General features: G+C 45.2%; 187 protein-coding genes, 1 other RNA gene and 6 pseudogenes (1 of these 194 cut by a window edge). 123 read left to right on the top strand and 71 right to left on the bottom strand.

What is annotated here, in order from left to right:
- The 11 genes from clpX to pyrF form a co-directional block, all read left to right on the top strand.
- Window positions 1-780, top strand: the 3' portion of a protein-coding gene (gene clpX, locus CDZ87_RS02440; protein WP_100752019.1) for an ATP-dependent protease ATP-binding subunit ClpX. The gene continues 504 nt to the left of window position 1, outside the view; the window shows 780 of its 1,284 coding nt (coding positions 505-1,284); its start codon lies off the left edge, out of view; its stop codon occupies window positions 778-780.
- Window positions 781-909: 129 nt separating this feature from the next.
- On the top strand, window positions 910-3,261 hold the full coding sequence (gene lon / locus CDZ87_RS02435) for an endopeptidase La (RefSeq protein ID WP_100752018.1): 2,352 nt from the start codon (window positions 910-912) through the stop codon (window positions 3,259-3,261).
- A gap of 187 nt (window positions 3,262-3,448) precedes the next feature.
- Window positions 3,449-3,727 carry an HU family DNA-binding protein gene (locus CDZ87_RS02430; RefSeq protein WP_269376233.1) on the top strand — a complete coding sequence of 93 codons (279 nt, stop codon included), beginning with the start codon at window positions 3,449-3,451 and terminating at the stop codon, window positions 3,725-3,727.
- A gap of 177 nt (window positions 3,728-3,904) precedes the next feature.
- Window positions 3,905-5,761, top strand: coding sequence for a peptidylprolyl isomerase (gene ppiD, locus CDZ87_RS02425; protein ID WP_100752017.1), 1,857 nt, complete (start codon window positions 3,905-3,907; stop codon window positions 5,759-5,761).
- Window positions 5,762-5,900: 139 nt separating this feature from the next.
- On the top strand, window positions 5,901-6,194 hold the full coding sequence (locus CDZ87_RS02420; protein WP_100752016.1) for a ComEA family DNA-binding protein: 294 nt from the start codon (window positions 5,901-5,903) through the stop codon (window positions 6,192-6,194).
- A 141-nt stretch (window positions 6,195-6,335) separates the two neighbouring features.
- Window positions 6,336-7,016 carry a (d)CMP kinase gene (gene cmk / locus CDZ87_RS02415; RefSeq protein ID WP_100752015.1) on the top strand — a complete coding sequence of 227 codons (681 nt, stop codon included), beginning with the start codon at window positions 6,336-6,338 and terminating at the stop codon, window positions 7,014-7,016.
- 102 nt (window positions 7,017-7,118) lie between these two features.
- Entirely contained in the window at window positions 7,119-8,789 is a 1,671-nt protein-coding gene (gene rpsA / locus CDZ87_RS02410; RefSeq protein ID WP_038172931.1) for a 30S ribosomal protein S1, read from the top strand.
- A gap of 211 nt (window positions 8,790-9,000) precedes the next feature.
- A complete protein-coding gene (gene ihfB, locus CDZ87_RS02405; RefSeq protein WP_100752014.1) occupies window positions 9,001-9,282 on the top strand; it encodes an integration host factor subunit beta in 282 nt (93 codons plus the stop codon).
- A gap of 142 nt (window positions 9,283-9,424) precedes the next feature.
- Entirely contained in the window at window positions 9,425-9,703 is a 279-nt protein-coding gene (locus tag CDZ87_RS02400) for a LapA family protein (protein ID WP_100752013.1), read from the top strand.
- Window positions 9,704-9,731: 28 nt separating this feature from the next.
- On the top strand, window positions 9,732-10,901 hold the full coding sequence (gene lapB, locus CDZ87_RS02395; RefSeq protein ID WP_100752012.1) for a lipopolysaccharide assembly protein LapB: 1,170 nt from the start codon (window positions 9,732-9,734) through the stop codon (window positions 10,899-10,901).
- A gap of 87 nt (window positions 10,902-10,988) precedes the next feature.
- The gene (pyrF, locus tag CDZ87_RS02390; RefSeq protein ID WP_100752011.1) at window positions 10,989-11,684 is read left to right on the top strand and encodes an orotidine-5'-phosphate decarboxylase; all 696 of its coding nucleotides are present in this window, start codon (window positions 10,989-10,991) and stop codon (window positions 11,682-11,684) included.
- 55 nt (window positions 11,685-11,739) lie between these two features.
- Here pyrF and miaE read toward each other — a convergent pair whose 3' ends face one another.
- Window positions 11,740-12,510, bottom strand: a complete 771-nt coding sequence (gene miaE, locus CDZ87_RS02385) for a tRNA isopentenyl-2-thiomethyl-A-37 hydroxylase MiaE (protein ID WP_100752010.1) — start codon at window positions 12,508-12,510, stop codon at window positions 11,740-11,742.
- A gap of 75 nt (window positions 12,511-12,585) precedes the next feature.
- Window positions 12,586-13,350 carry a DNA repair protein gene (locus tag CDZ87_RS02380; RefSeq protein ID WP_100752009.1) on the bottom strand — a complete coding sequence of 255 codons (765 nt, stop codon included), beginning with the start codon at window positions 13,348-13,350 and terminating at the stop codon, window positions 12,586-12,588.
- Window positions 13,351-13,647: 297 nt separating this feature from the next.
- On the opposite strand from CDZ87_RS02380, the gene cysB reads away from it, so the two are divergent.
- From cysB to CDZ87_RS02355, 5 genes are all read left to right on the top strand, one after another.
- On the top strand, window positions 13,648-14,622 hold the full coding sequence (cysB, locus tag CDZ87_RS02375) for an HTH-type transcriptional regulator CysB (protein WP_038172921.1): 975 nt from the start codon (window positions 13,648-13,650) through the stop codon (window positions 14,620-14,622).
- A 53-nt stretch (window positions 14,623-14,675) separates the two neighbouring features.
- Window positions 14,676-15,869: a methyltransferase gene (locus CDZ87_RS02370; protein WP_100752008.1), complete on the top strand. Its 1,194-nt coding sequence runs from the start codon at window positions 14,676-14,678 to the stop codon at window positions 15,867-15,869.
- Window positions 15,870-16,164: 295 nt separating this feature from the next.
- Window positions 16,165-17,130, top strand: coding sequence for an ABC transporter substrate-binding protein (locus CDZ87_RS02365; protein WP_100752007.1), 966 nt, complete (start codon window positions 16,165-16,167; stop codon window positions 17,128-17,130).
- Between the two features lie 66 nt (window positions 17,131-17,196).
- Window positions 17,197-18,141, top strand: a complete 945-nt coding sequence (locus CDZ87_RS02360; RefSeq protein ID WP_038172918.1) for an ABC transporter permease — start codon at window positions 17,197-17,199, stop codon at window positions 18,139-18,141.
- The gene (locus CDZ87_RS02355; RefSeq protein WP_100752006.1) at window positions 18,138-18,932 is read left to right on the top strand and encodes an ABC transporter ATP-binding protein; all 795 of its coding nucleotides are present in this window, start codon (window positions 18,138-18,140) and stop codon (window positions 18,930-18,932) included. The genes CDZ87_RS02360 and CDZ87_RS02355 overlap by 4 nt, the downstream gene beginning before the upstream one ends.
- On the opposite strand, the gene dusC is transcribed toward CDZ87_RS02355, so the two are convergent.
- The gene (dusC, locus tag CDZ87_RS02350; RefSeq protein WP_100752005.1) at window positions 18,929-19,903 is read right to left on the bottom strand and encodes a tRNA dihydrouridine(16) synthase DusC; all 975 of its coding nucleotides are present in this window, start codon (window positions 19,901-19,903) and stop codon (window positions 18,929-18,931) included. The genes CDZ87_RS02355 and dusC overlap by 4 nt on opposite strands.
- A gap of 204 nt (window positions 19,904-20,107) precedes the next feature.
- Between dusC and CDZ87_RS02345 the strand changes: the two genes are divergently transcribed.
- From CDZ87_RS02345 to CDZ87_RS02325, 5 genes are all read left to right on the top strand, one after another.
- The gene (locus CDZ87_RS02345; RefSeq protein WP_100752004.1) at window positions 20,108-20,722 is read left to right on the top strand and encodes an SEC-C metal-binding domain-containing protein; all 615 of its coding nucleotides are present in this window, start codon (window positions 20,108-20,110) and stop codon (window positions 20,720-20,722) included.
- 95 nt (window positions 20,723-20,817) lie between these two features.
- A complete protein-coding gene (gene lolA / locus CDZ87_RS02340) occupies window positions 20,818-21,414 on the top strand; it encodes an outer membrane lipoprotein periplasmic chaperone LolA (RefSeq protein ID WP_100752003.1) in 597 nt (198 codons plus the stop codon).
- Between the two features lie 2 nt (window positions 21,415-21,416).
- Window positions 21,417-22,763, top strand: a complete 1,347-nt coding sequence (locus CDZ87_RS02335; protein WP_100752002.1) for a replication-associated recombination protein A — start codon at window positions 21,417-21,419, stop codon at window positions 22,761-22,763.
- 220 nt (window positions 22,764-22,983) lie between these two features.
- Window positions 22,984-24,291: a serine--tRNA ligase gene (gene serS, locus CDZ87_RS02330; protein ID WP_100752001.1), complete on the top strand. Its 1,308-nt coding sequence runs from the start codon at window positions 22,984-22,986 to the stop codon at window positions 24,289-24,291.
- Window positions 24,292-24,496: 205 nt separating this feature from the next.
- Window positions 24,497-25,933: a serine protease gene (locus CDZ87_RS02325; RefSeq protein WP_100752000.1), complete on the top strand. Its 1,437-nt coding sequence runs from the start codon at window positions 24,497-24,499 to the stop codon at window positions 25,931-25,933.
- 206 nt (window positions 25,934-26,139) lie between these two features.
- Here the strand turns inward: CDZ87_RS02325 and CDZ87_RS02320 are convergent, their stop codons facing one another.
- The 3 genes from CDZ87_RS02320 to sppA form a co-directional block, all read right to left on the bottom strand.
- On the bottom strand, window positions 26,140-27,015 hold the full coding sequence (locus CDZ87_RS02320) for an NAD(P)-dependent oxidoreductase (protein ID WP_100751999.1): 876 nt from the start codon (window positions 27,013-27,015) through the stop codon (window positions 26,140-26,142).
- Window positions 27,016-27,115: 100 nt separating this feature from the next.
- The gene (gene ansA, locus CDZ87_RS02315) at window positions 27,116-28,132 is read right to left on the bottom strand and encodes an asparaginase (RefSeq protein WP_100751998.1); all 1,017 of its coding nucleotides are present in this window, start codon (window positions 28,130-28,132) and stop codon (window positions 27,116-27,118) included.
- A 139-nt stretch (window positions 28,133-28,271) separates the two neighbouring features.
- Window positions 28,272-30,122, bottom strand: a complete 1,851-nt coding sequence (gene sppA, locus CDZ87_RS02310) for a signal peptide peptidase SppA (RefSeq protein WP_100751997.1) — start codon at window positions 30,120-30,122, stop codon at window positions 28,272-28,274.
- A 209-nt stretch (window positions 30,123-30,331) separates the two neighbouring features.
- Between sppA and CDZ87_RS02305 the strand changes: the two genes are divergently transcribed.
- The gene (locus CDZ87_RS02305; RefSeq protein ID WP_100752052.1) at window positions 30,332-32,335 is read left to right on the top strand and encodes an NADPH-dependent 2,4-dienoyl-CoA reductase; all 2,004 of its coding nucleotides are present in this window, start codon (window positions 30,332-30,334) and stop codon (window positions 32,333-32,335) included.
- 56 nt (window positions 32,336-32,391) lie between these two features.
- Here CDZ87_RS02305 and purU read toward each other — a convergent pair whose 3' ends face one another.
- A complete protein-coding gene (gene purU / locus CDZ87_RS02300) occupies window positions 32,392-33,225 on the bottom strand; it encodes a formyltetrahydrofolate deformylase (protein WP_100751996.1) in 834 nt (277 codons plus the stop codon).
- Window positions 33,226-33,423: 198 nt separating this feature from the next.
- Here purU and CDZ87_RS02295 point away from each other — a divergent pair, with 198 nt between their 5' ends.
- The 8 genes from CDZ87_RS02295 to rnd all read left to right on the top strand — a co-directional run bounded on the left by CDZ87_RS02295 (window position 33,424) and on the right by rnd (window position 41,150).
- Window positions 33,424-33,627, top strand: a complete 204-nt coding sequence (locus CDZ87_RS02295) for a hypothetical protein (protein ID WP_100751995.1) — start codon at window positions 33,424-33,426, stop codon at window positions 33,625-33,627.
- 94 nt (window positions 33,628-33,721) lie between these two features.
- Window positions 33,722-35,629, top strand: coding sequence for a DNA repair helicase YoaA (gene yoaA, locus CDZ87_RS02290; protein ID WP_100751994.1), 1,908 nt, complete (start codon window positions 33,722-33,724; stop codon window positions 35,627-35,629).
- Between the two features lie 26 nt (window positions 35,630-35,655).
- Entirely contained in the window at window positions 35,656-36,357 is a 702-nt protein-coding gene (gene tsaB, locus CDZ87_RS02285; RefSeq protein WP_100751993.1) for a tRNA (adenosine(37)-N6)-threonylcarbamoyltransferase complex dimerization subunit type 1 TsaB, read from the top strand.
- A gap of 34 nt (window positions 36,358-36,391) precedes the next feature.
- Window positions 36,392-36,694, top strand: coding sequence for a hypothetical protein (locus CDZ87_RS02280; protein ID WP_038172898.1), 303 nt, complete (start codon window positions 36,392-36,394; stop codon window positions 36,692-36,694).
- Between the two features lie 25 nt (window positions 36,695-36,719).
- Window positions 36,720-37,274: a Slp family lipoprotein gene (locus CDZ87_RS02275; protein WP_100751992.1), complete on the top strand. Its 555-nt coding sequence runs from the start codon at window positions 36,720-36,722 to the stop codon at window positions 37,272-37,274.
- Window positions 37,274-38,128 (top strand): alpha/beta hydrolase, encoded by an 855-nt coding sequence (locus CDZ87_RS02270; protein WP_100751991.1) that lies wholly within the window; start codon window positions 37,274-37,276, stop codon window positions 38,126-38,128. The genes CDZ87_RS02275 and CDZ87_RS02270 overlap by 1 nt, the downstream gene beginning before the upstream one ends.
- 111 nt (window positions 38,129-38,239) lie before the next feature.
- Window positions 38,240-39,934 (top strand): long-chain-fatty-acid--CoA ligase FadD, encoded by a 1,695-nt coding sequence (gene fadD / locus CDZ87_RS02265; RefSeq protein WP_100751990.1) that lies wholly within the window; start codon window positions 38,240-38,242, stop codon window positions 39,932-39,934.
- A gap of 100 nt (window positions 39,935-40,034) precedes the next feature.
- Window positions 40,035-41,150: a ribonuclease D gene (gene rnd / locus CDZ87_RS02260; protein ID WP_100751989.1), complete on the top strand. Its 1,116-nt coding sequence runs from the start codon at window positions 40,035-40,037 to the stop codon at window positions 41,148-41,150.
- Window positions 41,151-41,461: 311 nt separating this feature from the next.
- Here the strand turns inward: rnd and rne are convergent, their stop codons facing one another.
- Entirely contained in the window at window positions 41,462-44,512 is a 3,051-nt protein-coding gene (gene rne, locus CDZ87_RS02255; RefSeq protein WP_100751988.1) for a ribonuclease E, read from the bottom strand.
- 574 nt (window positions 44,513-45,086) lie between these two features.
- Between rne and rluC the strand changes: the two genes are divergently transcribed.
- The gene (gene rluC / locus CDZ87_RS02250) at window positions 45,087-46,031 is read left to right on the top strand and encodes a 23S rRNA pseudouridine(955/2504/2580) synthase RluC (RefSeq protein WP_100751987.1); all 945 of its coding nucleotides are present in this window, start codon (window positions 45,087-45,089) and stop codon (window positions 46,029-46,031) included.
- Window positions 46,032-46,126: 95 nt separating this feature from the next.
- Here the strand turns inward: rluC and CDZ87_RS02245 are convergent, their stop codons facing one another.
- Complete coding sequence (locus CDZ87_RS02245; RefSeq protein ID WP_100751986.1) at window positions 46,127-46,708, bottom strand: Maf family protein; 582 nt, start codon at window positions 46,706-46,708, stop codon at window positions 46,127-46,129.
- Between the two features lie 148 nt (window positions 46,709-46,856).
- Between CDZ87_RS02245 and yceD the strand changes: the two genes are divergently transcribed.
- From yceD to CDZ87_RS02165, 16 genes are all read left to right on the top strand, one after another.
- On the top strand, window positions 46,857-47,384 hold the full coding sequence (yceD, locus tag CDZ87_RS02240; protein ID WP_038172887.1) for a 23S rRNA accumulation protein YceD: 528 nt from the start codon (window positions 46,857-46,859) through the stop codon (window positions 47,382-47,384).
- 31 nt (window positions 47,385-47,415) lie between these two features.
- Entirely contained in the window at window positions 47,416-47,586 is a 171-nt protein-coding gene (gene rpmF, locus CDZ87_RS02235) for a 50S ribosomal protein L32 (RefSeq protein WP_004414666.1), read from the top strand.
- Window positions 47,587-47,595: 9 nt separating this feature from the next.
- Window positions 47,596-48,621: a phosphate acyltransferase PlsX gene (plsX, locus tag CDZ87_RS02230; protein ID WP_100751985.1), complete on the top strand. Its 1,026-nt coding sequence runs from the start codon at window positions 47,596-47,598 to the stop codon at window positions 48,619-48,621.
- Window positions 48,622-48,626: 5 nt separating this feature from the next.
- Window positions 48,627-49,577, top strand: coding sequence for a beta-ketoacyl-ACP synthase III (locus CDZ87_RS02225; protein WP_100751984.1), 951 nt, complete (start codon window positions 48,627-48,629; stop codon window positions 49,575-49,577).
- Between the two features lie 91 nt (window positions 49,578-49,668).
- The gene (fabD, locus tag CDZ87_RS02220; RefSeq protein WP_100751983.1) at window positions 49,669-50,592 is read left to right on the top strand and encodes an ACP S-malonyltransferase; all 924 of its coding nucleotides are present in this window, start codon (window positions 49,669-49,671) and stop codon (window positions 50,590-50,592) included.
- A 28-nt stretch (window positions 50,593-50,620) separates the two neighbouring features.
- Window positions 50,621-51,355 carry a 3-oxoacyl-ACP reductase FabG gene (gene fabG, locus CDZ87_RS02215; RefSeq protein WP_172953547.1) on the top strand — a complete coding sequence of 245 codons (735 nt, stop codon included), beginning with the start codon at window positions 50,621-50,623 and terminating at the stop codon, window positions 51,353-51,355.
- A 304-nt stretch (window positions 51,356-51,659) separates the two neighbouring features.
- Window positions 51,660-51,893: an acyl carrier protein gene (acpP, locus tag CDZ87_RS02210; RefSeq protein ID WP_004406112.1), complete on the top strand. Its 234-nt coding sequence runs from the start codon at window positions 51,660-51,662 to the stop codon at window positions 51,891-51,893.
- A gap of 90 nt (window positions 51,894-51,983) precedes the next feature.
- A complete protein-coding gene (gene fabF / locus CDZ87_RS02205) occupies window positions 51,984-53,225 on the top strand; it encodes a beta-ketoacyl-ACP synthase II (RefSeq protein ID WP_100751981.1) in 1,242 nt (413 codons plus the stop codon).
- 108 nt (window positions 53,226-53,333) lie between these two features.
- Window positions 53,334-54,134: an aminodeoxychorismate lyase gene (gene pabC / locus CDZ87_RS02200; RefSeq protein WP_100751980.1), complete on the top strand. Its 801-nt coding sequence runs from the start codon at window positions 53,334-53,336 to the stop codon at window positions 54,132-54,134.
- A complete protein-coding gene (mltG, locus tag CDZ87_RS02195; RefSeq protein ID WP_100751979.1) occupies window positions 54,131-55,147 on the top strand; it encodes an endolytic transglycosylase MltG in 1,017 nt (338 codons plus the stop codon). Before pabC ends, mltG begins: the two co-directional genes overlap by 4 nt.
- Window positions 55,144-55,773, top strand: coding sequence for a dTMP kinase (gene tmk / locus CDZ87_RS02190; protein WP_100751978.1), 630 nt, complete (start codon window positions 55,144-55,146; stop codon window positions 55,771-55,773). The genes mltG and tmk overlap by 4 nt, the downstream gene beginning before the upstream one ends.
- A gap of 3 nt (window positions 55,774-55,776) precedes the next feature.
- Complete coding sequence (locus tag CDZ87_RS02185; RefSeq protein ID WP_100751977.1) at window positions 55,777-56,739, top strand: DNA polymerase III subunit delta'; 963 nt, start codon at window positions 55,777-55,779, stop codon at window positions 56,737-56,739.
- On the top strand, window positions 56,730-57,497 hold the full coding sequence (locus CDZ87_RS02180) for a TatD family hydrolase (RefSeq protein WP_100751976.1): 768 nt from the start codon (window positions 56,730-56,732) through the stop codon (window positions 57,495-57,497). The genes CDZ87_RS02185 and CDZ87_RS02180 overlap by 10 nt, the downstream gene beginning before the upstream one ends.
- Before the next feature lie 442 nt (window positions 57,498-57,939).
- Window positions 57,940-59,370 (top strand): PTS glucose transporter subunit IIBC, encoded by a 1,431-nt coding sequence (gene ptsG / locus CDZ87_RS02175; protein WP_100751975.1) that lies wholly within the window; start codon window positions 57,940-57,942, stop codon window positions 59,368-59,370.
- 516 nt (window positions 59,371-59,886) lie between these two features.
- Complete coding sequence (cydH, locus tag CDZ87_RS02170) at window positions 59,887-59,979, top strand: cytochrome bd-I oxidase subunit CydH (RefSeq protein WP_100751974.1); 93 nt, start codon at window positions 59,887-59,889, stop codon at window positions 59,977-59,979.
- Window positions 59,980-59,987: 8 nt separating this feature from the next.
- On the top strand, window positions 59,988-61,130 hold the full coding sequence (locus tag CDZ87_RS02165; protein WP_100751973.1) for a patatin-like phospholipase family protein: 1,143 nt from the start codon (window positions 59,988-59,990) through the stop codon (window positions 61,128-61,130).
- Between the two features lie 57 nt (window positions 61,131-61,187).
- On the opposite strand, the gene pyk is transcribed toward CDZ87_RS02165, so the two are convergent.
- Window positions 61,188-62,636 carry a pyruvate kinase gene (gene pyk, locus CDZ87_RS02160; protein WP_100751972.1) on the bottom strand — a complete coding sequence of 483 codons (1,449 nt, stop codon included), beginning with the start codon at window positions 62,634-62,636 and terminating at the stop codon, window positions 61,188-61,190.
- 342 nt (window positions 62,637-62,978) lie between these two features.
- On the opposite strand from pyk, the gene mlc reads away from it, so the two are divergent.
- A complete protein-coding gene (gene mlc, locus CDZ87_RS02155) occupies window positions 62,979-64,196 on the top strand; it encodes a sugar metabolism global transcriptional regulator Mlc (RefSeq protein WP_100751971.1) in 1,218 nt (405 codons plus the stop codon).
- A gap of 130 nt (window positions 64,197-64,326) precedes the next feature.
- Complete coding sequence (locus CDZ87_RS02150; protein WP_100751970.1) at window positions 64,327-65,274, top strand: chemotaxis protein CheV; 948 nt, start codon at window positions 64,327-64,329, stop codon at window positions 65,272-65,274.
- Window positions 65,275-65,395: 121 nt separating this feature from the next.
- On the opposite strand, the gene CDZ87_RS02145 is transcribed toward CDZ87_RS02150, so the two are convergent.
- Window positions 65,396-66,136, bottom strand: coding sequence for a YciK family oxidoreductase (locus tag CDZ87_RS02145; RefSeq protein ID WP_100751969.1), 741 nt, complete (start codon window positions 66,134-66,136; stop codon window positions 65,396-65,398).
- A gap of 87 nt (window positions 66,137-66,223) precedes the next feature.
- On the opposite strand from CDZ87_RS02145, the gene sohB reads away from it, so the two are divergent.
- Window positions 66,224-67,285 carry a protease SohB gene (sohB, locus tag CDZ87_RS02140; protein ID WP_100751968.1) on the top strand — a complete coding sequence of 354 codons (1,062 nt, stop codon included), beginning with the start codon at window positions 66,224-66,226 and terminating at the stop codon, window positions 67,283-67,285.
- A gap of 78 nt (window positions 67,286-67,363) precedes the next feature.
- Here sohB and CDZ87_RS02135 read toward each other — a convergent pair whose 3' ends face one another.
- Both CDZ87_RS02135 and rrtA read right to left on the bottom strand, forming a co-directional pair.
- Window positions 67,364-68,740 carry a DEAD/DEAH box helicase gene (locus CDZ87_RS02135; protein ID WP_100751967.1) on the bottom strand — a complete coding sequence of 459 codons (1,377 nt, stop codon included), beginning with the start codon at window positions 68,738-68,740 and terminating at the stop codon, window positions 67,364-67,366.
- Between the two features lie 105 nt (window positions 68,741-68,845).
- Window positions 68,846-69,409, bottom strand: coding sequence for a rhombosortase (rrtA, locus tag CDZ87_RS02130; RefSeq protein ID WP_100751966.1), 564 nt, complete (start codon window positions 69,407-69,409; stop codon window positions 68,846-68,848).
- A 3-nt stretch (window positions 69,410-69,412) separates the two neighbouring features.
- Here rrtA and CDZ87_RS02125 point away from each other — a divergent pair, with 3 nt between their 5' ends.
- Entirely contained in the window at window positions 69,413-70,018 is a 606-nt protein-coding gene (locus CDZ87_RS02125; protein ID WP_100751965.1) for a tRNA-uridine aminocarboxypropyltransferase, read from the top strand.
- 219 nt (window positions 70,019-70,237) lie between these two features.
- On the opposite strand, the gene CDZ87_RS02120 is transcribed toward CDZ87_RS02125, so the two are convergent.
- From CDZ87_RS02120 to CDZ87_RS02105, 4 genes and pseudogenes are all read right to left on the bottom strand, one after another.
- The gene (locus CDZ87_RS02120; RefSeq protein ID WP_100751964.1) at window positions 70,238-71,554 is read right to left on the bottom strand and encodes an anti-phage deoxyguanosine triphosphatase; all 1,317 of its coding nucleotides are present in this window, start codon (window positions 71,552-71,554) and stop codon (window positions 70,238-70,240) included.
- A gap of 310 nt (window positions 71,555-71,864) precedes the next feature.
- Entirely contained in the window at window positions 71,865-72,470 is a 606-nt protein-coding gene (locus tag CDZ87_RS02115; RefSeq protein ID WP_100751963.1) for an outer membrane beta-barrel protein, read from the bottom strand.
- 200 nt (window positions 72,471-72,670) lie between these two features.
- Window positions 72,671-73,164, bottom strand: a pseudogene (locus CDZ87_RS02110) (ISAs1 family transposase); the annotation flags it as partial.
- Between the two features lie 152 nt (window positions 73,165-73,316).
- Window positions 73,317-73,919: a transcriptional regulator gene (locus CDZ87_RS02105; RefSeq protein WP_100751962.1), complete on the bottom strand. Its 603-nt coding sequence runs from the start codon at window positions 73,917-73,919 to the stop codon at window positions 73,317-73,319.
- A 332-nt stretch (window positions 73,920-74,251) separates the two neighbouring features.
- Here CDZ87_RS02105 and CDZ87_RS02100 point away from each other — a divergent pair, with 332 nt between their 5' ends.
- The 3 genes from CDZ87_RS02100 (at window position 74,252) to CDZ87_RS17535 (ending at window position 75,721) form a co-directional block, all read left to right on the top strand.
- Window positions 74,252-74,914, top strand: a complete 663-nt coding sequence (locus CDZ87_RS02100) for a winged helix-turn-helix domain-containing protein (protein ID WP_157806445.1) — start codon at window positions 74,252-74,254, stop codon at window positions 74,912-74,914.
- The gene (locus CDZ87_RS02095) at window positions 74,911-75,375 is read left to right on the top strand and encodes a hypothetical protein (protein ID WP_100751960.1); all 465 of its coding nucleotides are present in this window, start codon (window positions 74,911-74,913) and stop codon (window positions 75,373-75,375) included. The genes CDZ87_RS02100 and CDZ87_RS02095 overlap by 4 nt, the downstream gene beginning before the upstream one ends.
- Before the next feature lie 97 nt (window positions 75,376-75,472).
- Window positions 75,473-75,721, top strand: coding sequence for a DUF481 domain-containing protein (locus CDZ87_RS17535; RefSeq protein ID WP_245834630.1), 249 nt, complete (start codon window positions 75,473-75,475; stop codon window positions 75,719-75,721).
- 84 nt (window positions 75,722-75,805) lie between these two features.
- Here the strand turns inward: CDZ87_RS17535 and yfbR are convergent, their stop codons facing one another.
- Window positions 75,806-76,405 carry a 5'-deoxynucleotidase gene (gene yfbR / locus CDZ87_RS02080; protein ID WP_100751959.1) on the bottom strand — a complete coding sequence of 200 codons (600 nt, stop codon included), beginning with the start codon at window positions 76,403-76,405 and terminating at the stop codon, window positions 75,806-75,808.
- Between the two features lie 77 nt (window positions 76,406-76,482).
- Entirely contained in the window at window positions 76,483-77,697 is a 1,215-nt protein-coding gene (locus tag CDZ87_RS02075; RefSeq protein ID WP_100751958.1) for a pyridoxal phosphate-dependent aminotransferase, read from the bottom strand.
- 219 nt (window positions 77,698-77,916) lie between these two features.
- Between CDZ87_RS02075 and CDZ87_RS02070 the strand changes: the two genes are divergently transcribed.
- From CDZ87_RS02070 to menE, 6 genes are all read left to right on the top strand, one after another.
- Window positions 77,917-79,224 carry an isochorismate synthase gene (locus tag CDZ87_RS02070; protein ID WP_100751957.1) on the top strand — a complete coding sequence of 436 codons (1,308 nt, stop codon included), beginning with the start codon at window positions 77,917-77,919 and terminating at the stop codon, window positions 79,222-79,224.
- Window positions 79,225-80,949, top strand: coding sequence for a 2-succinyl-5-enolpyruvyl-6-hydroxy-3-cyclohexene-1-carboxylic-acid synthase (menD, locus tag CDZ87_RS02065; RefSeq protein WP_422641432.1), 1,725 nt, complete (start codon window positions 79,225-79,227; stop codon window positions 80,947-80,949).
- Complete coding sequence (gene menH, locus CDZ87_RS02060; protein ID WP_100751956.1) at window positions 80,939-81,727, top strand: 2-succinyl-6-hydroxy-2,4-cyclohexadiene-1-carboxylate synthase; 789 nt, start codon at window positions 80,939-80,941, stop codon at window positions 81,725-81,727. Before menD ends, menH begins: the two co-directional genes overlap by 11 nt.
- 28 nt (window positions 81,728-81,755) lie before the next feature.
- Window positions 81,756-82,622 carry a 1,4-dihydroxy-2-naphthoyl-CoA synthase gene (gene menB, locus CDZ87_RS02055; protein WP_100751955.1) on the top strand — a complete coding sequence of 289 codons (867 nt, stop codon included), beginning with the start codon at window positions 81,756-81,758 and terminating at the stop codon, window positions 82,620-82,622.
- Window positions 82,623-82,795: 173 nt separating this feature from the next.
- The gene (gene menC / locus CDZ87_RS02050) at window positions 82,796-83,782 is read left to right on the top strand and encodes an o-succinylbenzoate synthase (protein ID WP_100751954.1); all 987 of its coding nucleotides are present in this window, start codon (window positions 82,796-82,798) and stop codon (window positions 83,780-83,782) included.
- Complete coding sequence (menE, locus tag CDZ87_RS02045; RefSeq protein ID WP_100751953.1) at window positions 83,779-85,179, top strand: o-succinylbenzoate--CoA ligase; 1,401 nt, start codon at window positions 83,779-83,781, stop codon at window positions 85,177-85,179. The genes menC and menE overlap by 4 nt, the downstream gene beginning before the upstream one ends.
- Before the next feature lie 478 nt (window positions 85,180-85,657).
- Here menE and CDZ87_RS02040 read toward each other — a convergent pair whose 3' ends face one another.
- The 3 genes from CDZ87_RS02040 to CDZ87_RS02030 form a co-directional block, all read right to left on the bottom strand.
- Window positions 85,658-86,581 carry a YeiH family protein gene (locus tag CDZ87_RS02040; protein ID WP_100751952.1) on the bottom strand — a complete coding sequence of 308 codons (924 nt, stop codon included), beginning with the start codon at window positions 86,579-86,581 and terminating at the stop codon, window positions 85,658-85,660.
- Window positions 86,582-86,702: 121 nt separating this feature from the next.
- Complete coding sequence (locus CDZ87_RS02035; protein WP_100751951.1) at window positions 86,703-88,574, bottom strand: MFS transporter; 1,872 nt, start codon at window positions 88,572-88,574, stop codon at window positions 86,703-86,705.
- A 22-nt stretch (window positions 88,575-88,596) separates the two neighbouring features.
- A complete protein-coding gene (locus CDZ87_RS02030) occupies window positions 88,597-89,187 on the bottom strand; it encodes a TetR/AcrR family transcriptional regulator (RefSeq protein ID WP_100751950.1) in 591 nt (196 codons plus the stop codon).
- 189 nt (window positions 89,188-89,376) lie between these two features.
- On the opposite strand from CDZ87_RS02030, the gene CDZ87_RS02025 reads away from it, so the two are divergent.
- Together CDZ87_RS02025 and CDZ87_RS02020 are read left to right on the top strand one after the other, a co-directional pair.
- Window positions 89,377-90,252 (top strand): Tim44 domain-containing protein, encoded by an 876-nt coding sequence (locus CDZ87_RS02025; protein ID WP_100751949.1) that lies wholly within the window; start codon window positions 89,377-89,379, stop codon window positions 90,250-90,252.
- Window positions 90,253-90,368: 116 nt separating this feature from the next.
- Complete coding sequence (locus tag CDZ87_RS02020) at window positions 90,369-90,689, top strand: DUF1244 domain-containing protein (protein WP_100751948.1); 321 nt, start codon at window positions 90,369-90,371, stop codon at window positions 90,687-90,689.
- Between the two features lie 57 nt (window positions 90,690-90,746).
- On the opposite strand, the gene CDZ87_RS02015 is transcribed toward CDZ87_RS02020, so the two are convergent.
- The gene (locus CDZ87_RS02015; protein WP_100751947.1) at window positions 90,747-91,817 is read right to left on the bottom strand and encodes a PLP-dependent cysteine synthase family protein; all 1,071 of its coding nucleotides are present in this window, start codon (window positions 91,815-91,817) and stop codon (window positions 90,747-90,749) included.
- 116 nt (window positions 91,818-91,933) lie between these two features.
- Here CDZ87_RS02015 and CDZ87_RS02010 point away from each other — a divergent pair, with 116 nt between their 5' ends.
- Window positions 91,934-92,416 (top strand): Lrp/AsnC family transcriptional regulator, encoded by a 483-nt coding sequence (locus CDZ87_RS02010; RefSeq protein WP_172953544.1) that lies wholly within the window; start codon window positions 91,934-91,936, stop codon window positions 92,414-92,416.
- Between the two features lie 58 nt (window positions 92,417-92,474).
- Here the strand turns inward: CDZ87_RS02010 and tesB are convergent, their stop codons facing one another.
- Window positions 92,475-93,335, bottom strand: a complete 861-nt coding sequence (gene tesB, locus CDZ87_RS02005) for an acyl-CoA thioesterase II (protein WP_100751946.1) — start codon at window positions 93,333-93,335, stop codon at window positions 92,475-92,477.
- Window positions 93,336-93,525: 190 nt separating this feature from the next.
- Between tesB and CDZ87_RS02000 the strand changes: the two genes are divergently transcribed.
- On the top strand, window positions 93,526-93,954 hold the full coding sequence (locus tag CDZ87_RS02000) for a YbaY family lipoprotein (protein ID WP_100751945.1): 429 nt from the start codon (window positions 93,526-93,528) through the stop codon (window positions 93,952-93,954).
- Between the two features lie 21 nt (window positions 93,955-93,975).
- Here the strand turns inward: CDZ87_RS02000 and CDZ87_RS01995 are convergent, their stop codons facing one another.
- Window positions 93,976-94,278, bottom strand: coding sequence for a DNA base-flipping protein (locus tag CDZ87_RS01995; protein WP_100751944.1), 303 nt, complete (start codon window positions 94,276-94,278; stop codon window positions 93,976-93,978).
- A 49-nt stretch (window positions 94,279-94,327) separates the two neighbouring features.
- Here CDZ87_RS01995 and CDZ87_RS01990 point away from each other — a divergent pair, with 49 nt between their 5' ends.
- The 3 genes from CDZ87_RS01990 to ffs all read left to right on the top strand — a co-directional run bounded on the left by CDZ87_RS01990 (window position 94,328) and on the right by ffs (window position 97,455).
- Window positions 94,328-95,068, top strand: a complete 741-nt coding sequence (locus CDZ87_RS01990) for a VP0952 family biofilm-associated protein (protein WP_100751943.1) — start codon at window positions 94,328-94,330, stop codon at window positions 95,066-95,068.
- 153 nt (window positions 95,069-95,221) lie between these two features.
- Entirely contained in the window at window positions 95,222-97,231 is a 2,010-nt protein-coding gene (locus CDZ87_RS01985) for a GGDEF domain-containing protein (RefSeq protein ID WP_100751942.1), read from the top strand.
- Between the two features lie 127 nt (window positions 97,232-97,358).
- Window positions 97,359-97,455, top strand: an RNA gene (ffs, locus tag CDZ87_RS01980) — signal recognition particle sRNA small type.
- Between the two features lie 104 nt (window positions 97,456-97,559).
- Here the strand turns inward: ffs and CDZ87_RS01975 are convergent.
- Window positions 97,560-97,850, bottom strand: a pseudogene (locus CDZ87_RS01975) (transporter substrate-binding domain-containing protein); the annotation flags it as partial.
- 624 nt (window positions 97,851-98,474) lie between these two features.
- Between CDZ87_RS01975 and CDZ87_RS01970 the strand changes: the two are divergent.
- The 7 genes and pseudogenes from CDZ87_RS01970 (at window position 98,475) to CDZ87_RS01940 (ending at window position 109,936) form a co-directional block, all read left to right on the top strand.
- Entirely contained in the window at window positions 98,475-103,490 is a 5,016-nt protein-coding gene (locus CDZ87_RS01970) for an alpha-1,6-glucosidase domain-containing protein (RefSeq protein ID WP_100751941.1), read from the top strand.
- 263 nt (window positions 103,491-103,753) lie between these two features.
- Complete coding sequence (locus CDZ87_RS17215) at window positions 103,754-104,119, top strand: transposase (protein ID WP_281251948.1); 366 nt, start codon at window positions 103,754-103,756, stop codon at window positions 104,117-104,119.
- A 328-nt stretch (window positions 104,120-104,447) separates the two neighbouring features.
- Entirely contained in the window at window positions 104,448-106,085 is a 1,638-nt protein-coding gene (locus CDZ87_RS01960; RefSeq protein ID WP_100751940.1) for a methyl-accepting chemotaxis protein, read from the top strand.
- A 475-nt stretch (window positions 106,086-106,560) separates the two neighbouring features.
- Window positions 106,561-106,674 (top strand): annotated as a pseudogene (locus CDZ87_RS16970) (IS3 family transposase); the annotation flags it as partial.
- Between the two features lie 81 nt (window positions 106,675-106,755).
- On the top strand, window positions 106,756-107,610 hold the full coding sequence (locus CDZ87_RS01950) for a hypothetical protein (protein ID WP_100751939.1): 855 nt from the start codon (window positions 106,756-106,758) through the stop codon (window positions 107,608-107,610).
- Between the two features lie 178 nt (window positions 107,611-107,788).
- Entirely contained in the window at window positions 107,789-109,216 is a 1,428-nt protein-coding gene (locus CDZ87_RS01945; RefSeq protein ID WP_100751938.1) for an NAD-dependent succinate-semialdehyde dehydrogenase, read from the top strand.
- Window positions 109,217-109,531: 315 nt separating this feature from the next.
- The gene (locus tag CDZ87_RS01940; protein ID WP_038172796.1) at window positions 109,532-109,936 is read left to right on the top strand and encodes a VF530 family protein; all 405 of its coding nucleotides are present in this window, start codon (window positions 109,532-109,534) and stop codon (window positions 109,934-109,936) included.
- A 187-nt stretch (window positions 109,937-110,123) separates the two neighbouring features.
- On the opposite strand, the gene CDZ87_RS01935 is transcribed toward CDZ87_RS01940, so the two are convergent.
- The gene (locus tag CDZ87_RS01935; protein WP_100751937.1) at window positions 110,124-111,659 is read right to left on the bottom strand and encodes a M28 family metallopeptidase; all 1,536 of its coding nucleotides are present in this window, start codon (window positions 111,657-111,659) and stop codon (window positions 110,124-110,126) included.
- 71 nt (window positions 111,660-111,730) lie between these two features.
- Entirely contained in the window at window positions 111,731-114,070 is a 2,340-nt protein-coding gene (locus CDZ87_RS01930) for a M4 family metallopeptidase (RefSeq protein ID WP_100751936.1), read from the bottom strand.
- Between the two features lie 999 nt (window positions 114,071-115,069).
- On the opposite strand from CDZ87_RS01930, the gene CDZ87_RS01925 reads away from it, so the two are divergent.
- The 6 genes from CDZ87_RS01925 to CDZ87_RS01900 all read left to right on the top strand — a co-directional run bounded on the left by CDZ87_RS01925 (window position 115,070) and on the right by CDZ87_RS01900 (window position 121,782).
- Window positions 115,070-116,704 carry an ABC transporter substrate-binding protein gene (locus CDZ87_RS01925; protein ID WP_100752048.1) on the top strand — a complete coding sequence of 545 codons (1,635 nt, stop codon included), beginning with the start codon at window positions 115,070-115,072 and terminating at the stop codon, window positions 116,702-116,704.
- A gap of 138 nt (window positions 116,705-116,842) precedes the next feature.
- Complete coding sequence (gene oppB / locus CDZ87_RS01920) at window positions 116,843-117,763, top strand: oligopeptide ABC transporter permease OppB (RefSeq protein WP_100751935.1); 921 nt, start codon at window positions 116,843-116,845, stop codon at window positions 117,761-117,763.
- 15 nt (window positions 117,764-117,778) lie between these two features.
- The gene (gene oppC, locus CDZ87_RS01915) at window positions 117,779-118,681 is read left to right on the top strand and encodes an oligopeptide ABC transporter permease OppC (protein WP_100751934.1); all 903 of its coding nucleotides are present in this window, start codon (window positions 117,779-117,781) and stop codon (window positions 118,679-118,681) included.
- 27 nt (window positions 118,682-118,708) lie between these two features.
- The gene (oppD, locus tag CDZ87_RS01910) at window positions 118,709-119,680 is read left to right on the top strand and encodes an ABC transporter ATP-binding protein (RefSeq protein WP_172953543.1); all 972 of its coding nucleotides are present in this window, start codon (window positions 118,709-118,711) and stop codon (window positions 119,678-119,680) included.
- Window positions 119,677-120,669, top strand: a complete 993-nt coding sequence (oppF, locus tag CDZ87_RS01905) for a murein tripeptide/oligopeptide ABC transporter ATP binding protein OppF (RefSeq protein WP_038172773.1) — start codon at window positions 119,677-119,679, stop codon at window positions 120,667-120,669. The genes oppD and oppF overlap by 4 nt, the downstream gene beginning before the upstream one ends.
- A 168-nt stretch (window positions 120,670-120,837) precedes the next feature.
- Entirely contained in the window at window positions 120,838-121,782 is a 945-nt protein-coding gene (locus CDZ87_RS01900; RefSeq protein WP_100751931.1) for a glutathione S-transferase family protein, read from the top strand.
- 130 nt (window positions 121,783-121,912) lie between these two features.
- Here CDZ87_RS01900 and pta read toward each other — a convergent pair whose 3' ends face one another.
- On the bottom strand, window positions 121,913-124,057 hold the full coding sequence (gene pta, locus CDZ87_RS01895) for a phosphate acetyltransferase (protein ID WP_100751930.1): 2,145 nt from the start codon (window positions 124,055-124,057) through the stop codon (window positions 121,913-121,915).
- Window positions 124,058-124,189: 132 nt separating this feature from the next.
- Window positions 124,190-125,386, bottom strand: a complete 1,197-nt coding sequence (locus CDZ87_RS01890; protein ID WP_100751929.1) for an acetate kinase — start codon at window positions 125,384-125,386, stop codon at window positions 124,190-124,192.
- A gap of 349 nt (window positions 125,387-125,735) precedes the next feature.
- Between CDZ87_RS01890 and yfbV the strand changes: the two genes are divergently transcribed.
- The gene (gene yfbV / locus CDZ87_RS01885; protein WP_038172766.1) at window positions 125,736-126,188 is read left to right on the top strand and encodes a terminus macrodomain insulation protein YfbV; all 453 of its coding nucleotides are present in this window, start codon (window positions 125,736-125,738) and stop codon (window positions 126,186-126,188) included.
- A 119-nt stretch (window positions 126,189-126,307) separates the two neighbouring features.
- Here the strand turns inward: yfbV and ald are convergent, their stop codons facing one another.
- Window positions 126,308-127,432 carry an alanine dehydrogenase gene (gene ald, locus CDZ87_RS01880; RefSeq protein ID WP_100751928.1) on the bottom strand — a complete coding sequence of 375 codons (1,125 nt, stop codon included), beginning with the start codon at window positions 127,430-127,432 and terminating at the stop codon, window positions 126,308-126,310.
- A 174-nt stretch (window positions 127,433-127,606) separates the two neighbouring features.
- On the opposite strand from ald, the gene lrp reads away from it, so the two are divergent.
- Both lrp and CDZ87_RS01870 read left to right on the top strand, forming a co-directional pair.
- A complete protein-coding gene (gene lrp, locus CDZ87_RS01875) occupies window positions 127,607-128,101 on the top strand; it encodes a leucine-responsive transcriptional regulator Lrp (protein WP_100751927.1) in 495 nt (164 codons plus the stop codon).
- Between the two features lie 181 nt (window positions 128,102-128,282).
- The gene (locus tag CDZ87_RS01870; protein ID WP_100751926.1) at window positions 128,283-131,105 is read left to right on the top strand and encodes a DNA translocase FtsK; all 2,823 of its coding nucleotides are present in this window, start codon (window positions 128,283-128,285) and stop codon (window positions 131,103-131,105) included.
- A gap of 36 nt (window positions 131,106-131,141) precedes the next feature.
- Here the strand turns inward: CDZ87_RS01870 and dsbB are convergent, their stop codons facing one another.
- Entirely contained in the window at window positions 131,142-131,666 is a 525-nt protein-coding gene (gene dsbB, locus CDZ87_RS01865; RefSeq protein ID WP_100751925.1) for a disulfide bond formation protein DsbB, read from the bottom strand.
- Between the two features lie 96 nt (window positions 131,667-131,762).
- Window positions 131,763-133,352 (bottom strand): Na(+)/H(+) antiporter NhaB, encoded by a 1,590-nt coding sequence (nhaB, locus tag CDZ87_RS01860; protein WP_100751924.1) that lies wholly within the window; start codon window positions 133,350-133,352, stop codon window positions 131,763-131,765.
- Between the two features lie 667 nt (window positions 133,353-134,019).
- On the opposite strand from nhaB, the gene fadR reads away from it, so the two are divergent.
- On the top strand, window positions 134,020-134,859 hold the full coding sequence (fadR, locus tag CDZ87_RS01855; RefSeq protein ID WP_100751923.1) for a fatty acid metabolism transcriptional regulator FadR: 840 nt from the start codon (window positions 134,020-134,022) through the stop codon (window positions 134,857-134,859).
- Between the two features lie 56 nt (window positions 134,860-134,915).
- Here fadR and CDZ87_RS01850 read toward each other — a convergent pair whose 3' ends face one another.
- Window positions 134,916-136,088, bottom strand: a complete 1,173-nt coding sequence (locus CDZ87_RS01850) for a DUF1887 family protein (protein ID WP_100751922.1) — start codon at window positions 136,086-136,088, stop codon at window positions 134,916-134,918.
- A 142-nt stretch (window positions 136,089-136,230) separates the two neighbouring features.
- Window positions 136,231-138,222: a methyl-accepting chemotaxis protein gene (locus tag CDZ87_RS01845; protein WP_100751921.1), complete on the bottom strand. Its 1,992-nt coding sequence runs from the start codon at window positions 138,220-138,222 to the stop codon at window positions 136,231-136,233.
- 225 nt (window positions 138,223-138,447) lie between these two features.
- Here CDZ87_RS01845 and hinT point away from each other — a divergent pair, with 225 nt between their 5' ends.
- The 9 genes from hinT (at window position 138,448) to CDZ87_RS01800 (ending at window position 148,189) form a co-directional block, all read left to right on the top strand.
- Window positions 138,448-138,798: a purine nucleoside phosphoramidase gene (gene hinT, locus CDZ87_RS01840; protein ID WP_100752047.1), complete on the top strand. Its 351-nt coding sequence runs from the start codon at window positions 138,448-138,450 to the stop codon at window positions 138,796-138,798.
- Window positions 138,799-138,856: 58 nt separating this feature from the next.
- On the top strand, window positions 138,857-140,299 hold the full coding sequence (locus CDZ87_RS01835) for a COG3014 family protein (protein WP_172953546.1): 1,443 nt from the start codon (window positions 138,857-138,859) through the stop codon (window positions 140,297-140,299).
- Entirely contained in the window at window positions 140,296-140,685 is a 390-nt protein-coding gene (locus CDZ87_RS01830) for a YcfL family putative periplasmic lipoprotein (protein WP_100751919.1), read from the top strand. Before CDZ87_RS01835 ends, CDZ87_RS01830 begins: the two co-directional genes overlap by 4 nt.
- A gap of 29 nt (window positions 140,686-140,714) precedes the next feature.
- The gene (lpoB, locus tag CDZ87_RS01825) at window positions 140,715-141,305 is read left to right on the top strand and encodes a penicillin-binding protein activator LpoB (RefSeq protein WP_100751918.1); all 591 of its coding nucleotides are present in this window, start codon (window positions 140,715-140,717) and stop codon (window positions 141,303-141,305) included.
- 31 nt (window positions 141,306-141,336) lie between these two features.
- Window positions 141,337-142,191: a phosphotransferase gene (locus CDZ87_RS01820; protein ID WP_100751917.1), complete on the top strand. Its 855-nt coding sequence runs from the start codon at window positions 141,337-141,339 to the stop codon at window positions 142,189-142,191.
- A gap of 100 nt (window positions 142,192-142,291) precedes the next feature.
- Complete coding sequence (gene ycfP, locus CDZ87_RS01815; RefSeq protein WP_100751916.1) at window positions 142,292-142,831, top strand: alpha/beta hydrolase YcfP; 540 nt, start codon at window positions 142,292-142,294, stop codon at window positions 142,829-142,831.
- A 389-nt stretch (window positions 142,832-143,220) separates the two neighbouring features.
- Complete coding sequence (locus CDZ87_RS01810) at window positions 143,221-144,510, top strand: NAD(P)/FAD-dependent oxidoreductase (RefSeq protein ID WP_100751915.1); 1,290 nt, start codon at window positions 143,221-143,223, stop codon at window positions 144,508-144,510.
- A 422-nt stretch (window positions 144,511-144,932) separates the two neighbouring features.
- Window positions 144,933-145,841 carry an AraC family transcriptional regulator gene (locus CDZ87_RS01805; RefSeq protein ID WP_100752046.1) on the top strand — a complete coding sequence of 303 codons (909 nt, stop codon included), beginning with the start codon at window positions 144,933-144,935 and terminating at the stop codon, window positions 145,839-145,841.
- 200 nt (window positions 145,842-146,041) lie between these two features.
- A complete protein-coding gene (locus CDZ87_RS01800; protein WP_100751914.1) occupies window positions 146,042-148,189 on the top strand; it encodes a TonB-dependent siderophore receptor in 2,148 nt (715 codons plus the stop codon).
- Window positions 148,190-148,250: 61 nt separating this feature from the next.
- On the opposite strand, the gene CDZ87_RS01795 is transcribed toward CDZ87_RS01800, so the two are convergent.
- From CDZ87_RS01795 to CDZ87_RS01780, 4 genes are read right to left on the bottom strand one after another with little or no spacing between them, the layout of a single operon-like run.
- Window positions 148,251-148,790, bottom strand: coding sequence for a GNAT family N-acetyltransferase (locus CDZ87_RS01795; protein WP_100751913.1), 540 nt, complete (start codon window positions 148,788-148,790; stop codon window positions 148,251-148,253).
- Window positions 148,791-148,821: 31 nt separating this feature from the next.
- On the bottom strand, window positions 148,822-149,610 hold the full coding sequence (locus tag CDZ87_RS01790; RefSeq protein ID WP_100751912.1) for a peptidoglycan binding protein CsiV: 789 nt from the start codon (window positions 149,608-149,610) through the stop codon (window positions 148,822-148,824).
- Between the two features lie 51 nt (window positions 149,611-149,661).
- Window positions 149,662-153,123, bottom strand: a complete 3,462-nt coding sequence (mfd, locus tag CDZ87_RS01785; protein WP_100751911.1) for a transcription-repair coupling factor — start codon at window positions 153,121-153,123, stop codon at window positions 149,662-149,664.
- 8 nt (window positions 153,124-153,131) lie between these two features.
- A complete protein-coding gene (locus tag CDZ87_RS01780; protein ID WP_100751910.1) occupies window positions 153,132-153,698 on the bottom strand; it encodes a PilZ domain-containing protein in 567 nt (188 codons plus the stop codon).
- Between the two features lie 179 nt (window positions 153,699-153,877).
- On the opposite strand from CDZ87_RS01780, the gene lolC reads away from it, so the two are divergent.
- The 3 genes from lolC to lolE are packed head-to-tail and all read left to right on the top strand — an operon-like array spanning window position 153,878 to window position 157,010.
- Window positions 153,878-155,086: a lipoprotein-releasing ABC transporter permease subunit LolC gene (gene lolC, locus CDZ87_RS01775; RefSeq protein WP_172953541.1), complete on the top strand. Its 1,209-nt coding sequence runs from the start codon at window positions 153,878-153,880 to the stop codon at window positions 155,084-155,086.
- Entirely contained in the window at window positions 155,079-155,765 is a 687-nt protein-coding gene (gene lolD / locus CDZ87_RS01770) for a lipoprotein-releasing ABC transporter ATP-binding protein LolD (protein ID WP_100751908.1), read from the top strand. The genes lolC and lolD overlap by 8 nt, the downstream gene beginning before the upstream one ends.
- On the top strand, window positions 155,766-157,010 hold the full coding sequence (gene lolE, locus CDZ87_RS01765) for a lipoprotein-releasing ABC transporter permease subunit LolE (protein WP_100751907.1): 1,245 nt from the start codon (window positions 155,766-155,768) through the stop codon (window positions 157,008-157,010).
- A gap of 100 nt (window positions 157,011-157,110) precedes the next feature.
- Here lolE and CDZ87_RS01760 read toward each other — a convergent pair whose 3' ends face one another.
- On the bottom strand, window positions 157,111-157,641 hold the full coding sequence (locus CDZ87_RS01760; protein WP_038172721.1) for a DUF2062 domain-containing protein: 531 nt from the start codon (window positions 157,639-157,641) through the stop codon (window positions 157,111-157,113).
- An 8-nt stretch (window positions 157,642-157,649) separates the two neighbouring features.
- Here CDZ87_RS01760 and CDZ87_RS01755 point away from each other — a divergent pair, with 8 nt between their 5' ends.
- From CDZ87_RS01755 to kdsB, 5 genes are read left to right on the top strand one after another with little or no spacing between them, the layout of a single operon-like run.
- Window positions 157,650-159,890 carry a DNA internalization-related competence protein ComEC/Rec2 gene (locus CDZ87_RS01755; protein WP_100752045.1) on the top strand — a complete coding sequence of 747 codons (2,241 nt, stop codon included), beginning with the start codon at window positions 157,650-157,652 and terminating at the stop codon, window positions 159,888-159,890.
- 33 nt (window positions 159,891-159,923) lie between these two features.
- A complete protein-coding gene (gene msbA / locus CDZ87_RS01750; RefSeq protein ID WP_100751906.1) occupies window positions 159,924-161,672 on the top strand; it encodes a lipid A ABC transporter ATP-binding protein/permease MsbA in 1,749 nt (582 codons plus the stop codon).
- Window positions 161,673-161,674: 2 nt separating this feature from the next.
- Window positions 161,675-162,685, top strand: a complete 1,011-nt coding sequence (lpxK, locus tag CDZ87_RS01745; RefSeq protein ID WP_100751905.1) for a tetraacyldisaccharide 4'-kinase — start codon at window positions 161,675-161,677, stop codon at window positions 162,683-162,685.
- On the top strand, window positions 162,666-162,845 hold the full coding sequence (locus CDZ87_RS01740) for a Trm112 family protein (protein ID WP_100751904.1): 180 nt from the start codon (window positions 162,666-162,668) through the stop codon (window positions 162,843-162,845). Before lpxK ends, CDZ87_RS01740 begins: the two co-directional genes overlap by 20 nt.
- Window positions 162,845-163,597, top strand: a complete 753-nt coding sequence (gene kdsB / locus CDZ87_RS01735) for a 3-deoxy-manno-octulosonate cytidylyltransferase (RefSeq protein ID WP_100751903.1) — start codon at window positions 162,845-162,847, stop codon at window positions 163,595-163,597. Before CDZ87_RS01740 ends, kdsB begins: the two co-directional genes overlap by 1 nt.
- A 35-nt stretch (window positions 163,598-163,632) precedes the next feature.
- Here the strand turns inward: kdsB and CDZ87_RS01730 are convergent, their stop codons facing one another.
- The 3 genes from CDZ87_RS01730 to CDZ87_RS01720 form a co-directional block, all read right to left on the bottom strand.
- Entirely contained in the window at window positions 163,633-165,174 is a 1,542-nt protein-coding gene (locus CDZ87_RS01730) for a SpoVR family protein (RefSeq protein WP_100751902.1), read from the bottom strand.
- Between the two features lie 9 nt (window positions 165,175-165,183).
- Complete coding sequence (locus CDZ87_RS01725; RefSeq protein WP_100751901.1) at window positions 165,184-166,455, bottom strand: YeaH/YhbH family protein; 1,272 nt, start codon at window positions 166,453-166,455, stop codon at window positions 165,184-165,186.
- Window positions 166,456-166,563: 108 nt separating this feature from the next.
- Window positions 166,564-168,498 (bottom strand): PrkA family serine protein kinase, encoded by a 1,935-nt coding sequence (locus CDZ87_RS01720; RefSeq protein ID WP_100751900.1) that lies wholly within the window; start codon window positions 168,496-168,498, stop codon window positions 166,564-166,566.
- Between the two features lie 470 nt (window positions 168,499-168,968).
- On the opposite strand from CDZ87_RS01720, the gene CDZ87_RS01715 reads away from it, so the two are divergent.
- Entirely contained in the window at window positions 168,969-170,855 is a 1,887-nt protein-coding gene (locus CDZ87_RS01715; RefSeq protein ID WP_100751899.1) for a methyl-accepting chemotaxis protein, read from the top strand.
- 96 nt (window positions 170,856-170,951) lie between these two features.
- On the opposite strand, the gene CDZ87_RS01710 is transcribed toward CDZ87_RS01715, so the two are convergent.
- From CDZ87_RS01710 to pflA, 3 genes are all read right to left on the bottom strand, one after another.
- A complete protein-coding gene (locus CDZ87_RS01710) occupies window positions 170,952-171,452 on the bottom strand; it encodes a YfbU family protein (protein ID WP_100751898.1) in 501 nt (166 codons plus the stop codon).
- Window positions 171,453-171,574: 122 nt separating this feature from the next.
- A complete protein-coding gene (locus CDZ87_RS01705) occupies window positions 171,575-172,243 on the bottom strand; it encodes an energy-coupling factor ABC transporter permease (protein ID WP_100751897.1) in 669 nt (222 codons plus the stop codon).
- 64 nt (window positions 172,244-172,307) lie between these two features.
- Window positions 172,308-173,048 (bottom strand): pyruvate formate lyase 1-activating protein, encoded by a 741-nt coding sequence (pflA, locus tag CDZ87_RS01700; RefSeq protein ID WP_100751896.1) that lies wholly within the window; start codon window positions 173,046-173,048, stop codon window positions 172,308-172,310.
- Between the two features lie 225 nt (window positions 173,049-173,273).
- Between pflA and CDZ87_RS01695 the strand changes: the two genes are divergently transcribed.
- Window positions 173,274-175,154, top strand: a complete 1,881-nt coding sequence (locus CDZ87_RS01695; protein WP_100751895.1) for a methyl-accepting chemotaxis protein — start codon at window positions 173,274-173,276, stop codon at window positions 175,152-175,154.
- Window positions 175,155-175,160: 6 nt separating this feature from the next.
- Here CDZ87_RS01695 and CDZ87_RS01690 read toward each other — a convergent pair whose 3' ends face one another.
- The 3 genes from CDZ87_RS01690 to CDZ87_RS01680 all read right to left on the bottom strand — a co-directional run bounded on the left by CDZ87_RS01690 (window position 175,161) and on the right by CDZ87_RS01680 (window position 180,487).
- The gene (locus CDZ87_RS01690; RefSeq protein WP_100751894.1) at window positions 175,161-176,168 is read right to left on the bottom strand and encodes a lipid A deacylase LpxR family protein; all 1,008 of its coding nucleotides are present in this window, start codon (window positions 176,166-176,168) and stop codon (window positions 175,161-175,163) included.
- Window positions 176,169-176,347: 179 nt separating this feature from the next.
- On the bottom strand, window positions 176,348-178,624 hold the full coding sequence (gene pflB / locus CDZ87_RS01685; protein ID WP_100751893.1) for a formate C-acetyltransferase: 2,277 nt from the start codon (window positions 178,622-178,624) through the stop codon (window positions 176,348-176,350).
- A 315-nt stretch (window positions 178,625-178,939) separates the two neighbouring features.
- Window positions 178,940-180,487, bottom strand: a complete 1,548-nt coding sequence (locus tag CDZ87_RS01680; RefSeq protein ID WP_100751892.1) for a DUF3360 family protein — start codon at window positions 180,485-180,487, stop codon at window positions 178,940-178,942.
- A gap of 694 nt (window positions 180,488-181,181) precedes the next feature.
- Between CDZ87_RS01680 and CDZ87_RS01675 the strand changes: the two genes are divergently transcribed.
- The 4 genes from CDZ87_RS01675 to CDZ87_RS01660 all read left to right on the top strand — a co-directional run bounded on the left by CDZ87_RS01675 (window position 181,182) and on the right by CDZ87_RS01660 (window position 184,297).
- A complete protein-coding gene (locus tag CDZ87_RS01675; RefSeq protein ID WP_100751891.1) occupies window positions 181,182-181,952 on the top strand; it encodes an ABC transporter ATP-binding protein in 771 nt (256 codons plus the stop codon).
- 66 nt (window positions 181,953-182,018) lie between these two features.
- The gene (locus CDZ87_RS01670) at window positions 182,019-182,789 is read left to right on the top strand and encodes an ABC transporter substrate-binding protein (RefSeq protein ID WP_172953540.1); all 771 of its coding nucleotides are present in this window, start codon (window positions 182,019-182,021) and stop codon (window positions 182,787-182,789) included.
- Window positions 182,790-182,874: 85 nt separating this feature from the next.
- Entirely contained in the window at window positions 182,875-183,615 is a 741-nt protein-coding gene (locus tag CDZ87_RS01665; protein WP_100751889.1) for an ABC transporter permease, read from the top strand.
- 4 nt (window positions 183,616-183,619) lie between these two features.
- On the top strand, window positions 183,620-184,297 hold the full coding sequence (locus tag CDZ87_RS01660; protein WP_038172683.1) for an ABC transporter permease: 678 nt from the start codon (window positions 183,620-183,622) through the stop codon (window positions 184,295-184,297).
- Between the two features lie 69 nt (window positions 184,298-184,366).
- Here the strand turns inward: CDZ87_RS01660 and CDZ87_RS01655 are convergent, their stop codons facing one another.
- Window positions 184,367-186,049, bottom strand: coding sequence for an aspartate:alanine antiporter (locus CDZ87_RS01655; RefSeq protein WP_100751888.1), 1,683 nt, complete (start codon window positions 186,047-186,049; stop codon window positions 184,367-184,369).
- Between the two features lie 483 nt (window positions 186,050-186,532).
- A complete protein-coding gene (locus CDZ87_RS01650; protein WP_009841803.1) occupies window positions 186,533-186,799 on the bottom strand; it encodes a GrxA family glutaredoxin in 267 nt (88 codons plus the stop codon).
- Between the two features lie 185 nt (window positions 186,800-186,984).
- Here CDZ87_RS01650 and CDZ87_RS17285 point away from each other — a divergent pair.
- Window positions 186,985-187,343 (top strand): annotated as a pseudogene (locus tag CDZ87_RS17285) (iron-containing alcohol dehydrogenase); the annotation flags it as partial.
- 30 nt (window positions 187,344-187,373) lie between these two features.
- Here CDZ87_RS17285 and CDZ87_RS01645 read toward each other — a convergent pair.
- The 5 genes from CDZ87_RS01645 to CDZ87_RS01625 form a co-directional block, all read right to left on the bottom strand.
- The gene (locus CDZ87_RS01645; protein WP_038172669.1) at window positions 187,374-188,228 is read right to left on the bottom strand and encodes a MurR/RpiR family transcriptional regulator; all 855 of its coding nucleotides are present in this window, start codon (window positions 188,226-188,228) and stop codon (window positions 187,374-187,376) included.
- Window positions 188,229-188,507: 279 nt separating this feature from the next.
- Complete coding sequence (gene panP, locus CDZ87_RS01640) at window positions 188,508-190,166, bottom strand: pyridoxal-dependent aspartate 1-decarboxylase PanP (protein ID WP_100751887.1); 1,659 nt, start codon at window positions 190,164-190,166, stop codon at window positions 188,508-188,510.
- A 130-nt stretch (window positions 190,167-190,296) separates the two neighbouring features.
- Window positions 190,297-190,809 (bottom strand): hypothetical protein, encoded by a 513-nt coding sequence (locus tag CDZ87_RS01635; protein WP_100751886.1) that lies wholly within the window; start codon window positions 190,807-190,809, stop codon window positions 190,297-190,299.
- Window positions 190,810-190,924: 115 nt separating this feature from the next.
- Window positions 190,925-191,830: a LysO family transporter gene (locus tag CDZ87_RS01630; protein ID WP_100751885.1), complete on the bottom strand. Its 906-nt coding sequence runs from the start codon at window positions 191,828-191,830 to the stop codon at window positions 190,925-190,927.
- Window positions 191,831-191,849: 19 nt separating this feature from the next.
- A complete protein-coding gene (locus CDZ87_RS01625; RefSeq protein ID WP_100751884.1) occupies window positions 191,850-192,770 on the bottom strand; it encodes an HDOD domain-containing protein in 921 nt (306 codons plus the stop codon).
- A gap of 356 nt (window positions 192,771-193,126) precedes the next feature.
- Between CDZ87_RS01625 and CDZ87_RS01620 the strand changes: the two genes are divergently transcribed.
- Window positions 193,127-193,723, top strand: a complete 597-nt coding sequence (locus CDZ87_RS01620) for a TfoX/Sxy family DNA transformation protein (RefSeq protein WP_100751883.1) — start codon at window positions 193,127-193,129, stop codon at window positions 193,721-193,723.
- Window positions 193,724-194,071: 348 nt separating this feature from the next.
- Here the strand turns inward: CDZ87_RS01620 and CDZ87_RS01610 are convergent, their stop codons facing one another.
- From CDZ87_RS01610 to CDZ87_RS01600, 3 genes are all read right to left on the bottom strand, one after another.
- Entirely contained in the window at window positions 194,072-194,638 is a 567-nt protein-coding gene (locus tag CDZ87_RS01610) for a hypothetical protein (protein ID WP_100751881.1), read from the bottom strand.
- Between the two features lie 165 nt (window positions 194,639-194,803).
- The gene (locus CDZ87_RS01605) at window positions 194,804-195,301 is read right to left on the bottom strand and encodes a response regulator (protein WP_100751880.1); all 498 of its coding nucleotides are present in this window, start codon (window positions 195,299-195,301) and stop codon (window positions 194,804-194,806) included.
- Window positions 195,298-197,250, bottom strand: a complete 1,953-nt coding sequence (locus tag CDZ87_RS01600; RefSeq protein ID WP_100751879.1) for an ATP-binding protein — start codon at window positions 197,248-197,250, stop codon at window positions 195,298-195,300. Before CDZ87_RS01600 ends, CDZ87_RS01605 begins: the two co-directional genes overlap by 4 nt.
- Window positions 197,251-197,423: 173 nt before the next feature.
- On the opposite strand from CDZ87_RS01600, the gene CDZ87_RS01595 reads away from it, so the two are divergent.
- Complete coding sequence (locus CDZ87_RS01595; RefSeq protein WP_100751878.1) at window positions 197,424-198,689, top strand: DUF945 family protein; 1,266 nt, start codon at window positions 197,424-197,426, stop codon at window positions 198,687-198,689.
- A 124-nt stretch (window positions 198,690-198,813) separates the two neighbouring features.
- Entirely contained in the window at window positions 198,814-199,896 is a 1,083-nt protein-coding gene (gene serC / locus CDZ87_RS01590) for a 3-phosphoserine/phosphohydroxythreonine transaminase (RefSeq protein WP_100751877.1), read from the top strand.
- A gap of 45 nt (window positions 199,897-199,941) precedes the next feature.
- On the opposite strand, the gene CDZ87_RS01585 is transcribed toward serC, so the two are convergent.
- On the bottom strand, window positions 199,942-202,215 hold the full coding sequence (locus CDZ87_RS01585; RefSeq protein ID WP_100751876.1) for a YgiQ family radical SAM protein: 2,274 nt from the start codon (window positions 202,213-202,215) through the stop codon (window positions 199,942-199,944).
- Window positions 202,216-202,397: 182 nt separating this feature from the next.
- On the opposite strand from CDZ87_RS01585, the gene CDZ87_RS01580 reads away from it, so the two are divergent.
- Both CDZ87_RS01580 and CDZ87_RS01575 read left to right on the top strand, forming a co-directional pair.
- Window positions 202,398-203,078 carry a hypothetical protein gene (locus tag CDZ87_RS01580; protein ID WP_100751875.1) on the top strand — a complete coding sequence of 227 codons (681 nt, stop codon included), beginning with the start codon at window positions 202,398-202,400 and terminating at the stop codon, window positions 203,076-203,078.
- An 85-nt stretch (window positions 203,079-203,163) separates the two neighbouring features.
- Complete coding sequence (locus tag CDZ87_RS01575; RefSeq protein ID WP_100751874.1) at window positions 203,164-203,364, top strand: DUF4250 domain-containing protein; 201 nt, start codon at window positions 203,164-203,166, stop codon at window positions 203,362-203,364.
- 32 nt (window positions 203,365-203,396) lie between these two features.
- Here the strand turns inward: CDZ87_RS01575 and metR are convergent, their stop codons facing one another.
- A complete protein-coding gene (gene metR / locus CDZ87_RS01570) occupies window positions 203,397-204,317 on the bottom strand; it encodes an HTH-type transcriptional regulator MetR (RefSeq protein ID WP_100751873.1) in 921 nt (306 codons plus the stop codon).
- A gap of 260 nt (window positions 204,318-204,577) precedes the next feature.
- Here metR and metE point away from each other — a divergent pair, with 260 nt between their 5' ends.
- Together metE and CDZ87_RS01560 are read left to right on the top strand one after the other, a co-directional pair.
- A complete protein-coding gene (gene metE / locus CDZ87_RS01565; RefSeq protein WP_100751872.1) occupies window positions 204,578-206,863 on the top strand; it encodes a 5-methyltetrahydropteroyltriglutamate--homocysteine S-methyltransferase in 2,286 nt (761 codons plus the stop codon).
- A 66-nt stretch (window positions 206,864-206,929) separates the two neighbouring features.
- Window positions 206,930-207,178, top strand: a complete 249-nt coding sequence (locus CDZ87_RS01560; RefSeq protein WP_100751871.1) for a helix-turn-helix domain-containing protein — start codon at window positions 206,930-206,932, stop codon at window positions 207,176-207,178.
- Window positions 207,179-207,180: 2 nt separating this feature from the next.
- Here CDZ87_RS01560 and CDZ87_RS01555 read toward each other — a convergent pair whose 3' ends face one another.
- From CDZ87_RS01555 to CDZ87_RS01540, 4 genes are all read right to left on the bottom strand, one after another.
- The gene (locus tag CDZ87_RS01555; RefSeq protein ID WP_100751870.1) at window positions 207,181-207,603 is read right to left on the bottom strand and encodes a BLUF domain-containing protein; all 423 of its coding nucleotides are present in this window, start codon (window positions 207,601-207,603) and stop codon (window positions 207,181-207,183) included.
- A 237-nt stretch (window positions 207,604-207,840) separates the two neighbouring features.
- Window positions 207,841-210,648, bottom strand: a complete 2,808-nt coding sequence (locus tag CDZ87_RS01550; RefSeq protein WP_100751869.1) for an Hsp70 family protein — start codon at window positions 210,646-210,648, stop codon at window positions 207,841-207,843.
- 138 nt (window positions 210,649-210,786) lie between these two features.
- Entirely contained in the window at window positions 210,787-212,703 is a 1,917-nt protein-coding gene (locus tag CDZ87_RS01545) for an Hsp70 family protein (RefSeq protein WP_100751868.1), read from the bottom strand.
- Window positions 212,703-213,335 carry a DUF2760 domain-containing protein gene (locus tag CDZ87_RS01540; protein ID WP_100751867.1) on the bottom strand — a complete coding sequence of 211 codons (633 nt, stop codon included), beginning with the start codon at window positions 213,333-213,335 and terminating at the stop codon, window positions 212,703-212,705. The genes CDZ87_RS01545 and CDZ87_RS01540 overlap by 1 nt, the downstream gene beginning before the upstream one ends.
- Before the next feature lie 365 nt (window positions 213,336-213,700).
- Here CDZ87_RS01540 and CDZ87_RS01535 point away from each other — a divergent pair, with 365 nt between their 5' ends.
- Entirely contained in the window at window positions 213,701-214,231 is a 531-nt protein-coding gene (locus CDZ87_RS01535) for a 3'-5' exonuclease (RefSeq protein WP_038172564.1), read from the top strand.
- Window positions 214,232-214,280: 49 nt separating this feature from the next.
- Here CDZ87_RS01535 and CDZ87_RS01530 read toward each other — a convergent pair whose 3' ends face one another.
- The 6 genes and pseudogenes from CDZ87_RS01530 to CDZ87_RS01505 all read right to left on the bottom strand — a co-directional run bounded on the left by CDZ87_RS01530 (window position 214,281) and on the right by CDZ87_RS01505 (window position 220,348).
- Window positions 214,281-215,690: a TRAP transporter large permease gene (locus CDZ87_RS01530; RefSeq protein WP_216639372.1), complete on the bottom strand. Its 1,410-nt coding sequence runs from the start codon at window positions 215,688-215,690 to the stop codon at window positions 214,281-214,283.
- Between the two features lie 10 nt (window positions 215,691-215,700).
- Complete coding sequence (locus tag CDZ87_RS01525; RefSeq protein ID WP_100751866.1) at window positions 215,701-216,315, bottom strand: TRAP transporter small permease subunit; 615 nt, start codon at window positions 216,313-216,315, stop codon at window positions 215,701-215,703.
- Between the two features lie 77 nt (window positions 216,316-216,392).
- The gene (locus CDZ87_RS01520) at window positions 216,393-217,394 is read right to left on the bottom strand and encodes a C4-dicarboxylate TRAP transporter substrate-binding protein (RefSeq protein ID WP_100751865.1); all 1,002 of its coding nucleotides are present in this window, start codon (window positions 217,392-217,394) and stop codon (window positions 216,393-216,395) included.
- Between the two features lie 383 nt (window positions 217,395-217,777).
- Window positions 217,778-218,251 (bottom strand): tellurite resistance TerB family protein, encoded by a 474-nt coding sequence (locus tag CDZ87_RS01515; RefSeq protein ID WP_100751864.1) that lies wholly within the window; start codon window positions 218,249-218,251, stop codon window positions 217,778-217,780.
- Between the two features lie 182 nt (window positions 218,252-218,433).
- Window positions 218,434-219,907 (bottom strand): annotated as a pseudogene (locus tag CDZ87_RS01510) (alkaline phosphatase D family protein); the annotation flags it as partial.
- Window positions 219,908-219,982: 75 nt separating this feature from the next.
- Complete coding sequence (locus CDZ87_RS01505; protein WP_100752043.1) at window positions 219,983-220,348, bottom strand: VC1380 family protein; 366 nt, start codon at window positions 220,346-220,348, stop codon at window positions 219,983-219,985.
- A gap of 152 nt (window positions 220,349-220,500) precedes the next feature.
- Between CDZ87_RS01505 and CDZ87_RS17280 the strand changes: the two are divergent.
- The 7 genes and pseudogenes from CDZ87_RS17280 to CDZ87_RS01480 form a co-directional block, all read left to right on the top strand.
- Window positions 220,501-220,644, top strand: a pseudogene (locus CDZ87_RS17280) (MipA/OmpV family protein); the annotation flags it as partial.
- Window positions 220,645-220,752: 108 nt separating this feature from the next.
- On the top strand, window positions 220,753-224,682 hold the full coding sequence (gene hrpA, locus CDZ87_RS01500; RefSeq protein WP_100751863.1) for an ATP-dependent RNA helicase HrpA: 3,930 nt from the start codon (window positions 220,753-220,755) through the stop codon (window positions 224,680-224,682).
- Window positions 224,683-224,816: 134 nt separating this feature from the next.
- On the top strand, window positions 224,817-225,311 hold the full coding sequence (locus CDZ87_RS01495) for an outer membrane beta-barrel protein (protein ID WP_100751862.1): 495 nt from the start codon (window positions 224,817-224,819) through the stop codon (window positions 225,309-225,311).
- A 193-nt stretch (window positions 225,312-225,504) separates the two neighbouring features.
- On the top strand, window positions 225,505-227,679 hold the full coding sequence (gene katG, locus CDZ87_RS01490; RefSeq protein WP_100751861.1) for a catalase/peroxidase HPI: 2,175 nt from the start codon (window positions 225,505-225,507) through the stop codon (window positions 227,677-227,679).
- Window positions 227,680-227,799: 120 nt separating this feature from the next.
- Window positions 227,800-229,617: an ABC transporter transmembrane domain-containing protein gene (locus tag CDZ87_RS01485; RefSeq protein WP_100751860.1), complete on the top strand. Its 1,818-nt coding sequence runs from the start codon at window positions 227,800-227,802 to the stop codon at window positions 229,615-229,617.
- A gap of 215 nt (window positions 229,618-229,832) precedes the next feature.
- A complete protein-coding gene (locus CDZ87_RS17150) occupies window positions 229,833-229,988 on the top strand; it encodes a hypothetical protein (RefSeq protein WP_167372366.1) in 156 nt (51 codons plus the stop codon).
- Entirely contained in the window at window positions 229,978-230,565 is a 588-nt protein-coding gene (locus tag CDZ87_RS01480) for a Fic/DOC family protein (protein WP_100751859.1), read from the top strand. The genes CDZ87_RS17150 and CDZ87_RS01480 overlap by 11 nt, the downstream gene beginning before the upstream one ends.
- Window positions 230,566-230,686 lie beyond the last annotated feature (121 nt).

Below are 230,686 nucleotides of genomic sequence, written 5' to 3'. Positions count from 1 at the left end.
CAAAAATGTGATTACGACGTCGCTAAAGCGGAACGTGGTATTGTGTACATCGATGAAATCGACAAGATTTCTCGTAAAGCTGAAAACCCATCGATCACGCGTGACGTGTCGGGTGAGGGTGTTCAGCAAGCGCTATTGAAATTGATCGAAGGCACGGTTGCTTCGGTTCCACCTCAAGGTGGTCGTAAGCATCCACAACAAGAGTTCCTCCAAGTAGATACCTCTAAGATTCTATTTATTTGTGGTGGTGCTTTTGCCGGTCTCGATAAAGTGATTGAGCAGCGTGTTGCGACAGGCACAAGCATTGGCTTTGGTGCCGAAGTTCGTTCAAAAGACGAAACCAAAACTGTGGGTGAGTTGTTCACTCAAGTCGAACCCGAAGATTTGGTTAAATATGGCCTTATCCCTGAGTTTATTGGTCGTCTGCCTGTAACAACGACGTTGACAGAGCTCGACGAGGACGCACTGATTCAGATTCTGTGTGAACCCAAGAATGCCCTGACCAAACAATACGCAGCGCTGTTTGAACTAGAAGATGCTGAACTCGAATTCCGTGAAGACGCCCTACGTGCTATCGCCAAAAAAGCGATGGAGCGCAAAACAGGTGCCCGTGGTCTACGTTCAATTCTAGAAAACGTGTTGCTTGAAACCATGTATGAACTGCCATCAATGACAGACGTAAGTAAAGTCGTTATTGATGAGTCAGTGATTAAAGGTGAATCTAAGCCTCTGCTGATTTATAGCAACTCAGATAATCAAGCTGCAGGCGCAGAATCATAATCTAAATCACAGATTTAGATACGGATAAAAAGGGAGTAATCATTTACTCCCTTTTTTTTATTCTTTCATTGAATCCAATTAATTAGCCCCCATATACTGCTCATAAGACTAAGCGGAAGAGAGAAGCATATGAACTTGGAACGTTCCGAACGTATCGAGATCCCCGTACTACCTCTAAGGGATGTAGTCGTTTACCCGCATATGGTAATTCCTTTGTTTGTTGGTCGTGAAAAGTCGATCGCCTGTTTAGAGGCGGCGATGGATAACAACAAGCAAGTGTTATTAGTAGCGCAAAAAGAAGCGGATACTGATGAGCCAAATCAGGCAGATATGTTTGAAGTGGGTACCGTTGCCACCATCCTACAACTACTGAAACTGCCAGACGGCACGGTGAAAGTGCTAGTAGAAGGTCAGCAACGCGCCAAAATTAACCACTTTATCGAAAATGACTTCTTTTACGCTGAGGCTCAGTACCTTACAACGGCTGAGCTGGATGAGCGCGAGCAAGAAGTGATTGTTCGTAGTGCTATTAATCAGTTTGAAGGCTTCATTAAGCTTAACAAGAAGATTCCACCTGAAGTGCTAACGTCACTCAATGGTATTGATGAAGCAGCGCGTCTGGCTGATACCATCGCGGCGCACATGCCATTAAAGTTGGCTGACAAACAGAGAGTACTTGAGCTGGTTGAAGTGAGTGAGCGTCTTGAGTTCTTAATGGGTCAAATGGAGTCTGAAATCGACTTACTTCAAGTTGAGAAGCGCATCCGTACCCGCGTTAAGAAACAGATGGAAAAATCTCAACGTGAGTACTATCTGAATGAGCAAATGAAAGCGATTCAGAAAGAACTGGGTGAGAGCGAAGATGGTGTTGATGAATTTGAAACGCTTAAGCAGAAAATCATCGATGCTAAGATGCCAAAAGAAGCGCGCGAGAAAACCGAGCAAGAACTGCAAAAGCTGAAGATGATGTCGCCGATGTCGGCCGAAGCGACAGTGGTACGTGGCTATATTGATTGGATGCTTGGCGTACCTTGGAACAAACGCTCTAAAGTGAAGAAAGACCTCGCCAAAGCGGAAAAAGTGCTTAACGAAGATCATTATGGTCTAGAGCGAGTCAAAGAACGCATTCTTGAATACCTCGCGGTACAAAGCCGAATCAATAAGCTCAAAGGGCCGATTCTTTGTCTTGTTGGGCCTCCTGGTGTCGGTAAAACTTCATTAGGTCGTTCAATTGCAGCAGCAACAGGTCGCCAGTACACCCGCATGGCACTTGGTGGCGTGCGTGATGAAGCGGAGATTCGTGGACATCGTCGTACTTACATCGGCTCGATGCCTGGTAAACTGATTCAGAAAATGTCGAAAGTTGGCGTTAAGAATCCGCTGTTCTTACTCGATGAGATTGACAAAATGTCTTCGGACATGCGTGGCGATCCTTCGTCTGCTCTATTGGAAGTACTTGATCCTGAACAGAACAATGCATTTAACGACCACTACCTTGAGGTTGACTACGATCTCTCTGATGTGATGTTTGTTGCGACGTCTAACTCGATGAACATACCTGGCCCACTGCTGGATCGTATGGAAGTGATTCGTCTGTCAGGTTACACCGAGGACGAAAAGCTCAATATTGCTAAGCGCCATTTAGTAGAAAAGCAGATTACGCGTAATGGCTTGAAAACGGGTGAAATCGAAATTGAAGACTCAGCCATCATTGGCATTATCCGTTACTACACCCGTGAAGCTGGGGTACGTAGCCTAGAGCGTGAAATTTCTAAGATTTGTCGTAAAGCGGTTAAAAACATTCTTCTGGCACCAGAGCTGAAGAAAGTCACAGTCAACATGGATAACCTCAAAGAGTACTTAGGGGTCCAACGCCACGACTTTGGTAAAGCGGAAGACAGCAACCGTATCGGCCAAGTTACTGGTCTAGCTTGGACGGAAGTGGGCGGTGATCTGCTGACTATCGAAACGCAATCAATGCCAGGTAAAGGTAAGCTCACTCAAACAGGCTCTCTGGGCGATGTGATGCAGGAGTCGATTCAAGCTGCGATGACCGTGGTTCGCTCGCGTGCTGAGAAGTTAGGAATTAACACCGACTTCTATGAGAAGCGTGATATTCACGTTCACGTGCCGGAAGGTGCGACACCAAAAGATGGTCCAAGTGCGGGTATCGCAATGTGTACCGCTTTAGTATCGAGCCTAACTGGTAATCCGGTTAAAGCTGAAGTCGCAATGACTGGGGAAATTACCCTACGTGGTGAAGTGCTTCCGATTGGCGGCCTTAAAGAGAAGTTGCTAGCGGCACACCGTGGTGGCATCAAAACGGTGCTTATTCCAAAAGACAACGAGCGTGATTTGGAAGAGATTCCAGACAACGTTATCGCTGATCTTACTGTTATTCCAGTACGTTGGATTGACGAAGTCTTGAAAGTTGCATTGGAAAAAGATCCGTCAGGTGTTGAGTTTGCCATCGAAAAATAGTGATGTGCAGCAAAAATAAGTAAAAGATTACGCTGATAAGCATAAAAAGGCTTGTCAGCGTTTTTTTTGGGCGCTAACGTTAGCGACTATAGCTTCAAGCCTTGTATTGTAAGGGTTTGTCGCTAATTTGAAACGAAATGGAACGTATAGCCACCTATAAAAATACAACCAGGTGGCGCAAAGGGGAATCACAGTGAATAAAACACAATTAGTAGAAAAAATCGCAGAAAATGCAGATCTATCTAAAGCTTCTGCAGGTCGTGCTCTAGACGCATTCATCGAAGCAGTTGGCGAGACTCTGCAATCAGGTGACCAAGTTGCTCTAGTTGGCTTTGGTACATTCAGCGTTCGCACTCGTGCTGCACGCACAGGTCGTAATCCAAAGACGGGTGAAGAGATCCAAATCGCTGAAGCAAAAGTACCAGCATTTAAAGCGGGTAAAGCTCTAAAAGATTCTTGCAATTAATCAAAAAATCGTCATTTAGACGTATTTTTTCGAACCTTTTTAAATTATGCGCATCATACTGATGCGCATTTCTTTTTCTGATATTATCGCGCTATCCAGATTTTTAATTTAGTAATGTACGTCGCACTGGCTAAAGCAGCATTTGAGTGCGTTGTATAAGCGGAGAGTAGTTTAAGTATGATGGACCGATTACGCGAAGGCGTTAATAGCATCGCGGTTAAAATTATCTTAGGGCTTATCATCCTGTCTTTTGTGTTCGCGGGAGTTGGTAGCTACATTATCGGTGGCTCTAACAATGCAGCAGCAAAAGTAGGTAATGTTGAGATTGGTCGTGGTGAGTTTGAGCAAGCTTATCAAAATGAACGTAATCGTATGCAGGCTCAGCTTGGTGATTACTTCTCTAACCTGCTTGCCGATCCAAGTTATGTTGAGTCTTTCCGCAAGTCTGTTCTTGATCGTATGGTTGACGATTTATTGCTAGAACAGCATGCAGAGTCATTAGGTTTACGTGTCAGTGATTCTCAGGTAAGAACGCTGATCCTAGAGATGCCTCAATTCCAAGTCGACGGCCAGTTTGACCAAGACATCTACCAAACCGCGTTGCGTCGTGCGGGGTTCTCTCCTGAGAGCTTTGCTGAGTACCTTCGTCGTGATTTGGTACGCAATCAACTGCTAACGGCTATCCAAGCGAGTGACTTTTCACTGCCTGGCGAAGTGGAAGCGCAAAGTAAACTACTGACTCAAACTCGTGACATTAAGAAAATCACGTTATCACGTGCAGATTTTGCCGCTAAAGCGGAACTGTCTGAGCAAGAAATTGAACAGTATTATCAACAAAACGCTGAGCGTTATACTCGTCCGGCACAAGCCAAAGTTGCTTACATCGAACTTTCTGCGCAACAGTTGAAACAAGCGTTCGAAGTGTCAGACGAAGAAGCTCAGCAATACTACCAAGAGCATCTAGAAAAATATTCGTCTGAAGAGCAGCGTAGTGTCAGCCATATTCTGATTGAAGGTGATGACCAAGCAAAAGCGCAAGCTATCTTAGATCAGTTAAACGCGGGTGCCGATTTTGCCGCCTTGGCTGAAGAGAAATCCGATGACTTTGGCAGTGCGTCACAAGGAGGATCGCTAGGTTGGATTGAGCGTGATGTCATGGACCCTACGTTTGAAGAAGCCGCATTTGGTCTACAAAATGTTGGTGATACCACAGGCTTGGTTAAATCGAGCTTTGGTTACCACATCATTAAGCTTGACGAGTTGAAAGATTCAGTGGCTAAGCCATACCAAGACGTTGCCTCCGACATCAAGCAAGAGCTTAAGGATCAGCGCGCTGTTGATAAGTTCTATGAACTGCAAAGTGAACTTGAGCGCATTGCTTTTGAATATCCAGACTCTCTCGACGATGCAGCAATGGCGATTAATGCTAAGATCCAAACGACAGACTTTATTTCTGAATCTGATGCCCCTGAGCTATTGAAAGCGCCGGCGGTGATGCAGGCGATTCTAAGCCCTGAAGTCAAAGAAGATGGGTTAAACTCTGAAGTGATTGAAGTTGCACCAGAGCACGTGCTCGTCTTGCGTGTAGAAGAGAGTCGTGATGAAACCGTGCTTCCATTTGAAGAGGTTCGTTCACAGGCGACTCAATCACTGGCGAATATCAAAGGTGAACAAGCTGCGATGGAGTTAGCGCAAACGGTGATTGAAGACCTTAAGCAAGGTGAGCAGTCTTCTCTTGTTGAGAACGATTTGGCGTTCAGCGAGGCTGAAACGCTTGATCGCAGCTCTCCGTTAGCCGATGTTATCTTCTCTATGGCGAAACCTGCAGAGGGACAAGCTGAGTTCGCGTCAGCCAAGGATCTTAATGGTGACATCGTTATCGTTGAGCTAACTAAGGTTGCTGCTGATTTTGATCCGCAGTATAACCAGCAGATTGGTGCTCAGATCACTCAGGTCAACTCTCAGCAAGATGTATCGGGTCTAGTCAGTATTTTACGTAAGACCATCGATATCGAGTACTACGTTGTGAACTGATCGCAATAGATAATGTAATTGATACATCGATAAAAAACGGACTGCTTCGGCAGTTCGTTTTATTTTGTCTCTCAGACGTGTTGCTTTTTCACCAATCAGGATAGTCTCAATGGACTTCACACCAAAGAGGAATATCCAAATGATTAAAACTGTTTTGCTGGCTTTTGTTTTGTTCTGTGTCAGCCCGTTAAGCTTCTCGCAACAGCAGGATGTAGACCCTAAATATGATGGTATTGAAATCACGGTCAACATTAATCAAGCCAGTGCGCAAGAGTTAGCGGATCTGTTAAAGGGGATTGGACTAAAAAAAGCGCAAGCGATTATCGATTATCGTCAGCACAATGGTGACTTTACCAGTGCTGATGCACTCACGGCGATAAAAGGGATCGGGCCATCCATCGTTGAAAAAAATCGCAACCGGATTGAGCTATAACTGTACGTAAGAGCGCGAGGGCGCTCTTTTTTTTAATTCACTTCGATCCTGCCTAGAACCTACACTCGTTTACCTCTATAATTTCACGCCGAACAGGGTCTCAGCATTAAGCTTTGACGCGCAACCAACATGGAGTAAAACATGTCGTCTCATACACCGGTGGTCACCGTTGATGGACCGAGCGGTGCCGGTAAAGGTACGCTTTGTATGCTACTAGCCAAACAGCTAGGTTTTCACTTACTAGATTCTGGTGCGATCTATCGCGTACTTGCGCTTGCAGCCATTCACCATGGTGTCGATTTAGAGTCTGAAGATGCACTGGTTCCTCTTGCGACCCATTTAGATGTTCAATTCATTGCTGAAGGTGACTTGGTAAAAGTGATCCTTGAAGGTGAAGATGTCTCGAGTGAACTGCGTAAAGAAGTTACCGGTATGGCGGCATCAAAAGTGGCGGCACTACCACGTGTAAGAGAAGCGCTACTGCGTCGTCAACGAGCGTTTGCTGATGGCTCAGGTTTGGTCGCGGATGGACGCGACATGGGCACAGTGGTTTTTCCACAAGCAGAAGTAAAGATTTTCCTTGATGCGAGTGCGCAAGAGCGTGCGAGCCGTCGCCTTAAACAGTTGCAAGGCAAAGGGTTAGATGTTAGATTTGACGACCTTTTGAGCGAGATCCAAGAGCGTGACGATCGAGATCGTAACCGCCCAGTAGCGCCATTACGCCCTGCTGAGGATGCGCTTTTGCTTGATTCTACTACGATGAGTATCGACGAAGTGGTAGAAAAAGCACTACAATATATCGAATCGAAGCTAGTAGCATAGGCTGCTAGGTAAGAGCGTTGGTCGCAAGGATGATGACTGGCGAATTTAATAACCCCACGCGGTAGGATACCCGTGGACGTTTAATTTATTGAAGATTAAATAATGACTGAATCTTTTGCTCAACTCTTTGAAGAGTTTCTAAACGAAACCGAATTCCAACAAGGCAGTATCGTTAAAGGTACTGTAGTCGCTATCGAGAACGGTTTCGTTCTTGTTGATGCTGGTCTTAAGTCTGAATCTGCTATCCCTGCTGAACAGTTCAAGAACGCTGCTGGCGAACTTGAAGTTGAAGTTGGCGCTGAAGTAGACGTAGCTTTAGACGCTGTTGAAGATGGTTTCGGTGAAACTCAACTTTCTCGTGAGAAAGCGAAGCGTCACGAAGCTTGGATCGTACTTGAGAAAGCTTGTGAAGAAGCTGAAACTGTTGTTGGTATCATCAACGGTAAAGTTAAAGGCGGTTTCACTGTTGAACTAAACGGTATCCGTGCTTTCCTTCCTGGTTCTCTAGTAGACGTTCGCCCAATCCGCGACACTGCTCACCTAGAAAACAAAGAGCTAGAGTTCAAAGTTATCAAACTTGACCAGAAGCGTAACAACGTAGTTGTTTCTCGTCGTGCAGTAATCGAGTCTGAGAACAGTGTTGAGCGTGATGAGCTTCTAGAAACGCTACAAGAAGGCGCAGAAGTTAAAGGTATCGTTAAGAACCTTACTGACTACGGTGCATTCGTAGACCTAGGCGGCGTTGACGGCCTGCTACACATCACTGACATGGCTTGGAAGCGCGTTAAGCACCCTTCTGAGATCGTTAACGTTGGTGACGAGATCCAAGTTAAAGTTCTTAAGTTCGATCGTGAGCGTACTCGCGTATCACTAGGTCTTAAGCAACTAGGCGAAGATCCATGGGTAGCAATCGCTAAGCGTTACCCAGAAGGTCACAAACTATCTGGTCGCGTTACTAACCTAACTGACTACGGCTGTTTCGTTGAAATCGAAGAAGGCGTTGAAGGTCTAGTACACGTTTCTGAAATGGATTGGACTAACAAGAACATTCACCCATCTAAAGTTGTTAATGTTGGCGACGAAGTTGAGGTTATGGTTCTTGAAATCGACGAAGAACGTCGTCGTATCTCTCTAGGTCTGAAACAGTGTAAAGCTAACCCATGGCAGTCATTCGCTGAAGCGCAAGCTAAAGGCGATAAAGTAACTGGTAAGATCAAGTCTATCACTGACTTTGGTATCTTTATCGGTCTAGACGGCGGCATCGATGGTCTAGTTCACCTATCTGACATTTCTTGGAATGTTGCTGGTGAAGAAGCGGTACGTGAGTACAAGAAAGGCGACGAAATCTCTGCAGTTGTTCTAGCAGTAGACGCTGAGCGTGAGCGCATTTCTCTAGGCGTTAAGCAAATGGAAAATGACCCATTCAATGCTTACGTTGCAGACAACAAGAAAGGTGCTCTAGTTAACGGTACTGTTACAGCAGTAGACGCTAAAGGTGCAACTATCGAGCTTGAAGAAGGCGTAGAAGGTTACATCCGCGCTTCTGAAGTTGCTCGTGACCGCATCGAAGACGCTTCTCTAATCTTGAGTGTTGGTGACAGTGTTGAAGCGAAGTTCACAGGTGTAGACCGTAAGAACCGCGTAATCAACCTATCTATCAAAGCTAAAGACGAAGCTGACGAGCAAGAAGCAATGGCTTCACTGAACAAAGCAGATGATGCTTCATTCGGTAACGCTATGGCTGACGCTTTCAAAGCAGCTAAAGGCGAATAATTGTTTCGCTTTTAAGTTAAAGGAGCCGTAAGGCTCCTTTTTTATATTTTAATTTTAAATAGTGGTAATACCAATCTCTACAAGTCGCTCAAGAAAAAGCACTTTTTCTTTGCACACATTGCTCAAATATTGTCTAAAATGTAAGTCAAGTGTTTGTTGGAACTGGTATTACTTACTATAATAAGTGATAAATTACTCTATGAGGACAACTATGACTAAGTCTGAATTGATCGAAAGACTCTGTGCTGAACAGACGCACCTGTCTGCAAAAGAGATAGAGGATGCTGTAAAAGATATTTTAGAGCATATGGCGTCAACACTAGAAGCCGGTGACAGAATCGAGATTCGTGGTTTCGGCAGCTTTTCTTTGCATTACCGAGAACCGCGTGTTGGACGTAATCCGAAAACGGGTGAAAGGGTTGAATTAGAAGGTAAGTTTGTTCCTCACTTTAAGCCTGGTAAAGAGTTACGTGAACGCGTAAATCTTGATTAAAGAGCAGTAACATACTGATTTGAGAGCGGCATACATAACGTATGCCGCTTTTTTATCCTTCGAATTAGCAGAGATAACCATGGTTTGTTTGGCGCTTTTCCTGCATAATCGTAACGGCGGAATTTATCTTAGGTGATGGACTATGAAAATTATAAAAATCGTTCTCGTACTGGCCCTATTTTTAATTGCACTGGCACTCGGCTCCCAGAATCAAGTGGTGGTGACTTTTAACTACCTACTTGCACAAGGTGACTTTCATCTTTCAACACTGTTGGGTGTCGTGTTTGTCGTTGGCTTTGCGTTAGCATGGTTGGTCTTTGGTAGCTTACACCTAAAGTCTCAGCTTCAAGTGCGCAAGTTGAGGAAAAAACTCAATAAACTTTCTCCAGCTACAAGTGAACCATCTCAAGGTAAAGCTTAGCAGTCGTATTTAGGTAGGCTATTACTCGATGTTAGAAATTCTCTTCTTGCTATTGCCAATCGCCGCCGCATACGGCTGGTATATGGGCAACCGAAGTGCTCAGCAAGACAAGCAGAAACAATCCCATCAGATTTCTCGACAATATGTAACGGGCTTAAACCTGTTGCTATCGGATCAGTCTGATAAAGCGGTTGATCACTTTATCGAGCTTCTTCAGGTCGATAATGAGACCATCGATACCCATCTCGCTCTTGGCAATCTTTTCCGCTCCCGGGGTGAAGTTGATCGCGCCATCCGTATCCACCAAAACCTTATCTCTCGTTCTGGTTTGACTATCGATCAGAAAAACATCGCCTTACAACAACTGGCAAAAGATTATATGGTTTCCGGCTTTTTGGATCGTGCTGAGAAGATTTTTGAACAGTTAGTTGAAGAGCCTGATCACAAAGAGGCCGCGCTGCAGCAATTAGTCGCTATTTATCAGCAAACCCGTGAATGGAGCAAAGCCATCCATTATGCCAATTTGTTGGTTAAAATGGGTCGTAAGCGCATGCGGAACAGCATTAGTCATTTCTGGTGTGAATTGGCAATACAAGAGAAGTCTGATGGTAACGACACTATGGCTATTCAGCACTTTAAACGTGCTTTAACGGAAGACCCAAAGTGTGTCCGTGCGAGTATTGCGCTCGGTAAGTTATACCTCGACTCAGAAGACTATCAAAATACCATTAAGCACATGGAGCGAGTGCTTGAGCAAGACAGTGACTTTATTAGTGAAGTACTACCAACACTGGCCGAGTGTTACCACCTTATTGGTCAAGAAGATGAATTACTTGGCTTTTTACGCGAGTGTATTGTCAGCAAAGCGGGAGTTTCGGCAGAGCTAATGCTCGCGCAGCTTGTTGCACAACATGATGGGGTGGGTGCGGCACAAGAGCTGTTAACTCGACAACTCGTTAAGAACCCAACCATGAAAGGTTTCTATCGTTTGATGGATTATCATTTGGCAGAAGCTGAAGAAGGCCGTGCTAAAGCCAGTCTCGGTACACTGCAAAAACTGGTGGGTGAACAATTAAAAACGAAGCCTCACTATCGTTGTCGTAAATGCGGATTTTCTACCCACTCAATGTACTGGCATTGTCCTTCATGCAAAGGGTGGGGAACCATCAAGCCAATTCGAGGACTTGATGGTGAATAGGCAAATAATTGGGTCTATCCCAGAATAAAATGGCAGTGGTGACCCCGCTGCTTTTTTTCGATTTTTATAAATATAGTAGGAGATGAGATGATCGATCAAAAAGTAATTGTTGCCCTTGATTATGATAATCAAGCCGACGCACTCACTTTTGTGGATAGAATTGACCCACGCTCGTGCCGCCTGAAAGTGGGCAAAGAGATGTTCACGCTATTTGGTCCTGATTTCGTCAAACAGTTACACCAACGTGGTTTCTCGGTATTTTTGGATCTAAAATTTCACGATATTCCCAATACGTGTTCAAAAGCGGTGCGTGCGGCTGCTGAGATGGGCGTGTGGATGGTTAATGTTCACGCCAGTGGTGGTGAACGTATGATGACGGCTTCACGTGAAATACTCGAGCCTTATGGTACAGATCGCCCGTTATTGATTGGTGTTACAGTGCTAACCAGTATGGAGCGAAGCGATTTGTCAGGAATAGGTTTAGATATTGAGCCGCAACAGCAAGTCGTTCGCTTAGCTAACTTAAGTAAAAACGCAGGATTAGATGGTGTGGTATGTTCAGCCCAAGAAGCGTCAACGTTAAAACAACAGTTAGGACAAGAATTTAAGCTTGTTACCCCAGGTATTCGACCTGTTGGCGCTGATGTTGGTGATCAGAAGCGTATCATGACGCCGTTTGATGCCATTCAAGCTGGATCGGATTACTTAGTGATTGGCCGGCCGATCACGCAAGCCGTCAACCCTGATCAAGTGCTTGTCGATATTAACGCTTCACTCGCGTGATGTCTCAAAGTACAGCTTTGGATAAAAACCAAGGTCAGCTCAGGCTGACCTTTTGTTAGGCAGGAATACCACTGTGGAATTTAAAGTCCGAATCTGGCGATGAGATGAGATCCGCTTCTAAGCGGCCAAAGTAGGCGATACGCTCATCAATATTATGACCTGCAATGTCTTCGGCAAGAGCCAAATAGTCTTGATAATGACGTGCCTCTGAACGTAGCAACGAGATATAAAACTTCGCGATATCTTCATCCATATGCGGTGCCAATTTGGCAAAGCGCTCACACGATCGCGCTTCTATATAAGCACCAATAATTAGTTTATCGATCAAGGTTTGTGGCTCGTGGGTGGTCATATGACTTATTAAGCCCTTGGCATAACGACTTGCAGGAATCGGTTCATAAGCAATATCACGTGTTTGCATAATCTCTAACACTTGGTAGAAATGATGCAACTCTTCTTTAATCAGCAGTACCATCTTATCGATTAAGTCCTGACTGTATGGCGAGTCAGACTTTGCCATGATAGCTTTGGAGATATGACTTTTGCCTTTTAGAGTTTGCAGATTACCGACTTTGCGATAGGCGAAATCTTCGTAAGGCTTAAACCAATCGAGTAGATTAGACGTACTCGATGTGTCGACGGCATATTTACGAATTAAATACATCGCAGACTGTCCAGCCTTCAGCTCACACAGTAGGTGATCGGTAAGAATTACCTCTAGATTTTCAGCTTTGGCTGCTTCGGTGACCCACTGCTGTGGGGTTGGGCAATAAAGAAATTCATTTATCGGTGCGAGTAGCGCTTGGTATTGGTTCAATTCAATCATTTTTGGTCTAATAGCTTAATTAAAAAGAAAAGGTCGCAACAGCGACCTTTTCGAATCTGGTTTGCGGCGATTATATTACCACTTTTTCTTTTCACCAAAGAGGGCGTCCATGTCCTCGGAGCGCTCATCTTCTGTCTGCTGATGAAGGTTTTCAGCGTTTTTAGTTTGACGTTTAGACTCCAACTCATCGTACATAGTTTGTAGTCTTTCTCTGGCTTGATTGGAGTAGGCGTCATTTTTGGTACTCAGAGCATCGAGACCTTTTTTCAACAACTGAATTGCGGTTCCAGGTTGACCACGTACGATGGCATCATTTGAGCGCTTAATAACATTTTCTATATTGATACGAATTTGGATTGTTTCTAGACGCGCATTCTCAGCAACATAAGCTTGGGTTTCAAAGCGGCCTTTATTATGCTCGCTGCGAACTGTATCACGTAAACGCTTAACGAGCTTAAGCATGACGATGGCTTGCTTATCACTACTCGGCACTTTAAATGGAGTGCTCTCGCCGCCCTGATGGTTTTCGCTAAGATGCTTGATCTGCTGTTTCATGTTCTCAACGCGTTGTTCAAGCTGTTTGTTGCGAGGATCGAGTTCAGACATGTTTTGTAGCGCATCTAAAATGCGGTTATTTAAACAGAGCAACAAGTCTTTGCTGTAAGGCATGTTGTGCGCATGACCGATTAACTCTTCGGTCGCGTCAATAATTTGTAGATAGCGAGAGCTTTCCTGCTTTCGAGCAGTTTCAGCTTTAACTTTATACTGAAGCATAATGTTATAGCCAAGAACCAAGACGAGTAAGATGGCGACTAAAGCTATGATTAACCCAATATTCATAAATTCCGTATCTTAATATTTTCTAATGGTTAGCAGGTTAGCATACACGAATAGTAAAAGCCCCTGCACCTACTTTGTATTATCGCTTAACCGAGCCATTTTATTAATCAAAAACGTCAACCCAACGCTTATTCTGAGTAATTGATTGCAAAACGGGCAGCGAATACCAGATTGTCTCGCTTTTCTAACCCTTAAATGCGATTGGGCTACCAATTTGATCACAGAGACGTTATAACTAAATATTATAAACTATTTCTGCTCATTGTGGGGCGCCGATAAGGGATTACGAGGTCAAGAATGAAATTACAGCAATTGAAGTATATTGTTGAGGTCGTCAATCATAATTTGAATGTTTCAGCGACGGCAGAAAGTTTGTATACTTCGCAACCCGGTATTAGTAAACAAGTGCGCCTTCTTGAAGATGAGCTTGGCATTCAAATTTTTGAGCGTAGCGGTAAACACCTGACTCAAGTCACCGGTGCTGGCAAGGATATTATTCGAATTTCTCAAGAAATTCTTGCCCGAGTAGAAAGTATTAAAGCGGTCGCGGGTGAGCATACTCATCCTGAAATGGGTACCTTGAATATCTCAACCACCCATACCCAAGCGCGTTATGCATTACCAGATGTAATCAAAGGGTTTACTGCGCGTTACCCTAAAGTATCATTGCATATGCACCAAGGTACTCCATCGCAAATGTCCGAGGCGATTGCCAAAGGCACGGCAAATTTTGCCATTGCGACTGAAGCCCTGCATCTATACCAAGATGCGATTATGTTGCCTTGTTATCATTGGAATCGTTCGATTGTTGTGCCTAAAAATCACCCACTGGCGCAGAAAGAAACAGTGTCGATCCAAGATTTGGCTTCTTATTCTTTGGTCACTTATGTGTTTGGTTTTACTGGGCGCTCTGAGCTCGATACCGCATTTAATAAATACGGATTGACCCCAAGAGTCGTTTTTACTGCCACCGATGCTGACGTGATTAAGACTTACGTACGTATGGGGATTGGTGTTGGTGTTATTGCTAGTATGGCAATTGATCAAGAGTTAGACACTGATCTTGTCGCAATTGATGCCAGCCATATCTTTGGTGCCAGCACGACCAGCATTGGTTTCCGACGCGGTACTTTCTTGCGTTCATACATGTATGACTTCATGGAACGTTTTGCGCCGCATTTAACTAAGCCAGTGGTCGAACAGGCACTATCGCTTAAATCGAATGCTGAAATCGACGCGATGTTTAAAGACATCGACCTACCTATACGTTAAACGCTATCATCTCTTTCCACTTCCCTCTAAACTACGCTTTCTAGGGGGAAGTCATGCAACACCAATTTCAATCACTTGATCAATTTCTACTCGATAATCAATCGTATTGGCGCTTTGAGCCATTTTTTTCGAGCGCACAACTCTCGCTACCTTGGTTAAATGATAACCCTCAGCTTTGTCAATGGCTCAACAGTCTCAACGCCACAGATATTGAGTGGTATAAGCAAAATAATGTTGAGCTAATAACAGTTATGCAAGCCTTTGTTCCTGCGCTTTCAATGCTCAGTCGCGCCATGCGGTTAAACCCTAGTAACAAACGTTCATTGTGCTTACCACGTGGCATCGATAACGGCATTCCCGGTCGAAAGTTAACTCAAATTCGTGCTCTAGGTGAAGCCTTGGTGTGTGATCATCATGGTCAGGAGTGGTTAGAGTGGTGCTCAGGCAAAGGCTATCTAGGCCGAATCTTGGCCAGTCAAACACAGCAGCCTGTCACCAGTTTTGAGTTTCAGGCCGAGTTATGTGCAACAGGTCAACACGACGCTGATAAGCAAGGCCTGCCGATGCGCTTTGTCCAAGGCGATGCATTTTCTTCAGCAGCAAAAAATGTGTTTAACGCTCGACAGCATGCGGTTGCGCTGCACGCTTGCGGCGATCTCCACGTCACGATGATTAAACATGCGTCACAGTACCAATTACCAGCCATTACTTTTTCTCCTTGTTGTTACCATTTAATCAACAGTGATCACTATCAGCCGTTGTCTGAGGCTGCGATTGACTCTCAACTGGTACTCTCAAAAAATGAATTGAGAATTCCGCTGCAAGAAACGGTCACGGGTGGCGAGCGCGTCAAACGACATCGGATGGAAGAGATGTCCTACCGCCTTGGTTTCGATATTTTACTGCGTGAGGAGTTAGGACATTCACAATATGCACCAGTACCTAGCATCAAAAAGTCTCAGTTAGCCGAAGGTTTCGCCGCGTTTTGTTTGTGGGCAAGTGACAAAAAAGCGCTGACGTTGCCCACGCTTGATTTTGACCACTACCATCAGCTCGGCATCGAGCGATACTGGCACATGGAACGTATCAGTCTTGTTCAACAACCGTTTAGGCGTGCACTTGAGCTGTGGCTTGTGCTCGATAAAGTGCTCTATTTGCAACAGGCTGGCTACCGGGTTTCCGTTTCAGAGTTCTGCCCACGTGAAGCAACACCGCGAAACATACTGCTCCATGCTGTTAAAGAGTAAATACTCACCAGTCTCTCTTTTTGTTACCTTTATGTTAAAACCTGCTTTTCTTTTGTACAGCTTACTGGTAATAATATTGATTATGTACACCGAATGTGTAAATAAAACGATAAATTAAACACAACATACCATTGCTTATACCAGACCAAGAGTTGCCAGCGCTTTATGCACAACACAGGCGCGCTGTCAGCTCAATGACGTTGCTTGCTTAATCATAAATGTCTACTGAGTTTTTATCATAGGGCGTTGTGATCGGGGCTTCTCAATGGAATGGATATTACATCAAGGAGTTAAGATGAAAGCAGGAAAAGTCATTGCGACCGCTGTACTCGCAGGTGCCGCGTTACTCTCTTCAACCTCTATTATGGCTAAAACAGCCAAGGTAGCGGTGTCACAAATTGTTGAGCATCCGGCGCTAGATGCAACCCGCCAAGGTTTGATCGATGGCCTAAAAGCTAAAGGTTATGAGCAAGGTAAAAATTTAGATTTTGATTTTAAAACCGCGCAAGGAAATCCTGCAATAGCGGTTCAAATCGCGCGTCAATTTGTTGGTGAAAAGCCTGATGTTTTGGTCGGTATTGCAACGCCAACTGCGCAAGCGCTGGTTTCTGCAACGCGTTCTATTCCGGTTGTCTTTACCGCCGTTACGGATCCAGTCGGTGCAAAGTTGGTTAAAACGATGATACAACCAGGCAAGAATGTGACAGGCTTGTCTGACCTATCACCCGTCAATCAACATGTTGCCTTGATTAAAGAGATCATGCCTAACGTCAAGTCCATTGGTGTGGTGTTTAATCCGGGCGAAGCCAATGCGGTTACCTTGGTTGAACTGCTTAAACAAAGTGCGAGTGAGCATGGGATTAAGGTTGTCGAAGCCACGGCACTGAAGAGTGCTGATGTTCAATCGGCGACCCAAGCGATTGTTGCCAAATCAGACGTGATTTACGCACCGACAGACAATACCGTTGCCAGCGCAATCGAAGGCATGATTGTCGCGGCGAACCAAGCTAAAACGCCAGTGTTTGGCGGCGCTACCTCATATGTTGAAAAAGGCGCCATTGCGAGTGTCGGTTTTGATTACTACCAAGTTGGTGTGCAAACCGCCGATTACGTTGCGGCAATTATCGAAGGAGCAGAACCGGGTTCACTGGATGTAAAAGTGGCGAAAGGTTCTGATTTAGTCGTCAGTAGCAGTGCGGCGATGAAACTCGGCATAACCATTCCTCAAGCTGTTCTTGACCGCGCAACTAGCGTCAAATAATCCACCGCCCCAAAGGCCAGTTGATGGGATTTGGGGCTGCTTTTTTTTAGCACAGAGGGAGTGGGTATGTCTGCTTTTGCTTTTTTTGGCGCACTGGAGATCGGGTTGCTTTACGGACTCGTTGCTCTAGGTGTGTATATCACCTTTCGGGTACTTGATTTTCCAGACTTGAGTGTCGATGGCAGTTTTCCTATGGGCGCGGCAGTCGCGGCAACGGCAATTGTGGCAGGCATTAACCCGTGGATTGCAACCATGATGGCGGTGGTCGCTGGCGCAGCAACCGGCTGGGTGACGGCGTTTCTCGCTGTGCGCTGTGGGATCTTACATTTACTGGCTTCAATACTGACTATGATCGCGGCGTTTTCGATCAATATTCGCATTATGGGGCGGCCCAATATGGCATTGCTCGGTGAAGAAACGATTTTAACGCCGTTTGAAACCCTCGGCGATCCGATGCTCGTTCGTCCTTTGATTGTTGGGCTGCTGGTTTTAGTCGCTGCATGGTTAGTCGTGCGTTTATTGAATAGTGACTTTGGACTCGGACTTCGTGCAACTGGCGTGAACGCGCGAATGGTCTCGGCGCAAGGTGCAAGCACGGCTTTTTACACTTATTTTGGCTTGGCGCTCTCGAACGGTTTTGTCGGTTTTTCTGGTGCGTTATTCGCTCAAACCAACAGCTTTGCCGATGTCACATCAGGGGTAGGGACGATAGTAGTTGGTTTAGCCGCCGTTATTTTAGGCCAAACGCTGATTCCTGGCCGCAAAATTTGGGTTGCAGTATTGGCAGTGATCGTCGGGTCGGTGTTGTATCGTTTAGCGGTCGCGTTTGCCCTCAGTACGGGTATGTTTGGTCTGCAAGCCTCTGACCTTAATTTAGTGACTGCGGTTTTGGTTGCTATTGCACTAATAGCCCCCAAGATAAAAGGCAACTTAAAAGCAAAAAAGCGTAATGCTCCTGCTCCAAGTAAAGCAGCGCTAAAGCGAGCCAATGAGTCAGGAGAAACCACATGATCCATTTAGAAGATATTCAAGTGACATTCAATCCCGGCACCATTCTCGAAAACCGCGCCTTGAGAGGCGTGACGTTAGAGGTTCCAGAACACCAATTTTTAACCGTGATTGGTTCCAATGGTGCCGGTAAGTCGACACTGCTTGGCGCCGTAACGGGTGAAACTCCTATGGCGGGTGGTAAGGTGATTATCGACGACCTTGACGTCACTAAGCAGACGGTCGACCAACGAGCAAAGCAGTGTGCTCGAGTGTTCCAAGATCCGTTAGCCGGAACGTGTGGCGATCTCACGATAGAAGAGAATATGGCTTTGGCTTATATGCGCGGTAAATCGCGCGGGTGGAGTCTATCTTTGTCGGCTAAGCGGAGAAAGCGGTTTCAAGAACGAATTAGTATTTTGGGATTGGGTTTAGAGGACCGCTTAGGCGACAGCATTGGTTTGCTCTCGGGTGGGCAACGCCAGGCGGTAAGCTTAGTAATGGCGACATTATCTGACAGCAAACTGCTGTTACTTGATGAGCATACCGCTGCACTTGATCCACGCATGGCCGCATTTATTATTGATTTGACCAAAAAAATTGTCGCGGAGTTTAACCTTACCGTGATGATGGTGACTCATTCAATGAAAGACGCCCTCGCATGTGGTGATCGCACTGTTATGCTCCATCAAGGTGAAATTGTTCTTGATGTCGCAGGAGATCAGCGAGCCAATATGCAAGTCCCAGATTTGCTTGAAATGTTCTCTAAAGTGCGTGGCGAAGAGCTTGCTGATGACAGTTTACTGTTAAATTAATCGATAGGTGCGGTTGCGTTGTCGATCTGCATGCTATCACGATAACGAGTCAGATAATCAACAATAGGCGCGGCTTTGTTGAAGATGCGTATCTCGCGGAAAAGTTCGGCAGCTTGTGGATATTGCTGACGCAAGTAAGAAAACCATTGTTTAACGCGGTTAGGGTAGTAGAGTCCTTTATCCCCTTTCATCTCATATTGAGAGTAGACTAACAGCAGTTCAACCACCTCAGCCCAAGGCATAACCGAGTGATTGTGTTTGACCACGTTACCAAGGTTTGGCACATTGAACGCGCCTCGACACACCATTAAAGAATCTACGCCAGTCGTTTCAATACACGCTTGGCCGTCTTGATAACGCCATATTTCACCATTGGCAATCAATGGAATCGTGAATTTCTGGCGTATTTGATTGATGTAGTCCCACTTAATTTCACTGGCTTTGTAACCCCCGGTCTTAGTTCGAGCATGGACAGTCAGTTCGTCGGCACCTGCCGATTGAATGGCATCGACAATTTCAAAACAATCCTCTGGATTATCCCAACCGAGACGAATCTTGGCGCTGACGGGGGTTGCTTCAGGTACGGCTTCACGACATGCTTTGACCACATTATGAATCAGCTCTGGGTGCTGAAGCAGCGCGGCCCCGCCCTTACTTTTATTCACTAGTTTCGCTGGGCAGCCAAAGTTGAGATCGATGCCTCGAGCACCAAGTTGGGCGGCACGACTTGCGTTTTGCGCCATCCAGTGCGGGTCTTGTCCCAATAATTGGACGTGGACGGGTACGCCTGACTGAGTTTTTGAGCCCTGTAATAGTTCTGGGCATAAACGATAGAACACGTGGTCAGGCAATAGCTGATCAACGACGCGTACAAACTCAGTGACACATAAATCGTAGTCATTGATGTCGGTTAAGATCTCACGCATCAAATGGTCTAGCACACCCTCCATCGGGCCCAAAACAACTCGCATAATAAAACGTCTCCAATTCGGGAGGCGTGATTTTAGAAGCTTGAAGGGTAAATGTCATCCTCAATCGTCGATATCATTTAATCACAGGAAAATGAAAGGTGGTTGATGGCGAATTGGTGGGAGGTGAATAAAGTCTCGAAGTGACCCGGCGGCATGCATCGGGTTATAATGGCCTCAAGTCCTCGCTAACTCTAGAAGTAGATCATGAACTACCGATTACTGACACTTGCCGATAACATTACTGAAGAGTCACCTTTGTACCTTGAAGGCGCGACCCTTGCTGCCAATCTAGCGACCAAACCGCTTGCGCCAGAAACTTGGTTGCCAACCTTATTGGGCGAGCAATTCGGTGCGGCGAAAGCAGACATTGAGAATCATATTAATCAACAGTACGGCTATTTAAAGCGTAACGAATATTCAGTGCTCGCATTACTCGGTGAAGATCGTCAACAAGAACAATTGGCTGATTTTGCCGAAGGCTTTATGACTTTATGGCCAACGATTGAACAGCAGTGGATGGAAACCAGTATTGGTGACGGTACCTTGCGCATGTTGCAAGCGATGTTAACGACATTCATGCTAGCGGTTGATGAAGCGCAAACCCAGGCGCAAATGAAAGCGTCTGGTATTGAACAGCCGCCAGTGCTTAGCGATCTTATACCACAACTCGACTTAATGATTGCTGAAGTGGCACAAGCGGCTGACGAAGCCATGATTGGCGCTAAATCCCAAAGTGTTAACCCTTATAAAAGCATCGGACGTAATGATCAGTGTCCATGCGGCAGTAGTAAAAAATTCAAGCAGTGCTGCGGTCAATAGGGGGTTATATCGAACAAAGTTAACCTTTTTCGGTCAAAGCGAATAGTGCAGCAAGCTATAAATAACCGAATAGCGACGAATTTAGGAAAAATGAAATGAAGAGATTGACGATACTGTTACTGATGAGCTTTACAGCCGTCGCAGCACCTAAAGATGATTTGAGCCAAAGATTGCAGATAAACGAGGGCTTTAGCGCCGACTTTACTCAGCAATTAGTCAGCCCCGAAGGCGATGTGGTCATGGAAGGTGAAGGGAAAGTAGACATTGCCAGACCGAGCCTGTTTCGTTGGTCAACCACTACGCCGGACGAAAACGTACTGGTATCAGACGGCGAAAGCTTGTGGTATTACAGCCCTTTCATTGAGCAAGTGAGTATTTACTCACAAGAACAAGCCACACAACAAACCCCTTTTGTATTGTTAACACGTAACCGAGCCAGTGACTGGGATAACTACCGTGTTGAGCAGCAAGGGGATGTGTTTACCCTCACACCGACGGCCGTTGACAGTAATCAGGGCCAATTTAAGTTAGAAATTGATGCCAAGGGTGCAGTCCAAGGTTTTAGCGTTGTCGAGCAAGATGGCCAGCAGAGCAATTTCACATTTAACAATATCGATCTGACCAAGCCGAGTGCCGAGCGATTTAAGTTTGTCATTCCAGAGGGCGTTGAGGTTGATGACCAAAGGAACTAACTGTGAGTAACTACTCGTTAGATTTTTCCGGTGAAGAGGACTTTCGTCCTTTGGCCGCGAGAATGCGGCCTCAAACGCTAGATCAATACATTGGACAGCAGCATATTCTCGGCCACGGTAAGCCACTGAGGCGCGCTTTAGAGGCCGGTCATATTCACTCGATGATTCTTTGGGGGCCTCCCGGAACCGGAAAAACCACTCTTGCAGAAGTGGCGGCCAACTACGCCAATGCTGAAGTGGAGCGTGTTTCTGCGGTGACATCGGGTGTCAAAGAAATCCGCGCGGCGATTGAAAAAGCGCGTGAAAACAAATTGGCCGGCCGCCGGACTATTTTGTTTGTTGATGAGGTGCATCGTTTCAATAAGTCTCAACAAGATGCGTTTTTGCCCCATATCGAAGATGGAACGGTGACTTTTATTGGCGCCACCACAGAAAACCCATCATTTGAACTTAACAATGCGCTCCTATCACGTGCTCGTGTATACAAGTTAACCTCACTAGCAAAGCAAGATATTCGTTTGGCACTGGACCAAGCCATATCAGACAAAGATCGTGGGCTTGGCCTTGTGACCGTCGCCTTCATCGACAATGTATTGGATCGCCTAGCTGAGTTGGTCAATGGCGATGCGCGAATGTCACTCAACTACCTTGAGCTTCTTTATGATATGGCCCAAGAAGATGAGCAGGGCATTAAACAAGTGACGTTGCCGTTACTTGCTGAAGTCGCTGGTGAGAAGGTGTCACGCTTTGATAACAAGGGTGATATTTGGTATGACCTGATTTCTGCTGTACATAAATCGATTCGTGGTTCAAACCCAGATGCGGCGCTGTATTGGTCAGCGAGAATGATTGCCGCAGGGTGTGACCCGCTCTATATAGCCAGACGTTTACTGGCGATCGCTTCAGAAGATATTGGCAATGCGGATCCTCGAGCCATGCAAATTGCACTTTCAGCCTGGGATTGTTTTACGCGTGTTGGGCCGGCAGAAGGTGAGCGAGCGATTGCTCAGGCGATTGTCTACCTCGCTTGTGCACCAAAAAGTAATGCGGTGTACACCGCATGGAAACAAGCTTTGGCCGATGCGCATAATTTAGCAGAGTACGAAGTTCCGCCTCATTTACGTAATGCGCCGACTCATTTGATGAAAGATCTTGGTTACGGCGCTGAATATCGCTATGCCCATGATGAGCCCGGTGCCTACGCCGCCGGCGAGCGTTATCTACCACCAGAAATGGCAGATAAACGTTACTACCAACCGACAAACCGAGGTTTAGAAACTAAAATTGGTGAAAAGTTAGATTACTTGGCTAGTTTAGACGCAAAAAGCCCACAAAAGCGCTATGAATAAGCGTCTATTTTAGATACATTTATTCAATTATCCCTTCATACTTGAAGCCGCAGCTTTGTTAACTGCACAAATTCACCCTAATCACATAGAACTCCTATGCTTATAGGGCTGAATTGGTTTGTTGCCGCGCTGCAACTCCAATTATTTTGGGAAACATTTTTTTGCGTTTGAGCATGATGTTTGGGCGCGAGTTTACAACTAAAAAAGCATAGGATTAACAATGCTGGATTCTAAATTACTTCGTACAGAGCTGGATGAAACAGCTGCAAAACTCGCACGTCGTGGCTTTAAGCTCGATGTAGAAACAATCCGTACACTTGAAGAACAACGTAAGTCGATTCAAGTCGAAGTTGAAAATTTACAATCCACGCGTAACTCCATCTCCAAGCAAATCGGCCAGAAAATGGCAGCAGGTGATAAAGAAGGCGCAGAAGAGATCAAGAAGAAAATCGGTACTCTTGGTAGTGATTTAGACGCGAAAAAGGTAGAACTTGACGCGGTAATGGCGCAACTTGATGAGATAACTCTGTCTGTTCCTAACCTGCCTGCTGACGATGTGCCAGACGGTAAAGATGAAAACGACAATGTAGAAATCTCTCGTTGGGGTGAGCCAAAAACTTACGACTTCGAACTTAAAGATCACGTTGACCTAGGCGAAATGGGTGGCGGTCTTGATTTCGCCAGTGCAACTAAGATCACTGGTGCACGTTTTATCGTCATGAAGGGCCAATTTGCTCGTCTACACCGTGCCATTGCTCAGTTCATGCTAGATCTTCATACCGAAGAGCACGGCTACACTGAAATGTACGTGCCATACCTAGTGAACTCTGACAGCTTATTTGGTACTGGCCAGTTGCCTAAATTTGGTAAAGACCTATTCCACACTGAGCCGCTTGAAGAGAAAGTGAACGACGAAGAGCCGCGTAAACTGTCGCTTATCCCAACAGCAGAAGTACCAGTGACCAACATGGTCCGTGACACCATTTCTGATGAAGTAGATCTGCCACTTAAGATGACAGCGCATACACCATGTTTCCGCTCTGAGGCGGGTTCTTATGGTCGCGATACTCGCGGTCTCATTCGTATGCACCAATTTGATAAAGTTGAGCTAGTACAAATCACTAAGCCAGAAGATTCAATGGATGCGCTCGAAGAGCTAACTGGCCACGCTGAGAAAGTGCTTAAGTTGTTAGAACTGCCTTATCGTAAAGTTGTACTGTGTACAGGTGACATGGGCTTTGGTTCTCGTAAAACCTACGATCTTGAAGTGTGGGTTCCAGCTCAAGAGACTTACCGCGAAATCTCATCATGCTCAAACATGTGGGACTTCCAAGCTCGTCGTATGCAAGCGCGTTTTCGTCGTAAAGGTGAGAAGAAGCCTGAGCTTGTTCATACTCTCAATGGTTCTGGTCTTGCCGTTGGTCGTACTATGGTTGCAATTCTCGAAAATAATCAACAAGCCGATGGTCGCATCGAAATTCCAACAGTACTTCAGAAGTACATGGGTGGCGCGACGCACATCGGTTAAGTTAAGGTTGAAACAATGCAAAGCGGCTCAGTGAGTCGCTTTTTTTGTACCTTAATTTTGTCGGGAGAAATATAAAGTATTGACTTTTATTATTTTATTTTCAACGTCAACAATAGTTTACTCAAATGTCGATAGTCAACTAGTTGCTTATTTGTGTTCAGCGATTATGTTTGTAGTGAAACCACAACACTGAAAGGGAACATCAATGAAAAACATAATACGCAACGTCACTCTGGCTTACTCTTGTCTCATTTCTTCGCTGGTGTACGGGCAAACAGAATTGCCTGTGATCGCAGAAGAAATACCGTTAGCCTTGTCTTCTCATCAATCAGAATCGACGGTCATGGAAATACAACATCATGGTGCAGAGTTCATAAAAATTCACTTCAAGAATTTGATATTACCCAAGGGCAGTTTGATTCGATTAATGTCCAATGATGGCTCGGAAATGGTTGAATATACCGAGAGTCAACAAGAATGGTTTGCGCAATCACTATTTGGTGATTCGGTGAAGATTGAATTAGTGCCTAATGCCGAAGGACAACTGGGGCAGTATGAGATTGATTATTTTATGGCGGGTAATGAAAAGGCGAGAGCTTTCGAGCCGAGCAGTACTGTGCTATCGACGTGTGGCGTGAATGAACGCAAAGACGTTGCTTGTTGGCAAGATACGCATCCAGAGCAAGTGGCATGGTCTAATCCTGTAGCACGGCTGCTGATCAATGGCCGTAGCCTTTGTACGGCTTGGCGGGTTGGACCAGATAATAAACTCTTTACCAATAACCATTGTGTTGGCAGTGAGTCTGAGCTTAGAAACACCGAGGTATGGTTTAACTATCAACGTAATACATGTGGTGGAGCATTGTCGACAACGGTAAAAGTGATGGGTAACGAGCTATTTAGTACCGATTATACCTTAGACTATACCTTGTTCTCTGTTGATGATTTTAGCAAGATTGAATCATTTGGTTACTTAGGTTTAGATGCCTCTGAACCAGTATATGGCAACGGTATCTATATTCCTCAGCATGGTGCCGGAAACCCCAAAGAGCTTGCAATAGAAAGTGATCAAAATGGTTCGGGTTTATGCCAGATCGATATTGCTTCTACCAACGGGCGCGGTGCGGGGACAGATACTGGCTACTTGTGCGACACGATCGGTGGTTCATCCGGCTCTCCAGTGTTGAACTCTTCAGACAATAAAGCGATTGCGCTTCATCACTTTGGTGGTTGTGAAAACCAAGGAGTCAAGATCAGCAAAATTTGGCCGAAGGTAGCGACATTCTTTAATAATACCTTACCTGAAGGCTCTGTTGGTCGATCAGTGCCTAGCGTCGAAGAGCTTATTCCAGGCACACCTATTTCGGCAATAGCCTTGTCGAAAGGGGAACAACGTATGTTGGTTGTTAAAGCCCAAAATAGAACCTCTCCACTGACTATTAGCATCAGTTCAGGTACAGGAGACGCCGATTTGTATGTGCGTTCAGGTAGCGAACCTACCACCGGTGTTTACGATTGTAGACCGTATCGTTCTGGCAATAATGAAACGTGTTCTGTTTCATCGGCTGATGAGGATCTCTATATCATGCTAAAAGCATTCAACAGTTTTTCTGGTGTTGTCTTACGCGCAACTGAAAACTAGAGTCTATTGACCTTCCGAGCTGATTTTTTGCAGCACTTTGTGGGAAATTTATACAAGGCATCGGCTTTGACGTGTGGTTACTCTACACGATGACACTGAACTAATCGATGGTGTAGAAAAAACCAACCCGGGCGGATCGCGCTCAATGCATCCACTCAATAGGCAACAATCACAGAGGCGAGTAATTCGCCTCTGTGATTTGCGGATTATTTGTTTTGATGCGCCTTGATCAGTACCGATGTATCCATTCGTCCCAATCCTTGTGCTTGCAGTGATTGATACATTGCATCGACTTGTTGAGTCATAGTCAAATCTAGATTATTTTTCTCGGCTTCATTGAGACATATCCCTAAGTCTTTTCGCATCCAATCAATCGCAAAGCCAAAATCAAACTCGTCACGTGACATAGTCACGGCGCGGTTTTCCATCTGCCAAGAACCGGCAGCACCATGTTTAAGCACGTTAACAACCTGCTCTACATCAAGATTTGCTGATTGAGCAAGTTGCAGGGCTTCGCTCAAACCCTGTAAAATCCCGGCAATGCAGATTTGATTGACCATTTTGCAGCGTTGACCTTGGCCATTAGCACCAAGCAGTACCGCTTGTTTGCCATAAGTATTGAAGAGTGTAGAGAGGGCTGAAAATACGTTAGGCTCGCCACCGCACATAATGGTTAGCGCACCATTTTCGGCTCCTGCTTGACCACCAGAGACAGGAGCATCGACAAAATGAACCTCTTTCTCTACACAAGCTTGCGCGATCTCTTGCGCCAGTTCGGCAGAGGTGGTGGTGTGATCAACAAGGATTGAACCTGCTTTCATCCCCGCAAGAACCCCTTTTGGGCCGAAAACAACGCTACGAACATCGTCGTCATTACCAACGCAGATAGCAACCGCATCGCACTCCTTTGCTGCTGCATATGGGGTGTTTGCAGACTTACCACCGAATTCATTTGTCCATTGTATTGCTTTGGACTCAGTGCGGTTATAAACGCGAGTATCGAATCCCGCTTTCGCTAAGTGGCCCGCCATTGGGTACCCCATGACACCTAAGCCAATAAAAGCGACATTGTTAATTTCCATCATTGCTCTCCATAAATAATGATTGCCAATCCTCTGATCTACAACCTTTTACGTCAAGTGTAAAAAAACCGGCCTGAGCCGGTTTTTATATCATTATCTATTAAATTGTCATCTCACCGCGCAACACTTGCTGCATTTTTACTTTTACTTGCTCATAGCTTAAGCCTTGGCTGAGTAGGTAGTGCAACTTAGCTAGTGCTGCTTCAGGCGTCATATCATAGCCACTGATCACTCCGGCTTCAGCTAATGCGCATCCTGTTGCATATCCACCCATATTGACTTTTCCTGCGAGACATTGGGTTAAGTTAACCACGATAACGCCGCGCTGTGAGGCATCTTTAAGGTGCGCAAGCAGTTCTGGGTTTTGGGGTGCATTACCGACCCCAAAGGTGAGTAAAATCATTGCGTTAACCGGTTGAAGTAGAGTGTTACGAATCACTTCATGGGAAATGCCTGGGTACATGGTGATCACACCGATTGGCTGTGGCGTGATGTCATGGATGGTAAAGCTACCCTCAGGTTGTGCATCTACTTTAATATCATTGCTGATTTGAATGTTAATCCCGGCTTCGAGCAACGGCGGTAAGTTTGGAGAAGTAAAAGCATTAAAACCATCGGCGTGCGATTTGGTGCTGCGGTTACCGCGCATTAGCTTATTATTGAAAAACAGAGTGACTTCATTGATTGGGTAATTCGCAGCGATATGCAAAGCATTAAGTAAGTTGGCTTGGCCATCAGAGCGCAGTTCCGCAAGGGGAATTTGCGAGCCGGTGACAATAACTGGTTTAGCGAGGTTCTCTAGCATAAATGATAAAGCAGAGGCAGTGTACGCCATGGTGTCGGTACCATGTAAAATCACAAAGCCATCGTATTTGTCGTAGTTATGACGAATATCATCAGCGATTTGCTGCCAATCTGCCGGAGTCATGTCAGATGAATCAATCAGCGGTTCGTACTCGTGAATAGTGAACTCTGGCATTTCAGGGCGATGAAACTCAGGCATGCTTGCGAGTTGTTTTTCCATGAAACCTGCTACTGGCACATAGCCGTGGTCATGGGATTTTTGCATGCCAATGGTACCGCCAGTGTAAGCGATATAAATATGTTTTCTAGCCATTGCTTGAAACCGGTTATTTTGTAGGGGAACAGAGTGGCGAATTATAACGTAATCGAGGCCAATAAAAAGGGGGATTTCGCACAGGAATCCCCCTTAATTATTGACTGTTCAGCAGTGCAGTGATGTTTGTCGACTAGTGTTATTGAATCTGACAGTTAAGGCAGAATGCGTAGTGACCTTTAGGGTCATTAAAGCTTTGCAGCATATCGGCATCTTGTAACACTTGAGTGGCGATCGGCTGTAGCGCTGCTGGTAGATAGGTATTTACATCAAAACCAAATTTAACCTGAACTTGATTGATGAAGTCTTGGATAAACTGCTGTGCTGGTGACAGAGGCTCTTCAACCCAGTACAGGTTGTATTGTTCAACATCGGCAAGTTGCGCGGCTAACGCAACCGCATCATCAAAATCACCGATTTTATCGATTAAGCCTAATTTAAGTGCATCGTGGCCAGTCCATACACGACCTTGCGCAATATCGTCTACTTGTTGCAGCGGGATGTCTCGTGATTGACTCACTAAGCCAATAAAGCGGCTGTAGCCATGCTCGATGCCCATTTGGAAAGCCTCAGCTGCCCCTGCAGATAATCCGGTGGTAATACCGACATCTGAGAATGGCGAGGTGCCGATACCATCAGTATAGATACCGAGCTTGTTTAAGCCTTTTTCAAAGGTAGTGATAACACTGAAGATGCCAATCGAGCCAGTCAATGTTGTTGGTTGAGCGACAATGCTGTCTGCACTCATGGAAATCCAGTAACCGCCCGATGCCGCGAGACTAGACATTGACACCACAACCGGTTTTCCGGCCTCTTTTAATGCATCGACTTCGTTACGAATTACCTCTGAAGCAAAAGCGCTCCCGCCCGGGCTATCAACGCGCAGTACCACGGCTTTGACTTTGTCATCCGTGCGAGCTTGGCGTAGCAGTGCCGCGACAGTATCCCCACCAACCGTACCACGTGGTTGAGAGCCATCCATGATCGCGCCACTTGCCACTACCACTGCAATATCATCGTTGGCGTGGTTAAAATCAGGCGTCATTGTGGTTAGGTATTGGTAGTAATCGACATGGTTATAACTGTCTTCACCATTACTACCAAACACTTCCACTAGCGCTTGACGAACTTGTTGGCGAGTGGCAAGGCTATCGACCAATCCTACGTTCAGCGACAGAGCGGCTAAATCTCCGTTGTTTTGCTTAAGTAAGGCTAAAAATTTGTCCATGTCAGGAGTTAAGGCGTCAGGGGCAAGTTGACGGTTAGAAGCGACATCATCAATGTAGGAACCCCACAGTTGACCTAACCAATTAGAAGCGGACTCTTTGGCCGCTTCTGACATGTTATCGCGCACAAAAGGTTCAATTGCCGACTTGTAAGTGCCAACTCGAAAAACGTGAGTGTTAACGTCGAGGTTCTCTAGCAAGGTTTTGTAATACATTGAATAGGCGCTGTAACCTTTAAGCATGACCGCGCCATCGGGCGCTAGGTAGATCTTATCAGCGTAACTGGCCAAATAATATTGGCTCTGATTATACATATCCCCAACAGCGTAAATCGGTTTACCAGAGGCTTTAAACTCGTTCAGTGCTTTGGCAATGTAGCGCAGTTTGGTTAAATTTGTTTCTGGCATGTCGCTCAGTGCTAATACGATACCGCTGACCTTACTGTCATCTTTGGCGTGGCGAATCGTATCGACTATCTCGAACAGTACATTCTCTCTAGGTAGGTCTTGGCCGAATAAAGAGCCAGTTACTGAGTCCATTGGATTAACATAACTTGATTGTTCAACAATTGGCCCTGAAAGGTTGAGAATTAAAGCTGATTTGGTCGGTACAGTGGGAACCGGCGTTTCAGCGCTAGTGTACAGAAAATAGATAGTGCCGATACTGGCTAGAAAAACCAGGTTGACGAGAGCAATACGTACAAAGGAGAGCAGTTTCCACAACCCTTTAAAAAGCATGCCAATAAACTTAAAAATATTTTTCATTATGTCTCCGCTGCGTATTGTGCAGTTTAAGGCTTATTCGCTGTAAGACCTTATAAAATCAGATAAGTTACATCCTACTCAAACTCGTATAGGCAAACAACTGTTAGATTGATCGGTGTTACAAAAATGTAAACGACTGTTTGATTTTTAATGAAGATGATTTTATTGTGGTCTGACCACAATAAGAAAAGAGTGAAGTGATGTCTGCCATGTACCCAAACCTACTTAAGCCATTAGATCTTGGATTTACTCAATTACGTAATCGAGTGTTGATGGGCTCCATGCACACCGGTCTCGAAGAGCACAAAGAGGGGCTAGGTAAGCTGGCTGCTTTCTATGCAGAGCGCGCTAAAGGCGGCGTCGGGCTTATTGTTACTGGTGGTTTTTCACCTAATTTCCGTGGGCGACTGCATCCGTTCAGCGCTGAGTTTAGTAAACCAAAACATGCTAAGGCGCATAAGGTAGTCACTCAAGCTGTGCACGAACACGGTGGCAAAATCGCGTTGCAATTATTGCATGCCGGTCGTTATGCGATGCACCCTTTCGCCCAAAGTGCTTCTGCGATTAAAGCGCCGATTGCCCGTTTTGCGCCAAGCGAAATGAGCAGTCGTCAAATTAGGAGTACGATTGACGCTTTTGCGAATAGCGCTTCGCTTGCTCAGTTGGCCGGTTACGATGGCGTCGAAGTCATGGGCTCAGAAGGCTACTTGCTCAACCAGTTTATCTGTAAACGCACCAACATGCGCTACGACGATTGGGGCGGCAGCTATGAAAATCGCATGCGCTTTCCTCTCGAAGTGGTCAAAGCCATTCGTCAGGCGGCTGGCGATGACTTTATCATCATCTTCCGCCTCTCTATGCTAGATTTAGTCGAAGAGGGCAGTACATTTGATGAAGTCGTTACACTGGCAAAAGAGTTAGAAAAAGCAGGTGTTACCATCATTAATAGCGGCATTGGTTGGCATGAAGCACGTATTCCTACTATTGCCACTCAAGTTCCGCGCGGTGCGTTTACTTGGGTAACAGAAAAAGTGCGACCACATGTTAACGTGCCGATTGTGACCTGCAATCGAATCAATACACCAGAAGAGGCTGAAAACATTCTAGCCAGCGGTCATGCCGACATGGTATCGATGGCGCGTCCGTTCCTCGCTGATCCACATTTTGTCATCAAAGCTGAACAGAACCAATCGCCACTGATCAACACCTGTATTGGTTGTAACCAAGCGTGTCTTGATAATGTCTTCAAAGGCAAACGCGCAGGGTGTTTAGTCAATCCGTTGGCTTGCCGAGAGACAGAACTTATCGTCACCGAGGCCGCGACCAAGAAAAATATTGCCGTTGTAGGCGCAGGCCCTGCGGGGCTAGCCTGCGCGACCACCTTAGCCGAGCGTGGTCATCAGGTTGACTTGTTTGAGCGCAATGACCGTATCGGAGGCCAATTCCGTTTGGCCATGCAAATTCCAGGTAAAGAAGAATTCAGAGAAACGATTCGCTATTTTGCTAATCGCATTGACCAAACCGGTGTTAAATTACACCTTGAGACCGAAGCGGATTATGACTTACTGGCAGAGTATGATGAAGTGGTGATGGCGTCTGGGGTTGAGCCGCGTAAAGTCAATATTCAAGGTTTGGATACACCAGATAAAGTGGTTGATTATCAAACACTGATCAAAGAGAAAACCTTTGTCGGTAATAAGGTTGCGATTGTTGGCGCTGGTGGTATTGGTGTTGATGTCGCGACAATGTTGACCGAGCCAGTCGGGCATAATTTGGACGATTGGCTGCACGACTGGGGAATCGACAAAGAGATAGCTTACCCAGGAGGACTTTACCCTTACCCAGATTCAGTCAGCGAAAAAACCGTCTGGGTGCTGCAGCGTCGTAAAGGGCGTGTAGGTAAAGGGCCAGGCAAAACTACAGGCTGGATCCACAAGCGTACGTTGGAAAAACGCGGCGTCAACCTATTGGGTGGCGTGAGCTATGACCAAATAGACGAGCAGGGACTGCATATTACTATTGATGATAAGCCACAACTGCTTGATGCCGATAAAGTGGTTATTTGTGCAGGGCAGGAATCTGTGCGCCCATTTGAAAGCCAATGGCCCCTGCTGGGTGATAAGTTACACGTGATTGGCGGTGCCGATTATGCGGGTGAATTAGACGCGGTGCGCGCGATCAAGCAAGGCGTTGAGCTCGCAGTTAAACTGTAATTTCAAGTCAATGACAAAGGCTTCCGAGTGGAGGCCTTTGTTTTTGTGTGGAGACGTTACAAAATGACGGTTTTATTACCGTAGACAAAGACATGGTCATTAAGCACTTTATTGAGTGCTTTACTTAGGACATTTTTTTCGACGTCACGGCCTGCTTGGGCCATATCTTGAGCGCTAAAGTTATGATCGACGGGAATCACGTCTTGTTTGATGATTGGGCCTTCATCAAGATCATTGGTCACGAAGTGCGCGGTTGCACCAATGATCTTTACGCCACGCTCATACGCTTGTTGATAAGGTTTCGCCCCGATAAACGCAGGTAAAAAGCTGTGGTGGATGTTGATGATTTTATGATGATACTTTTCAACAAAAGAGGGGGTGAGGACACGCATATACTTGGCCAAGACTAAGTAATTCGGTTGATACTGTTCAACCACTGCCAGCAGTTTCTTCTCATGTTCTTCACGATTTAAGCCTTGATGAGAAACATGATGGTAAGGAATGTCGAAGCGCTCAGTAAGGCTCTGTAATGTGTCGTAGTTGCCGACGACTGCCGCGATTTCTACATCAAGGCTCCCATCATAATTTTTCATTAAAATATCACCTAAGCAGTGTGCTTCTTTGGTGACGAGAATAACGATGCGTTTACGGTCTGAACCCATCAGTTGACGCTTAGTTCCTTGTGGCAGTGCTTGATCAAGATCGGCCAGAAAAGTGGTATCGTTAAAATAGCCTTCAAGTTCAGTGCGCATGAAAAAGTGCCCACTGGTATTATCGACAAATTCGTTGTTGTGTACGATATTGAGTTGGTGTTTGTAACAGATATTGGTGATCTTAGCGATAAGACCGGGCGCGTCTGTACAGTGCGTTAGTAGTGTTTTCTTTTCCATTTGGTCAGAACTTCCGTGAATTATTTTTTTCGACTTGTGAATTTTTACAGGGGACTCGAACGGTGAGCTCTCCCTCATTATTGAAGCTACAATTAAACTAATATCGAAAAGGTTTCAACAAATAATCTAAGTTAACCGTTTGGCTTAGTGTTTTGTTTGAATTTTATGCTCTGTTTAGCGTGTTTATAGGTGGTATTTATGGATAAAGAGCTATTAGCCCGTAAGCTTTATTCTGAGCGAGTCAGTGCTCTAACTGGCGGAAAAGAATTAGACGAAGAAATTCTCGATCAAATGTGGGAAAACAAAGCATCCCCAAGTGAGGCGGCACGCGCAATGACAGAAGTAGAGCCAGATGGCTTTTCTGGGCCTGCGTGGCTAAGTCGTTACCTTAATAAACGTTAACCTTGTCAAATTACTTGGGCGCGAAAATCTCATTCGCGCCTTGGTATGAAAGCTGCCATAATTACCCATCTCTTGTTCAACCTCATACTGTTTGATGATTTCAAAAACCTTCTCGGCGCAGGGAGCGCTAGGTAAAGCGATTCCGGGCTTTCAACCGCGTCAGGCGCAAGTCGATATGGCCGAATCGGTTGCCAAGGCAATTAAAGAGCAGACTCAAGTGGTGGTCGAAGCTGGGACAGGTACTGGTAAAACCTTTGCTTATGTGGTTCCTGCACTGCTGAGTGGTAAGAAAGTCATTATCAGTACAGGTTCGAAAAACCTCCAAGAGCAACTTTTCCATCGTGATTTGCCGTTAATGATCGACGCATTAGGTTTTTATGGCCAAGTAGCTCTATTAAAAGGGCGTGCGAACTACTTGTGTCTTGATCGGTTAAGTCGCCAGATGGTCGAAAGTCACAATCAAACTTCCGATCCAACATTGCTTAGCCAGTTGATCAAAGTCCGCAGTTGGGTCTCAGAAACCAAAAGTGGCGATTTGGGTGATTGCGATGCGATTGCTGAAGATAGCCTAATTATTCCCACCATTACCTCAACTAACGATAATTGCTTAGGTAAAGAGTGCCCAAGTTACCAAGATTGTTTTGTGCTTAAAGCGCGCAAACGGGCGTTAGACGCCGACGTGGTTGTGGTCAATCACCATCTATTTTTGGCAGATTTGGCGATCAAGGAAACGGGGTTTGGTGAACTGATCCCTGAAGCAGAAGTGTTTATCTTTGATGAAGCCCATCAGTTACCTGATATTGCCAGCCATTACTTTGGCCAATCCTTGTCGAGTCGTCAAATTCAAGACCTCAGTAAAGATATCGAAATTGCGTATCGTACTGAGGCTAAGGATATGCGTCAGTTACAGAAGGCGGGTGAAAAACTGTTGCAAACTGCCATGGACTTAAGAATTGTATTGGGTGAGCCGGGTTTTCGTGGTAATTGGCGTGAAGCACTGGCGTCACCCTCGATCGGTCGAGAGTTAAGACGGTTGGAAGAAGCGCTAGAGTTTGTCATCGAAGTGCTTAAATTAGCGCTCGGCCGCAGCCAATTGCTCGATAGTGCCTTTGAACGTGCTAATACAATTAAGGCACGTCTCGACCGAATTTGTGACGTATCGATTACCGGTTACTCATATTGGTATGACACCACTCCTCGGCATTTCAGTTTACACATCACGCCGCTCAGTGTGGCCGATAAGTTTCATGAACAGATCGAGATGAAACAAGGCGCGTGGATTTTTACTTCAGCGACATTGGCGGTTAATCATGATTTTGGCCATTTTACTTCCCGCTTAGGTTTGAAGCCTCAAGCGCAAATGTCATTACCAAGCCCATTTGATTACCAAAGTCAGGCGCGTTTGTGTGTTCCTCGCTATCTACCTGAGCCCAATAGTCCTGGAATAGCTGATAAGTTAGTGACGATGTTGAGTCCGGTGATTGAACAAAACCAAGGACGATGTTTTTTCTTATGTACCTCTCACAGCATGATGAAAGAGCTGGGAGAACGCTTTAGGCACACCCTGACTGTGCCGGTGCTGATGCAAGGCGAAACCAGTAAACAGAAAACCCTTGCAGAGTTTATGGAACTTGGTAATGCGTTACTGGTCGCTACAGGTGCATTTTGGGAAGGGATCGATGTTAGAGGTGATGCCCTTAGCTGTGTTATCATCGACAAACTGCCGTTTACCGCCCCCGACGATCCTTTGCTGAAAGCACGTATCGAAGATTGCCAATTAAAAGGCGGTGACCCTTTTTCTCAAGTTCAGATCCCTGACGCGGTGATCACTTTAAAGCAAGGGGTTGGGCGACTGATACGCGACAAAAAAGATAAAGGCGCGCTGATTATTTGCGATAATCGCTTAGTCACTCGCGACTACGGTGGAGTATTTATTGCGAGCCTACCGCCGATACCACGCACAAGAGATTTGGCTGTGGTACAAGACTTTCTTGAACATTAATCACACATCAATAATTAGAGATATCAATGAGTGTAAAGATCCTTGCTCTAGATACAGCAACTGAAAACTGTTCGGTTGCTCTTTTAGTCGACGACAAAGTATATGTGCGCAGTGAAATTGCACCGCGCGATCACACAAAGAAAATCCTACCTATGGTCGATGAGGTGCTGAAAGAAGCCGGTTTGACCTTGACTGATCTCGATGCATTGGCATTTGGACGTGGGCCTGGCAGCTTCACTGGAGTACGGATTGGCATTGGTATTGCACAAGGTTTATCATTTGGCGCTGATTTACCCATGATTGGCATTTCAACGTTAGCAGCTATGGCACAAGGCGCTTACCGTAAACATGGTGCAGAGCAGGTTGCAACAGCGATTGATGCGCGCATGAGTGAAGTGTATTGGGCACGTTATCTTCGTCAAGAAGATGGCACTTGGTTGGCAGTGGATGAAGAGGCGGTGATCCCGCCTCAGTTAGTGGCACAAAACAGCCACTCTGATGAGCATCAATGGTATAGAGCAGGAACAGGTTGGCAGGCATACTCAGAGCTACTTGACCAAGTCAAGTTTGTCACGCAACAAAGCGACGTGCTGTTTCCTGATGCGGAAGATATTGTTCAGCTGGCAAAATTTGAGCTAGCGAAAGGCAATACCATCGATGCAGAGCAAGCAAGCCCAGTTTACCTTCGTGATACTGTTGCATGGAAGAAGCTGCCTGGCAGAGAGTAACGGAGTCATACGACTCTTAAGATAAGCGGATAGTATGGTATCAATTAACGGGTTACCTCCTTCGATTCCTGGCCCCAACCGAGCGAATAAGGCCAACAAAAAGAATGAGGCAAATAAGTCGCAAAACCAGTCACCAGTTAGTCAACCTAGTAAGGTGGCAAACGCGGTGGCCCATTCTATCCGTCACGTTAACGAGTCTGATATTCATAAAGCGCAAGTCCAATATGATCTGCCTGAAGGGCGAGGTCGCAAAGCCATGCAAGAGTACCTCAACGTGTTGAATCAGAATAAGCGCGAGGAACTTTCTCAGATGCTTGGTGTCGATATTTATATCTAAACCGCTACGTAAGTTTAAGTTTTTGATGAATAAATACACATCCCAGCTACTGATCGTCTTTTTGGGTCTGTTTACCCTCAGTGCCTGCAGTACGCTTCCAGATAGCCTTAAATCAGATAACCCTAATATCATCTCTGACTACCAAACTTGGCAAGCGAACCCTGACTCATCAAGTCTAGTGCGCTTGGGTGGTGTCATTGCCAAAGTGACTAATCTTGAGCAGAAAACTCGAATTGAAGTCGTCAACCTACCGATAAGTTCTGCGGCCAAGCCAGATATTAATCAAGAGCCGCAAGGGCGTTTTGTGGCCTATGTTGAAGGTTTTTCTGATCCTGTTACCTTGTCAGAAGGTCGTCTCATCTCTCTGATTGGTGAGAGCAAAGGGCGCGAAAAAGACTTGGTTGGAGAGTATCAATATGACTTTCCAGTGATGAAAGTCAATGGTCTCCATCTTTGGCGAGTGGAAGAACGGGTTATAGTTCATGAGATAAACAGCTATTTAGATCCCTGTTTTGGTCTCTACTGTCGAGACTCAAATTTTAGTAGCGGATATGGCAAAGTGATCAAAGAAGTGAAGTAATGCGGGTAGAAAGATGTCACAGCATCGATGCCGTGCAGATAGCAACGATAGAATATGGCGAAAGTTCTAACGCCGATGTTTCGTTGCTATTCATCCATGGTTGGTTAGATAACGCCGCTAGCTTTGAGACAGTGATGTCGGAGTTACATGCACTTCAACCCTCATTGCATCTTTGCGCAATCGATTTACCAGGGCACGGCCTGTCGAGCCACAAAGATAGCCACAATTTCTACCCATTTCATGACTATATAGATGATATTTATCAATTATTGGCTAAGTTATCACCAAACAGGCTGGTGTTAGTAGGTCATTCACTTGGTGCTTTGATTGCAAGTTGCTATAGTGCCGCCTTTCCAGAGCAAATTAGCGGATTAGTTCAGATAGAAGGAAATGGGCCTTTAGCCGAAGAACCTCATTTAAGCGTGTCACGTCTACGCGATGGGGTACTGAGCCGACAACGAATTCGTCGTAAACCTGTTCGCACTTTAACATCGCCGCAACAAGCGATACAAAAACGAGCAAGAGTGAATGACATCGACAGCGATTTAATTGCCCCTGTTGTGTATCGCGGTATACGTCAATGTAATTCTGGTTGGCAGTGGCGGCACGATAATAAGCTACAAAGTCAATCACTGTATCGACTGTCATTCCAACACGCTGACACCTTTCGTCAACATGTCTTGTGCTCACAATTAATTATTCTCGGTGAGCAGGGTTTTGAATCTTTGCAATCAATATCAATCGATGCTCGCGCCTCGACGCAAATAGAGTCGATTCACGGCGGTCATCATTGTCATCTGCAAGCTCCTTCTAGAGTAGCTAGTCTAATTTTTGGCTTAGTTAACAAAATTTAAACAAGTGTTTGAGTGTTTCGTGCCCAAACTGCCGCTCTGTGCTGTAATAGTCGAGTTTGAAAATAGAGCTTTCACATTGATGACAGCCAGTTAATTTCGAGGAGTTTTACCGTGGATAAACCTTGGTTATCGCGTTATCCAAGTGATGTGCCAGAGCACATCAACCCAGATCAATACCCATCTTTAGTTGAGATGTTTGAACAGTCAGTACAAAAGTTCGCTGACCAGCCTGCATTTATGAATATGGGCTCGGTAATGACTTTCCGTAAGTTAGAAGAGCGCAGCCGTGCCTTTGCAGCCTACTTGCAAAATGATCTTAAATTAAAGAAAGGTGACCGTGTTGCCTTGATGATGCCCAACCTGCTTCAATACCCAGTGGCGTTATTTGGTGTGCTGCGCGCTGGACTGATCGCGGTCAATGTCAACCCACTTTATACGCCTCGAGAGCTAGAACATCAGCTTAATGATGCGGGGGCAACGACCATAGTGATCGTATCAAACTTTGCCAATACGTTAGAGCAAATCGTTGATAAAACACCCGTTAAACATGTTGTCCTGACCAGTCTTGGTCAAATGTTACCCCGAGCGAAAGGAACATTAGTTGATTTCGTGGTTAAGTACGTCAAAGGCATGGTACCAAAATATGACTTGCCGGGTGCAATCTCAATGCGTCAGGCGCTGCATAAAGGGCGTCGTCTCCAGTACGTTAAGCCCTTTATGTCGGGCGAAGATATCGCTTTCCTACAATATACTGGCGGAACGACCGGCGTTGCCAAGGGAGCGATTCTTACTCACCGTAATATGATTGCGAACGTTTTACAGGCTAAAGGCGCTTATGGTCCGGTGTTGTCTGAAGGACGTGAACTGGTTGTGACGGCACTGCCGCTTTATCATGTGTTTGCGTTAACGGTGAATTGCTTACTGTTTATTGAAATGGGTGGACAAAACTTACTGATCACCAACCCACGTGATATTCCAGGTTTTGTTAAAGAGCTACAGAAATATCCGTTTACCGCGATTACTGGTGTCAACACGCTATTTAATGCCTTGGTCAACAACGAAGACTTCCATGAACTTAACTTTAGCAAACTCAAGCTAGCGGTAGGTGGCGGTATGGCGGTTCAGCGAGCAGTTGCAGAACAGTGGAAGAAAACCACAGGTATTCACTTACTAGAAGGCTATGGTCTGACAGAGTGTTCGCCATTAGTTGCTGGCAACCCTTACGATCTTGTCGACTATACCGGCGCGATTGGCTTACCAGTGCCATCAACAGAAGTACGCATTGTCGATGATGAAGGTAATCCACTGGCGATGACAGAAGTAGGTGAGTTGCAAGTCCGTGGCCCTCAGGTGATGCAAGGGTACTGGCAGCGCCCTGAAGCGACTAAGGAAGTGATCAATACTGAAGGTTGGTTGTCTACTGGCGATATCGTTAAATTCGATGACGAAGGATTGCTGTATATCGTTGACCGCAAAAAGGACATGATTCTTGTCTCTGGCTTCAATGTTTATCCAAATGAGATAGAAGATGTGATCGCTCTACATGGCAAAGTGCTTGAAGTTGCGGCGATTGGTCAGCCTCACGAGGTCTCAGGCGAATTGGTAAAAGTTTATGTGGTCAAGCGCGATCCGAGTTTAACCAAAGAAGAGATCATTGCGCACTGTCGTCAACATTTAACCGGTTATAAAATACCGAGATTAGTTGAGTTCAGAGAAGACTTACCAAAAACCAATGTGGGTAAGATTCTACGCCGCGTACTACGTGAAGAAAACGATGCTAAGCTTGCTCAATCTTCCCAAGAGTAACTCAGTTACCTGAGCAAGATAATCTGTTTAATGGTAGAATGCCGACTCATGTAGTCGGCATTTTTGTTCGCCGCCAAAGACCGCTAATAGTGAGAAGTTAGTGAAATATCAGATTATTACCAAATCCGAACACCTCGACATCGTGATTAATCGTGCACGCGAAGCTGATGTCGTGATGCTAGACACCGAGTTTGTCCGTACCCGTACTTATTATCCGCAATTAGGCTTAATACAGCTGTTTGATGGTCAAGAGCTATCCTTGATAGACCCGACGGTTATCGATGATATGAGCGCTTTTATTCAACTGTTGCAAGATACCTCTGTGTTGAAAGTTCTCCATGCATGTGGGGAAGATTTGGAAGTGTTTCACAATAGCTTTGGCTGTTTGCCATACCCAATGGTAGACACACAATTGATGGCTGCTTTCTTAGGCCATGGCTTATCGACAGGCTTTGCTGCACTAGTCGCCGAGTACTTAAACGTTGACCTTGATAAAAGCGAGTCTCGAACGGATTGGCTTGCCAGACCTCTAACCCAGAAGCAATTAGAGTATGCAGCCGCTGACGTCTACTACCTTGAGCCACTATATCAACAACTGTTTGCAAAAATTACCCAAGCAGGCTGGTGGCAAGCGGTGCAGCAAGAAAGCGACTTACTCGCCAGTAAGCGTATTAAGAACCCGAATCCAGAGATGGCCTATCTCGATATCAAAGGGGCGTGGCAGTTAAAGCCGAGTGAGTTAGCGGTGTTGAAGCCACTAGCAACCTGGCGGCTAACCGAAGCGATTCGCCGCGATTTAGCGCTCAACTTTGTCTTTAAAGAAAACGACTTGCTGACCATTGCTCGAAAAGGGGTTCAAAGTCGCCAATTGATGGAGCAAGAGGGGATGGATATGCGCGCTGTGCAGCGTCATAGTGCACGTCTCATCTCATTAGTTAAATCCGCTAAGATGACACCGGCCGATGACTACCCAGAGCCAATAGAGCGTCTGATGGATGCTCAAGGTTATAAACAGACGTTCAAAATCCTTAAAGATGAAGTGAAGAAAGCTTCTCAAACCAGTGGATTGGCGACCGAGTTTTTAGCATCAAAGAAGCAGCTTAATCAGTTCATTAGTTGGGTATGGAAACAACAACGTAACCCAGCGAAACTACCTGATGTGATGCAAGGTTGGCGTCTGGAACTCTTTGGCAACAAGCTTAATAAATTGCTTTAAGCGACGGTCATTTGATACAAAAAGGGCTTCCAACTGGAATAATGCTGATTGTTTAGTTGCTTGAACGATCCTACAGAAGCCTCATAATCGGCCGTAACGAAAGTTACGGCCGATTTTTTATGTCTGAGCTTTCAAAAGAGTTACAGGTTACTGCAGAGTTTTGCCACGAGCGCCCAATCGCAGCCAATGATGACGACATTGCTGTGGTGAACTTAGGTTAGAAATGAATGATTGGAATGGCTAATAGCGGTGTGATAAATAAAAAACAGCCTCTTGTTTAAGAGGCTGTTTAATCGGGTTTACTCAGAGATTTAGTACTGAGGTTTGGTCATTACTGCGCCCGCTTGACTACGCGCAACTTGACTACCTGCACCACGAGCGTCGTAACGCTCACCTTTAAGCGGTGCTGCCACAACCGTGACCTCTTTGACTTCAGTGTTACCTGAGGCTTTCGCCATCGGTGCTGAAGCGTGACCTTTAAGGTTTGGTGGTAGTACAATTGCTGTTTTCTCAGGCTTGCTAACTTCAACTGTCGTTTCGGCTTGCACTGGCTCAATTTCAACAGAAGCTTGCTCTGTTTCTACCGTTGTTTCTACTGTCACTGCTTCTACTACTGGCTGTACGGTTTCAATCGCAGTTTGTACGGTTTCGACCACAGGTTCAGTTGTTTCAACGGCTTCAACCGGAGCTTCAACGATTGGAGTGATTGGCGCAGTATCAACTACTGGCTCAACAATCGCGTCTTCACGGCGAACAATCACTTTACCCATTGCCATTTCAGGGCACGCGAATCCACCTAACGTTGGGCTCGTCATTTCAGCGTTATCGTCTGCAACTACATCGGCTGCAGCTACAGGCTCAGCTTTTGGCTTCTGCTTTGGCGCTGGTTTGGTAATACCGTAACTTGGCATCACTTTACCCATTGCCATCTCAGGAGAAGCAACACCACCTTTGCGAAGGCGGAATGGGTTAGGGCGGCGATCACGTCCGCGACGGCGGCGCTGGCCACTTGCACGCAGATGACGTGGTGAGCGACGGTTACGACGTTGTTTAGGTTGCTCTTCTGATTCAGCATCTTGTGCTGCTAGCGTTTTCTCTTCAACAGTATCCGCTTTTGCTTCAACTGCGATTTGTTTCGCTTTTTGCTCTGATTCAGCTTGCGCTACCTGATCTTTAACTCGAACTTGCTTCGTCATCTTGCGACGTTGGCGACGCTCTTTAATTTTGACCGTTTTCTCTTCAACACGCTCTTTGCGTACTTCAGGTTGGTCACTTTGTTGAGCGTCGGTGGCAAGTTTCAGACCTTCTTCAGCGACTTTGCTTGCTTTAGCATCATCACGTTTATTGCGCGGTTCTTGCTTCGGCTTACGGTTTTGCTGTTTGCGGTCGTTACCTTTTTTCACTTCATCTGGTGTGTCGTCGCGAGGCGACGTTTTACGCTTGTTGTCGCGTTTCTCATCCGGTTTTTCGTTGCGAGTATCGCGGTTGTTACGACGACGATTATCGTTACGAGGACGGCGATTGCGATTGTTGCGGTTACCTTCGCGACGCTCTTCTTTTTCTTTAGGTTGCTGTTCTTGCGGCTGTTTCTCTTCTTCTTTGGCAGAGCCAGACAAGAAGCCGCCTAACGCTTTCAAAAAGCGTGTTACTAGGCCTGGCTGTGATTCTTGCTCTGCAACAGTCGCCGCTTTTTTCTCTGGCGCTTTTTCTGGTGCTTTTGGCGCTATCGCTGTTGGCGCAGGAGCAGATTGACTTGGCGAGGCAAAACCTTTTAACGCAGGTTCTTCCAGACGCTTTGGTCTCGCTTCGCTTTCAACTGGCTCCTTACCTTCCGCTTCCTTCATCGCATCAATCTTTTGCGGTAGAAGATAAGAGAGAAGATCGAACTCTTCGCCATCACGAACACGGACCACGTCAAAATGCGGTGTTTCCATGTCAGAGTTTGGAACGACGGTAATCTTAACTTCTTGAATGCGTTCAATATGGTTAACTGAACGGCGTTTTTCGTTAAGTAAGTAAGAAGCGATAGGGACAGGAACAACCGCCAATACTTGGGTTGTGTTGTCTTTGAGCGCTTCTTCTTCGATAAGACGAAGTACAGACAGAGCCAGTGATTCATTGTCGCGAACGACACCAGTACCGGTACAGCGCGGACAGATATGATGACTTGCTTCTGCAAGTGATGGACTCAGGCGTTGACGTGACATTTCAAGTAGACCAAAACGAGAAATTCGGCCTATTTGAACACGAGCGCGGTCCATTCTTACTGAGTCGCGAAGACGGTTTTCAACTTCACGTTGGTGACGGACGGGTGTCATATCGATGAAATCGATAACAACAAGACCACCTAAGTCACGAAGGCGAAGCTGACGAGCAATTTCTTCAGCGGCTTCAAGGTTTGTGTTTAATGCGGTCTCTTCGATATCACCGCCTTTTGTTGCACGAGCAGAGTTGATATCAATAGAGGTTAAGGCTTCCGTTGGGTCAATGACTATTGAACCGCCAGAAGGCAAGCGCACTTCGCGTTGGAAAGCCGACTCGATTTGGCTCTCGATTTGGTAGTGGCTAAATAGTGGTACTTCGCCATCGTATTTCTTCACTCGACTCACGAAGTCAGGGCGAATTAGACGAATATGCTCAAGCGCACGTTCATAAATCGTGTTGCTATCGATCAGGATTTCGCCAATGTCGCGACGTAAATAATCACGAATAGCGCGAACAATAACGTTACTTTCTTGGTGGATTAAGAAAGGTGCTGCATTGGTCTCAGAGGCTTGTTTAATCGCGCCCCAATGGTTAAGCAACACGTTAAGATCCCACTCAAGTTCTTCAGCGCTTTTACCCACCCCCGCAGTACGTACAATCAAGCCCATGCCTTGCGGCAGTTCCAGAGTGCTTAATGCTGCTTTGAGTTGAGTTCGTTCATCGCCTTCGATACGGCGAGAAATACCGCCAGCTCGAGGGTTATTTGGCATCAGAACAAGGTAGCTACCTGCAAGAGAAACGAAAGTAGTAAGAGCTGCGCCCTTGCTGCCACGTTCTTCTTTTTCGACTTGTACGATTACTTCTTGGCCTTCTTTAAGCACTTCTTTAATGCTTGGACGACCTTGATAAGTGTAACCTTCAGGGAAATATTCGCGGGCAATTTCTTTTAGAGGGAGGAAGCCGTGTCTTTCTGCACCGTAGTCAACGAAAGCCGCTTCAAGGCTTGGTTCGATGCGTGTGATACGTCCTTTGTAGATATTTGCTTTTTTTGATTCATGTCCAGGGCTTTCGATATCCAAATCGTACAAGCGCTGACCATCAACCAAAGCAACACGCAACTCTTCTTTTTGAGTTGCGTTAATTAACATTCTTTTCATTGATAGATCTCGTTGTCATTCTTCGTTTTGTGTTCTTATCGTTTCTATCACTATCACGGTGCCTGATCCCATGGCTTAATCAGTGCAGCCTCCCGGCTGGAGGGATGCTCTCGGGCACGTCAGTCTCACAAGCATTTCTCGTACGGCTTGTGAGCCACATTTGTGGCGTTAAAACACTCAACATGATGAGTGATGAGTAGGACGATAAGGTGTTAATTCCAAAAATGTCTTACGCCGTGTGCTGCATTTTGGTAGATTAACGGGCTACTCGATTTTTTGCTCAAGTATGAGTTGGTTTGTTTAAAATGCAACCACATCATAGTTTGCAGGTGTGAACTATAGCAGTACCCACTAAACTCAGCAATCTGCTTTATAATAAAACGCTAAAAAATTCGTTTTTATCATTTATAAGCAACTGTTTTTTCGGGTTAATCGGGCTTCATCTTGATATTTGTAAGAAAATTGATGAATTTCTGTTCGTAGCGGATTTGCAAGCCATTCTTAGTCCGCCAATTTTCCAATATGTTGCGTAGAAAATGTGATTTTGCGCAACTTTGAGTGTTAGAATAAACCCATGAGTGAAATTAGAACGAAAGTCCAGTTCGTCGATATTGACGATGATATGGCGGGTCAGCGTATTGATAACTTCCTACGCAACCAATTGAAAAGTATCCCCAAAAGTATGGTTTACCGAATCGTGCGCAAAGGTGAGGTTCGCGTCAATAAAAAACGCGTTAAAGCTGAGTACAAACTCAAAGCGGGCGATTTGGTCAGAATTCCACCAGTGACAATTGAGGAACAGGCCGATGAGGTTGCTCCGAGCACTAAGCTTAATAAGGTGGCAGAGCTTGAGCATATGATCATTCATGAAGATGATCACATGCTCATTCTGAACAAGCCGTCTGGTACAGCGGTGCACGGAGGAAGTGGACTGAAGTTTGGCGCGATAGAGGCACTGCGAGCATTGCGTCCTGAAGCTCGGTTTTTGGAGCTTGTGCATCGTATTGATCGCGATACTTCTGGCATTTTGCTGGTTGCAAAAAAACGTTCAGCGTTGCGTCATCTGCAAGCTCAATTTCGCGAGAAAACCGTCAAGAAATTCTACTTTGCACTGGTTATGGGCGAATGGAAAAGCAGTTGTAAAGTCGTCAATGCGCCATTACTGAAACACGAAGTGAACAGTATTGTACGAGTTCACCCTAATGGGAAAGCGTCGGAAACACGCTTCAAGATCCTTGAAAAATTTGCTCAAGCGACGCTCGTTCAAGCAAGCCCTATTACAGGCAGAACGCACCAGATTCGTGTCCATAGCCAATATGCAGGTCATCCGATTGCGTGGGATGATCGTTACGGGGACCGACGTTTCGATGCGTACACCAGTAAAGTTGGTTTAGATCGATTGTTCCTTCACGCGGCAAATATTAAGTTTCAGCACCCATCAAATGATGAGTGGGTGGAGATTAATGCTCCAATGGAGCCCAAATTAGAGCAAGCATTAGCGGGATTACGTAAAGGTTAACAACGCAAATCGTGCCTGTCGCGATGGCAATGACCATCGTCACTAAACTGTGATAGCGGTTGACGAAGCAACGTCAATCGTTACTCACTGTCTCGCTAAAGCACTTCAAACCCTTGCGCTTGCAGCATATCTATCAAGTCAATCAGAGGCAGACCAATTAATGCGTTAGGATCTTTACCTTCTAAACGCTCAAATAGGGCAATACCTAAACCTTCACTCTTAAAACTGCCAGCGCAATAGAAAGGTTGCTCTTTATCAACGTAGTGCTCGATCTGTTGTGGACTCAGTGATCGGAAGTGAACCGTGAAGGTATCCATTTTAACCTGAGTTTGCCCGGTGACGCTGTTGTGCAGTGCTAACCCCGTGTAGAACTGAATCGACTGTCCGCTTTGCTGAGTCAGTTGATCAATTGCTTTATCGCGAGTAAGTGGCTTACCGATGATATTACCGTTAATAACGCACACTTGGTCGCTGCCAATGACAAGGCTCGCGCCCTCGGTTAGGCAAGACTGGGCTTTTTCCTGAGCTAAACGCTGGACCAGTTCGACTGGAGATTCACCACTAAGCGGTGTTTCATCGCAATCTGGTGACGCAGTAACAAAGGGAATTGCTAGTTTATTGAGCAATTGCTGGCGATATGGTGACGTAGAAGCTAAAACTAGTTGGTAATTTTGCATTTTAATTTACAATTGAATCATGAGTTAGAACGAGATTGATCGATATTATCGCTTTGATACTAACTCCGAAACTGATAAGGAAAAAAAGTCTAACTTTTTCCCCTTTTTCTTTGACTCTAAACGATTTGGAAGATAGAATTCGCGCCCTATGCAAAAGGTAAAAATACCGCGTACGATAGATCCTACACGCGCTGCTCAAAAGCGACTTGATGTTGAAGGTATTATTCAAGTCAGTCTCTTTAAGCGTTTAGAGGAATCAGTCGAAGGCGTTAAACGCGACGCCCAAGTGTCACTGTCATTTGACTTAGATGAGCAGCGACTCGTTGTTATCTCTGGTAAAGCTAACATCGTAGTCGACTTAGAGTGTCAACGCTGTAATGAGGTTTTCGCACATCAGTGCGATGTCCAATTCACTTACACACCGTATCACGGTGAAAAGACTGATGAGGAAGCACCGGAAGAGTACGATTTGGTAGATCTGAACGAGTACGGTGAGTTAGACCTAATTGAGTTAGTTGAAGACGAGTTCATTTTAAATTTGCCTCAAATAGCAATGCACGATGAAGCGGACTGTAGCGTTAATCCAGATAATATGGTGTTTGGTGATATTCCAGAAGAGATTGTGGAAGAGCAGAAGCCGAATCCATTTGACGTTTTAAAAAGCTTAAAGAAGTAATTCTTTAAGAACTTACATAGGAGTAGGGTCAATGGCCGTACAAAAGAGCAAGAAATCACGTTCAATGCGTGGTATGCGTCGTTCACACGATGCCCTAACTACAGCAGCACTTTCTGTAGACGCAACTTCAGGTGAAACTCACCTACGTCACAACGTAACTGCAGAAGGTTACTACCGTGGCAAAAAGGTTATCAACAAGTAAGGTTGACCTTTGCACAATATAACCGTTGCACTTGATGCAATGGGCGGGGATTTCGGTCCTCGCGTCACAGTGCCTGCCGCCGTGCAGGCACTGTCGCATTTCCCAGAGCTAAAAGTGACCCTAATCGGTGATCAAGCTTCGATCACATCTCAATTATCTTCTCTTGGTTATCAGTCTGATACTCGTTTGAGTATTGAGCATACTGACCGAGTGATTTCCAACTCAGAAAAACCTTCCCTCGCGCTGAGAAATAGTCATGGTAGCTCTATGGGCACCGCCATTGACTTGGTCGCTGCCAACCGAGCTGATGCTTGCGTAAGTTGTGGCAACACTGGCGCATTGATGGCGTTATCCCGTTTTAAATTGAAACTGCTCCCTGGTATTGAACGCCCCGCGCTTACCACTGCTTTGCCGACGGCATCGGGCAACCGAACTTGGATGTTAGACTTAGGTGCTAATGTTTCTAGTGACGCTGATTCGCTGTTTCAATTTGCCGTCATGGGCAGTGCATTAGCTGAGCAATATCTGCAAAGACCGCCGAGAGTGGCAATTTTGAATATTGGCGCAGAAGAAATCAAAGGCAATGATCTTGTCAAGCGCTGCGCAGAAATGTTATCTCAAACTCAATCGGTCAATTTTGTTGGCTATATTGAAGGTAATCAGTTACTCCGCGATGCTGCAGACGTTGTTGTTTGTGATGGCTTTGTGGGCAATGTGTGCCTTAAAACATGTGAAGGTACTGCTCAACTCTTTATTGACAAGCTAAAATCAAGCATGATGGCTTCATCGATAAAGGGTTGGATTGCAAGAAAATTATTTTCTGAGCTATTTAACGAGCTAAAAACATTGAACCCCGACCAGTATAATGGCGCAAGTTTGCTAGGATTGCGCGGCATTGTCATAAAAAGCCACGGAAGTGCTGATGTAGACGCAGTCATCAACGCGATTGGTGAAGCACTGCATGAGGTCAAACGACAAGTACCCACCCGTATTAGTGATCGTTTGGAAGCGGTTTTACTCGAGAGGCATTATTAGTCTTCATGTATAGCAAAATTTTAGGTACTGGCAGCTACCTGCCATCTCAGGTGCGTACTAACGCAGATCTAGAGAAAATGGTAGATACCAGTGATGAGTGGATTGTCGCTCGCACGGGTATTAAAGAGCGTCGTATTGCTGCTGAAAACGAGACAGTTGCCGACATGGGTTATATCGCTGCAAAAAATGCTATCGAAATGGCAGAAATTGACAAAAATGCGATTGATTTGATTATTGTCGCAACAACCAGCAGCAGCCACACGTTTCCATCTGCTGCGTGTCAAGTTCAAGCCAAACTTGATATTCAAGGGTGTCCTGCATTTGATCTGGCAGCCGCATGTTCAGGGTTTGTTTATGCCTTGTCTGTTGCCGATCAACATATCAAATCGGGTATGTGCAAAAATGTGCTAGTTATCGGCGCTGATGCTTTGTCTAAAACTTGTGATCCTACCGATCGCTCAACCATTATTCTGTTTGGTGATGGTGCGGGTGCGGTGGTGGTTGGTCAAAGTGAAGAGCCAGGTATCATCTCAACTCACATTTATTCAGATGGTCGATTTGGCGAATTGCTTAGCCTACCAGTGCCTATTCGCGGTCAAGATGCGAATAAATGGTTACATATGGCGGGTAATGAAGTCTTTAAAGTGGCGGTTACTCAATTGTCGCGACTGGTAAAAGATACGCTGGCTGCCAATGGTATGCATAAGTCTGAATTAGATTGGCTGGTTCCACACCAAGCGAACTATCGCATTATCTCAGCGACAGCCAAAAAGCTTTCAATGTCGCTTGACCAAGTGGTTATCACGCTACATAAGCACGGCAACACTTCAGCAGCGACAGTGCCAACGGCACTCGATGAAGCCGTGCGTGATGGTCGAATTCAGCGCGGGCAAACTTTGTTGCTTGAAGCATTCGGTGGCGGATTTACTTGGGGTTCAGCATTGGTTAAGTTCTAACCTGCAGCAGAATAGTTACAATTGAAGGTGCCAGTATTGGCATCTTTTCTTTGTTCTCTTTTATGAAAGAAAATGGTTTAAGGAATAGATAATGAGCAAGTTTGCTATCGTATTTCCAGGTCAAGGTTCTCAAGCAGTTGGCATGCTAGCGGAGCTTGGCGAACAGTATGACGTAGTTAAACAAACATTTGCTGAAGCGTCTGACGCTCTTGGCTATGACCTTTGGGCTTTGGTTCAAAATGGTCCTGCTGAAGATCTCAATCAAACGCATCGTACTCAGCCAGCATTACTAGCATCATCCGTTGCTATCTGGCGCGTTTGGCAAGATCTTGGTCTAGAACAACCGGCTAAACTAGCGGGCCACAGTTTAGGTGAGTACTCAGCACTAGTGTGTGCTGGTGTGATTGACTTTAAACAAGCGATCAAACTGGTTGAACTACGCGGTCAGTTAATGCAAGAAGCGGTACCAGCAGGTACTGGTGCCATGTATGCCATCATCGGTCTTGACGACAGTGCGATTGCTCAAGCGTGTGAAGACGCAGCTCAAGGCGATGTTGTTTCGCCAGTCAACTTTAACTCACCAGGTCAGGTGGTAATTGCGGGTAGTAAAGCCGCCGTCGAGCGCGCGGGTGCATTGTGTAAAGAAGCGGGTGCAAAACGTGCTTTACCGTTGCCCGTTTCTGTTCCCTCCCACTGCGCATTGATGAAACCTGCGGCAGATAAGCTTGCTGTGGCGCTTGAAGAGATTGAATTTAATTCCCCTCAGTTGCCTGTCATCAATAACGTTGATGTGATTGCTGAGACGGAACCGGCGAAAATTAAAGATGCGCTTGTTCGCCAGTTGTACAACCCAGTACGTTGGACTGAAAGTGTACAGCTAATGAGTGATCAAGGCGTAGAAAAACTATTAGAGTTGGGCCCAGGTAAAGTACTGACAGGCCTGACTAAACGTATCGTGAAGACACTGAGTAGCGCTGCTGTGAATGACATCGCTTCGTTAGACGCTGCAAAGTAACTTACAGAGCATAGGAAAGAAGAATATGATGAATCTAGAAGGCAAAATTGCTCTAGTGACAGGTGCTAGTCGCGGAATTGGCCGTGCTATCGCTGAACTGTTGGTTGAGCGCGGTGCGACGGTAGTCGGTACTGCGACTTCTGAAGGCGGCGCAGCTGCGATCAGTGAATACCTTGGTGATAATGGCAAAGGTATGGCGCTTAACGTGACGGATGTGGCATCCATTGAAGCAACGCTGAAAGCGATCAATGAAGAGTTTGGCGTGATTGATATTCTAGTGAACAATGCGGGCATCACTCGTGATAATCTACTGATGCGAATGAAAGATGATGAGTGGAACGACATCATCGATACAAACCTAACACCTATCTTCCGTATGTCAAAAGCAGTATTGCGTGGCATGATGAAAAAACGTGCAGGTCGTATTATCAACGTCGGCTCTGTTGTGGGTACTATGGGTAACGCAGGTCAAACTAACTACGCTGCCGCTAAAGCAGGTGTGATAGGTTTCACTAAATCGATGGCTCGTGAAGTAGCGTCTCGTGGTATCACTGTCAATACGGTTGCGCCTGGTTTTATCGAAACAGATATGACGAAAGCACTAAACGATGAGCAACGTGCAACGACGCTTACCAATGTACCAGCAGGTCGTTTAGGTGATCCGCGTGAAATCGCTGCAGCTGTTGTCTTCCTTGCTTCACCGGAAGCGGCGTATATTACAGGCGAAACTTTGCATGTAAATGGCGGTATGTACATGGTGTAAATCGCTTTCTTGTAGAATTGAGGAAAATTTTCATTAATTTTCACTCAAATTTCTGCAACGGCAGTGAATTTGTCTATAATGTCGCCAGCTATGCTACTTATTGTCATTAAAATAGCCTATAGTTTGTGATAATTGACATAGAGTTGCGCAACATTTGTGCATGATTTAAGTCAAAAATGTATTGAATTTCGGTTAAAATCGCTAAAATTGTGGTTTGACCAGCAAGGTCCCTCTTGCAACTTTCAGTAGTTCTAATAAACTACGGAATCATCGCATTGAGCGAAATCTGTAAAGGAAAAGAAAAATGAGCAACATCGAAGAACGCGTAAAGAAAATCATTGTTGAACAGCTAGGTGTAGACGAAGCTGAAGTTAAAAACGAAGCTTCATTCGTTGACGATCTAGGTGCTGATTCTCTAGACACTGTTGAACTAGTAATGGCTCTAGAAGAAGAATTCGACACTGAGATTCCAGACGAAGAAGCTGAGAAAATCACTACTGTTCAAGCTGCAATCGACTACGTAAACAGCGCTCAGTAATATCTCTCCCAGGCGGCCTTCTGGCCGCCTGTGTTCTTTTAAACACTTCTATCCTTCCATAGAATCATTTCAATTCCGGAGAATAAAATCGTGTCCAAGCGTCGTGTTGTTGTCACTGGCATGGGTATGTTGTCACCGGTAGGCAACAGCGTAGAATCATCTTGGAAAGCCCTGCTAGCTGGTCAAAGTGGTATCGGTAATATCGACCATTTTGATACCGAAAATTACTCAACTCGCTTTGCGGGCTTAGTGAAAGATTTCGACTGCACAGAATACATGTCGAAGAAAGATGCTCGTAAAATGGATCTCTTCATCCAGTACGGTATTGCAGCGGGTATACAAGCTTTAGATGACTCTGGTTTACAAATTAACGAAGAAAACGCGGCACGTGTTGGTGTAGCGATCGGTTCAGGCATTGGTGGCTTAGAGTTGATTGAAGCAGGTCACACCGCGCTAGTTGAAAAAGGCCCACGTAAAGTTAGCCCGTTCTTCGTTCCATCAACCATCGTTAACATGGTTGCAGGTAACTTATCTATTATGCGTGGTCTACGTGGTCCGAATCTTGCGATCTCGACGGCGTGTACAACTGGCCTTCATAACATTGGTCATGCGGCTCGTATGATTGCATATGGCGATGCAGAAGCGATGGTCGCAGGTGGCTCAGAAAAAGCATCTACACCGCTTGGAATGGCTGGTTTTGGTGCCGCTAAAGCACTTTCGACTCGTAATGACGAACCACAAAAAGCGTCTCGTCCATGGGATAAAGATCGTGATGGCTTCGTCTTAGGTGACGGTGCTGGTGTGATTGTGCTTGAAGAGTACGACCATGCTAAAGCGCGCGGCGCAAAGATTTATGCAGAGCTTGTTGGTTTCGGTATGTCTGGCGATGCTTACCACATGACTTCACCAAGTGAAGATGGTTCAGGTGGCGCATTGGCAATGGAAGCGGCAATGCGTGATGCAGGTATCACTGGTACTCAGGTTGGTTATGTAAACGCTCACGGTACATCTACGCCAGCAGGTGATGTTGCAGAAATCAAAGGTGTTAAGCGTGCTCTTGGTCAAGAGGGTGCTAAGCAAGTTAAAGTTTCTTCAACTAAATCTATGACCGGTCACTTACTAGGTGCTGCAGGTTCTGTAGAAGCGATTATTACTGTGATGTCTTTGGTGGATCAAATTGTCCCACCAACCATCAATCTAGATAATCCTGAAGACGATCTCGATATCGATCTCGTTCCACATACCGCACAAAAAGTGTCGATGGATTACGCCATCTGTAACTCATTTGGCTTTGGTGGTACGAACGGCTCGCTTGTGTTCAAGAAGATTTAATTAGACTTGGCAAACTCAATAAAAACGGCTTACTGCTTTGGCATTAAGCCGTTTTGTTATTTAATAGCCTCTAATAGTCAGTTTGTTGTGTGTTCATAAGGAAATGATATGTTGCTTAATGGTGTTCGCGCTGAGTCAATTGCATTGACCGATCGCTCATTCCAATACGGTGACGGCTGTTTTACCACCATGCTCACCCGTGATGGTGCTATTCAGCACTGGTCCCTTCATGTTCAGCGAATGAACGATTGTTTGGATGCACTGTACATTCCCCATCCTGATTGGCTGTTGGTTGAAAAATGGCTGAGTAGTGTGATTCGCGATGATCACAAGGCCGGGTTAAAGTTACATATCAGCCGCGGCGAAGGCGGACGTGGATATAGCCCTACTCAAGTCACCTCACCAAATGTTACTATTAACGACTTTATTTATCCCTCTCACTATGAACAATGGTGCCAAGAGGGGTTGACGCTAGGTATATGTGCAACGCGACTGGGTCATAATCCAGTGCTAGCCGGTCATAAGCATAACAACCGCCTCGAGCAAGTCTTGCTTAAAGGTGAGATGGACCGCCGTGGGTTTGCCGATGGCGTTGCGTTGGATATAAAAGGCAACGTGGTCGAAACGACCATAGCGAATCTTTTTTGGTGGCAAAATAACACCCTGTTTAGCCCTGATTTATCCCTTTGTGGTGTTTCCGGTGTGATGCGTCGTGTCGTACTGGATTGGGCACAAAAGCAGGCGATTAAGGTTGAGGTAGGCCAGTTTACTCTCTCGGACTTAATCCAAGCTCAAGAGGTGTTTATCTGCAACTCTTTGCTTGGCGTTGCACCTGTTCGTCAAATAGGGTCACAACGCTTTGATATTGGAATCATAACTACACGAATTCAGGAGATGGTCGAGTCGTGATTAAAAAAATCGCTCTCTTGTTGCTCTTTGTCGCTGTTTTTCTAACGGCAGGTTACTCATACGTGACCAAACAAGTCGAGCAGTACATTACCCAGCCGCTTCAGCTTAAAGAAGCACAAATTTTTACCATTGAACCAGGAACCAGCTTTAACCGCGTTCTCATCAATCTTACCCAAGCTGATCTAATCAATCCAAGTGATTGGGTGAAGTTAGTTCGTCGTTTTTACCCGCAACTAACTCAATTGAAAGCGGGGACTTACTTACTTGAACCTAACTTAACGTTAGCTGAAGCCTTAGCGGAATTTAAGCAGGGTAAAGAGCATCAGTTTGCGATTACTTTTATTGAAGGATCGACTTTTAAACAGTGGCTTGAGATTTTGCATAGCGCCCCGTATTTAGAGCACGAACTGCAAGGGCTTAGTGAAGCTCAAATTGGGCAGAAGCTTGGATTAGAATATAGCAAACTAGAGGGACTGTTCTTAGCGGAGACTTATCATTACACGTTTGGTGCATCTGACTTTGATATTCTTAAACGCGCTGCGGATAAGTTGCAAATCGTGATAGATCAGCATTGGGCACAGCGTCAAGAAAAGTTACCACTAAAATCGGCTTACGAGGCCTTAATACTGGCTTCTATTATTGAGAAAGAGACCGCCATCGACTCAGAGCGAGAACGGGTGGCGTCAGTGTTTATCAATCGACTTAATAAACGGATGCGATTGCAGACAGATCCGACAGTTATTTATGGTATGGGTGATAAATACGATGGCAACATTCGTAAAAAAGATTTGCGCACGCCGACGCCATATAACACCTATACGATCGCGGGGTTGCCACCGACGCCGATTGCGATGCCGGGAGAGGCCTCTATCGCTGCTGCTCTCAACCCAGAGCAAAGTGACTACCTCTATTTTGTCGCAAGTGGCAACGGTGGGCACGTGTTTTCTAAAACACTTGTCGAGCATAACCGCGCGGTTCGCGCTTATTTAAAACAATTAAGAAGTAACCAATGAAAAACGCACAATTCATCGTCATCGAAGGCCTAGAAGGGGCGGGGAAAAGTACCGCAATTAATGCGGTTCTAGACACGCTGAAACAAGCGGGGGTTGATCGCATCCGCAATACCCGTGAACCTGGTGGAACTGCTTTGGCCGAAAAGTTACGCACTTTGGTCAAACAAGAGCATGAAGGCGAAGAGTTGCAAGATATGACAGAGCTGCTGCTGATGTACGCCGCTCGCGTTCAGTTGGTCGAAAATGTTATCAAGCCTGCTCTAGCTGATGGTGTGTGGGTGGTGGGTGACCGCCACGACATGTCTTCTCAAGCTTATCAAGGGGGCGGTCGTCAGATCTCAAGTGAGACGATGGCTGCACTTAAGCAAACTACGTTAGGTAACTTTAAGCCTGACTTAACCCTCTATTTGGATCTTGACCCGCAAATTGGCCTTGAACGTGCCCGTGGACGTGGTGAGTTAGATCGCATCGAGAAGATGGATATGAGCTTTTTTGACCGTACCCGTGCGCGTTATCTAGAGCTAGCGGAAAATGATGACACGGTTGTCGTGGTTAACGCCGAACAGTCGATTGAGCAAGTGGCGAAGGATATTCGCCTCGTTATCACTAACTGGTTAAATACATAGTCTATGAATGAGCTTTATCCTTGGTTAACTCATCTGTGGAGTGAGTGGCAGACAAACTTGCAAACGGATCGCTTTTCAAATGCAGCACTGTTGGTTGCTGAGCAAGGGATGGGGGCTGAACAGTTAGTTGATCAGTTTAGCCGTGCAGTAATGTGCCAAAACTACCCAGCAGAGGCGTGTGGGTTTTGTCATAGCTGTCAGTTGATGAATTCTCAAAGTCATCCTGACTTTCACATCATTAAGCCTGAAAAAGAGGGTAAAGCGATTACGGTCGACCAAATTCGTCAATGTAACCGCTTAGCGCACGAATCTTCGCAGCTGTCTGGTTTGCGTTTGTTTGTCATTGAACCTGCTGAGGCGATGAATGAATCCGCGGCCAATGCATTATTGAAAACGTTGGAAGAGCCCTCCAAAACCTGTCTGTTTTTATTGGTCAGTCACCGTTCAAGTGCCTTATTACCGACCATTACTAGCCGTTGTCAGCAATGGCACTTAACGGCGCCTGAATCACAGTTGGTTGCCCAATGGTTGAGTCAGCAGTTTAATGGTTCGGTTCCTGAATATGCGGCGCATATCAATGGCAATGCGCCCATTACGACGCTCGCATTTATTGAACAAGATAAAATGAGTCGTTATTTGGCTTTAGAAGCTCAATTGACTGCTTGGTGCCAGCGCTCCGGCGATGTGGTTAAGTTGGCCAAAGAACTTGCCACAGAGCCACACGAGCAACTCAATTGGATGTGGTATCTCTTGTCTGATGCTCAAAAAGTGCATTATGGTTTAAACATGGCATTTTTTACGCCGGGGTCTCAAGCACTTGCCAGCGTAGTTGCTTATCAGCAGCTATACTCACAATCACAAGCTTTACTGGCTTTGATGGAACAACTTCGCCAGCATTCAGGTCTCAATGCTGAACTGCTTATCTTGGATTGGTTATTTAAATTTAACGAGGAAACATGTTCGTAGACTCTCACTGTCATTTAGACAAACTCGATTTTCAAGAACTTCACCAAGGCATTGAAGATGTGCTAGATAAAGCCAACGCTGCAAATGTCCGAGAGCTATTGTCTGTTGGGGTTACGCTTGACTCGTTTCCTAATATGCTCGCGATGATCGAGCCTTATGAAAACGTCTATGCTTCTTGTGGCGTACATCCACTCGATGTTGAAAGTGACTTTGCCTTAGATACGTTGCATGAATACGCGTCACACCCACGTGTTGTCGCTATTGGTGAAACGGGGTTAGATTATCACTATCAACCTGAAACGGCGCAATTGCAAAAACTGCGATTTGAACAGCAAGTAGAGTTGGCGGTTAAGTTAAACAAGCCACTCATCATCCATACTCGCAATGCTAGAGAAGATACACTCGACATTTTGCGCAAAGGCAGTGCGGATCAATGCGGCGGAGTGATCCACTGCTTTACCGAAGATCTTGCTTTTGCCAAGGCGGCAATAGAGCTCGGTTTTTATATCTCAATTTCAGGTATTGTCACGTTCAAACAAGCGACTGAACTAAAGCAAGTTGTTCAAGCTTTGCCGTTAGAGTGCCTATTGATTGAAACTGATTCGCCCTATCTTGCCCCCGTTCCTCATCGAGGGAAGCAAAACCAACCTGCTTATGTTGTTGAAGTCGCCGCGTATATCGCACAGCTAAAAGGTTGTTCGTTACACGAAGTTGGACAGAAAACTAGCGAAAACTTCAGAAATCTTTTTTTGAGATAGAAAATGAGATTTGATTAAAAGATAACCACATGGATGTTTTTTTATGCCAAAATTCATAATAAGTTTAAAGTTGGCTATTATTTACTAAATTTGTTGAACTTTAGAGCCGATAAAGTCATTTTGTAAATTTGTTACAGAAAATAACAATGCCATCTATTTTATTTACCCATCAAAATTAATCGGCCATGTTGTTAAATGCAATTAAATCAATAGCTTAAGCATTTGAGGTCCGTTTCAAATTGAGGTGTGGATTGTGATCTATCTATTAGTTTGAAACTAAATTCCGTAACTAACTAGAAAGTTTGATTACTCGCAATATATATTTAGAAGCAGAAAATATACTGTCATATGTGGTTACATTTTCTTAGGGTGCTAACATTATAGGCTACGGGGGTGTGCCGTTAGAACCCAAAAATTCTTATAATTTATCAGGAGCATAAACATGTTTAAGAACCTTTTTGCAAACCTGCAGAAAGTTGGTAAGGCTTTGATGCTACCAGTATCAGTTTTACCAGTTGCAGGTATTTTGTTGGGTGTAGGTGCGGCAAACTTTAGCTGGCTACCAGAAGTTGTTTCACATTTGATGGAGCAAGCGGGCGGTTCAGTCTTTGGTCAAATGGCACTACTATTTGCTGTAGGTGTAGCACTTGGTTTCACTAATAATGATGGTGTATCAGGTCTATCTGCTATTGTCGGTTACGGCATCATGGTTGCGACGCTAAAAGTAATGGCGGGCGTAATGGGTGTTGATGGTATCGAAACTGGTGTTCTCGGTGGTATCCTCGCTGGTGGTGTTGCGGCTTGGTCATTCAACCGTTTCTACAAAATCCAGTTACCTGAATACTTAGGCTTCTTCGCGGGTAAACGTGCAGTGCCAATCATTACTGGTTTTTTAGCGATTGGTTTGGGTGTAATCCTATCTGTAATTTGGCCACCAGTAGGTTCTGCTATCGCAGCATTCTCTGATTGGGCTGCCAACCAAAATCCAGTAACGGCATTTGGTATTTACGGTATCGTTGAGCGTTCATTAATTCCATTTGGTCTTCACCATATCTGGAACGTACCTTTCTTCTATGAAGCCGGTAGCTGTGTAAACAACGCTGGTGAACAAGCTAATGGTATCATGACTTGTTTCTTGACGGCTGATGACGCCTCTCGTGCTGCGGGTAACGGTTTTGGTCAGCTAGCGGGTGGTTACCTATTCAAAATGTTCGGTCTTCCTGCTGCTGCTATCGCAATTGCGCACAGTGCTAAGCCTGAAAACCGCGCTAAAGTAATGGGTATCATGGCATCTGCTGCTTTGACTTCATTCCTAACCGGTATTACTGAACCTATTGAATTCTCTTTCCTATTCATTGCTCCAGTACTTTACGGAATCCACGCAGTACTTTCTGGCCTTGCATATGTGTTGACTAACTCACTAGGTGTTGTTCACGGCCACACGTTCTCGAACGGTTTCATTGACTTTGTTGTTCAATCTCCTCGTGCTGAAAACATGTTGCTGCTCGTTGGCTTGGGTGTTGCTTACGCAGTACTTTACTACGTCGTGTTTACTTTCGTTATCCGTACTATGGACCTTAAAACGCCTGGTCGCGAAGATGAAACAGAAGATTCTTCTACTGCTACAGGAACAGAGCTTGCTGGTGAACTTGTTGCTGCATTCGGTGGTAAAGAGAACATCACTAATTTAGATGCTTGTATCACTCGTCTACGTGTTTCTGTTACGAAAACGGAAGCGGTTAACCAAGAGAAGTTAAAACAACTTGGTGCTGCAGGTGTAGTTGTAGTATCTGGTGGTGTTCAAGCTATCTTCGGTACTAAGTCTGACAACCTGAAAACAGAAATGGATGAGTGGATCCGTAACAACGGTTAATCCCCACTAACTCATCATTGATAAAAGGAGGCCTCGGCCTCCTTTTTACGTTTGTTGAGAGTACAGTTGACACTTTAGTGGTAACCGTGGGTTTGATTTTCCTTTGTCGCGGTCTTGACTGGGTAATGACATAGAGGTCAATAATGCTTGGATAATGTGTCGCTATTAGGATAAGTCAAAGGATAGGGTAGTGGTTAAACAACCGAGTTTGTTCGTCAGTGTAGTGTTGCTAATCAGTATTAATGCAAGTGCGAAAGAGGCAAGTGATATTGAGTTGGGTGTAGCTTTCGATCAAGGTTTAAGTGTCGTTGCAGAGTTGACTAAATGCACAGTCACACGATAGATAGAGTGATGAAAAGGACTAAAATGGCTTTATGCCTAGGTTGCCCCTCACCTCAACCGGTGGCATACGCAGTAATTGTGACGCTAACACCATAATTTTGAGCAAAAAAAGTGTATATATTGAAAATACATCGGGTTGATGTTGTTACTTTGTTACACAACTAGGAGGTGTTTATGCAACACGATCTTAAATTGGCGCTACTGATCACCGCGTGCACTTTTGCGATGATACTTGGCTTTGCTATTACTGCTGTAATTTCAGCGTAGGGCTCGGTATGAAAAACTGCGGTGTTATTACCAACGCTGCTGTACATCTCGATAGAGGACGACTCAAGCGCTACACTGGTGGTAAAAATGCGCTGGTCGCTCAAGGTGGCGGCCAGCGAGGTATTTTTACTGCTGGTGTCTTAGACGCCTTTCTTCTTTCCAACTTTGATCCTTTCCACTCTTTTTATGGCACGTCAGCGGGTGCGCTAAATCTGTGTGGGTTCTTATGTCGCCAGCATGGGATAGGGCGTTCCTTTATCTTAGATCTAACTACAGACCCTGAATTTTTTCAATTGTTCCGTTATATCCGCCGCAAGCAGTTTCTTGGTCTTGATTGGGCATTAGATAAAATCAGTGATTACCCCTATCGGCTTGACATTGATATGGGGCGAAGAATGCTGCAGGGACGAGAAGCATTTGCTGCGGTTACAGATACAACACGTTTACATGACCACTACTTACCCATGCTACAAGACGATTGGCGACAAGTGTTAATAGCAACTTGTGCAATCCCTCGTCTTTATCATCAGCCGGTGAAATTTCCGCATGGGGAGTATGTGGATGGTGGAGTGTCGGCATCAATACCCGTACAAGAAGCCTGGCGCCAAGAGGCGCGTTGTATTGTTGTGATTCGTACCGAAGAGCATGATTTAGCAACGGGCACCGTTGCGCTAAATCAGGAGCCTCAGGTTACATGGTTGAAAGATTCATTTAATGTTATCCAAGGGCAATGGCAAGAGAAGCTAGGCCAGTGGAAGCAAGATTGGAGTACTTTTTTTCATTATCAAATGCAACGTGCGGTTCAACAAAATAGTCTTGATGGTAAAACCGAATCACTCAATGGTGGTCGTTGGTTATTTGGTGCAGATGAAGTCTACCGTTTGAGCCATTTAATCGGTGATAAGTTTGACTCGAGCTTGGCGGACATGCTGATGGTTCACTATCAAACTTACTCGTTAACCCAAGACTTCTTAAATTCGCCACCCGATGATTGTTTTATTATTCAGATTCGACCTGAACAGCCATTGAAATCGAATTCGTTGATGAGCGAGAAAGAAGACTTGCTCCATGACTATCAGCTCGGCGTAGATGCTGGTTATCGTTTTGTTGACCAGTTTAGTCAAATCAGTCCAACACTGCATATTAGTTAGACATCATTAATATGCAGTGTTTATCACATGTTAATACCGCTATTCAATGGCGCAGGATTATTCAAATACAGCTAATATTCGCATGCAGTTAGTTGACCCCTCAACATCCATAATGTCACCTTGAGTAATAATCACCAAATCGCCAAATTCTAAGAGCTTTTGTTGTTTCAGGGTATTTAATGCAGCCGCTGCAACATCAAATCCGGTATCAGCGCGGGTATCAAAATACACCGGAGTGACACCACGAAACAGCGCACAACGGTTTAAGCTTTCCTTGTTCGGTGACATCGCAAAAATAGGCAGCTCTGAGTTTAAGCGAGAAGTCATTAACGCTGTTCGCCCCGACTCCGTGAGAGTTATCATCGCTTTAACACCCTCCATATGGTTGGCTGCATAAATTGTAGACATAGCAACGGTTTCTTCGGCAGTCACAAATGAGGTACTAATACGGTAGTTATATTGGTGCGCCTCCATCATTTTCTCTGCGCCAATGCACACGTCAGCCATAGAGCGAACCGTTTCTATTGGATACTTACCTGCAGCGGTCTCACCTGACAGCATTACCGCATCAGTGCCATCAAGGACCGCGTTGGCAACATCCATTACCTCTGCGCGCGTAGGCATGGGGCTTTCCATCATCGACTCCATCATTTGTGTCGCCGTGATGACAACCCGGTTGAGCTCTTTTGCTCGACGAATTAATTTCTTTTGAACCCCGATTAATTCTGGATCACCAATTTCTACTCCTAAATCACCACGAGCGACCATTACCACATCAGAGGCCATAATAATATCGTCGATATTGCTATCGGTTGCGACTGTCTCTGCTCGCTCAACTTTGGCAACCAGGCGTGCTTTTAGGCCCGCGTCTACCGCAAGGCGACGAGCGTAATTCATGTCTTCACCGTTACGTGGAAAAGAGACAGCCAGATAATCCACTTTTATCTCTGCTGCGAGTATAATGTCTTGCTTGTCTTTTTCAGTAAGAGCATCTGCCGACAATCCTCCGCCTTTTTTATTGATCCCTTTATTATTTGACAGCTGACCACCAATCGTGACTTTGGTTTGCACTTGAGTCTCGTTCACACTGATCACTTGCAGTTGTACACGCCCATCATCAAGCAGTAAAACATCACCGGTTGACACATCATGCGGCAGTGCTTTGTAATCAAGGCCAACGGAATGTTGATTTCCTTCCCCTACTGCAAGTTCGCTATCTAAAGTAAAGATATCGCCGATATTGAGCTGAACTTTTCCTTGTTTAAAGGTTGAAACACGAATTTTAGGCCCTTGCAAATCACCTAATATTGCCACGTGAGTGCCTAATTTAGCCGCAATATTACGGACGCGAGTCGCCCGCTCACGATGATCATCTGCGCTACCGTGAGAGAAGTTCATGCGTACTACGTTGACACCTGCTTCGAGAATAGATTCAAGTACACCTGGTTGATCGGTTGAAGGTCCAAGGGTTGAAACAATTTTGGTTCTTCTTTGGATTGCAGTCATTCGGTTCTCCTTGAGTTGAATCTGCCAAGTCCACACTCTAAAAGGCGAGCACGGATCTTACTACCTAATCATTATTACTGTTAAGGTTAAGTATATACCCGCGATGCCACCGTGTTTTGAAATCGCCAATTGGCGGTGATTAAAGCGATGTAAGTATGATTATAGACATAATTATTAACGCAAAAAAAATTAATCTAGATTGGGATTAATAGTTCGCTATTTGATTCACAACACAAACAAAAATGTTTATACGTGACCCTTGTCACGGCGATTCATCAAAGCTCTTCACAATTACTTCGCAAAGTAAAAAAATTACTAGGTTATTGATATTCGGAGCACTCTATGTACATGGCTCAACCAGGCCATATTGATCACATCAAGCAGGTCAATGCTGGCCGTGTATATAAACTCATTGATCAACAAGGCCCTATTTCTCGAATAGATCTCTCGAAAAAAAGTACGCTTGCACCGGCGAGCATTACCAAAATTACCCGAGAGCTTATCGAGGCGCATTTGATCCATGAAACCACGGTACAAGAAGCAACCAGTCGCGGTCGACCGGCTGTTGGCTTACAAGTCAATAACGAGGGGTGGCAGTTTCTGTCTATGCGTCTTGGTCGTGGTTATTTGACTATCGCGCTGCATGAGTTGGGTGGAGATGTACTAATCGACACCAAAATTGACATACATGAAGTTGATCAAGATGACGTACTAGCCCGTTTATTGCATGAAATTGATGAGTTTTTTCAAACTTATGCCGACCAACTCGATCGGGTTACCAGTATTGCGATTACTTTGCCAGGTCTTGTCAATTCGGAACAAGGCATTGTGTTACAAATGCCGCACTACCATGTTGAAAACCTGCCGCTTGGCCCTGAGATTTATAAAGCGACGGGGTTACCGGTGTTTGTGGCGAATGATACTCGCGCTTGGGCTTTGGCTGAAAAACTGTTTGGTCACTCACAAGAGAATGAAAACTCGGTGTTGATTTCTATCCACCATGGCTTGGGGGCGGGCATCATATTAGATGGACGCGTTCTGCAAGGGCGACATGGTAATATTGGTGAGCTAGGCCATATTCAAATCGATCCAAGCGGAAAACAGTGCCACTGTGGTAATCGAGGCTGTCTTGAAACAGTGGCGAGTTCTCAAGCAATTCGTAATGAAGTCAGCGAACGTATTGCACGAGGCGAAGAGTCATCACTGTCTGCTATCGAAGAAGTTTCAGTTGAAGACATTTGTGAAGCAGCGGCTAGCGGCGACCCATTGGCGGTTGATGTGATTGAGAAACTCGGCCGTTACCTAGGCTCGGCGATAGCGATCGTTATCAACCTATTTAACCCAGAAAAGGTGTTGATTGGCGGCGTCATCAATCAAGCAAAAGATGTGCTCTATCCTGCAATTCAGACTTGCATTGAAGAGCAGAGTCTGCCCGTTTACCACCAAGATTTAGAGTTGGTGGAATCGCGTTTTTATAAACAAGCCACTATGCCTGGTGCTGCCTTGGTTAAGCAAGCGCTCTACGATGGCCTTTTATTGATGAAGGTAATAGAAGGGTAGCGTTTCTGAGCTTTAGATCTCCTTTATATTTAAGGTGAACCCATATAATCTGAAATGATATGTGGGTTTATTTTTATCTTAGTCTTGCTATAGACTACCTTTGTTATATACACACCGGTTGAGAATGAGTATGTCTGGAGTTTTAAATACCGTTGACCAACGAACAAACCTTGTCGGTGAAAACCGCCTTGAGTTATTGTTATTTAGTTTAAACAGCAGGCAACTATTCGCGATTAACGTGTTTAAAGTCCGCGAAGTGATTAAAGTGCCACCGATGACGAAAATGCCCGGTTCGCACCATCATATTAGAGGTGTTGCGTCATTACGTGGCGTGTCGGTGCCAGTGATTGATCTCAGAGCTGCGATTGGCTTTCCGCCATCACGCCTTGAAGATCAAGAAGAGAACCTGATCATTACCGAGTACAACCGCAGTATACAAGGCTTCTTAGTCGGTCAGGTGCGTAATATTATCAATACCACATGGACAGAGATTCAGCCACCGCCAAAGACTGCAGGTCGTTCAACTTACTTGACTGCAATTACTCATGTTAAAGAGGATAAGCGGCAGGAGATTGTCGAAATTATTGATGTGGAAAAAGTACTCGCTCAGATCATCGATTACGATGTTTCGATTTCTGAAGGCGTGCTTGATCAGGAGCTAGTTAATCAAATGGTCGGTCGAAACGTCTTAATTGTAGACGATTCATCGACAGCCCGTTCTCAAGTGCGCGGTACGCTTTCTCAGCTAGGGTTAAATATTATTGAATGTCGTGATGGTCTTGAAGCTCTTAATCTACTGAAATCTTGGTGTGATGAGGGTAAAAACGTGGTTGAAGAGTTATTGCTGATGATCACCGACGCGGAAATGCCAGAGATGGATGGCTATAAGCTCACGCATGAAGTGCGTAGTGATCCACGAATGAAAGACCTTTACGTCACATTGAATACATCGTTAAGTGGCAGCTTTAACGATGCTATGGTTAAGAAAGTTGGTTGTGATCGATTCATTTCTAAGTTTCAGCCGGACCTTCTGGTTGAGGTTGCACAAGACAGATTAAGGCAAATTCTTAATCGCTAGGTCAATTGAACGATCTTACCAATAAGGCTTTGTTGAATAATTAGGGCGTAAAGCAAAACGCCTTGCGTGTGACTGAAGTAGACGCAAGGCGTTGTATATTGGGAAATAAAGGGATTACCAGCTATTTCGGCTGAGCATCAATACATTGGCCATTGACGCTGTTGCTCTCAGGTGCCATCAGGTAGAGATAAAGTGGCATGATGTCTAGAGGTGTTTTAAGCAGATCCGTATCTTCAGCAGGATATGCTTTTGCTCGCATTGCAGTACGTGTTGCCCCTGGGTTGATAGCATTGACTCGAATGGTGCTGTCGCTTAACTCATCGGCCAAGACTTGCATCATACCTTCGGTAGCAAATTTAGAGATGGCGTAGGTGCCCCAGAATGCACGACCACGATGGCCAACGGTCGATGAAGTAAATACAATACGCCCATCTTGTGATTTATGCAGCAATGGCAGTAGTGCTTGAGTCATCAAAAACTGCGCTTTGACGTTGACCTGCATAATATCATCGTAAGTATCTTCACCAATTTGGTCAAACGGGCTGATAACACCCAATAGACTAGCATTATGCAATATACCGTCTAAACGACCGAACTGGCTCTCAATCGTATCGGCCATGTCGACATAATTCTGTTTGGTTGCGCCTTTCATATCGAGAGGGATGATCGCAGGTGTCGGGTAGCCTGCCGCTTCAATTTCATCATAAGTCTGTTCAAGCTTGTTTACAGTACGCCCCAGTAGAATCACGCTTGCACCATACTGAGCGTAAGAGAGAGCGGCTTGTTTACCGATACCAGCGCCAGCGCCAGTAACCAGAATAATTTTCCCTTTTAGGGCATCTGAAGAAACAGCATATTCCACGATGTTTATCCTTTTGTAATGATCTGCTTTATGAATACATAACTTGGTGGTTACAATACACCAATTCGCATATGAGGGGATATCACATTGGAATTTTTGTTGGACTACGGGCTGTTTTTGGCCAAGATTGTGACTGTCGTGGTTGCCATTATGGCGATTTTAGTTATCGCCAAAGCATTGGGTGGTAAGAGCGGAGCGGCGAAAGGTGAGTTAGAAATTACTGACTTAACTGAACAACACAAGCGAACGGTTGAACAGCTAGAGCATCATTTGCACGACAATACTTTTCTTAAGGCGCGCGATAAAGCGGAGAAAAAACTCGATAAAGAGAAGAGCAAAGCGCGTGAGAAAGCGATCAAAAAGGCTTCAAAAGAGGGGGATCTTGATAGCAAACGTGAACCACACCTATTTGTACTCGACTTTAAAGGCAGTATTGATGCCAAAGAGGTTGCGTCATTGCGCGAAGAGGTTACTGCGATTCTGGCGGTGGCACGTGAAGGTGATGAAGTCTTACTGCGTCTTGAGTCTGGCGGCGGCATGGTGCACGGTTACGGCTTAGCCTCATCGCAACTGGATCGCATTAAGTCAGCTGGGTTGCCTTTAACTATTGCCGTAGACAAAGTGGCAGCCAGTGGCGGTTATATGATGGCTTGTATTGCCGATAAGGTCGTGTCAGCGCCGTTTGCTATTGTTGGCTCGATTGGGGTGATTGCTCAATTACCTAACTTCCATAAGGTATTGAAAAAATATGATATTGAGTATGAGCAGCTAACAGCGGGCGAGTATAAGCGCACCTTAACCATGTTTGGTGAGAACACGGATAAAGCGCGTGAGAAGTTCAAACAAGAGCTTGAAGAAACCCATGGCCTGTTTAAAGACTTTATCCGTGAACGTCGCCCACAACTTGTCCTTGAGAAAGTGGCGACAGGTGAGCATTGGTTTGGCACGACAGCCTTTGATCTAGGCTTAGTAGATGAGATCACAACGTCAGATGACTTGGTTGTGGCAGCATGTAAAGAGAAAACTGTGCTAGCGATTCACTACGTCGAAAAGAAAAAACTGACTTCTAAGCTGGCTGGTCTGGCTGGTGAAGCGGTAGATAATGTACTGATGAAACTTATCGATCGTGGCCAGCGCCCGATTGTTTAAGTTACATAAAAAAGCGCTCATCAAATGATGGGCGCTTTTTTTATGCTTGATGTGGCGAGCTTAACTTCTCTACGAGACTTAGCTGCGAGCCGCTTGCGGTTTACTTGGTCGACGGCGAGCCGGCTTGCTTGTCGAAGGTTTATTGCCGTCGCTTCGTTGGCCGTTTGGCTTGTTACCACCGAAGTGACGTTTGTTCTTACCTGCCGGTTTATTGCCGCGTGCATTATCACCTGAGCGCTGACCGTCTTGGTGTCCTACTTTTGGCTTCTTCGGTTTCTTTGGTTTAATCGGGCGTGTATCTAGCCTTGATTCTGGTAGCTCGTTAACGGGTTTAAAACCTTCAAGCTCCATACGCGGCAAGATTTGTTGAATCAAACGTTCAATACCAAATAGGTCGATGGCTTCATCTGCCTCAACCAGGGAGATCGCTTTACCCACTTCACCTGCGCGGCCAGTACGACCGATACGGTGAACATAGTCTTCAGAGACATTGGGTAACTCGAAGTTAACCACTTGTGGGAGTTGTGGTATATCAATACCACGCGCAGCAATATCGGTGGCGACTAAGACGCGAACATCGCCCGATTTAAAATCAGCCAGTGCACGAGTTCGAGCACCTTGGCTCTTGTTACCGTGAATCGGTGCCGCGGTAATCCCTTGCTCATTAAGGTAATGCGACAGACGGTTGGCACCATGTTTAGTACGAGAAAAGACCAGTACTTGTCTCCAGTTACCATCGTTGATCAATTTCACCAGCATTGGCGCTTTTTTGCGTTTGTCAGCTGGGTAGATGCATTGTTCAATTGTTACGGCTGTCGAGTTTTCAGTATTGACCGACACTTCAACCGGGTCGTTCACTAAGCCTTTCGCCAATTGACGAATTTCAGCCGAGAACGTCGCAGAGAAGAGTAGGTTTTGGCGTTTTGCTGGCAACAAGTTAAGAATTTTTCTGATGTCGCGGATAAAGCCCATATCGAGCATACGGTCAGCTTCGTCCAGAACCAATACTTCGAGTTGGTCAAATTTAAGCGCGTTTTGCTGATAAAGATCGAGAAGTCGACCTGGTGTCGCCACCAATACATCACACCCTGGGCGTAGCTTAAGCATCTGTGGGTTGATTTTAACTCCTCCGAAGACTACTTGAGACGTTAGGCGTTGGTAGCGGCTGTACTTAAAAACATTCTCTTGGACTTGCGCAGCAAGCTCACGAGTGGGTGTTAGAACTAAAGCGCGAATGTGATTGTCTTTCACGCGCTGGCCATTGTCTAAACGTTCTAAGATAGGCAAGGTGAAACCAGCCGTTTTACCGGTACCTGTCTGCGCGGCCGCCATGACATCTTTACCTGCTAAAACGGCAGGAATTGCTTGCTCCTGAATAGGAGAGGGAGTGTCATAGCCTTGCTCTTCAATTGCTTTAAGAATCGGAGCAGAAAGGCCCAAGGAGGTAAAACCCATAGTATGTTCTCTAGATGGTAAAATCGGACAAATCGCGAGCAAATTGAAACTACGCGAAAAAGGGCGTCATTCTGCGCCCTTTAACGAGGAACATCAACCAAATTATCACGAAGCACGCTGAAGTCTTGCTTTATTTTGGTATACATACAGTGCGGTTGCGAGAACGATACCTGACAGAGTGCCATAAAGGTGAGCGTCAACAGCCACTTGAGCATTGATCAGGTCTTGAGTTGACTGTGATGCGCCCATGGCCAATTCCCAAGCAACTTTCACACAGACTCCGCCCACAAGTAACCAACTGCTCTTGCGTCCATTCAGCGCTTCTTGGAGGGCAAAATAAACAAATAAGCCGTGCAAGGTACCTGATAGGCCAACATAACTATTCATACTGCTAAAGAAATTGAGCATGCCGATAGCGGCGCTGGTCATGAATAGACAAAATAGCAACGCTTTGTCACTCGGTTTAAAAATCAAACCGATCATCCAAAGTCCACCTAAATTCATGGCTAAATGGGGGAAGTTGGTATGGGTGAAGTTTCCTGTTAGGATTCGCCACCACTGGCCATCCAAAATAAGATAACGCTGCCAATTAACGAAAGAGGCCTGCGGATCGAATTGTAAGCCGATGCAAACTAAGCTAATAACGATTAACAGAAAAAATACACGCACACTATGTCCCGATACTGTTCTCAATGCAAAAAATCACTCAAAGCTTGTATCTGTGAGTGGGTACAAAGCCTAACATCGAACGTTGAGTTGGTCATCCTCCAGCATCATAGCGAAACAAGCAAGCCGATGGGGACGGCAAGAATTTTGCAACTCTCATTAGCGAACTGCCACTGTTTAGTCGGGGAAGACTTCAGTGATAACACACAGCTCAACGTGTTGCTCAGCGATCCGCACTATTGCCATTTTGTTCTCTACCCAGGAGAGTCAGCCCTTGCTCACGGCGCAGTCGGAAAACGGAGTCAGGACAAAAAAGTCCGTGTTATTTTGCTCGATGGCACTTGGAAGAAAGCGTATAAAATGTGGCAGCTTTCAACCAACTTGCACGCTTTGCCTCTGATCCGTTTACCCGATCACCTACAAGGCAATTATCGTATTCGTAAAGCGCCAGGTGACAATAGCTTGTCAACGGTTGAAGCTGGTTATCATATTCTTTCGCTGCTCGAACCAGAGCAAGACTTCTCAGCGTTGATTCACACGTTTAATCAGATGATTGAGTTTCAAATCAAGCAAATGCCGCCTGGTGTATTTGAGAGTAACTATCTGCGTTAACCTGAAAATAGCGCAAAAGAGACTAAACTTAAGTTCAAAGGCATAGTTGTCAACCCGCCCTATGCCTCTTTCTACACCTCAACAAGTGAAATGCTGACGAACAGCGGTATGATCTATTCTTTACATTGCTGCTCAAAGATGCCGGGTGTAGTAACAAGGCTGTGCGTATTTGTGAACGCTACATGAGCGATGATCGTTCCTTTAAGCGCAACTACAAAATTAGTGAGAAGAGAACAGTTGTTGGTGCAATCTTTGAGCGTGCCCATCAGTCATGGATGAAATGTAATCGGCTATCACGCGGAAACCTGCGCTATTATTCTCGCACACTGACCATTTCTGCCGTACGTTGACTGGCAGCAAGCGTTCAGGATCGGCGCTCAGGGCTTCAAAAATATCCATAATGATTTGTTGGCCTTTGTATTCGACGACTTGAACGTGCGGGACTTGAATGACATAGTCACTAACGAAGCGTTTCAAGATGTTGAGCGCTTTATCCATGGTCGGTTCGAGTACGGCGCTGAATGCGAGCAGTTCACAATCAAATGGGGCCTCAACGGGTTTTATCGATATACTGGTCAGTAGCGCATTAACCATACCTCCGATGGCATCCTTACGTTGATAGTGTGTACCAGAAAAAAGCATGTCTGTAATCGAATCAATATGTTTTTCAAACCAGACATCGCCACATTCGGCAAGTTGACCTGCGGCCCCCTCTGTCCATTGGTGACGATTAATCATGCCGAGTACGAGGGCATCTTCAAGATCGTGAACGCCGTAGGCAATGTCATCAGCAAGTTCCATAATCGAACAATCAATGGACTTAAAGCGAGTTTTTTTATGCTGGTATTCAGATAGCGGTTCATCACGCATCTGACTAAACAGGATTTTGTCTTGCTTGCTCAATGGCGCTAATACCCAATCGAACAACGCTTTATCACAATCATATAAACCTTTCGCTGGCGCCCAATCGCGAGCACGCAGTTGACGTTGATGCGAGACACTTGCAGGAATGATAGCAGCACGAGTATGGCTAATTAACGCAGGGTATTTGATCAAACCTAACAAGGTACGGCGCGCAAGGTTCATACCGAACAGTTCTGTATAGGGCTCTAATTTGGTCACAATACGAAAAGTTTGTGCATTACCCTCGAAGCCGCCGTGTTCACGCATCATGTAATTAAGAGCGACTTCTCCACCGTGGCCATAAGGTGGATGGCCAATATCGTGGGCGAGGCAGATTGAGTCGATTAAGCTGTCACTCGGCAGCAAGTCACGAAATTTTGGTTGTTTCTTTTTAAGTTGCGCGACAATGCCAGTACCCAATTGAGCCGCTTCCAATGAGTGGGTGAGACGGGTGCGGTGAAAGTCATCAAAACTGTTACCGTGAACTTGGGTTTTAGCTTGCAGACGGCGAAAGGCCGCCGAATGGAGAATGCGTGCACGGTCTCGTTGGTATGGGCTTCGATGATCATCACGACGAATTTTATGTTCATCATCGTGACGGTCGTGCCATAAATCGCTGGTTGATATAACCATGGTTAATCTCTTTTCCTTGGATGCTAAATGAAAAGTAGAGGTTGAAATAACTCTATACTGAATAGCAAAGGATTGAAAGGATCGTTGGTGTCACAGGGATTATTAGGTGAACGAATAATCTGTACAAAGCATTAATATTCAATTGCCCCAAGCGAACGAGTAGGGAAATGAATATCAATATTAAAGAAGAAGGCGTGGTTAACCACATTGTTCGCTTTTTATTGATCTAAAAACTATTCCCACATTGGAGGTAGACGTTGTCAGAAAAATAAGGCATTAGCTAAAAACTTGGCTAATGCCTTAATGATAACTAGAAATGATATTCCACATTAGTCATGATTAATGTTTCATCATCGAGTTTCATTGATGCTGAACCATACTCATTGTTTACTTCGAATTCGCGAGTGTGATGTAAGTAACTGAATTCAGTTCCTACGCTCAAATCATCAGCAAGTCTATAAGTCAATCCTGTTTGAGCACCAACTACAATACCGTTTAGCTCTTTGTAATTACCATCATTGTCGCTAAACATTTCGTAGCCTAATTTACCACCAATAGTCCAGCCTAAGTTCTTAGAAATAGGCACAATATAGTCATATTTGCCGAATACGGTATTAATATCCGCATCATCAGGGTTATTATGCTCGTAAATAAGACGGCCGTGGTCGTATCCAATGCTGAACTTGTGTGTATTATTGACAATGGCCCCCCCTCGGACTCCATACACTAAGGATGCACGTAGGTCTTGCTTATTTGAACCAAACTCCGAGTCATAAGTGTCCATTTGGCCACTGATTCTCGCCCCTAAATCAAAACCAAGGAAGTAGTCATTAGTATTTCCTGCGTTGGCACTAAATGAAGAAAAAGAAGCTGCGATTAATCCTAAAGCGAACAGTTTTGAAGATAATTGTGTCATAATATAGAACCTAAAATATTTAATGCATGTGGTTGCAATCTTTATGATCTAGCATTTCTTTTTTTGATGGTAGTGAATTGCGAGGAAATGAAAGGAAGATTTGTTGGTTTGTGTTTTTTTATCTTTAAGCATCTGTATTTTAAGTATTTATTTATAAAGTTTTTTGATGTGCTATCTTGTCAGGGCGACCGCATGAATGTCTACATTTTCACCACATGACTAAAACTAGCGCTTAATACGGCCTTTAGCATGGTTGTGCTCATCATGCATCGCTTTTGTTTACCGACAATGCTCTTCAACCCTTTCCAGCAAGAGAAGTCACCATCAAGGTTGGTACTTGCAAAAACATAGCATTGGCGAGACTCTATACGTCCATACCCTGTTCAAGGCTGACAGTAGTATCTGCCACATTTGCTCGCTGAGATGAGAATGCTTTTTCCATCGCTTGTCGGAGTTTTTCTTGATTGCTCTTTACTGCAAGCAAGTAATCACCACCTTGCTCTACAATGGCTTTGGCTATATTAGTCTGACAAGCCATTGCATCAATGGTGACTAGGACTCCCTTGATATCAAGCATCTTTATCAGCTCAGGAATGGCCATTATTTCATTACTCTTTTGCTCAGTTTTTAACTGTCCCAACACAAGTTTGTTTGATGATGCATAAGCACTGATCATATGGATGGTGTTCTCCCGAAAAAGGGAGTGTATGATCACAGCTAAATGTGAGCGTCAAATTGATCATGAACTTGATTAAAAAACGTTCGCGATCTCGCTCTGGAGGTAGGTAGATGTTGTCAGGAAAAATAAAGCATTAGCTAAGTTTTTAGCTAATGCTTTAATGATAACTAGAAATGATATTCCACATTAGCCATGATTAATGTTTCATCATCGAGTTTCGTTGATGCTGAACCATACTCATTGTTTACTTCGAATTCGCCAGTGTGATGTAAGTAACTTAATTCAGTTCCTACGCTCCAATCATGAAATCTATAATTCAGTCCTGTTTGAGCACCAACTACAATACCGTTTAGCTCTTTGATGTAATCACCATCATTGTCGCTAAGCATTTCGTAGCCTAATTTACCACCGATAGTCCAGCCTAAATTTTTAGAAATAGGCACAATATAGTCATACTTGCCGAATACGGTATTAATATCCGCCTCATAAGGGTTGTTATCGTAACTAATACCTCGATAATCGTATCCAATACTGAACTTGTGTGTATTATTGACAATGGTTCCCCCTCGGACACCAAACGCTAAGGATGGAGCTAGGTCTTGCTTATTTGAACCAAACTCCGAGTCATAAGTTTCCATTTGTTGGCCAATGACCGCGCCTAAATCCAAACCAAGGAAGTAGTCATTAGTATTTTCTGCGTTGGCACTAAATGAAGAAAAAGAAGCTGCGATTAATCCTAAAGCGAACAGTTTTGAAGATAATTGTGTCATAAATAGAACCTATAATATTTAATGTATGTGTTGCATGTGCTTGCAATCTTTATAATCTAGCATTTCTTTTTTTGATGATAGCGAATTACGAGGAAATGAGAGGAAGATTTGTTGGTTTGTGTTTTTTTATCTTTAAGTTTCTGTATTTTAAGTGTTTATGTATAAGTTTTTTGATGCGCCATCTTTTAACTTTAAGTGTTGGCCTTCTCATAACAAGAGGTTTTTTATATTGATTTATAAATATCTTAGTAACAAGTGATTAGTAGTTGATAAAAATATTCTTATTGCTACAATTGAATAATGACCAATATTTACGCAGTGTAGAGTGTCAATTGAGAAAGAACGTTAAGAAAATATGTCGCAATGTCTACTTTGACTTTAACGGTCATAAAGTTGTTATTGATGACGAGACGAACGATTTAAACTATAACGAAGTCTTATTACTTGATTACATGTTAAAGAATGAAAATACTATTTTAGATAAAAGGACGTTAATCAAGATAGGATGGCCAGAAAATGTAGTGACAGAGTCATCATTGAATAAATCTATTAATAGGATTAGATCCATCTTTGAAAGTAAAAAATCAGTAAAAATAGAAACAATTACTGGTAAAGGTTACGTGTTAAGAATCGTTGAAAACCGCGCGTTAGACTTTATTTATAATAAAAATTTTTCTATTGTTATTTATGCTATATCGTTTTTGCTGGTGGCAAGCGCTTTATACATTTATTTAACTATCCCTAGTAATGATTATTATATGAGTGATGATTACCATTATATAGAATTTAATGAATCTGATTATAATAAACGCGTAATCTTACCAAATGATCAATCTCTTCCTCCCTATATATTGTCTAAAATTGAAGAAAATAAATGTGATTGTACTTTCCTCTACATTACCACAGTTGGAAAAAAATATGATCAATTGTCAGTATATGATCCTAAGAATAACGATGTGGTTAACTTTGTTTTTATGGAAGGTGAGGGAAAATGAAATTTATAACACTGATTTTATCATTGACTCTTTTTTTGGTTTCTTTGTGGATGAAAGGGAATGTTAATGTTGATGGTCGATATAAAAGTAAAACATTAGTATACCTTAATGAAGATTTAGTGGCAGAAGAGGATATAGATATCACGCTTGACCGAAAAAAGTTTGAGTCAATTTTATCGGTGAGTGGGAAAGGTATTGATGGCGTAGCGATATTTTCTAATTATGGCATCGTAGAAAAAAAGAGTGGTTTTGACTATAACATTTCTGCTCAATCAGAAGAGTTGCAACGTGTTAGTATCACGAATCAAGCGATGCTAGAACGTTACAGAGAACTTCACCTTAATTCAAAGTTAGCAGATAGTAGTTGGATAAAGTTTTTATATATCAATGATAATATTGTTCTTATTCAACAAAGTGAATCTAGCCGTGAGTATCTACTCTTTGTTCGTAATTCTAGATAAAAACGTTTATTTTCCTAAAATATTATCGTAAGCGTTCCCCCGACATTTCGCAGCCAAGTTAGGAATAAACCGCCTCATATACTGTCCAAGCATCGGTGTGGGTTACTTTTTTATCGTAAATGATAGTACAGAATGGGATGTAACCATAGGTCCTGCTTATACCTATACCAAGTTCGTTACGGTTGAAGAAGGTAATTCATCAAAAGCAAACAGTAGTGCATTTCAGCTCGAATCAAAGCCATCGATGCTACTGGTTTTAAGGTTTCCGTTGAAGGTGAATAGGAGGTTAAGAAGCATAGTTCTGACGGGCAGTGTCGAGTTTGGCGTAAGTTTCCTAGCGCAGTAGATACGCTTATCACAAACGTTCGCTCTCTGAAACAGCCATTTAATGAGTGACGCAGTTGCTAGTTGGCTAACTAAGCCTTATCGGTTAGCTGATCTCATCAAGAGAAAGCTCAAAACTTGGCGCGAAGGTATTAAGGAAATAGTCCATCTCTTCGGTGTAACGTTCTTTCAGCGTCACGTCCAAGCGCTTTTTAGCCAATGCATATTCATGGTTGCCCGCGCTGAGTTCTTCAAGACATTTTAAATAGGCGCAGATGGTATCCGCTTGCTTAACAATGGCTGCATCTTGAGGATGCGCTGACTGAGAGACCAAGTAAGGAGCAAAGTCTTCGCGAAATTCTTCAGGCAACATAGAAAGCAACTTTTGTTCTGCTGCCGCTTCAATCTTTTTGTACTCTTTGGCAATGTCAGGATTGTAGTATTTTACCGGAGTCGGCAAATCACCAGTGAGCACTTCGCTGGTATCGTGATACATGCCTAAAATAGCAATGCGTTCTGGATTGAGATCGCCACCAAACTTTTTGTTTTTGATCACGGCCAAAGCATGGGCTACAAACGCCACCTGTAGACTATGCTCAGAGATATTTTCAGTCGACACTGAGCGCATCAAAGGCCAACGCTGGATGAGTTTCATGCGAGCAAGGTGGGCAAAAAAATGGCTTTCCTTTGGGTTGGTATTGGGCATGGATGACTCCTAAGCGTTAAAAATAAAAGGGTGCTCGATGAGCACCCTTTAAGCATATGAAAAATAGCGTCTAATTACTACTGACTGTATGTTGATAAGAAACGTTCAAAACGACCAATCGCCATTTCTAAATCTTCAACATGTGGCAGCGTAACAATGCGGAAGTGATCTGGTTTCGGCCAGTTGAAGCCAGAGCCTTGAACCAACAATACTTTCTCTTGAATCAAGAAGTCGAGCACCATTTTCTGATCGTCTTTGATGTTATACCGTTTTGTGTCGATTTTCGGGAACAAGTACATCGCCCCTTTCGGCTTAACACAAGAGACCCCGGGGATCTGATTGATAAGCTCAAAGGCGCGGTCACGCTGTTCAAGCAGACGCCCGCCAGGTAATAGCAGCTCGTTAATACTCTGGTAACCGCCCAGAGCGGTTTGAATGGCGTGTTGCATCGGTACATTGGCACACAAGCGCATTGACGACAGCATGTCGAGTCCGTTGATGTAGCCTTGTGCTTGGTGTTTTGGTCCAGTTAAGAACATCCACCCGCCACGAAAACCACAAACACGGTATGCTTTTGACAGGCCGTTAAAGGTCACGACTAAGACATCTTCAGTCAGTGTGGCAACGGACGTATGAGTGGCGCCGTCGTAGAGCACTTTGTCGTAGATCTCATCAGCAAAAATAATCAGTTTGTGCTGACGAGCGATTTCGATCACTTCGAGTAAAAAATCACGACTGTAAACCGCGCCCGTTGGGTTGTTTGGGTTGATCAACACAATACCACGTGTCTTGGGCGTGATTTTTTTCTTGATATCGTCGAGATCTGGATACCAGTCGGCCTGTTCATCACACAAGTAATGCACGGCTTTGCCACCAGAGAGTGCGACCGAAGCCGTCCACAACGGGTAGTCGGGTGCTGGGACCAACATTTCGTCGCCGTTATTGAGTAAAGCTTGCATTGCCATGACAATCAATTCAGAAGCGCCGTTACCGATGTAGACATCTTCAACATCAAGGGAGCGTATTCCTTTACGTTGGTAATGTTGCACTACGGCTTTACGTGCTGAGTAGATACCTTTCGAGTCACAATACCCTTGTGAAGTTGGTAGGTTACGAATCACGTCGACCAGAATTTCGTCAGGGGCGTCAAAGCCAAATGGTGCGGGGTTACCAATGTTTAGCTTTAGTATTTTATGCCCCTCTTCCTCCATGCGCTTAGCATGTTTAAGTACTGGACCCCTAATGTCATAGCATACATTGTCGAGTTTTGACGACATCCCGATATTTTGCATTGAATAAAACCTGAATTTATTGACATTCCTTTATTAAAGTAACTTAAAATGAGGTTGCTTAGAATAAAAATCTGAGCCAATGGCGATAATTCCTGCTTTGTAGCACGCCCGTTATCACAGGAATATACAAAACATGACTGACACCCTTGATTTGAGTAAGGTCTATAAATAGAGTAGCGAGGTAAAATAATTAATAACTCCTATGCATACGAGGCTGATTTGTCTGACTTTCATCAAGCCGTTTCTGAACTGATTGAACGCGCTAAGGAAGCGCAACAGGGTGTAAACCGTCTGGTTCAAGTTCTTGAAAAAAAACCGGACTTTGCATTTATCGACTGGTTGGACGCTCAACCAGTGTTCCCAAAGTTTTATTGGCAGTCTCGTGATACTCGTGAAGAAGTGGTCGCCTTAGGCCAATTGCACACCTTTGTCGATCCCGCTCCTGCGTATACTATTTTGGCTGATGATCAACGCGTTTGGGGTGGGCGTTCGTTTGACGGACAAACGGATAAAAACCGCCGCTGCATGTCGTCATTTTTTTTCCTCCCGCAAATTGAGCTGATTCGCTTTGATGACCAATGGTCACTTGCGATCAACTTGAATAGCGAGAAGCAGCGTACTCTAGCGAGCTTGTCTAAACTTGAGTTTGATGTTGCACCACTGCGAGCCATTTCATCGCATATTGAATCAATTCAACATATTCCTGAGCAACACCAATGGTCTGATTTGGTCAACAAAGTGTTGCAAGGTATCGAAAATGAACAGTTTAAGAAAGTGGTATTAGCACGTAAAACGACCTTAACTTTGGATAAGCCCCTATGTGCGGCACAACTGCTAAAGTCGAGCTATCTACAAAATCATCACAGCTTTCATTTTTTGCTCGCCCTTGATAGAAAACACTGTTTTATCGGTTCCACACCTGAGCGACTTTATGCCCGTCAAGGGCAAGAGCTCAATACGGAGGCGCTGGCTGGCACCATTGGGCGTGGCCAAAATGCCGCTCAGGATATGGCGCTGGCCAATTGGCTTACGAGTGATAGCAAAAATCTCAACGAAAACCAGTATGTTGTCGATGATATTATTGACAGACTGTCACCACATTCAGATCAGGTGTCAGTAGAACAAGACACAAGATTAGTTCGATTGCGTAAAGTCCAACATCTCAAACGCAACATTCGTGCTCATCTACATAAAGGCACTAACGGTGTTCAATTGCTTGAGGCGTTACAGCCGACGGCGGCTTTGGCGGGTTTGCCACGTAAAGCGTCGATGGCGTTTATTCAGCAGCATGAACCGTTTGCACGCGGCTGGTATGCAGGTTCAATGGGGTTCATTAGCCATCAACGCGCAGAGTTCTGTGTCGCGATTCGCAGTGCCTTGGTAGTGGATGATCAAGTTCAGCTGTTCGCTGGTGCGGGCATAGTGCCGGGGTCGATAGCCGAACACGAGTGGCAAGAGCTGGATAAAAAGATGTCGACGCTGCTGTCACTGATTTCAGACCATCCTTCTTTGGGAGTGGCTTCATAGATGATGACCAAGGCAATAGAACAGGCGGTGATCAATCGTATTTGGTGTCAAACCTTGCTTGAAGAGCTAACCCGTTTCGGTGTTAGCGATATTTGTATCGCTCCTGGTTCACGTTCGACACCTTTAACTTTGGAAGCAGACGAGAATCAAAAGCTCACCCTGCACACTCATTTTGATGAGAGAGGTTTAGGCTTTCTTGCGTTAGGGTTGGCCAAAGCCAGCAACAAACCGGTCGCTATTGTTGTGACTTCAGGTACCGCCGTAGCCAATTTGCTTCCGGCGATCGCAGAAGCTAAACTTACCGGTGAGAAACTCGTGGTATTAACCGCAGATAGACCACTTCAATTGGTCGGTTGCGGTGTTAATCAGGCCATTGTTCAGTCGGGGATATTTTCTCACCATGTCACCGCAGCGCTGGATCTGCCGAGTCCAAATTTACTCACGCCGCTTAAATGGTTACTGACTTCGATTGATCAGTTGCTGATTCAACAGAACAAGCAGGGCAGTGCGGTACACATTAATTGCCCCTTCCCAGAACCGCTTTATAGTGAACAGCCAAAAGCGCTTTATCAAGACTACCTTGATGAAGTGGCTCGATGGCAGCAAAGTAAGCGCCCTTACTGTCAGCAGTGGTATGCCGAGCGGCAAGCGGCTGTACCGACTGCAAGCTTTGTCGATAAGAAAGGCGTCATCGTGCTGGGTAGTGTGACCGTTAGTGAAGCTAAAAAAGCGCAGCAATTGGCACACAAACTGGGTTGGCCACTATTGTGCGATCCCCAATCTGGTGTTTGTTCTGATTGGGCGCACTATGACTTGTGGCTGCAAAATCACCAACGAGCCGAGATCATTAATCAATGTCAACTGGTGCTGCAAGTGGGCGCGCGAATTATCTCTAAGCGGCTAAATCAATGGTTAACCGAACAAGTTGAATGGCGCGATGCTGATTATCATTACCTTTCGCCTAATGGCGCGAGAAACAATCAAGCGCATTTAATGCAGGTTCATCATCAGTGTGAGATTGGCTGTTTTTTTGACTCATTAGTGGCGACATGGCCAACTATAGGCCACACCACAACCGGGTGGGCTGATAGCTTGACTGAAGTTGCGGAACAGATTGCGTTGCTGGCTCTTACCCATTTAAATCGTAACGCTAATGTCGATGAAATTGCATTGGCATTGACGGTCGACAAACTTCCAAAATCAAGCCAGATCTTTTTCGGTAACAGTTTATTTGTTCGTCTGGTTGATATGTTTGGTCGCCTTGATGGTTATGAGGTTTACTCAAATCGAGGGGCGTCAGGAATTGATGGCATCATTGCCACTGCAGTGGGTGTAATGCGGGTGACAAATCGCCCGACAACGCTATTCATTGGTGATACTTCAGCGCTGTACGATATTAATTCGCTCGCCCTGCTCACCAAACAAACTACCCCTATGGTTATCGTGGTCACCAATAACGACGGTGGCGCGATATTTGACTTGTTGCCAGTTCCAGAGCAGCAGAAGCAAACTTTGTATCAGATGCCACATGGTTATGGCTTTGAATTTGCGGCGAAGCAATTCAAATTAGGTTATACGCGGCCACAAACCTTGGCAGAGTATCAACACGCCGTTGAGGTGCATTTGAGTAGCGGTAAAGGGGCGTTATTAGTCGAGATCCAAACGCCGGCCAATCAAGCATCAAGCCAACTTAAAGAGTTTGTGCGTCAAGTTCATGCTTTATAGTCGCGCCAGTGCCAACATTCATACCACTCACCAAGCTGTGCTGGTGTTTTTGCACGGTTTATTGGGTTCAGGACAAGATTGGTACTCAGTGACCGAGCACCTAAGCCCACGGCCATATATTTGTCTTGACCTACCGGGTCATGGCATGAGCGCTCTTGACGCTTGTTGTCATTTTGGTGATTGTTGCAAGCAAATTTCTGACACACTCCTTACTCATATTATGCCGCACCGGCCTATAGTGCTGGTGGGCTATTCACTGGGCGGTCGGATTGCGATGTCTGGGGTTGTAAATGGCGACTTTTCCCAACTCAATGTGCAAATGTTGATCGTCGAAGGGGGAAATTTTGGCCTTTCGCATCGTGATGGAAAGCAAGCGCGATGGTTAAGCGACTGTCAATGGGCGGCGCGGTTGCGGAATGAACCGATTGAACAGGTGTTAACCGATTGGTATCAACAGCCGGTATTTAGTTCGCTAAACCATGAGCAAAGACAACAACTGGTAACGAAACGCAGTGCTAATCTTGGCCCGTCGGTGGCGAATATGCTCGAGGTGACCTCGCTCGCTAAACAAGATGACTTACTTGATGGACTAAAACGTACACGAGTAAAAGCACATTATATTTGTGGCGAAAAAGATCATAAGTTTAGTCAGTTGGCTAAGCTAAGCGGTTTGTCTTTTAGCCAGGTAGTCAATGCTGGGCACAATGTTCATTTAGATCAGCCACAAGCATTTGCAGACATAATCAATGCTCAGTTGAAGCTTAATGGTTTGAGCTGAGTCACTAAGTAACAGAATAGGAATCACCATGGCAAAAACAGTCGGTATCTCAGAAGAAGAACTTTATGCACCCGTAAACTGGAATGACTGCAGCGGTGAATATGAAGATATTCAGTACCACAAATCGGCAGATGGTATTGCCAAGATCACCATCGCCCGTCCGCAAGTTCACAATGCATTTCGGCCACAAACTGTCAAAGAGATGATTAATGCGTTAGCGGATGCTCGTTATGACGAAGGGGTGGGCGTTATTATCCTGACGGGGCTTGGAGAGAACGCATTTTGCTCTGGTGGCGATCAGAAAATCCGTGGTGATTACGGCGGTTACCAAGACGATTCAGGCACTCACCACCTCAACGTGCTCGATTTTCAACGTCAAATTCGTACCTGTCCTAAACCTGTGATTGCTTCAGTAGCAGGTTGGGCTGTGGGTGGCGGTCATGTATTACACATGATGTGTGATCTTACTATAGCCGCTGAGAACGCTCAGTTTGGTCAAACTGGGCCTAAAGTAGGCTCATTTGACGGCGGTTGGGGAGCGTCGTACATGGCGCGTATTGTTGGCCAGAAAAAAGCGCGCGAAATTTGGTTCCTATGCCGCTTTTATGACGCCCAGGAGGCGTTAGATATGGGGTTGGTTAACACGGTTGTGCCCATTGAATTGTTAGAGAAAGAGACCGTACGCTGGTGCCGAGAGACCTTGCAACATAGCCCAATGGCGCTGCGTTGTCTTAAAGCAGCGCTGAATGCTGACTGTGATGGTCAAGCCGGTCTGCAAGAGCTAGCGGGCAATGCGACGATGATGTTCTACATGACGGAAGAGGGGCAAGAAGGCCGTAATGCGTTTAATGAAAAACGTCGCCCTGACTTTAATAAGTTCCCACGTAATCCTTAATGCTTGTCGATTTGGCTAATTTCGCGTTACGCGCCAACTAGACGGGCGCGTAATGCAATAGTGATACTTCCGAGCATCACGGATTGGCATTGGGTGGAAACAAAATCAATCATCATCAATCTAACTGCTAAGGTTAGAGGGTGATAATAATGATAAAAGAAAAGGACTAAGCTATGAGATCAGCCAAACTCTATCGCTATGAATTGCCGATGGACAGTGGGGTGATTTTGCGAGAGCAACGATTAACGGTGCGAGAAGGGTTTATTGTTGAACTGGCACTGGATGACAAAATAGGTCGTGGTGAAATTGCGCCGTTGCCAGGTTTTAGTCTCGAGAGCCTCGAGGAAACTTACGCTCAAGTGGTTGAGCAACTTGCTCTGTGGTCACAAGGTGTTGAACTTGATTTAGAGCCACTGTTTCCTTCCGTTGCATTTGGTTTGTCGATGGCGCAACTTGAGCTTGATGGTATTTTGCCTGAGCAAGGCTGTTATCAAGCCGCGCCGTTATGCTCAGGTGATCCTGATGAACTGTTGCCAAAACTCAATGCGATGACCGGAGAGAAAGTCGCCAAGATTAAAGTTGGCCTTTATGAGCCGATTCGTGATGGTATGCTTGTTAGTCTATTTTTGGAGTCGATTCCCGATTTAACATTGCGTTTAGATGCCAATCGCGCGTGGACGTCAGAAAAAGCACTGCAGTTCGCTAAGAAAATCGCCCCATCACTGCGTCAACGTATTGCGTTTATTGAAGAGCCTTGTCAGTCGCCGGGCGACAGCTTTTCGTTTGCCATCGCTACCGGTATTGCCATCGCTTGGGATGAAACGTTGCAACATTCTGTGCGCAAAGATGACTTTAAACTGCAAGATTACAATGGTGCTAAAGCGATCATTATTAAACCTACTTTGATTGGCTCAATTGAGCGTTGCGCCGAGTTAATCGCCACTGCCAAATCGCTAGGCATTAAAGCCATCATTAGTTCGAGTATTGAGTCGAGTCTAGGCTTAACTCAGCTTGCACGGCTTGCTGCATGGCAATTACCGCAAGAGACCCCAGGATTAGACACGATAGGGTTGTTTGCTCAGCAGTTGGAAGTCGCGTGGCCAGGCTGTGAGCTTCCTGTCGTACCACTTAACCAACAAGCGCTTATCTGGCAGTCATGAGCTCCTTGCTTAAACACTGGGCTCATCAGAGCCCTTTATTGCCTGCTTTGATCACACCGACACATCAATACACTTGGCGTGAGTTAGCCGATAAGGTTGATCAAGTGGCCGCAGGGTTAACACAGCAGGGAATCGAAGCTGGCCATGTGGTCACCAGTGTTGGCAAGAATAGCGTTGAGCAGTTGATGGTTTACTTAGCGTGTCTTGAATTAGGCGCGATTAATGCGTTGACCATGCCGCAGACAAAAAGCGAACTTGACGTTAAATTAGCGACCCTCTATCAAGATCCGCGCGAGTCCCATGTTTGGTTTACTCAGCCATTATCATCCGCGTCTTGTACGGCCACTATTACTCTTGAAGCCGAGCATATTTTTCAAACCGATCATGCGCCGATGTCGTTACACCCTGATGTGCAAAGCCGCTATGATCAAGATGCATTAGCCTCGATTGTCTTTACCTCTGGCTCAACAGGAACGCCGAAAGCGGTGGCGCACACTTCTCGTCAGCACTTTGCTTCTGCGCAAGGGTTATTGGCCGTTTTCCCGTTCAAGCAAGGTGATTGTTGGTTGCTCAGTTTACCACTTTATCATGTGTCGGGATTGGCGATTGTCTATCGTTGGTTATTGAGTGGTGCAGGTCTTAAAGTTGGTAGTGGCGAGTTAAGTCAAGATATTCAAGGTGTCACACACGCCTCGTTAGTGGTGACTCAATTGCGAAGACTGCTCGACAGTGCGCAGCCGTTACAATTACAGCAAGTGTTGCTTGGTGGTGGCCATGTTGATCATAGGTTAAGTCAGCAAGCGGCGCAGCGAGGGATTGAGACCTGGCTGGGTTATGGCTTAACCGAAGTCGCCTCTACGGTAACGGCTAAGCGAGTTGATAGCACGTATAGTGCAGGTCGTCTGCTAGCAAAACGGCGTTTAAAGCTAGAGGGACAACGAATCTACATTGGAGGTGAAACCTTAGCGGCGGGTTACTATCAATGTGGACAGTTAACACCCCTAACCGCCAATGGTTGGTTTGATACTAAGGATTTGGGTGAGTGGTTAGGAGACGAATTAAGCATTATTGGTCGAGCTGATAATCAGTTTATTTCTGGCGGTGAAAACATTCATTGTGAAGAGATTGAGCAAGTATTAAATCGGCATCCTATGATTGATTTCGCCATCGTTGTGCCAGTTGAAGATCTCGAGTTTGGTCATCGCCCGGTGGCGGTCATAATAACGGCCGATGGTTTTGATAGTGGCATCATGCCTGAGTATCTTGATAGTCATCTAAGCCGATTCAAGTGGCCCATCGCCTACTATACGATGCCAGCGGGTTTAAACGAGAATGGCATTAAAATCTCACGCTATGCCGTAAAGCAGTGGTTGACATTGAATTATCCAACTCAGTGATAATACGGTGTGATCAAAAATGTGTTATTGCTGCCATACACTGTCCTTGCAAGACCCGACTCGTGTCGGTATAGAAATTGTTGAATCTGAATAAATTCATGACTTTGAGCGGATGAGCGAAGTCTGTAATCATTTTAGAAGGATGGAGGTGACGATTATTGTTGATGACTTGCAAGGTTTCTATCTAGGAGAACTGGCAACACTCACTTAGTTAATTTGGTAATTTCATAGTGCCAATACGAATTTAGTAATCATATAACCCTGATTCATAATAAAGCCAATATAAAGGGGATTAGGGTATAACGATGTTAAGAGTCGGCTTGATCGTAGCGATTATAGTGCAAATTATAATCGCGATTAATAGTGACGGTTTGCTTCGTTCATTAATGGAGTTATCAGCGTTTGTCTCAACCCTAGTGCTAGTGCGAAATATCAAGCTTGCGAGCCGAAGCAAAAGTGTCCACCAAGCCAGAGAGCATTAATGCAGTGTTAACCACGCCAGCGAACTGGCCGAAATCAATCCCCACAAGATCACGCCAAATAGCAAGGGCTTTGGCCCGGCGCTTTTTAGCTTCCCGAAAGAAATACCACAGCCAATCAAAAACAGACATACCACCAATGCACGTTTTGCGATGTCGAAGATCGCTTGGTACACCAACTCAAACTGTGGTAGAAAATCACTCACCGCAATAGCCGCGCAATAAAAGAAAATAAAGTAAGGTATGGTTATTTTCTTCGAATCATTGCGAAACAAAAAAGCGCTGAACAGGGCCACTGGAATGATCCACAATGCACGAGCTAATTTTAACGTGGTTGCGGTAGTCAGCGCTTGCTCACCGTAGGAAGACGCAGCACCAACAACCGAAGACGTATCGTGAATTGCAATCGCCGCCCAAGTGCCAAAGGTGGTTTGGTCTAGATTGAGTGCATGGCCGATGACCGGAAACACAAACAAGGCAATGGAGTTAAGAATAAACACCGTTGCTAGTGCTAATCCTACTTGGTCATCTTTGGCTTGAATCGCGGGAGCAACGGCGGCAATTGCACTGCCGCCACAAATCGCTGTTCCTGACGAGATTAAATAGCCCGTTTCCCGGTTCAATCCGAGTAACTTTGCTAACCACCACCCCATCAATAACGTGCCCATGATCGTTGCAACAATCAGACCTATGCCGTCTGAAGTCACGGCAAGGGCTTGTTGAAACTGGATACCAAACCCTAAACCTACAATCGAATACGCAAGTAGCTTTTTGGTGATCTTGGCAAGGTTAACGGTGGTGGGGACTAGACCTAATGAGGCTAACAAGAAACCGATCACTAGCGCCGTTGGTGATGAAATAAGTGGCGTTAAACAGATCGTCGCGGCAATCCAAAAGGGTGATGACTTAGAAAGTGAGTTCATAATCAGTAAGATATTTTATGTGAGGACGCAGTGTATCTAAAACAGCGCGCTAAAGAGAGCCGATTGTATTGAACAAGCGTTAAGAAAAACTTAACGCTTGTGGTTAGCAAATGGTCGGTGGTTAACGCCAATCGCCGCGCAGTTGTGCAACTTTTTGTTGCATCATTGTAGTAGACGCTAATTCGGGAGGGACAGGTTCGCCCACTTCTATTTCAATACGAGACCAGTAACGTCTTGGCAGCCCCTGACACGCCTTGCCTTTGTGTCGACTGAAATAGCTTCCCCACATGCCTTTTAACGCAATAGGAATAACAGGTACTGGGCTGCGTTTCAAAATGATGTCCATACCGCGCAGAAAAGGGTGGATTTCGCCGTCAGGGGTTAGGCGACCTTCTGGGAAAATACACACGATGTGCCCTTGCTTAAGGGCATGTTCAACTTGATTGAAAGCGCGAATGATCGAGCGGCGGTTGGTGGCCGAAATAGGAATGACTCCTGCGCGGCTAAGAAAATTTTTCAGCGCTGGCGTATTGGCGTACTCTTCTTCCATGACAAAACGAATCAAGCGTGGACAGACGGCACTAAGCAACAGGGCATCCATATAACTGACGTGGTTACAAATCAGTAATGCGCCTTGTTTTTCTGGTAAGTAGTGCAAGTTCTTATGCGATACACGGTACATAGTATGGGTCAGCACCCACAGCAGAAAGCGTACGACAAAGATCGGCACTTGAATAAACAAATAACTCGCAACAAGGAAGTTCAATATTGCCAGTAATAGGAAGAGTTGAGGAATCGTCAGTTCTAAAAGTGACAAACAGACGATACCCAGAACCGCACTGCCGACCATAAACAGTGAATTGAAAATATTGAGTGCGGCAATCACTTGAGCGCGTTGTTTTACTTGAGCGCGTTGTTGCATGAGGGCGTAAAGAGGCACAATGAACACGCCACCTGACACTCCAAGTAGTAATAGGTAAGCAAACAGTGGCCAAAGTGGTGAGTAGTGAATCAATTCACGAAAGCTCGTTATGTTCGGCATAGTCTCAGGTGTAGAGGTGGCCATTAAAGCGCCAAAGACGGTAATGCCTAAGCTACCCAAGGGGACGATGCCCACTTCGATACGATGATTGGATAATTTGTCGCAAGCAAGCGACCCTATCGCAATTCCGATAGAAAACAGGGCCAGCAGGAAGGAGACTGCACTTTCACTGCCGTTGAGGTGTAGCTTGGTAAAGTTTGGGAATTGAGTTAAGTACGCCGCGCCTAGAAACCAAAACCAGCTAATCGCCATCAGTGCTTTAAATATAGTAGGGTCAGCCTTGGCAATGGCGATGGTTTGTTTGGTCTGTTTAATTGGCTGCCAGCGAAACTTGAGGTTAGGGTTGCTTGCTGGCGCACAAGGGATCGAACAGCTTGAAATATAGCCCAGAAGAGCAAATACAATGACGCACGCGGCGGCAACATATTTAGCATCATCGGCTGAAGCAATCACTCCAGCGCCCAGTGTGCCAAGAAGAATCGCTAAGAAGGTACCTGTCTCGACTAATGCATTACCAGGTACTAATTCATTGGCTTTTAATTGTTGGGGTAACAGGGCATATTTGACCGGACCAAAGAAGGCGGATTGTGTGCCCATCAAGAACAGTAATATCAGCAGAATAACGTAGCTCTCGGTGATAAAGCCGATAGCGCCCAGGCACATGATGCCAATTTCAGCCAATTTAACTTTACGGATAAACCAGGATTTTTCGTATTTATCCGCTAATACCCCAGCCGACGCAGAAAAAAGGAAAAAAGGTAAAATGAACAGTCCGGCGGCGAGGTTAATAAATAAATTGCTTGATACGGGTAAAGCCCCAACACCTGCGAAAGCCACAAACAACAACAACACATTTTTAAAGATGTTGTCATTAAATGCGCCAAAAAACTGGGTGATGAAGTATGGAAGAAAGCGCTTTTGCTTCATCAAAGAAGCTTGATTTTGTGGCATTGTTTAGCCTTAGTCGTTTAATTTACCAGTTGCTTAAGTAATGAGACAAAAGATTACTAATCAATTCTTTACCGTCGATAGGCTCAGCGGAAAAAAATTTATCGTCGACGCTTAAGAGCGTAATACCATGTACGCCAGACCACAGAACACGGCTCGCTCTAAGCACATCAGAAGCGCTGCGTTGTGGCGCGAGTGTTTGAAGTAAGTCCTCTAACATATTGGTCATGGCGTTAATTCTTTGCGCCTGCCACTCTGGCAGTGGGTCGCCATTCATGTTGTGCTCGAAAATTAATTGCCAGCGATGAGGATGACGCAGCGCAAAATCGTGATAGCAGTAAGCTAAATCATACAGTGCAGTCTCAGCATCTTGGCTGCGCTTTACTACGGCGCTTGCGTCGGCTGAAAGCTCATCCAAAGTTTGGGCAACGGTGTGCAATAAGAGTAGGTTATAGCTGCCGAAAATATTGACTAGAGTACTTGGTACATAACCAATCATATTCGCAATTTTTCTCAAGCTTAACTCATGATAAGAGTGGGTTGTCAAAAACTTTTTGACGGTATTAAGCGTGAGCGCCACCAGTTCTTCTCGAGTATGATCGTTTCTTCTAGCCATGATAAAAATCTGTAATGAACAACGTTCAATATTTTATGAGCGAAGTGAGAGAGCGTCAATGTTGTCGATCATTATTTGCAATATTCTGATACATCAAACTGCAATGTTTTAGTTGAAACTGGTGAGCTGGGCGTTACTATGGTGTGATAAATAAAAGACTTAATCCGATTAAGAACCTTAAGGAAGAATATGAAACGACTCTTTTCCCTTGTTGCACTACTTATGGTCTCAGTCGCGATCACCCCGATCGCTGAGGCTAAAAAGTTCGGAGGCGGCAAATCTTTTGGCAAAAGCTTTAAAACAGCGCCTGCGCCAAAACAGCAACAACAGAACACCAATACGCTAGGCAAAGACCAAACCACAAAAACTCAATCAAGCAAGAAGGGGTTAATGGGCGGGTTAATGGGCGGCCTACTTGCAGGCGGTCTACTTGCGGCCTTTTTTGGTGGCGCGTTTGAGGGTATCCAATTTATGGATATCTTGATCATGGGCTTGATTGCTTTTGTTATCTTCAAGTTGATGCGCAGCATGCTTGGTGCTAAGCAAGGTAGTATGAACCAACATCGTCAGCAACCTGCGTTTGGCGGTTCTGCGTCTAAATTTGAGCAACCGAACATTCATAACTTTGAGCAACCGCAAGTAGGCGCTAACCAAGGTGGCTTTGGTTTTGGTGCTCAAACGGACGTTCCGCACCGTTACCCTGAAGGATTTGATCAAACTGCCTTTATCAACGGTTCACGTGAACACTACCGAATTTTGCAAGGTGCGTGGAATCACAACCAGCTTGAGACGATTGAAGAGTACGTGTCACCAAGCTTGTTTGCCGACCTACAAGCGGAGCGAGCTAAGCTTGAAGGTGAGCAGCATACTGACGTCATGTATGTCGACGCAGAAATTGTTCGTGCTGATTGCGATGCAAACAAAGCACAGTTGAGCCTGCAGTTCAGTGGTCGTTACCGCGACTCAGTGGAAGGTATCGAAGAGAACATCGAAGATATTTGGCACTTAGAGCGCGACTTAACGGTACCGAATGCACCGTGGCTGATTGTTGGCATTCAAGGTTAATCACCATCGATTTAAACAACGCCTGAGCTCATAGCTTGGGCGTTTTTGTATTTGAGTAGATAATAGTGAGGCTGTTACACTTTACCCACTAAAACAATAATTGAAAGGTAATTAAAGTGGCTGAATTTAAATATAAAAATTTATCTCAACAAGAACAAGACAAACTCGATGCAGCGGTATTTCGCCGTTTGCTGGCTCACCTAGATGACAACAAAAACGTGCAAAATATCGACTTGATGATCTTGGCCGGTTTCTGTCGTAACTGTTTTAGTCAATGGTATAAAGCAGAGGCTGACAGCCAAGGCGTAGCGATCGAGATTGACGATGCACGTGAGCGTGTTTATGGCATGACTTACGACGAGTGGAAACACAATCACCAAACGAAAGCAACACCAGAGCAATTGGCGGCTTTTGAGGCACGTCAAAATAAACAATAAATAAAAACGCCATTGATGATAACTCAGTGGCGTTTTTTCTATCGAGTCTTCAAATGCTTATGCGCTCAGCTCACCTGTGGCTTCAAAGGTTTCAAGTTTTGCGAGATAAGGTTGCAGATCGCCAATATTGTCTTTGATCCACTGTTGGTTGTAATAAGTATCCAAATAACGCTCACCGCTGTCACACAGCAGTGTCACAATAGAGCCTGTTTCACCACGTAATTTCATTTCACTGGCGAGTTGTAAAACGCCATATAAATTGGTGCCCGTGGAGGCCCCCACTTTACGTCCTAATATTTTCTCTAGCCAGTGCGCTGTGGCTACCGAGGCCGCATCTGCGATAGTACGCATTTCATCGACCACACCAGGAATAAAACTTGGCTCGACACGAGGGCGGCCAATCCCTTCAATTTTGCTGCCACATTCGCCGATAAGATTTTTGTTGCCAGTGCGAAAGTAGTCATGAAACACTGAATTTTCAGGGTCAACGACGCACAGTTTCGTATCGTGCTTTTGATAACGAATAAAGCGGCCAATGGTTGCTGATGTACCGCCAGTTCCTGGGCTCATGACTACCCACGCTGGAATAGGATGATCTTCTAATTCCATTTGGCTAAAAATAGAGTTAGCAATATTGTTATTACCGCGCCAGTCGGTGGCACGTTCAGCGTAAGTGAACTGATCCATATAGTGGCCGTCGAGTTCTTTCGCAAGGCGACGTGACTCAGCGTAGATTTGATCCGAGCGGTCAACTAAATGTGCCTGACCACCATAAAATTCAATTTGTTCGATTTTTTTACGTGCGGTGCATTTGGGCATCACTGCAATAAACGGCAGCCCGAGAAGTCGTGCGAAGTAGGCTTCAGAGACGGCAGTACTGCCAGATGATGATTCAATAATCGTGGTTTCTGGCCCGACCCAACCATTACAGATGGCATAGAGAAACAGCGAGCGTGCCAGACGATGTTTGAGCGAACCGGTTGGATGGGTACTTTCATCTTTAAGATAGATATCAATGCCGGCAACACTGGGTAAATCAAGCTTAATTAAGTGAGTATCAGCGCTACGCTGGTAATCGGCTTCAATTTTACGTACCGCGTTGTTAATCCAGTCATGATCAGTACACATAGGTTTTCTCCTTAGAATCGTTATAGAACTAATTTATCGATTTTTTCAGAGAAAAACTTTGCTTTTTTTACTTCTATTTGCTTTATTTGGAGAATATTTTTCTCTTTTATGTCTGTATGAAAATTGAATTAGATAAGATTGATCGAAAAATACTCGATCTATTACAAAACGATGCCACCTTGTCATTAAATGATCTCGCGGAGGCGGTCAATCTAACCACGACACCGTGTTGGAAGCGGCTTAAAAAGCTTGAAGAGGCGGGAGTGATTCAAAAGCGTGTCGCTTTGCTTAATCCAGAGAAATTGGGTCTGTCTTTCACCGCTTTTGTACTGGTCAAAACCAGCGACCACTCCCACGAGTGGTATCGTCAATTTGTTTCTACCGCGAGCGAGTTTCCTGAAGTGATGGAATTTTACCGTATGGCCGGTGAATATGACTACATGTTGAAGGTGTTAGTGAAAGATATGCACTGTTTCGATCGTTTCTACAAAAAATTGGTTAATTCTGTCGCTGGTCTGTCGAATGTGACGTCTACTTTCGCTATGGAGCCGCTGAAGTATACGACGGCGCTACCGATTAATAGTGAAGGCTCACAGTAACCACATCGAATAGCCTATCAACACTGCGCCCACGAGAATGAGCGCAGCAGTATTGATGCTATTGGTTAAAACGCATAACGCCTTCTTGCACTGCTGAGGCGACTAAAGCACCAGCACGATTATAGATCTCTCCTCGTACTAAACCACGCGTGTTCGATGCGGTCGGGCTCTCAATCACATACAGTAGCCATTCATCCATCTTGAATGGGCGATGGAACCAAATCGAGTGGTCAATAGTGGCAACCTGGAATTTAGGCGTCATTAGCGAAACACCATGCGGAAGCAGCGCCGTGACTAAAAAGCCCCAGTCAGAGGCATAACCGAGCAAATACTGGTGAATTAACTGATCATCAGGGACTTCACCATTCGCCTTGATCCACAGATATTGTTTTGGCGCTACTTTTTCTGGTTTAAGTGGGTTAACCACGGTCACCGGGCGCATTTCAATCGGCTTCTCACCGCAGAACGTCTTCTTCAACTTTTCTGGTAAGAACGCCTCGATTTGAGCGGCTAACTGTGATTCTGACGCAAAATTCTCTGGCCCGGGAATATCTGGCATGGTGTTTTGATGTTCAAAGCCCGGGGCTTCACCATGGTACGAGGCGGTGAGATAGAAAATTGGCCGACCATTTTGAATCGCTTTGACACGTCTGGTACTAAAACTGCGTCCGTCACGCAGGTTTTCAACATCATAAATAATGGGCTTTTCTGGATCGCCAGGGTAGAGGAAGTAGCTGTGAAACGAATGTACTGTGCGGTCGGCATCAACGCTATAACGAGCAGCCGAAAGCGCTTGGCCAATGACTTGCCCACCATAAACTTGAGGCAGTCCCAAGTTTTCACTTTGACCTCTGAAGAGGCCCTCCTCGAGCTTTTCTAATTGCAGTAAGTCTAATAACTCATTGAGAGGTTTACTCATTATTGAACCCTTGATTTGATATTATGCGGATATTCTACGCCTATTAATGACAATTAAAACAGCAGGTGAGATAAGATTGCTAGCGTAGCGTAATATGGGTCAGAGCCTTGTTAATTCAACATCACTAGCATGACATTAGTATAGCGGCCATCTATAATTAATTATAATTTAATAAGTTAAGTGAGTTTTTATGAAAAAGGCATTAGGTTTGATTCTAGCCGTTGTGTTCGGGGGCGTACTGGTTGGCTGCCAAAATTTAGAGCAGAAAGTGCCGCAAGCGAAGATCGATCATGTTACTGGTATTGTTGCTTATCGTGAGCGTATTGCATTACCTGATGACGCCGTCATTACCATCAAACTAGAAGATGTCTCACTTGCCGACGCTCCGTCTAAAGTGATTGCTAAGCACCGGTTTGAAAGTAACGGCGCTCAAGTTCCATTCGAATTTTACCTTGCTTACGACACCAGTAAAATTGAAGCACGCCATCGCTATAGTGTGAGTGCGCGAATTGAAGTTGATGGTCAACTGCAGTTCATTACTGACACGTCATACCCCGTTATTACTGACGATAACCATACCGAAAGCGTTAATTTGCGCTTGATTAGTGTAGGTAACTAGTCATAACGCAGGTGGCAGCTATTAAGGTTGCCATTGATATTGCCGCAGCGCGATTTTTCCATCTGGTGATACGGCCACTCCTTCTGCTATCAAGGCTTGCCGTTGCCGATTAAGATCTTGTCCTTGCAAAGAAATACGCCCTTGGCTGTTAATGACCCGAAACCAAGGCAGTTTGCTGCCATTGGGCAAGTGACTTAATGCTTTACCAACATGACGGGCGTAACCAGGGTAACCCGCCATTTTTGCGATTTCACCATACGTGGTGACTTTACCAAACGGAATTTGGTGAATTACAGCAAAGATTTGGATTAAAAACTGATCCATAATGAAAGGGTCCTAGTTCAAGTTTCCAAGGAATGGATAAGGAGAGGGCATGATATTTTCAACATTTCAGTTCGTTATTACTACACTGCTTGCCATCGTATGTGCACGCGCTATGAGTATAAGTGCGGGTGATATTCCTGTCTTGGCTCTGATTATCCCTGCGTTATGGATTTTACCACAAGGCGGTGTTATCGGCCTGACGCTTCTCGCCGCCATGACTAGCTATGGTTTAACTTTACCTCATCAACCTTTTACGTTATCGGTTAGCTTATGGATTCTATTTCCTTTACTGATGGTGGCATTCTCAAAGCGTAGTAGTCTCACCGTAATTTTCACCAGCCTGCTGATTGTTAGCACGCTCTTGGTCGGGATCATGGTGACACAGTCAGCGGGAAAGTTAAGTGGTGAGCCGATCGTCACTATTATTCAAACCTTAGCCATTGCCGTTATATGGTGGTCTGCCTTTCGCTGGCAACCTTCACGCAAACACAGCTGGTGGGCGTTAGGTTTAGTACTGCCACTTTGGATGGCTGATTTACCCTATGCGGCATTAATTGCGTTATGTGTAACGGGTATGATTGCCTCAATGGAAAGCCTATTACGCTTGAAAACCTTCCGCTGGAGCAAGTTATTGTGTTGGACTTTGCCTACGGTCGGATTTGCAGCCTTGGTTGTGACGCCGGGTATTGAAGTGCCTAATCCGGTATTGGTGGTCTGGTTATGTTTGCTTGCTACCGCGTGGATGACCGATTACATTTTACGCAGCATTGAAGGGCAGCAAGAAATTTAACTTACCGATAACAATACTGATTTGATTGGCTTGGAATATGAGTACTTTTGTGTCAATATCGGCCAAATTTTGCGCGTTATTAGTAAAAGAACACTGGTAGTAATAATTCGCAGAAACAGGGCTAAATAATTATTAAAACAGGACGACAGTACCATGGCTCTTTTTTGGCGGACGGTTGGGTTTCTTCTCTCCTTCATCGTGCTTCCTTACTCTTATGCAAGCATGACTTACAAAGTAGGGGTAGAGGCTGATGATATCGTCACGCGGATTCTGTTTGATGAGGCGGCTGAACACTTTGATCTGAATGTTGAGTACATCTACTATCCAAGTTTTGATGCGATCTTAAAGGCAGTTGAGCGTGGAGAAAGTGATTTTGCCGCTAACGTCACTTATACAGACCAACGTGCTACGCGCTTTGATTTTTCTAGCCCGACTAACATTGAATATACCTACCTATATAGTGTAACCGATGCAACGCTTGATACAGCGCATGTTATTGGTGTGCCGAAAGGGACTATTTACGCCGATTTGGTTACAGCCAATTTCCCCCATATTAAGCAAATAGAATATAGCGGTCATCAACAAGCCAGAGACCTGATTGAATCTAGAATGGTGGACGGAGTCATTGATGCCATAAACCACCTTAAGCCGATGTTGATGGCAGGGTTTGATGCTCAGTTACTCAATCATCAACTGTCGATAAAGCCAGTTTCTATCATTGTACCAAAGCACCAACATCAAGCGTTACTGACCAAAATTGTTGAATACGTGCACAGTGCCGAAATGCAAAAAATGTTGCGTGAATCTGTTAAAGCGTATCAGTTTGAGATCCGGCAACAAGCGTTGAGACAGTCGGTCATCGACAGTGAGCTTAATATTCACCGTCAGTATCGAGTCAAACTGCATAATGTTGGTCAATATGCCGAGTATCATAGTAATGGTGAGATTAAAGGGATTAGCGCCGATGTGGTTCTGCAAGCCTGTGACATTCTACTTCTCAACTGTGACATTGTAAGTACTGCCGATGAAACTTGGGAAAGTATGTACAGTGATCTAATTGAACAACGTATCGACATTCTTGGTCCAATCGTTATTTCTGAGCAGCGTAAAGCGTTAATCGAGTTTAGTAACCCATACTACTTCCCTAAAGCGATCATGATTAAGCGCGAAGGCTATAAGAATGGTGTGTACAGTAATGTGTCAGAATTGATTGTTGAACAGATCGGGGTGATGAAAGATGATTTTTTTGAAGCACTCTTGTCTCAGCTATTACCCAATAAACAACTTAAGTCTTATTCCAGTACAGCGCAAATGTACAATGCGCTACTTAACGGTGAAATTAGTTATATGGCGATCAGTCGCGCCAACTTCAATAAAATGATGCGTGAATCAGGCGACATCATTCCACTTGAAGAAGATGTGTCGATTGGTCACTTTTATCAGTCAAATATTGCGATTGGCTTTGCGAAAAACCGAGTTGGAGAAGCGTTGGCACCCCTGTTTAGTCGCGCGATAAAAATGATCGATACCGAGCAAATTATTGATAGGTACGATTATCATCCCAATTGGAAAGCAACCTTACAAGCGGAGCAGGCTTTCTCACGCCAACGCCAAATTCTGTTTATGCTAGTGCTCGGGTTCTTGATTGTGGTTGCGATATATTTGCACAGTCAGTCCAATACTGATCCACTAACGCGAATGAAAAATCGTCGTTCAATGCATCAAAAATACCGTAGTGGCGTGAACGCTGATAACACGGTGATCTATCTTGATGTGAATCGTTTCAAGCATATCAACGATACCTATGGTCATGAGATTGGCGACCAAGTACTTAAAAGTGTTGCGACTTACATTGAGCGTGTGTGGCACGGGCATAGCTTTAGGATCGGTGGCGATGAATTTATTTTGATTGGTAAAATCAACCAAACTCGAGCCAATGAACTATCCAGCAAGCTAAAGTTAATTCCTTTTGCTTCAGACGACGGCCAGCTTTGTTTCAATATTTCGATTGCGCTAGGAGTTTCTATGCCGAGGGTCTGCTTTATGAGCTTGCAAGAAGTTTTGAATGCAGCGGATGAAGCGATGTATCGACATAAACAAGACTCAAGAGGGGAGCCGCTCGCGATGTCAGCTGATGAGAAAATCGTTCATTACCTACGATAACGGTTATTGACTAAGCAGTTGAATAGAAAAGGTAGACTTTATTGCTTCGAGGGCTTGAAATAGAGCCGCGTATGGCTGATAATCCCCACACTTCTTAGCCACGCTAAGAAAACAGAATCTATGGAGGCCCTGGTCCTCCCGCAACAATAACTTGTGAACTCGGTCAGGTCCGGAAGGAAGCAGCCGCAGCGAGTGACTTGTGTGCCGGGATGTGGCTGGGGCTTCCACCCATTTAAAAAGCCGCTCTTAATGAGCGGCTTTTTGCTATCTGTAGCTTTAAAAAAGTGAACAATACTTGTAAGTAGTGAAGTTCACTTTTTACGCTAGTCTATTCGTAAATGCTGTACGAAAAGTATTTGCTCGCAATTTTTTGGTGCTGACCATTGTCAATCAGCCTTTGTAGCCCGCTATCGATAAGATCTTTCAATTCGTTATCTTGTTTTCTAACAGCGACGCCAATACCTCGACCAAACCACTTCTATTCTGTAAATTTAGGGCCGGTAAAATGATAGTCCTTGCCTTGTTCCGTTTCAAGGAATCCTGTGTTGAGTCCCATTGAGCCACCAAACACAGTATCAAGGCGACCGTTCAGTAAATCAGTCAAGGCTTCATCGAATGAGCATTTTGAGTTTGAAGTTCTCCAAAATTCCTGCTTGGTGGATGGTACTTATATTGATGACAGCTTAAAAGATGTTACTTTCTCGTCGAATAACAGGTGAAGTTGTTATTGGGTTTTATTCATGTATTTCAACGTGCCCGAATTCAACTGCGAATTTCATCACGGTTTATTATTAACAAAACCATTAGAATAATCAGCAGCTGTATATATAAGAGTATAAATTACCGGTTTATCAGCTATCCCCCATTATCATAAAAAATCCAGTGACTTGGCTGTTTCTAGCTCAAGCTACATCGGGTTACCAAGATCATAGCTATTAAGTCATCTTTACCGTTAAACAGTTTTCCTCTCTAAGTAACCTGAGAGTACAAATCGTCAACGAGTAAAAATGTAGCTTCTGTTTTTGGCGCAACACATAAAACTTCCCCACCTTATTTTCTGGCTGACTCTCATGTGATTGTCATCTGATTTATACCCAAACAACTTGGAGTTGTAGGAAGGCGGCAAGTGATTCACCCCCATGAGCATAGACAGACTCTGTGATTGGGGTGAACGAACGTAGTCAACATTCCTGAACTTCAAGTAGGAAGGGTATAGTATTTTTAATTTTCAAGGCTGAAATATATGCACTACCCATTAACCTTCTTAACTCGCGTACCGAGAATAGGTATTTTGCTTATTTTAAGTACATTATTACTAGGCTGTAATAACGATATCGAACCATCACAAGATGGCAATCTAACCAGCGAACAAAGTACTGTCGAATCACCGCCTGATGAAGGCAATCCCGGTGATGATAGTGATAGATCAAAAAAACGGGTAGAGGATGAGCAGCTTGCTGACAACGATAACGACACTGCTGAGGAATCAGTTACTTTTGATCCGCCACAGCCACATACCGCCATGGTGCACTTGTTTGAATGGCAGTGGCAGGACATTGCTAAAGAATGTGCATATTTAGGGCAAAAAGGTTTTAGAGCCATACAAGTATCACCACCCAATGAGCATATTATCGGCGGCACTTGGTGGACACGTTATCAACCGGTTAGCTACCGTCTTGAGTCACGCAGTGGTAATCGCCAGCAATTTATTGAGATGGTAGAGACCTGCCGTCAGCATGGGGTCGATATCTATGCTGATTTAGTCATCAACCATTCCGCTGATATCACAGGTGAGATGCACTTCCCTGATTGGGGTGAGAATGGTATTGACGTTGGAGTAACCGATGAGAATGGCAAGGCTATTGGTACTGCAGGTAGCCAATTTGAGCGCCGCGAACATCCCCAAGGCATGCTTCAAGCTAACCATAAGTTTTTTGACGGTGATAGCCGCTTCTCCACACAGCTTGGTCATTATCATCAATATCACATGCCTGACAATGCCGATCGTAACTGTACGATTGATGGCAAAGATTACCACAGTGGTGAGAATCCAGTAGATGGTGCGTGGCGCGTCCAGCATTGTGACTTAAGCGGTCTTCCAGATCTGAACACCAGTCACCCTCACGTGCAGCAAGTAATAGCCGCCTATATTGATGATTTAATAGCTCTTGGCGTGAAAGGCTTTCGGGTTGATGCCGCCAAACATATCGCAGTGGATGATTTAAGCGCCATCTTCGACCAAGTCACACAGCGTGAACAAGCCTACTTTTTCTCTGAAGTGATCGACACACGTAATGAAGAGTCGGTCCGCTCACAGCAATACACGTCGATTGCTGCAGTTGAAGAGTTTCGTTATGGCCAACAAATTGCGCGAGTATTTAGCGAAGGTGATTTACATTGGTTAAAACAGTTTGGTGACCGTTGGGATGAGATTTATACCCCTAGTGATAAAGCGATCGTCTTTATCGATAACCACGATAACCAACGCGGACACGGAGCGGGTGGTAATATTCTCACCCATCAAAGTAATAGCGAACATGCCAATATTTATGATCTCGCTAATGTCTTTATGCTGGCTTGGGATTATGGCTACCCTCGGGTAATGTCCAGCTATGCCTTTACTGAAAGTGAAGTGGGGCCACCAGAGAGCACAGTGTATCAAGCTGATGGTAACTTAGCTTGTTTTGCCGATCAGCCTTGGGTGTGTGAACACCGCTGGCGGCCAATTGCTAACATGGTGGCGTTTCGCCAAGATGTACAACAAGCTCCTGTGAACCACTGGCATGAAGGCGCGAATAATCAAATCGCCTTTGCCCGTGAAGGACGTGGATTTGTTGCTATTAACCACAGTTCTGCCCCTTATCATCTGACTAACCTACAAACTAGCTTACCAGCGGGTCAGTATTGTAATGTGATTGCCGCTGAGATTGATGACTGTGAGATTCATCAGGTCACGGTCAATAAGCAAGGTCATATTGAGACTCTAGTCTTACCTCATCAAGCTTTGGCTATTCATCTAGCAAGTCGCATTGGCTCAACAGAGAGCGATACGGATGAACACGAAACCAATGATCAAGACAATAGCGACCAAGATAATCATGATCAAACAGGCAGTGATCGAACAGATAATGAACAAGGCTCTGATGGCGATCAAGATGATCAAGGTGCTAGTGACAACGATCAGCTCACTGGCGATGAAAAGCCGACTAGCCCAACCGTTAATCCATTAAGCACAGCGCTGGCTCGTGGTCATTGGGTCGATAGTGAAACTATCGTTTGGCACACGCTTGACCCTAACTCGATGGATAAAGTCACCTTGTATTACTCAGCTAATGCCACGTTGAACATCGAGCAAAATACGCTGCAAGGATACGATGGTAAAATAGAGTTAACCCCAATCTCTTATGCGGGCACTCACTGCCAGCCAGTTGAGGATAACTGCCCGTTTGGTTATCTCAATGGCCCAGCCTATCAGTTAAGCTTACCTGAAGGTTTATCCTTACCAGCACTATTAAAGCAGCAGCACTTATTAGTGGGTTATCAAGCAGAACAGTTAATTCACTATGACAGAGTGCAATTGGCTGGCGTGTTAGATGCGGTGTATGCTGATCGCAACGATAAAACCAGTGCTTATCATCAAACCTTAGGCGTGAGTTATCACGGTAATAAGGTGGAGTTTGCTCTATGGGCACCTCTAGCGCAGCAAGTGAGTTTAGAAATTCGCCCACAATTAAGCGAAACTAGCCGTGAAATCGCGCTAGTAGAAGACGCAAAGACTGGAATTTGGTCAACCCGTTTACCAATCGATGACGCGGATTGGCACTATTATCGCTACCAGATTGAGCAAGTTCGCTTTGATACCCAGCGTATACAGCAAGTGGTGGTCAGCGATCCTTACTCGGTCAATGTGTCTGCTAATGGTGAATTTAGCCAAGCATTAAACCTCGCCAACCCACAATTACTCCCAAATGGCTGGGATTCAGTCAACCGCCCAGTCGTCGTTAATCCGACCGATCTCAGTATTTACGAAGCCCATGTGCGCGACTTTAGTGCCCGTGATAAGTCAACGTTGACGCTTTCTCCGGCAGGAAAAGACTACCGAGGACAATACTTAGCGTTCACTTTGCAAGACAGCGTACCTGTTCAGCATCTACAAGGTTTAGCGGATGCCGGTTTAACCACGTTACATCTATTACCCATTAACAACCTTGGTTCAATCAACGAAGACCCTAACCAACGCATTGATGTTCATCAGACTCTTGGTCAATTATGTCAGCTGCTAGAGGTACAACCAGAACATAATGATGCCTTTGGTCAGCAGTTATGCGCCAGCAAAGAAATCAACCAACCACTGCTTGAGGTATTTGCAAGCTTTGATCCCGCAAGCCGAGATTCCAACGATCTTTGGCAGCTCATGCGCCGCATCGACAGCTACAATTGGGGTTATGACCCATTCCATTTCAATGCCCCAGAAGGCAGCTATGCCAGTGACGCCAATGGCTCAGCGCGAGTCATTGAAGCGCGGCAGATGATCCAAGCTATCCATAATATGGGATTAACCGTGGCATTGGACGTAGCCTATAACCACACGTATGCCGCCGGCCCGGATAGTCAGCACTCAGTGCTAGATAAAGTGGTGCCGAGTTATTACCATCGTCTCAACCCATTAACCGGCGCGATAGAAAACTCAACCTGTTGCGACAACACCGCCACAGAATGGACGATGATGGAAAAACTGATGATCGATTCAATCAAAGTCTGGGCGGAACATTATCGTATCGATGCCTTCCGTTTTGACTTGATGGGTCATATTCCACTTCAAGCAGGTTTAAGAGCACGAGAAGCCGCGCAAGCGATTTACCCTGCAACGTATTTTTATGGCGAAGGCTGGAATTTTGGTGAAGTGGAAAACGATGCACGCTTTAAGCAAGCCAGCCAGCTCAATAAAGCGGGAACAGGAATAGGCACCTTTAACGATCGCCTGCGTGAAGCATTGCGAGAAGGAGGGGTATTTGCAGCGCCGTGGGAGCATGGTCACGCATTGAATGTAGCACGTTATGGCTTAGCGGGTAACTTACGTAGTTATCAGCTACCGATTAATAGGGGGATTCGTGGTGAAGATTATCTCTGGAACGGTCAGATCACCGGTTACAGCTTAGAGCCAAGCGAAACCGTCAACTACGTCTCTAAGCATGATAACCCAACCTTATGGGATAACTTTGCAGAGACCTTACCCAATATGGATACAGTGCAGCGGGTACAAGTGCAACAAGTGACCATGGCTTATCCTTTGTTGGCACAAGGCATCCCCTTTATCCACATGGGACAAGAGCTATTGCGTTCTAAATCAATGGATCGAGATAGTTATGACTCAGGAGACTGGTTCAACTACGTTGATTTTACTCAGCAAATCAATAACTGGAACGTCGGCTTACCCTCATGTGAGAAAAACAGTGCCCTCTGTGGTAGTGAGCACGATCGCTGGGACATTATCAGCAACCGAATAGCACAGGACCCACATGGCCCAAGTCCAGATGATATTGCGCAAACCCACGCATGGTTGAAAACCTTACTGCAAGTGCGCAGCACAACGCCGTTATTGCGTTTAGCCACCGCTCAGCAAATTAATGATCAAGTACGTTTTCATAATGTCAGTGGTCAGAATGGCTTAGTGGTAATGCAAATTACCGCCAGCACAGTGCCAACGGAAAACCAACAGGATCAGCCCCATCAAGCGGTGGTGGTACTGATCAATAACAGTGCAGCAGGGCAAGATTTTGACCTAGCTAATACGCAAGGTCAGCCTTATCAGTTACATCCAGCGCTTGCAGCGAGTCAACACGCCTCAGCGCAAGCAAGGTTTACCGATGGCACCTTTAGCATACCTGCGTTCAGCGCCAGTGTCTTTGTGGTTGAAAAAGGACAAGAAGTCACTGATTGTTCTCAACCGCTCTATCTACGTGGCTCAATGAATGGTTGGTCAGTGGAAAATAATGCTCAGTGCGTAGGCGTTGAGCGTTATCGTAGCGCGCCGATCTCTGTCAATGCTGGTGAAAGCCATGAGTTCAAATTTGCTGGCGCTGATTGGTCTAATGAAGTCAATGCTTCGACTTATCAATCGCATCTGCAATCTTTACCTTTAGCTAATGCGGGTAATGCTAACTTTAGCGTTCACTTTGCCGAAGGTGGCGACTATGTATGGTGGTTAGATAGATCACAAGCAACGCCATCTGTGGGAGTGTTTAAAGTGAATCCATAAGTCACTACTCCACCCCATCACGTTGTAAAACCAACAGGGTCAGGTCTTGCCTTTTGCCTTTCAAGAGAAATGGTCTAGCTTTTCGCTAGGCCATTTTTGTTTAGGGAAGAAAACTGACTAGACCACTACGGATAGAATATGTAGGTGCTTTGTATCATGTTACCTTACGAGGTAATGCTAGGCAGGCGATTTATGTAGATGAGCAAGACTTTGCGTTGTTTATTGAAGTTTTAGGCCAGGTGTGCGAATGATTCAACTGGGTCATACACAGCTATTGCTTGATGACCAATCACTATCACTTGTTAGTCGAAACGCCCGATGGCAACTTAAGCAAAGGGATGAGGCAACTGAATGGCGTTTATACCCAAAAATTTAATCGCAAACACCATCGTGTTGGGCACTTGTATCAAGGGAGATACAAAGCCATCTTGGTCGACAAAGACTCTTACTTGCTTGAAGTAGGGCGATATATCCTGTTAAACCCAGTTCGCGCTCATATGGTGGACTGCCCCTCGGAATATGAATGGAGCAGTTGGCCCTTTTTGATGGGCTCCAAAGAGGCACCGACTTGGCTTGCACTATTCAAGAATCAGCCGGATAGTGCCAAAAGGCAAGACCTGACCCCGTGAGCGCTTTTAAAAAAAAACTTAGAATGCTCTCCAGGTCAATGGATAAAAAAATAAAGCCCGATTTTAGTAAATAGAGAGTGTTGAATACATTGTAACGCTCTTGTCATAGTCTTTAGGAATAATCCATACCATCACACTAAGGCGGTATGGATTGCTTACGTGGCTTATAGCGAGCGATCTGAAATACTTCTTCTGTATGACGTTGGCAGAGTGATTTGGTTCCGGTTCCGTCTTTGGTTACGGTTCGGCGGTGAGTTACTTGATACGGCCATTTCATATTGTTTGGTATATATCGCCGACTTTTCTGTTTTTCAGAGCGATTATCGGCATGTTCAGATTCAACCAAGTCAAAATCAGTACGCGCTTATTTTGCTTAAGCGCGCTTCCTATCATCAGTTTACTGGTGGCACTTTTCCTCTCTTTTCAAGTGACACAACAAAAAGATCGTTTGTTTGATCGTCTTTACCAGCAACACCTACTGCCTCTAAGTGAAATCCTTGCGACTCATTCATTACTCAGACAAACTGGCCTTGATGATTTAAGGCGTTATCGAACCGGGTGGGCTGGCCAAAATGAAACGATAGATAAGATTGAAAGCCTATTAGCTCAAGTTGGAGAACACTGGAGAGCTTATCAACAACAAAGGGGAGAGGCTGTTGATCCGCTCAACCAATTGGCTGATCAACAGTTAGAGAGCGCCATTCACCTCTATCAGCAATGGATATCTCGCGCAGGGAGTGATGCAATTACTGTGCGAATCTTGAATGAATCGACTTTTAATAACGAGATTAATCATACTCTTGTTCCACTGGGTGAGACGTTAAACCAACTGGTCGCACAGCAGATTGGTATGGCTGGGGAAGTACAGACCGAGGCGGCTAGCCTTACTCATACCATGGTCCAATTTTATCTGTTTGGTGGAGCGATTTGGATTAGCTTATTAGTGTTACTCGGTTGGTTAATTCAGCGTTCTATTCAACGGCCACTGCGTCAGTTACGTGCAGGCATACAACGATTAGCCAACTCTTCTGATCTGACCACGCAAGTCGTTGTACAAGGTCGAGATGAAATCGCTCAAACGGCACAAGCATTAAATAGGATGGTAAATCACTTTTGTCACTTGATTATTGAGATAGAGAATAAGAGTGTTGAACTAAGAAAAAATGCCAAGCGTATGTTGTTGGTTAGCGAAACCGTAGAAGAAAAATCCAATAACCAATCTTTACAAACCGAGTCTGTTACCCAAGCTATGGAAGAAATGGGCCAAGCGATTAGTGCGGTAAGTCAACATACCCAATATGCACAAACGGTGGTAACACAAGCTGATGAACTTAGTTTTCAAGGTGTAAATACCGTTCAACAAGCCAGTATGCGGATAAAAAACTTAGCCAGTGCAATAGATCATTCTGCTCAAATTATTCGGCACTTACATCAAGAGTCGACAGAAATTACCCAAGTGTTGGGTGTGATACAAAATATTGCTGAGCAAACCAACTTATTAGCGCTTAATGCCGCGATAGAAGCCGCACGTGCTGGCGAGGCCGGGCGAGGATTTGCGGTTGTCGCTGATGAAGTGCGTAATTTGTCGGGTAACACAGCAAAAGCGACTCGCTCGATTAGTGATGTTTTGTCGCGTTTACAACAAGGCGCGGATAATGCGGTGAATGCCATGCAGTCTGCGAATCAACAAGCACTAGAAAGTGTCGATTTTTCTAATCAATCGGAACAAGTTTTAAATCATATTCGGCAAGCATTTGAAGACGTAGCACAAGTGAATCGTTCGATCACCACGGGCAGTGAGCAGCAGGCTTTGGTTGCTCAGCAAACGAAGCAAAGTATCCATAGCTTAAGTGGCGATACACAGGATTTAGAGCTGCAGGCAAAGCAGGCTCGAGAAGTGAGCGAAATGTTGAGCCAAGCCTCTGGTGAGCTGCGAGATAAGGTTCATCACTTTGTCACCGCATAAATGAAACTGGCTCTCTTGATCATTGAAACGATCAAGAAAGTTTGTTGGCTGGAAAAAGGCCAACAGAAAAGACAACAGGGTCAGGTCTTGCCTTTTGCCTTTCAAGAGAAATGGTCTAGCTTTTAGTTAGGCCATTTTTGCTTGGTGGGGAAGAAAATGAGTAGACCGCTAAGGATAGAATATGGAGGTGCTTTGTATCATGTCACCTCGCGAGGTGCTGCTTGGTAGTCTGTTTATTTTGTAAGAGTTGACCGCAATTGTTCACTCAATTGACCGCGTTTGATTGAAAATCTTGATTCAACTCTTGTCTATTTGTTTAAATCGGAAACATATCGGATATATACAGCCTATAATCAAAGCGTTTACACTTTCTTAAAAAGAGAGTATATGATCACCGCTAGATATGATCGTCAAACCGATTATGCTGAGTGGTTAGAAAACGTTTGCGGTCTCGCCCTGGCATGATGAGAGAGGTATGCGCCAAACGGTGTTTGAGCTCATAGAGGTTGATTATAATCGAACAAGAAAGCACATTACTCTTGAGTATATAAGCCCCATTAACTTTGAAAATCAAAATGTCGCTTCATGAAGTGCCAGGCATTACTGGTGCAGATCGCACATTTGCTGACTACACTTGACAGTGAATATCGAAGAGAAGGGAAACAATATTATGTTACAGCATGTATTTAGAGTCGGTTTGATGGTTGTAGTTTGTATGACCAGCGCACTTGCCTCTGGGCAAGAGGTAAAATATCCCAATATAGATGGAATAGGCAAAGAGTCGATAGGTTTGGCAGTGCTGGAGTTGGCGCTAAGTAAATCCGGAACTGACTACACGGTAACAGTAGATAAAAGAAGTGTTAACCAAAATCGGGCACGAATTATGGTTGAAGCTGGTGAGCTGGATGTGTTCGATACGGGCTTTCAAAAAGAGCTTGAACAACGCTTTTTACCGATTTACTTGCCACTTGAAATGGGATTGTTGGGCTGGAGGGTTCCGATTGTACACAAGGATACAGAAGCGAAGCTTGCGAATGTCAAAGATCTTAAGCAACTGACTCAATTTAGTGTTGGGCAAGGGCAAGGATGGGGAGATATACCCATATTAGAGAATGCGGGCTTTAAGGTTGTCACCGCATCTCAGATAGAAAATCTGATAAAGATGGTTGATGGTCAGCGCTTTGATTTATTTCCTTTGGGGGCAACGGAAGTCTATCAGTTTTTGCAAAAATTTGGTGCCGATAGCAAAAACCTAGTCGTAGATTCTAATGTCACCATTGTTTATCCTTATGGACGATTTTTTTATGTGACCCAGAATAACCTTAAACTTGCTGATGCCATTTCAACAGGTATGGAAAACGCACTCGCAGATGGTAGTTTACTTGACCTACTAAAACAGCATCCTTTTTCTAAAGACGCGTTTGATAAGGCCGGTTTAACTAATCGAGTTAGAGTGAATATCGACAGCCCAGAGACTAAAGAAATTTTTAGCCAAATTGATAGTCGATGGTTGTATACGCCATAGTCTCAGATTGATATGGTAGATTTAGTCAAAACCAACAACCCAACAGGGTCAGGTCTTGCCTTTAGCCTTTCAAGAGAAATGGTCTAGCTTTTAGTTAGGCCATTTTTGCTTGGGGAAGAAAATGAGTAGACCGCTAAGGATAGAATATGGCGATGATGAGTTATCAAAAGGAATGACCATGCAACAGGTACAAAACCAAAGCCTTGTTTCGTTTATGGTAGCGAATCCACAACAGGGCATTGCCGTTACAAACCCAGCGACCGGAGAGCTACTCGGCTACGCACCAGTCTCTAGCGAAAATGACATAATAACTGGCATTGAACGCGCTAGTACAGCACAGAAAGAGTGGGCAGTGCTTCCCGCGAAAACGCGTGCTGGTATGCTCAATCGTTGGTACCAACTTGTGCTAGAAAATAAACAAGATCTTGGTCGTCTGATGACCTTAGAACAAGGTAAACCGTTGGCAGAAGCTGAGGGTGAAGTGCTGTATGGGGCAAGCTTTATCGAATGGTTTGCCGAAGAAGCGAAACGTACTTACGGCGAAACCATTCCTGCACCAAGTGCAGATAAGCGCTTAGTTACCATCAAGCAGCCGATTGGTGTCGCTTGTGCCATTACGCCTTGGAACTTTCCGGTTGCAATGATCACGCGTAAAGCAGGGCCTGCATTGGCCGCAGGCTGTAGCTTTATCGTTAAGCCCTCTGAATTAACGCCACTGTCTGCGTTTGCTGTGGTAGAACTTGCCTACCAAGCCGGTATTCCACGTGATGTGCTGCAAGTGGTATTGGGTGAGAGCTCACGTCAGGTTGGTGCTATTTTCACTTCGCACCCACTGATTCGAAAGCTCTCATTCACAGGTTCGACGCAGGTCGGCAGCGTGCTGATGCAGCAAAGTGCGGGTGATATCAAACGTACGTCAATGGAGCTAGGTGGCAACGCGCCATTTATTGTATTCGATGATGCGGATATCGATGCCGCGGTGGTTGGCGCAATGACTTCTAAGTTTCGCAATGCTGGTCAAACGTGTGTATGTGCTAATCGTTTCTATGTCCACAGCAAAGTGTATGACGAATTTGTCGTTAAGTTCGATGCTGCGGTTCAGCAACTGAAAGTTGGCAATGGTTTGGAAGAGGGCGTGAATATTGGTCCTGTGATCAGCGAGTCGGCTAAGCAAGGTATTCAAACACTTATCGATGGTGCGATTGATCAAGGTGCGAAGCCAGTATCAGAGCTAAAAGAACTCGATGGCCTGTTCATGCAGCCTGTAGTGCTGAAAGACGTCACTCACGACATGAAAATTGTTTCGCAAGAAATCTTTGGCCCAGTCGCGCCAGTGATTCGCTTTGACAGCGATGAGCAACTGATCGACATGGCCAACGATACCATCTACGGGCTTGCTTCTTACTTCTACAGTCAAAACATTCATCGTGTTTGGAAAATAGCTGAAGCGCTTGAATACGGCATGGTCGGGATTAACGAAGGCATGCTCTCGACTGAAGTGGCTCCTTTCGGTGGTGTTAAGCAGTCCGGCATCGGACGTGAAGGCGCTAAACAAGGTATCGATGAATACTTGAACGTAAAATATCTCTGTTTTGGCGGCAATTAAGTTGATTAGACAACCTACAGCGACACCAAAGAAAGAAGCCATGCAATCACACTAGGCATGGAGGTATTTCGATCCCGTTCGCATCGAGAGTGTTGAAGGATCGCACTCTCAACTCAACAGTCGCAGCGGTGCGATTGGATTTTTTACGCTCGTATCAATATTTCTACAACACCGATAATAGTAGGGATAGAGATTGAGTTCTGTTAGAATCCTCGGCCACTATTTTCGTTACCCCACATTGAGCTTTGTCTTAATTGTGCCTGCAAAGCGTATGGGGCCACCAACCTCGGTAAGTTAGATATTTAGGAACCCCTTATGATGACTGATGAAGAAAGAATTGAATTACAACAGAATAACCCTCTACACGGTCTGAAATTAGAAACGATGCTGCAAGAACTGGTCGACTTCTACGGTTGGGATATTCTGGATACGGCAATGCGTTTTAACTGTTTCCATACCAACCCTTCGGTGGTGAGCAGTGCAAAATATTTAAAGAAAACCGAGTGGGCAAGAGAGAAAGTCGAGAACTTTTACCTGTATCGTTTTAAGCGTATGCCTCGTGCATCTGCTGAAGAGTATGATCTACCGCCACGGGCACGTACCTTTCCACATGGGCTGGAACCGAAAGAGCCGATGAAATTGACGGTGGATTCCATTTTGAATTCACAAGCAAAAGCCGCGTCTGCTCACAAGGCGCGTTCATCGCGCGGTGGTCGCTAATAATAACGTAGTGAATGCTGAGGGTTGTTGCCCGTTGAACTTTTTGAATGGCCTAGTTATGACTAGGCCATTTTTTATGGCTGCGGTAAGAACGCTGCACAATAGAAGGTCACTTGACGTTTAAGTATGTGTCATGTCGTTGATTCAAACTCATCATATTCACCATCGTTTGTAGGACAATAGTCGATTAATTCACGTCGCTTGTGAATGTCGCAACAAGCTTAACATCTTCAAAGTGTCGGTAGCCACGTAGCATAATGTTAAACTCCCCGGCAGGCTTGTCGAAGACACATTGCTCATTACTGCCATTTTGATATGGCCTACAATCAAACTTTGTTTTACTGACCTCATCGTTGTACTTGACGTACAAATCCGCATCGCCAGAATGAGGGCCTGTCATGGTAATGGTGACTCGTCCTGCTTCTGTTGTCTTGAAAATGAAAAACTGTTCATCAGCATAAGCAGAGGTGAGTTGTTCGGCGGGTACGCCTTCACGCAGTTCGGTGACATCCGATATGGTTGAATCTAAGCTAGTTTCGACTAAATAAGCGATGGCCAGTTTAACAAACTTAGTGGCATGCGTTGCCGTTGGATCGGAGTTTTGTAGTGTGTCATGCTGAGTATGAATGTTGGGGTTGTAGTCACCAAACATACTTTCGAATGGCATTGCTGCAGGGTATCCCTCATTGTGCCAAGATGCGTGATCTGAACAAGCGTAGCCACAGCGGTCAAAATTGTATGTAATCTCACTGGCATAGGTATCAATTAATTCCGCTAAGAACGCGTTTAAATTACTATCGGTGTAATCGCTGATGAAGGTAATATCATGCGCCGAGCCATTATAGTTGGTCATATCTAGCTGCAATGCAGAAATGACATTGGCGTTGTCAGCTTTGAGTCGTTGTGCAATGTCTTGAGACCCTCTTAGGCCAACTTCTTCTGCCGCATAACCATAAAACTTAATCGTTCTATCTGGCTGAATGCCACTTGCGATCATTAGACGAAGAGACTCGGTCACGCTTGCAATCCCAGAGGCATCATCGTCTGCTCCAGGAGAGATTGTACCCTCTGATGTCCATGAGCCAACGGTTGAATCTAAGTGGCCCCCGATCACAACAATTTCATTTGGGTACTTTGCACCTAGTAGTGTTACTTCAACCGACTTTTGTGGGTAATCGGTATGAGTAATTTGTTGTGCAGATGCATAAGGGACGTTTTCTATTTCTGATTGCCAACGTTCTAGTAACCAGTTAGAAGCTTCTACACCAGTAGAAGTTGTGTAAAAACGATTGGTAAAGCGGGTAAGCTCTTCGATTGTCGAAACTATATTGTTGGGCTCAACTTGGGCAATCAGATCATTAACGGTTTCTTTATGGCTAACAATAGGTTTTTCAAACGAGCTGAGTGTTAAAGGCATCAATGATGCTTTTAATGCGCTGGCTTTGTCTGGATGCACCATATAACCACCGCAGCGATGTTTCTCGTCATGCATGTGGCTCGATAGGGCGGCGAGTTGTTGTTGATTGACTTTCGCTACAACCGAATGTTTGCTGTCTGTAAAGCCAGACAAGACGGTCGCGCCGTGTAGGGTAATGAGATGTTGAGCGTCGGCATCGGTCGTGATCCAGACCTCATTTTCAGCTAATGGCAAGAATGTTTGTGATGCATATACAGATACGCTACTAAGTAGAGTCAAAGCCAAAAGCGTGTGTTTGATAGCCATTGGGAATCCTTGTATTGGGAATTGACGAATAAGAGCTCCGTTAGGAGCCCCCATATTTAATTCACTACGAATTAATTTGCTTTGATAAAGCGATAGCGTTTGGTTTCAGAACACACGTCATTTGAGGTACAGACTTGGTACTCCACATCGATTGTGCCGTTATGGTTGAACTTATCCACATATGAGTGATAGTCTGTCGCACCGACGTTTTTACCGTTACGTTTGATAATAAAGTAGTCGTTGGTTTGATATTCCCAAGCAAGCTTGACGCGAGCAGTTCCATTCGGATGCTTGTTACCAAACTTAAGTTTTAATGGGAATGCTTCGGTTGAGTTATCTTCTATCGTGATCATTTGACTGATTGATGTAAGTGCGCCCGAATCATCAGTCACGGTTAATGTCACAACGTATTCACCTGCTGCAGTGTAGGTGTAGTTCACCACTTCACCGTTTACTGTATTACCATCACCAAGGTTCCATTGGTAAGACACGATTTGTCCGTCGTTGTCACTACTTGTACTGCGTAGGTCGACATCGTTACCACGGACGGTATATTCAAATGCAGCTATAGGTGGAAGATTAGTCGTTCCCTCGTCAAAGGTCGCGGTTAGGTTGGCGTCGGTATATTCAGAATAACCAAGCACGTTAATGGTGTAGCGACCTGAGATCGGGTTTTCGATAATACACACCTCATCGGTAACACTTTCACTCTTACAGATATTCTCCAGTGGGCTTGGCGCGTAGTCGAAACCAACATAAAGATCTGGGTCGCCCGTTGCCACAGCAAGATCAATCGTCAGTTTTTCTTTGCCATCGGGCACTTCAATATCAAAGTAAGTTTTAGAGCCTGTGCCACCAGCAACTGTGGTTACTTGCCCATTTTCAAGACGTTGATATTCGGGTTCTGGCGGTAGTGGTGGCTCTGCACAAGGTTCGACACCAACAATGTTGAATGCTGCGACGACATCACTGGTTTGATAACCAAGATCGGCTGCAGAGTTTTTTACCCCACAGGCACCTTGCCAAAAATCACTGTTTTGTGACCAATAGATTTGGTTGGCGAGCACGAACAGTTCGAACGCTTTCTTAGTATCCCAACCCTGAGTGGTTGCTAGGTGATAAAAGGCTTTATTGAAAACGCCAGAACTATAGTGGACATTTAAGCCGTCATAATATTCAGACGCGTTGTTGATAGAAGAGCCGTCACGTGAAGGATCATCCATGTAACGAAGCGCGCCATCTTCTTTAAAGATATCACGCCCTACCATCCAGTCGTTGGTGCCTTTCATGTAATATTCTGCCGCTTCACCAGCAATATCAGAGAATGCTTCGTTGATACCACCAGATTGGTTAGCGTAAACTAAACCGGAGTTTTGTTCGGTAAATCCGTGGCTCACTTCGTGCGCAGATACGTCCAAACTGACTAATGGGTAAAAGAAGTCTTTACCATCGCCAAAGGTCATTGCCTGACCGTCCCAAAAGGCGTTCTCGTAACCGTCACCATAGTGAACGCGCATCATAAGTTTGAATGACAGTGGCGCAGTATCGAACCAGTTTTTGTACATGTCGAAAACAATGTTGCCAAAGTAATGAGCATCGTTTAGGGGGGAATAAGCCCCATTGACTTGTTTGTGAGTGTTACGTGGACAATCGTAACTGTGCGGTGTTTCACCTTCTGTGGCGCCATTTAGATCGACGGTGACGACGTTTTCTGAGTTGAAAACACACTCAGTTCCATTTTTAACCACATCAAGGTAATGGTAGTCAGTACCATATTCATACATGCCAGTTTTTTGATTTCCGCCAGGTCCGGTACCAATTTGTGCGTGAGCAATGCCCTCCCAACGATCAATAATCTCGCCAGTGTGTGCATCTAACATAGTGAACGGTCGTGTAGGTTGTTTGCTGCCTTGAACTAGATAAGACACGACGTAGATCAGTCGGGTTTTGTCACCATCTTGGTAAACAAATAGGTTGTCCTGAACGTTTTCTAGTGATGCGTTGCTGGTTAAGCCTGCGTTGATATCCTTACTCGCGAGCGCTAATGCCTGTGTGCGGTTAATGGTAGGTTTGACAAAAGCACGTTCTATCGAAGAGGTTTTGAGATAGTTACCTTGTAGCGATTTAAGTGCGCCACCTTTGACACTTTGTGTGGCGTTGAGAGAGTGGCCCCATACAGGGATACCCCATAGGTTCTGCTGTACCTTAACTTTGTATATACCACGCTTCTTAAGCTCTACTTCTTTAACTACCTTAAAACTAGACGCATTGTTAACGCCGAGTTGGGCATTAAGCCCAGAAAAGTTAGTAAAGTTAATCGGTTGAGTAAGAGTCACTGACTCTCCCGCATATACCGATAAAGTCATTGCACTAGAAACGGTTAGTGCGATCAGACGTTTGTTTATTTTCATTGTTGTTATCACTCTTGATGATGAAATCACCGAGAATTTAACAAATTTGCTAACAATAATTTACATTATTCGTATGAACAATTTAGTTTCGAGGTGCAAGGTACTAAGTCGCTGAAACTAATGTTTTACATAGTTACATTTGGTGGTGCCTGCTGAATTTCTTGAACGAAGTTAGGATTTTGATCGGTAAATCATGATGAGTTTGTTAGTTGCTATTTTCCGACAGAAAGAAAGGTTTTTTGACTGATTTTTCTTACATGCTCAAGCTGTCAAATGAATTCGGGGGTAACTGACATTAATACACATGAGTGATGACGTGACTTACTCAGCATGTATGGAAACCGAATCAAATGGTTGAGGTGACAATCAGTCGGCAATCAATGCAATAACATAGTAATGGCGTTACTGCCTTTAGCTGTTGTGATTTACTGGGAATCTTAGCTAGGAAGTTAGCTAGAAGAGGTGGGAATACAACCCTGTGCTATTCGGTAAGAACGTCAATGTTCATATAACAAGGTGTGGATCATTTCTGGAAGCAATGCTCCGTTTTGGGGAGTTGCGTGCGGTTATTGTGCAACTGAGTGACTCGCTTCACAGAATGTTTTATTGGTAAAGTTAAATGTAGTTAACTGTTAGCGAGTTTGTATAACTTTTGTTAGTTTTCTTGCACTATCTCTAGCACAAGATGCTAAAAATGATCATCTTGATAGAGAATATGGCACTTCAATCTACTGCGCAAAGGGTTCTTATTTTAATAAACTAAGATATTCACAATTAGCAGTGATTTTTACTAATTTATTGACGTAATCACGGTGTTATACCACTTTTTGCTACATTTTTATGGCAAATGACGTCAATGATTGCTAATGTGTGCCGCAATCTTTGTATGTTTTTAGGTTTTTATGCTTATTTTTTGAGCTAAACAGATCTAAATCACTGTCTGTTCTGGTGCTGTACAAAGAAGTCATGGATGCAAATAAAAAACTTGGAGTTTTACACATGTATAAGAACAAAATCACACAAGCCCTTCTTCTGGGTACTGGTCTAGCAGTGGCCGCAACCTCTACCGTAACTCTAGCAGCAGATGTTCCAGCAGGAACTAAACTAGCCGAAAAACAAGAACTTGTTCGTGGTAACGGTACTGAAGTTGCAACTATCGACCCACACAAATCACAAGGTGTACCAGAATCTCACGTTATCCGTGATCTTCTCGAAGGCTTAGTGAACCAAGATGCAGATGGCAACACTATTCCAGGTGTTGCAGAGTCTTGGGAAACAGCAGACAACAAAACATTCACTTTCCATCTTCGTAAAGATGCTAAGTGGTCAAACGGCGACCCTGTAACGGCAGAAGATTTCGTATACAGCTGGCAACGTGCCGTAGACCCTGCAACAGCATCACCATACGCTTGGTACATGGAATACACCAAGATGAAGAACGCGAAAGAGATCGTAGCGGGTGAAAAGGATAAGAGCACGCTAGGTGTTAAAGCCGTTGACGACCATACATTAGTGGTTGAGTTAGATACCGCTGTACCATACTTCGTTATGATGACAGGTCACACAACGGTTAAGCCAGTTCATAAAGCGACAGTTGAAAAGTTCGGTGACCAGTGGACTAAGCCCGAGCATTTTGTCGGCAACGGTGCATTCGTAGTAGACCGTTGGGTACTGAACGAGCGTATGGTTCTTAAGCGTAATGAACAATACTGGGACAACAAAAACACCGTTCTTAATCAAGTCACCTTCTTACCTATCGAGAATCAAGTTGCGGAAATGAACCGCTTTTTGTCTGGCGAGCTAGATTTTTCATCTTCAGCACTGCCAGTAGAGCACTTCAAGCGCTTGAAGAAAGAATATCCTGAATCAGTGTCTGTTGAAGGCAGTCTGTGTACTTATTACTATTCTTTCAACACTAAGCAAAAGCCATTTGATGACGTACGTGTTCGTAAAGCGATCTCTTACGCTATCGATCGCAGCATCGTGACCGACGCCATCTTAGCGCAAGGTCAAAAACCGGCATACTTCCTCACTCCAGAGATCACTGCTGGCTTCAACCCAGAGCTTCCTGAATTCGCTAAAATGTCACAAAAAGAGCGTAATGCTGAAGCGGCGCGCCTTCTTGAAGAAGCTGGTTTTGGTAAAGATAATCCACTAGAGTTTTCTCTCCTTTACAACACCAACGAAAACCATAAAAAGATTGCGGTTGCGTTAGGTTCAATGTGGAAGCAATCTTTGGGTTTAAAAGTGACACTTGAGAACCAAGAGTGGAAAACGTACCTTTCTTCTAAAGACCAAGGTGACTTTGAAGTCTCACGCGCCGGTTGGTGTGGTGACTACAATGAAGCGTCTTCTTTCCTAACACTTATGGTTAGTAAGAACACGACTGGAGGTCAGCACTGGGGCAATAAAGAGTACGATGCGATCATCGAGAAGGCTCTAAACTCAACGTCTGAAGCAGAGCGTACTGCGCTTTACATGCAAGCAGAAGAGTTGATTGCGAAAGAAATGCCAATCGCACCTATCTACCAGTACGTACGTGCTCGTCTTCTTTCTCCACAAGTTGGTGGTTTCCCTGCTAACAACGCGGAAGAGAAGATCTACTCAAAAGATCTATACATCAAAGCTCAATAATCTATGAGCCTATAGAACGATAAAAACAAGGCCTGCATGTGAGAACTTACATGCAGCGCCTTACTCAACTCAAAATTCGTAGAAATTTGGTTGAATTCCTTTATTTATTAAACTGTCACAGACTGAAAGAGTGAGTTTATGCTTAAATTCATCGCGAAAAGGATATTTGAGGCGATCCCAACCATGTTGGTATTGATCACGGTATCTTTCTTTCTCATGCGCTTCGCGCCTGGTAACCCATTCTCGAGTGAGAAGCCGCTACCACCTGAAGTTATGGCTAATATCGAGGCGAAATATGGTCTAGATAAGCCTGTATTTGAACAATACACCACGTACCTGACTAATGTTATTCAAGGTGATTTTGGTCCTTCCTTTAAGTACCTTGATTACTCGGTAAATGAACTGATCTACGGTGCACTACCAGTTTCGGCCAAAGTGGGCTTTATCGCTTTTATCTTTACCATCATTATGGGGGTAAGTGTCGGAACCATTGCGGCGTTGAAGCAAAATACGTGGGTGGACTACACCATTATGTCAACGGCGATGCTCGGGGTTGTTATGCCATCCTTCGTACTCGCACCGGCATTGATTTATCTATTTTCTCTTCACTGGAACCTTTTTCCTGCTGGTGGTTGGCAAGACGGTGGTCTGAAATATCTGGTTCTGCCTGTGCTTGGTATGTCACTGCTTTACGTTGCAACGTTTGCCCGTATTACACGTGGTTCGATGATCGAAACACTTAACAGTAACTTTATTCGTACCGCCCGTGCCAAAGGGTTAAGTTACCGTTATATCGTTATTAAACATGCTCTTAAGCCGGCGCTACTTCCTGTTGTTTCTTACATGGGGCCTGCGTTTGTAGGTATCATCACCGGCTCTGTTGTTATCGAAACTATTTTCGGTCTTCCTGGCATTGGTAAGCTGTTTGTTAACGCTGCCTTTAACCGTGACTACTCGCTTGTAATGGGAGTGACCATTTTGATTGGTTTCCTATTTATCTTATTCAACGCGATCGTAGATATCCTACTTGCAATGATCGACCCGAAAATTCGCTACTAACAGGGAAGTTTGGTTATGTTAACGAAAAAAGAAAACCTGGCCGCGATCGAGAAGTTCTCTGAGAACTTAGAAATTGAAGGTCGTAGTCTTTGGCAAGATGCCCGTATCCGCTTTATGCGTAACAAAGCGGCGATGGTCAGCTTGATTATTCTCCTTATTATCACATTATCTGTGATTGTCTTACCGATGATGGCGCCGTTCGCTTATGACGATACCGACTGGTATGCAATGCACGTTGCACCGAACGCAGATCATTGGTTTGGTACGGATAGCCTTGGCCGTGATATTTATGTCCGGACCCTTATTGGCGGTCGTATTTCATTGATGGTCGGTGTCATGGGCGCCTTTGTTGCGGTACTGATTGGTACGCTGTATGGCGCGGCTTCTGGGTTTATCGGCGGTAAAGTCGACCGAATTATGATGCGTATCCTAGAGATCCTTTACGCGGTTCCGTTTATGTTCCTCGTGATCGTACTGGTGACATTCTTCGGTCGTAACATCATTCTTATCTTCGTTGCGATTGGCGCAATTGCTTGGCTCGATATGGCCCGTATTGTTCGTGGTCAAACGCTGAGCTTACGTAGCAAAGAGTTTATCGAAGCGGCGCATGTTTGTGGTGTCAGCAACTGGAAGATCATCACTCGCCACATCGTTCCAAATGTACTGGGTATTGTTGCGGTTTACTCTACGCTTTTAATCCCAAGCATGATTTTGACTGAATCTTTCCTTTCATTCCTTGGTCTTGGTGTTCAAGAGCCGATGACAAGTTGGGGTGCACTGTTACAAGAAGGTGCCCAGACAATGGAAGTGGCAATCTGGCAGTTGGCTTTCCCAGCCGCGTTCATGGTTGTGACTCTATTTTGTTTCAACTACGTTGGCGATGGTCTACGCGACGCGTTGGATCCAAAAGACAGATAATTGAAAGATAAGATTAAGGAAGCAATGATGAGCTTATTAGATGTCAAAGATCTGCGCGTCGAATTTACCACTCAAGATGGTATTGTTACCGCAGTAAACGATTTAAACTTTTCCCTGAATCAAGGTGAAACCTTAGGTATTGTTGGTGAATCTGGCTCAGGTAAGTCACAAACGGTATTCGCAATCATGGGCCTTTTGGCCAAAAACGGCATTATTTCAGGCAGTGCAAAGTTTGAAGGTAAAGAGATCCTTAACCTGCCAGAGAAAGAGTTAAATAAGGTTCGTGCTGAACAGATTGCCATGATCTTCCAAGATCCAATGACGTCGCTTAATCCTTATATGAAGGTCAGTGATCAGTTGATGGAAGTGCTAATGCTGCACAAAGGCATGGGTAAAGCAGAAGCTTTTGAAGAGTCTGTGCGCATGTTAGAAGCGGTAAAAATCCCTGAAGCGCGCAAGCGTATTACCATGTACCCACATGAATTCTCAGGCGGTATGCGTCAGCGTGTCATGATCGCAATGGCGTTGCTATGTCGTCCAAAACTTCTGATTGCTGATGAGCCAACAACCGCACTTGATGTCACCGTTCAAGCGCAGATCATGGATCTGTTGAACGAGTTAAAATCTGAGTTCAATACTGCCATCATCATGATCACTCATGATCTGGGTGTAGTGGCAGGTTCGTGTGAAAAAGTATTGGTTATGTACGCTGGCCGTACGATGGAATACGGTAACGTTGACGAAATTTTCTACCATCCAAGCCACCCATATTCGGAAGGGCTACTGAAAGCGATTCCTCGCTTAGATACAGAAGGCGAGATTCTGCCGACTATCCCAGGCAACCCACCTAACTTACTGCGTCTACCACCAGGCTGCCCTTACCAAGAGCGTTGTCACCGTGTTATGGATCGTTGTAAGCAAGAAGCACCAATTTTAACGCCGTTTGATACCGGTCGTCAGCGTGCCTGTTTTTCGCAGTGGGAGGAATGGAAAAAATGAGTATAGATAAACCATTACTACTTGATGTAAAAAATCTTAAAGTGCATTTCAGCATCGCGGCGAAATCGGCGTGGCCTTGGAGCAAACCATCCACTCTCAAAGCGGTAGACGGCGTCAATGTGCGTCTTTACGAGGGTGAGACCTTAGGTGTGGTTGGTGAGTCTGGTTGTGGTAAATCGACTTTTGCTCGTGCGATCATCGGTCTGGTTGAAGCCACAGATGGTGATGTGATGTGGCTTGGTCAAGATTTGACTAAGATGCAAGCCGTTCAGCGTCGTGAAACGCGCAAAGAAATTCAGATGATCTTCCAAGATCCGCTGGCATCGCTTAACCCGCGCATGACGGTCGGTGATATCATCGCTGAGCCGTTACAAACCTTCTATCCTGAGTTGTCTAAGCAAGAAGTGAAAGACCGCGTTAAAGAGATGATGGCTAAAGTCGGTCTATTACCGAACGTGATCAACCGTTACCCACATGAGTTTTCAGGCGGTCAGTGTCAGCGTATCGGCATCGCTCGTGCCCTTATCTTAAAGCCAAAAATGATCATCTGTGACGAACCTGTATCGGCACTTGATGTGTCAATTCAGGCTCAGGTAGTCAACCTGCTTCAAGAAATCCAGAAAGAGCTTGGTCTGTCTTTGGTCTTTATCGCACATGATTTATCTGTGGTTAAACATATTTCAGATCGCGTGTTAGTGATGTACTTAGGTAATGCCGTAGAGCTTGGGGAAGCGAAAGCACTGTTTGCTGATCCAAAACACCCTTATACTCGCGCTCTGATGTCTGCGGTCCCAATCCCAGATCCTAAACTTGAGCGCGCTAAGAAAATCGAGATGCTTGAAGGTGACTTGCCTTCGCCAATCAATCCGCCATCGGGTTGTGTGTTCCGTACTCGTTGCCCACAAGCGACAGAGGCTTGCGCACAAACCAAACCGACGATTCAAGGTAACGATGTGCATGCGGTATCGTGTTTACACGTTAGCATCTAAGTTCAGCCTGTGACGGGCTTAAGCGCGACATCCTTTTGGGGTCGCGCTTTTTTTGTCGTTTTTATTAATAGTTCAAATTATTCGAACAACTAAGCCAATACTCTCTACTCAAGCTGAGGCCCTTTTTGAATATACTGATTAAGTGAATTTATTGCTTAGGAGGTTTTTATGGGTAAGTTAGTGGAAGGTGTGTGGCATAATGTCTGGTATGACACAAAATCGAACAAGGGCAAGTTTGTTCGAGAGGATGCTGGCTTTCGTGACTGGGTTACCAATCAACCTGACGCTAAGTTCCAACCCGAGTCAGGACGTTACCACCTGTATGTGTCGTTAGCCTGTCCTTGGGCTCATCGAACTCTTATCTTTCGTCAATTAAAACAACTAGAAACGCACATCGATGTCACTGTTGTGTGCCCGGATATGATGAGTGAAGGGTGGCAGATGGGCTTACCGGAACCTCTGTTTGGTCATACCTGTATGCACCAAATCTATACCCAAGCGAAACCAAATTACACCGGGCGAGTCACGGTTCCCGTGCTGTGGGATAAAAAACACAACACCATTGTGAGCAATGAATCGTCTGAAATTATTCGTATGTTTAACTCAGAGTTTAATGAACTCACCGGTAACCATGACGACTATTACCCACAAGCGCTTGCCGATGTCATTGATGAGTGGAATGAGTTTATTTACCCAAATATCAACAATGGCGTTTATCGCTGTGGTTTTGCCACCACTCAAGAGGCGTATCAAGAGGCGTTTGATCAACTGTTTTCGGCGCTCGATAAAGTGGAAGCGCACTTAGCCACTCATCGTTACTTGGTTGGAGCGCAGATAACCGAAGCCGATTGGCGTTTGTTTACTACCTTGATTCGTTTTGATGCTGTCTACGTTGGCCATTTTAAATGCAACAAACAGCGTATTGCCGATTATCCGAACCTCAATGGTTATATGAAAGAACTCTATCAGGTGCCGGGTGTCAAAGAGACCACAGACTTTTATCACATTAAACGTCACTATTACTTTAGCCATACTGGAATCAACCCGACTCAAATCGTGCCAAAAGGGCCTGAGCTTGATCTTGAATCCGCGCATGGTCGTGATACGTTATGATGGCAATGAGCTAAGCATTAACTAAGCATTAACTAAGCTAAGTAATAACCAAACTAAGCCGCGAAAAAATGACCAATAAAAAGCCCTCGATCAACGAGGGCTTGTTTGATTTTCAATGCAGACCAGAAAACTAGTTCTTTTCTTGGTCTGCTTGAATCGCCGTTAGGGCAATCGTGTAAACGATGTCGTCGACAAGTGCGCCGCGAGATAAATCGTTTACTGGTTTACGCATGCCTTGCAGCATTGGACCGATAGACACTAGGTCTGCCGAGCGCTGTACTGCTTTGTAAGTTGTGTTACCCGTGTTTAGGTCTGGGAATACAAAGACAGTCGCTTTACCTGCAACAGGAGAGTTTGGCGCTTTAGAAGCGGCAACGTTTTCCATGATAGCTGCATCGTACTGTAGCGGACCGTCGATGATTAGGTCAGGACGTTTCTCTTGAGCTAATTTTGTTGCTTCACGGACTTTATCAACGTCTGCACCCTTACCAGATTCACCAGTAGAGTAAGAGATCATGGCAACGCGCGGTTCGATACCAAATGCGGCGGCAGAATCTGCCGATTGGATAGCGATTTCAGCAAGCTGTTCGGCGTTTGGATCTGGGTTGATTGCACAGTCACCGTATACGAGGACTTGATCCGGCAGTAGCATAAAGAACACAGAAGATACGATAGATGCGTTAGGTGCCGTCTTGATGATTTGGAACGGAGGAACGATAGTGTTCGCCGTAGTGTGAATTGCACCAGAAACCAGACCATCAACTTCGTTGTTTTCAAGCATCATCGTGCCGAGGAACACAGAATCTTTCAGTTTTTCACGAGCAACCACTTCGGTCATGCCTTTCGCACCGCGAAGTTCTACCAAGCGCGCTACGTAGTTCTCACGAACCGCATCAGCGTCGATGATTTGAACGCCAGCACCTAACTCAACACCTTGTTGAGCCGCAACACGACGGATTTCGTCAGGGTTACCTAGAAGCACACACTCAGCGATGCCACGCTCAGCACAAATAGCGGCCGCTTTTACGGTGCGTGGTTCATCACCTTCAGGAAGCACAATACGCTTACCGGCTTTACGTGCCAGTTCAGTTAGTTGGTAACGGAACGCCGGTGGGCTTAGTCGACGTGACTTCTGAGTACCTTCAGTCATTGACTCAATCCAGTTGCCGTCGATATGGCCAGCGACGTGTTCGTTAATGAACTCGATACGCTCTTTATCGTCAGCAGGGACTTCAATACTAAAGCTTTGTAGATTAAGAGACGTTTGCCAAGTGTTACCTTGTGCCTTGAAGATCGGTAGACCTGTATCAAATGCTGGCTTACATAGACCGGCAATCTCTTGTGGGATGTCGTATCCACCCGTTAGTAATATGGCACCAATATCAACGCCGTTCATTGCCGCAAGTGCAGCCGCAACAATAACGTCTGGGCGATCCGCTGAAGTCACAAGCAAAGAGCCAGGTTTAAAGTGCTCAATCATGTTGGGTAGCGAACGCGCACAGAAAGTGATGCTTTTGATGCGACGCGTATTGATATCACCAGGGTTGATGATGTCAGCATTGAGGTGTTTTGCCATATCGATAGCGCGAGTCGCGATAAGATCGATGCTCCATGGCACACAACCCAAAACACGAATTGGAGACGTATTAAAGATCTCCATCACTTTCATCTCGTTCTGCTTCGCACTGTCGGCATCGTCAAAGATTTCAGATAGGTCAGGGCGAGTACGGCCAGCTTCGTCAACAGGCGCATTGAGCTTATTGATGATCACGCCAGAGATGTTTTTGTTTTTAGTGCCACCAAAGTTTGAACACGCGACTTCGATACGCTCTTTGAGTTGCGTTGGGTTGTCAGTACCTGGTGTCGCAACAAGGACAATTTCCGCACCCAGTGTGGCTGCAATTTCAGCGTTTACTTGGTTAGCAAATGGGTGTTTACGAGTTGGGACTAGACCTTCGATAAGCGTTACGTCTGAATCTTTATTGATTTGGTTGTAACGTTCTACAACCGTCTCGAGCAGTTCGTCCATGTTGTCGTTACCGATAAGGTTTTCAGCAACAGACATCGCCATTGGTTGGCCAATCTTCATGTCGCTGTTGTGCGCGACGATCGTAGACGTAAGATCCGGCTGATCACCACCACTGCGCGGCTGACAGATAGGCTTGTAGAAAGAAACTTTAACGCCCTTGCGCTCCATTGCGCGAAGAACACCCATACTTACGCTAGTCAGACCAACACCAGCACTTGTAGGGATAAGCATAATAGTACGAGACATTCGTAGAGTACCTTTAGCTATTGAGATAAAAGCATAACTTCGTATTCCGTTGTATTGGAATAGGAGTTAAGCCCCTTAATAAGAAAACCGGCTAACTGCTTTGTATTAAAAAGCGTCAACCGGTTAAGTCAATTAAAGACCAGCGAGACGTGCAGTGTCTTCAGCGATGACAAGCTCTTCGTTAGTTGAGATGACCATCGCAGGGATACGGCTGTTTGCGGTTGTGATTGTGCCTTCACCACCAAAACGTGCTTTAAGGTTTGCTTCGCTATCTACTTCGATACCGAAAATACCCAGACGGTTCAGTACCATTTCACGGATAGGGCCAGAGTTTTCGCCGATACCGCCAGTGAAAGTGATAGCGTCAACACGGCCACCTAGCGTTGCTGTGTAACCCGCTACATATTTAGCTAGGCGGTGACAGAAAACGTCCATCGCGCGAGTCGCTTCTTCTTTCTCACCGTAATTGTCTTCAACGAAGCGACAATCAGAAGTCACTTCAGTTAAACCAGCAAGGCCAGACTCTTTAGTTAGCATAGTGTTGATTTGTTCAACCGAGTAGCCAAGAGCGTCATGTAGATGGAAGATGATTGCAGGGTCTAGATCACCCGAACGCGTACCCATTACAAGACCTTCAAGAGGAGTTAGACCCATTGATGTATCAACAGATTTACCGTTCTTGATTGCACATACAGATGCGCCGTTGCCTAAGTGACAGTTGATGATGTTAACTTCTTCAACTGGCTTGTTAAGTAGGCCAGCTACTTCACGAGTGATAAATAGGTGAGAAGTCCCGTGCATACCGTAACGACGAATGCCGTGATCTTTATACAATTTGTACGGTAGAGCGTATAGGTATGACTCTTCAGGCATTGTTTGGTGGAACGCCGTGTCAAATACAGCAACATTTTGTAGCTCAGGGAAGTTGTGTTTCGCCGCTTCAATACCGATGATGTGAGCAGGGTTGTGAAGCGGTGCGAAAGTCGCAGCGTCTTGAATACCCTTAAGAACGTCATCAGTGATTAAAGCCGATTGAGTGAACTGTTCGCCACCATGAACGATACGGTGACCGATTGCGCCCAGGTTAGCTTTAAGTTCTGGTTTAGAAGCAAGAATAGTTTCTACCATGAATGCTAGCGCTTCTTCGTGAGCTGCACCATTACCTAGTTGAGCTTCGTGTTTACCATCAAGCTTCCACTTGATGCGTGCTTCTGGAAGATGAAGACATTCTGCAAGACCTGATAGGTGCTCGTTGCCGCTCACTGCATCAACAACAGCAAATTTGAGAGAAGAACTACCGCAGTTTAAAACTAAAACTAGCTTAGACATGTGTGACTACCTGTAATAATCAGTTAGGATGAAAATTAACCAAAATAATAGACGATGCAATTAAAGTTGCGCACTAATCTTGGTCAAAAAAACTTCGAATTCCGTATAAAAGATAGTGATGATACTTCTCATCACTCATGCATCCGCTGCAGAAAGGCCTCAAGAGTTGCTTAAATTGTAAATAACAGCAACAATGAGATTGTGGGTCCGCAGAAGGATAACGATAATAGGCAATAATAACAAAAAAATTTGAAAGAATATTAATTTCTATCAAAATTTTGTCCTAATAGTTGAAACTTTCAACTTATTTTTAGTTTTGACCTATTGCTAAGTGAAGTGAGAGAGCCCTATGAGTAATAAAGTCGGTTTAGTTCACAGCCTACGTGATGGACAGAAGTACATGGATACTTGGCCAATACGCAAAGAGTTGACGATGTTGTTCCCCGAGCAGCGTATTATCAAAGCAACTCGGTTTGGCGTAAAAGTGATGCCTGCGATCGCGGCTATCAGCGTGCTGACCCAGATGGCGTTCAATAACTACCCCTCCATGCCGCAATCGGTCATTATCGCCTTGTTTGCGATCAGTATGCCAATTCAAGGTATGTGGTGGTTAGGTAACCGTGCCAATACTGAATTACCTCCGTCACTTGCGGGTTGGTATCGCGAAATTCACCAAAAAATCGCGGACAGCGGTTTTGCATTGGAACCTTTGAAGTCGCGCCCTCGCTATAAAGAGCTTGCACAGATATTGAATCGAGCTTTTCGTCAGTTAGACAAGAGTGCGTTGGAGCGTTGGTTCTAACGCAGCGTTATCAGAACAGCCGCTGTATCTTTTATATCGCACCTCGAGCAATATATGGTACTCAGATAAAAAAAGCGCCCACCGTGTGAGCGCTTTTTTATGTTTTCGGCCATTCAATTTTAGTTGAACATAGCGATAGCATCAGCCGGTGCAACGTATTCAAGTTCAAAGCTCTCAGCGACTTCTTTACAGGTCACTTTACCATGAATCACGTTTAGGCCTTCTAGGAAACCTTTGTCTTCAAGAAGTGCTTCGCGGTAGCCTTTGTTGGCAAGCTTAACAATGTAAGGCAGTGTCGCGTTATTAAGGGCAAAAGTAGAAGTGCGTGCAACCGCGCCAGGCATGTTAGCCACACAGTAGTGAACAACCTCATCAACGATGTAAGTTGGGTCAGCATGTGTTGTGGCATGTGAAGTCTCAAAACAGCCGCCTTGGTCAATTGCAACGTCAACAACCGCCGCGCCAGGTTTCATCTTCGCGATATGCTCTTTAGTGACTAGTTTAGGTGCTGCGGCACCTGGGATAAGAACAGCGCCGATCACTAGATCTGCTTCTAGAACATGCTTCTCGATAGCATCTTCCGTAGAATAAACCACTTTAGCGCGGCCTTGGAACTCTTCGTCCAAACGACGCAATGTATCAACGTTACGATCCAGAATGGTTACGTCAGCACGCAGACCAACAGCCATGCGGGCCGCATTAGCACCAACCACGCCGCCACCAACGACAACGACTTTAGCTGGCTCAACGCCAGGTACACCACCCAGAAGTAAACCGCGACCACCGTGAGATTTCTCCAAAGTTTGCGCGCCCGCTTGAATAGACATGCGACCTGCAACCTCAGACATTGGCGCAAGTAGTGGCAAGCGACCCATATTATCTGTTACAGTCTCATACGCTATACAGACAGCTTTGCTCTTGATTAGCTCTTCAGTTTGTGGAAAATCTGGTGCTAGGTGCAAATAAGTAAATAAAATTTGCCCTTCTCGAAGCATAGCGCGCTCGACAGCTTGAGGTTCTTTGACCTTTACAATCATATCTGCTTGCGTGAAAACGTCAGCAGCAGTAGGAAGAATGGATGCGCCTACAGCGATGTAATCATCGTCTGAAAAACCGATGCCTGAACCGGCATTAGTTTCAACAAAAACTTGGTGACCTTGAGACACTAGCTCGCGAACGCTGGCTGGGATCATACCAACACGATATTCGTGGTTTTTGATTTCCTTAGGTACGCCAATAATCATCCTGAATCCTCATTTTATATTGGTTGTATATACTATATTAGTTGCTTTAACTGTTTGTAGGGTAATTCTGTCGAATTAACATCTAGTATAGATAGGTTTTATTAAAATTTGATACTGAATATTAAAAAGTTGTAGTATATTTTTTTGCAAGGAAGTAATAAGGTGGAATAAAAAATGGCAGACAACAATAAAAAGCCGTCCAAGGATCTAGACCGTATCGATCGCAACATACTTAATGAGTTGCAAAAAGATGGTCGTATTTCGAATGTAGAGCTCTCTAAGCGTGTTGGGCTCTCGCCTACACCGTGTTTGGAGCGTGTACGTCGACTTGAACGTCAGGGCTATATTAATGGGTATACAGCATTACTAAACCCTCAATATCTTGACGCTTCTCTGTTGGTATTTGTTGAAATTACGTTAAATCGTGGTGCGCCAGATGTATTTGAGCAATTCAATACCGCTGTGCAAAAACTAGACGACATCCAAGAGTGTCATCTTGTGTCCGGCGACTTCGACTATCTCTTGAAAACTCGCGTATCAGATATGAGTGCCTATCGTAAGCTGTTAGGGGACACCCTTTTACGCTTACCAGGTGTGAATGACACCCGAACCTACGTTGTTATGGAAGAAGTGAAGCAAACTAACCAGTTGGTGATCAAAACCCGCTAGTTTTTATAACTTAAGCTTCAAGTTTCAATAGCTTTCCATATTCTGACTTTAAGCAATTGGGTTTTGGCCCTTGATATGGTTAAATCGATAGTCCGAGCAGAGTACTGCTCGGGCTATTTTTTTTCTTATTATTCAGACCCTATTCGGGATAGATTCGGGTCATCTAAAGATTAAGTTGGTTATGTTCAAAGAGACCAAAGCTAAAGTGAAAACTATCATTAAAACAGGTGAAGACTCTCAGCCTTCACGTCTTAATGGGCCGCAGCGCCTGCAAGAGTGTAGCCTGATTGTCGTGGTGCTTGCGTCGATACTTTTATCTGTTGCCCTGTTAACCTATAGCGCTGCGGACCCCTCGTGGTCTCAAACTGCTTGGGGAGGAGAGATCGACAACGCTGGAGGCGTAGTTGGCGCTTGGCTTGCGGACAGCTTGTTTTTCACTTTTGGCTCTTTGGCTTATGCATTACCTTTGGTTATCAGTGCGACCGCATGGGTGATGTTACGTAAGCGTGACGAAGATGAGCAGCTTGACCTAATGTTGTGGGGCACGCGTCTACTTGGGTTGACGGTATTAATATTGACCAGCTGCGGATTAGCAGACATTAACTTTGATGATATCTGGTATTTTTCCTCTGGTGGTGTGATTGGTGATGTGCTGACTAGCCTAGCTCTACCGACACTTAATCTTTTAGGCACCACTTTGGTTCTGCTATTTCTGTGGGGAGCTGGATTTACGCTTTTAACTGGTATCTCTTGGTTGAGCATTGTTGAGTGGTTAGGAGAGAAAACCATTGCACTACTCACTGCATTGGTCAACAAAGTGCGTGGTCATAATGATGAAGTGATCGAGGCCGAATTAAACCATTACTCAGAAATACACGCTGAAACCCCAGTCGCATCATCGGTCAAAAATGAACCATCAGCATCACCTTTGACCAATACGCAAGGGGATGATTTGCCACGCCGTTTCAATATTCATATGCCAGAAGCGGCGGCAACGGTATCGCCACCAAAACCCGTTGAAACGCGAGAGATAACACCCCCCCCCGAGTATACCGTTGAACCTGATCGTAACATCCAGTTAAACGCCACAATTGAAGAGTTAGAGCAGGCGGCGTTTAGTCAAGGTGACTTCGCGGCTGAGCAACAAGCGTCTCAAAATGTACCGCAAGCGCTATTTGAATCACCTCAAACCCATACTGAGTCTATTGCAGCAAAAGGTGACGAAATCTTAGTGGATGAGGGAATGCCATGGCATCAAGATGAGGTTGATGAAAGCGTCTACCAACCGAGCATTAGTGATACTGAACTGGACCAAATTACCACTGAGATAGAGCCGGAATCAGAGTTTAAACAGCCAACGATTTCCTCTTTCGATGTCGTTGAAGAGCAAGCGGCTGACCACGATGCGTCAGCATTACATAGCTTAGTCGAAGAGGCGCAAGCTAAAGTCGCCGCACAGCAAAACCCATTCTTGGTTCAGCAAGAGCCAAACTTGCCTAAGCCCGAAGAACCAATGCCAACGCTAGAACTGCTTTATCATCCAGAGAAGCGTGAGAACTTCATCGATCGCGACGCGCTCGAACATATCGCACGTTTGGTCGAAGCTAAATTGGCCGATTATAAGATTCAGGCGACGGTGGTTGATATTTTCCCAGGGCCAGTGATTACCCGTTTTGAGCTTGATTTAGCGCCAGGAGTGAAAGTCAGCCGTATATCGAGTCTTTCGATGGATTTGGCACGCTCATTGTCGGCTATGGCGGTGCGAGTGGTAGAAGTGATTCCCGGCAAACCTTATGTCGGTTTAGAGTTGCCGAATATGAGTCGTCAGACCGTTTACTTCTCAGATGTGATCGGTAGTCAGCAATTCATTGAAGCTAAATCGCCAACGACGGTGGTTCTTGGCCAAGATATTGCCGGTGAAGCGGTCGTGGCTGATCTGTCGAAGATGCCGCACGTGTTGGTGGCGGGCACCACAGGTTCGGGTAAGTCAGTTGGTGTTAACGTTATGATTCTGAGTATGTTGTACAAATCAACGCCAGAAGATGTTCGCTTTATCATGATTGACCCTAAGATGTTGGAACTGTCTATTTATGAAGGTATTCCTCACTTGCTGTCTGAAGTGGTTACCGACATGAAGGATGCGTCCAATGCACTGCGTTGGTGTGTAGGGGAAATGGAGCGCCGTTATAAATTGATGTCGGCACTTGGTGTGCGAAACATCAAAGGCTTTAATGACAAACTCAAGATGGCGGCAGAAGCAGGTCACCCAATCCACGATCCGTTATGGCAGGCGGGTGACAGTATGGATGAGCAAGCGCCCTTGCTTGAAAAGCTACCTTATATTGTGGTGGTGGTGGATGAGTTTGCCGATCTTATGATGGTCGTGGGTAAGAAAGTAGAAGAGCTGATTGCTCGCTTAGCGCAAAAAGCACGCGCAGCAGGTATTCACTTGATCTTGGCAACCCAGCGTCCATCTGTTGATGTTATTACTGGCTTGATTAAAGCCAATATTCCAACCCGTGTTGCGTTTACGGTATCCACCAAAACAGATTCTCGTACCATTCTTGATCAAGGCGGTGCAGAGTCGCTATTGGGCATGGGTGATATGTTGTACTTGCCGCCAGGTTCTAGTCATACGACTCGAGTCCACGGTGCCTTTGCTTCAGATGATGATGTTCATGCTGTGGTCAATAACTGGAAAGCACGCGGTAAGCCAAACTATATTGATGAGATCACCAATGGTGACCAAGGGCCAGAAGGCTTGCTACCGGGTGAAAAGCCAGAAGGTGATGAAGAAATGGATCCGTTGTTTGATCAAGTGGTGGAACACGTGGTTCAGTCGCGTCGCGGTTCAGTCTCAGGTGTTCAACGCCGCTTTAAGATTGGCTATAACCGCGCTGCACGCATTGTTGAGCAACTTGAAGTGCAAGGGATTGTCAGTGCTCCGGGGCACAATGGTAACCGCGAAGTATTGGCGCCAGCACCTGGTCGTGAGATGAACTAGGGGTTGACATGATATCAACCCTTAAATATTTACTCGCTACTCGTTTTTACCTTTAACAAACTGAGCGATCACAATAAAGGCGAGCGCAATCAGATTAGCGGCAAAGATGACCACGAGCCATTGTGGCATCGAAAGCGTCAGGAACTGCCAAACCACTTTGCTACAATCACCGTAAGCTTCAAACATCCATGGAGCCCACTGATTAAGGGGCGCCCAGTCAGGGAAGACGACAAACAAGTCACAGGTTGCAAACGGAGATGGATTGAACTGGTAGTCGACGTGCTGCATTGATAACGCTAAGCCTTTGTAAGCACTTGCGGCCCATAAACCAAGGCCAAGCCAACGCAGAATAGGCTGCTCTGGTGCTATTAAGCCAATCAGGGCTGCACCACCGATACCGAGCATAGCCACGCGCTCATAGATACACATAACGCAAGGTGACAACATCATAACGTGCTGAAAAAACAGGGCGCATGCTTCAAAGAAGACAACGAATAAAAGCAGCAGTGCCCACGACAGACGTTGTTTTGAAAAAGTGTTTAAAGTGGAAAAGATAGTCACACTGGTTTCCTGTAGTAATAAAAAAGCTCTGACTTATCAGAGCTTTTTAGCGTGGAAAAGTTTCGTTCGCAACAAAAACTTTGCAGCGTTTAACGATTAATGGCTGTTAGAGACCGCGTGAGTCACATCACTTGTGTGGTGCACAATCCAACCTGCATCATAAAACCATGTGGTCATTGGGTCGACTAAGAACACAATACCGGCAAAGCCAACAACAGCCAGTACTACGGTGTAAGGCAGAGCCATAATCACCATTCGTCCGTAAGAAAGACGAATTAATGGCGCGAGTGCGGAAGTGAGCAAGAATAAAAACGCAGCTTGGCCATTTGGCGTTGCAACTGATGGAAGGTTAGTTCCGGTATTGATGGCCACAGCGAGTAGGTCAAACTGGTCACGAGTAATCAGGCCTTCAACGAGGGCTGTTTTTACTTCATTGATGTAAACCGTACCGACAAAGACGTTATCCGACACCATAGACAGCAGCCCGTTTGCGACATAGAACAGGGCTAACTGAGTGCCTTTGTCTTCAACGTGCAGTACCATATCAATGACGGGTTTAAACAGTTGTTGGTCAATAATCACTGCGACAATAGAAAAGAACACGGCCAGCAGGGCAGTGAAGGGCAGTGCTTCTTCAAAGGCTTTACCCATTGCGTGCTCTTCGATAACCCCGGTGAAAGAGGTTGCGAGAATGATGACTGACAAGCCGATCAAACCAACAGCAGCAAGGTGAAGAGCGAGTGCAACGATTAACCACATTGCTATGATACCTTGAATCCACAACTTGGCAACGTCCTGTTTGGTTCGATTTTTACGCTCTTCAGCATCGAAATCCACTAGGATCTGGCGTACATTATCAGGCAGTTTTGCACCGTAGCCAAAGACTTTCATTTTTTCGACCAGTACACAGGTTGCTAAGCCACAAACAAACACCGGGGCAGTCACTGGTAACATACGAATAATAAATTCACCGAACAGCCAACCTGCTTGATCGGCAATAATCAAGTTTTGCGGCTCACCAACCATAGTCATAACGCCACCAAGAGCAGTACCAACACCAGCATGCATCAACAAAGAGCGTAAGAAGGCGCGATAATTCTCTAAATCGTCACGGGTTAGTTCTGAAAGGTGGTCATCTTGTGTGTGGTCATGAGAAGACTGTGGCGTCTGGCCTGAAGCGACTTTGTGGTAAATCGCATAAAAGCCCACCGCGACACTGATCACGACAGCGATGACGGTTAGTGCATCAAGGAAAGCGGAAAGAAACGCCGCCGCGAAACAGAACGCTAGTGAGAGCATACTTTTCGAGCGAATACCAAGCAAAATCTTTGTGAAGATAAACAGCAACAACTGTTTCATGAAGTAGATGCCAGCCACCATAAAGACAAGTAACAATAACACTTCAATGTTAGCGACCAATTCATGTTTGACTTGCTCTGGACTGGTCATGCCAATTGCAATGGCTTCTATCGCCAATAAACCACCAGGCTGTAATGGGTAACATTTTAGTGCCATTGCCAGAGTAAAAATAAATTCGGCAACCAGCAGCCAACCAGCGACAAAGGGATCAACAAGGAAGAAAACAATTGGGTTGATAATAAGAAATGAAATGATGGCAATTTTGTACCAATCTGGGGCTTTACCAAGAAAGTTCTTAATAAATGCATTCCCGAGTGACATCGGCATGATTTAGATACTCTTAATGTTGTTATAACTAGACACTGCTTATGCTTGCATCCATTGTCGGGCAATGTGAGACAAATACGAAACGAAAGGCGTTTCTGCGTCGAAAACGGGTCCGATGCAACAGTGACTTAGAAAAACAACATTCTTTCCACAACCATGTGGTCTTGCTAAGTCACTCCCTGAGAAAGACAAGCACTCCTTTTTCGGTCGTCACTCTACTCTTCAGCGAAATTTAGTCAATTAGAAAATAAGATTCATGATTGAGACGGTAAACTTTTGTTTAAAAACGCGATCAAAGTGGCGTTACTCACGATTGAGAGTGGTTAAAAATGAGCGTTGGTGGAAACAAGGTGCTGAAAGCATTGAATAAGGATCTCTATGTAATATTATCGAATGGAAATAGTGGTTTATTTTGCATTTTTTAAAACTAACATTTCATACATGATGTGACAATTGACGGAGTCTAGGGCGTGTTTTAACTTTGTTAAATTGATAAATAGCTGCATTTTGTCTTGTGAGCCACACCTATCAAATCTAGCCATACTTAAAGTTTTTACTCTATCGTGTTTGAACATTATGTTGACTGACTCTTGGTTTCCGATATTTTATAAGTAGTGGTATGATGAGTTTCATTAGACCCATAAAAACAAGTTTGGATAAGATATAAATGGTCATTAAGGCAAAGAGCCCCGCAGGATTCGCAGAAAAATACATTATTGAGAGTATTTGGAAAGGGCGTTTTCCACCTGGTTCAATTTTACCAGCAGAACGTGAGCTCTCTGAACTAATTGGCGTAACACGCACCACACTTCGTGAAGTACTGCAGCGACTTGCTCGTGACGGCTGGCTTACGATTCAGCATGGTAAACCAACTCGTGTTAATCAGTTTATGGAAACGTCTGGTTTGCATATCCTCGACACATTGATGACGCTTGATGCTGAGAATGCTACCTCTATCGTTGAAGATTTGCTTGCAGCACGTACCAATATCAGCCCTATTTTTATGAGTTATGCGTTTAAAGCCAATAAAGAGGCGTCTGAGAAAACCATCAACAATGTCATCTCGTCGTGTGAAGCTTTGATTGCCGCGGAGTCTTGGGATGTGTTTATGGAAACATCACCTTATGCCGACAAAATTCGTCAGCACATCAAAGGTGAAAGCGAAAAAGATCACACCAAGCGCCAGTCCGCTTTAATCGCTAAAACGTTTAACTTTTATGACTATATGTTGTTCCAACGCTTAGCATTCCACTCTGGTAACCAGATCTATGGTTTGATTTTTAATGGTATTAAAAAGCTTTATGATCGCGTCGGCAGTTACTATTTCTCCAATCCAGAAGCACGCGAGTTAGCGCTAACCTTCTATCGCGATCTTCTTGAAGTATGTCAAACTGGCAATCGAGAGCAAGTTCTGGCTGTGGTGCGTCATTACGGGATTGAGAGTGCGCAGATCTGGAATCAGATGAAAACCACTTTACCAACCAACTTCACCGAAGACGACAGCTAAAAGATTGTTTTATTGATATAAAAAACCGCCTTCTGGCGGTTTTCTTATATCAGAGGTTAACAATCTGGATACGCTTCGTCGCTGCCTCCGGCTTCTTTAAACCATTTGGTTAAGTAATGTTTCAAATTTTTGAGTTCATCAGGACCAATCAGCGCTAAGCCTAAATCTTCGGCGCGAGTGATGTCGTTATGACGTAAAGGGCGGAAACTGACCAACATCGCGCGCGCTTGAAGACCACCCAGAAGATCACGCAAAGATTCAAGCTTATACAGGGTATCGTCGCCATCGTCGCGCATGCCTTTGGTCTTGCACTCGATGATGTGAAGTTTGTTATTGACCACTGACGCTACATCAAGTTCATTGCGTATTTCTTTCTCACCACGTTGACGATAAACCTGAACATTAAGCGAACGGTCTTGTATGGTCGGCATGTCTTGTTGGATCTGACGTACGGTACTATGTACTAAGGTTTCTAGCCATTCGCCGTTGGAAAAGCGGCGTGCGTCTTCGTTGATAAAGGTTAAAACGCCACCTTGATAGCTGGCAATGTTCGTTTCGACCAAGTCGTTGAGCAACATGTTCAGCTCGCGATACCCCTGCTGCTTTTCAGACAGAGCGACATCAAGACGTTGTTCTTTGCGACAAGTGGTAGCTAAGTAGTTTAGGGTCGCAAGACCGGGACCAAGCTCCAGAGCATTGCTGGCCCAACGTTCACCTAATTGATATAGTTTCTGATCCAATAACGCTGGTAGTTGATGATCACTGAACTCACCGCGAGCGCCAAATATCGTCAAGTAGTCAGAAATAGTGATGCGGTCTTGAACTTGGGTATCTTCTTTGCCGTCGGGATAGAGCCAGCATAAACGGTCACTACTCGGCTCGACTACGAAAATAGGCCAGTGATAGGTGCGAAAAATCTCGTAAACAGACAACAAACGATGACGTAGGCCACAACTGGCGTTGAGTTTCACTTCTTCACCACGTGTTTTTAAATCTTCAGCGAGAGTGTAAACCGCTTGTTTGATAGTTGAAGTGGTGGCGACGTTAGGGACTTGAAAAAATTCAGAGGTAATATTTCTCTTTGCTAGCACGCTATGCAAGCGCAGGAACATGTCCTTTTGTGTTGCAACGCCAATAAATACGATATGTTTACTGATGGAACGGTTGTCAAGCAGTGGCGTGACCAGGCGAACTGGGTCTTGGTCGATAATGCCAACATGAACTGCCATATAAAATCCTCATGATTGGCTTGCGAAAAGGTGACAAAGAACGGGCAAGCCTATTAACCATATAATGACATGGGATATAAAAAACAAGGGCGACTAAGAAAAATAGTCGCCCTTTGTCGATAAATGACACTGTACTGACTTTCTAGAGCTTAAATCGATGCACCAGCTCACCTTGCTGATTGGCGAGTGAAGATAGATTGCTGCTGGTTTGGGCGATTTCAGCCATCGCTTGATAACTGCTGTCGGCAATGAGGTTAATCTCTTCAATATTGCGCGCAATATCGCTCGTGGTTTCGCTTTGCTCGGCAGCGGCTTGGGAAATATGTCCGCTCATTTGGCTGATCTCGACAATCAAGCCTTGGATCTCTTCCATGGCGCCATTAGCATTCGATGCTTGCTCGACTGACAGATCCATATCATCCATACAGCTTTGAATTACTTTATTTGCCGACGTTGAACTAGCTTGCAAGTTGCTAATCATACTTTCAATCTCACTGGTCGACTGTGTGGTCCGTTGAGCCAACACGCGAACTTCATCGGCAACGACGGCAAAACCACGTCCCTGTTCGCCTGCGCGAGCCGCTTCAATAGCGGCGTTAAGAGCGAGTAGGTTGGTTTGTTCGGCGATATTACGAATGACATCGAGAATTGTACCAATCTGGCTGCTCATTGCTTGAAGGTCTTTAACGGCATCGACTGATTGGTTAAGGCGCGTCTCTAGTTGGTTAATGGTGGTAATATTCGTTCCCATGATTTTACGACCAGACTCTGAGGCTTGCTCAACACGCTCGACCATCTGCTGAGAGCTTTGTGCGCTTTGTGCGACTTCATGTACTGAGTGCGCCATTTGCGTCATCGCGGTCGCGACATTCGCGGTTTGCTCACGCTGTTGGCTAAGTTGACTCTGCGCTTGCGAAGAGGTTGTTTGGTTGGTGGTCGCCGTTTGGGTCAAATTATCCGATGCATCATTAAGCTTGACCAAAATGCCATGAAGGTTGTCGGCCAGTGAATTGATGTGATTGCTGACGCGACTAAATTCGTTGTTGTAGCGGATGTCGATACGCTTGGTCATATCGCCTTGGGTTAGAGATTCGAGCGTCCGCAAAATACGAGTAAGTGGTTGACGAACGCTTTGAGCAATGTGGTAACCGATCGCAAGCGCCATCAAGATAACAAGCGCACCAATGACGATTGAACGTAAAACACCTTGCTCATAAACATTCCCCGCTTCTTGGAGAGAGTCAGCCAGCCCTTGCTCTGCGTACCCACTGAATGACTCAAGCAGCGTCATAGTGGCATCGACTTGTTCGGTAAGGCTGGCGATGTTGCCATAAAGCGCATCTTTGGCCATTAGGTAGGTATTGTGCTGATCAAGTACCCCGTTTTTTTGACCAACGTCACGAGTAAACTGTTGGACAGAGTCATCAAATGCTTTTTTTATTTCTGGCATTTGTGTCGTCAGGCCACGATAAGCGTAGTTAAGGTGGGTCACCGCTTTTTTGTTTTTCGCGACGGCTTGCGAAACAAATTCGGTGTCACTGCTGGCTAGTGCGTCGGATGTAGTGACCTCAGCGTCTTTGAGTTTAATGAAATAACTTTTTGCCATCACTTTGACTGAAATGCTGCTTTGGTCATCAACATACTCTTTCATGCCCACACTTAATTCAGAGTGAAGACGTTGGAATTGACGCGTGGACTTTTGTACTTGTGCCTGCGCTTCAAACATGGCGCGGTAATTCGCCATGGCTTGTTCTGCTTCAGCGAAATAACCCGCTTCCATTTCCTTCAGTTCAGAAATGGATTGTTCTAATTGTTTGTGGCCAATACTCACTTGCTCAAGTGCTTGTAGTTGCTCCGTGTAGGCCTGCTTCATGGTGGAAAATTGCGACGCCAATTGGTCCATGCGTTCGAAACTTTGTGTGGTTAAAAAGTCTTTAAACAGTTTATCTGCCGACAATAGCGCAACGCTGGTTTGGTTGGATTGATTCACCAATGGTAAGGAGGTGCTAGAAACGTCCTCAAGGTTACTGTGGATTTGCTGCATTCCTCGTATCATCATCAATGTTGTGACAATGAACATAATGATGATCAATGCAAAGCCAGCGTACATGCGTCTAATCACTGAACCTTTCATGGATCTCTCCCTAAATAAATAATGTCTTAAAAATGTAACAAAAAGAAAGCTATTGTATGGATAGTGAGACATACATTTTTTGACGCACAATACATATTTTATTATTGATAGATTAGCGTTTAATGATTAATTGACATGAACACTGTTTTTTATTGTGATTTTGCGAAGCTTGACGCATACTCGATGCGAAAGATTCCACCAGCACAAATATCTATGGAGCACTTCATGGCTGAAGAAACCATTTTCAGTAAAATCATTCGTAAGGAAATCCCAGCGGATGTTATCTACCAAGATGACCTAGTCACTGCATTTCGCGACATCAATCCACGTGCACCTAGCCATATTTTGATTATTCCTAACAAATTGATTCCTACGGTCAACGATATTGAAGACGAAGACGAAGTGGTGATGGGGCGGATGTTCGTCGTCGCGCGCAAGTTAGCCAAACAAGAAGGCATCGCTGAAGATGGCTACCGACTGATTGTGAACTGCAATCCGCACGGTGGTCAGGAGGTGTATCACATCCATATGCATTTGGTCGGTGGTCGTCCTCTAGGGCCAATGTTGATGAACTAACAAAGCGTTAGCGAACTCAATATTAAATGTGTTGTCATCAATCAACCTCTTTCAAGGCATGGGCATCAATCCATGCTTTTTCGTCATCAACAGGGAGTGCGACGTGCAAAAATATAGGCGACTCGCATTAGTACTTGGGAGTTCGTTGGTTCTCTCTGCCTGCGCCAATTTATCCGCAGGAAATCTTTTTAGTCACTACAGTGCTCAAAACAGCGAGCTTCACCGCTCTTTACAACGTGGTGATTACCCGAGCGCAGAGCAGGCACTGCCAGATGCTGTTGCCGGTGAAATCCTCGATAATTTCGAAAAGGGACGGGTTTATCTACTCAATCAAGATTACCCTGCGAGTCAGCAAGCTTTTGAACTCAGCGATCAGGCGCTACGTGAGCAACAAGACCTTGCGACTATTTCTGTTTCTCAAAGCGCGCAAAGCTTGTCTGCATTAGCTGTCAATGACAACCTTTCGTCGTATCAGCCTGCTGATTATGAACTGGGTTTCCTTCACCTCTACCTTGGTTTGAACTACGTTAAACAAAACGACTTAGAGGGCGCTTTGGTCGAAATGCGCAGAGCCAATCAGGTTCAGGAGCAGGCACGTAAAGCGCGCGAGAAAGAGCTATTATCGGCTCAAGCACAAATGCAACAGCAAGGCTTAACGCCAAATTTAGGCAGTGTCTTGTCCCATTACCCTGATGCGGGTACGACGTTGCAAGCCGTGCAAAATGGCTATTTACTCTATCTTTCTGCACTGCTTTATGAGACTGAAGGTGAACTCAATAGTGCTTATGTCGATTATCGACGTGCATTAGCCGTTATGCCGCAAAACGACCAAGTGATTGATGGTACAAAACGCGTTGCTAAACGTTTGGCGATGAACGACGATTTACGTCAGCTAGAGGCGCGTTATGGGCAAGCTAAGTACCTTGACCGTCAACGCAGTCGCGTTATTGTGATTGATGAACGAGGTGTGGTTGATGCATTACAAGGTTGGAAGCAAGCGTTACCCTTATCGGACAGTCGCGGTAATGGCGCCTGGTATTCTATGGCATTGCCTTACTATCCTAAAAAGCGCCAAATTGATCAGTATTCATCGGTACAATTGAACCAGCAACCACTAGCTGCAAGTCAGTTGACAGATGTTAATTTAATGGCTCAGCGTGATTTGTCTGAACGAATGCCGTCGCTAATCATACGACAAGCATTACGGGTGTGGGCTAAAGATCAATTACGTCGTCAGGCCGCAAAAGATGACGATGTGGCTAATTTGTTATTCAATGTATGGAATACGTTAACCGAGCAACCTGACACACGTAGTTGGTTATCACTGCCTGCTGACGTCTATAGTGCAAGTCTTGAAGTTGATCCAGGTGAGCAAGTGTTAATCGTTAATGAACAGCCTTATCGATTTCGTGTTGAGCAAGGGAACACGGTATTAGTTTGGCTCTCTCGACAAGGTAATAATGTAATCATTTGGCATAAACAGTTAGGAAATATACGATGAAAAAATGGCTTAGCTTCGCATTTGTGGCATTAACCCTGCTAGGTTGTGCTGATAACACGGCGGGATTGCGCATTGATGGCGCATCTCAAACCGTTATTTTTGGTGATAACGTCTTAGCTGGGCGTTTAGTCATTGATGATATATCAACAACCGAGGTAGATGGTCGAGCGCGTGGTGCGGTTCGTCTAGTCAGTCACTATTCGGGCGATCAACATGTACAGTACCGTTTTTACTGGTATGACGACCAAGGTCTAGAAGTGAACACTAAGCTAAGTCCTTGGCGACAAGCAGTGATCCGTGGAACTGAAGAGGTATCACTGTCGGAAGTCTCGATTAATCCGAACGGACGTCAGTTCCGAATTCAGATTCGTCAATCAGATCAATAATTAACCCAAAATATTTAGAGGAACTAATCATGAATAAAAGTGTAGTTGCACTGCTTGGTTTAGCGGTGGTTTTAGGTGGCTGTTCGAATCAAGTGAGTTACGGTGATGCGCAAGCCGTTGAAACTACCACTATCGACTTTGGCTCAACAGACTTGCAAAAAATTGCAGGCGAAATGGTGGATAGCATGATGATGTCGGGATCGGTTGCAGCGATTACGCGTGATTCGCGTCCGATTGTTTTTGTTGAGCGTATAAAAAATAAAACCAGTGAACACATCGATACAGAGTCTATTACTGATACAATTAGTACTAAGATGCTGAATTCCGGTAAGTTCCGTTTTGTTGATATGGGCAGAGTCGAGTCCGTTCGTGAGCAACTTAACTTCCAAAACAATGATGAGTTAGTTAATCAAAGCACAGCGATTCAATTTGGTAAAATGGTCGGTGCTCAATACATGATGTACGGCAACCTGTCTAGCATTGCCAAAAATGCGGGCAGTGATAAAGATGTTTACTACAAGATGACCATGCGTTTACTGGATCTTGAAACGGGCCTGATTGAATGGGCTGATGAAACCGAAATTCGTAAACAAGCGTCAAAAAGCTTTTTAGGTATGTAACCAACACTGCCAATCAGAGAAGGGGTGTACGATGGCGAGAATGTCATGGGATGAGGCAAGTCAACTTGACCGCTCTTTACTGTCACTCGAGCACTTCTTTTCTGCTCCTCCCGCCTATGCGCAAACCTTGACTGGCGGCTTAACTAATCGCTGTTGGAAAGTGGTCACCAACGATAGCAACGCGTATGTTTGGCGGCCAGCGACACAGATTACCAAAGCCTTTTCTATATCCCGTTTTCAGGAATACCAGATTCTAGCGGCGATAGAAGATAGCCATATTGGACCGAAAGCGGTGTATATCAATGATCAAGGGTTATTGGTTGATTGGGTCGAAGGAGACGCCTTAACCAATGATCTGTCGTTTGATGCATTGCTTAAAACCATGATTACAATCCATAGGCTTGATACGCAACGTATACCCGTTGCACCTTTCAATTTTACAGCACGTGTTGATCATTACTGGATGTTGCTCAATGACCACAACAAGTGTGAACCCTACCAATCTATCTACCAGCATTGGCGCACTGCTCCTGCTTTAGCCGATGTTGGTCACACTTTGTGTCATTTTGATTTAGCGGGCTACAACATGGTTAAAACCACCAGTGGTAATAAAGTCATCGATTGGGAGTATGCCGTGATAGCGGATCCACGTTTGGATTTGACGTTGAGTATTGATGTGATGGATGAAAAACCACTCGAGGCGATATATCGTTACTGTCAATTGCGTAACATAGAAGGGGTCGATGATTGGGTTGAAGGTGTGATGGCATGGAAACCGCGCGCCACAATGATGGCAATGCTTTGGTATCTACTCGCTTATCAGTTGTGGGGAGATGAGCAATATTTAACCCAGGCGCAGCAACTGCAGAAAACATTTTGCAGTTAAGATCACTGTTTTGTGTCTCGGGGCTAGATATCTCAAACCGTTAACTTTTAAACCTTAGCTTTCGTGGTAGATTTAATACACAAGGATCGGGGGATTTACAATGATTATTTATTTACACGGTTTTGATTCAACTAGCCCAGGTAACCACGAAAAAGTGCTCCAGTTGCAATTCATCGATGATGATATTCGTTTCATCAACTACAGCACCCTGCACCCCAAGCATGATATGCAGTACTTGTTAAAAGAAGTACACAAGGTAATTGAACAATCAGGTGACAAGCAGGCGATGATATGTGGCGTTGGGCTGGGGGCGTATTGGTCCGAACGAATCGGCTTTCTATGTGGTATTAAACAGGTGATGTTTAACCCTAATCTGCATCCTGAGCGCACTATGCAGGGACGAATTGATCGTCCGGAAGAGTACGAAGATATTGCAACGAAATGTGTTGCTGAGTTTAGAGGTAAGAATAAAGGGCGTTGTCTGGTGATTTTATCTAAATCGAATGAAATTCATGACAATAGTAAAACTGCCGCGGAATTAGAAGCGTATTACGATATCATTTGGGATGAAACTCAAACTCATAAATTTAAAAAGATCTCGCAACATCTTCAAACCATGAAAGCGTTTAAACACAGTTAATTGACGTCAATTATACAGAAAAAGCGACATTAAGTAACAATGTCGCTTTTTTGTTTGCCCGCTATTTTTGAGCAAGTAAATATATCTAAGATAAGTGCATTCTTTGGTTGCGAACCAAAGTTTGAGCTATATAATGAATCAACTATAAATTTTTTGATAAATATCAAAAAAAATTGAGAGCGAGTGAAAAACTTGCCCATATTTTGCGCTGACCCCAGAGGTTAGTCTTGAGTTATTAACTCATTTATCCAATAAGCGTGTCGTTTATCTGACCCTCATGGTTGACACCTGAGGCGGAGCGAACTCCGCAGGTGACCCCAAAATATAGAATTCCATCGGGACGAATATCGGCTCGAGTCAATTTAAAATTAGTTTTGAGGAAAGTTGCTGTGACACGAATTATCGTAGTAGGCGGCGGTGCGGGCGGTTTAGAGCTTGTTACCAAACTAGGACGTACATTAGGCCGTAAAGGGCGTGCAAAAGTAACCTTAGTCGATCGCAAGGCGAGTCACTTATGGAAACCGTTATTGCACGAGGTGGCGACCGGCTCTTTGGATGAAGGTGTCGATGCTCTGAGCTATCGCGCCCACGCCAAAAACCACCATTTTGATTTTCAAATGGGCAGTTTGCAAGACATCGATCGCGAGCGCAAAGTCATTAAATTGCATGAGCTCAAAGATGATCATGGTGAACTGCTGATGCCAAGTCGTGAAATAGAGTACGACATTCTGGTTATGGCGATTGGTTCAACCTCGAACGACTTCAACACGCCAGGCGTGCGTGAACACTGCATCTTCCTTGATAGCCCAGAGCAGGCGCATCGTTTTCGCAGCGAGATGAATAATCAATTTTTAAAACTGCATGCCAAAAATGGTAACGGTACGGTCGATATTGCGATTGTTGGTGCTGGTGCTACTGGTGTCGAACTCTCTGCAGAGCTCCATAATGCTGTAAAAGAATTACGTACCTATGGTTTTGGCGATCTAGATTCAAGCAAGCTGAACGTCAATCTGATTGAAGCGGGCGAGCGTATTCTACCAGCGTTACCACCACGTATTTCTTCTGCGGCGCATCACGAATTGACCAAACTTGGCGTTAATGTTCGTACTGCCACCATGGTAACGAAAGCCGAAGCTGACGGTTTAGTGACAAAAGAGGGCGATAAGATCTCGGCTCAGATTATGGTCTGGGCTGCCGGTATTAAAGCGCCAGACTTTATTAAAGATCTCGCTGGGCTTGAAACTAACCGTATTAATCAACTGGTGGTCAAAGAGACGCTTCAAACCACACGTGATGATGATATTTTCGTGATTGGTGACTTGGCTCAATGTACTCAAGCTGACGGAACGTTTGTACCGCCTCGCGCTCAAGCGGCTCACCAGATGGCCAGTCGTGCGTTTTCTAATATTGTCGCAAAACTGAATAACCGTGAACTTAAGCCTTATGTTTATCAGGACAAGGGGTCATTGGTCTCACTCAGTCGCTTCTCAACCGTAGGTAGCTTGATGGGGAACCTCACCAAAGGTTCAATGATGGTTGAAGGTCGTATTGCACGTGTGGTGTACATATCACTATATCGTATGCACCAAATGGCATTACATGGCTTGTTTAAGACCGCGCTGATCATTTTGATGGGGCGCATCAACCGTGTACTTCGCCCTAATTTGAAATTACACTGATCAATAGTACGGCATTGGAACCGGAGCAAAATTGCTCCGGTTTTTTTATATCTCAATCGGCAACTTAGGTAAGACACCACCGCGTGGTCAACACTATTTGCCTGACACCTTCTATTACTAGCTCAACTTTTCATTAGCATTGGTCTGGCGGGATCTGGATGGCCTGTCAGTTGGATAGGAGACTCATCCAGGGCACCGATAGCTTGCAGATCGTGATGATTGTTAACTTATCATTTTAAATGAGAACCAGTTGCATTATCATTGAGCGCAATTATAGCCAACCTACCAATGGATCATCTGTCTTTTGGCTATGCATAAATTTTGTGTGGACGGTTTGTAAGTAATACGAACCTTGTTAAGTGTCAAAGCACTGGTGACGGTAATAGCCCGTTGCCAACGATAGAGAATATGAAAACTTGAATATAAACACACCTGCATTTGATCGTATTAACCGTGTTCTGGTTTATATCCACGCCAACCTCAGTTGTGCGTTATCGCTAGAGGATATTGCGAAACAAAGTTGTTGGTCTCGTTGGCAACTACAAAGAGTGTTTCAAGCCGAAACGGGGCTTACCGTGGCAAACTATGTGAGAGAGCTGAAGTTAAGCCAAGCGGCGGAAGAGTTGCTTGATGGCACAGAGCGTGTGATAGATATTGCGCTTGGGCTTGGGTTCAATTCTGAAATTAGCTTTAGTCGTTCGTTTAAGCAGTTGTTTGGGACGAGTCCAAGCCAGTATAGAAAAGCGGGTAAAAGAGTCGGGTTGAGAAAACCGATACAAGTGTCTAAAACCGTGAGTGCCGCCGACAAGGGAGGGCTCAGTTTTGTTGAGGTTCGTATTGATGAAAGAGAGCCTTTTCTTGTCAAAGGCATCACATCAGAAATCACGGGCTTATTTTCACTTACTCAAGATTTTGTACAGAAAGTCCCTGAACTTTGGGGGCGGTTGGCACATGAAATGACGCTTCCAAATGATAACGTGCTGCAGTTTGTTGGTGTTGTCGACCTTACTCAGTCTTGCTTTGATGGCACGAATATTCACTATTGGGCTAGTGTCGAGCTTGATGAAGGTGTTGCAATCCCCCAGTTACCGAGCATTATCTCTGAGCGATTAGAGGTACTGACTATTCCTAAGCAAACTTACGCCGTGGTAAAACATTGTGGGCCTATTGAGGCTTTGCGACATACTTTGAGTTGGTTTGTGCTTAACTGGCTACCAAGTTCTGGTTATCGTGGCGTAGATGGTTATGAACTCGAAGTGTATCCATTGGGTTATCAACCCGATGCCTGTGATGCTGAAATGGAGTACTGGATTCCTATTATTAAGTCGTAATCATCCCGATGTCTTGCTCTTTATTGAGATTTTTGTTCAATAGGCAGATCGCGCTTTTCATCGCCCGCAGGTCCAATGCTAGCAAAATAGACCAAGTTCTTTCTAATTTGCACCAAATTGTTAATTATCCCTTCGCCAAATACATACAATGCAAATGAGATTTATTATTATTTGTGTTAATTATTGGTACCGAGGGAATCATGACAACTCACGCTCGTTTTAACTATTCATCACTGGCAGTCGCGTTACTGACGGCGTTCTCTGTGCAAGCATCGGCACAGGAAAACGCTGCTGTGACAGACTCTAGTGTAGAAACTGTCACTGTTTTAGGCAAAGCCTATCGGAATACCGCCACCAAGTCGGCGCTGGAGCCAGAAGAAACCCCTCAGGGTATTACGATTATTGATCAAGAGCAGTTAGAGCAAAGAGGTGTCAAGTCTTTGAATCAAGCCCTTCGCTATGCGCCAGGTGTTGTGACGGAGCAAAAGGGTGCTTCGGTGACTATGTATGACACGTTTTCTATTCGTGGTTTTACTAACAAGCAAAGCTATTATGATGGATTGATTTTACCCTTCCTCACAGGTTGGAACCTACAACCTCAGATTGACCCAATCGCAATTCAGCAAGTAGAAGTGTTTAAGGGGCCCACATCGGTGCTTTACGGGGCGATGCCACCGGGTGGCATGGTCAATATGATTGCGAAGACGCCTCAAGAATACCGTTCTACAAAAGTGGTCCTATCCGCAGGCTCAAGAAACTTAACACAAGCATCAATTGATACTGCGGGGCATTTGGCTGATAGTGAATTTTCATACCGTTTGGTTGCACTTGCACGTAAACAGGACAGCCAAGTTGATAATGGTGAAGAAGAGCGTTATGTGGTTGCTCCATCGTTAGATTGGCAGGTATCTGATAGAACATTAATTAACTTCAATCTTTATTATCAGAACGATCCTTCAATGGGCATAAACTCTGCAATGCCGCTTGAAGCATTGAAAGCCAGTGAGCCTTCTGTGTCTATGGGCGATAAAAACTGGAGCACTTTTGAGCGCGAAGTTTTTATGCTCGGTTATAAGGTCAATCACCAGCTCAACCCTAACTGGACTTTCCTACAGAATGCCCGTTATTCCGATGCGTCCCTATCTCAAAAAAATACCTACCATCGCAGTACCAACTTTAATCCTGCGACTGGTCGTTTAATGCGCAACGTGTATAGCACGGATGAGAAGTCTCAAAGCTTTGCTATCGATAACCAAATTTCGGGACTTATTGAAATTGGCGGCCTAGAGCAAAACCTACTGTTTGGTATCGATTACCTAAAACTCGCAGGTGACTCTTTATATCAAGAGTTTACAGCGAATACAGGATTCTACGGGTTTGATGCATACCTTCCAAATAATGAGTTGCTTGATAACAGCCAGCTTCAAGAGAATTACCGTGAATCGCATGACATAACGACCGAACAACTGGGTTTATACTTCCAAGACCAAGTTCGTTACGATGGATTAGTTCTGCTTGCGGGTGGACGTTTCGACCTATTTAAGGCAAGTGACGATAAGACTGGCTTGAGCCCGGCGAGCGATGGCACACAAACAGCCGATCACAACCAATTTTCTTACCGCATTGGTGCTATGTATGAGCTAGAAAATGGCGCCTCTCCATTTGTAAGTTACGCTACGAGCTTTGAGCCAGCCGCAGGTACCGACATTAACGGTCACTCATTGAAGCCTCAGTTAGGTGAGCAGGTAGAGTTTGGGGTGAAATACCTTTCTGCTGATAGATCACAACAACTTACGGCATCATACTTTTACATCACCAAGAAAGACTCGATTGCGCCAGACCCGGCGGATCCAAGCTATCGGGCAAAGATTCAATTGGGTGAAGTTCGCTCTCAAGGTATGGAAGTCGAGGGTCGATGGTCGGTGACGGAAGATTGGGATGTTAACGCCAACTACACTTATATTGATATGGAAGTAACGCAAGATGCCAACCCAGACCTTGAAGGTACGACGCCTATTTACGTACCAACCCACGCTGCTAATCTATGGAGTAATTATTATGTTTATGGTGGCCCGTTAGCGGCAACGCGTTGGAGTGTTGGTGCTCGTTATATGGGTGAGATGGAGAGGGATGCAACAAATACTCAAGGTAAAGTGCCGGCTTACACCGTGGTTGATTTATCAGTAGGCTACGATTTGGGGGCCGCGAGCGATGCTCTAGCGGGTGCCACCGCTAATCTATTGGTTAACAACTTATTTAACGAAGAGTATTACACCTGTTATGACCAATCTAACTGTTGGTTTGGTACAGAGCAATCTCTAGAGCTCAACGTCAATTACGAGTTCTAATTAACTTGAAGCCATCAATGTAAGCAGCCCATGTGGGCTGCTTTTGTCGTTTTGTGAGCTTCTAGTCTGGGATGACTGAATAAACCAAGCCCACTTGAGGTTTACCTGCAAAGATAAAGCGATTCTTCGCCTGACATTCAAATTCGCCACCACACGCTTCGATCAACTTTTGGCTCGCGAGGTTTTTCGGATCGCAAACCACTTCAATACGTGTCAGTTTTAGCTGCGAAAAGCAGAATTCAATCAGTGCGTTTACCGCCTTCTTAGCCAAGCCTTTGCCTTGATATTTGTCCGCTATCCAGTAGCCGATACTCGCCATATTAAAGGTGTGATACAGCTCGTTGATCGCCACCATACCAATGAGCTCGTCAGTTGTTCGGCAGAACACACCAAAGCCATACGCATCCCCTTTAACCCAATTGAGGCGCGTTGCTAATAAAAATCGTTCTGCTTCTTGGGATGAAAAGTCACAATGACACCAGTCTATCCAATGATGCAGACTAGGAGATGCGAGGATGCAGTCTTGCAGCTTGTCGCTTTCTGGAGCATCAATTAATCGCAATGTCAGCTGTTGGGTGATGATTTGGTAATCTGGGCTCATAAAACAAAGCCCTCGCAATGAGGGCTAATCATTATTGGTTGACTCGACGGACTTGGATGATAACCCCCATCAGAGGGTGGTCAAGGTAGTGAGTCTCAGTACTGCGCATGCGGCGTTTTTGATCCAAACGATAGCTTTTAAGAAACTCTTGCTTCACAACGGTAGGTGAAATTTCTTCCATCATACCGACTTGGGTGGTTTGGTCTTGAGCGTTTAGTGTTGGCGTATCAGCATCAGCGGCTGCTAATTGCGGTTGGCGTTCTTGCAAGATAATGTCACGTACACTTGGTTGTTTCAGATCCATTTCTACATCGGCATACAAGTAATGTTCGACATACACTTGCAACTTACCGTCAAGTTCGTAGAGCGGCTGTGGGATCGTCTCTTCGGTTACCCCTTCCAAGACTTGATCGCCATTATTATCGCCAAGCATTGAGCCGTCGGGTTTAAATTGATTCGAGTAGTCTTTTCCGGCTTGAACGTGAAAAATAGGTGCGCCCAAACGCCCTTGGTCACCTTGACGCCAGGCTTTGTGCATCAGCACCTCGAAACCTGCGTGCTGCTTAAGCTTTTGCACTTCACCGGTTAGTTGATAGTCTGAGTAAGGCAGCATCATGACACCTTTATTGGCACGAAAGCTGGCATCGGCAAAAGAGCCTGCGCGAGTAAGATCAATCTCAGGCAGCTTGTTTGGCCATGACTCTGAGGTTTGCTCAGCTTCAACCGCACGTTTAAAAATGATCACTTCGATATCAAACTGACGCTGTGCCATCGACGGCATTGCAACCAGCATCAGTAACAGCGGGATCAATGTCTTCATTACAACTCCAAGAAAAGGTGCATTGCACCTTTAAGTTAATTGGTGGACTTTCTAAGCCTTAGGTAATAGATTTTGCTGGAATTCTGCCAACATGTCATTCACAAACTGAATGCGCTCACGTCTATCGACTAATGGTATTGTAAACTTGAACTTAGTTGGGCCATCCATCGCGAATTTTTGTGGCTGAGATTGCAATAGTTTAACTAAGTACATCGGGTTAATGTCAGCATCTGGATAGAATTCGATAAAGCCACCTTTATCGTGCGCTTCAACCTTCCTCACTTTGAGTGTTGCTGCCGTAAGTTTTAGTTGTGCAACAGACAGTAGATTCTTGGCTGCATCGGGCAGTAAACCAAAGCGATCAATCAGCTCAATCTTAAGTTCAGCCAGTTGTTGTTCGCAGCTGACACTGGCGATCTGTTTGTACATAGATAAACGGGTATTAATATCAGGGATATAGTCGTCGGGCAATAACGCGGGAACCCGCATCTCGACTTCCGTCTGGTCACGTAACAACTCATCCAATGATGGTTCTTTACCTTGCTTAAGAGCTTCGACGGCTTGTTCGAGCATTTCCATATAGAGAGTGAACCCGACCGATTGAATCTGACCACTTTGTTCATCGCCGAGCAGTTCACCTGCGCCACGGATTTCAAGGTCGTGAGTCGCGAGAGTGAAACCGGCGCCCAAGTCTTCGAGTGAGGCAATAGCATCGAGGCGTTTAATCGCGTCTTTGGTCATCGCCTTAGGGTGTGGTGTCAGCAAATAGGCGTAAGCTTGGTGGTGTGAACGACCTACACGGCCGCGTAATTGGTGCAGTTGAGCCAAGCCAAGGTTATCTGCTCTGTCCATGATAATGGTATTGGCAGTCGGAACATCGATACCAGTTTCAATAATCGTGGTACACACCAATAGGTTAAAGCGCTGGTGATAGAAGTCATTCATCACGCGCTCAAGTTCACGCTCGCGCATTTGTCCATGAGCCACTGTGATGCGCGCTTCCGGAATAAGTTTTTCTAAATCTGCCGCTATTTTATCAATGGTTTCGACTTGATTGTGCAAGAAGTAAACTTGGCCACCACGCATAACTTCTCGCAGAACCGCTTCGCGCACCACGGCGTCATCACGTTGGCGAACGAAGGTTTTTATCGCCAGACGGCGCGCTGGTGGCGTCGCAATGATCGACAGATCGCGCATGCCACTCATCGCCATATTGAGGGTTCGTGGTATTGGGGTTGCCGTTAGGGTGAGAATGTCCACATCGGCACGCATTGCTTTCATTTTCTCTTTTTGACGCACCCCAAAACGGTGTTCTTCATCCACAATGAGCAGGCCCAAATCTTTAAACTTGATATCGTTTGACAGCAACTTGTGCGTACCGACGACAAGATCAACTTTGCCATCTTCAATATCTTGCATGACTTGTTTCTGCTCTTTGGCTGATTTGAAACGAGACAGAACCTCGACTCGAATTGGCAGGTTAGCGAAACGGTCGCGAAAATTTTCAAAGTGTTGTTGGGCAAGCAGGGTGGTTGGAACGAGGACCGCAACTTGTTTGTCGTTATCGGTGGCCACGAATGCGGCGCGCATCGCGACCTCCGTTTTACCGAAACCAACATCACCACAGACTAAACGGTCCATCGCTTTGGCTTGGCACATATCAGACAGCACGGCATTAATGGCCATCGCTTGATCGTCTGTTTCTTCAAATGGGAAGCTCGTTTTGAAGGTTGCATATTGACCACGGTCGAGCATGAATTTGAAGCCAGATTTTATCTCTCGCTTGGCGTAAACATCGAGTAATTCTGCGGCCACATCACGCACCTTCTCTGCCGCTCTACGGCGCGCTTTTGTCCAAGCTTCACCACCGAGTTTATGCAATGGTGCGCCATCTTCCGCCCCCCCTGAGTAGCGACTGATTAAGTTTAACGAGGCGACCGGAACATACAGTTTGGCGTCATTTTGGTATTCGAGCGTCACGTATTCCGTGGTCATGCCACCGGCTTCAAGGGTTTGTAGACCAATATAGCGACCAATACCGTGATCAATGTGGACAACAGGTTGGCCAGGTTTAAGTTCCGCGAGGTTACGGATCACCGCGTCACTGTTGGTGCTCTTGCGGTCTTTGCGCCGTTTTTGAATGACGCGATCGCCGAGCAAATCACTTTCACAGATAAGAGCGATGTGATCATTGCCGTAGACAAAACCGTGTTCTGCGGCGCCGAGTATTAAACTGAACTTCTCTTTAGCACTTAACGCCTGAGCAAAGTTCTCGACGGATTCGGGTCTGAGTTTGATTGGTTGCAACAGCTCTAGCAAAGCCTCACGGCGACCTTCTGACTCAACAGAAAAAACGATTTTTCCGCTAAAGGTTTCGCTGAACTGACGCAGGGCAGACATCGGCTCTTTGTTTTGATGTTGAACGCTAAGGTCAGGTAGCGGCAAGAGCTCAAGGTTGCTACGGCCTTGTTTTTCACTAATCGGGTCGATAAACAGCTGACTTTGCGGCAAAGGTTTAAAGTGACCAAACAGCTCGTCTTTCTTTAACCACAGTTCATATGGGGGCAAAAGTGGTCTAAGTGGGTCAATTTTGCGCTGGTCGTAGCGGTAGTCAACATCGGTCAAAAAGGTATCAATGGCCTTTTCAATGTCCCCAACGGTCACCAACTGACTGTTATCGGGAATGTAGTCAAACAGAGTTTCGGTTTGCTCAAAAAACAGCGGCTGCCAATACTCGATACCAGCAGGCCAGGTGCCTTTGGATACTTGCATATAGACCGACTCAGGCTCACGACGCGCTTCAAAGCGCTGGCGCCAACGAATGCGAAAATCTTCAATGGCGCTTTCAGTGGTCGGGAACTCATGGGCCGGCAGTAGGCGTATTTGTTGAGTGTCTTCAATCGAGCGTTGATTCTCGGGGTCAAAGGTACGAATCGTATCTATTTCATCATCAAAAAAATCGATGCGATAGGGTGCATCTGAACCCATAGGAAATAGATCGAGAATCGAACCACGACTGGCATACTCGCCAGGGCCAAAAACTTGGTCGACGTGACGGTAGCCGGATTTCTCCAGTTGGAGGCGCAGTTTCTCGAGCGAAAACAGCTCGCCGACTTTGACCATCAGTGTGTGCTGCAGCAAAAATTCGCGTGGCGACTGGCGTTGCAGCAATGTACTAATAGGTACAATTGTGATGCCGTTGGCTTGGGTCGGAAGTTGATAGAGACGCGATATACGATCCGAGATGATTTCTTGGTGTGGCGAGAAATTATCGTAGGGCAGCGTTTCCCAATCAGGAAATAGCGCGACGTCTTGCGCGGTAAATTGCTCTATTTCCTGTTGCAGTTTTAGTGCTGTTTGTGGATCTGGTACGGCCAGCAAGGTATGACCTGCATGCGCATCAGCAATTTCAGCGATCGCCAACGCAAGAGCAGCGCCATGAAGGTTACCAATTTGTTTTTTGTCTCCAGCGCCATGAGCGGCTGCCAGAGTGAGTAATGATGTATTGGGCATAATCTATTTTATTTGTTGCGATCGAGTGAGCGTTGACGTAAGAGTTTTTGTTGTTGGAACAGGGCCGCTTTGATCAATAAATCTTGGTCAACATCACGCAGAAGATCGTAATTGATGGTAATTAAGTGTCCGTCATCGTGTTGGTCGACTTTTACCACATGACCATAGCAGTAAATAGCGGCTGCAGGGTGATCTAGAAACATTTTGACGCGCACCTTAGTCGCGGGGTGGAGATTATGATCCGACACATAGGTGAACTGACTAGCGCCAAAAGAGTGCGTTTGGCAGCGCTGTTTCTCATCATCTTGTTGGGATAACATGAAAGTAAGCAGCAGGTTGAGTTTCGAGTTTTGCGTATCGAGAAGTTGAATAACATGTTTAAATTCGCTGTTTTTCAATTCATTACGAGCACTGTCATTGAGAAGATCAAGGTGACTAAATTCACTGGCGACGATAAAGGGTGCCGGAATCTCACTTTCAAACTTTTCGAAACTGGGTAAGGACACATCGTTAGCCAAGGCTTCTATATTGACGGTGATGGTGTGATTAACGGTAAAGAATTCTTGGTCAGACATGTGTGATTCCTTGTGCTTATAGCATTGATTATCGTTATACCAGTCAAGTAATCAAGCTATCCCTTTGTTTATTCCATATTTTAACCATCAATTGGCAATTAAACACTACACGTGCCCGCAATTAATCGGTAGAGTAAACGCCATTATTAAGTCTTTTGGCTGCATATTTGGTTGCTACTATGTTTCATCCTGTCTCCACCTTCATTGGCTTGCGTTATCTGCGTGGGCGCTCCGGTGATAGATTTAGTCGCTTTGTTTCCTTCATGTCAACGGCGGGCATCACCATAGGCGTGATGTCTTTGGTCACGGTGTTGTCGGTGATGAACGGTTTTGAAGCCCAGCTCAAAGGGCGTATTCTTGGCGTATTGCCGCAAGCGATTATTTCACAAGACTCCGGAAACACCGCATTGCAAGCAACACCCCCGGACTTTATCTCTCAAATGTCGAACGCAGGTACCCCTGAACCTGTGGTACAAAGTGAAGCGATTATCCAAAGCCCGAGCCAACTTAGTGCTGGTTTACTATTGGGTATTCAGCCGTCACAGCATGATCCGCTCGAAACACATTTGATTGCCGGGCAACTCTCCAATCTAAAAGCGGGTGAATATCAACTGTTTTTAGGTCATACCTTGGCACGTTCAATCAACGTATCGCTTGGCGATAAGGTTCGTTTAATGGTAACCAGCGCTAGTCAATTTACCCCACTGGGCCGAATCCCGAGTCAGCGCTTATTCACGGTGGCGGGTATCTATAACACAGGCTCTGATGTTGATGGGCAACTGATGCTGACCCATGTACAAGATGCGGCTAAATTGATGCGGATGAAAAACGGTCAAGTGACAGGCTGGCGGCTGTTTTTTAATGACCCATTCGTTGTGTCGGATTTAAGTAATGAGCCTTTGCCCGACGGCTGGACATGGCAAGATTGGCGCGATCAGCGTGGTGAACTATTTCAGGCCGTGCGGATGGAAAAAAACATGATGGGACTCATGCTTGGTCTGATTATCGGTGTTGCCGCATTCAATATCATCTCTGCGCTTATTATGGTGGTGATGGAGAAGCAATCTGAAGTGGCAATTTTGAAAACGCAAGGGATGACAGACAGGCAAGTACTGGCAATCTTTATGGTTCAAGGGGCGAGTAGCGGTGTGATTGGCGCTCTAATTGGCGGCGGCTTGGGAATTGTGTTGGCGAATAACCTTAATCAACTGCTTGAGAGCATGGGCGTGGTGTTATTTTCTGTTGGGGGGGAGTTGCCTATTATGATAAATCCGATTCAGATCGCTATTGTTATCGCGTTGGCGATTGCGCTCAGCCTTGCCGCGACTTTGTTTCCTTCTTACCGCGCATCCACCGTTAAACCAGCTGAGGCTTTAAGATATGAGTAACCTTCTCCAGTGTCACAATATATGTAAAATCTATCGTGAAGGTACCTTCGATACACAAGTTCTCAAAGGAGTGAGCTTTGGTTTAGAGCGGGGCGATTTGGTGTCGATCATTGGTACGTCGGGATCAGGGAAAAGTACCTTACTGCATATCTTGGGTGCGCTTGATGATGCAACCGCTGGACACGTGACCTTTTTAGGTCATGACCTATCGACATTAAGCTCCAATCATCAGGCAAAACTGCGCAATCAGCATCTTGGTTTTGTCTATCAGTTCCACCACCTTCTCGCGGACTTTAGTGCCATAGAAAATGTGGCGATGCCACTGCTGATTGGTGGCGCGAAAGCCAATGTGGCTAAACAGGCGGCCAAAAAACTGCTCGATAAGGTAGGGCTAAGTCATCGCTTAGAACATCGTCCGTCTGAATTGTCTGGCGGAGAACGTCAGCGCGTGGCGATTGCTCGAGCGCTGGTGAATAGCCCCGATCTGGTGTTAGCCGATGAGCCAACTGGAAACCTTGATCATAAAACGGCATTGTCGATTTATGATTTGATGCGCGAGTTAAACCAAGAGTCACAAACAGCGTTTTTAGTCGTCACCCATGATGGAGAGCTGGCCGCGAAGATGGATCGTCAACTGCATATGCAAGACGGTTTGTTGATTAATGTCGAGGGCCGCTAAATGTTATCGTCTTTGTCTCTGCTTATTGGTGGACGTTTCAGCCGTGCGAAACAGCGTAACAAAATGGTGTCATTTATTTCACTTTCATCGACACTGGGTATTGCCGTTGGGGTCGCAGTGATCATCATTGGTTTGTCTGCCATGAATGGATTTGAACGTGAGCTCAATAATCGCGTACTTTCGGTTATTTCTCATGGTGAATTTGAAGGGGTTCGAGGGCCGTTAACTGATTGGCAATCGGTGATTTCACAGCTAGAAAAGCATCCAAAGATCGATGCAGCGGCGCCGTTTGTAAAGCTCACCGCATTGGCTGAAAAAGGCACTCAACTTAAAGCGCTTGAAGTCAGAGGCATCGACCCTAGTGCTGAAAGTCGCGTTTCCAGCCTGAGTGCATTTATTGATTCACAGGTGTGGTCGATGTTTCAGGCCGGAAATCAGCAAGTCATTTTAGGTCAAGGTGTGGCTGATCTGCTTAATGTGGATAAGGGTGATTACCTGACGCTAATGATCCCAACTAACGGGCCAACGACTAAGGTGCAAGCACCGAAACGAGTGCGAGTAAAAGTGGCGGGCTTATTAACTCTCAACGGGCAAATCGACCATAACTTGGCATTGATTCCATTAGCAGACGCTCAATCCTACGCCAAACTCGGCCAAGGTGTGACAGGAGTGGCGGTCAAGGTGACGGATGTGCTGCAAGCGACGCAAATTGTTCGCGAGGCTGGTAACACGCTCAATGACTATGTTTATTTGCGTAGTTGGCAGCAGAAGTTCGGTTTCCTTTATCGTGATATTCAACTGGTACGCACCATTATGTATCTCGTCATGGTGTTAGTGATTGGCGTCGCAAGCTTTAATATCGTGTCGACCTTGATGATGGCGGTAAAAGATCGGGCGGGCGAAATTGCTATTTTGCGCACCATGGGGGCAAGCGATGGTTTAGTGAAGCGAATCTTCGTTTGGCAGGGCGTCTTTTCCGGTGTTTTAGGCAGTATTACTGGTAGCGTTATCGGTGTGATTGTCGCGCTTAATCTTACGCCAATGATCTCAGCGCTTGAGCAGCTTATCGGTCACCCGTTTTTATCCGGGGATATCTATTTTGTCGACTTCTTACCTTCGCAGGTCGCTTGGGTGGATGTGGTGCTCGTCTCATCGACGGCTATCGGTCTTAGCCTTATGGCGACTTGGTATCCTGCCTCTCGGGCAAGTCGGCTTAATCCAGCCGCAGTGCTGAGCGCAAAATAATCCAAGACTAAAAAAGGACCCTTCGGTCCTTTTTCATTTCTATCTGACATCTGTCTTACATCATGCCCATCATTGACTCGGAAACTGAGCAACGTAATTTTTATTTTTTGAGTAGATTTCTTATTCTGATCTTACGTTTTTGCCAACTTCTGACCACCGAGTAGCGCCACAATGCCGTGATGCCAAAGTAACCTAACATCGCTGCTACAATGCCGCAGATCAGACAACCGAGTAAAAACGGCGGACCAATCGTGCTCATTTGATGAAGTAAAAACTCCCACGATAACTCAAAGTGGAAATGTTGTGGTGGGGTATGCATCGCCCAAGCGCCAACTTTGTACGCGAAATAAAACAGCACCGGCATAGTGACAGGGTTACTGACCCAAACTAACGCCACGGATAGAGGCAGGTTAACCCCACACGCGATCGCAAGCCCGGCTGACATAATCATTTGACTTGGCAGAGGGACGAAAGCCATAAAAAGACCCACGGCAAAAGCCCCAGCGGCAGAACGACGGTTCAAACACCACAGGTTAGGGTTGTATAGCACATTGCCAAAAATCTTTAGTGCCTTTTGACGCTTAATTCTTTCGTGGTCAGGCATAAAGCGTTTTATGAATTTCCTTGGCATCGGTAAATATGACTCTCTACTTACATTATTGGACGCTAATCTCATTCTCTGCGCTGGTGGCCACCAGTCCTTTCTGGCCGATACTGCCAGACTGGCGCTACCTATTTTGTGCCGGGGTTATCTTAGTGATGACCTTCAAGTATAGGAGATTGAGAGGTTTTGTTGGGTTAGCTTTAGCGTGTGTTGTCGTATTAGCACATGGTAATTTTATGCGCTTTCAAACGGAAACACTTTTCCAAGCAGGGAACGATATTAGCATAACTGCTGAGGTTGACAGCTTTTTTACACCAATAAAATTCGGCTTTCGTGGCATAGTTATTGTGAGATCAATTAACGGTCACACCTTGACCACTGGTGCGCGCGCAAAAATTAATCTATCGGCGCCGATAGCACTGGTCCCACAACAGCTCATTTCTGCTGATGTGTCACTACGTCCAATTGTCGGGGTTGTTAATGAAGTCGGTTTTGATAGTGAACAGTATGCGCTTGCAACTGGTCTTGTTGGTCAAGCATCCATTAATACAAAGCGAAGTTTCTATGTGGTGAGTGGGACAAATCGACGAGCTCAGTTGATTGACAGCGTCAAGCGTGCTTCGGCAGACACCGAGCATCAAGCATTTATCCAAGCCTTATTGTTTGGTCTTCGTAGCGATATCTCTTCTCAAACTTGGCAGCAATTAAAACAGAGCGGTTTAAGTCACCTTGTGGCAATTTCAGGTTTACATATTGGGATTGCCTTCTCTTTAGGTTGGCTGATGGGTCTAGTGCTGTTTGCTCTTTTTCCACGCTGGGTTTGGTTACCAATGGCAACAGGTTTGGCTTTGGCGACGACATATGCTTGGCTGGCGGGGTTTTCCATCCCTACCCAGCGAGCGCTTTTGATGTGCATCGTATTATGTTGCGTGCAACTGCGTGGCGGGAATTTATCTTATCCGTTTAAGTGGTTGCTGGTTTTGGCTGCGTTACTGTTTATCGCGCCTTTTTCTGTGGTCAGTGCCAGTTTATGGATGTCAATGTATGCCGTCGCCTGCGTATTTGTGTTTATTGCGCTTTGCCCTAAGGGGTGGCACTGGTTAGCTAAGTTACTCCTTGCGCAAATGGTAATAGTGATCGCTATGGCGCCCTTGGTCAGTTGGTTGTATCAGGGGGTAAGCGTCGCGGCGGTGGTTTATAACTTAGTTTTCGTACCTTGGTTTAGTTGGGTGGTCATCCCTTGGCTATTCATTGCAACCACTGCATCGCTATTATGTGACTCACTGTCTTGGCTTTGGATTGGCCTAGATTGGCTTTTTGTGCCGCTGGACTGGGCGCTAGAGCATTCGAATTGGGGCTGGTGGGAGCTTTCGCATCACGAGTTGTACTGGCTTAGTGGGGCCGTACTGTTAGTCGCGCTAATGCCTTTTCTCGCAATCAAAGCTGTCGCGATTGTATTGTGTCTCTTGCTGATCTTGAGTCAACCTTGGCGGGCGAAACCGTTATGGGTGCTTGAGATGATGGATATAGGACATGGTTTAGCAGTGGTGATTCGGCAAGACCAACGTGTCTTACTGTACGACACAGGCGCGGCGTGGAATGACTCGAGTATTGCCGAGCAAGTGTTAACGCCTTATCTGGTTAAATATGGCGTAAAAGAGGTTGATTGGTTGGCGATTAGTCACTTTGATAATGACCATGCAGGTGGTTTTGGTCACCTTTCACAGCGTTGGTCACCGGCTGATATTATGACCAGCCAAGTCGACACGGGCAACATCACTTGCGTGCAAGGGAAAAGTTGGCAATGGGGCAGGCTTTCCATTGACGCTTTGTGGCCGCCGACAAGGGTAGCGCGAGCCTTTAATCCTCAATCATGTGTATTAAAAATCGCAGAGAGTCAAAGTGGATTTAGCCTTCTTTTGACGGGTGATGTCGAAGCCATTGCTGAATGGTTGTTGATCCGAGGGGAAGCCTCACTGGATGCCGAGATCATGACCGTGCCTCATCATGGCAGTCGAACTTCCTCGCTGCCTGATTTTATCAAAGCGGTTAATCCGCAAATAGCGTTAGTCTCGACAGCAAAATACGGTCGCTGGGATCTACCTAATAAGCAAGTCGTCGAACGTTATCAACAGCAAGGTGCTAGATTGCTTGATACGGGAAGCCATGGACAGATAACGGTTAAATTCTATTCGGATCATTACACATTGACTACGATGAGGGCGGTGAAAGGGAATACTTGGTATAGGCAGATGCTGCGTAACCGAGTAGAATAGAGACTATATTGTAAAAGAAAAATAAGCACTTCTATGTCTCTGAATCAAGACGAAACTACTTGGCAAACCTTTAAACGCTTGTGGACCTACATCCGCTTATACAAAGCAGGTCTTGCGGTCGCGGTTGTTGCATTGATTATCAATGCGGTGGCTGATACCTACATGGTTTCTTTGCTTAAGCCACTTCTCGATGAAGGCTTTGGCGATGCAGAATCGAACTTTTTACGCATCTTGCCTTTTATTATTTTCGGTATGATGGTGGTACGCGGGCTAAGTGGCTTTGTCTCGACCTACTGCCTTAGTTGGGTATCAGGCAACGTTGTCATGAAGATGCGTCGAGCCATCTTTAACCAATTTATGCATATGCCGGTGTCCTACTTTGATAAAGAATCGGCAGGCGGGTTGCTATCTCGCATTACTTATGACTCCGAGCAAGTGGCAGGTGCGACTAGTCGTGCCTTGGTCAGTATTGTACGTGAAGGGGCAAGTATCGTTGGCTTATTAGTGCTGATGTTCTGGAACAGCTGGGAGCTATCCTTGGTTTTGTTCATTGTCGCCCCTCTCGTGGCATGGGGTATTGGGGTTGTGTCTAAGCGTTTTCGTAAGATTTCTAGAAACATGCAAGAAACGATGGGGTTTGTTACCTCTGCCGCTGAGCAGATGTTAAAGGGTCACAAAGTGGTCTTGAGCTACGGCGGTCAGCACGTTGAGACAGAGCGCTTTGACAACGTTAGTAACCAAATGCGTCAGCAGTCGATGAAGCTAGTTGCAGCGCAAGCTATCGCAAACCCAGTGATCCAGTTGATTGCCTCGATTGCTCTGGTCGTGGTGCTATTTTTAGCCAGTGTTGACTCAATACGTAGCGAACTCACTCCTGGTACTTTTACGGTTGTTTTCTCGGCGATGTTTGGTCTTATGCGCCCGCTTAAAGCACTAACTAACGTTACTTCAGATTTTCAGCGTGGTATGGCAGCGAGCCAAACCTTGTTTGCTCTGATGGATTTGGATACAGAGAGAGACAATGGCAAGTACCAAACTGACAAAGTACGCGGCGATATTGAAGTCAAAGATGTGACCTTTACTTATGCTGGTAAAGAGAAACCAGCGCTCAATAATGTCAGTTTCAAAATTCCTCAAGGTAAAACTGTCGCTTTGGTTGGCCGCTCGGGCTCGGGTAAAAGTACCATTGCGAATTTATTTACCCGTTTTTACGACGTCGACACTGGGGCAATTTACCTTGATGAGCACGATATTCGTGATTACACCTTAAGTAATTTACGTTCCCATTTTGCGTTGGTTTCGCAAAACGTTCATCTGTTTAACGATACCATTGCTAATAACATCGCTTATGCAGCGACAGAAAAGTACAGTCGTGAACAAATCGAACATGCCGCGCGTTTGGCTCACGCAATGGACTTTATCGAAACCATGGATAAGGGTTTAGATACCGTCATCGGTGAAAATGGTGCCAGTTTGTCTGGTGGGCAACGTCAACGGATTGCGATAGCTCGTGCGTTGCTGCGTGATGCGCCAGTGTTAATTTTAGATGAGGCAACGTCGGCGCTCGATACCGAATCAGAAAAAGCAATTCAATCAGCACTCGATGAGTTACAGAAAAATAAAACAGTATTGGTGATTGCTCACCGTCTATCGACCATCGAAAGTGCGGATGAAATATTAGTCGTAGATGAAGGCGAAATTGTTGAACGCGGCAGTCACAGTGAGTTAATTAACAAAGATGGCGCATACGCCCAGCTTCATCGTATTCAGTTTGGTGCTTAACCTTGATTGAGAAGATCTGGTTTGAGAATTCGCCGTTAAAATACCTGTTATGGCCACTTCTGTGGCCGCTAAGCCAGTTGTTTGCTGTGATCAGTCAAGCGCGTCGATGTCAGTATCAAGGCGGATCAAAACCGACCTATCGGGCGCCTGTTCCTGTGGTGGTGGTAGGCAATATTACCGCTGGTGGTAATGGTAAAACACCAGTAGTAATTTGGCTTGTGGAGCAATTACAACAGCTAGGTTACCGACCAGGAGTAGTTTCACGCGGCTATGGCGCCAAGGCGCCGAGTTATCCATTAACGGTAAGCCAAGACACATTAACCAAACATTGTGGTGACGAACCTAAGCTGATACACAAACGTACCTCAGCGCCAGTGGCTGTTTCGCCTCAAAGAAGTGATGCAGTCAAGGCGTTACTGCCTTTGGGTGTTGATATCATTATTACTGATGATGGATTGCAGCACTATGCGTTAGAGCGAGATGTTGAAATTGTTGTGGTTGATGGTGCACGTCGCTTTGGCAACCAATCACTGCTGCCACTCGGGCCTTTGCGTGAATCGGTGCAACGATTACTAGAAGTCGATTTGGTCATTACTAACGGTGGTCAAGCTGAAGATGGCGAGCTTGCGATGACACTTGCGCCGACCCAAGCCGTCAATATGGTGACAGGACAGCAAGTCGATGTGACTGAGTTAGATGAAGGCCTAGTTGCCATGGCAGGAATTGGTCATCCGCCACGCTTTTTTAATACGCTTGAGCAACTTGGCGCAGACCTGAAATACACTCAAGGCTTTGCCGATCATAAAGATTTTGAACCGTTACAGTTAGAAGCTTTGGCGGCAAAAGGTAAGCATCTCATCATGACTGAGAAAGATGCGGTAAAATGTACGAATTACGCGAAAGATAATTGGTGGTACCTGCCTGTCACTGCACAGTTTAGCCAGCTCGACCAAACGCGGATTCTCAATAAGATAAAAGAGGTTAAGGAAAAGTATGGATCACCGTCTGCTTGAGATTGTTGCCTGCCCTGTATGTAAAGGTAAACTCGCATTTGATAAAGATAAGCAAGAGCTTGTGTGTAAATTTGATCGCCTCGCTTACCCGATTAAAGAAGGCATTCCCGTACTTTTAGAGCCTGAAGCGCGCAAAGTGAGCATGGACGAGGGCAGATAATGTCATTTACTGTTGTTATTCCGGCGCGTTACCAATCAACGCGATTACCTGGCAAGCCTCTTGCTGAGATTGGTGGTAAGCCAATGATTGAGTGGGTCTATGGCCAAGCCATTCAAGCGGGAGCAAAAAGCGTCATCATCGCGACGGATGATCATCGAGTAGAGCAAGCAGTGAAAGGGTTTGGTGGCCAAGTTTGTATGACTTCACCCAATCATGAATCTGGTACTGAACGTTTGGCCGAAGTGGTAAAAAAGATGGCCATACCTGACGAACATATTATCGTCAATGTTCAAGGAGATGAGCCATTGATTCCACCAAGCATTATTAGTCAAGTGGCGGAAAATTTAGCTAACAGTCAAGCGCCGATGGCGACACTTGCGGTGGAAATTACCGATCAAGCCGAAGTGTTTAATCCTAATGCGGTGAAAGTGTTAACAAATAAAGACGGTTATGCGATGTACTTTAGTCGTGCAACCATTCCTTGGGATCGTGATAATTTTGCGAGTAACGATAAAGTCATTGCGCAGCCTCTGATGCGTCATATCGGCATTTATGCTTATCGCGCAGGTTTTATTAATACGTACATCAACTGGCAGCCAACCGCCGTTGAGAAAATTGAATGCTTAGAGCAGTTACGTGTACTTTGGTACGGCGAAAAAATTCATGTGGCGGTGGCCAAACAAGCACCAGCCGCCGGCGTTGATACGCCTGAAGACCTCGAGGTAGTTAGACACATTATCGCCAACCAATAAATCAAAGGCCCTATATTAGGGCCTTTCTCGTCATATTAGATGTTAGCGTCATAGTCGCCACGTTTTGGGCACGCCCCAAGAATTTCACGACGCCCGGTCTCTTTGACTTCTTCAAGTACGACATCGAAACCCCATAAACGATAAAGGTGTTTAAGCACTTGCTCGTAACTGTCGTCAAGAGGGATCCTATCATGTGGCACATACTGCAAGGTTAGCGAACGATCGCCGCGCACATCGACATTGTAAACCTGAATGTTTGGCTCTAAGTTGCTCAAGTTATACTGCGCGGCTAATTTTTCACGTATTGCTTTGTAGCCGACATCATTGTGAATAGCACTGACTTCGATAAAGTTTTGGCGGTCATCGTCCACAATGGCAAACAGTTTAAAGTCACGTATGATTTTTGGTGATAAATATTGGCTAATGAAACTTTCATCCTTAAAGTTTTGCATGGCAAAGTGAACCGCATCTAGCCAATCGGTTCCTGCAAGATCGGGGAACCACTCTCTGTCCTCATCGGTCGGATGTTCACAAATACGACGAATATCTTGGAACATAGCAAAACCTAGCGCGTAAGGGTTAATACCGCTGAAGTACTGACTGTTATATGGAGGTTGCGCGACGACGCTGGTATGGCTATGTAAAAACTCCAGAATAAACCTGTCTGTCACTAGCCCATCATCATAAAGATGATTCAGTATGGTGTAGTGCCAGAATGTTGCCCAACCTTCGTTCATCACTTGGGTTTGTTTTTGCGGATAAAAATACTGACTCACTTTTCGTACAATGCGGACTATTTCACGCTGCCATGATTCAAGCAAAGGCGCATGCTTTTCAATAAAGTAGAGAATGTTCTCTTGCGGCTCTGAGGGAAATCGAGTTTTTTCATTCTCAGCTTCGACCTTCGATTTAGGAACCGTGCGCCACAAATCATTTACCTGTGATTGCAAATAGCTCTCGCGTTCTTCTTGGCGTAACTTTTCTTCGGCGATAGAAATTTTTTCAGGTCGTTTGTAGCGGTCCACGCCAAAATTCATTAATGCATGACAGGAGTCCAACAGTTCTTCAACTTCCTTAACACCGTATTTTTGTTCACATTCTGCAATGTACTTCTTGGCGAACAGCAGATAATCAATGATAGAACTTGCGTCGGTCCAAGTTTGGAACAGATAGTTGCCCTTAAAGAAAGAGTTGTGGCCGTAGCAAGCATGGGCCATCACTAAGGCCTGCATGGTGACAGTATTTTCTTCCATCAAGTAGGCAATACAAGGATCGGAGTTAATCACAATCTCATAAGCTAAACCCATTTGACCATGTTTGTAGCCTTGTTCGGTCTGTATGAATTTTTTACCAAATGACCAATGGTTATAGTTGATGGGCATACCGATACTTGAATAAGCATCCATCATTTGTTCAGAAGTGATCACCTCAATTTGATTGGGGTAGCTATCTAAACGATAGTGCTCTGCGACTCGTTTTATTTCAACGTGGTAACGTTCGAGTAGATCAAATGTCCAATCTGGACCATCTGGCAATGCTTTGCTCTTCGTCGGCTTTTTCGTTTTGGTTGTTGTCATACCGCCTCCCTAAGCGTGCTCTTTTTTGAAAAGCTCTCTAAAGACAGGAAAAATATCCTCAACCGCGCGGATGTTTTTCATCGCGAAGTTTGGGAAATCCCCTTCGAGTTTCTCGTACTCGTGCCATAAGGTTTGATGCGAACGGCGAGTGATTTCTATGTAAGAGTAGTATTGGCAGTTTGGCAGTAGATGTTTGGTCAGAAGCTCGCGACAACGAGGCGAATCATCGGCCCAGTTGTCTCCATCGGAAGCCTGCGCAGCGTATATATTCCATTCACCGGTTGGGTAACGTTTGGCAATGATGTCGTTCATTAATTTCAGTGCACTGGATACGATGGTGCCGCCAGTTTCTTGCGAATAGAAGAACTCGTGTTCATCGACCTCTTTGGCTTGGGTATGGTGACGGATAAACACCACATCAACGTTTTCATAAGTACGAGTCAGGAATAAATACAACAACACATAAAAACGTTTTGCAATATCTTTGGTGGCTTGATCCATTGACCCTGACACATCCATCAGGCAGAACATCACAGCTTGGCTAGATGGGATAGGGCGGCGCTGATAATTCTTAAAGCGCAGATCGAAGGTATCAATGAAAGGCACAGTCTGAATTTTATGACGCAGTACCTTTATCTCTTCTTGTATTCGCTGTTCTTCAAGAAGCTGAGCTGGCTCAGACATCTTAACGCGATCCAACTCTTGCTCTAGCTCGTGTAGCATACGCTTTTTGCCCGCTGTCATTGCGGTACGTCGGGCAAGTGATTGCTGTAATGATTTCACGATCGCAATATTGGCGGGAACCCCTGCCGTTTGATAACCAGCGCGATGGGTTTTCCATTCAGTAATTTTGCTGACTTGATTCTTCTCTAAATTAGGTAGCTCTAGATCTTCGAACAGAATATCAAGGTACTCATCTTTAGATATTTGGAACACAAATTCGTCTTGGCCTTCACCATCTTGGCTCGCTTCACCTTCACCAGAACCTCCACCTTGACCGCCGCCCTTAGGACGTTCGATTTTGTCGCCAGTACTAAATTGGTCATTACCTGGGTGGACACGTTCTTTCAGGCCGCCTTTGCCTTGATGAAAGACGGGCTCATTAATGTCTTTGTGAGGAATTGAGACATCTTCGCCTGTCTCAGTATTTGTGATAGAACGTCGATTCACCGCGTCAGCTACCGATTCTTTGATCTTTTCTTTGTGGCGGCGTAAAAAGCGCTGGCGGTTTACAGCACTCTTATTTTTGCCGTTCAGTCGTCGGTCAATAAATTGCGCCATGAGTTACCCCTTATCTCGCACACGCCTTAATCTAAAGGCAGCCATAATTACTTCTTCCCATCCACCTATGTTTTGTTAGGTGGATGGGCATGGGCTAAAACATTGCTATTACGATGATTTACGTACGCGAAGATACCATTCAGAGAGCAGGCGAACTTGCTTCTCTGTGTAGCCTTTTTCCATCATACGTGCGACAAAGTCATCGTGTTTTTTCTGATCTTCAGACGATGTTTTAGCGTTAAACGAGATGACAGGAAGTAACTCTTCTGTGTTGGAGAACATTTTCTTCTCAATCACAGTGCGCAGTTTCTCGTAACTGGTCCAAAGTGGATTGGTACCATTGTTATTGGCTCGTGCGCGGAGAACGAAGTTAACAATTTCGTTACGGAAGTCTTTCGGGTTACTGATGCCGGCGGTTTTCTCGATTTTTTCTAGCTCATTGTTCAATGCTGAACGGTCGAATAGTTGACCCGTTTCAGGATCACGGTACTCTTGGTCTTGAATCCAGAAATCAGCGTATGTCACATATCGGTCGAAGATGTTTTGGCCATATTCTGAGTAGGATTCTAAGTAAGCGGTTTGAATTTCTTTGCCAATAAACTCGACATAGCGAGGTACTAGATAACCTTTCAAGAACTCAAGGTATCGTTCTGAGGTTTCCTGTGGAAATTGCTCGCGTTCGATCTGTTGTTCAATGACATAGAATAGGTGAACAGGGTTGGCGGCAACTTCGGTTTGGTCGAAGTTGAATACGCGTGACAGAATTTTAAAGGCGAAGCGGGTTGATAGCCCAGACATCCCTTCATCAACACCCGCAAAGTCACGGTACTCTTGGTAGCTTTTTGCTTTCGGGTCGGTGTCTTTCAATGTTTCACCATCATAAACGCGCATTTTCGAGAAAATGGACGAATTTTCAGGATCTTTTAGACGCGACAGAATACTAAACTGCGATAATAGCTCAAGTGTACTTGGTGAGCATGGGGCTTTTGACAATTCGGAATGGTCGAGCAGTTTTTGGTAAATTTTAACTTCTTCGGAGACGCGAAGACAGTAAGGAACCTTGACGATATAGACCCGGTCAAGGAAGGCTTCATTGTTTTTGTTATTACGGAACGTTTGCCATTCCGATTCATTCGAGTGGGCGAGAATCATGCCGTCAAATGGCAGTGCTGACAGACCTTCAGTACCGTTATAGTTGCCTTCTTGAGTCGCTGTTAATAATGGGTGTAGAACTTTAATTGGCGCTTTGAACATCTCGACAAATTCCATCAAGCCTTGGTTGGCTCGACATAAAGCGCCTGAATAGCTGTAGGCATCAGGATCATTTTGTGAAAAATGCTCAAGCTGTCGGATGTCAACTTTACCGACCAACGATGAGATATCTTGGTTATTTTCATCGCCGGGTTCGGTTTTGGCTATCGCGAGTTGATCAAGTATTGACGGTTTAACTTTGACCACTTTAAATTTTGAAATATCACCACCAAATTCATGTAATCGTTTTGCAGCCCACGGTGACATAATGGAGCGTAAATAGCGCTTATCAATGCCGTACTCTTTTTTAAGTAAGTCGCCGTCTTCACTGACGTCAAATAGGCAAAATGGGTGGTCATTAACTGGGCTGCGTTCGCCGTTGGCTGACAAAACGTAAATCGGAACTTGTTGCATTAACGCTTTGAGTTTTTCCGCGAGCGACGATTTACCGCCGCCGACAGGGCCGAGTAAATAAAGAATTTGTTTGCGCTCTTCTAAGCCTTGGGCTGCATGCTTTAGATAAGACACGATTTGCTCAATCGCTTCTTCCATACCATAGAAGTCTTTGAACGTTTGGTAGCGAGATATGACTCGGTTGGAGAAAATACGGCTCAAGAGTGGGTCTTGTGCTGTATCGATGAGCTCTGGCTCTCCAATCGCCATCAGCAATCGTTCTGCTGCGTTAGCGTAGGCACTCTTATTGTCTTTGCAAAGAGCTAGAAAATCTGGCAGCGATAATTCCTCGTCCTTGGAGGCTTCGTAGCGCGCTTGGAAATGGTCGAAAATACTCATAATGAATTCCCCTCTGAACTTGTCGAACTGACAATTAACCCGCATAGAAAAGCAAATCCTTTCTCATTTAATCCTAGTTGGTTTTTAGAATTATGCTTAAAAAATATGTGTTTAATTGCAATTTGTGATTGAGAGCGAGTTGTACGATCACAACGATTTTTGTTCTTAGTCGTTAGCTATTTTAGCTGATCAATCGTTGTGCTTATAACCATGGTCACTTAGGTTATGCTCATTTTGTCTTGGTCACGGCTTTATACGTGACAACACGGCAATTAGATTCAGTTGAAGACAGAAGGCGTATGGCCAATGTAAAACCTTATGATTATGGAGTTGCCCAAAAATGCTTTTAACTTCTATATTTAAACACTGAATCGTCAAGTTTCGAGCTGGATCATGATTTATTTTTAATCGCGAAATATAATGTCGCCGATTAATAATTGATCACATAAATAAAACAAAGTGAACTGAGTATGTTGAAAAAACTATCGCTAAAAAATAAGCTCGCTATTTCTGCGAGTCTTGCCATAGTCGTTGGGGGACTATTGGTAAAAGGGCTGTCTTTTCAGGCGGCGCTAGAACGTTTGGATGTGGAGGTGCAACAACGCTTGCAAAGTACCACTTCATCCTATAACCAGTATGTATCAGACTGGATCGTATCTAAAGAACGTTCTTTGACTTCCCTTTCACAAGATTCAAAGAAAGAGGCCATTGTTACTCACCTGCAGCAAGTCAAAAACTCTGCAGGCTTTGACAATGTGTTTCTTGCCTATCCAGATGGTAGCCAAGATAACGCCAACGGTGTTGTATTACCGCCAGGCAATGATGACCCAAGAAAGTGGGGCTGGTACACCAATGCCGTTAAGCAGCCAAGTAAAGTCTTTATGGACAATCCAACGGTTGCGGCTGCGACAGGCGCGAATGTGGTTTCACTTGGCAAAGCGCTCAACTTACACGGGCAGCAAGTTGTGCTGGGCGCTGATGTAGAAATTACTGACATTGTTAGCGGAATCGAAAAAGTTATATTACCAGGCGATGGCTATATGTTTATCGCTAACCAACAAGGCAATATCTATGTTCATCAGAATACCAAGCTGCTGAATCAACCTATAAGTGAGTTGGGTTTAACGGTTTCAACAATCAAGCAAGCGGCTTCAAGTGGCGAAGATATCTATATTGATGTGTTAGGGCATGAATCGGTTGTTTATGCTGAAAACATAGGTGATACAGGTTTAATAACGGTTGTGGTTGTTGATTATCAATCGTTGGTCTCGCCGATACTAAGCGCCGTTTGGGGGCAGCTCTTGGTGACGGGCGTCGTCGTGATCATCTGTATTGTGTTGTTCAATCTGCTTTGTAACATCTTATTCCGCCCGTTAAATAACGTTTCATTAGCGCTTGAGCAGATCGCGAATGGTAGTGGTGACTTAACCCAACGTATTGAGGTTGAATCGAACGATGAAGTGGGAAAACTGGCCCATAATTTTAATACATTTGTTGATAGTTTACAGCAACTGATAGGCCATGTGCGTGAGCAATCTTATCAGCTCAACCAACAGTCTGAGCTGAGTACTAGCCGCGCACAAGGTGCCGTGGATGAAATCAATCACCAGCAACAAGAAATCACCATGGTCGCAACGGCCGTTACTGAACTTGCCAGTGCGACCCAAGAGATCGCTTCCCATGCCGAGCGTACCGCGCAAGCGGCGCACGACTCAACGTCAAGTACTGATAACGGCCGCGCATTGGTTGAGCAAACGAAAGGGTCGATAAATAAATTAGCCAGTGAGCTTCAAAGCGCGAGTGACGTTGTCGGTGAGCTTGAGCGACATGGTCAAGAGATTTCGAGTGTACTTTCAACGATTCAGGGGATTGCTGAGCAAACCAATTTACTGGCGCTCAACGCTGCCATTGAAGCGGCGCGTGCAGGTGAGCAAGGTCGAGGCTTTGCGGTTGTGGCGGATGAAGTGCGAGTGCTATCGCAACGAACACACTCATCGACGGAAGAGATCAACAAAACCATTGCAGTACTGCAAGATACCACTGCACGTGCAGTTTCTATTATGAGTAATAGTGCAGAACTGGCGAATCATTCCGTGACTGATGCGGATAGCGCAGCCAGTGCATTGGCTGAAATTAGTTCGGCGGTGATTTTGATTAGTGATATGGCGACGCAAATTGCAACCGCGGCAGAAGAGCAAACTCATGTGACGAGCGAAATTACCCAGAACATTACGTCGATTAAAGATGTTGCCGACCAATTGGTCGTTGGTGCCAATGAAAGTTCTGAAGGGGCTCACCAAGTTAAGAGTCAAGCGGAGGCATTAAGTGCCAAAGTGGCGACGTTTAAGCTCTCTTGAAGCTAACGCCTCGGTTGATATTGAGGGGGATAGATTAATATTGAAGGCTATATAAACAACGGGGCCCAAAAGGCCCCGTTCTGTTATCGCTCTAGATTAAGCGTTAAAGATTTGCTTTAGCTCATTAGCACACAAATGGTATTGTCTTGGGCAATTGCGCCATGTTGACAGCATACGTCGATATTTGTCTAACATTGGCATTTGTGCGTTAAAGTGATGTTCACCTTTGCTAAATTGTGGATATAGGCCTTCTGAATCGATCAGGAAACGGACATAATTGACAAGTTGAGCCTCAGAGGCAATATCAAAACCGAGGAAAGACAGGCGACGTTGGTCTACTTCTTTTTGCTCATGATCAGCGAGCATTTTGGTGGACTCTTGCATCGCATGATACATTTCCATGATGTCGATTACTTCACGACATTCAGCTTCAATTAAACAGCCAAAGTCTTTATTGAATTCGCTCATTTGTAGTTCATAGCCACGTTCAACAATAGTCTGTAAACGCTGGTATTTTGCCGCGTTCTCTGGGTCCATTTGTGACATTAAGTAATACTGATTAGATAAAATCAGACGTTGAGCGTTAGTCATTTCCATAGTGGCCTCACTAATACAATCTAATACATTTTTAATGTGCTTAGGTTATCGTTTCTTTGCGTATTGAAACATGATCTCAACACCTATTTAAGATGAAAAGCACACCAAGATAGCACGTTTTTTCAGTCGTCTTTATGAGAGTGATTATAGATGTAATCGCGATCAGAAAAGACACGAAGTAGTTCGGGTTTGAACACGGTCAGCATTGCTATCGCCATGCCATTGAGTAGTCCCTCTGGAAAAGCGAGTAGGGGGGTGAACAGTAGATAATTGTCAAAAATGGTTGACCAATCAAGATCAGTGGCCAGAAGGTAATAGCCTGAATTGATCAGTAGATGTAAGGTCCCCGTCAGCGCTCCATTAAGAAACCCCGCGACAAAAATAAACACAAAGATGTTTCGTGGTAAGTAGTGGTAGCTAAGCAGAAAAATGCTGTAGCTAATAGCAATGGGGAACAGGGCTGAAAAAACCAAAAACTGGGGAATAGCAGTCAATGCTAGTGAACCAAATAGGGTCATCAACAGCACAATGGCAATAGACAAAGCAAACGCACAGCGCCATCCGTACATCAAGGTTAGTGCCGTTAAGCCGAGAAAATGTATCGAGAGATTTTCTTTAACGCCGGCCTCAGCTGACCACAGCACCGCAAAAATAAAAATGGTGGCAAAGGTAATGTGCTGAAAAGGGCGTTCTGTTTTCAGCTTAGTCAGTAGAACTTGAGTGAGGTCGCGCCACGAAAGTACAACCGCAAGCAACACCACGATGAAGCAAAATAAACCATTAAGACTCACACATACCTCAAAAAAAATACCAACACGACGTTGGTATTTTTTACGACTTTGTTACCTTTGGGTATCAGTATTTTACATTAGAGTGATATTGATCGAGTATTGACACAATATGGTCCATCGACTCTTTTGATGGTGGGTTGACACCCTCTAGTGGATATTCGACACCGAGCGCTTCCCATTTATGCGCGCCAAGCTTGTGGTATGGTAAAAGCTCAACCTTCTCAATATTGTCCATATCCTTGATAAAATCACCCAGCATGTGCACAGCTTCATCATCATCGGTATACCCAGGCACAACGACGTAACGGATCCATGTTTTTTGGTCTATCTTATGTAGATAATGGGCAAAATCGAGCGTTCTTTTGTTTGATACGCCGATGAAATCATGGTGTATCTCATCGTTCATATGTTTGAGATCTAGCATCACGAGATCGGTTGCAGCGAGTACTTCATCAACAACGTCAGTGTGTTTACGAATATAGCCATTGGTATCAAGACAAGTGTGGATACCTTCGGCTTGTGCGGCACGGAAAAAATCACGCACAAACTCAGGTTGTAACATCGCTTCACCGCCGGAACAGGTGATGCCGCCACCAGAGGCCTTCATAAAGTGACGGTAAGACTTAGCTTCGCGAATGATCTCTTCAACGGTCACTTCTTTGCCACTATGAGTATCCCAAGTATCTCGATTGTGGCAATACATACAACGCATTAGACAGCCTTGCATAAACACAATAAAGCGAATTCCAGGTCCGTCTACCGTTCCGCATGACTCAAAAGAATGAATTCGTCCAGTTGTTGACATGTGCTCATCTCGTCTTAGTTATTTGTCCGTTATTTTATTACAAAAGGTAGGGATAAAATAGGCTTTCTCGGCTTCGTCACAAAGAAAACATGAATTGGGGAAAAGTAAGTTTATTTGCTAAAATTATGTTATAAAAATTTAATAATAATATAAATAACGATAGAGAATGACGTTCGTCGCCTGACAAGGTGTTAAACATCTGATCGTTGCTGAAGGACTTTTAATATGGATATGCTTGCACTTTCGCAAAAACAAAAGGTGACTCTGTTTTTGCTTGTATTAACGATAGGATTTGCTTCACTCGCCTTTTTTACTTCTGATCGATTGTCTCAAATGAAAAGTCACTACCACAGTAGTGCTGAGATAGCCTCAGGCACTTTGTCTATATATCAAACGCAAAGCCATATCTTGGCCTTGGGAGGGGAACTAGACAGCATGACTGGAGCTAAGGTTCCAGCGACGTTGGCCCGTATTGATGACATCGTCGTATCGATCGGTAAAGATTCACAGTTTTTGATCCAAGTAGGGTTAGTCTCTCAAGCTGAGCAACTTACGCAAAGTGTGCTTGACTTCAAAGATGCGGTATCACCTTGGCTATCGATGAAGCAAGAGCTCGGTTTTAATATTGACGAAGGGAAACTTGGTCAAATGAAGCAATTGGCCGCGACGATTGAACAAAAAATTGCTGAAACAGGCATGGTGACACTTAATTCAGACTTCCAAGCCATGGTTAAGGCTCAGCAGAACTACTTATTGCAGCCTACAGAAGAGAACTTAAAGTTGTTTAATCGAGCAATGGGGACGTTTGAAAGTATGTCAAACGTTTACGCGATGCTTGATCTTTATGAACAAGAGATTGAACAGTATAAACAAACCTTTGTCGGTGTCAGTGAGTTATCAAAGCAGTTAAACGCTATCGAACTTCAAGTGAACTCTACCAAAGTTAACATGACGCAACTGATTGGTTCGATTACTTCGGATCTAAGCCGGATCAGTGCTCGCTATCAAAATGTGGCGGAAAGTACCTCTGCGCAAACCTTGTGGTCAATTCTGGCCGCCTGCGTAATTTTGGCCGTGTTTACTATTACTATTTCAGCGTTACAGAGTGGGTCTTTATCTCGCTCGTTAAATCGCACCAAAGAGGTTTTGTACAGTTTGTCTACTGGCGATCTTTCTCAGCGTATGGTTCAGAGCCAAAATCCCAATGATGAGTTCAACCAGTTAGCTACGAGCATTAATCAAGGATGTGAAAATCTCGGCGAGTTGGTTTCTGGTGTGCAAAATAGCAGTTTAGCTTTGTCAAGTAATGCGGCAGAGCTCAATCAAGGCCTAGATAGACTCGCTCATAACCAATCGGAAGTATTGGGACAAACTCAACGGCTAGCCTCTGCGACAGAAGAAATCAGCGTCACTACGCAAGAGGTTTCCCATTCGCTTGAATGTGTTGCACAGATCAGCCGTTCGTCAACTCATGCGGCAGAAGAAGGGTCTAAAGTGATTGGTTCCGCTATTAGTTCTTTAGAGGAGGTAGGCTCTATCATGACCTCAGCCGCTGGGCACATTAATCAGTTAGAAGAAGCCTCATCTAAAGTCGATTCGGTGATGGTTATTATCAATGGTATTGCTGAACAAACAAACTTACTGGCGTTAAATGCGGCAATAGAAGCGGCGCGTGCAGGAGAGCAAGGACGAGGCTTTGCTGTAGTTGCCGATGAAGTACGTAGTTTGGCGGTGAGAACGGTCGACGCGGTGTCGGAAATCTCAGAGACGATCGATACGATGAAAAAAGAGAGCGCCGAAGTGATTCAGTATATCGGTCAATCAGAGTCTTCGATGAAGACAGGGCGTGAACGTGGTCAACAAGCCATGGATGCGCTAAAACTCATTACAGAAAAAGCCGATGAAGCGTCTCATCAAACGGAAGTTATTTTCACCTCGATTAAAGAGCTCGCCACGACCAGTCAGTCGATGGCAGATAACATGACACAGATCTCCTCGGCAATGAAAGAACTTGAAGAAAATAATGAACAGTTGCGAAATGTCAGTGAGATGGTAGAGAAGCGGTCTGACAGCCTCAACCAAGACTGTCAAAAGTTCACCATCTAGGCAAGTTTAGAAGAAAGCATAAAGAGCCAATGCGCCGGTACCGTATATCGATTGTGGCGCTTCTTCGTAATCAGGTGTTTTGGCTGTCGCAGAAAGTGTGGCGCCAAAGCTTTGGTTATACCAAGCAAAACCCGCAACGGCACTCGCTTGAGTCTTGTCTAAGTCCACATTGTAGATACTTGAGTCTTCGCTCTGGCTGATGGCGTATTTCTTGACACCTGAACGTTCACCTTCGATGGTGATATCATTGAAGCGATAACGAGCCTCAATACCGGTAAAGACAAACCACCCGCCTTGAGAGCCTGCTAACATGCTGGCTCTAAAAGGGTTTTCATTATCAATATTTGCAGCGCCCATGCTGCCACCTAAATCAGCCCCCCAACGGAACATGAGTCCAGTTGAAACATCAGTGCGGAAATTACCAGCGTTAACCTCAGAAATATTGGATATTTCCCAATCGGTATTGCCAATTGAGCGCTGACGCCACAAATTGAAGTGGTTTAAGTAGCCGATACTTGCGACGAACTTATCGTCAATTTGGTATGCCCAGCCTTGTGGTTCATCTGAACCAGTAATTCCGTGTACGATATCTTGAGCTTGGTCTGCTAAGGAGCTTTCGCCTGTCGTGCCTAGCGTCAGATTAAACCGCTGTGCTTGCTGTGGATTGAGGCTGATATAGTTGAATTCTGTATGCAAGAACCCAGCATATGGTCGGTCGTTAGCCAGTGGCGCCGTTGCTTCGATATCGGATGGTGTGTACATCTTGTGGCCAAGAACAAATTCAAATTTATCCAACGATGCAGCCCCCCAGAAAGAGAGACTGAGCGGTTCAAATAATGGATATGGAGTGATAGAGCCAGTTGCGTAGCTTAAAAATAATCCACTGGTGTAATCTTGATCGACGCCAAATATGCCATCGTTATCGATAGAAAAAGAAACGGTCGACTTGTCAGACGCAACACTTGCAGCGGAGGCAAGTAATAGCGGCAAAATATAGATGTGGTTCGACTTCATAATACTACGCTTAACTCAATTAGATAGTTGATAATACAAGATTAATTGAATGAGATGGTAGCGAGTTATCTAGCAGTGAAGGGGATTTGTGCAGTAAGTCGACTAAATTAGGTCGGTTGCCAGGTAAAAATAACAAAGCCCCGCTGTGAGCGGGGCTTTGTCAATCATTTAAACCGAGATTATAGAGACTCAGTAAATGTACGTGCGATTACATCAGCTTGTTGCTCTGCAGTTAGAGAGTTGAAGCGAACAGCGTAACCTGAAACACGGATTGTTAACTGAGGGTATTTCTCAGGGTGTTGAACAGCGTCTTCTAGAGTGTCACGGTTAAGAACGTTAACGTTAAGGTGTTGACCACCTTCGATGCCAGCTTCGTGGTGGAAGTAACCATCCATTAGACCTGCAAGGTTAGCACGTTGTGAGCCTTCATCTTTACCTAAAGCATTAGGTACGATAGAGAAGGTGTAAGAAATACCATCTTGTGCATCAGCGAACGGTAGTTTAGCTACTGAAGTTAGTGACGCTACCGCGCCTTTTTCATCACGACCGTGCATTGGGTTTGCACCAGGCGCGAAAGGAGCACCAGCACGACGACCATCTGGCGTGTTACCCGTTTTCTTGCCGTATACCACGTTCGAAGTGATAGTCAGGATAGACTGAGTAGGGATAGCGTCACGGTACATTTTAAGCTTACGGATTTTACCCATGAACGTAGAAACAAGTTCACATGCGATATCATCAACACGAGCGTCATTGTTACCAAATTTAGGGTAATCGCCTTCGATAACGAAATCAGTTGCAATACCGTCTTCATCACGAACAGGTTTAACCGTTGCATATTTGATTGCAGACAGTGAGTCAGCAGCAACAGAAAGGCCTGCAATACCACAAGCCATTGTACGACGAACATCACGATCGTGCAGAGCCATTAGAGACGCTTCGTAGCTGTACTTGTCGTGCATGTAGTGGATGCTGTTCAATGCAGTCACGTATTGCTTAGCTAGCCAATCCATGAATGTATCTAGACGAGCCATTACGTCTTCGTAGTTTAGAACTTCGTCAGTGACCTTGTCGCCAACAGGGCCAACTTGCATCTTAAGCTTCTCATCAATGCCACCGTTGATTGCGTAAAGCATTGTCTTAGCAAGGTTCGCACGAGCGCCAAAGAACTGCATTTGCTTACCAACAATCATTGGAGATACACAACATGCGATTGCGTAGTCATCAGATTGTAGATCAGGACGCATTAGGTCGTCATTTTCGTACTGGATAGAAGAAGTATCGATAGACACTTTCGCACAGAACTTCTTGAAGCCTTCAGGAAGCTGCTCAGACCAAAGGACGGTAATGTTTGGCTCTGGAGAAGGTCCCATAGTGTATAGGCTGTTTAGGAAACGGAAGTTAGTACGTGATACTAATGTACGACCGTCAACACCCATACCACCCATTGACTCTGTTGCCCAAATTGGGTCGCCAGAGAAAAGCTCGTCATATTCAGGAGTTCGTAGGAAACGAACCATGCGTAGCTTCATGACGAAATGGTCAATCATTTCTTGAGCTTCAACTTCGGTGATCTTGCCTGCAGCGATATCACGTTCGATGAAGATATCTAAGAACGTAGAAGTACGACCTAGAGACATAGCGGCGCCATTTTGTGACTTAACAGCAGCAAGGTAGCCAAAGTAAGTCCATTGGATCGCTTCTTGAGCAGTTTGAGCTGGCTCAGAGATGTCAAAACCGTATTTAGCGGCCATTTGTTTGATTTGACCAAGTGCACGATGTTGCTCTGCAATTTCTTCGCGAAGTTGCATCGTTGCTGTTAGGTCTTCACCATTTTCGAAACGTTCTTGAAGAGAAGTGAACTGAGCCAGCTTGTCCTTCATTAGGTAATCAATACCGTACAGTGCAACACGACGGTAATCACCGATAATACGGCCACGGCCATATGCATCAGGAAGACCAGTTAGAACACCAGATTTACGACATTTCAAGATATCAGGCGTGTAGATATCGAATACGCCAGCGTTATGAGTTTTACGATATTCAGTGTAAATTTTAGAGATGCTTGGATCGAGTTCACGGTTGTATGCTTTACATGAACCTTCAACCATACGGATACCACCATTAGGGATGATAGCGCGCTTAAGTGGTTTCTCAGTTTGAAGACCGACGATGGCTTCTAGATCTTTCTCAATGTAGCCTGCATCGTGAGCAGTGATGGTAGAGATAACATCAGTATCAAAATCTACAGGTGCTTTAGTCGCGTTTTCCTGTTTAATACCTTCCATTACCTTAGCCCAAAGCACGTTAGTTGCTTCAGTGCCTTCAGAAACTAGGAAAGATTCATCGCCTTCATACGGCGTATAGTTCTTTTGAATGAAATCACGAACGTTTACTTCGTTTTGCCAATCACCTTCAGCAAAACCTTCCCAAGCTTTAGCAAATTGCTCTGCCATGACATACCTACCTTTTTAGTAGAAAAAACACGTACCTAATCAAACCGTTGAGTTAGTTAGACCCTCGAAAATTGAGGCGGTACACTCTTATGAATAACAATATGTATAGTCTTTAATTTCGATTATCGATAGTGAGAACAAACTATAAATATTGCGACTGTATTTATTATCTTAGATAACAGAGTAAGCTAAAAAAATTTTATAAACCTTAAACTAAATCAATAAATACGCTTTTTGCTAAAAATTTTTGAAATAAATTCCTTGATACTAAAAAAAAGTTGAGGATCAAAACGATCCTCAACTTTTTGGAGTGACTTATAGGAAGGCTGGAATACCGTATTGACCTCCTAGCATACCCACCGCAAGCATTGCAACTAGACAGATAACAAATACACCGACTGGAATAATGATTTTATCTGTGAAAGATAGGCGAGAAGCGCGCTCTTTGTCACCAATTAGACCATTGTTGTCTAGGAACATAGTAAGCGCCCATGCAAGTACAGGGTTAGCTACAACGGATGCAAAGATACAAATACCGGCGGCCTGTGAATCTCTTGTTTCTCTAACCATTTGCATACCAGCTTCAAGCAGCGGCAAAAAGACACCGACCAGAAGAGCGATACGCATTACAGGAGGCCACACCGCTACATCCATTGGGAAGCCCAAAATAGCCACGATAATACACAGTGAACCAAGTAAAATCGCGCCCGCAGGGATAGGTCGTTTCGCGATCGCTGCAGGGATCATGTACGTCCCCCAAGAAGAAGTGATGTTACCACCACCTACAGCAGTACCGACCATTTGGCGAATAGAACACATGGTCATGGTGTCATCGACATCCATTAGAACTTTTTCAGTCTTACGTGGGTAGTTCAGCTCTTGGAAAATACGGTGACCAAGGAAGTCTGGAGACCACATTGCAACTGCCAGAATAGCAAATGGTAAAGAGGCAATAAAGTGCTGCAGATTTGGAAGACCAAGCATCCAGCCTTGCTCTGTGCTACCCCACCAATAAACAGGATTAAGATTTGGAAGCCCCATTTCGGTTTCAAAGCTGAGATCAAAACCAGCACCTAGGCCAAGTGCAAGAATAAGACCCGTGATCGCACACACAGGAATCGCCAGCCAACGCTTATTCACTTTGGCTAAGTAAGCATATACGGCGATGTTGATGCCTAATACCACGAGGCCAACATAGCCCATACTACCCGCGGCAACTTCGCCTGACTGCAAGCCTACTGCCCAATCTTGAATGGAACCAATCTGGCTCATCGTCCCAGTAAAACCTAAGAAGATCAATAAGCCGCCAGCGGTACCTTGAGACGTAAGATTGACGAGTTTGGAACCACCTTTGAAATAGCTTAACAACAAACCAAACACACCGAGCAAAATGGCTAGAGCTAAAGGGTGGGCGCCTGCAAGTGCGATAGAGCCGATAAGCGGAATCATTGGACCGTGGTTACCAGCAAGGTTTGCTCGCGGGTTAATAAATCCTGAAGCAAGGATACAGAATAGCAATGCTGGAATTAGCATTTCTACTCGTGCGACTTCGATAGCGAATTCTTTGCCTAAGTTAACGTGGTCCCATGCTGCAGTGAGCCCATCTGCCCAAGACATCATGACCGCCGAGTACATGGCGATAATACCAATGGTCCCCGCCAGTGCTGGCACGAGATCTTCAAGCTCAAAACGGAAATCACGACCTGGCAGGTTCAATCCAAAGCGACGTGGCTTCATGATTTGTAGTTCGTGGTCTAGATAGTCTGAACGGTTTACAAACTCAGAAGCTGGGCGGTGAAGCTCTTGATAGCTCTTGTTTTCGATATCCGAATCAGAATGCGGTTGTTTTACTGCGTCTGACATAGATTCCTCATATTCAAAAATGTTAATAATTCATCAAAGAACGACCCGATTGTTATTGTGTGCCGGTCATTCAGTAAAAAACTGGTCCTAGTATCGCTTCCTGCTGTTGACTCTTGGTCTGCCCTGATTTGCCTTACCTTGCCCTTTTGTAGCTCAATGTCTATGTGCTAAAGCATAGAGGATTGAAAGACAAAAAAAGAGGCTATTGAGGCTTTTATCTCTTGACCGAGTTTAACGTGCTAACCCTAAGGAGTGATTGATTTAGATCACTTTACGAAAGGTTGTGAAAGAAAACTACACAACAATCTATTTACAGGTTAATCAAGGCGATATCCGGTGAAACAAATTTTCAAATTGTATATCAAATTAGCGATATTCAATGTGTTACCTCGGTGATTGTTAGGTAGTGACTTCCTTGATTGAGTGAGATCTTGTTTTTACAAAAATGTTAACAAAGAGATTGAGGGTGTAATTTGCCATTAAGAAGGCTTTATGCGAAATGTGGAGCCTTTTTGACTGTTTAATGCATTATTACTCATATTAATTGGCTATATATTGCTGATTTCTAGGTTAATAATTTGTTGCATGTTAGGCGGTGGAGTGCTAATTTGTATCGCAATGTGGGTGGAACCCAACAGAAACCAATCGGTATATGCGAGTGATTGGGCATAATAAAGACAGGGAGTAATAGCGCATGAAAGATGTACCAGCGCTGGACATAAAAGAACTGCATAAAACATTTGGACAAAATGAAGTTTTAAAGGGCATCTCCTTAGAAGCCCATAAAGGGGACGTAATCTCCATTATCGGTTCATCCGGTTCTGGTAAAAGCACTTTTCTAAGATGTATTAATCTACTCGAAACGCCAACCGCTGGAGAAATTTGGGTCGATGGTGAATTGATTCAAATGAAAAACAATCGCCAAGGTGAAGCCATTCCTGCCAATGAAAAGCAAGTTCAACGCATCCGTTCGCGTTTGGCGATGGTATTCCAAGGTTTTAATCTTTGGTCGCACATGACGGTGCTAGAAAACGTCATCGAAGCACCAGTGCACGTTCTTGGTGTGCCTAAAGCCCAAGCTATAGAAAACGCCGAAGTATTGCTGAAAAAAGTCGGCTTGTATGAGCGTAAAGACTACTACCCAGGCCACCTTTCCGGCGGGCAACAGCAGCGCGCTGCTATCGCTCGTGCACTTGCCGTCGACCCTGAAGTGATGTTATTTGATGAGCCAACCTCTGCCCTTGACCCCGAACTCGTGGGTGAGGTGTTAGGCGTTATGCGCGATCTGGCTGAAGAAGGGCGTACCATGCTTGTGGTTACCCATGAAATGGCGTTTGCTCGTGACGTCTCAAACCATGTGATGTTTTTGCATCAAGGATTAGTCGAAGAGCAAGGAGATCCTGCGAAACTATTTACCAACCCTGATTCAGAGCGCTTGCAACAGTTTATCTCTTCGATTTATTAATCGCCGCAGTGCGGCAAACACAACAACTAAGCTAAAATAAAAAATCCCAATCACAGGAGTATGGAAATGAAAAAGTGGTTATTAGCAGCAACTTTAGCGGCAACAGCGGTATCAGGTGTCGCTCAAGCGAAAGAATGGAAAACAGTTCGCTTTGGTATTGAAGGTGCATATCCTCCATTTAGCTGGACAGAGGCCGACGGCTCTTTGAAAGGTTTCGATGTTGATATGGCGAACGCACTGTGTCAGGAAATGAAAGTGGAATGTAAGATCGTCCCACAAGACTGGGATGGCATTATCCCTTCACTTCTTGCGCGCAAATATGATGCGATCATCGCAGCAATGTCGATTACTGAAGAGCGTAAGAAGAAAGTCGACTTTACTGGTAAGTATGCGCAGATTCCTAACAAGTTCATCGCTAAAAAAGGCGCAGGTCTTGATTTTGATAACCTAGACGGTCAAAAGATTGCAGTTCAACGTGCCACTACGCACGACAAATATCTGACTGACAACTACGGCGACAAAGTAGAAATCGTTCGTTACGGCTCTTTTGATGAAGCGTATCTAGACCTTGCAAACGGCCGAGTTGTCGCTGTTTTGGGTGATGCTTCTGCGTTAGAAGAAGGCGTACTCAATAAAGACGGCGGTGAAGGTTATGAGTTTGTTGGCCCATCATTGACAGATCCTAAATGGTTTGGTGAAGGCATGGGTATTGCCCTTCGTAAGCAAGACAAAGATCTGACTAAAAAGTTAGATGCTGCAATCGGATCTCTACGTGAGAAAGGGGTTTACCAAGAAATCGCAGCGAAATACTTTAAATACGACGTTTACGGTCAGTAAGCGTTGCTAAGCGGTCGTTGGCTTTTGTTCCGAGGAGTAGTAGTCAACGACCGATTTATAAAGTTTAGGGATCAGGAACTTACCTATGCTGGATCTACAAGGATATGAAGCCTCAATTTTAAAAGGGGCCGTAGTCACCATTGAAGTCGCGTTATTATCATTAATACTCGCGATGATTTTAGGCATGCTTGGTGCGTTAGCCAAGATGGCTCCGTATCGCTGGGCCAGAGCTATAGCGACACTCTATACCACAGTAATTCGCGGTATTCCCGATTTAGTTCTTATGATGCTGATTTTCTTCGGCGGACAAATCCTGCTTAACAATAGTTTATATGCAATTAATGAAACTCTGAATGAGTGGTTTGCATCTAGCGATCCTAGCCATGAATGGACGGCATATTTACCTGATTACATCGATGTGAGCCCATTTATTGCCGGTGTTCTCACCATAGGTTTTATCTTTGGTGCCTATATGGCAGAAACCTTCCGTGGTGCAATTATGGCAGTGGATAAAGGTGAACTCGAAGCCGCCAAAGCATATGGCATGAGCTCGGTATTGGCGTTTAGACGTATTTTGTTACCGCAAATGGTTCGCCACGCATTGCCTGGTTTTGGTAACAACTGGCTTGTTTTGCTCAAGACAACAGCGCTTGTCTCCATCATCGGTCTTGAAGATATGGTACGGGTGAGTTCCCTTGCTGCAGGTTCAACCAAGATGCCGTTTACCTTCTACATGGCCGTTGCGATTATTTTTCTGTTCTTTACCAGTGTTTCAACTGGCTTTTTGAAGATCATCGAACGCAAATTCAGTATTCACGCGAGGTAAAAGGATGGACTTTTCGTTAATTGTTGAAAGTTTACCAATCTATTTAGAGGGTCTTTGGACCACCGTTTGGCTCGTGTCACTGGCACTGGTGATTGGTCTTTTTGTTGCGATTCCTTTGGGTGTGGCCCGTAACAGTGATAACTATCTGCTTAATGGGCCTAGCTGGGCGTTTATATACTTTTTCCGCGGCACGCCACTTTTAGTCCAGCTTTATTTGATCTATTACGGTATGGACCAGTTTATTGCGGTCAAAGGTACCTTGTGGGAGCATGCTTGGTTCTGTGCCTTAGTGGCTTTTGTGCTTAATACTTCCGCTTATACCGCAGAGATTATTCGTGGTGCGATCAACGGTTTACCAAAAGGTGAAGTGGAAGCTGCCAAAGCTTATGGCATGAGTGCGTTTATGACGTACCGTCGTGTTATTTTACCAAGTGCGTTACGTCGCGCATTACCTGCTTACAGTAATGAGGTGATTTTCATGCTGCATGGTAGTGCGGTTGCTGGGATTGTGACCATTGCCGATCTAACGGGTGCCGCACGTCTGGTCAATTCACGCTACTACGCACCGTTTGAATCCTTCTTAACGGCAGGCCTGTTCTACATGGGACTGACATTTATTATTCTGATGTGTTTTAAAGCAGCAGAAAAACGTTTCCTAGCCTATTTAAGACCATTAAGTTAAGTCATCGAAATACAAAAAAGGCTTCCTGCGGGAAGCCTTTTTACTTTTCTAAATTGAGAATACTCAATATCAGCTTAAGATAATCAGTATCGTACCGGCTAAGGTCATCAGTATATTGGCGATGGCGTAGGTGCCGGCATAACCAAGCGCCGGAATGGTTGATTTCGCATAGTCATTGACGATATCCATCGCAGGCGCACAAGTCCGTGCGCCGATGATGGCGCCAAACAACAGTGCGCGGTTCATTTTTAATAGGTATGCGCCAACTAGGTAAGCGACGACGACTGGCACCACACTGACTAAAAACGCCAAACCAATGACCTGTGGGCCAACTTGTGACAGGTGGTCAAACATTTTTCCACCCGCACTTAAGCCGATTCCGACCATAAAGAACATCAAGCCAAGATCTTTGACCATGTTCAGCGCTCCCTGGGGAACATAGCCAAATGTAGGATGGTTGGCGCGTAAAAAGCCCAGTGTGATTCCAGATAGGAGTAGACCGACAGCGTTACCTAAACCGAAGGATACTTGACCAAATGTCATGGTAATTAAACCAAACAGCACGCCGAGGATGAAAAAACTACAGAAGGCCAGCAAATCCGCCATTTGGCTGTGAATTGAGATAAAACCGATCTTCTCAGCAAGACCATGAACTCGACTCTTTTCGCCACTAACTTGCAGTACATCCCCTTTAGCCAACACGATATCTAGGTCCATCGGCATTTCAATTTGTGCGCGAACAACACGGTTAAGGAAACAGCCATATTCTGATAAGTTGAGATCAGAGAGACGCTTTCCAGCAATCGCGTCACTTTTTACCACGATCTCTTCTTCTGCGATACGTAGGTCAAGTAAGTTTCGGTCAAACACTTCTTTACCATTACGAAAGCTTGGGTCTAGGCGAGCGTGACTATCAGGAAAGCCAACAAGGGCAATTTCATCGCCTTCTTGTAATATTGCGTCACCATCCGGGTGGGCTAAAATGCCGTTGCGGCGGATACGTTCGATGTAACAACCGGTCTGACGATAGATGCCGAGCTCACGTAGGTTTTTGCCATCTGTCCAGTTAATTAGCTCTTGTCCGACGCGATAAGCACGAATGATAGGGAGGTAAACTTTGCGTTGCCCTGAGCTGCCAAGTCCACGTTCTTTAGCTATTTGTTGCGCAGAATCTGACAAATTTTGTTTTTGTAGTTTAGGCAGCAGCTTCGCAAACATAATCATACTGATAAGGCCAATCAGATAGGCCATTGCATAGCCGACCGAAAGGTTTTCAATTACCTGCTCAAATACCATATCACGTGGAATTGTGGCCAAACCCGAGTTCAGTGCATCTTGAGCCCCCACCAATACTGGCGTTGAGGTGAGTGCACCGGCCATCATTCCAGCCGAAAGACCAAAATCGAGCCCAAGATAATGGGATGAAAAGTAGGTGATTGACAAGGCCGTAACGAGTACCACCAGACTTAAAATAAAGTAGTGTTTTCCATCTCGGAAAAAGATACCAAAGAAGTTTGGCCCCGCTTCAATGCCTACACAGTAGATAAATAGCATGAAACCAATAGTGAGAGCGTCCGCATTAAAGGTGAAGCCAAGGTGGCCCATAATTAATGAGGTAATGAGGACTCCAATTGAGTTACCTAACTGTAGGTTACCAAAACGAATCTTGCCGATCGCTAAACCAATAGCAAGCACGACAAAAATGAGCAAAATGGGGTTTTGTTCTAGCAAAAGTACTACGTCAATATTCACGGGCGATTCTTGTATTGCGGCCGAGGGTGGTTGTATACGCAAATTGTATCTGAATATGACTAAAAAATAAGTGAAATATTTTATATTTTACTATTAGTTTACACAGGGTGCCGTTAACCGTTGACTATTCTATTCGTTTTATAAGGTTTCAGCGTTGTAAGTGGTAACCAATCAAGCGAGAATTGAACGAGCCACGGTCATGGGGAAATAGCTCTGGATAATCCAGGTTGGGGCAGAGTATTTGCAAAATATGGTCATCGATCCGTTCGTTTATTAGGCGCAACGCCTATAAACCGACTTGAGAAAAGCTGAAATCACATTGAAACTTTGATTGATGATTGATGATTGATGATTGAATGACGTGCGTTACGACTTTATTATCTCCGAAGGATATTACTTGTGCGCTTGGTTTGACTTACTTTCCGATATCGCGGCACAACAAAAAAGCCGCGGTAATCGCGGCTTTCAGTGAGCAGTCTGGTTTTATTCGTCGAATAGACCAAGGTGTTCTTTTGCGTATGCTTCGAACTCGTCGCAGCCACCGATATGATCTTGATCGATGAAGATTTGAGGGACGGTTTCTACAGGTTTGCCGACAGTTTTCTCAAGATCTGCTTTAGAAATTCCTTCCGCATGAATATCTACATAACGGTAGTTGAAATCATCGCGTTTTGCTTTTAGTGTTTCTGCGTGCTCTTTTGCACGAACACAGAAAGGACAAGCTGGGCGACCAAAGATAACTACGAACATATTGTTTTTCTCCTGTATTTTGTTAACTGCAACTATGCCCGAATCATAAACGGAAATAAAGTGTCAATTGTCTGTTAGTGTTATAGGTGAAATCTATCGACTAAAAATTGATTGTTGATCTCAGGTTAACTTTTGGTACCGATACACAAACATCAGGGCTGCCTCAGTTGCTGCTCGAAGCGATAGATATCCTCAATCGTTATGGAAAATTGGCTCAGATTCTCACTGGCCGCGTTCATGCACACTGAGAAGACGGAGTCTTGTGGGTTAATATGATGATCGATAAGCTGCCACTGCTTAATAGCTTTGGAGTATGCAGTACATCGTTTGAGGCTGTCGCCCAAGATGCATTGAAATTGGTCGCAATAAAATAAAAGGCAACCCAATACCACTGACTATCCAACGTGTGATGTATATATTCGATCAGGTTTGTCAATATGACGGGGAGTGCCCGCCAAGTGAGCAACTCGAATCAAGCGCCAAGGCCGCTATTATTCACCAAGTCTATCGTCAGGATAAAGAGCGGCTACAAAATTGTGAATAAAAAAGGAGCACTTATGTGCTCCTTAATCATTTATAGCTGTGAAAGTTTATCGTAGCGGGAATCTTTCAATACATCTTTTACACGCTTTAAGTTCTCACGAAATCCAGAACCACGACGAAGCGTAAAACCTGTTGCGAGGACATCTATGACTGTCATTTGAACGACGCGACTTGCCATCGGCATGTATACATCGGTATCTTCTGGCACATCGAGCGATATAGATAACGAGCTTGCTTTATCAAGAGGTGAGTCTTTAGCGGTAATTGCAATCACCGTTGCGCCGTTTTCACGCGCGAGATTAGCAATTTCCACTTGGCTCTTAGTCCGACCAGTATGTGAAATCAGGACGATAACATCGTTATCAGTACAGTTAATGCAGCTCATGCGTTGCATTACGATATCTTCAAAACAGGTAATCGGAATGTTAAAGCGAATAAATTTGTTTTGTGCATCTTTCGCAACCGCTGACGACGCTCCTAGGCCAAAAAAAGAAATTCGTTTGGCTTGAGTTAACAGATCAACAGCACGATTAACTTGCATCGGGTCAAGGCTATTTTTAGCCACATCGAGGCATGCCATGGTCGACTCGAAGATCTTGTGTGTGTATGCGTCAGGGCCATCATCTTCTTCAACGTTACGATTTACATATGGCGTTCCGTTGGCAAGACTTTGTGCTAAGTGCAGCTTGAAATCCGGGAAGCCTTTAGTATCTAAGCGGCGGCAAAAACGATTAACAGTAGGCTCACTTACATCAGCCATTTTGGCGAGCGTAGCAATACTAGAATGGATAGCAGTCTGCGGTGAAGCCATGATCACTTCGGCAACTTTTCGCTCTGACTTACTAAAGTTTTCTAGGTTTTTTTGAATTTTTTCTAATGTGTTCATAGTGTTCACGAGGGTATAGAGAACAACTCACTGGATATACCCAAAATGAAGAAGGGTAATAAACTGTTTCCGAAAGGGTAAGTACAATCCAGCGCCATGCGACCAGTATAAACCTAAGCAAAAGATTTACGACAACTTTTCTGTTAAGCAATTAGTCATTCTATGACAAGCCTCAAACAAAATTTTGTTTAAACTACAGAATTGATTTCTAAAGTTGGATAAATTTTTGTTTTGAGGCTTAAGTTGATAGACAAATTACAATATTTCAGAAATAAAGTTTCAGGCTGAATTGTCAGCGTTGAATACTTGTTCCATTGTGTGATTGATTTGCGCCATCAGGGTTGGTGCTTGCTGAGCAATTTCACGTTGCTGTTGTAAAATATGACTTAGAAGATCGCAGCTCGTCAATGGATTGGCAAGAACCACACGGAATACAATAGTGTTCAAATGATCCCATTTAGCAGGGTTGAGACGCGTTCTCGATACAAACGATTTTCCGGTTTCTCGTTGGCGCTTTTGAATAAATTTGGTTAGTTCATTGAGCAGTTCATTGAGTGTTTCTCGATGCTCACCTTGGGCTTTTTCCAATGCAATTAGCACTCGCTGAGGAACGTAGCGGTAAGTGAGCAGGCATAACTCTGGCTGCGAGACTAACTCGAAGTCGTCTTGCTGGCCAATTAAGTTGGCAAAATAGTTGGCTTTGTCGATGCTCTGATCGATAAGAAGCTCATAACCAGGGCGACTAATGATATGCATTGCAGCATAGACTAACATCGCCATGCCAGAGCGTGAGCCCTCTAGGGTATGACTACCAAGATCTTTAGACCCTTTACGTAAGATATATTGGGCATGGTGTTCAATGGATTTCATCGCGTCAGGCTGTTTGAACAATACCATTCCAGCGCCCATTGGGATGTAGAGCTGTTTATGGGCATCAATCGTGACGGAATCAGCCAACTCAATGCCCGCTAATAAATGACGGTAATTGTTCGACATCAGTGTTGCACCTCCCCAAGCAGCATCGACATGGAAATGGCAATTTTCTTGCTGACAAACTTTGGCAATGGCTTGGAGAGGATCGATGTTACCAGTTTCAGTGGTTCCTGCCACACCGATGACTGCAAAAGGTTTGATGTTGTTAGCTTTTAACTCGGAGATACGCTGAGCAAGTGCTTTTGGGCAGATACGGTTGTGGTTATCGGTTTTGACGGCAACTAAGCCTTCTTGACCTATACCAAGAACGTCTGCCGCTTTTTTAAGCGAGTAGTGACCACGTTCGGAGACTAAGACAGCAAGACCTTCATAGCCATAATGCTTCATGGCTTTGAATAGACCTTCTTTTTCTACCCCTTGGAAGTCACCTTGTGCTTTTAACGCATTATTACGCGCAACCCATAGAGCGGTAATATTAGCAATGGTCCCGCCTGAGCAAAATGCACCTAAAGAGTGATTGGCGCTGTGCATCCACTGGGCGTAAAAACTATCGTCTCGACCGTAAATAAGACGATGGAGCATACCGAGCACTTGACGCTCTAGTGGCGTAAAGGCTTTTGATGTTTCAATCTTCACCAAGTTTTGATTGAGCGCGATCATGATTTTGGACAATGGCATTAAGAAATACGGCAGCGCTGACGTCATGTGGCCGATAAAGCTTGGGGCAGAAGTATGAACGGATTGCGAGACCAGTGTGTCTAGCAAGTGTTGGGTATGATCCGAGACAAATTCTGGTCTTTCAGGGATAGTAGCGTTGGAAAAATCTTTTTCGATATCTCGAAGCGGTTTCTCTTCGGCAACAATATGATCACGCAAAAACTCATTTAAGTTACGTGATAGCTTTTCTTCAATCTGGGTTAGCGTTGAGTCCGGCCCTTCAGGTACTGTGAATATGCGCAATAAGCTCTCAAAATTCACATCAGCCGTTTTATGTTCCGTTATCATACAGCGACTTTGCTCTAATCATCTTTCTTGCAAGCGGGACAATCTAAACGAAAACGGGAACAATGTCCCGTCTTAATTGACGAATCTTAATATTTTCTAGTGACAAATAATAGCGGGAAAATAAAGTTTTCTATTGGCAATTGATCATTTCAAGTTGTTGAATTGACTTGTTATATCGTTTTAATGCCGCGTCTATTTTTGTTGGATGACTAAGTAAATCTACAAACGCAGAGCGCAGTTCGTAGTTTTTCTCGTGCGGTTGAGACTGACGGTCGCTAAAGGTTATCTGAGCCAACTTGCCTAACTCATCGCTGCGTGATGAAAGTACTTTTATGTCTTTTTGTTCTAATTGTAACCAAGCTTCGACAGGCTGATTGGTCGCCACTTTAGTTGGATCTTGTTTAAGATAGTAATGTACAGCAGCTCGATTAAGCTCAAAGTGATGCTGACGACCTTGAAGGAACCATTCGCTGACTTCACTCAGATCTGGATGCTGTTGTGCTGTCAACTGAGACAAGTCTTCATACCAGTGGAGCGAAGCATCGATATAGGCATCGTACTTTTGCGACAAACATTCGTTGTTAGTGGCAGAGGCAGTAAAAGCAGCGGCGCCAAGCAGCAGGGCAACAAGAGTACGTTTCATAGTGATTCCTTTTGAAGATAATTATTATAAATGTGCTTTTATTGTTTTAGTGTTGACTAAAATTAGTGGACTTAACCCGACATAATATAGAGATTTTTGCCAATGATTCTGCGATCTAGCCTGCAAGAGAGACAAAGAATAACATCAAAACGGGTACCAAAAGACTTAATATAAATCCACTAACAATGGCAATGGGTACACAGCGTACACCTCCTGTGGTTTGAATCACTGGTAGTGTAAAGTCCATTGCTGTCGCACCAGCATAACCGATAGAAGTGCAAGGTTTGTTGCGGATAAAGAGTGGGATTAAAACTAGGGCGATCAGCTCGCGTAGCAACTCTATCATAAAAGAAGCGCCGCCATAGACTGGACCAAACGCGTCGCCCATTAAAATTCCTGCGAGTGAGTACCAACCGAATCCAGATGCCATTGCTAGGCCCTGATAAACATCGATTTGAAGTATTGTCGCAGAGATGACTCCACCAATCATGGAGCTAGCAATAATGACTAGGGCAATGACCATTCCATGCTTATTGAGTAATATCTGCCTCAGAGTTAGCCCACTATTGCGTAATTGAATACCAATAAAAAACAGCAGTAAAAACAATATCCATTCACTGGCGATATCAACCCAACTCAGGTCGAAAGGCAACATAAGACCGATTGCTAAGCCGCTGCCGACAACGATAATCAGCTTGGCAGACTCAAGTGCCATCGATGACAAAGGAAGCTTAGTATTACTTGCATCGGTTTTGATCGGTAGCCACTTATCAATAAGCGGTAAAACCGCTAAATTCGCTAGGCTTAAGCAGCTAAAAAAGACGGCGGTTGTCTTTAAGATTAACTGCAGGTTTTGGCCGAGATTATCTAAAGCGGCTAGGCTGAGTCCCATCAAAGCTAGGATGACATAGATTAGATTTGCCGTTGTAGCGTTGATTTTTTCAAGCACAGATGGTTTGGTAATCGAAATAAAATACCCCACCACCAGCGGGGCAAAAATAAATATCATCCCTGAAAACATGGTAAATCCTATTTAGTGGTTAGAGGCCACTTGCCCGAATGAGTTCGTCTATCTGAGTATTGAACTCAATATCACTTAAATTGCTGAGTTTGTACAGTATATCGGCACCGGTAACGTCAAATTCAACGGTATGGTCGTCAATGTTTTCATCTTGACGACGGAACATAAGAATATGATTGGCGATACGAGCAACATCTAAGTAGCTGACAGCTACGTCAGATGAAGTGATGGTTTGATTAGAAGCCACTGCAAGGAAGTCTTGATCAAAACCCCATGTGTCTAGCACCAACTTACTTGCATTAGAGCACTGTCGATCAAATATCTGGAAAGCGATATCTTCTGCTAGGTAGTTACCTTGTGCTAAGTAGTTGTGGTACTCGTTAATAATACAAAACAGGCCAATGTCAGCCAATAGGCCCGTAAGGAGAGCCTTATCGGTTTCAAGGTTGTTGTAGATGGCTAATCCAGTTTCTTTAAAACCCCGAGTGACGAATGCCATCGTGGCGGCCAACTCTCGTGAATTTGCGGCACTTTGATTAAGAATTTTGTTGCACGAGTACGTTAAGTTGACCGAATGCTTAAGTTGTTCAATAGCTTGGGCTGTTACGATGTCGCGGACACGCAAAATACCTAAACGTGAAACCGCTGTCATTAAGTCTGTGCAGGTGATATTGCGGCGATTAAATATCACAGAATTGGCAACTCGAACAACAATGGCGGCAAGACCTGGGTCTTCAAACAGGCAATCAGCAACATCTGAGATAGTGGTGGTATCTTGGGTACAAAGTTGTTGAATCTTTAATACGACATCAGGGATCGGAGGTAGCGAGATCTTGTTGCTCTTGATTGAATTTTCAATCAAGCTAGAAAACTCGGATTCGATTCCTTTGATTAACAGGTCACCGTTTTCTGGTAGCCAATAAAAAGAGAGGTGGTTCATAGGATCTATACAATTATCATACTGTAAACAGTTTAACGTTTTCACTAATATATTAGCAATCAATAGATAGTACTAAATGATAATTTGTGTAGTGATTTATTTGCACCTTAAACCACATTACATCCGTTCATAAAAAGTAATAGAGTGTGATATTAATCTCAATGTTCATCTAATCCAATACTATTGATGTGACATATGCACAGACTTAATTCGTTTCGTTAACTATCATTCATACTATGCAATATCGCTTAAGCCTCGCAAAACAAAATAATATTGCTTGAGCGTAAATAATTAATTCGCACATTACTGCTGTTATCTGGAGATCTTAACTAATCGGGGTATTTGATTAAGGATCAATGGATATGACAGAGCAAAATTTTATTCAATACGTTAAAAAGTTTGGTGACTTTCAAAAACGTTCGATGTTTGGTGGTACTGGGCTGTTTAAAGATGAGGCTATGTTCGCCCTAATAAGTAACGACCATGTGTTTATTCGTGGTGGTGAGAAGCTCGATAGCGAGTTATCGCAACTAGGCTGCGAAAGGTATCGTCATGTTAAAAAACAGACAACGGCAACGGTAAACTACTATGATGTCACAACGCTGTTTGTGGCTAACGACAGCAAGATAGCCGGTCTTGTCGAAGAATCTATTACCTATTCGGTTTCTGAGCGTGAATATAAACGTTCATATGCTAATCGCCGGCTACGTGATTTGCCCAATATGCAGTTGACATTAGAGCGTATGGTCAAAAAAGCCGGAATTGAAGATGTCGATACTTTTGTTGAGCTTGGCGCTCCAGCTGTGTTCTCTAGAGTGAAGCTGGCTTATGGCAGCGATGTTGATGTGAAGTTGTTGTGGAAGTTTGCAGGTGCGATAGAAGGTATTCATTGGAAATTAATCCAAGAGCCACGCAAACGCCAATTACTAGGGTCTGTTGACCTTTCGAGCTGATTTTTGCAGCACTTTGTGGGAAATTTATACAAGGCATCGGCTTTGACGTGTGGTTGCTCTACACAAAAAGCCGATAACGCAGTAGAAATGAACCACAAAGGCTGCCCGAAGGGTTCCGCTAGAATCGTTTTATGCTTTGTTAAGCGGTATTGACTTAGAATAACTAGGCGACATACTTCTTGCCGCGCCTAAAACGATTCTATCTCGAACAAAATTTAACCGCCAAAGATAAACAGACCCTAGCTAATTGTCACTAAAATTATTTTTATCCACTCCTTTATGAGGAGGGATTGCTCAAGCAAATGGATTAGCATAAAAACCGAGGTAATGACCTCGGTTTTTATCGTGTTAGAACTTAAAGCGAGTGGTGAACATTAGTTGGTCACCATAGAAATCATTAATACGTGCTTCGCCACCGATTGAGAAAAGTTCTGTCGAGTGGAAGCGAACGTAAGCTGACCCAATCCATTTGTCATCATCATCAATCGATACATAACCGCCTTTTCCACCAACTTCAAGTTGTGGGCCTAACCACTGACGGATGCCTAAATTTAGCTCCATACCAGTATTGGTGCCTTGACCGTAGCCACTGCGACGCTCATTACCAGTATCGATTAGGCGAAGTAACATTTCACCTGTGAAATCGGCCCAGTTGTTGATTGGAGCGTGAAAGCCAAAACCTGCAGAGGCATCATAATCGCCTTCAAATTCAGAATCGAGACGACCAAGAATGTGGGCATTAGGGTGGATCGACTTACTGATAGCAGTACCAAAGGTAACAGGGCTTGCGCCGATACGAGCTTCTAAGTAGTCATAACTGAAGTTGCTCATTACTGCTGGGCTGTTTGGATCGGTTTGAGCGAATGATTGGCCCGATGCAAGCACTAGGGCTGCAGCTAAGATTGTTTTACGCATATGGACGATAAACCTTTATCTTGTTAATTTCCTTGGTCTTTAGCGACGTGCGCGCCATGACATCATTACGACATGATAATGCATCATAGCAACAGTCACTATAGAAATGTCATTGTTTTGTCGTGATTTAGATAACTAAGCAAACTCTATGCCACAAATGACTAATTATTCACCGTAATCGGCACGTTTTTTTGCCATTGCTGCAAAGATTTTTTCAGTGTCAAGCACTGATGCCCAAGGCATTAAATCAGGTTCGTTTGCAATCATATAAGTCGTAAGTTGGCTTTTGACTATTTCTCTTAGTTCATCGCCGCGCCATGGTTTAGTAATGAAAAAATCAAGACTGGAGTGATTGACAGCCTCAACTGTGTCTTCTAAGCCTGCTTGCCCGGTTAACAAAAGCTTACGCGCCTGAGTGGTTGGCGAGTTTTCATTGAGCTCAATCAGAAATTGGATGCCAGTTTGATCAGGCATAATGTGATCACAAAGTATAAGCGCCAATTTTACGTCTTCTTGCTGGTACTCTTCGATCAGAGATTTTGCTTCTGCAACTGACTCAGCAGCCTCCAAAACAAAATTCTCTTCAAAGCAATCGAGATCTTGAACGACACTATCTAAAACGTCACGTTCGTCATCAACACATAAGATTAGGTACTTGTTCATTCAGCGCTCCTTGATTCGGGCAATGCTTGGTCGTAAGGTAACCAAACAGAAAATGTAGTGAATTGATCAATTTCGGACTCGACTTCGATTTTTCCGCCATGTTGATGGACAATTTGTTGGCAGACCGATAATCCGATGCCAAGACCAAAATTACCCTCTTTTTTAGTGGTAAAATTTAAACTAAACATTTGCTCTTGGATATGCTTAGGGATACCACCGCCGTTATCAGTAAAGCTGATCACTGCCCACTGGCGATACGCTTTTTCTTGCATACTGGTTTCTATTAACAAGTGGCCTTTACTCGGAAAGGCATCAATGGCGTTGGATATAAGATTAGTCCATACTTGCTGCAAGGCTATTGGCAGGCACTGAATGGAAGCTAAATCGGCGTAGCGCTTTTCAACCTCATGAAATTTTAACCTGTTTTCAAAAATGACTAAGGTGTCTTCGATGCCTTCATGAATATCAATCAAGTGGCGCTTTTCATCATCAGGACGAGCGTAACCTTTGAGGCTGCGGACCATATCGGCGATACGACCCGCACACACGTTTATTGAGCGAAGAGTGCTGCCCGCCATGTAATAGTCTTCAAGTTGAACAAGTTGCGCCATGGTTGCGTCAGGGTGGTTTTGCGCTTTTTTTTGCCAGTGAACGTCGCTTTCAAAGCCGAGTTTGACCAATTTCTTTGCTAGGCGTCGATCGCCGACATTTTGCTGTACCTGGCGAGTCAGTTCTCTTTCTGTTGCGGTTGAGCGTGGGCGCTGTGCTAAGCCAGCCTTGAGTACTTCAATACCATCGATACCGACGTCTTCGCTGCAACGACCATCGACTAAATGTTGTATTTTGGCGGTTAACGTTTCAGTGCTACGTAAAATGGCTGCAATAGGGTTATTGAGTTCGTGCGCGACTCCGGCAACCAGTTGCCCGAGCATCGCCATCTTCTCTCGTTCAATGAGTTGCTGATGAGCGGACTCAAGTGATTCCAACGTTTTTTGCAGCTCGAGCTTGGTATTAATACTGCGTTGCAAACGACGATTAAAGTGGCGTAGCAGCAAGTTGGTAAATAGCGGCAGTAAGGTCATATTGGAATGCATGACTTTAGTGAACACGTCTCGGTCGAGTTTTATTACCTCTGTTTGTGACAGTGTCACTGCGGTTGAAAAAGAGGGCTCCCCAGTGACAAATGACATTCCGCCCACGATATTGCCCTGGCTATGCCGTACTACCTCACGCTGCATACCGATGTCGTCTTTTTTATACAGAGCAACGTCACCTTTGGTAATGAACCATAGGAATCGATTTTCTTCACCCTCTACTGTTAACAGATGATCGGTGGAGTAGGTGCGGCAAGCTTTGGTTTCGTCTTGTTCAGCAAAAAAATCGAGCAAAGCTGTGGAGACTTTTTGCGCCAACTGTTGATCACTCATGCTGTGATGATCGGTAATGAACCCTTCTCGATAGCTGCGCATTTTCTGATCGATATGGGCGCGTAGCAGACGATGTTGATCAAGCACTTGGCTATAGGACAGTAAGTTCTCTTTGTCGTGCGTGAGAATAAAGGTGGTCAGCTCTTTTTTCACCGTCCTATATACCACGTTGTCCTGTAGTGGTTTCGTCAGACAGTAATCGAGGCGTCCATCGTTGACGGCAGAGAGAATTACTTGGATGTCTTTACCACTGCTAATTAAGATTTTTTTGGCACTTTGTGTGTGGTGATTCTTGTCGAGTTGAATCAAGAAATCAGCGCCATTGAAATTATCGTGGTGGCTAGCAATGACCAAGGCGACGGTTTGTTGTTGTTCGAGGCAAAACTCAAGTGCCGCGTGGGCATCGTCAATGGTATCGACTGTATGTAGGTCAAACTTACAGGCAAACGAACTTAACTCGCGTCTAAGTTGTTCAACGCTAATCGGGTTGTTGTCTAAACACAGTACAGAGAATTGATTCACGACTCGCTACAATATTAACAAATGACGTCTTTCACTCTAGCAAGCTTAGCAATAGAGTATTGAGAGCTAGGTATGAAGAATCTCATTTGTTTTGGCTTTAAGGCCAATACTCTGATTTATCTCAATGTTTTTTGGTGTAGACTGAAGCAAATCGTGACTAAGAATTGATGACCATGGAATTAAAAAAGCTCGGCGCTATTGGTGGCGCCATCTCTCTCGCTTTGTGTTGGCCGTTGGCTGTTGGACAAATTGGACAGAGCGTTATTAAAAACAGCGTGACTTACCTTAATAGTGATTCTGTACGCGCGGAGGTTATTGAGTATGACCGAGGGTATCTGTCATCACAGATCATCACTCGTTATACCGTGATTGACCCGATACTAGCCGAACAGTTAGTGGTTGATGGTTTACCAAACGAACTGGTGGTCAATAGTCAGGTGTCGCATGGTCTAATCAGCCTTAGTGCCGAATCGGTGCTTGAGAATGTCGATGACCTGCCATTAACGCTAGAGACCGTCACTCAATTAAATGGTAACACCGAGTACACCCTTAAGCTTGATCACTGGAACCATGTCACTGAAGGGCAAGATGGTGCGATTGTCTCTGTTTCTCCTTCTACGCTGAGTGGTCATGTTACGGTGTTGGGCGACATGACCTATCAACTCGATGTTCCTTCAGTAGAGATTGATTTCAATTCCGGAGAGAAAATGGTGCTTTCTGGTCTACAAGGCGAAGGTGAAGGAAAAAAGGTCGACAGTTTTTGGATAGGCGAACAAACGCTTAAGCTAGCGAGAGCCGCGATTGTTAGCGGTGAACAATCGCCTTTATTTGCATTGAGTGACAGTCAATATCGTTTTGTTAGTTCGTTTGATGAAGCCGCTAAAACGGTCAGTAGTCAGCATATTGTTGAACTAAATAAATTGGTCACTAGCGATGGTGACGTTGACAGTGTGTCACTCGACTTTGCCTTTGGCGATCTAGATAGTGAAGCGTTCGCACATTTAATTACCCTGTACCAAAACAATCCTGTCCCGAGTAACGACGATATTCAAACTGCGATACCTTATGTCGATAGTTTGTTTTCAAAGGGTTTTTACCTCGCCATCAATAAGATGGAGGTCAACCTCAACGAGCAAAGTCGCTTCGAAACAACGTGGAGCATTAACGTACCTAAAGGAACGGATAATGTGACTCAAAATATCGCGATGATCTTGCCTGCTTTGACTGGGGATATCGATACTTATTTCTCCAACGGCTTAGTGACCCAATATCCATTCATTCAGCAGGGCATTGATGAAGCGATGGTGATGGAATTAATGCAGCAAAATGACACGGGCTACCGTATCAAAGCGCAGCTTAAAGAGGGTAGCTTACTGTTTGAAAACGGTCAGGAAATTCCGTTGATGGCGCTACTTATGCCAGCACTAATGCAACCTTAACGGGTCAGTTTATTGGCTTTAACCGATAAAGAGGTCTGAAGACCTCTTTTGTTGCTTTTTATCCGATAAAAAACATGCTATTAATCGAAGTAATCGTAATACAAGTTTGAGCAAGGAAAGTGAGATGGAAAAGGTGTATAACTTTAGTGCTGGTCCCGCAGGGCTGCCGAAGGCCGTGATGGAACAGGCGCAAAGCGAATTTGTAGATTGGAATAACTTAGGTACTTCTGTGATGGAAATCAGTCACCGTAGTAAAGAGTTTATTCAAGTAGCAGAAGAGGCAGAGCAAGATCTGCGTGACCTTCTCAATATTCCCAATAACTACAAAGTGCTTTTCTGTCAGGGTGGTGCGCGTGCTCAATTTGCTGCCGTGCCGCTAAACTTGCTTGGTACAGCCAAAAAAGCCACCTATATTGATGCGGGTTATTGGGCAGAAAGTGCAATTAAAGAAGCGTACAAATATTGCCAAGTTGACGTATTCGACGCTAAAACACAGCGTGAGGGCAAAACTGCTGTGGTAGATGCGGATCAGTGGACGATTGATCCAGCTTCTGCGTATGTTCATTTTTGTCCAAATGAAACCATTGATGGTATTGAAATCAGTCAATTGCCTGTAACAGAAAAGCCGATTGTTGCTGATATGTCGTCGAACATTCTATCTCGTCAAATTGACGTATCGCAATATGGTGTTATTTATGCAGGGGCACAAAAAAATATTGGTCCTGCAGGCATTTGTATTGCTATCGTTCGTGACGACTTACTCGATTTAGCCAATACGCTGCTGCCAAGCTTTATGAGTTACAAGGTGCTGGCAGAAAAAGAGTCAATGTTCAATACACCGCCAACATTTGCTTGGTATCTATCTGGCTTAGTGTTTAAGTGGCTTAAGCAACAAGGTGGTGTCGCTGTGATGGAGAAAATCAACCAAGAGAAAGCGTCGCTATTATACAGCCAAATCGACGAGTCTGATTTTTACATCAACACGGTTCATCCTGATAATCGTTCCCGTATGAATGTCCCTTTTCAATTGGTCAAACCCGAGCTTGACGAGTTGTTTCTTGAACAAGCACAAGCGAAAGGTTTGGTTGCACTTAAAGGTCATAGGGCCGTTGGTGGCATGCGAGCATCAATCTACAATGCGATGACGATGGAAGGTGTTCAGGCTCTGGTCGACTTTATGCGCGAGTTTGAAGCCAATAACGCTTAAGCACCGCAAAAGGAAAAAGCCTAGCGATTTGCTAGGCTTTTTTGATCAACGCTGTTTAGCTTTACGCCCTGCGGAAGGTTTACCGGAACCTGTCGCTGTCGCTTTCCCACCACGAGAGTGTTGGAGTTTGGCCCCTGGTTTACCGTTGACCTTGCCGTTATTACTACTATTGCTTTTAGCGCGTTGTTCGCCATGCATTTTTTCAAAGCCAGGTTGTGACTTAGTGTGCTTAGTCGCGAAGCGGTGAGCACCATGACGACCAGATTTACGACGTTGTGCCGGTGTTTGTGCATCAAAATCTTCTTCCGGAATCAAACAGCCCGGCTTATCACCGATAAGGTGTTTCTTACCCATATCGATTAGCGCTTCGCGGATGATCTTCCAGTTTTCTGGATCGTGGTAACGAAGCAGTGCTTTATGCAGACGACGTTGACGATCACCTTTAGGCACTGGTACATCTTCACGTTTCTTATATTTCACGCGCTTCAGGGGGTTAGTCTCTGAGTAATACATTGACGTTGCATTACACATTGGCGATGGGTAAAAGTTCTGTACTTGGTCACACTCGTAGTTATGCTTTTTCAGCCACAATGCAAGGTTAAGCATGTCTTCATCTTCTGTTCCCGGGTGAGCCGAGATAAAGTAAGGAATTAGGTACTGCTTCTTGCCCGCTTCAGCGCTGTACTTTTCGAACATCTCTTTAAAGCGATCGTAAGTGCCCATGCCCGGTTTCATCATCAGATCTAGAGGGCCTTTTTCAGTATGCTCTGGAGCAATCTTCAAGTAACCACCTACGTGATGCGTTACAAGTTCACGTACGTATTCTGGAGATTCAATCGCAAGGTCATAACGAACGCCTGATGCGACCATTACTTTCTTAATGCCCGGAACTTTTCTTGCTGATCGATAAAGGTCAATGGTGTGTTGATGGTCTGTGTTGAGCTTTTCACAGATTTTAGGGAACACACATGAAGGACGACGGCAGTTAATTTCTGCTTTCGGATCTGAACAGCCTAAACGGTACATGTTCGCCGTTGGGCCACCTAAATCAGAAATAGTCCCGGTAAAACCAGGTACTTTATCTTTAATGTCTTCGATCTCATCCAAGATAGATTCTTTCGAACGGTTTTGAATAATACGTCCCTCATGTTCGGTAATCGAACAGAAAGAACAGCCACCAAAACAGCCACGCATGATGTTCACCGAGGTTTTGATCATGTCATATGCAGGGATTTTCGCTTTGCCATACATAGGGTGAGGAACACGCTTGTAAGAAAGGCCAAACACGTAATCCATCTCTTCTGTTGTCAATGGAATCGGTGCTTGGTTCACCCAAAGTTCACGGTCACCGTGACGTTGAATCAAAGCTCGACCAGAATACGGGTTGGTCTCAAGATGCAAAATGCGGCTCGCATGAGCGTAAAGGATGCGGTCATTATTTAGCTTCTCAAACGCAGGGATACGAACTGCAGTTGTTTTTGCATCGTGACGAGAAGGGCGAATAGTAATAGGTTGCGCCTTTACCTCTTCCTTTTCATCTTTCTTGGTCTCACATTGCGTTTCAACTTCGTACGGGTTTACTGGCACATAAGCCTTGTTCGGCTTTTCGATACGAGAAGAATCAATGATTTTAAAACCTTCAGGAGCCGCTGGCAGGTTGATGGCGGTACCGCGAATATTGGTTAGGTTAGCGATCTCTTCGCCATCAGCAAGGCGATGTGCCACTTCTACCAATGCACGCTCAGCGTTACCGAAAAGAAGGATATCTGCTTTTGCATCAAACAATACCGAGCGACGAACTTTGTCTGACCAGTAATCGTAGTGCGCAACACGACGCAAGCTCGCTTCAATTCCACCAAGCACGATAGGCGTACCTTTATAGGCTTCACGACAACGTTGAGAGTAAACCAGCGTTGCTCGGTCAGGACGCTTGCCGCCTTCATTGTTGGGGGTATAGGCATCATCATGGCGTAACTTGCGATCGGACGTGTAACGGTTGATCATTGAGTCCATGTTACCGGCAGTGATACCAAAAAATAGGTTAGGTTTGCCCAGTGCCATAAAGGCGTTTTTATTGTGCCACTGAGGTTGAGCAATGATACCGACACGGAAGCCTTGGGCTTCTAACAAACGACCGATGATGGCCATACCAAAGCTTGGATGATCCACATAAGCATCGCCCGTTACGATAATAATGTCACAACTGTCCCATCCAAGGGCGTCCATCTCCTTTCGACTGGTCGGAAGGAAAGGTGCGGTGCCAAAGCACTCTGCCCAGTATTTCTTATGCTCGTGAATAGGAGTGATGTTGCTGTACATATTTTGCTCTCTGTGCCAAGGAGCGCGAATTATAGCGACTTGGCCAGCGACTATCTAGTTTAATATCTTATGAAGATTGTGGTATCTTAGACCTGCTTAACTTAAGACGTATTTGCTACATGGCTAACGCGTCTGAATCTGCTATGATCTGCGTCCTAATATCCCATTAATTCGATAGTGTTATGATTCAGCAATTACTCGCCGTCCTGTCCCCGATGTTATTGGGCGCACAGCTCATTCTAACGTTGATCTTGGTAAAGGGCGATCTCTGCCCTGGTCAAAGAGGGCGCATTCACAAGATGCTGCCTACAATCGCTCTTTTGTGGCTAGCCGTGTCATCATTACGTATTGAAGCGACGATGATCGTCTTTGCAATCGCTTATTTTTATTCTCAAGTACAAACCAAAAAGACTCGCGTACAAGGCCCGATGTGGGTGATGTATTTAGCCAACGGCCTTGCATTGGCTTATGTCGCCATTGAGATCGGTAATCAACCATCGCTTGCGGCAAGTTTGAATACCTTGGTTGCTATTTTCTTACTTGGCGCTCTGCTTGGGCATTTATTGCTGACGATTGCGCGAACCCGTTTGCAAGCCTTTCATCGAATTTTACCCGTCACAGGTATTGTGGCGGCGATGCTGATGAGCTTAACCATCTTGCTTCAGGCTTACACAATGGATCCACAAACCTTAACTCAAGTGACCGAACCTTTATTGGTTGGCCTAGCAATGTTAATTACCTCAATCGTAATATGGTGCTGGCATCTCTTGACAACAAAACCTGTGAATAAACTTCAGCTTGGTTGTGCGCTAGCGCTCCTGTTGTTGGCGGTTTCTTCCAATCAGGCGCTGTTTTTATTGTAAGCGTAGAAATTTAGAGTTTGCTCACTGCGAACATTGCCAACCATTACTAAGCTTAACTAAGTGAGTGCGTAAAAAGGAGGCAAGGATGGATCTGAGTAATGCGGGTAATTTTGATAGCAGTATTCTGTTAGGTATCGTCAATGAGAAGCTGCGTTTAGAGTGTGACAGTTTTGATGAGTTGATCAGCACCTATGAAATGGATGTAGAGCAAGTTGTTGGCAAACTTGATCTGCTCGGTTACAGCTACGACCCATTAACCAATCAGTTTAAGTCGTATCAACGGTAAACCCAAATGAGGAGGCGCACAGCCTCCTTTTTCTATCCTAGTTTGACGGTTTTAATTCCATCTAAATGACCTTGCGACTGAATACGTGCCGTATTGAAGAATGCCTGTAGATAGCGCTTATCCTTATCTGAATGTCGAGTGGCCGCAAATAGTCTGCGCCATAAACCATTGCCAAGCGGAATGCTGGTAATCAAACCTTGGCGTGAGAACTCACTGATTGCCCAATTCGGTAACGCCGCAACCCCAAGCCCAGCAGAAACCATTTGAATCAGCATCAAGGTATTATCCGCTTGTTTCCACTGTTTGGGGTCGACGGAGGCAGGTTGCAAAAAGTGTTTAACCACATCAAGACGGTTTTTCTGTACTGGATATGAGAGCATGGTTTGATCGCTCAGATCATTAGGTTGAATCGACTTTTTCTCAGCAAGAGGATGGCTAACCGAGGTCACTAGACGCATCTCAAAATCAAACAGGGGTTCGTAATGCACTTCAGAACGCGGTTGAATATCTGAGGTGATGACTAAGTCGAGTTCGCCACAAACGAGAGCGGGTAAAGGTTCAAACCCAAAGCCGGATGAGAAGTCGAGTGTCACGCTAGGCCAAGCCTGTTGGTACTCCTTTAAGGCGGGCATTAACCACTGAAAACAAGAGTGACATTCGATTGCCATATGCAGTCGGCCATTAACATCTTCTTTTAAGCTAGCCACTTCATTTTCTGCTTTGGCAATCCGAGGCAGAACGTCTTCGGCTAGCTTCAGGAATATCTCACCTTCAGCGGTGAACTTCACGGGGCGAGTTTTACGCAGAAATAGCTGACCACCTATGCGAGCTTCAAGATCTTTAAGCTGGTGGCTGAGAGCCGACTGAGTAAGATGCAATGTGGTGGCGGTGGCGGTTAGCGAACCGGTATCGCGCAGTGTTGCTAAGGTTTTAAGGTGCTTGAGCTCAATCATGAATTCCCTTCATATAGACGATTTCTGCTTGAATAGTATTAACTTACTCCGATTCATTGGATGTGTAAACATCTAGACGTCTAAATTGGCCGTTCGAATCTGAAGCCCTGCAACATGAAATATACTAATAAACATGTTGAATATTTGGAACTTGTTCTATTCGTTGAACAACGAGATAGTTTGGCCATCCAGACATCTTTGTTAAATGATTGATGTCGTACTCTGGCACATTGACGAATCTCAGCGAAAGGGCAAATAACATGACAACAACGACTCACATTCTTGGCTATCCACGTATTGGCGAAAAGCGTCAACTTAAATTTGCATTAGAGAAATATTGGCGTGGCGAAATTGATCAGGCCGAGCTTAAAACGGTCGGAGCGACGTTGCGTGCCAACCACTGGCAAGAGCAGGCGCAAGCCGGTCTCGATTTTGTTACAGCAGGGGACTTTGCTTGGTACGATCATGTTTTGACCACAACATTACTGCTGGGTCATGTACCTAAACGTCATCGAAAAGGTTTCCCAGACATCGATACGCTGTTTAAAGTGGGCAGGGGCCAGTCTCAAGCTCAGTGTGGATGCAGTGGCAGTGCCGCCTCAGACATGACTAAATGGTTTAATACTAACTATCACTACATTGTGCCTGAGTTTAGCCGCGATGATAGCTTTGAAGTCAGCTGGCCACAGTTGTTTGAAGAAGTGAATGAAGCGGTACAAGCGGGACATAATGTTAAGCCAGTACTCCTTGGGCCGCTCAGTTATCTCTACCTTGGTAAAGAAGTCGAACCAGGTTTTGACCGATTGAGTCTATTGCCACGTTTGTTGACAGCTTACCAAGCCATTCTGGCCAAACTCGCTAAACAAGGCGTCGAGTGGGTACAAATTGATGAGCCTATCTTAGCGCTTGAATTGGAGCAGCCTTGGCAAGAGGCATTTAAACTCGCCTATCAAATGATTCGTTGTGACGTCAAGGTACTGCTGACAACCTATTTTGACTCGGTAACCGATACCTTAGACAAGATAGTCGAGCTGGATGTAGACGGCCTACACATTGATGTGTCTGCCGCGCCTCGGCAATTGGATACTGTGGTCGAAAAATTGCCTGAGCACTGGGTTCTGTCCGCTGGTGTGATCAATGGGCGAAATGTTTGGCGTGCCGATTTAAGTGCGCAACTGGCCTTATTAAAACCAGTCAAAGATAAGTTGGCTGACAGGTTATGGATAGCCAGTTCGTGCTCGCTACTGCATAGCCCTGTTGATTTGGAACTTGAAGCGAATTTGAGTGATGAAGTGCACAGCTGGTTTGCTTTTGCTAAGCAAAAATTGACGGAAGTGGCGTTACTGGGTAAAGCGTTAGATGGTGATCACGCGGCTATTTTGGCTTGCGATACATACAGTACGCCGATTCAAGCGCGCAAAAGCGCAACCCACGTTAACAAACCTCAGGTTCAAGCGCGGCTTAATCGTGTTACTCAGGCATTTACCGAGCGTAGCGCACCTTATCCACAGCGTGCTGCCCATCAACGTGAAGTGTTAGATTTGCCATTATTCCCAACCACGACCATTGGCTCGTTTCCACAAACCAGTGAGATTCGTGTTCAACGCAGTGCTTATCGTAGCGGAAAGCTCTCTTCGGCGGAGTATCAGCAAGCGCTTAAAGGACATATTTCGGATGCGGTAAAACGCCAAGAAGCCTTAGATCTTGACGTACTCGTTCATGGTGAAGCTGAACGTAATGATATGGTCGAGTATTTTGCCGAAAATCTTGCCGGTTTCCAAACAACTCAGTTTGGCTGGGTACAGAGTTATGGTTCACGTTGCGTCAAACCCGCTATCGTTGTCGCTGATATCGAACGTGAGCAGCCAATGACTGTCGAGTGGTCTACCTACGCTCAGTCATTGACCTCAAAGCAGATGAAAGGAATGCTGACAGGCCCGGTCACGATTCTTTGTTGGACTTTCCCACGTGAAGATATCAGCCGAAAAGAAATTGCCACCCAGCTAGCTCTGGCGCTACGCGATGAAGTGTCTGATCTTCAAGATGCCGGGATCAATATTATTCAGATTGATGAACCCGCTATCCGTGAAGGCTTACCACTTAAAAAAGCACAACATAAAGCATATTTAGAGTGGGCTGTCGATGCGTTTAAGATTTCTGCGGCGAGCGCGAAGCCTGAAACGCAAATTCATACTCATATGTGTTATTCAGAGTTTAACGAGATCATTGATTCTGTTGCGGCGCTCGATGCGGATGTGATTACCATCGAAACGTCACGTTCAAATATGGAACTATTGAAAGCTTTTGAAGCGTTTAATTATCCGAACGAAATCGGTCCGGGTGTGTATGATATCCATTCGCCGAATATTCCGACTCAAGAGTGGATTGAAGGTTTAATCAATAAAGCGGCAGAAAAGATCCCGTCACAGCGATTGTGGGTCAATCCAGATTGCGGATTGAAAACGCGTAACTGGGCCGAGACAGAAGCATCGCTAACCAATATGGTGTTAGCGGCGAAAAAGCTCAGAAAAGCTTACTCTGCGTAAGTACTGTGTTGTTAACTATGCATATGTCGTTAGAATAATGTATGCAGATAAAACAATGCCGACCTAATGGTCGGCATTGTTGTTGCTGATGCTTTGACATATCGTTTCAGTAATGCCAGCGAGTTAAAAGGGTATGTAGGACGTGTGCCTAGCGAACAAGACGAACGCGTACTTAAATTTACCCCATCAGGTTTGGTATTAAAACAACAAGCGATACAAGTTCCAGAGCAAATGACATGTAAGTTTCATCTTTATCTTGATGAACTGATCAGCTTGAAAAGGTTATGTGAAAAAGTGTTAAGGCACATTGAGTAACACTAACTGATCGTCGGCAAAGCATTCTTGAGCTCAAGCAGTAATTGATAAGCGCTCTCACCAGACATGTGGTATGGGTCGAACTCACTAGCGCCTGAATAGCGTAGGTAAAGTGGCGCTGTGAGGTTAGAAGAGGGAATGTAACCCATAGACCAGTGGCTAAAATCACGCGCGCTTATCTCACGGTAGTCGAGCATAATAATACTTGAGTGGCGTTTATCATTCAAAATACGTTGATAGACATCATTGATATTAGTTCGTGATCCTTCCAAACACTGTAGAAAATAGTGCCGATCGAAACACAGCATGCCAGTCACATCGAGTGTAGTGTTATGTTTGCGTGCCGAGCTAATAATTTCTTCGACGGTCGATAAATCAAACCCTTGTTCAATAGTGCTAGCATACACCAGTCGTGTTAGAAACATCACAGGCTCCTTTAATGTGTCGGCAATATGTGTTCACAAACAAGATTTAATATAAAACTTAGCTCATATCTTCGATTTGACAATAAATAACGTAATCATTGCCTGCGACACACCATGACCAGTGATGCCTCGACACTGAGATCTCTCGGTTACTTAGATCACTCGCTTGCCGCTCACTTTAAGTGAACGGCATTATCCAATTAAGCGCGCCTTTGTACCATTTTATTTAGCCTGCAGTTAGTGGTTAACAAGGGTTAAGCCGCTCGGCAAAGCATCACCAAAGACACGTTTCGACTCACTGGCTGAGAGCTCTTTGATTTCTTCAACAAGAGATAACCACGACTGTGGCACTTTGCTTTGTTTGAGTTTTTCGACCACTTGTTGGCGGAAGTCATCAGAGATATCAAACAGTCGATCGCCGGTTTTACGACACATCATGACCGACGCGAAAGCGATCATCGGCTCTTTTTGCCAGTTTTGTTCAAGTAGCTTCGGTAGCCATTGCTCAGCTTGTTCACGAGCAATGACATTGTGTTGACTGCCATAAAGTGGCGTACGCGCTGCTAATCGGCCCAGTGCCCACCAATGAGCTTGTTCAAATTGATTGTGGTTGAGAGCTTTACTCAAACACCAAGAGGCGAGCAGAGTTTTATCTTCGACATCGAGGTGCTCAAGAGAGGCGGCTAAACGCAACATTGATTCATAACCCATTTCTTGTGCCGCTTTGGCCGATTGTGGGTTTTTCATCGCACCAGGGTGCAGATATTTAGCAATATCCGCGAGGATCGTCTCTTGCTGCTCTTGATTCAGACCACCGGCAATACGGCGCCAGAATACCCACCAATCACTCCAACCTTGATGGTTTTTGAACTGGATCCCTTGCTGGTAGAGTCCCCAAACTTGTTCGATGCGCCATGAATCGGTGGCATCGCCAAAACCAGGGCGTAACGAGAACCCGGCCAAGCGTAGCCAGTTTTTTTCATGAGCTTCGGAGCGACGTCGGCGTTTTCTTCCCAGCGCAAAAGCATCGAAAATCTGACGTAGGGTGGAAAAATCCCACTCATCCCGTTTGCCGAGCATTTTTTCAAGATCTTTTGCGAGCGTTTTTATCTCTTTGCCTTCGGCGCTTTTTTTGTTGCCACTGTAAAGGCGTGAAATCAGCGCTTTACACTCAGCAAGACGTGGATGCGTGTTCTGTTGTTGAATCTCATCCGCTTTTTGATTACGGACTTCAAATTCCAGTGCCCAGCGCTTATTGTCATCGTCGACGTTAACACACTCCATTTTTAGTGTGCCCACTTCGGTTAACTGGCAAGCAAGTTGTACTTCGACACGCTCTTTTTGATTGGCTTGTAATTCCATACCTTGCCCTTCAAGAGTTGAGATATATGGGGGCAGCGGCGAGAAAAGATCGGCATCGATATCGACCATAGCTCCGTTTTGAATGGCAGTATTGTTGCTCAGCGTGTCATGAGTTGTCGTCAACAGGTTGAAACGAACTGGTTCACCGAGCGTAAGAGCGAAACGGCGACCACTTAAGCGGATTTCGTGACCTTCTTCTGTGCCTTTGGCCAGCAAGCAGAGTGCTTTACCCATTTTGTTCTTTTCTTGTAGGTGCAAGAAGTAGGAACGAGCCACCCCACCGCCGATTTTTAGTTGTGCGCCTCGACGCGCTTTACCAAAAGCGACCGCACCGAGTGCCACTGACCAATCAGGGTGAGGGTTATCCAAAACGGTCACGGGTTCACCGCGCCAATGGCTTAGTAGACGGGTTACGCGCTCGGTAACTAGCTCACTATTGAATACCCCACCATTAAGCAGCAACCCGACAGGGATGGCAGGCTTACTGGTATCTTGTTGAGCCAGAGCCGAATAGGAGACTTGTTGATGTTGATTGAGGAATTCGGCCACATGCTTGCTGACCGCAGGGTCTGCGACATAAGGTAGACCAAATTCAACCACCGCACTGCGTCTCTTATCCGGTGTATGGGTAAAATCCGACAGAGGAAAGAAACCATCAAGGGCGATTTGATGTACTTCTTGTTTGGTTAAGCCAATACTTTTTGTGCCACCAAGCAGTTTAGAACCACTGCCGAGCATCGTGATTTTCACTTCGTCCGGGGCGTTGGTTGAAAGCAGGTTCTCTTTCGCTTTACGGGTTTGCTGGATAAGTTTTGTTAAGTTTGCAGCATTGAGCTTTTTACTGTGACTAAAACGCTGCTCGGCAAGATGAGCAAGGGCTAGGTCAAGGTTATCACCGCCGAGCATTAAGTGTTCACCGACGCCAATTCGGTCTAGAGCAAGCTCATCATCGGTATACTTTGCTTCAATTAAGCTGAGGTCGGTTGTTCCGCCACCAACATCACACACCAAAATAAGTGGTAATGATTTTAGCTCTTCAGCGGCGCTGTTCTGGTGACGAGCATACCAGTCGTAGCACACCGCCTGTGGTTCTTCGAGAAGAACGATATGATTGATCCCCGCCAGTTGCGCAGCTTCTAAGGTCAGTTTTCGCGCCGTTTCGTCAAACGAGGCGGGCACCGTTACGACCACATCTTGATGCTCGAGAGGGTTGCTTGGATGACGATAGTTCCATGCTTGACGAATGTGATTCAAATAACTCGCACTGGCTATCACAGGGGAGACTTTGTCTACCTCATCGGCGCCCGCCCAAGGCAGAATATCTGAGCGACGGTCAACCGCTTGATGAGAGAGCCAGCTTTTGGCACTCGAGACTTGGCGACCCTCGACTTTGGCGCCCAACTCACGTGCCCACTCGCCGATAATGACATGTGAAATGTCGCCATCGACGGGCTTGTTTTCCCACGGCAGAGTTAAATCTGACCCAGCGACTTGTCCTTGAGCGGGATGGTAACGGAAAGAGGGTAAAAGCGGTTTGCGCACCACTTCACCCGGCCCGATTAACTGGTCGATATCAAACAGTGACACTGGTGCGTGTTTTAGGTTGTCAGTGATTTCACAAAACGCCACAACGGTGTTAGTTGTGCCTAAATCAATACCGACTAAAAATCGAGGAGAGGCCATATAACAAAACCCTTTGTCTATTTATCGCATACCAATCTGGGTAATTTCGTCTTCGTTTAGTCAATAAACGAACGAGTAGACTGGCGCCTGGCAAAAACGGCACCTTGTGGTGCCGTTGTCTCATTATGTTGGTTCGCTTTAGTGATCTTTGCCATCATCGCGCACGTCAAATTCGACATGCCATTTTTGGCCATTATCAGAGGCGATGGCTTCAAGGTGGAGCGTACCTAGCTCGGTCACGCGAGCGGCTAAAGTGACAGGAACCACTTCACCTTCACGGCGCCCTTCAGAAACGGGCAAAGTCACTTGAATTTCTGGCAATTCTTCGAGCTCTTCCGGTGCCCAGTGATCAAGGTGAAGGCCGGCTTCGTCGTCTCGGCGAACGGTCGAACCAAAGAACTGGAAGCTGACCGGTTGGCCGATAATCAAACCAAATTCTTTACTTGGTACGCTAACGCTAGAGCCTTCTTCCATGCCAAATGGTGCGACGCATAGTGCTTCCATCGGTGGTGCCATCCCCGGAATAGCCGGCATCGCACTTTCAATCCCGACATAATAACTGGATGCAATACCGCCTCGGATTCGAACACCTTGCCCACGGCGAACGGCACCATAGTAGCTTGCACCACTAGCGACGGCTAAGTCTAAGTCGACACCAGTTAAGCGTTTGGCGATTGGGGCGTCAGTTTCAAGCAACCATTGATTAATGGTTTCTTCAAGGCGAGCGGCTAGCAATGTCGATTTTAACACCCCGCCGTTGAATAAAATGGCGGTTGGTTTAATAAAATCTGCTGACTGATCAGTCTGGCCGCCCATACCCGGCATATTAGCAAAAGGATTGAACGCTTCTGCCGTCGCGCTGCCACCTTGTGCATTAGCTTGTTTGGTCAAGAAAGCTGCAATATGGCGTGTAATTCCGGCATCTTGCGCATAAGGCAGACCCATTTGAGTCAAGGCACCACGATTGCGCTGCACTGGGTGCTCTGTCACGGCAACGTTTGGAAAAAAACCATCAACCAAGGTTTGCTGAACTTCCGCTTGAGTCAGTTCCGTTTTTAAAGTGGCACCAAGCAGTTTCGAACCACGGCTCGGAACCACGATCGGCACGGACTCAAGTTCAGCGTCGATAAGGAGTGCTTCTTTGGCATCACGGCAAGCATGGGTCATGGCTTGTACTTGCCATGGTTGCAGTTCTTTGCCTTGCTGTGCCAGTTTCATCTTCAGGCGGTAGGCAAGGGCTAAGTCCATGTTATCGCCGCCGAGTAGGATATGCTCTCCAACCGCGATACGGTTGAGGCTAAGGTTGCCATCTTGTTCGGTAACTTCAACCAAAGAGAGGTCTGTAGTACCACCACCGATGTCTACCACCAGCACAATATCGCCGACAGTAACGTCGTCACGCCATTTGTCGTGGCTGTTATCAATCCAGTTATAAAGCGCAGCTTGTGGTTCTTCGAGCAAAGTCAGATGAGCCAGGCCAACATTGCGCGCCGCTTCGGCGGTTAAGTCTCGCGCCGCTGGGTCGAAGGAAGCCGGTACTGTAATGGTGACATCTTGCTGAGTCAGAGGATGGTCTGGGTGTGCGTGATCCCAAGCGTTTTTTAAGTGCTCTAAATAAAGTTCAGTCGCGCGTAATGGTGACACTTTTTCGACTTCTTCCGGGCTACCTGCGGGTAAAAAAGCATCGCGACGGTTTACACCGGCATGGCATAACCAAGACTTTGCACTGGCCACTAAGCGAATCGGTGTTTTTGCACCAAGATTACGTGCAATCGCGCCCACTAGAGCGCTTGGCTGTGATGACCAAGGCAGCACACGTGACGCAGGGTTCATTTCGTGTTGGTGCGGTTGGTATAAAAACGAGCCCAGTTGGCTCCGAGTTTCTACGTTACCAGGCGCGGTCAGCTGCGCAATTGGCATGACTTCAACACGAGAGTCTTCTTGTTGCGTATCGATAAACGAGAGCACGCAGTGGGTGGTGCCTAAGTCGATACCGACGCTAAATTTCGCTGTGTTCGAGCTAGCGTTTTGTTGGGTGATATTTTGGTGTTCCATTACAGCTCAACCTCAGCAGGCGCTATAACAGAAGCATCGTAGTTTTTAGCTAACTTTGGTAAGTTGATTGCGTTCGCTTTCCAACCTTTGTGGACCAATGTACCGTTGAAGGGGGCGTTGCCTGTAACGTTGCCCGTCAAACGAATCTGTTGTGGATTGAAGCCTGCTTCGATAGTAATACGGGTCTCTTCATCTTCATGGCGAATAGGCTCAAGCGTGACATAGTCGGTTAAGACTTTTTTACCACCAGTATGGATGACGCGAGCGGCGGCGCCGACTTCTTCGTCAGAAAACGCAGTCAGGTCTTCTTGGAGAAAATCGATAAGGCGTGCCTCTTGTTGCATGAGAGAGAGAAGCTGCAGCGCTGAGTCGGTTGAAGCGGTAGCAAGTTTCGACTCGACTTCTACAACCTTCTCAACCACTTTTTCTACTTCAATGACTTTCTCAACTTCGACAATTTTTTCGACGGGCTTTTCTACTTCAACGATTTTTTCGACTGGCTTCTCAACCACTTTTTCCACCACGGTTGATTTGCGTGACACTGCGATCAGCAGCAATAGAACGCTTGATGCAGCAAGACCTGCGTGAAGCATATCGAACGTTTGAGGGATCATTTGTAAATCGAACGTCATGACAATTCTCTTCTAATTTTTCTGATTTCAGAGACAGGCGAAATCTCTGTGAGGGCTCTGGGTTGAAATAAGAGCCGATTTATTCTGATAGATTGGGGTGAATATTATCATAATCAAGTCAATGTACGGCTACAAAAACAGGCCGAAACAGGGGTTTTGATGGCTAACTGTTTTGTTTTTAACCGAATTTGTCCGAAAGGAGGCCTATACCTCGAAGTGAGGATTGTTTCATATTAAAGGCAGGATTGAGCTTTATATTGCGTCTCGATTGCCGCATAACTGAGCGCTTAAACGTGTTCGATTCGAATTTTGTCGATTTCTGATGTAGAATTTCGCGTTTTGCGAACTTTGAACAAAGGCCAATCATGAACCATAACCGTATTGTTTGTTTCGATTTAGAAATGTGTTGTTGGAATGAAAACGGTGTCGGTACCACTGGGGAAATTATTGAAGTTGGGCTAGCAGAAATTGACCTTGTTAAGGGCGAGATCGTTAAGCGTGCGCAATATTACGTCAAACCAGAACATGATGAAGTCTCGCTGTTTTGTGCACAATTGACCGGTATTACGCCACGCACGGTTGAGAAACAGGGTCGGCCTTTGCAAGAAGTGCTTAAGTCGATGGTGAAAAACTTTGGCGGTGCGAACAAAATCTACGCCGCTTGGGGCCGAGATGATCGCGTGCTAGCCAAAGAGTGCCAACAAAAGGGCATTGAGATGCCGTTTAATGAGTTCATTAATTTAGCAACCCTATTTCGGATTCAAAATCGCCTTAAAGACAAGCGTGTTGGTCATAAAGTCGCGCAAGAAAGTAAAGGTATCGAGTGGGAAGGCCGACAGCATTCAGGTTATGTCGATGCCCATAACTTAGCCAAACTTGCATTAACGATGCTGTAAAAAATCAAGGGAGCGAATGGCTCCCTTGATGCTATTGACCGCTATTTTATTACGCGTAGCCAATCATCTCTGGTAGCCACAATACAATACTTGGGAACATGATCAGCACAGCAATGGTGATCACGTCAGCCACGAAGAAAGGCGTACAGCCGCGAAATACATCTTGAACTGAACATTCAGGACGCACTCCTGCAACCACAAAGCAGTTCAAGCCGATAGGCGGGGTGATTAAACACAGTTCTGCCATCTTGACCACGATAATACCAAACCAAATCGCACAACCTAGCCCGGAAACGCCAAATGCAGAGTCTACTGCGGCCACATCCACGCCGCCATTTAGAGCAATAATTGCAGGGTAAACAACTGGGAGAGTCAGTAGCAACATGCCAATTGCATCCATGAACATCCCCAGAACCGCATACGCGAGTAGGATAAACAGCAAGGTCAGCATTGGGCTTTGTTCTAAGCTGACGATCCAATCTGAGAAAGCACTCGGTAGATCGGCAAAGCCAAGAAACCGAACGTAAATCAATACCCCCCAGATGATGGCGAATATCATTGCTGACAGCTTGGCGGTTTCCATGATTGAGCTTTTAATCTCTTTCCAACGACTGCCATGATAAAGAGCTACCAATAAAATGACGGTAGCTCCAAGGGCACCAGCTTCTGTTGGAGTTCCGACACCACCATAAATACACGCCATGATAATTGCAACGACAAAGAAAATAGGCGATGCCGCTGGCAGTGATTCGAAGCGTTGCTTCCAGCTATAACCTCGCACAGGTGGACCAAAATCTTTTTTGGTCATCGCCAGGAAAATCACTAATCCACCATAAATCAGTGCAGAAACAAAGCCGGGAATAAAGCCTGCCATCAATAGGGCACCGACATCTTGCTCAACGATGATGGCGTAAATGACCAAAATAGCCGATGGCGGTATCAACGAAGCGAGGGTGCCACCTGCCGCGACAACGCCAGCGGCAAAGCGCTTGTCGTAGCCGAGTTTGAGCATCTCTGGTACCGCAATTCTGGCAAACACCGCCGATGTTGCGACCGAAGCGCCTGAAACCGCAGCAAAGCCTGCTGTCGAAAATACAGTTGCAACCCCCATTCCGCCCGGTAACCAACCGACCCAACGTTTCGCCGCTTCAAATAGCGCTTTTGTCAGTCCTGCGTGATAGGCAAGGAAACCGATCAAGATAAAGGTCGGGATCAGCGATAGCGCGAGCGATGATACTTTAGAGTGAGGAATGGTCCCGGCCATTTTGAGTGCCACCATAAAGCCGCGCTCGAAGCCAAATTTGGCACTGAATATCCATACTAATCCGAGGAAGCCTGCGGTGGCAGCGGCAAAGGCCACTCGCACACCAAGCACAACAAAAATAAGCATGGCACCTGATACCCAAAGGCCAATTTGAATGCTGTCCATAGTAGCCATGGTTTGAATTAAATCTGACAAGATGACTCTCCTAACTCTCGTGCCCAGTTACTGCTTCGGCTTCTTTTGCGGCCACTTCGGCAGCTGATTCGAGCAGAGGGACACCAACAGGGCGTTCATCTCTTCTCACAGCTGCGCGCGCGTAGCCCCACATTTGTAACACTAACCGCGCAGCCAAGATGCTCAGAGCAATCGTCACGATTAGCTTGGCTGGCCAAGTCGGAAGGTTTATATCGAGCGACGAGTCGCCAATCGAATAGGCGCGCCAAAAGTGCAAATAGGAGCCGTAAATAAGTACAAGCGTAACGGTGAACATCAACAGAGCAGACATAAATTCAGTGACCCATAACCAACGGCCTTTGAAGCGGCCAATGATGATGTCCATTCGGATATGACCACCCATGCGTTGTGTGTATGCGATGCCTAGAAATGCAATAAACGCCATGGCTTGTTCGACCCAGTCAACGTAACCATTGATGGGTGATGAAAATAACCAACGACCTAACACGTTAACGGTGGCGAGAAAAACCAGTAAGAAAATTACCACGCCACCAGCGAGGTTGAGAAAGGACTCGAAACGAAACAGTAAGCGGTCTGCACGACTTAACTTCGAATCATCTTCCAATACAGAAGCAGCAGCCGACATAGCGGTCTCCTATCTAAAAATCTGTCATAGAGAGTGTGCCAGGCAAGTCAGAATGTCTTACCTGGCAGGTGAGGGAATTACTCAGCAAAGAGTTTCGCGGTGTGGTCAAACACAGCTTGAGAGTCAAACTTGTCTTTGTATTTATCAATCCACTCTTGGCGCACTGACTGGGCCAATTCGTTGAGCTGTTCGGTCTGCTCAGGAGAGAAGGTCACTAAAGTCAAACCTTGATCGCGGATAGCTGCTTGGTATTTCGCCGTGGTGTTTTGCTCATAGTTTTGCACATAGAAGTCGAGCGCTTCATCGACGGAACCGAGTAGTGCTTCGCGATGAGCGGGCTTGAGCATTTCAAGAGCTTCAGTATTAACCACCACTGGGCAGTTGGCAGAGCCTAAGTTAAGGTTAGTTGTGGCCCATTTGCCCACTTTGTAAGAATTCGTCGACAGGTGAGCATGGGGAGCAAACGAGGCGGCATCAATGACGCCAGAATCCATCGATTGGCGGACCTCAGAAAACGGCACCCCAGTTTTGACTGCTCCGAGCTTACCCAGTACTCCCATAATTCCACCTGGCCCACGTACGCGCAGGCCATCAAAGTCTTGTAGAGAGTTGAGTGCGTCACTCTTGCTGACAATGTTGTACTGTGGCAGTGGTGTTGGCATCAGCAGCGTCGCATTCCAACGCGCCAAGTCTTTTTTTACTTCAGGGTGTTCAAATACTTTCATGTAGATATCACTAATGCGAGCTAATGACACTTCTTTGGTAAACGGCAGTTCGTTGACCGTAATGGTCGGGTTTTTATCGGCATGATAAAAAGCGCAAAACTGAGCCATTTCAAATGCACCGAACGAAATACCGTCTAAGTTTTCACGCGCTTTAGACAGGCCGCCATAAGAAATGTTGAGTTTAAACTCACCGTTAGTTTTCTGTTCAACTAGCTCTGCGAGCTTTTCTACGTTTTCGGTAAAAGCGCGGCGTTTTCCCCACAGAGAAACATTCCATTCCGTTGCAGCGGCGACTTCCGAAGCCATAAATCCAGTGATGGCGAGGGTAATGAGGGAGGTTTGTAGTGCTTTCATATATCGTCCTTGTTGTTATGCACGCGTGTTTCGCTCATTGGGAGCGATTCGGAGTATTAAACCGACAATTTGTGTCGCAAACGTTTTGATTTTTTCGAATATGACTATAGCAAAGACGTTGTAAAGTTAATGAGTTGTTATCAAATTATGGTGCTTTCCTCACGACTTAATGAGGTCAAGATGTGAAGTGACGGTATCGAGTAGCGTGCTACAGGGGATGGCAAGTTGAGGTGACGTTACGTGGTGATTAGCTCAGGTCGCTCTCACTGTATGAGAACGACGAGATGGGATTGATGCGGCGTTTGTGGTGGTGTTGTCATAGCGATGTTAGGTAATCAAAGTGTCTAGTGTTACGGGTGATTTGCCAATGTGATCGGCGGGTCTTAATCGCTAGTTGGAAGCTCGTTGGGCGGAATGTCGGTGACTGAAAGTTTGGCACGTATAAATTCACGGTGATCAACATAAAGCAACTCGGCGGTCTTACGAATGACGGCTTCTTCTAGTGGGTCGATCGTGCCATCGGCATTGGCAACTTGCCACATCGCCTGGATCACGCAGTAGCGGTTTTGTTGACTAAGTTCGCGTAACTGGGAGGTAAACTCATACAAAGACGCCGAATCTTTGCTGCATTGTTGAGCGCGAGTTAGCAGTGCGTTGGTTTGGCTAGGGTCGAGATTGAGCAGTTTACCAAGCAGGTGATGTTTTGCTTCGCTCTCTGCACGCTCAATCTGATGATCGGCGCCAGCAACCTCGTACAATAAGCACGCAATCGCTAAATTGGGGTCTGCGGCGCTGTGTTGGCCTAAATCTTCCCCTTCAAGCAACTGTTTAAACAGTTTAGTAATCGAATTTAACATGGTCTATGCCTTTCTGTGCGGTTGTGCTGGTAAATGCGCTGTTCTAGCTATCGATGTACGACTCTACTTATCTTATCTTATCTAGGTGCGACCCTATTTATAGATAGTGACGTTATTTATAGTGCGACTCTGTTTATAGATAGTGACGTTGGTCGTGGATCACAATACGTTTGACCAAAATCTTACTTTTCTTTTATCGGCATAAACTCCCACTGCTTGCCGTCACCAGTTAAAATCGCGATACGTTGTGGTTGGCCTTGTTTATCCAGTTTGAGTTCGCCAATGGCGCTGCTATTGACTAAGCGACGACGCCCAGGTGTATTTGGATCGCGTTTTTTCACTTTGAGGCGCTTACGTTTGGTAAACCAGTTCAATGGTGAACGCGGCGAATAAAGCAACCGGTCTGCGTGGTCACACAGCGCGAGCAAAGGTTCAGGAAACTGGCTTTTGAGACCACTGCAGGTGACTTGATAGATGGTTGGGCTATTGCGTCTAAACCTGAGTTTAATATCATATGCGAATGAGTAGTGGACATCGCCCGACAAAATAACAAAATTAGTCGGGGTTTTGGTATGGGTAAAAATACTTAACATTGTATTAGCGCTGCCAGGGTGCGCCATCCAGTTTTCTGCATCGACCATTAACGGTTTACCGAGTGCGGTCACTATCCGTTGTAAGGTCTCAATAAACTTGACGCCAAACATCGGTGCTGGCGAGACAATGATCACTTTTTCTAGATGCAAAAGCTCATGCTGCAGCTCTATCATTGCTTCCCAGTCCATCAATCCTGACGGTTTATTCATTTTAGATTCAGAGCGCCAACGCCGCGTTCGAGTATCAAGTACCACGACTTTCGGCGAACGCTCAATCGTATAGTGCCAAGCTTCAAAGCGATATAAATGGCGGATAAAGGCGTCATGATTGTCTAAACTCGGCGTGGCGAGAAATTGGCGTGCCAAATTAACAAATTCGCGATTGAAGTTGTCGGGCTCGTTCCCCCATCCCTGGCAAAGCCAATAGGCCATTAAGCCATTACCAATGATGCGGTGTGAAAATGGATTTTGATAGGCGGCCGTTTCCCAGCCAATGGTGAGATTCCAATCGTCGGTAATATCATGATCATCAAAAATCATGTAAGTCGGGATATGGGCGAACAGGCGCTTGATGGAATTGCTCTTGCGGGAGTCCTAATAACTCGATGGTTTGATGGATGGCATCGAGCATTGGCCCTGCAACGTGATCAGCGTAGATCTGATCGCCGCTCATCATTAATAAGTCAGGGCGTTGGTCGATAGAATATTGGGCGACTTTTTCATCGGCGCGTACCAAGGCATCGTCACTAGGATCATGAGGATTACGACACGAGCCGTGCATCACGTAATCGGCTTTGGTCGAGATGGTAATGCTAAGTTGCGACTCATTACCATAGAGCAAATATGGATATAGCTCAACCAAGGGGCCGTGTTGGGTATTAAATCGATAATTGAGCGCAGTATCTTGCGGGAACTCACCAACAATACGCACTAAGGTGACATAGCAATATTGGCCAACTTTAAACGCTTCGAACTGGCTTAATGACTGACGGTGTAACTCGGTTTGGTCGGCCGCCAAGCTGAGGATAAATTCACCATCAAGGGGTTCACGAGTCGCTAACCAAAACACCAGCTCAGTAGCAGTGGTTTTGCGTAAGATGGGGCCAGCAATAAGAAAAGGTCTTTTGTTATCCATGCGTTACTCAGTGGGTTCCTCGGGTAGGCTTGGGTCTTCAAGAACTTCGATGACTTCTGAGCTGGAAAGTTCATGGCCCATTAAAAAAAGTGCCAGCATCGCATCTGCTTTGGTTTTATCGTCAGAGCTTTCGGCAAGGATTTGCAAGAAGCGATGACGTATCATGGTGATTTCGTGCTCGACAAAACCGCGTCCTTCCTCTTCACCTTGTGTCTCTTCTGGTGCGGTATCGAAACTCAAAAACAGCAAACCACCATCAAGCTCAGCGTCGAGTAATCGTTCTGGCAGCCAAGTTTCTCCGGTCACTATGTCCGGATCGCAGTCGCTTGGCAATGTAGCGAGTCGTTTTTTTAATTCAGATGCTTTCACAATCATTAGATTTGAGGGATTATATATTCTATTTTAACGACCAATAGCGCAGAAACCTAAGTATTAAGCATTTTAGTTGGTCAGTTTTTGAGTTGTTACGTCACTTTTGGATAGAAAATGATAAAAACCGTTCGCTTTCGATGCTCTCGATAGTTGTCAATGCAAACGACTTGAACAATGTTTGGATTGGCTACTCGTTGCATCATCGCAGTGCGATTTTTGAAAAAGGCTCGCAATATGGGCGGATAAAAGGGGGCAGTAACTACAACACCCTTTATCTCCAGGTTGATTTTTAGCCGCGCACCATAGAAGCAACGCCCACAGGTATAGGTTTGTGGGCGTTTTTATTATCATCTGTGATACAATCCGCGCAGTTTTATCGATAGAAAAGAATAGGTAACGCTTTGACTTCGTCACAGCCAAAAAAAACAGCCGCATCAGAGCATCAGGCTCAAGCTAATAATGCGGCTTCATTACGCAAAGCACTCAACCAGTGCTTGTTGAAAGACAGATTTCGTTTAAGCAAACGCATCTCCGGGGCAAGTCGAATAAAAAAAGAAGCCTCACGTAACGCTGTGTTTGACGAGATCGCATTAGATATTGCTAAGTCGATGATGGCAGCCGAGCAGCGCTGCGCCGTTGTGCCAACGATCAACTATCCTGACATCTTGCCTGTTAGCCAGAAGAAAGACGATATTGCCAAGGCGATTGCAGACAATCAGGTAGTGATCGTTGCCGGTGAAACGGGGTCAGGCAAAACCACTCAGTTACCTAAGATTTGTGTCGAGCTTGGCCGTGGTAAATATGGCTTAATTGGTCATACTCAGCCACGTCGACTCGCGGCGCGTTCGGTGGCGAGCCGCATTGCTGAAGAGATGGAAAGCACACTGGGTGAGTTTGTTGGTTATAAGGTGCGCTTTAACGACCAAATATCAGAGAATACTCAAGTTAAGTTAATGACTGACGGTATCTTGCTGGCAGAAATTCAACATGATCGCTTTCTTAATCAGTACGACACCATCATCATTGATGAAGCGCACGAGCGCAGTCTGAACATTGATTTCATCCTCGGATATTTAAAAGAGTTATTGCCGCGTCGCCCTGACTTGAAGGTGATCATCACTTCAGCAACGATTGACCCAGAACGTTTCTCTAAGCATTTCGAAAATGCACCGATCATCGAAGTCTCGGGCCGCACCTACCCAGTAGACACTCGTTATCGCTCATTGGCGGGAGACGATGATAGTGATCGTGACCAATTAGAAGGTATTTTTGAAGCGGTCGATGAGCTGTGCGATGAAGGTTTGGGGGATATCCTGATCTTTATGAATGGTGAGCGAGAAATCCGCGACACCGCAGAAGCACTGACGAAACGTAACCTCAAGAGTACCGAAATCGTGCCGCTTTATGCACGCTTATCAGCTGGCGAGCAAAATAAGATCTTTCAACCTCATGCTGGACGTCGGATTGTATTGGCGACTAACGTGGCTGAAACGTCTCTCACCGTACCTGGCATCAAATATGTGATTGACCCGGGCACGGCGCGTATTAGCCGCTATAGCTACCGCACTAAAGTACAGCGCTTGCCAATTGAGCCAATATCGCAAGCGAGCGCCAATCAGCGGAAAGGCCGTTGTGGTCGTGTCGAAGAAGGTATCTGTATTCGCCTTTACTCCGAGGACGATTTCAATTCTCGCCCTGAGTTTACTGATCCTGAAATTCTACGCACCAATTTAGCCTCGGTTATCTTACAAATGACCGCATTGGGCTTAGGTGATATCGAAGCGTTTCCATTCGTTGAAGCGCCAGATAAGCGTAACGTCCAAGATGGGGTGCGCTTGCTTGAAGAGCTTGGCGCGATTAATGATAAAGCCAGCGATCCAAATAAACGTCTCACGGCAACTGGCCGTCAATTGGCGAAGTTGCCGATTGATCCACGTCTGGCGCGTATGGTACTTGAAGCGCCTAAATATGGCGCTTTGAAAGAGTTGATGATCATCGCATCGGCCTTGTCGATTCAAGACCCGCGTGAGCGTCCAAGTGATAAACAACAATCTTCGGATGACAAACATCGCCGTTTCTTCCATGAAGAGTCAGATTTCCTCACCTTCGTTAATATCTGGGATTACCTGCAAAAACAGCAAAAGGCGCTATCGGGCAGTCAGTTCCGCAAGCAGTGTAAACAAGATTACTTAAACTACTTGCGTGTGCGTGAGTGGCAAGATGTGTATTTTCAGGTTCATCAGGCGATGCGTGAAATGGGCTTTAAGCTTAACGATGAAGCCGCGAACTATCAAAATGTACATAGCGCGATTCTCGTGGGGTTACTCTCACATATTGGTGTCAAAGACCAAGAGAAAAACGAATATCAAGGCGCGCGTAACGCTCGTTTCCATATCTTCCCAGCGTCGGGGTTATTCAAAAAGCAGCCTAAGTGGATTATGTCAGCCGAACTGGTGGAAACATCGAGGTTGTGGGGGCGCATTATTGCCAAGATCCAACCTGAATGGGTTGAACCTTTGGCGAAACACTTAATCAAACGCAGTTACAGTGAACCCCATTGGTCGAAAAAAAACGCGGCGGTCATGGCGCATGAGAAAGTCATGCTATATGGCGTACCTATCGTGCCTAAACGCCTTATCAACTATGGCAGTATCGATCCTGTTGTCAGTCGTGAGCTGTTTATTCGTAGCGCTTTGGTTGAAGGTGAGTGGGAAACTAAACATGCTTTCTTTAAGCAAAACCGTAAGTTGCTGCAAGAGGTTGAAGAGTTAGAGCACAAGTCTCGTCGGCGCGATATCTTAGTTGATGATGATGAGTTGTTTGATTTCTATGATCAGCGAGTGGGCACCGCAGTGGTGTCTGGACGCCATTTTGATACTTGGTGGAAGAAAGCATCCCAAGACAATCCGGAGCTGCTCAACTTTGAAAAAGAGATGTTGTTCAAAGGCGATGCCAGCCATGTCACTGATCTCGATTATCCTAATTTCTGGCATCAAAATGGCCTCAAATTAAAACTGAGTTACCAATTTGAGCCAGGTGAAGATAACGATGGTGTCACGGTTCATCTGCCTTTACCGATTTTAAACCAAGTTGAACCTGCTGGCTTTGACTGGCAGATCCCGGGTTTACGTCATGAGTTAGTGGTCAGCTTGATTAAATCGTTGCCGAAAACGATTCGTAAGAATTTTGTTCCGGCGCCAAATTATGCCGATGCCTTTTTAGCACGTGTCACGCCGATGGAAGCCCCATTGCTTGATTCGTTGGAAAAAGAGTTACGCCGCATGACAGGTGTTGAAGTATTGCGTGACGATTGGAACCTCGACCAAGTGCCCGATCACTTGAAAGTGACGTTCCGCGCCGTCGACCATCGCAACCGGAAGTTAAAAGAACATCGCGATTTGCATCAACTCAAAGAGAGTCTCAAAGAGAAGGTGCAAGAGACACTGTCGAAAGTCGCTGACGATGATATTGAACAGCAAGGCTTGCACACTTGGAGTTTTGGTGAACTGCCAAAAGTCTATCAGCAGAAACGCGGCGGCTACGAAGTCAAAGCGTATCCAGCGATCGTTGATAGCAAAGACAGTGTTGAGATTAAGCTCTACGAAACCGAGCAAGAGCAAGTGCAAGCCATGAAGGCCGGACAGCGACGCTTAGTGTTGCTCAATGTGCCATCGCCGATTAAGTACTTACACGCTAATTTACCGAATAAATCGAAGTTGGGTCTGTACTTTAATCCATATGGTAAAGTACTCGATCTGATTGATGACTGCATTGCCTGTGGCGTAGACAAATTGATCGAACAAAAAGGCGGCTTAGTGTGGCAACCTCAAGCGTTTGAACAGTTGAAAGAGCACGTTCGTGCCGAGTTGGGTGATACCGTCGTCGAGATTGCCCAGCAAGTTGAAACGATTTTGACCACCGCGTTCAGCATCAATAAAAAGCTTAAAGGTAAAATTGACTTTACCATGGCGTTTGCACTGTCTGATATCAAAGCGCAGATTGAAGGGCTGATTTTTAAGGGCTTTGCGACTGAGTGTGGCTGGAAGCGCCTGCCGGACATTTTGCGTTACATGAAAGCGATTGAGCGCCGGATGGAAAAGTTGCCAATTGATCCAAACAAAGACCGTTTGCATATGCTAAAAATCGAGTCGATCACTAATGATTACAAAGAGTTACTTAATAAAATTCCGCAGGGAGTGGCCGTTCCTAACAACGTTAAAGAAATACGTTGGATGATCGAAGAGTTGCGTGTTAGCTACTTTGCTCAACAGCTAGGTACCCCTTATCCCGTTTCTGACAAGCGTATTAAAATGGCAATTGAAGCTTGCTAGGTGTGTAATTTGCGTCTAGGTATGTAATTTGCTTATATTTGCTTATAGTTAAGTATAACGTTCGGAATTTTGACTAATACGGCAGAGGTTTGCCAGTTAATGCCTCTGCACCTTATAAATAGAGAAGGTTTATTATGAAAAAGACACTACTAGCGCTAGCTCTGATTAGCGCGTCTACTACTGTTTCAGCGGACTCATGGATCTACGGCAGCGCGAGTGTTGGTCAAGCGGATCTGGGCAATGAATCTTCAACATCTTACAACGTTCATGTTGGTACCGGAATTCTTCCGTTAATCGGCCTGGAAGCGGGTTACCAAGATTTTGGCGATTTCAAAAACGTCAATTACGGCGGTGTGACTCGTGATATAAAAGGTTCAGGCGTCTATTTTGCAGCGAAACCAAGCATCGACTTTGGCCCTTTGCATGTTTACGGCAAAGCCGGTTTGCATTCCTATGAATTGACGGGTAACGGCGGTTTTAAAGAAGATGAGATTGACATCATGTATGGTGTTGGTGCTGAATATTTTGTGATGGGACCTATTTCTTTAGGTGCAAGTTACAATGTGTTCTCAATGAAAGAAGAAGATGTGAAAAACTTTTCGCTTAACGCGACATTCCATTTCTTATAATTAGCGCACGCTAAGCTAAAATATACCCCACAGCCAGGGTCGATATGCCTCTGGCTTTTTTATCCATTTCATCGTTCATCGGTTTTTCCAATCAGTGAAATAGACGCAAACACAGTGTGTCTATTTGTATACTTGTCTATCCTCTCTATTGTAAATAGCTTAATTAAAAGTAATGAACAAGAAGGATCGATTAATGTCAGATAAACAGAAAATCTCAGGACAGTGCCCCGTTATGCATGGCGCAATGACACAAGCCAGTGATTCAAACACTGTGTGGTGGCCAAACGCGCTTAATCTTGACATCCTCCATCAACATGACAGTAAAACTAACCCTTTAGGCGCAGATTTTAACTATCGTCAACAACTCGCAAAGCTTGACGTGGCAGCGCTGAAACAAGATTTAACCGATCTTATGACCGATAGCCAAGCGTGGTGGCCAGCTGACTGGGGACATTATGGTGGCTTGATGATTCGTATGGCGTGGCACTCGGCCGGAAGTTATCGTATTGCTGATGGTCGTGGGGGCGCTGCAACGGGCAATCAGCGTTTTGCTCCACTTAACTCATGGCCAGATAACGGCAATCTAGATAAAGCGCGCCGCTTATTATGGCCAATCAAACGCAAATATGGCAACAAAATCAGTTGGGCTGACTTGATCATACTTGCCGGCACCATCGCTTATGAATCCATGGGGTTTAAAACGTTCGGCTTCGCTTTCGGCCGTGAAGATATCTGGCATCCAGAAAAGGACACCTATTGGGGCTCTGAGAAGGAGTGGTTGGCAACCAGTGGAGGTGAAGGCAGTCGTTATGCCGGTCAACGTGATTTAGAAAACCCGTTAGCGGCGGTAATGATGGGGCTTATTTATGTCAATCCAGAAGGTGTTGATGGCAACCCCGATCCACTTAAAACGGCGCAAGATATGCGAGTGACGTTTGCTCGTATGGCAATGGACGATGAAGAGACTGTAGCACTAACGGCTGGGGGGCATACCGTTGGTAAAGCGCATGGTAATGGCGATGCGGCCAATCTTGGACCAGAACCAGAAGCGGCTGCGATTGAAGAGCAGGGGATGGGTTGGATGAACCATAGCTCTCGCGGCGTTGGTCGTGACACTGTAACCAGTGGTATTGAAGGTGCGTGGACGACCAATCCAACCCAATGGGACGATGGTTACTTCGAACTGCTGTTCAAATACGATTGGCAGCTGACGAAAAGTCCGGCTGGCGCTTGGCAATGGGAGCCTGTCGATATCGCAGAAGAAGACAAACCTGTCGATGTCGAAGATGTAAGTATTCGCGTAATGCCAATGATGACCGATGCCGATATGGCGCTGAAAATGGACCCAGAGTACCGTAAGATTTCTGAACGCTTTAAGAATGACCCAGCTTATTTTGATCAGGTTTTTGCCCGTGCATGGTTCAAGCTGACTCACCGTGACCTTGGCCCAAAATCGCGTTACTTTGGTCCTGATGTCCCTCAAGAAGAGTTGATTTGGCAAGACCCAGTCCCAGCCGGACGTGATGACTATGATGTTGAAGCCCTCAAAGTAACGATTAGTGACACCGATTTGTCGGTCAGCGATTTGGTCAGCACGGCATGGGACAGCGCGCGCACGTTTCGTGGCTCAGATAACCGCGGTGGTGCGAACGGCGCACGAATTCGCTTAGCGCCGCAAAATCAGTGGCAAGGTAATGAACCACAACGTTTGCAGCGCGTGTTAGCTGTACTAGAACCGCTTGCTGAGAGCTTCGGCGCGAGTGTAGCAGACACAATTGTACTAGCAGGTAATGTGGGGCTAGAAAAAGCCATCAAAGCTGCAGGTTATGCTGTTTCGGTTCCGTTTGCTCCTGGGCGCGGCGATGCTAGCACAGAGATGACAGATCAGGACTCTTTTGACGTGTTAGAGCCACTTGCCGATGGATTCAGGAACTGGCAAAAAGAGCATTACTCTGTCTCACCAGAAGAGTTGCTGCTTGATCGCGCTCAACTGATGGGGCTCACTGCGCCTGAGATGACGGTATTGCTTGGTGGGATGCGCGTATTGGCCACCAACCATGGCGATAGCCGCCACGGCGTATTTACGGATCGTATTGGTGTATTAAGTAATGACTTTTTCGTTAATCTCACTGATATGGCGTACCAATGGCAGCCTAAGGGTCGTAATCTTTATCATATTAATGATCGAACCACTGGTGAAACAAAATGGACCGCCACTCGGGTCGACTTAGTGTTTGGCTCTAACTCGATTTTACGCGCTTATGCTGAGGTGTATGCTCAAGACGACAATCACGAGAAGTTTATTCAAGACTTTGTCGCCGCTTGGAACAAGGTAATGAACGCGGATCGCTTCGATTTAATCGCTTAAAACCTGACACGTAAGTAACCATAGGCCGTTCATATGAATGGCCTTTTTTAATCGGAACGGTTTGTTTATTGATGCGGCAGTGTGTATGTTAAACCTGTGACTCTCATCATCGGAACCGTTATGAACCCACCGCGAACTCTGCCTTCAAAACAGGCCATAGCTGATAAAAACGTCAAGCTCGAAAAGCGAAGTTTGACCATTTTGACTGAACTGATTCGATTTGTTCGCCCTTATCGTTGGCAAGTGATCGCCGCACTGGCCGCGCTGGTTGTGACCGCATCATTAACCTTGTCGGTGGGTCATGGGGTACGATTATTGATTGATCAAGGCTTTGCCAGTCGTTCACTGACGCAACTAGGTAGCGCCATTGGCTTTATTCTTACGGTCACGCTGCTCATCTCTGTCGGGACTTTTTTTCGCTTCTATTTGGTTTCGTCGGTAGGGGAGCGAGTCAGTGCCGATATTCGCTTAGCGGTCTTTAACCATGTCATTCGTCTGCACCCAAGTTATTTCGAAACCAATGGTAGCGGCGAAATTATGTCGCGGATCACCACCGATACCACGTTACTGCAAAGTATTATTGGTTCGTCTTTTTCAATGGCGATGCGCAGTGCTTTAATGTGTGTTGGGGCGCTGATCATGTTGTTTGCCACCAACGTAAAACTGACCCTGATCGTAATGGCCAGTGTGCCGTTTATTTTAGTGCCGATCCTCTACTATGGGCGCAAAGTTCGTGCTTTGTCGCGCCAAAGCCAAGACTCAATGGCCGATGTAGGGAGTTACGCAGGAGAAGCGATCGCGCAGATCAAAACCGTGCAAAGCTACAGTCAAGAAAGCCAAGAACAGGTCCTTTTTGCAACTCAAGTAGAAAAAGCTTATCAAATTGGTCGTCAGCGTGTGATGCAACGAGCGATTTTAATTTCCGGCGTCATTGTCATTGTTTTTAGCGCCATTTCAGGGATGTTATGGGTCGGAGGCAGTGACGTTATTGCAGGCACCTTGTCTGCAGGGGACTTAGGTGCATTTGTTTTTTATGCGATTATTGTCGCCTCATCGCTGGCGACCATTTCAGAAGTGATGGGTGAATTGCAGCGTGCCGCTGGTGCAACTGAGCGATTGATCGAAATTCTTCAGGTTGAAAGTGATATTGTTGCCCCATCGAGTAACGGTGTTTCGCTTGAAGAAGTTACGCCTCAGATCGAGTTTGCGTCGGTTACTTTCCATTACCCATCGCGCCCTGACCAAGCCGCGTTATCTGATCTGAGTCTCCTCGTTGAGCCCGGCAAAGTACTGGCGTTGGTAGGGCCTTCAGGAGCAGGTAAAACCACCATCTTTGAGCTGTTGCAGCGTTTTTATGACCCTCAGCAAGGCTCAATCGCCTTAGGAGGCGTTGATATTAAACAGTGTGAGCCGAGTCAACTGCGTCACAAAATGGCATTGGTTCCTCAGCAACCGGCCCTGTTCAGTCACGACGTTTTCTACAACATTCGTTATGGACGGCCTGAGGCGACTGATGAAGAAGTTGTAGCGGCGGCGAAGAAAGCCCATGCTCATGAGTTTATTGACAACTTACCAAACGGCTACAGAAGTTTTTTAGGCGAGAGGGGCGTGCGTTTGTCGGGTGGACAACGACAGCGAATCGCGATTGCGCGCGCGATCTTAAAAGACCCCGAGATTTTGTTGCTTGATGAAGCGACCAGCGCATTAGACAGCGAAAGTGAACACCATGTACAACGGGCTCTCGAAGAATTAATGCGTGGTAGAACGACAGTTATCATTGCCCATCGGTTATCAACCATTCAGCATGCTGACCAAATAGCCGTGCTGGATAGGGGCAGGTTAGTCGATATAGGCGATCACAACAGCCTTCTACAGAGCTGCGAGCTCTATCAGCGCCTGGTTGAACTGCAGTTTAAACAGATGAATAGCGAAGAGTGACAAGCGCAAGTTTGATAGATGCTTTGGCTCGTTTCTGCCCCGAAACCATTTAGAGTAGTGACTCATTCACATCCTGTTAATGCGAGTTTGCCCTATAAAAAGTTATTCAATTTGACTTCAAACATTCAATTCAAGACTGTTTGGCCAATTAAGTTTGATAGTTAGTAGGTTGGCAGTTAAAATGATAATGTCAGACCCCTTAGTAGAGTAAGCTTATGAAACACGTCAAGGCTGAAGCGAACAGCTCCAAGACTAATCGTCAATTTGTTCCTAAAGCGAAAAACTTTAAAGTCAGCACGTCTTATGAAGGGCTTACTGCAAAAAGTAAACCTCAATCACTGGAAGCGTTAAAACGGCAATATGCGAGATAAGTACGGAGTCGCTCAGGATCATTATTGCTATCCTCACTCTAATACACTTATAAATTTACTTAATATTCGTGACAGCGAAAAACTGGATGAAGCTGAAGTCGCATTCTCTGAACATCGATATATCGAATATTCGAGTCTTGTCTCAGATTTAGAAGACTTCGATATAGGACACTTTAGACATCTTCATTGGGTGCTTTTTCAGGATCTGTATGGATGGGCTGGAGAAGAACGTGATGTTGATATCAGTAAAGGCAACACGCGCTTTTGCCATTGCTCTTTTATTGAAAGAGAGTTTATACGGCAGCTAGAACGTATCCCCCAACTTCGTGAATGCTCAGATCGTATTGAATTTATTCGACTAGTCGCAGATATTTTTTGTGAAATTAATATCATCCATCCTTTTCGAGAAGGAAATGGTAGGGCCACACGGTTTTTCTTTGAAGAGCTTGTTTTTGTGGCTGGATATGAACTTGATTGGCCTGAGATTTCAAAAGAACAATGGATTGAAGCCAACGTACAAGGATACCTTGGTGACGTATCATTTCTAGAGCTTATTTTTGATATGGCAATCAGTTAAAGACCCTTCTATCTACCCAAAGTTCGCTCAGGCAACTGTTAAAGCTAGCCCTTTTCAACTCAAAAATGCCCCAAAACGTGCTGAACTCAATAGAAGTAAATTCCCTCTAAACGAACGTTTG

This window comes from Vibrio salilacus, assembly GCF_002811245.1.
Classification (GTDB): Bacteria; Pseudomonadota; Gammaproteobacteria; order Enterobacterales; family Vibrionaceae; genus Vibrio; species Vibrio salilacus.
Note: the sequence above shows the minus strand (reverse complement) of the source record. Positions and strands in the feature narration are given on the sequence as shown.

Bases quoted from the DNA above. Each gene is read 5' to 3' on its own strand.
- CDZ87_RS02120 (WP_100751964.1), bottom strand. From the start codon at position 71,554: ATGGTTATATCAACCAGCGATTTATGGCACGACCGTCACGATGATGAA.
- CDZ87_RS02400 (WP_100752013.1), top strand. From the start codon at position 9,425: ATGAAAATTATAAAAATCGTTCTCGTACTGGCCCTATTTTTAATTGCA.
- CDZ87_RS01720 (WP_100751900.1), bottom strand. From the start codon at position 168,498: ATGAGTATTTTCGACCATTTCCAAGCGCGCTACGAAGCCTCCAAGGAC.
- lon (WP_100752018.1), top strand. From the start codon at position 910: ATGAACTTGGAACGTTCCGAACGTATCGAGATCCCCGTACTACCTCTA.
- CDZ87_RS01555 (WP_100751870.1), bottom strand. From the start codon at position 207,603: ATGTTTCTAACACGACTGGTGTATGCTAGCACTATTGAACAAGGGTTT.
- CDZ87_RS01950 (WP_100751939.1), top strand. From the start codon at position 106,756: ATGTTACAGCATGTATTTAGAGTCGGTTTGATGGTTGTAGTTTGTATG.
- CDZ87_RS02095 (WP_100751960.1), top strand. From the start codon at position 74,911: ATGAAATTTATAACACTGATTTTATCATTGACTCTTTTTTTGGTTTCT.
- CDZ87_RS02105 (WP_100751962.1), bottom strand. From the start codon at position 73,919: ATGACACAATTATCTTCAAAACTGTTCGCTTTAGGATTAATCGCAGCT.
- CDZ87_RS01595 (WP_100751878.1), top strand. From the start codon at position 197,424: ATGGAATTAAAAAAGCTCGGCGCTATTGGTGGCGCCATCTCTCTCGCT.
- CDZ87_RS01835 (WP_172953546.1), top strand. From the start codon at position 138,857: ATGGGCATCAATCCATGCTTTTTCGTCATCAACAGGGAGTGCGACGTG.
- CDZ87_RS01625 (WP_100751884.1), bottom strand. From the start codon at position 192,770: ATGAACCACCTCTCTTTTTATTGGCTACCAGAAAACGGTGACCTGTTA.
- CDZ87_RS01925 (WP_100752048.1), top strand. From the start codon at position 115,070: ATGTATAAGAACAAAATCACACAAGCCCTTCTTCTGGGTACTGGTCTA.
- CDZ87_RS01690 (WP_100751894.1), bottom strand. From the start codon at position 176,168: ATGAAGTCGAACCACATCTATATTTTGCCGCTATTACTTGCCTCCGCT.
- CDZ87_RS01550 (WP_100751869.1), bottom strand. From the start codon at position 210,648: ATGGCCTCTCCTCGATTTTTAGTCGGTATTGATTTAGGCACAACTAAC.
- CDZ87_RS01610 (WP_100751881.1), bottom strand. From the start codon at position 194,638: ATGCGTAAAACAATCTTAGCTGCAGCCCTAGTGCTTGCATCGGGCCAA.
- lpoB (WP_100751918.1), top strand. From the start codon at position 140,715: ATGAATAAAAGTGTAGTTGCACTGCTTGGTTTAGCGGTGGTTTTAGGT.
- ppiD (WP_100752017.1), top strand. From the start codon at position 3,905: ATGATGGACCGATTACGCGAAGGCGTTAATAGCATCGCGGTTAAAATT.
- rne (WP_100751988.1), bottom strand. From the start codon at position 44,512: ATGAAAAGAATGTTAATTAACGCAACTCAAAAAGAAGAGTTGCGTGTT.
- CDZ87_RS01935 (WP_100751937.1), bottom strand. From the start codon at position 111,659: ATGGCTATCAAACACACGCTTTTGGCTTTGACTCTACTTAGTAGCGTA.
- fabG (WP_172953547.1), top strand. From the start codon at position 50,621: ATGAATCTAGAAGGCAAAATTGCTCTAGTGACAGGTGCTAGTCGCGGA.
- fadR (WP_100751923.1), top strand. From the start codon at position 134,020: ATGGTCATTAAGGCAAAGAGCCCCGCAGGATTCGCAGAAAAATACATT.
- CDZ87_RS01715 (WP_100751899.1), top strand. From the start codon at position 168,969: ATGTTGAAAAAACTATCGCTAAAAAATAAGCTCGCTATTTCTGCGAGT.
- nhaB (WP_100751924.1), bottom strand. From the start codon at position 133,352: ATGCCGATGTCACTCGGGAATGCATTTATTAAGAACTTTCTTGGTAAA.
- CDZ87_RS02025 (WP_100751949.1), top strand. From the start codon at position 89,377: ATGAAACGACTCTTTTCCCTTGTTGCACTACTTATGGTCTCAGTCGCG.
- lrp (WP_100751927.1), top strand. From the start codon at position 127,607: ATGGCAGACAACAATAAAAAGCCGTCCAAGGATCTAGACCGTATCGAT.
- metR (WP_100751873.1), bottom strand. From the start codon at position 204,317: ATGATTGAGCTCAAGCACCTTAAAACCTTAGCAACACTGCGCGATACC.
- CDZ87_RS02355 (WP_100752006.1), top strand. From the start codon at position 18,138: ATGATCCATTTAGAAGATATTCAAGTGACATTCAATCCCGGCACCATT.
- CDZ87_RS01630 (WP_100751885.1), bottom strand. From the start codon at position 191,830: ATGTTTTCAGGGATGATATTTATTTTTGCCCCGCTGGTGGTGGGGTAT.
- katG (WP_100751861.1), top strand. From the start codon at position 225,505: ATGTCAGATAAACAGAAAATCTCAGGACAGTGCCCCGTTATGCATGGC.
- oppD (WP_172953543.1), top strand. From the start codon at position 118,709: ATGAGCTTATTAGATGTCAAAGATCTGCGCGTCGAATTTACCACTCAA.
- panP (WP_100751887.1), bottom strand. From the start codon at position 190,166: ATGATAACGGAACATAAAACGGCTGATGTGAATTTTGAGAGCTTATTG.
- tesB (WP_100751946.1), bottom strand. From the start codon at position 93,335: ATGAGTAAACCTCTCAATGAGTTATTAGACTTACTGCAATTAGAAAAG.
- CDZ87_RS02040 (WP_100751952.1), bottom strand. From the start codon at position 86,581: ATGAACTCACTTTCTAAGTCATCACCCTTTTGGATTGCCGCGACGATC.
- ptsG (WP_100751975.1), top strand. From the start codon at position 57,940: ATGTTTAAGAACCTTTTTGCAAACCTGCAGAAAGTTGGTAAGGCTTTG.
- menC (WP_100751954.1), top strand. From the start codon at position 82,796: ATGAGATCAGCCAAACTCTATCGCTATGAATTGCCGATGGACAGTGGG.
- CDZ87_RS01820 (WP_100751917.1), top strand. From the start codon at position 141,337: ATGGCGAGAATGTCATGGGATGAGGCAAGTCAACTTGACCGCTCTTTA.
- kdsB (WP_100751903.1), top strand. From the start codon at position 162,845: ATGTCATTTACTGTTGTTATTCCGGCGCGTTACCAATCAACGCGATTA.
- CDZ87_RS02280 (WP_038172898.1), top strand. From the start codon at position 36,392: ATGGTATCAATTAACGGGTTACCTCCTTCGATTCCTGGCCCCAACCGA.
- CDZ87_RS01990 (WP_100751943.1), top strand. From the start codon at position 94,328: ATGATATTTTCAACATTTCAGTTCGTTATTACTACACTGCTTGCCATC.
- miaE (WP_100752010.1), bottom strand. From the start codon at position 12,510: ATGATTGAATTGAACCAATACCAAGCGCTACTCGCACCGATAAATGAA.
- CDZ87_RS01525 (WP_100751866.1), bottom strand. From the start codon at position 216,315: ATGTCGGCTGCTGCTTCTGTATTGGAAGATGATTCGAAGTTAAGTCGT.
- CDZ87_RS01680 (WP_100751892.1), bottom strand. From the start codon at position 180,487: ATGTCAGACGCAGTAAAACAACCGCATTCTGATTCGGATATCGAAAAC.
- CDZ87_RS17150 (WP_167372366.1), top strand. From the start codon at position 229,833: ATGAAACACGTCAAGGCTGAAGCGAACAGCTCCAAGACTAATCGTCAA.
- CDZ87_RS02115 (WP_100751963.1), bottom strand. From the start codon at position 72,470: ATGACACAATTATCTTCAAAACTGTTCGCTTTAGGATTAATCGCAGCT.
- CDZ87_RS01960 (WP_100751940.1), top strand. From the start codon at position 104,448: ATGTTCAGATTCAACCAAGTCAAAATCAGTACGCGCTTATTTTGCTTA.
- mfd (WP_100751911.1), bottom strand. From the start codon at position 153,123: ATGCCCAATACATCATTACTCACTCTGGCAGCCGCTCATGGCGCTGGA.
- CDZ87_RS01985 (WP_100751942.1), top strand. From the start codon at position 95,222: ATGGCTCTTTTTTGGCGGACGGTTGGGTTTCTTCTCTCCTTCATCGTG.
- lolD (WP_100751908.1), top strand. From the start codon at position 155,079: ATGAGTAACCTTCTCCAGTGTCACAATATATGTAAAATCTATCGTGAA.
- CDZ87_RS02135 (WP_100751967.1), bottom strand. From the start codon at position 68,740: ATGGGTTTTACCTCCTTGGGCCTTTCTGCTCCGATTCTTAAAGCAATT.
- msbA (WP_100751906.1), top strand. From the start codon at position 159,924: ATGTCTCTGAATCAAGACGAAACTACTTGGCAAACCTTTAAACGCTTG.
- CDZ87_RS01930 (WP_100751936.1), bottom strand. From the start codon at position 114,070: ATGAAAATAAACAAACGTCTGATCGCACTAACCGTTTCTAGTGCAATG.
- rpmF (WP_004414666.1), top strand. From the start codon at position 47,416: ATGGCCGTACAAAAGAGCAAGAAATCACGTTCAATGCGTGGTATGCGT.
- CDZ87_RS02345 (WP_100752004.1), top strand. From the start codon at position 20,108: ATGAACTACCGATTACTGACACTTGCCGATAACATTACTGAAGAGTCA.
- CDZ87_RS02365 (WP_100752007.1), top strand. From the start codon at position 16,165: ATGAAAGCAGGAAAAGTCATTGCGACCGCTGTACTCGCAGGTGCCGCG.
- menH (WP_100751956.1), top strand. From the start codon at position 80,939: ATGCTTTATAGTCGCGCCAGTGCCAACATTCATACCACTCACCAAGCT.
- CDZ87_RS01780 (WP_100751910.1), bottom strand. From the start codon at position 153,698: ATGTCTGACCAAGAATTCTTTACCGTTAATCACACCATCACCGTCAAT.
- CDZ87_RS02035 (WP_100751951.1), bottom strand. From the start codon at position 88,574: ATGCCACAAAATCAAGCTTCTTTGATGAAGCAAAAGCGCTTTCTTCCA.
- menB (WP_100751955.1), top strand. From the start codon at position 81,756: ATGGCAAAAACAGTCGGTATCTCAGAAGAAGAACTTTATGCACCCGTA.
- CDZ87_RS01670 (WP_172953540.1), top strand. From the start codon at position 182,019: ATGAAAAAGTGGTTATTAGCAGCAACTTTAGCGGCAACAGCGGTATCA.
- CDZ87_RS01725 (WP_100751901.1), bottom strand. From the start codon at position 166,455: ATGGCGCAATTTATTGACCGACGACTGAACGGCAAAAATAAGAGTGCT.
- CDZ87_RS01970 (WP_100751941.1), top strand. From the start codon at position 98,475: ATGCACTACCCATTAACCTTCTTAACTCGCGTACCGAGAATAGGTATT.
- CDZ87_RS01480 (WP_100751859.1), top strand. From the start codon at position 229,978: ATGCGAGATAAGTACGGAGTCGCTCAGGATCATTATTGCTATCCTCAC.
- CDZ87_RS01650 (WP_009841803.1), bottom strand. From the start codon at position 186,799: ATGTTCGTAGTTATCTTTGGTCGCCCAGCTTGTCCTTTCTGTGTTCGT.
- CDZ87_RS01845 (WP_100751921.1), bottom strand. From the start codon at position 138,222: ATGAAAGGTTCAGTGATTAGACGCATGTACGCTGGCTTTGCATTGATC.
- lapB (WP_100752012.1), top strand. From the start codon at position 9,732: ATGTTAGAAATTCTCTTCTTGCTATTGCCAATCGCCGCCGCATACGGC.
- CDZ87_RS02000 (WP_100751945.1), top strand. From the start codon at position 93,526: ATGAAAAAGGCATTAGGTTTGATTCTAGCCGTTGTGTTCGGGGGCGTA.
- CDZ87_RS02030 (WP_100751950.1), bottom strand. From the start codon at position 89,187: ATGGCTAGAAGAAACGATCATACTCGAGAAGAACTGGTGGCGCTCACG.
- CDZ87_RS01540 (WP_100751867.1), bottom strand. From the start codon at position 213,335: ATGACGTTCGATTTACAAATGATCCCTCAAACGTTCGATATGCTTCAC.
- CDZ87_RS01620 (WP_100751883.1), top strand. From the start codon at position 193,127: ATGGATATGACAGAGCAAAATTTTATTCAATACGTTAAAAAGTTTGGT.
- acpP (WP_004406112.1), top strand. From the start codon at position 51,660: ATGAGCAACATCGAAGAACGCGTAAAGAAAATCATTGTTGAACAGCTA.
- yfbR (WP_100751959.1), bottom strand. From the start codon at position 76,405: ATGCCCAATACCAACCCAAAGGAAAGCCATTTTTTTGCCCACCTTGCT.
- CDZ87_RS02360 (WP_038172918.1), top strand. From the start codon at position 17,197: ATGTCTGCTTTTGCTTTTTTTGGCGCACTGGAGATCGGGTTGCTTTAC.
- yfbV (WP_038172766.1), top strand. From the start codon at position 125,736: ATGAGTAATAAAGTCGGTTTAGTTCACAGCCTACGTGATGGACAGAAG.
- CDZ87_RS01795 (WP_100751913.1), bottom strand. From the start codon at position 148,790: ATGAGCCCAGATTACCAAATCATCACCCAACAGCTGACATTGCGATTA.
- tsaB (WP_100751993.1), top strand. From the start codon at position 35,656: ATGAGTGTAAAGATCCTTGCTCTAGATACAGCAACTGAAAACTGTTCG.
- lolA (WP_100752003.1), top strand. From the start codon at position 20,818: ATGAAGAGATTGACGATACTGTTACTGATGAGCTTTACAGCCGTCGCA.
- CDZ87_RS02150 (WP_100751970.1), top strand. From the start codon at position 64,327: ATGTCTGGAGTTTTAAATACCGTTGACCAACGAACAAACCTTGTCGGT.
- CDZ87_RS02275 (WP_100751992.1), top strand. From the start codon at position 36,720: ATGAATAAATACACATCCCAGCTACTGATCGTCTTTTTGGGTCTGTTT.
- pabC (WP_100751980.1), top strand. From the start codon at position 53,334: ATGTTGCTTAATGGTGTTCGCGCTGAGTCAATTGCATTGACCGATCGC.
- CDZ87_RS01760 (WP_038172721.1), bottom strand. From the start codon at position 157,641: ATGCCAAGGAAATTCATAAAACGCTTTATGCCTGACCACGAAAGAATT.
- CDZ87_RS02180 (WP_100751976.1), top strand. From the start codon at position 56,730: ATGTTCGTAGACTCTCACTGTCATTTAGACAAACTCGATTTTCAAGAA.
- CDZ87_RS01560 (WP_100751871.1), top strand. From the start codon at position 206,930: ATGGTCGGCATTGTTGTTGCTGATGCTTTGACATATCGTTTCAGTAAT.
- hinT (WP_100752047.1), top strand. From the start codon at position 138,448: ATGGCTGAAGAAACCATTTTCAGTAAAATCATTCGTAAGGAAATCCCA.
- lolE (WP_100751907.1), top strand. From the start codon at position 155,766: ATGTTATCGTCTTTGTCTCTGCTTATTGGTGGACGTTTCAGCCGTGCG.
- CDZ87_RS02010 (WP_172953544.1), top strand. From the start codon at position 91,934: ATGAAAATTGAATTAGATAAGATTGATCGAAAAATACTCGATCTATTA.
- CDZ87_RS01645 (WP_038172669.1), bottom strand. From the start codon at position 188,228: ATGAACACATTAGAAAAAATTCAAAAAAACCTAGAAAACTTTAGTAAG.
- CDZ87_RS02325 (WP_100752000.1), top strand. From the start codon at position 24,497: ATGAAAAACATAATACGCAACGTCACTCTGGCTTACTCTTGTCTCATT.
- ycfP (WP_100751916.1), top strand. From the start codon at position 142,292: ATGATTATTTATTTACACGGTTTTGATTCAACTAGCCCAGGTAACCAC.
- CDZ87_RS01995 (WP_100751944.1), bottom strand. From the start codon at position 94,278: ATGGATCAGTTTTTAATCCAAATCTTTGCTGTAATTCACCAAATTCCG.
- CDZ87_RS01890 (WP_100751929.1), bottom strand. From the start codon at position 125,386: ATGTCTAAGCTAGTTTTAGTTTTAAACTGCGGTAGTTCTTCTCTCAAA.
- CDZ87_RS02270 (WP_100751991.1), top strand. From the start codon at position 37,274: ATGCGGGTAGAAAGATGTCACAGCATCGATGCCGTGCAGATAGCAACG.
- CDZ87_RS02420 (WP_100752016.1), top strand. From the start codon at position 5,901: ATGATTAAAACTGTTTTGCTGGCTTTTGTTTTGTTCTGTGTCAGCCCG.
- CDZ87_RS01545 (WP_100751868.1), bottom strand. From the start codon at position 212,703: ATGGAACACCAAAATATCACCCAACAAAACGCTAGCTCGAACACAGCG.
- ihfB (WP_100752014.1), top strand. From the start codon at position 9,001: ATGACTAAGTCTGAATTGATCGAAAGACTCTGTGCTGAACAGACGCAC.
- pta (WP_100751930.1), bottom strand. From the start codon at position 124,057: ATGTCTCGTACTATTATGCTTATCCCTACAAGTGCTGGTGTTGGTCTG.
- CDZ87_RS01830 (WP_100751919.1), top strand. From the start codon at position 140,296: ATGAAAAAATGGCTTAGCTTCGCATTTGTGGCATTAACCCTGCTAGGT.
- CDZ87_RS01575 (WP_100751874.1), top strand. From the start codon at position 203,164: ATGGATCTGAGTAATGCGGGTAATTTTGATAGCAGTATTCTGTTAGGT.
- CDZ87_RS02185 (WP_100751977.1), top strand. From the start codon at position 55,777: ATGAATGAGCTTTATCCTTGGTTAACTCATCTGTGGAGTGAGTGGCAG.
- CDZ87_RS02015 (WP_100751947.1), bottom strand. From the start codon at position 91,817: ATGTGTACTGATCATGACTGGATTAACAACGCGGTACGTAAAATTGAA.
- mlc (WP_100751971.1), top strand. From the start codon at position 62,979: ATGTACATGGCTCAACCAGGCCATATTGATCACATCAAGCAGGTCAAT.
- pflB (WP_100751893.1), bottom strand. From the start codon at position 178,624: ATGGCAGAGCAATTTGCTAAAGCTTGGGAAGGTTTTGCTGAAGGTGAT.
- CDZ87_RS02320 (WP_100751999.1), bottom strand. From the start codon at position 27,015: ATGGAAATTAACAATGTCGCTTTTATTGGCTTAGGTGTCATGGGGTAC.
- oppC (WP_100751934.1), top strand. From the start codon at position 117,779: ATGTTAACGAAAAAAGAAAACCTGGCCGCGATCGAGAAGTTCTCTGAG.
- cysB (WP_038172921.1), top strand. From the start codon at position 13,648: ATGAAATTACAGCAATTGAAGTATATTGTTGAGGTCGTCAATCATAAT.
- CDZ87_RS01580 (WP_100751875.1), top strand. From the start codon at position 202,398: ATGATTCAGCAATTACTCGCCGTCCTGTCCCCGATGTTATTGGGCGCA.
- ald (WP_100751928.1), bottom strand. From the start codon at position 127,432: ATGATTATTGGCGTACCTAAGGAAATCAAAAACCACGAATATCGTGTT.
- menD (WP_422641432.1), top strand. From the start codon at position 79,225: ATGATGACCAAGGCAATAGAACAGGCGGTGATCAATCGTATTTGGTGT.
- CDZ87_RS01790 (WP_100751912.1), bottom strand. From the start codon at position 149,610: ATGAAGACATTGATCCCGCTGTTACTGATGCTGGTTGCAATGCCGTCG.
- CDZ87_RS01900 (WP_100751931.1), top strand. From the start codon at position 120,838: ATGGGTAAGTTAGTGGAAGGTGTGTGGCATAATGTCTGGTATGACACA.
- CDZ87_RS01665 (WP_100751889.1), top strand. From the start codon at position 182,875: ATGCTGGATCTACAAGGATATGAAGCCTCAATTTTAAAAGGGGCCGTA.
- lolC (WP_172953541.1), top strand. From the start codon at position 153,878: ATGTTTCATCCTGTCTCCACCTTCATTGGCTTGCGTTATCTGCGTGGG.
- CDZ87_RS01585 (WP_100751876.1), bottom strand. From the start codon at position 202,215: ATGTACAGCAACATCACTCCTATTCACGAGCATAAGAAATACTGGGCA.
- serC (WP_100751877.1), top strand. From the start codon at position 198,814: ATGGAAAAGGTGTATAACTTTAGTGCTGGTCCCGCAGGGCTGCCGAAG.
- cydH (WP_100751974.1), top strand. From the start codon at position 59,887: ATGCAACACGATCTTAAATTGGCGCTACTGATCACCGCGTGCACTTTT.
- dusC (WP_100752005.1), bottom strand. From the start codon at position 19,903: ATGCGAGTTGTTTTGGGCCCGATGGAGGGTGTGCTAGACCATTTGATG.
- CDZ87_RS01485 (WP_100751860.1), top strand. From the start codon at position 227,800: ATGAACCCACCGCGAACTCTGCCTTCAAAACAGGCCATAGCTGATAAA.
- CDZ87_RS01940 (WP_038172796.1), top strand. From the start codon at position 109,532: ATGATGACTGATGAAGAAAGAATTGAATTACAACAGAATAACCCTCTA.
- CDZ87_RS01675 (WP_100751891.1), top strand. From the start codon at position 181,182: ATGAAAGATGTACCAGCGCTGGACATAAAAGAACTGCATAAAACATTT.
- metE (WP_100751872.1), top strand. From the start codon at position 204,578: ATGACAACAACGACTCACATTCTTGGCTATCCACGTATTGGCGAAAAG.
- CDZ87_RS01870 (WP_100751926.1), top strand. From the start codon at position 128,283: ATGTTCAAAGAGACCAAAGCTAAAGTGAAAACTATCATTAAAACAGGT.
- CDZ87_RS02380 (WP_100752009.1), bottom strand. From the start codon at position 13,350: ATGAATATTGGGTTAATCATAGCTTTAGTCGCCATCTTACTCGTCTTG.
- CDZ87_RS01660 (WP_038172683.1), top strand. From the start codon at position 183,620: ATGGACTTTTCGTTAATTGTTGAAAGTTTACCAATCTATTTAGAGGGT.
- pyk (WP_100751972.1), bottom strand. From the start codon at position 62,636: ATGACTGCAATCCAAAGAAGAACCAAAATTGTTTCAACCCTTGGACCT.
- CDZ87_RS01730 (WP_100751902.1), bottom strand. From the start codon at position 165,174: ATGACAACAACCAAAACGAAAAAGCCGACGAAGAGCAAAGCATTGCCA.
- CDZ87_RS01695 (WP_100751895.1), top strand. From the start codon at position 173,274: ATGGATATGCTTGCACTTTCGCAAAAACAAAAGGTGACTCTGTTTTTG.
- rpsA (WP_038172931.1), top strand. From the start codon at position 7,119: ATGACTGAATCTTTTGCTCAACTCTTTGAAGAGTTTCTAAACGAAACC.
- serS (WP_100752001.1), top strand. From the start codon at position 22,984: ATGCTGGATTCTAAATTACTTCGTACAGAGCTGGATGAAACAGCTGCA.
- menE (WP_100751953.1), top strand. From the start codon at position 83,779: ATGAGCTCCTTGCTTAAACACTGGGCTCATCAGAGCCCTTTATTGCCT.
- CDZ87_RS02305 (WP_100752052.1), top strand. From the start codon at position 30,332: ATGTACCCAAACCTACTTAAGCCATTAGATCTTGGATTTACTCAATTA.
- CDZ87_RS01520 (WP_100751865.1), bottom strand. From the start codon at position 217,394: ATGAAAGCACTACAAACCTCCCTCATTACCCTCGCCATCACTGGATTT.
- CDZ87_RS02225 (WP_100751984.1), top strand. From the start codon at position 48,627: ATGTATAGCAAAATTTTAGGTACTGGCAGCTACCTGCCATCTCAGGTG.
- CDZ87_RS01850 (WP_100751922.1), bottom strand. From the start codon at position 136,088: ATGGCAGTTCATGTTGGCATTATCGACCAAGACCCAGTTCGCCTGGTC.
- oppB (WP_100751935.1), top strand. From the start codon at position 116,843: ATGCTTAAATTCATCGCGAAAAGGATATTTGAGGCGATCCCAACCATG.
- CDZ87_RS02125 (WP_100751965.1), top strand. From the start codon at position 69,413: ATGTCCCGATACTGTTCTCAATGCAAAAAATCACTCAAAGCTTGTATC.
- pyrF (WP_100752011.1), top strand. From the start codon at position 10,989: ATGATCGATCAAAAAGTAATTGTTGCCCTTGATTATGATAATCAAGCC.
- CDZ87_RS01800 (WP_100751914.1), top strand. From the start codon at position 146,042: ATGACAACTCACGCTCGTTTTAACTATTCATCACTGGCAGTCGCGTTA.
- cmk (WP_100752015.1), top strand. From the start codon at position 6,336: ATGTCGTCTCATACACCGGTGGTCACCGTTGATGGACCGAGCGGTGCC.
- pflA (WP_100751896.1), bottom strand. From the start codon at position 173,048: ATGTCAACAACTGGACGAATTCATTCTTTTGAGTCATGCGGAACGGTA.
- fabD (WP_100751983.1), top strand. From the start codon at position 49,669: ATGAGCAAGTTTGCTATCGTATTTCCAGGTCAAGGTTCTCAAGCAGTT.
- CDZ87_RS02245 (WP_100751986.1), bottom strand. From the start codon at position 46,708: ATGCAAAATTACCAACTAGTTTTAGCTTCTACGTCACCATATCGCCAG.
- rluC (WP_100751987.1), top strand. From the start codon at position 45,087: ATGAGTGAAATTAGAACGAAAGTCCAGTTCGTCGATATTGACGATGAT.
- CDZ87_RS01755 (WP_100752045.1), top strand. From the start codon at position 157,650: ATGACTCTCTACTTACATTATTGGACGCTAATCTCATTCTCTGCGCTG.
- yceD (WP_038172887.1), top strand. From the start codon at position 46,857: ATGCAAAAGGTAAAAATACCGCGTACGATAGATCCTACACGCGCTGCT.
- CDZ87_RS01635 (WP_100751886.1), bottom strand. From the start codon at position 190,809: ATGAAACGTACTCTTGTTGCCCTGCTGCTTGGCGCCGCTGCTTTTACT.
- CDZ87_RS02165 (WP_100751973.1), top strand. From the start codon at position 59,988: ATGAAAAACTGCGGTGTTATTACCAACGCTGCTGTACATCTCGATAGA.
- purU (WP_100751996.1), bottom strand. From the start codon at position 33,225: ATGGAAAAGAAAACACTACTAACGCACTGTACAGACGCGCCCGGTCTT.
- CDZ87_RS02370 (WP_100752008.1), top strand. From the start codon at position 14,676: ATGCAACACCAATTTCAATCACTTGATCAATTTCTACTCGATAATCAA.
- CDZ87_RS01515 (WP_100751864.1), bottom strand. From the start codon at position 218,251: ATGTTAAATTCGATTACTAAACTGTTTAAACAGTTGCTTGAAGGGGAA.
- yoaA (WP_100751994.1), top strand. From the start codon at position 33,722: ATGATTTCAAAAACCTTCTCGGCGCAGGGAGCGCTAGGTAAAGCGATT.
- ansA (WP_100751998.1), bottom strand. From the start codon at position 28,132: ATGGCTAGAAAACATATTTATATCGCTTACACTGGCGGTACCATTGGC.
- CDZ87_RS01605 (WP_100751880.1), bottom strand. From the start codon at position 195,301: ATGAACAAGTACCTAATCTTATGTGTTGATGACGAACGTGACGTTTTA.
- CDZ87_RS01495 (WP_100751862.1), top strand. From the start codon at position 224,817: ATGAAAAAGACACTACTAGCGCTAGCTCTGATTAGCGCGTCTACTACT.
- CDZ87_RS02075 (WP_100751958.1), bottom strand. From the start codon at position 77,697: ATGCAAAATATCGGGATGTCGTCAAAACTCGACAATGTATGCTATGAC.
- oppF (WP_038172773.1), top strand. From the start codon at position 119,677: ATGAGTATAGATAAACCATTACTACTTGATGTAAAAAATCTTAAAGTG.
- CDZ87_RS01740 (WP_100751904.1), top strand. From the start codon at position 162,666: ATGGATCACCGTCTGCTTGAGATTGTTGCCTGCCCTGTATGTAAAGGT.
- CDZ87_RS01535 (WP_038172564.1), top strand. From the start codon at position 213,701: ATGAACCATAACCGTATTGTTTGTTTCGATTTAGAAATGTGTTGTTGG.
- CDZ87_RS02295 (WP_100751995.1), top strand. From the start codon at position 33,424: ATGGATAAAGAGCTATTAGCCCGTAAGCTTTATTCTGAGCGAGTCAGT.
- sppA (WP_100751997.1), bottom strand. From the start codon at position 30,122: ATGAAAAATATTTTTAAGTTTATTGGCATGCTTTTTAAAGGGTTGTGG.
- CDZ87_RS01710 (WP_100751898.1), bottom strand. From the start codon at position 171,452: ATGGAAATGACTAACGCTCAACGTCTGATTTTATCTAATCAGTATTAC.
- tmk (WP_100751978.1), top strand. From the start codon at position 55,144: ATGAAAAACGCACAATTCATCGTCATCGAAGGCCTAGAAGGGGCGGGG.
- CDZ87_RS01945 (WP_100751938.1), top strand. From the start codon at position 107,789: ATGCAACAGGTACAAAACCAAAGCCTTGTTTCGTTTATGGTAGCGAAT.